The sequence below is a fragment of the Streptomyces sp. NPDC023481 genome (genome assembly GCF_055560195.1).
The window spans coordinates 1-230,686 of the sequence record NZ_JBVHJE010000009.1; the positions used below are offsets into that span (position 1 = coordinate 1).

The 230,686-nt window shown below is 71.7% G+C and carries 187 protein-coding genes and 5 pseudogenes (1 of these 192 cut by a window edge); 99 read left to right on the top strand and 93 right to left on the bottom strand.

Going from position 1 to position 230,686, the window contains the following annotated elements:
- Positions 1-149: 149 nt before the first annotated feature.
- The 10 genes and pseudogenes from ACZ3ZD_RS18835 to ACZ3ZD_RS18880 form a co-directional block, all read right to left on the bottom strand.
- Complete coding sequence (locus ACZ3ZD_RS18835) at positions 150-668, bottom strand: arsenate reductase/protein-tyrosine-phosphatase family protein (protein WP_467398460.1); 519 nt, start codon at positions 666-668, stop codon at positions 150-152.
- Between the two features lies 1 nt (position 669).
- Positions 670-1,911, bottom strand: a complete 1,242-nt coding sequence (locus ACZ3ZD_RS18840) for an ATP-grasp domain-containing protein (protein ID WP_467398461.1) — start codon at positions 1,909-1,911, stop codon at positions 670-672.
- Positions 1,883-3,151, bottom strand: coding sequence for a DegT/DnrJ/EryC1/StrS aminotransferase family protein (locus ACZ3ZD_RS18845; protein WP_467398464.1), 1,269 nt, complete (start codon positions 3,149-3,151; stop codon positions 1,883-1,885). Before ACZ3ZD_RS18845 ends, ACZ3ZD_RS18840 begins: the two co-directional genes overlap by 29 nt.
- A 20-nt stretch (positions 3,152-3,171) precedes the next feature.
- Complete coding sequence (locus ACZ3ZD_RS18850) at positions 3,172-4,146, bottom strand: Gfo/Idh/MocA family protein (protein WP_467398466.1); 975 nt, start codon at positions 4,144-4,146, stop codon at positions 3,172-3,174.
- 452 nt (positions 4,147-4,598) lie between these two features.
- The gene (locus ACZ3ZD_RS18855; protein WP_467398468.1) at positions 4,599-5,774 is read right to left on the bottom strand and encodes a glycosyltransferase; all 1,176 of its coding nucleotides are present in this window, start codon (positions 5,772-5,774) and stop codon (positions 4,599-4,601) included.
- A gap of 300 nt (positions 5,775-6,074) precedes the next feature.
- Positions 6,075-6,461, bottom strand: a complete 387-nt coding sequence (locus ACZ3ZD_RS18860; protein ID WP_467398471.1) for a hypothetical protein — start codon at positions 6,459-6,461, stop codon at positions 6,075-6,077.
- Between the two features lie 121 nt (positions 6,462-6,582).
- Positions 6,583-7,335 (bottom strand): annotated as a pseudogene (gene istB / locus ACZ3ZD_RS18865) (IS21-like element helper ATPase IstB); the annotation flags it as partial.
- Positions 7,332-7,580, bottom strand: coding sequence for a hypothetical protein (locus tag ACZ3ZD_RS18870; protein WP_467398473.1), 249 nt, complete (start codon positions 7,578-7,580; stop codon positions 7,332-7,334). The pseudogene istB and the gene ACZ3ZD_RS18870, both read right to left, overlap by 4 nt.
- A gap of 182 nt (positions 7,581-7,762) precedes the next feature.
- Positions 7,763-7,816, bottom strand: a pseudogene (locus tag ACZ3ZD_RS18875) (hypothetical protein); the annotation flags it as partial.
- Positions 7,795-8,292 (bottom strand): DDE-type integrase/transposase/recombinase, encoded by a 498-nt coding sequence (locus tag ACZ3ZD_RS18880; RefSeq protein WP_467398475.1) that lies wholly within the window; start codon positions 8,290-8,292, stop codon positions 7,795-7,797. The gene ACZ3ZD_RS18880 and the pseudogene ACZ3ZD_RS18875, both read right to left, overlap by 22 nt.
- Before the next feature lie 79 nt (positions 8,293-8,371).
- Between ACZ3ZD_RS18880 and ACZ3ZD_RS18885 the strand changes: the two genes are divergently transcribed.
- A complete protein-coding gene (locus tag ACZ3ZD_RS18885) occupies positions 8,372-8,797 on the top strand; it encodes a transposase family protein (protein ID WP_467398478.1) in 426 nt (141 codons plus the stop codon).
- A gap of 88 nt (positions 8,798-8,885) precedes the next feature.
- Here the strand turns inward: ACZ3ZD_RS18885 and ACZ3ZD_RS18890 are convergent, their stop codons facing one another.
- The 5 genes from ACZ3ZD_RS18890 to ACZ3ZD_RS18910 all read right to left on the bottom strand — a co-directional run bounded on the left by ACZ3ZD_RS18890 (position 8,886) and on the right by ACZ3ZD_RS18910 (position 15,109).
- Entirely contained in the window at positions 8,886-9,710 is an 825-nt protein-coding gene (locus tag ACZ3ZD_RS18890; protein ID WP_467398480.1) for a transposase family protein, read from the bottom strand.
- 107 nt (positions 9,711-9,817) lie between these two features.
- Positions 9,818-11,068: an MFS transporter gene (locus ACZ3ZD_RS18895; protein WP_467398482.1), complete on the bottom strand. Its 1,251-nt coding sequence runs from the start codon at positions 11,066-11,068 to the stop codon at positions 9,818-9,820.
- Between the two features lie 324 nt (positions 11,069-11,392).
- Complete coding sequence (gene arr, locus ACZ3ZD_RS18900; RefSeq protein ID WP_467398485.1) at positions 11,393-11,803, bottom strand: NAD(+)--rifampin ADP-ribosyltransferase; 411 nt, start codon at positions 11,801-11,803, stop codon at positions 11,393-11,395.
- 160 nt (positions 11,804-11,963) lie between these two features.
- The gene (locus ACZ3ZD_RS18905) at positions 11,964-13,442 is read right to left on the bottom strand and encodes a cellulose binding domain-containing protein (protein WP_467398487.1); all 1,479 of its coding nucleotides are present in this window, start codon (positions 13,440-13,442) and stop codon (positions 11,964-11,966) included.
- A 317-nt stretch (positions 13,443-13,759) separates the two neighbouring features.
- Positions 13,760-15,109 (bottom strand): radical SAM protein, encoded by a 1,350-nt coding sequence (locus ACZ3ZD_RS18910; RefSeq protein WP_467398489.1) that lies wholly within the window; start codon positions 15,107-15,109, stop codon positions 13,760-13,762.
- 280 nt (positions 15,110-15,389) lie between these two features.
- Here ACZ3ZD_RS18910 and ACZ3ZD_RS18915 point away from each other — a divergent pair, with 280 nt between their 5' ends.
- From ACZ3ZD_RS18915 to ACZ3ZD_RS18960, 10 genes are all read left to right on the top strand, one after another.
- The gene (locus tag ACZ3ZD_RS18915) at positions 15,390-16,667 is read left to right on the top strand and encodes an FAD-binding protein (RefSeq protein WP_467398491.1); all 1,278 of its coding nucleotides are present in this window, start codon (positions 15,390-15,392) and stop codon (positions 16,665-16,667) included.
- 145 nt (positions 16,668-16,812) lie between these two features.
- Entirely contained in the window at positions 16,813-18,057 is a 1,245-nt protein-coding gene (locus ACZ3ZD_RS18920) for an ROK family transcriptional regulator (RefSeq protein ID WP_467398494.1), read from the top strand.
- Positions 18,058-18,068: 11 nt separating this feature from the next.
- Positions 18,069-19,961, top strand: coding sequence for a glycoside hydrolase (locus tag ACZ3ZD_RS18925; RefSeq protein ID WP_467398496.1), 1,893 nt, complete (start codon positions 18,069-18,071; stop codon positions 19,959-19,961).
- A gap of 269 nt (positions 19,962-20,230) precedes the next feature.
- Positions 20,231-21,493: an ABC transporter substrate-binding protein gene (locus ACZ3ZD_RS18930; protein ID WP_467398499.1), complete on the top strand. Its 1,263-nt coding sequence runs from the start codon at positions 20,231-20,233 to the stop codon at positions 21,491-21,493.
- A 19-nt stretch (positions 21,494-21,512) separates the two neighbouring features.
- Positions 21,513-22,475, top strand: a complete 963-nt coding sequence (locus tag ACZ3ZD_RS18935; protein WP_467398500.1) for a carbohydrate ABC transporter permease — start codon at positions 21,513-21,515, stop codon at positions 22,473-22,475.
- Positions 22,472-23,338 carry a carbohydrate ABC transporter permease gene (locus ACZ3ZD_RS18940; RefSeq protein ID WP_467398502.1) on the top strand — a complete coding sequence of 289 codons (867 nt, stop codon included), beginning with the start codon at positions 22,472-22,474 and terminating at the stop codon, positions 23,336-23,338. Before ACZ3ZD_RS18935 ends, ACZ3ZD_RS18940 begins: the two co-directional genes overlap by 4 nt.
- Positions 23,339-23,350: 12 nt before the next feature.
- A complete protein-coding gene (locus tag ACZ3ZD_RS18945) occupies positions 23,351-26,215 on the top strand; it encodes a glycoside hydrolase family 2 TIM barrel-domain containing protein (RefSeq protein WP_467398504.1) in 2,865 nt (954 codons plus the stop codon).
- Between the two features lie 150 nt (positions 26,216-26,365).
- On the top strand, positions 26,366-27,682 hold the full coding sequence (locus ACZ3ZD_RS18950; RefSeq protein WP_467398993.1) for a jacalin-like lectin: 1,317 nt from the start codon (positions 26,366-26,368) through the stop codon (positions 27,680-27,682).
- A gap of 64 nt (positions 27,683-27,746) precedes the next feature.
- The gene (locus ACZ3ZD_RS18955) at positions 27,747-28,337 is read left to right on the top strand and encodes a TetR-like C-terminal domain-containing protein (RefSeq protein WP_467398506.1); all 591 of its coding nucleotides are present in this window, start codon (positions 27,747-27,749) and stop codon (positions 28,335-28,337) included.
- On the top strand, positions 28,334-29,053 hold the full coding sequence (locus ACZ3ZD_RS18960) for an alpha/beta fold hydrolase (protein ID WP_467398509.1): 720 nt from the start codon (positions 28,334-28,336) through the stop codon (positions 29,051-29,053). The genes ACZ3ZD_RS18955 and ACZ3ZD_RS18960 overlap by 4 nt, the downstream gene beginning before the upstream one ends.
- Here the strand turns inward: ACZ3ZD_RS18960 and ACZ3ZD_RS18965 are convergent.
- The 3 genes from ACZ3ZD_RS18965 to ACZ3ZD_RS18975 form a co-directional block, all read right to left on the bottom strand.
- The gene (locus ACZ3ZD_RS18965) at positions 28,984-29,799 is read right to left on the bottom strand and encodes an isocitrate lyase/PEP mutase family protein (protein ID WP_467398511.1); all 816 of its coding nucleotides are present in this window, start codon (positions 29,797-29,799) and stop codon (positions 28,984-28,986) included. The two genes, ACZ3ZD_RS18960 and ACZ3ZD_RS18965, sit on opposite strands and share 70 nt — an antisense overlap.
- 133 nt (positions 29,800-29,932) lie before the next feature.
- Positions 29,933-31,663, bottom strand: coding sequence for a DUF2264 domain-containing protein (locus ACZ3ZD_RS18970; RefSeq protein WP_467398996.1), 1,731 nt, complete (start codon positions 31,661-31,663; stop codon positions 29,933-29,935).
- 67 nt (positions 31,664-31,730) lie between these two features.
- Complete coding sequence (locus ACZ3ZD_RS18975) at positions 31,731-32,771, bottom strand: rhamnogalacturonan acetylesterase (RefSeq protein ID WP_467398512.1); 1,041 nt, start codon at positions 32,769-32,771, stop codon at positions 31,731-31,733.
- Between the two features lie 192 nt (positions 32,772-32,963).
- Between ACZ3ZD_RS18975 and ACZ3ZD_RS18980 the strand changes: the two genes are divergently transcribed.
- Positions 32,964-34,643: a rhamnogalacturonan lyase B N-terminal domain-containing protein gene (locus ACZ3ZD_RS18980; RefSeq protein ID WP_467398515.1), complete on the top strand. Its 1,680-nt coding sequence runs from the start codon at positions 32,964-32,966 to the stop codon at positions 34,641-34,643.
- Between the two features lie 7 nt (positions 34,644-34,650).
- Here the strand turns inward: ACZ3ZD_RS18980 and ACZ3ZD_RS18985 are convergent, their stop codons facing one another.
- The 3 genes from ACZ3ZD_RS18985 to ACZ3ZD_RS18995 all read right to left on the bottom strand — a co-directional run bounded on the left by ACZ3ZD_RS18985 (position 34,651) and on the right by ACZ3ZD_RS18995 (position 38,703).
- Complete coding sequence (locus ACZ3ZD_RS18985) at positions 34,651-36,060, bottom strand: RICIN domain-containing protein (protein WP_467398998.1); 1,410 nt, start codon at positions 36,058-36,060, stop codon at positions 34,651-34,653.
- Position 36,061: 1 nt separating this feature from the next.
- Complete coding sequence (locus ACZ3ZD_RS18990; RefSeq protein WP_467398517.1) at positions 36,062-37,153, bottom strand: glycoside hydrolase family 43 protein; 1,092 nt, start codon at positions 37,151-37,153, stop codon at positions 36,062-36,064.
- A 176-nt stretch (positions 37,154-37,329) separates the two neighbouring features.
- On the bottom strand, positions 37,330-38,703 hold the full coding sequence (locus ACZ3ZD_RS18995; RefSeq protein WP_467398519.1) for an amino acid permease: 1,374 nt from the start codon (positions 38,701-38,703) through the stop codon (positions 37,330-37,332).
- Between the two features lie 191 nt (positions 38,704-38,894).
- On the opposite strand from ACZ3ZD_RS18995, the gene mmuM reads away from it, so the two are divergent.
- A complete protein-coding gene (gene mmuM, locus ACZ3ZD_RS19000) occupies positions 38,895-39,821 on the top strand; it encodes a homocysteine S-methyltransferase (protein WP_467398520.1) in 927 nt (308 codons plus the stop codon).
- Between the two features lie 179 nt (positions 39,822-40,000).
- Here mmuM and ACZ3ZD_RS19005 read toward each other — a convergent pair whose 3' ends face one another.
- On the bottom strand, positions 40,001-41,569 hold the full coding sequence (locus ACZ3ZD_RS19005; RefSeq protein WP_467398522.1) for a carboxylesterase/lipase family protein: 1,569 nt from the start codon (positions 41,567-41,569) through the stop codon (positions 40,001-40,003).
- 303 nt (positions 41,570-41,872) lie between these two features.
- Between ACZ3ZD_RS19005 and ACZ3ZD_RS19010 the strand changes: the two genes are divergently transcribed.
- The 3 genes from ACZ3ZD_RS19010 to ACZ3ZD_RS19020 all read left to right on the top strand — a co-directional run bounded on the left by ACZ3ZD_RS19010 (position 41,873) and on the right by ACZ3ZD_RS19020 (position 44,534).
- Positions 41,873-42,886 (top strand): hydroxyacid dehydrogenase, encoded by a 1,014-nt coding sequence (locus tag ACZ3ZD_RS19010; protein WP_467398525.1) that lies wholly within the window; start codon positions 41,873-41,875, stop codon positions 42,884-42,886.
- 255 nt (positions 42,887-43,141) lie between these two features.
- Complete coding sequence (locus tag ACZ3ZD_RS19015) at positions 43,142-44,236, top strand: LacI family DNA-binding transcriptional regulator (protein WP_467398527.1); 1,095 nt, start codon at positions 43,142-43,144, stop codon at positions 44,234-44,236.
- 97 nt (positions 44,237-44,333) lie between these two features.
- Entirely contained in the window at positions 44,334-44,534 is a 201-nt protein-coding gene (locus tag ACZ3ZD_RS19020) for a hypothetical protein (protein ID WP_467398528.1), read from the top strand.
- A gap of 515 nt (positions 44,535-45,049) precedes the next feature.
- On the opposite strand, the gene ACZ3ZD_RS19025 is transcribed toward ACZ3ZD_RS19020, so the two are convergent.
- The 4 genes from ACZ3ZD_RS19025 to ACZ3ZD_RS19040 all read right to left on the bottom strand — a co-directional run bounded on the left by ACZ3ZD_RS19025 (position 45,050) and on the right by ACZ3ZD_RS19040 (position 48,690).
- The gene (locus ACZ3ZD_RS19025; RefSeq protein WP_467398531.1) at positions 45,050-45,913 is read right to left on the bottom strand and encodes an isocitrate lyase/PEP mutase family protein; all 864 of its coding nucleotides are present in this window, start codon (positions 45,911-45,913) and stop codon (positions 45,050-45,052) included.
- A 164-nt stretch (positions 45,914-46,077) separates the two neighbouring features.
- Positions 46,078-46,749, bottom strand: a complete 672-nt coding sequence (locus ACZ3ZD_RS19030; RefSeq protein WP_467399000.1) for a ThuA domain-containing protein — start codon at positions 46,747-46,749, stop codon at positions 46,078-46,080.
- Positions 46,750-46,802: 53 nt separating this feature from the next.
- A complete protein-coding gene (locus tag ACZ3ZD_RS19035; protein ID WP_467398532.1) occupies positions 46,803-47,378 on the bottom strand; it encodes a membrane lipoprotein in 576 nt (191 codons plus the stop codon).
- A 124-nt stretch (positions 47,379-47,502) separates the two neighbouring features.
- On the bottom strand, positions 47,503-48,690 hold the full coding sequence (locus ACZ3ZD_RS19040; protein WP_467398534.1) for a YihY/virulence factor BrkB family protein: 1,188 nt from the start codon (positions 48,688-48,690) through the stop codon (positions 47,503-47,505).
- A gap of 131 nt (positions 48,691-48,821) precedes the next feature.
- On the opposite strand from ACZ3ZD_RS19040, the gene ACZ3ZD_RS19045 reads away from it, so the two are divergent.
- The 15 genes from ACZ3ZD_RS19045 to ACZ3ZD_RS19115 all read left to right on the top strand — a co-directional run bounded on the left by ACZ3ZD_RS19045 (position 48,822) and on the right by ACZ3ZD_RS19115 (position 63,920).
- Positions 48,822-50,459: an acyl-CoA dehydrogenase family protein gene (locus tag ACZ3ZD_RS19045; protein WP_467398537.1), complete on the top strand. Its 1,638-nt coding sequence runs from the start codon at positions 48,822-48,824 to the stop codon at positions 50,457-50,459.
- Between the two features lie 422 nt (positions 50,460-50,881).
- On the top strand, positions 50,882-52,177 hold the full coding sequence (locus ACZ3ZD_RS19050) for a helix-turn-helix domain-containing protein (protein WP_467398539.1): 1,296 nt from the start codon (positions 50,882-50,884) through the stop codon (positions 52,175-52,177).
- A 168-nt stretch (positions 52,178-52,345) separates the two neighbouring features.
- Positions 52,346-53,680: a hypothetical protein gene (locus ACZ3ZD_RS19055; RefSeq protein ID WP_467398542.1), complete on the top strand. Its 1,335-nt coding sequence runs from the start codon at positions 52,346-52,348 to the stop codon at positions 53,678-53,680.
- Positions 53,681-53,758: 78 nt separating this feature from the next.
- Positions 53,759-54,331, top strand: coding sequence for a GNAT family N-acetyltransferase (locus tag ACZ3ZD_RS19060; RefSeq protein ID WP_467398543.1), 573 nt, complete (start codon positions 53,759-53,761; stop codon positions 54,329-54,331).
- A 127-nt stretch (positions 54,332-54,458) separates the two neighbouring features.
- A complete protein-coding gene (locus ACZ3ZD_RS19065) occupies positions 54,459-54,542 on the top strand; it encodes a putative leader peptide (RefSeq protein WP_310739661.1) in 84 nt (27 codons plus the stop codon).
- A gap of 126 nt (positions 54,543-54,668) precedes the next feature.
- The gene (locus tag ACZ3ZD_RS19070) at positions 54,669-56,366 is read left to right on the top strand and encodes a nitrite/sulfite reductase (RefSeq protein ID WP_467398545.1); all 1,698 of its coding nucleotides are present in this window, start codon (positions 54,669-54,671) and stop codon (positions 56,364-56,366) included.
- Positions 56,363-56,545 (top strand): hypothetical protein, encoded by a 183-nt coding sequence (locus ACZ3ZD_RS19075; RefSeq protein WP_467398548.1) that lies wholly within the window; start codon positions 56,363-56,365, stop codon positions 56,543-56,545. The genes ACZ3ZD_RS19070 and ACZ3ZD_RS19075 overlap by 4 nt, the downstream gene beginning before the upstream one ends.
- Positions 56,542-57,252 carry a phosphoadenylyl-sulfate reductase gene (locus ACZ3ZD_RS19080; RefSeq protein ID WP_467398550.1) on the top strand — a complete coding sequence of 237 codons (711 nt, stop codon included), beginning with the start codon at positions 56,542-56,544 and terminating at the stop codon, positions 57,250-57,252. The genes ACZ3ZD_RS19075 and ACZ3ZD_RS19080 overlap by 4 nt, the downstream gene beginning before the upstream one ends.
- A 77-nt stretch (positions 57,253-57,329) precedes the next feature.
- Positions 57,330-57,866, top strand: a complete 537-nt coding sequence (cysC, locus tag ACZ3ZD_RS19085; protein ID WP_467398552.1) for an adenylyl-sulfate kinase — start codon at positions 57,330-57,332, stop codon at positions 57,864-57,866.
- The gene (gene cysD / locus ACZ3ZD_RS19090) at positions 57,863-58,798 is read left to right on the top strand and encodes a sulfate adenylyltransferase subunit CysD (RefSeq protein WP_467398555.1); all 936 of its coding nucleotides are present in this window, start codon (positions 57,863-57,865) and stop codon (positions 58,796-58,798) included. Before cysC ends, cysD begins: the two co-directional genes overlap by 4 nt.
- Positions 58,799-58,800: 2 nt before the next feature.
- On the top strand, positions 58,801-60,135 hold the full coding sequence (locus ACZ3ZD_RS19095; protein ID WP_467398556.1) for a sulfate adenylyltransferase subunit 1: 1,335 nt from the start codon (positions 58,801-58,803) through the stop codon (positions 60,133-60,135).
- A gap of 235 nt (positions 60,136-60,370) precedes the next feature.
- Positions 60,371-61,483, top strand: a complete 1,113-nt coding sequence (locus ACZ3ZD_RS19100; protein ID WP_467398557.1) for an aliphatic sulfonate ABC transporter substrate-binding protein — start codon at positions 60,371-60,373, stop codon at positions 61,481-61,483.
- 34 nt (positions 61,484-61,517) lie between these two features.
- Positions 61,518-62,297: an ABC transporter ATP-binding protein gene (locus tag ACZ3ZD_RS19105; RefSeq protein ID WP_467398560.1), complete on the top strand. Its 780-nt coding sequence runs from the start codon at positions 61,518-61,520 to the stop codon at positions 62,295-62,297.
- Positions 62,284-63,162: an ABC transporter permease gene (locus ACZ3ZD_RS19110; RefSeq protein ID WP_467398562.1), complete on the top strand. Its 879-nt coding sequence runs from the start codon at positions 62,284-62,286 to the stop codon at positions 63,160-63,162. The genes ACZ3ZD_RS19105 and ACZ3ZD_RS19110 overlap by 14 nt, the downstream gene beginning before the upstream one ends.
- A 5-nt stretch (positions 63,163-63,167) precedes the next feature.
- Complete coding sequence (locus ACZ3ZD_RS19115; RefSeq protein WP_467398564.1) at positions 63,168-63,920, top strand: sirohydrochlorin chelatase; 753 nt, start codon at positions 63,168-63,170, stop codon at positions 63,918-63,920.
- Positions 63,921-63,951: 31 nt separating this feature from the next.
- On the opposite strand, the gene ACZ3ZD_RS19120 is transcribed toward ACZ3ZD_RS19115, so the two are convergent.
- The 6 genes from ACZ3ZD_RS19120 to ACZ3ZD_RS19145 all read right to left on the bottom strand — a co-directional run bounded on the left by ACZ3ZD_RS19120 (position 63,952) and on the right by ACZ3ZD_RS19145 (position 70,805).
- Complete coding sequence (locus ACZ3ZD_RS19120) at positions 63,952-64,275, bottom strand: hypothetical protein (protein ID WP_467398567.1); 324 nt, start codon at positions 64,273-64,275, stop codon at positions 63,952-63,954.
- Positions 64,276-64,995: 720 nt separating this feature from the next.
- A complete protein-coding gene (locus ACZ3ZD_RS19125) occupies positions 64,996-66,012 on the bottom strand; it encodes a ketopantoate reductase family protein (RefSeq protein WP_467398569.1) in 1,017 nt (338 codons plus the stop codon).
- A 299-nt stretch (positions 66,013-66,311) separates the two neighbouring features.
- Complete coding sequence (gene mgt, locus ACZ3ZD_RS19130) at positions 66,312-67,526, bottom strand: macrolide-inactivating glycosyltransferase (protein ID WP_467398572.1); 1,215 nt, start codon at positions 67,524-67,526, stop codon at positions 66,312-66,314.
- A gap of 125 nt (positions 67,527-67,651) precedes the next feature.
- Positions 67,652-68,944 (bottom strand): ABC transporter substrate-binding protein, encoded by a 1,293-nt coding sequence (locus ACZ3ZD_RS19135; RefSeq protein ID WP_467398574.1) that lies wholly within the window; start codon positions 68,942-68,944, stop codon positions 67,652-67,654.
- Positions 68,944-69,885, bottom strand: coding sequence for a carbohydrate ABC transporter permease (locus tag ACZ3ZD_RS19140; RefSeq protein WP_467398577.1), 942 nt, complete (start codon positions 69,883-69,885; stop codon positions 68,944-68,946). Before ACZ3ZD_RS19140 ends, ACZ3ZD_RS19135 begins: the two co-directional genes overlap by 1 nt.
- Positions 69,882-70,805 (bottom strand): carbohydrate ABC transporter permease, encoded by a 924-nt coding sequence (locus ACZ3ZD_RS19145; protein WP_467399003.1) that lies wholly within the window; start codon positions 70,803-70,805, stop codon positions 69,882-69,884. The genes ACZ3ZD_RS19140 and ACZ3ZD_RS19145 overlap by 4 nt, the downstream gene beginning before the upstream one ends.
- A gap of 179 nt (positions 70,806-70,984) precedes the next feature.
- Here ACZ3ZD_RS19145 and ACZ3ZD_RS19150 point away from each other — a divergent pair, with 179 nt between their 5' ends.
- Positions 70,985-71,848 carry a phosphotransferase enzyme family protein gene (locus ACZ3ZD_RS19150; RefSeq protein ID WP_467398579.1) on the top strand — a complete coding sequence of 288 codons (864 nt, stop codon included), beginning with the start codon at positions 70,985-70,987 and terminating at the stop codon, positions 71,846-71,848.
- Positions 71,849-71,874: 26 nt separating this feature from the next.
- Here ACZ3ZD_RS19150 and ACZ3ZD_RS19155 read toward each other — a convergent pair whose 3' ends face one another.
- The 4 genes from ACZ3ZD_RS19155 to ACZ3ZD_RS19170 form a co-directional block, all read right to left on the bottom strand.
- A complete protein-coding gene (locus ACZ3ZD_RS19155) occupies positions 71,875-72,600 on the bottom strand; it encodes an exonuclease domain-containing protein (RefSeq protein WP_467398581.1) in 726 nt (241 codons plus the stop codon).
- A gap of 103 nt (positions 72,601-72,703) precedes the next feature.
- Complete coding sequence (locus ACZ3ZD_RS19160; RefSeq protein WP_467398584.1) at positions 72,704-73,942, bottom strand: SAV2148 family HEPN domain-containing protein; 1,239 nt, start codon at positions 73,940-73,942, stop codon at positions 72,704-72,706.
- A 115-nt stretch (positions 73,943-74,057) separates the two neighbouring features.
- A complete protein-coding gene (locus ACZ3ZD_RS19165) occupies positions 74,058-75,398 on the bottom strand; it encodes a copper amine oxidase (RefSeq protein ID WP_467398586.1) in 1,341 nt (446 codons plus the stop codon).
- A gap of 52 nt (positions 75,399-75,450) precedes the next feature.
- Positions 75,451-76,263, bottom strand: a complete 813-nt coding sequence (locus ACZ3ZD_RS19170; protein WP_467398587.1) for a Tat pathway signal sequence domain protein — start codon at positions 76,261-76,263, stop codon at positions 75,451-75,453.
- A 199-nt stretch (positions 76,264-76,462) separates the two neighbouring features.
- On the opposite strand from ACZ3ZD_RS19170, the gene glgX reads away from it, so the two are divergent.
- The 3 genes from glgX (at position 76,463) to ACZ3ZD_RS19185 (ending at position 82,503) form a co-directional block, all read left to right on the top strand.
- Complete coding sequence (gene glgX, locus ACZ3ZD_RS19175; protein WP_467398590.1) at positions 76,463-78,574, top strand: glycogen debranching protein GlgX; 2,112 nt, start codon at positions 76,463-76,465, stop codon at positions 78,572-78,574.
- 101 nt (positions 78,575-78,675) lie between these two features.
- Positions 78,676-81,045 (top strand): malto-oligosyltrehalose synthase, encoded by a 2,370-nt coding sequence (treY, locus tag ACZ3ZD_RS19180; RefSeq protein WP_467398592.1) that lies wholly within the window; start codon positions 78,676-78,678, stop codon positions 81,043-81,045.
- Positions 81,046-81,252: 207 nt separating this feature from the next.
- Positions 81,253-82,503: a M14 family zinc carboxypeptidase gene (locus tag ACZ3ZD_RS19185; RefSeq protein ID WP_467398595.1), complete on the top strand. Its 1,251-nt coding sequence runs from the start codon at positions 81,253-81,255 to the stop codon at positions 82,501-82,503.
- Between the two features lie 278 nt (positions 82,504-82,781).
- Here the strand turns inward: ACZ3ZD_RS19185 and ACZ3ZD_RS19190 are convergent, their stop codons facing one another.
- Together ACZ3ZD_RS19190 and ACZ3ZD_RS19195 are read right to left on the bottom strand one after the other, a co-directional pair.
- Complete coding sequence (locus tag ACZ3ZD_RS19190) at positions 82,782-83,195, bottom strand: SSI family serine proteinase inhibitor (protein ID WP_467398597.1); 414 nt, start codon at positions 83,193-83,195, stop codon at positions 82,782-82,784.
- A gap of 106 nt (positions 83,196-83,301) precedes the next feature.
- On the bottom strand, positions 83,302-83,853 hold the full coding sequence (locus tag ACZ3ZD_RS19195; protein ID WP_467398600.1) for an FHA domain-containing protein: 552 nt from the start codon (positions 83,851-83,853) through the stop codon (positions 83,302-83,304).
- A 177-nt stretch (positions 83,854-84,030) separates the two neighbouring features.
- Here ACZ3ZD_RS19195 and treZ point away from each other — a divergent pair, with 177 nt between their 5' ends.
- Positions 84,031-85,776: a malto-oligosyltrehalose trehalohydrolase gene (treZ, locus tag ACZ3ZD_RS19200; RefSeq protein ID WP_467398601.1), complete on the top strand. Its 1,746-nt coding sequence runs from the start codon at positions 84,031-84,033 to the stop codon at positions 85,774-85,776.
- A gap of 66 nt (positions 85,777-85,842) precedes the next feature.
- On the opposite strand, the gene ACZ3ZD_RS19205 is transcribed toward treZ, so the two are convergent.
- The 5 genes from ACZ3ZD_RS19205 to cyc2 all read right to left on the bottom strand — a co-directional run bounded on the left by ACZ3ZD_RS19205 (position 85,843) and on the right by cyc2 (position 93,034).
- Entirely contained in the window at positions 85,843-86,781 is a 939-nt protein-coding gene (locus ACZ3ZD_RS19205) for an aminoglycoside phosphotransferase family protein (RefSeq protein WP_467398602.1), read from the bottom strand.
- Positions 86,782-86,833: 52 nt separating this feature from the next.
- Positions 86,834-87,961: a M24 family metallopeptidase gene (locus ACZ3ZD_RS19210; protein WP_467398605.1), complete on the bottom strand. Its 1,128-nt coding sequence runs from the start codon at positions 87,959-87,961 to the stop codon at positions 86,834-86,836.
- 232 nt (positions 87,962-88,193) lie between these two features.
- Complete coding sequence (locus ACZ3ZD_RS19215) at positions 88,194-88,751, bottom strand: PDZ domain-containing protein (RefSeq protein WP_467398607.1); 558 nt, start codon at positions 88,749-88,751, stop codon at positions 88,194-88,196.
- A gap of 116 nt (positions 88,752-88,867) precedes the next feature.
- Positions 88,868-90,757 (bottom strand): O-aminophenol oxidase PhsA, encoded by a 1,890-nt coding sequence (phsA, locus tag ACZ3ZD_RS19220; RefSeq protein WP_467398609.1) that lies wholly within the window; start codon positions 90,755-90,757, stop codon positions 88,868-88,870.
- A 114-nt stretch (positions 90,758-90,871) separates the two neighbouring features.
- Positions 90,872-93,034 carry a germacradienol/geosmin synthase Cyc2 gene (gene cyc2, locus ACZ3ZD_RS19225; protein WP_467398611.1) on the bottom strand — a complete coding sequence of 721 codons (2,163 nt, stop codon included), beginning with the start codon at positions 93,032-93,034 and terminating at the stop codon, positions 90,872-90,874.
- A 152-nt stretch (positions 93,035-93,186) separates the two neighbouring features.
- On the opposite strand from cyc2, the gene ACZ3ZD_RS19230 reads away from it, so the two are divergent.
- Together ACZ3ZD_RS19230 and ACZ3ZD_RS19235 are read left to right on the top strand one after the other, a co-directional pair.
- Entirely contained in the window at positions 93,187-94,035 is an 849-nt protein-coding gene (locus ACZ3ZD_RS19230; RefSeq protein ID WP_467398613.1) for an alpha/beta fold hydrolase, read from the top strand.
- The gene (locus tag ACZ3ZD_RS19235) at positions 94,032-95,297 is read left to right on the top strand and encodes a cytochrome P450 (protein ID WP_467398616.1); all 1,266 of its coding nucleotides are present in this window, start codon (positions 94,032-94,034) and stop codon (positions 95,295-95,297) included. The genes ACZ3ZD_RS19230 and ACZ3ZD_RS19235 overlap by 4 nt, the downstream gene beginning before the upstream one ends.
- 8 nt (positions 95,298-95,305) lie before the next feature.
- On the opposite strand, the gene ACZ3ZD_RS19240 is transcribed toward ACZ3ZD_RS19235, so the two are convergent.
- Both ACZ3ZD_RS19240 and ACZ3ZD_RS19245 read right to left on the bottom strand, forming a co-directional pair.
- Positions 95,306-96,493 (bottom strand): damage-control phosphatase ARMT1 family protein, encoded by a 1,188-nt coding sequence (locus tag ACZ3ZD_RS19240; protein ID WP_467398618.1) that lies wholly within the window; start codon positions 96,491-96,493, stop codon positions 95,306-95,308.
- A gap of 22 nt (positions 96,494-96,515) precedes the next feature.
- Positions 96,516-97,163 (bottom strand): ScbR family autoregulator-binding transcription factor, encoded by a 648-nt coding sequence (locus tag ACZ3ZD_RS19245; protein WP_467398621.1) that lies wholly within the window; start codon positions 97,161-97,163, stop codon positions 96,516-96,518.
- A 437-nt stretch (positions 97,164-97,600) separates the two neighbouring features.
- Here ACZ3ZD_RS19245 and ACZ3ZD_RS19250 point away from each other — a divergent pair, with 437 nt between their 5' ends.
- Entirely contained in the window at positions 97,601-98,563 is a 963-nt protein-coding gene (locus ACZ3ZD_RS19250) for a lytic polysaccharide monooxygenase auxiliary activity family 9 protein (RefSeq protein WP_467398623.1), read from the top strand.
- Positions 98,564-98,581: 18 nt separating this feature from the next.
- On the opposite strand, the gene ACZ3ZD_RS19255 is transcribed toward ACZ3ZD_RS19250, so the two are convergent.
- A complete protein-coding gene (locus ACZ3ZD_RS19255) occupies positions 98,582-99,232 on the bottom strand; it encodes a Tat pathway signal sequence domain protein (RefSeq protein ID WP_467398626.1) in 651 nt (216 codons plus the stop codon).
- Between the two features lie 691 nt (positions 99,233-99,923).
- Between ACZ3ZD_RS19255 and ACZ3ZD_RS19260 the strand changes: the two genes are divergently transcribed.
- The 3 genes from ACZ3ZD_RS19260 (at position 99,924) to ACZ3ZD_RS19270 (ending at position 102,309) form a co-directional block, all read left to right on the top strand.
- Positions 99,924-100,622: a DUF6230 family protein gene (locus ACZ3ZD_RS19260; RefSeq protein WP_467398628.1), complete on the top strand. Its 699-nt coding sequence runs from the start codon at positions 99,924-99,926 to the stop codon at positions 100,620-100,622.
- Between the two features lie 5 nt (positions 100,623-100,627).
- Entirely contained in the window at positions 100,628-101,080 is a 453-nt protein-coding gene (locus tag ACZ3ZD_RS19265) for a DUF6114 domain-containing protein (protein WP_467398631.1), read from the top strand.
- 218 nt (positions 101,081-101,298) lie between these two features.
- Positions 101,299-102,309, top strand: coding sequence for a sporulation protein (locus ACZ3ZD_RS19270; RefSeq protein ID WP_467398633.1), 1,011 nt, complete (start codon positions 101,299-101,301; stop codon positions 102,307-102,309).
- 93 nt (positions 102,310-102,402) lie between these two features.
- Here ACZ3ZD_RS19270 and tatA read toward each other — a convergent pair whose 3' ends face one another.
- From tatA to ACZ3ZD_RS19285, 3 genes are all read right to left on the bottom strand, one after another.
- Positions 102,403-102,582: a Sec-independent protein translocase subunit TatA gene (gene tatA, locus ACZ3ZD_RS19275; RefSeq protein ID WP_467398636.1), complete on the bottom strand. Its 180-nt coding sequence runs from the start codon at positions 102,580-102,582 to the stop codon at positions 102,403-102,405.
- A 93-nt stretch (positions 102,583-102,675) separates the two neighbouring features.
- Positions 102,676-105,390, bottom strand: a complete 2,715-nt coding sequence (locus ACZ3ZD_RS19280; RefSeq protein ID WP_467398638.1) for an HAD-IC family P-type ATPase — start codon at positions 105,388-105,390, stop codon at positions 102,676-102,678.
- Entirely contained in the window at positions 105,380-105,748 is a 369-nt protein-coding gene (locus tag ACZ3ZD_RS19285) for an ArsR/SmtB family transcription factor (RefSeq protein ID WP_467398641.1), read from the bottom strand. The genes ACZ3ZD_RS19280 and ACZ3ZD_RS19285 overlap by 11 nt, the downstream gene beginning before the upstream one ends.
- Positions 105,749-105,944: 196 nt before the next feature.
- Here ACZ3ZD_RS19285 and ACZ3ZD_RS19290 point away from each other — a divergent pair, with 196 nt between their 5' ends.
- Positions 105,945-106,400 carry a tellurite resistance TerB family protein gene (locus ACZ3ZD_RS19290; RefSeq protein ID WP_467398643.1) on the top strand — a complete coding sequence of 152 codons (456 nt, stop codon included), beginning with the start codon at positions 105,945-105,947 and terminating at the stop codon, positions 106,398-106,400.
- 445 nt (positions 106,401-106,845) lie between these two features.
- Here the strand turns inward: ACZ3ZD_RS19290 and ACZ3ZD_RS19295 are convergent, their stop codons facing one another.
- A complete protein-coding gene (locus ACZ3ZD_RS19295) occupies positions 106,846-107,802 on the bottom strand; it encodes an ABC transporter substrate-binding protein (protein WP_467398645.1) in 957 nt (318 codons plus the stop codon).
- A 219-nt stretch (positions 107,803-108,021) separates the two neighbouring features.
- Here ACZ3ZD_RS19295 and ACZ3ZD_RS19300 point away from each other — a divergent pair, with 219 nt between their 5' ends.
- The 4 genes from ACZ3ZD_RS19300 to ACZ3ZD_RS19315 are packed head-to-tail and all read left to right on the top strand — an operon-like array spanning position 108,022 to position 112,129.
- The gene (locus ACZ3ZD_RS19300; RefSeq protein WP_467398648.1) at positions 108,022-110,637 is read left to right on the top strand and encodes a sensor histidine kinase; all 2,616 of its coding nucleotides are present in this window, start codon (positions 108,022-108,024) and stop codon (positions 110,635-110,637) included.
- Positions 110,634-111,110 carry a roadblock/LC7 domain-containing protein gene (locus ACZ3ZD_RS19305; RefSeq protein ID WP_467398650.1) on the top strand — a complete coding sequence of 159 codons (477 nt, stop codon included), beginning with the start codon at positions 110,634-110,636 and terminating at the stop codon, positions 111,108-111,110. The genes ACZ3ZD_RS19300 and ACZ3ZD_RS19305 overlap by 4 nt, the downstream gene beginning before the upstream one ends.
- 16 nt (positions 111,111-111,126) lie before the next feature.
- A complete protein-coding gene (locus ACZ3ZD_RS19310) occupies positions 111,127-111,540 on the top strand; it encodes a DUF742 domain-containing protein (RefSeq protein WP_467398653.1) in 414 nt (137 codons plus the stop codon).
- Positions 111,527-112,129 (top strand): GTP-binding protein, encoded by a 603-nt coding sequence (locus ACZ3ZD_RS19315; protein ID WP_467398655.1) that lies wholly within the window; start codon positions 111,527-111,529, stop codon positions 112,127-112,129. The genes ACZ3ZD_RS19310 and ACZ3ZD_RS19315 overlap by 14 nt, the downstream gene beginning before the upstream one ends.
- A 3-nt stretch (positions 112,130-112,132) precedes the next feature.
- Here the strand turns inward: ACZ3ZD_RS19315 and ACZ3ZD_RS19320 are convergent, their stop codons facing one another.
- The 7 genes from ACZ3ZD_RS19320 to ACZ3ZD_RS19350 form a co-directional block, all read right to left on the bottom strand.
- Positions 112,133-112,801, bottom strand: a complete 669-nt coding sequence (locus ACZ3ZD_RS19320) for an ABC transporter permease (RefSeq protein WP_467398658.1) — start codon at positions 112,799-112,801, stop codon at positions 112,133-112,135.
- Positions 112,798-113,451 (bottom strand): ABC transporter permease, encoded by a 654-nt coding sequence (locus tag ACZ3ZD_RS19325; protein WP_467398660.1) that lies wholly within the window; start codon positions 113,449-113,451, stop codon positions 112,798-112,800. The genes ACZ3ZD_RS19320 and ACZ3ZD_RS19325 overlap by 4 nt, the downstream gene beginning before the upstream one ends.
- Positions 113,448-114,578 carry an ABC transporter ATP-binding protein gene (locus ACZ3ZD_RS19330; RefSeq protein WP_467398662.1) on the bottom strand — a complete coding sequence of 377 codons (1,131 nt, stop codon included), beginning with the start codon at positions 114,576-114,578 and terminating at the stop codon, positions 113,448-113,450. The genes ACZ3ZD_RS19325 and ACZ3ZD_RS19330 overlap by 4 nt, the downstream gene beginning before the upstream one ends.
- A 180-nt stretch (positions 114,579-114,758) precedes the next feature.
- On the bottom strand, positions 114,759-115,169 hold the full coding sequence (msrB, locus tag ACZ3ZD_RS19335) for a peptide-methionine (R)-S-oxide reductase MsrB (RefSeq protein WP_467398665.1): 411 nt from the start codon (positions 115,167-115,169) through the stop codon (positions 114,759-114,761).
- Between the two features lie 16 nt (positions 115,170-115,185).
- The gene (gene murC / locus ACZ3ZD_RS19340) at positions 115,186-116,577 is read right to left on the bottom strand and encodes a UDP-N-acetylmuramate--L-alanine ligase (protein WP_467398667.1); all 1,392 of its coding nucleotides are present in this window, start codon (positions 116,575-116,577) and stop codon (positions 115,186-115,188) included.
- A 160-nt stretch (positions 116,578-116,737) separates the two neighbouring features.
- The gene (locus ACZ3ZD_RS19345) at positions 116,738-117,211 is read right to left on the bottom strand and encodes an indole-3-glycerol phosphate synthase (RefSeq protein ID WP_467398670.1); all 474 of its coding nucleotides are present in this window, start codon (positions 117,209-117,211) and stop codon (positions 116,738-116,740) included.
- A 129-nt stretch (positions 117,212-117,340) separates the two neighbouring features.
- Entirely contained in the window at positions 117,341-118,231 is an 891-nt protein-coding gene (locus ACZ3ZD_RS19350; protein ID WP_467398674.1) for a pyrimidine reductase family protein, read from the bottom strand.
- A gap of 30 nt (positions 118,232-118,261) precedes the next feature.
- Between ACZ3ZD_RS19350 and zapE the strand changes: the two genes are divergently transcribed.
- The 12 genes from zapE to ACZ3ZD_RS19410 all read left to right on the top strand — a co-directional run bounded on the left by zapE (position 118,262) and on the right by ACZ3ZD_RS19410 (position 131,695).
- A complete protein-coding gene (zapE, locus tag ACZ3ZD_RS19355) occupies positions 118,262-119,371 on the top strand; it encodes a cell division protein ZapE (protein ID WP_467398677.1) in 1,110 nt (369 codons plus the stop codon).
- Between the two features lie 205 nt (positions 119,372-119,576).
- The gene (locus ACZ3ZD_RS19360; RefSeq protein WP_467398680.1) at positions 119,577-119,972 is read left to right on the top strand and encodes a hypothetical protein; all 396 of its coding nucleotides are present in this window, start codon (positions 119,577-119,579) and stop codon (positions 119,970-119,972) included.
- A gap of 80 nt (positions 119,973-120,052) precedes the next feature.
- The gene (locus ACZ3ZD_RS19365) at positions 120,053-120,631 is read left to right on the top strand and encodes a carbonic anhydrase (RefSeq protein ID WP_467398683.1); all 579 of its coding nucleotides are present in this window, start codon (positions 120,053-120,055) and stop codon (positions 120,629-120,631) included.
- 8 nt (positions 120,632-120,639) lie between these two features.
- A complete protein-coding gene (locus ACZ3ZD_RS19370) occupies positions 120,640-122,118 on the top strand; it encodes a SulP family inorganic anion transporter (RefSeq protein WP_467398686.1) in 1,479 nt (492 codons plus the stop codon).
- A gap of 104 nt (positions 122,119-122,222) precedes the next feature.
- Positions 122,223-123,047 (top strand): slipin family protein, encoded by an 825-nt coding sequence (locus tag ACZ3ZD_RS19375; RefSeq protein WP_467398689.1) that lies wholly within the window; start codon positions 122,223-122,225, stop codon positions 123,045-123,047.
- A gap of 276 nt (positions 123,048-123,323) precedes the next feature.
- Positions 123,324-124,847, top strand: coding sequence for an FAD-dependent oxidoreductase (locus ACZ3ZD_RS19380; protein WP_467398691.1), 1,524 nt, complete (start codon positions 123,324-123,326; stop codon positions 124,845-124,847).
- Positions 124,848-124,988: 141 nt separating this feature from the next.
- On the top strand, positions 124,989-125,834 hold the full coding sequence (locus ACZ3ZD_RS19385; protein WP_467398694.1) for a polysaccharide deacetylase family protein: 846 nt from the start codon (positions 124,989-124,991) through the stop codon (positions 125,832-125,834).
- Between the two features lie 61 nt (positions 125,835-125,895).
- A complete protein-coding gene (locus ACZ3ZD_RS19390) occupies positions 125,896-126,621 on the top strand; it encodes a peptidyl-tRNA hydrolase (protein ID WP_467398695.1) in 726 nt (241 codons plus the stop codon).
- 136 nt (positions 126,622-126,757) lie between these two features.
- A complete protein-coding gene (locus ACZ3ZD_RS19395; protein WP_467398697.1) occupies positions 126,758-128,092 on the top strand; it encodes an MbnB/TglH/ChrH family RiPP precursor modification enzyme in 1,335 nt (444 codons plus the stop codon).
- A 151-nt stretch (positions 128,093-128,243) separates the two neighbouring features.
- Positions 128,244-128,966 (top strand): DUF4142 domain-containing protein, encoded by a 723-nt coding sequence (locus ACZ3ZD_RS19400; RefSeq protein ID WP_467398700.1) that lies wholly within the window; start codon positions 128,244-128,246, stop codon positions 128,964-128,966.
- A 143-nt stretch (positions 128,967-129,109) separates the two neighbouring features.
- Entirely contained in the window at positions 129,110-129,889 is a 780-nt protein-coding gene (locus ACZ3ZD_RS19405) for a TIGR04222 domain-containing membrane protein (protein WP_467398702.1), read from the top strand.
- A gap of 147 nt (positions 129,890-130,036) precedes the next feature.
- Positions 130,037-131,695 carry an alpha/beta hydrolase gene (locus ACZ3ZD_RS19410; protein ID WP_467398705.1) on the top strand — a complete coding sequence of 553 codons (1,659 nt, stop codon included), beginning with the start codon at positions 130,037-130,039 and terminating at the stop codon, positions 131,693-131,695.
- 43 nt (positions 131,696-131,738) lie between these two features.
- On the opposite strand, the gene hemQ is transcribed toward ACZ3ZD_RS19410, so the two are convergent.
- Entirely contained in the window at positions 131,739-132,470 is a 732-nt protein-coding gene (gene hemQ, locus ACZ3ZD_RS19415; RefSeq protein WP_467398707.1) for a hydrogen peroxide-dependent heme synthase, read from the bottom strand.
- A gap of 5 nt (positions 132,471-132,475) precedes the next feature.
- Entirely contained in the window at positions 132,476-133,930 is a 1,455-nt protein-coding gene (hemG, locus tag ACZ3ZD_RS19420; protein WP_467398710.1) for a protoporphyrinogen oxidase, read from the bottom strand.
- Between the two features lie 112 nt (positions 133,931-134,042).
- Between hemG and ACZ3ZD_RS19425 the strand changes: the two genes are divergently transcribed.
- Entirely contained in the window at positions 134,043-135,440 is a 1,398-nt protein-coding gene (locus tag ACZ3ZD_RS19425) for an FAD-dependent oxidoreductase (protein ID WP_467398712.1), read from the top strand.
- Positions 135,441-135,447: 7 nt separating this feature from the next.
- On the opposite strand, the gene ACZ3ZD_RS19430 is transcribed toward ACZ3ZD_RS19425, so the two are convergent.
- Complete coding sequence (locus ACZ3ZD_RS19430; RefSeq protein WP_467398715.1) at positions 135,448-135,729, bottom strand: hypothetical protein; 282 nt, start codon at positions 135,727-135,729, stop codon at positions 135,448-135,450.
- 92 nt (positions 135,730-135,821) lie between these two features.
- Between ACZ3ZD_RS19430 and ACZ3ZD_RS19435 the strand changes: the two genes are divergently transcribed.
- Positions 135,822-136,646 carry a rhomboid family intramembrane serine protease gene (locus tag ACZ3ZD_RS19435; RefSeq protein ID WP_467398717.1) on the top strand — a complete coding sequence of 275 codons (825 nt, stop codon included), beginning with the start codon at positions 135,822-135,824 and terminating at the stop codon, positions 136,644-136,646.
- Positions 136,647-136,659: 13 nt separating this feature from the next.
- Here ACZ3ZD_RS19435 and hemE read toward each other — a convergent pair whose 3' ends face one another.
- Positions 136,660-137,718, bottom strand: a complete 1,059-nt coding sequence (hemE, locus tag ACZ3ZD_RS19440; protein ID WP_467398719.1) for a uroporphyrinogen decarboxylase — start codon at positions 137,716-137,718, stop codon at positions 136,660-136,662.
- 118 nt (positions 137,719-137,836) lie between these two features.
- Here hemE and ACZ3ZD_RS19445 point away from each other — a divergent pair, with 118 nt between their 5' ends.
- From ACZ3ZD_RS19445 to ACZ3ZD_RS19455, 3 genes are all read left to right on the top strand, one after another.
- Positions 137,837-138,514, top strand: a complete 678-nt coding sequence (locus ACZ3ZD_RS19445; protein ID WP_467398721.1) for a DUF3000 domain-containing protein — start codon at positions 137,837-137,839, stop codon at positions 138,512-138,514.
- 259 nt (positions 138,515-138,773) lie between these two features.
- A complete protein-coding gene (locus tag ACZ3ZD_RS19450; protein WP_467398724.1) occupies positions 138,774-139,433 on the top strand; it encodes a helix-turn-helix transcriptional regulator in 660 nt (219 codons plus the stop codon).
- Between the two features lie 147 nt (positions 139,434-139,580).
- Entirely contained in the window at positions 139,581-140,870 is a 1,290-nt protein-coding gene (locus ACZ3ZD_RS19455; RefSeq protein ID WP_467398726.1) for a ribonuclease D, read from the top strand.
- A gap of 19 nt (positions 140,871-140,889) precedes the next feature.
- Here the strand turns inward: ACZ3ZD_RS19455 and ACZ3ZD_RS19460 are convergent, their stop codons facing one another.
- The 3 genes from ACZ3ZD_RS19460 to ACZ3ZD_RS19470 are packed head-to-tail and all read right to left on the bottom strand — an operon-like array spanning position 140,890 to position 143,896.
- Positions 140,890-141,720 carry a carbohydrate ABC transporter permease gene (locus ACZ3ZD_RS19460; RefSeq protein ID WP_467398727.1) on the bottom strand — a complete coding sequence of 277 codons (831 nt, stop codon included), beginning with the start codon at positions 141,718-141,720 and terminating at the stop codon, positions 140,890-140,892.
- Entirely contained in the window at positions 141,717-142,580 is an 864-nt protein-coding gene (locus ACZ3ZD_RS19465; protein ID WP_467398730.1) for a carbohydrate ABC transporter permease, read from the bottom strand. The genes ACZ3ZD_RS19460 and ACZ3ZD_RS19465 overlap by 4 nt, the downstream gene beginning before the upstream one ends.
- The gene (locus ACZ3ZD_RS19470) at positions 142,580-143,896 is read right to left on the bottom strand and encodes an ABC transporter substrate-binding protein (protein WP_467398732.1); all 1,317 of its coding nucleotides are present in this window, start codon (positions 143,894-143,896) and stop codon (positions 142,580-142,582) included. Before ACZ3ZD_RS19470 ends, ACZ3ZD_RS19465 begins: the two co-directional genes overlap by 1 nt.
- Before the next feature lie 155 nt (positions 143,897-144,051).
- Between ACZ3ZD_RS19470 and ACZ3ZD_RS19475 the strand changes: the two genes are divergently transcribed.
- The 4 genes from ACZ3ZD_RS19475 to ACZ3ZD_RS19490 all read left to right on the top strand — a co-directional run bounded on the left by ACZ3ZD_RS19475 (position 144,052) and on the right by ACZ3ZD_RS19490 (position 150,945).
- Complete coding sequence (locus ACZ3ZD_RS19475; protein ID WP_467398733.1) at positions 144,052-146,418, top strand: glycoside hydrolase family 2 protein; 2,367 nt, start codon at positions 144,052-144,054, stop codon at positions 146,416-146,418.
- Positions 146,418-147,452 (top strand): LacI family DNA-binding transcriptional regulator, encoded by a 1,035-nt coding sequence (locus tag ACZ3ZD_RS19480; protein ID WP_467398736.1) that lies wholly within the window; start codon positions 146,418-146,420, stop codon positions 147,450-147,452. Before ACZ3ZD_RS19475 ends, ACZ3ZD_RS19480 begins: the two co-directional genes overlap by 1 nt.
- A 149-nt stretch (positions 147,453-147,601) precedes the next feature.
- Positions 147,602-148,819, top strand: a complete 1,218-nt coding sequence (locus ACZ3ZD_RS19485; protein ID WP_467398738.1) for a thiolase family protein — start codon at positions 147,602-147,604, stop codon at positions 148,817-148,819.
- On the top strand, positions 148,816-150,945 hold the full coding sequence (locus ACZ3ZD_RS19490) for a 3-hydroxyacyl-CoA dehydrogenase NAD-binding domain-containing protein (protein WP_467398741.1): 2,130 nt from the start codon (positions 148,816-148,818) through the stop codon (positions 150,943-150,945). The genes ACZ3ZD_RS19485 and ACZ3ZD_RS19490 overlap by 4 nt, the downstream gene beginning before the upstream one ends.
- 76 nt (positions 150,946-151,021) lie before the next feature.
- Here the strand turns inward: ACZ3ZD_RS19490 and ACZ3ZD_RS19495 are convergent, their stop codons facing one another.
- A complete protein-coding gene (locus ACZ3ZD_RS19495) occupies positions 151,022-152,038 on the bottom strand; it encodes a PLL family lectin (protein ID WP_467398743.1) in 1,017 nt (338 codons plus the stop codon).
- A 48-nt stretch (positions 152,039-152,086) separates the two neighbouring features.
- Here ACZ3ZD_RS19495 and ACZ3ZD_RS19500 point away from each other — a divergent pair, with 48 nt between their 5' ends.
- A complete protein-coding gene (locus ACZ3ZD_RS19500; RefSeq protein WP_467398746.1) occupies positions 152,087-152,473 on the top strand; it encodes a PIN domain-containing protein in 387 nt (128 codons plus the stop codon).
- Positions 152,474-152,556: 83 nt separating this feature from the next.
- On the opposite strand, the gene ACZ3ZD_RS19505 is transcribed toward ACZ3ZD_RS19500, so the two are convergent.
- The 10 genes from ACZ3ZD_RS19505 to ngcE all read right to left on the bottom strand — a co-directional run bounded on the left by ACZ3ZD_RS19505 (position 152,557) and on the right by ngcE (position 166,239).
- Positions 152,557-154,095: a glycosyltransferase family 39 protein gene (locus ACZ3ZD_RS19505; RefSeq protein WP_467398748.1), complete on the bottom strand. Its 1,539-nt coding sequence runs from the start codon at positions 154,093-154,095 to the stop codon at positions 152,557-152,559.
- A 66-nt stretch (positions 154,096-154,161) separates the two neighbouring features.
- On the bottom strand, positions 154,162-155,685 hold the full coding sequence (locus tag ACZ3ZD_RS19510; protein ID WP_467398750.1) for an amino acid permease: 1,524 nt from the start codon (positions 155,683-155,685) through the stop codon (positions 154,162-154,164).
- A 140-nt stretch (positions 155,686-155,825) separates the two neighbouring features.
- A complete protein-coding gene (dxs, locus tag ACZ3ZD_RS19515; RefSeq protein ID WP_467398752.1) occupies positions 155,826-157,754 on the bottom strand; it encodes a 1-deoxy-D-xylulose-5-phosphate synthase in 1,929 nt (642 codons plus the stop codon).
- 142 nt (positions 157,755-157,896) lie between these two features.
- Positions 157,897-159,210, bottom strand: a complete 1,314-nt coding sequence (locus ACZ3ZD_RS19520; RefSeq protein WP_467398755.1) for a sugar ABC transporter permease — start codon at positions 159,208-159,210, stop codon at positions 157,897-157,899.
- A complete protein-coding gene (locus tag ACZ3ZD_RS19525; protein ID WP_467398757.1) occupies positions 159,207-159,998 on the bottom strand; it encodes an ATP-binding cassette domain-containing protein in 792 nt (263 codons plus the stop codon). Before ACZ3ZD_RS19525 ends, ACZ3ZD_RS19520 begins: the two co-directional genes overlap by 4 nt.
- A 244-nt stretch (positions 159,999-160,242) precedes the next feature.
- Entirely contained in the window at positions 160,243-161,349 is a 1,107-nt protein-coding gene (locus ACZ3ZD_RS19530; protein ID WP_467399005.1) for a sugar ABC transporter substrate-binding protein, read from the bottom strand.
- Positions 161,350-161,482: 133 nt separating this feature from the next.
- Positions 161,483-162,682, bottom strand: coding sequence for an ROK family transcriptional regulator (locus ACZ3ZD_RS19535; protein WP_467398760.1), 1,200 nt, complete (start codon positions 162,680-162,682; stop codon positions 161,483-161,485).
- 225 nt (positions 162,683-162,907) lie between these two features.
- A complete protein-coding gene (locus tag ACZ3ZD_RS19540; protein ID WP_467398762.1) occupies positions 162,908-163,831 on the bottom strand; it encodes a carbohydrate ABC transporter permease in 924 nt (307 codons plus the stop codon).
- 5 nt (positions 163,832-163,836) lie between these two features.
- A complete protein-coding gene (locus ACZ3ZD_RS19545; protein ID WP_467398765.1) occupies positions 163,837-164,763 on the bottom strand; it encodes a carbohydrate ABC transporter permease in 927 nt (308 codons plus the stop codon).
- A gap of 30 nt (positions 164,764-164,793) precedes the next feature.
- Positions 164,794-166,239 carry an N-acetylglucosamine/diacetylchitobiose ABC transporter substrate-binding protein gene (gene ngcE / locus ACZ3ZD_RS19550; protein ID WP_467398767.1) on the bottom strand — a complete coding sequence of 482 codons (1,446 nt, stop codon included), beginning with the start codon at positions 166,237-166,239 and terminating at the stop codon, positions 164,794-164,796.
- Between the two features lie 363 nt (positions 166,240-166,602).
- Between ngcE and ACZ3ZD_RS19555 the strand changes: the two genes are divergently transcribed.
- The gene (locus ACZ3ZD_RS19555) at positions 166,603-170,406 is read left to right on the top strand and encodes a GH92 family glycosyl hydrolase (protein WP_467398770.1); all 3,804 of its coding nucleotides are present in this window, start codon (positions 166,603-166,605) and stop codon (positions 170,404-170,406) included.
- Between the two features lie 142 nt (positions 170,407-170,548).
- Here the strand turns inward: ACZ3ZD_RS19555 and ACZ3ZD_RS19560 are convergent, their stop codons facing one another.
- Positions 170,549-172,960, bottom strand: coding sequence for a GH92 family glycosyl hydrolase (locus ACZ3ZD_RS19560; protein ID WP_467398773.1), 2,412 nt, complete (start codon positions 172,958-172,960; stop codon positions 170,549-170,551).
- A gap of 687 nt (positions 172,961-173,647) precedes the next feature.
- Between ACZ3ZD_RS19560 and dnaK the strand changes: the two genes are divergently transcribed.
- The 3 genes from dnaK to ACZ3ZD_RS19575 all read left to right on the top strand — a co-directional run bounded on the left by dnaK (position 173,648) and on the right by ACZ3ZD_RS19575 (position 178,853).
- Positions 173,648-175,579 (top strand): molecular chaperone DnaK, encoded by a 1,932-nt coding sequence (gene dnaK, locus ACZ3ZD_RS19565; RefSeq protein WP_467398775.1) that lies wholly within the window; start codon positions 173,648-173,650, stop codon positions 175,577-175,579.
- A 2-nt stretch (positions 175,580-175,581) separates the two neighbouring features.
- Positions 175,582-176,031, top strand: a complete 450-nt coding sequence (gene grpE / locus ACZ3ZD_RS19570; RefSeq protein ID WP_467398778.1) for a nucleotide exchange factor GrpE — start codon at positions 175,582-175,584, stop codon at positions 176,029-176,031.
- 128 nt (positions 176,032-176,159) lie between these two features.
- Positions 176,160-178,853, top strand: coding sequence for a SpoIIE family protein phosphatase (locus ACZ3ZD_RS19575; RefSeq protein ID WP_467398779.1), 2,694 nt, complete (start codon positions 176,160-176,162; stop codon positions 178,851-178,853).
- Positions 178,854-178,997: 144 nt separating this feature from the next.
- Here the strand turns inward: ACZ3ZD_RS19575 and ACZ3ZD_RS19580 are convergent, their stop codons facing one another.
- Both ACZ3ZD_RS19580 and ACZ3ZD_RS19585 read right to left on the bottom strand, forming a co-directional pair.
- Entirely contained in the window at positions 178,998-181,793 is a 2,796-nt protein-coding gene (locus ACZ3ZD_RS19580) for an aconitate hydratase (protein WP_467398780.1), read from the bottom strand.
- A gap of 188 nt (positions 181,794-181,981) precedes the next feature.
- A complete protein-coding gene (locus tag ACZ3ZD_RS19585) occupies positions 181,982-182,650 on the bottom strand; it encodes a hypothetical protein (RefSeq protein ID WP_467398782.1) in 669 nt (222 codons plus the stop codon).
- A gap of 177 nt (positions 182,651-182,827) precedes the next feature.
- Between ACZ3ZD_RS19585 and ACZ3ZD_RS19590 the strand changes: the two genes are divergently transcribed.
- A complete protein-coding gene (locus ACZ3ZD_RS19590) occupies positions 182,828-184,357 on the top strand; it encodes a helix-turn-helix domain-containing protein (RefSeq protein WP_467398784.1) in 1,530 nt (509 codons plus the stop codon).
- Positions 184,358-184,864: 507 nt separating this feature from the next.
- Positions 184,865-185,779 carry a hypothetical protein gene (locus ACZ3ZD_RS19595; protein WP_467398786.1) on the top strand — a complete coding sequence of 305 codons (915 nt, stop codon included), beginning with the start codon at positions 184,865-184,867 and terminating at the stop codon, positions 185,777-185,779.
- Between the two features lie 60 nt (positions 185,780-185,839).
- Here ACZ3ZD_RS19595 and ACZ3ZD_RS19600 read toward each other — a convergent pair whose 3' ends face one another.
- Both ACZ3ZD_RS19600 and ACZ3ZD_RS19605 read right to left on the bottom strand, forming a co-directional pair.
- On the bottom strand, positions 185,840-186,805 hold the full coding sequence (locus ACZ3ZD_RS19600) for an amidohydrolase family protein (protein ID WP_467398789.1): 966 nt from the start codon (positions 186,803-186,805) through the stop codon (positions 185,840-185,842).
- The gene (locus ACZ3ZD_RS19605; RefSeq protein WP_467398791.1) at positions 186,805-187,422 is read right to left on the bottom strand and encodes an NAD(P)-dependent oxidoreductase; all 618 of its coding nucleotides are present in this window, start codon (positions 187,420-187,422) and stop codon (positions 186,805-186,807) included. The genes ACZ3ZD_RS19600 and ACZ3ZD_RS19605 overlap by 1 nt, the downstream gene beginning before the upstream one ends.
- 165 nt (positions 187,423-187,587) lie before the next feature.
- Here ACZ3ZD_RS19605 and ACZ3ZD_RS19610 point away from each other — a divergent pair, with 165 nt between their 5' ends.
- From ACZ3ZD_RS19610 to ACZ3ZD_RS19625, 4 genes are all read left to right on the top strand, one after another.
- A complete protein-coding gene (locus ACZ3ZD_RS19610) occupies positions 187,588-188,244 on the top strand; it encodes a TetR/AcrR family transcriptional regulator (RefSeq protein ID WP_467398794.1) in 657 nt (218 codons plus the stop codon).
- A gap of 64 nt (positions 188,245-188,308) precedes the next feature.
- Positions 188,309-189,148 carry a hypothetical protein gene (locus ACZ3ZD_RS19615; protein ID WP_467398796.1) on the top strand — a complete coding sequence of 280 codons (840 nt, stop codon included), beginning with the start codon at positions 188,309-188,311 and terminating at the stop codon, positions 189,146-189,148.
- 204 nt (positions 189,149-189,352) lie between these two features.
- The gene (locus ACZ3ZD_RS19620) at positions 189,353-189,538 is read left to right on the top strand and encodes a hypothetical protein (RefSeq protein ID WP_467398799.1); all 186 of its coding nucleotides are present in this window, start codon (positions 189,353-189,355) and stop codon (positions 189,536-189,538) included.
- 237 nt (positions 189,539-189,775) lie between these two features.
- Positions 189,776-190,015, top strand: coding sequence for a hypothetical protein (locus tag ACZ3ZD_RS19625; RefSeq protein WP_467398801.1), 240 nt, complete (start codon positions 189,776-189,778; stop codon positions 190,013-190,015).
- A gap of 19 nt (positions 190,016-190,034) precedes the next feature.
- Here ACZ3ZD_RS19625 and ACZ3ZD_RS19630 read toward each other — a convergent pair.
- Positions 190,035-190,685: pseudogene (locus ACZ3ZD_RS19630) on the bottom strand (IS5 family transposase).
- A 34-nt stretch (positions 190,686-190,719) separates the two neighbouring features.
- Here ACZ3ZD_RS19630 and ACZ3ZD_RS19635 point away from each other — a divergent pair.
- On the top strand, positions 190,720-191,301 hold the full coding sequence (locus tag ACZ3ZD_RS19635) for a hypothetical protein (RefSeq protein ID WP_467398802.1): 582 nt from the start codon (positions 190,720-190,722) through the stop codon (positions 191,299-191,301).
- Positions 191,302-191,326: 25 nt separating this feature from the next.
- Here the strand turns inward: ACZ3ZD_RS19635 and ACZ3ZD_RS19640 are convergent.
- Together ACZ3ZD_RS19640 and ACZ3ZD_RS19645 are read right to left on the bottom strand one after the other, a co-directional pair.
- Positions 191,327-191,504, bottom strand: a pseudogene (locus tag ACZ3ZD_RS19640) (HEAT repeat domain-containing protein); the annotation flags it as partial.
- A gap of 216 nt (positions 191,505-191,720) precedes the next feature.
- A complete protein-coding gene (locus ACZ3ZD_RS19645; protein WP_467398803.1) occupies positions 191,721-192,809 on the bottom strand; it encodes an alcohol dehydrogenase catalytic domain-containing protein in 1,089 nt (362 codons plus the stop codon).
- Between the two features lie 102 nt (positions 192,810-192,911).
- Between ACZ3ZD_RS19645 and ACZ3ZD_RS19650 the strand changes: the two genes are divergently transcribed.
- The 3 genes from ACZ3ZD_RS19650 to ACZ3ZD_RS19660 all read left to right on the top strand — a co-directional run bounded on the left by ACZ3ZD_RS19650 (position 192,912) and on the right by ACZ3ZD_RS19660 (position 195,447).
- Positions 192,912-193,805, top strand: a complete 894-nt coding sequence (locus tag ACZ3ZD_RS19650; protein ID WP_467398806.1) for a LysR family transcriptional regulator — start codon at positions 192,912-192,914, stop codon at positions 193,803-193,805.
- A 302-nt stretch (positions 193,806-194,107) separates the two neighbouring features.
- Positions 194,108-194,674 (top strand): hypothetical protein, encoded by a 567-nt coding sequence (locus ACZ3ZD_RS19655; RefSeq protein ID WP_467398808.1) that lies wholly within the window; start codon positions 194,108-194,110, stop codon positions 194,672-194,674.
- A 251-nt stretch (positions 194,675-194,925) separates the two neighbouring features.
- A complete protein-coding gene (locus ACZ3ZD_RS19660) occupies positions 194,926-195,447 on the top strand; it encodes a DinB family protein (protein ID WP_467399008.1) in 522 nt (173 codons plus the stop codon).
- 118 nt (positions 195,448-195,565) lie between these two features.
- On the opposite strand, the gene ACZ3ZD_RS19665 is transcribed toward ACZ3ZD_RS19660, so the two are convergent.
- The 7 genes from ACZ3ZD_RS19665 to ACZ3ZD_RS19695 form a co-directional block, all read right to left on the bottom strand.
- Positions 195,566-196,096 carry an SRPBCC family protein gene (locus tag ACZ3ZD_RS19665; RefSeq protein ID WP_467398810.1) on the bottom strand — a complete coding sequence of 177 codons (531 nt, stop codon included), beginning with the start codon at positions 196,094-196,096 and terminating at the stop codon, positions 195,566-195,568.
- 126 nt (positions 196,097-196,222) lie between these two features.
- Entirely contained in the window at positions 196,223-196,561 is a 339-nt protein-coding gene (locus tag ACZ3ZD_RS19670; RefSeq protein WP_467398813.1) for an STAS domain-containing protein, read from the bottom strand.
- Complete coding sequence (locus ACZ3ZD_RS19675; RefSeq protein WP_467398814.1) at positions 196,558-197,874, bottom strand: PP2C family protein-serine/threonine phosphatase; 1,317 nt, start codon at positions 197,872-197,874, stop codon at positions 196,558-196,560. The genes ACZ3ZD_RS19670 and ACZ3ZD_RS19675 overlap by 4 nt, the downstream gene beginning before the upstream one ends.
- Complete coding sequence (locus tag ACZ3ZD_RS19680; RefSeq protein WP_467398816.1) at positions 197,874-198,677, bottom strand: alpha/beta fold hydrolase; 804 nt, start codon at positions 198,675-198,677, stop codon at positions 197,874-197,876. Before ACZ3ZD_RS19680 ends, ACZ3ZD_RS19675 begins: the two co-directional genes overlap by 1 nt.
- Positions 198,678-198,843: 166 nt before the next feature.
- Entirely contained in the window at positions 198,844-199,689 is an 846-nt protein-coding gene (locus ACZ3ZD_RS19685; protein WP_467398819.1) for an RNA polymerase sigma factor SigF, read from the bottom strand.
- Positions 199,690-199,820: 131 nt separating this feature from the next.
- Complete coding sequence (locus ACZ3ZD_RS19690) at positions 199,821-201,776, bottom strand: APC family permease (RefSeq protein ID WP_467398821.1); 1,956 nt, start codon at positions 201,774-201,776, stop codon at positions 199,821-199,823.
- 402 nt (positions 201,777-202,178) lie between these two features.
- Positions 202,179-203,756 (bottom strand): Na+/H+ antiporter, encoded by a 1,578-nt coding sequence (locus tag ACZ3ZD_RS19695; RefSeq protein WP_467398822.1) that lies wholly within the window; start codon positions 203,754-203,756, stop codon positions 202,179-202,181.
- Positions 203,757-203,990: 234 nt separating this feature from the next.
- On the opposite strand from ACZ3ZD_RS19695, the gene ACZ3ZD_RS19700 reads away from it, so the two are divergent.
- Both ACZ3ZD_RS19700 and ACZ3ZD_RS19705 read left to right on the top strand, forming a co-directional pair.
- On the top strand, positions 203,991-206,606 hold the full coding sequence (locus ACZ3ZD_RS19700) for an ATP-binding protein (protein ID WP_467398825.1): 2,616 nt from the start codon (positions 203,991-203,993) through the stop codon (positions 206,604-206,606).
- The gene (locus tag ACZ3ZD_RS19705; protein WP_467398827.1) at positions 206,606-206,743 is read left to right on the top strand and encodes a hypothetical protein; all 138 of its coding nucleotides are present in this window, start codon (positions 206,606-206,608) and stop codon (positions 206,741-206,743) included. Before ACZ3ZD_RS19700 ends, ACZ3ZD_RS19705 begins: the two co-directional genes overlap by 1 nt.
- Before the next feature lie 10 nt (positions 206,744-206,753).
- Here the strand turns inward: ACZ3ZD_RS19705 and ACZ3ZD_RS19710 are convergent, their stop codons facing one another.
- Positions 206,754-207,320 (bottom strand): hypothetical protein, encoded by a 567-nt coding sequence (locus tag ACZ3ZD_RS19710; RefSeq protein ID WP_467398830.1) that lies wholly within the window; start codon positions 207,318-207,320, stop codon positions 206,754-206,756.
- A gap of 252 nt (positions 207,321-207,572) precedes the next feature.
- On the opposite strand from ACZ3ZD_RS19710, the gene ACZ3ZD_RS19715 reads away from it, so the two are divergent.
- The 14 genes and pseudogenes from ACZ3ZD_RS19715 to sbnA all read left to right on the top strand — a co-directional run bounded on the left by ACZ3ZD_RS19715 (position 207,573) and on the right by sbnA (position 228,973).
- Positions 207,573-209,423 (top strand): APC family permease, encoded by a 1,851-nt coding sequence (locus tag ACZ3ZD_RS19715; RefSeq protein ID WP_467398832.1) that lies wholly within the window; start codon positions 207,573-207,575, stop codon positions 209,421-209,423.
- A 288-nt stretch (positions 209,424-209,711) separates the two neighbouring features.
- Entirely contained in the window at positions 209,712-209,801 is a 90-nt protein-coding gene (gene kdpF / locus ACZ3ZD_RS19720) for a K(+)-transporting ATPase subunit F (protein ID WP_009326374.1), read from the top strand.
- A gap of 7 nt (positions 209,802-209,808) precedes the next feature.
- The gene (kdpA, locus tag ACZ3ZD_RS19725; protein ID WP_467398835.1) at positions 209,809-211,473 is read left to right on the top strand and encodes a potassium-transporting ATPase subunit KdpA; all 1,665 of its coding nucleotides are present in this window, start codon (positions 209,809-209,811) and stop codon (positions 211,471-211,473) included.
- On the top strand, positions 211,470-213,599 hold the full coding sequence (gene kdpB / locus ACZ3ZD_RS19730; RefSeq protein WP_467398837.1) for a potassium-transporting ATPase subunit KdpB: 2,130 nt from the start codon (positions 211,470-211,472) through the stop codon (positions 213,597-213,599). The genes kdpA and kdpB overlap by 4 nt, the downstream gene beginning before the upstream one ends.
- Before the next feature lie 5 nt (positions 213,600-213,604).
- Positions 213,605-214,273 carry a potassium-transporting ATPase subunit C gene (locus ACZ3ZD_RS19735; protein ID WP_467398840.1) on the top strand — a complete coding sequence of 223 codons (669 nt, stop codon included), beginning with the start codon at positions 213,605-213,607 and terminating at the stop codon, positions 214,271-214,273.
- A 328-nt stretch (positions 214,274-214,601) separates the two neighbouring features.
- The gene (locus ACZ3ZD_RS19740) at positions 214,602-215,285 is read left to right on the top strand and encodes a response regulator (protein WP_467398842.1); all 684 of its coding nucleotides are present in this window, start codon (positions 214,602-214,604) and stop codon (positions 215,283-215,285) included.
- 191 nt (positions 215,286-215,476) lie between these two features.
- A pseudogene (locus tag ACZ3ZD_RS19745) lies at positions 215,477-215,784 on the top strand (SAV_915 family protein).
- A gap of 14 nt (positions 215,785-215,798) precedes the next feature.
- Entirely contained in the window at positions 215,799-217,130 is a 1,332-nt protein-coding gene (gene lysA, locus ACZ3ZD_RS19750; protein ID WP_467398844.1) for a diaminopimelate decarboxylase, read from the top strand.
- 393 nt (positions 217,131-217,523) lie between these two features.
- A complete protein-coding gene (locus ACZ3ZD_RS19755; RefSeq protein ID WP_467398847.1) occupies positions 217,524-219,671 on the top strand; it encodes a SpoIIE family protein phosphatase in 2,148 nt (715 codons plus the stop codon).
- Between the two features lie 234 nt (positions 219,672-219,905).
- Positions 219,906-222,488, top strand: coding sequence for a Pls/PosA family non-ribosomal peptide synthetase (locus ACZ3ZD_RS19760; protein ID WP_467398849.1), 2,583 nt, complete (start codon positions 219,906-219,908; stop codon positions 222,486-222,488).
- A 14-nt stretch (positions 222,489-222,502) separates the two neighbouring features.
- Complete coding sequence (locus ACZ3ZD_RS19765) at positions 222,503-225,802, top strand: non-ribosomal peptide synthetase (protein ID WP_467398852.1); 3,300 nt, start codon at positions 222,503-222,505, stop codon at positions 225,800-225,802.
- Positions 225,803-225,844: 42 nt separating this feature from the next.
- Positions 225,845-226,849 carry a TauD/TfdA family dioxygenase gene (locus ACZ3ZD_RS19770; RefSeq protein WP_467398854.1) on the top strand — a complete coding sequence of 335 codons (1,005 nt, stop codon included), beginning with the start codon at positions 225,845-225,847 and terminating at the stop codon, positions 226,847-226,849.
- A complete protein-coding gene (sbnB, locus tag ACZ3ZD_RS19775) occupies positions 226,846-227,913 on the top strand; it encodes a 2,3-diaminopropionate biosynthesis protein SbnB (RefSeq protein ID WP_467398857.1) in 1,068 nt (355 codons plus the stop codon). The genes ACZ3ZD_RS19770 and sbnB overlap by 4 nt, the downstream gene beginning before the upstream one ends.
- Before the next feature lie 37 nt (positions 227,914-227,950).
- Entirely contained in the window at positions 227,951-228,973 is a 1,023-nt protein-coding gene (gene sbnA, locus ACZ3ZD_RS19780; RefSeq protein WP_467398859.1) for a 2,3-diaminopropionate biosynthesis protein SbnA, read from the top strand.
- A 143-nt stretch (positions 228,974-229,116) separates the two neighbouring features.
- Here the strand turns inward: sbnA and ACZ3ZD_RS19785 are convergent, their stop codons facing one another.
- Positions 229,117-230,628, bottom strand: a complete 1,512-nt coding sequence (locus ACZ3ZD_RS19785) for a glycoside hydrolase family 3 protein (RefSeq protein ID WP_467398861.1) — start codon at positions 230,626-230,628, stop codon at positions 229,117-229,119.
- Between the two features lie 8 nt (positions 230,629-230,636).
- Positions 230,637-230,686: the final stretch of a carbohydrate ABC transporter permease gene (locus ACZ3ZD_RS19790; protein WP_467398864.1), read on the bottom strand. It continues 781 nt past the right edge of the window; the window shows 50 of its 831 coding nt (coding positions 782-831); its start codon lies beyond the right edge, outside the window — the gene reads right to left on this strand; the stop codon is at positions 230,637-230,639.

Here is a 230,686-nt window from a genome sequence, read left to right on the forward strand (position 1 = left end):
TCGACCTGCACGATGCCCTCGTCTCCCTGGCCTGCGGCCTCATCTGCTGGAGACGCCTCAAGAAAGCCCGACCATGATCGTGTTACGAGCTCTTAGATGGGTGCAACAGACCCGCTCCGTGATCACCTGGGGCCGCGGCAGCGGTCGTCTCAGAAGTTGCTCAGCAGATGGGTCAGACAATGAACAGGGTCGGCAACGGATTCCTTCGCAGCCAGGTCCGAAAGCGCGATCAGCAGCCGATCCGCGAAAAGCAACGCCAGGTTGACCACCTCGTCGAAGTCGTTCTCCGATCCACCGTACGGGTCTCGTACGCCGTCCGGGAAACACACCACCGAGGCCGGGAGAACAGCGGGTTCGTCCTTCAACGCCGCGATCTCTGTGCGGACGGCCCGCTCGACTTCGGTATCCAGTGGTATCAGCAATGTTGACGCGTCGACCATCCACATCCTGAGCTTCTCCGAAAGCGCGCTGTCCATCTTCAGATCACGGCGGGCGGCAGCCGCGACCATCGGCGCGTGACGGGGCCTTCCCCCACACCAGTCAGCGGACCCCGCCGATCGCACACTCACGAAGTCCCCAAGTGGCGCCAACGCGGTGCTGGCCGCGATGGCGAAGGCGGGCGACCTGCATATGTTGCCGCGGCACACGAAAGCAATAGTTATCGTCATGTCAGCGCACCGCTCCCAGCGCCAGCTTCTCACCCATGTCAAGCAGATGCCACACTCGATGCTCCGCCGCCTGGCCGAAGATGTCTCCGACGCTGTTCAAGCCCTCGCCGAGCTCGCCTTCCTTCCATGGCCCAAGATGGACTCTCAGCCTTCGTCCGGTCTCCAGATCCTCCCAGTCGACCTCGCGCACAATCCCGCGTCGTCGCCCCTCTTCGACGGCACGCTGAACCGCCGGCGAGTCTTGCAGCGGCAGCGTCGCCCCGCGCAGACCCGATGTCGGGTCGCACAAGGGCGCAGTCTCCTCCAGCAGATCCAGCACGCCGTCCACGACAGAACCAATGGATGACACCGAATCGGCAAGCACGTAGCTGCCCGTACGACGCGGTGCGATTTCAGAGATGAGGAATTCACCCGAATCAGGCTGCCAGATTCCCTCAATGCTGAGATATCCGGAAACACTGGATATCTCGGCGATTCGGCGCAGTACTCCAAATGCCCATCCGTGTGCCGGCAGCGGTAATCCGACCTTCACTTTCCAGTCCCCATGCACCACAGGAAGTTTTGTCACCTCCTTCAGGACTGCCGACACAGGATAAACACTCTCGTACACGATGCCCTTGAGGGAGAGTTCGTATCCGTCTGCGAAGTCAGCGAGCAGGAGCGACTCGTCATTGGCATACGTTTCCCCGGCTCTGTCGAACAGGTCTGCCGTGGGCGCTCCGCCGACCATGCCTCGCCCGCCGGTTTCGTTGAGCCGCTTGATCACGACGCGATTCGATGCCCAGCTCGGTGCGACCCGACGCAGGTCCTGTGCCCGTACCAACGTGCTCCGCACGGCAGCGAGTCCAGCTCGCCGCGACAACAGGTGAGCCTCCCACTTGTTGTCGAGGACTCGTGCTGTTTCACCGGAGGGACCGAACATCTGGACACGTCCGGCATGACCCGATGCGACTGCGTCACAGGCCTGCGCGATGCGAACGACACTGCCGATGTCCGACGAACGACCGTGGTTGACGAGCACGGCGTACGACACATCAACGCACCGCTCGGTTATGTGGTCCCTGATGGTGTTCTGCTCGTCTCCGGCCTTCACTTCGACGTGGTCGACTCTCCAGCCTCTTTTAAGAGCCGCCTGGTGCAGCTCTTGTGACTGTCGGCTCGAACCCACGGTGATGAGGCTGCCGGCGCTGGAGTGACCTGGCCCTCGGACCCTGTCACTCGCCATCGCGTAGCTTTCCTGCATTGCGCTCCACCTTGATGAACGCGTCCATATACTGGTCGATCAGCGGCTTGTGCTGTGCCCAGTCGTAAAATGTCGGCAACGACAGACCTTGGGCCGCGACAAACTCGGAGACCGAGAAGGCTGTGGGATCGTTCTGGTGCCGCCGCTTCGTGCCCGCCATCCGGTCCTCCGCGTTTTGGTACAGCGGCAGAGTGGCGAGCGGCGGGCCGGATGGATCGCTGACCTCCACTCCCTCGGCTCGTAGAGCCTCGATGAGCCTCGCCTTCGTCACCCCCGGCAGCTTGTCCGGAAGAAACAGAGGCTTGAAGCCGTACCACGCCCCCATCTCTGCATGTGGCGATATGAACGGCGCCTCGATGTATCCGACCTCTTCCCGGAGGCGGTCCCGAAAATATCCCAGACACCGCGCACGACCCTCTATTATCCGGGGAAGCTGGGCCAGCGAGTGTGTTGCCACGATGGCGTTGAACGGCGACATCCGCAGTTTGGGGCCGAACCCGGTCACCCAGTACGATTTCAGGTCAGGCGTCTCAACATTCTCACGACTTCGATCACGATAGTGTCCGGTCAGCACGGCGCGGTCGTGAAGGGAGGGGTCATTCGTCACCAATATCCCTCCCTCGCCAGCAAAAACCGCCTTGTTGGCCTGCAGTGAGAAGACCGCAACATCACCAAAGGTTCCGCAAAGGCGGCCCTTGTAACGACTCCCGTGCGCATGGGAGCAGTCTTCTATCACCCGTAGATTGTGTTTCGATGCTATGGCCAAAATGGAGTCCATGTCGGCCGGGTGACCCCACTGATGGACGACGGTTACCACACGCGTACGTTCCGTAATTGCCGCTTCTATCAAAGTAGGGTCGATAGCGCGGCTTTCCCTCTCGATATCCACGAGCACGACTTCTGAGCCCAGGAAGTAGGCGGGGCTCAGCGCGGCATGATAGGTAAGTGCCGGGCCGATCACTTCCGTTCCGCTCGTCGCCCCGACCGCAACGTAGGCGGCGAGAAGCGCAGACGTCCCGGAATTGAACGTCACCGCATAGCGGCGCCGTCCCTCAAGGAAGTCCAGAAACTTGTTCTCGAACTCGGCGATCGGTCCCGTGCGGCCACGAATGGAAATGTCATCGTTACGCTGACTGGCAAGGGCCTTGAGCTCGGCTTCCCCGGCCTGGGGCGGCCACACCTCATGGGGGCGGGGCATAGTGACGGCGGACGATCCGCCAAGCAGTGCAAGTTCTGACATTTCAGTCTCCTGTCGAGTCCTCACGCTATGTTCCTGGATGGCGAACACTCCGCACTGCGATAAAGTAGGTCCAGAACCTGGACGATCCTGGAGTGTCGGGCGACGTTCTCCGCGCAAAACGCGGGGTCTTCCAGATGGTCTATATAGTCGAGTGCCATCCGTTTGACCGCCAGATCGTCTTCCCTTTCTGCCCCATCTACCGTTATCGACGCCATGAGCTTGCCGTCGAACGAATACCGCCTGAACTCATCAGGGGTGACGACGATGGATCCTTCACTCGCCTGGATCTGCAACTTCTCATACTTTGTCCCGTGGTGGCGAGATATGATCACTACGCCAGAGAGTCCCCGCTCATACCGGAGTAATCCTGCTGCAGCGTCCTCGAGCCTTCTTGCTCTCAACTGGGGGAAGCAGTAGGAAAGGTTGACGGTGCCGGACTCCGGGGGACCAAAGAGGCGGTCCAGCATGTCCAGCAGGTGATAGCCCATGTCGAGGAGTACGCCCCCGCCGGCCATCAGCGGATCAGCACGCCAACCGGTGGTGATCTGGCCTCTGCTGGCGTGGTATTCATATGTGAAGGAGTAGGGTTCCCCAATAAGGGGAAGCTGATCGATTGCCGCACGAAATGACTTCTCATATGCACGTTGAGCCACAGTGAGCAGCGATCGATTGTTCAACCGTGCAGTTTTCAGCAGAATGTCACGCTCTTCGAGCATCGAGCTGAGCGGCTTCTCCTTTATGACATGGAGGCCGCTCTGCAGCGCGTACGTCGATACGGACAAGTGCTCATGATGAGGGACCGCGACGATCGCACAGTCTGCTTGAACGTGGTTCCGAGCCTCGTCAAGAGAGGCGAACCATGGCAGAGGTCCACTGTCACCGTGAATCATTGTCGGCCTTTTGTCCACGAGTGCGACAATGTCTATTTCGTGACGCAGGGTTCGCAGGTACTGCTGTCCTTGGTGCCCAGCGGATCCGACAATGATCGTTTTCATAGCAGATCTCCTCTAATGGCGTCTTGAGCAAGTGGTCGCGTCGTGGCACCTGTACGGTGCGAAGACTGCATCTGGCCGCTGGGCATCTGGCGCGAGGCGGTCGCCACACAGATCGCGACCGGTTCGGACTGGTGCCTGATCGCGGAGACAGCGGTCCTCCGGTACAGCGGGCGACACGCGCTGGAGATAACCGTCTGCCTCAGCCGCGTCGCCGCGAGGCTTTTGAGCCAGGGATCTCTATCTGTCCAGCGAGCGATCCGCGCGCCGACATCCGCGGGAGCCGTGTGAGCAGCCGCGAGGCGGGCCGTGGAGACTGCTGGTGGAGGACCGCGTGCCGGTGGTCACGACGTACCGGTGCAGGATCAGGGCTCTGCCGCAGCTGGCACCGCTGCCGTCCGAGTGGAATCGCCCGCCTGCGCAACCTCGCCGTCGCCGAGCAGGGATTTTTTTCGTCATATTACTGTCAAGAGGTCAAGGGCCTGGTCCACGCTGAAGTCGTCCAGTCGAGCACTCCATTGCTTTATCTGAGGCCCCAGATTCGCATCGCTCGCCAGTCTCTCAATGTGCTCGCGGACCTCGCTCCACGGCGGGACTTCCCCGGTGGAGTCAATTGCCTTGCCCCACTCTGTGTCCACTTTGGCTTCGCTACTCAGGGAAATCCCGAGCCCGTACTTGTCCAGCTTTCCAGCATATAGCCCGCGCTCGGGGTTATCGCCGGGAAGTGCGACTGAGGGCAGACCGCTCTTGATGCAGTCAAAGACTGTACCCGGCCCACCGTGATGCACCGCCACTTTGGTTTGTGGAGCTATTTCCTCGAAATTCCACATCGCTTGGATGTGAAACTTTGTGTCCGCGCACTGCGTTAGAAGAGACCGGGCGGAGTCCTCGCTTCCCGTCCCAATCAGAACGTGCCTACCATAATCGGAAAAGACGGACCGAAAGGCGCGGAAGGACTCCCCGATTCCCACCGTACGATAAAAGAAGAGATTATCCTGACCAGCCGCGGTGTCAGCTTCCCGTGTGCCCTTGCTCAGTGAGAGCGGCCCCACATACACCGCGCTGCCGGAGAAGACCTCAGGCACTTCATCAAACTCCGGTATGCTCGGAATGAGAACTGGCCCGCGTGAAAGTAGTTCGCGTATGTCCTCGGCTATCAAGGGCTGGCCGAGTTTGCCGATGGTGTGGTTCGCCGACCTTACGGCGTCTCGCCAAAGCGGCGGTGTAGGAAGTCCAGGGTAGTCAAATCCTTCAAGAACGGGTGAGTGGGCTATCACCACGGGCTCTTGGTCGCATACCAGCGCAGCTACGGGAGTGCTCAGTCGGATGTCATGGACCACCAGCGATGCGCCTACTTGCTGAATCATGTCGACATCCGCATCGACAGCAGCTTCAAAGTAGTGCTCGTTGAGCCAGCATTCCCAAGAATTTTTTGTGTCGAGGCCACGCGGATATCTGATGGTCTCGAAGCCGAGCGAACAAGCTAGTGATCGATGAACAGCGTTGTCAGTAAGGGCCACGACCACTCTCCACCCCCGATCTGCAGCCGCCTTTCCGACGGCAGCACAGTGGGTGAAGTGTCCGTTACCACCACCCCAGGGGAGTAACAGAATTGTCTTTTTGCGCAGCATTTGGCGTTCTCCTTTCTGTGGGGTTGGTAAGAAAGGTTGCGCTCAGCACATCAGAGAAGTCGCGGCCTTCCTAGTTCCGGCAGGCCTTCCAGTGAGAGATTAGATCCATGCCGGGCCGACCTCCGCAAGTATCACCAGACTCCAACGACGGAATCACGAATCACAGGCACTTTCTAACATCGTGTGTCACTCAAGTGCTTGCCGTCAAGTGGTGATCACGACCAAAATTTTGCCAAGTTAAGTCAAGTAGCGGTATAGACTTCGCCTTATGTTTCCGGATTAGCCATGCCTCGGGTAAAGCTAGCCGACGTTTTTAAGCCATAGGCGATTTCCAGCCGCGTTGGACAGCGCGCCAAACAGTGCATCTGCCCGGAAAGGCATCCGGCTGATCGGTCGCCGCGTGCGCCCCTCCCGACGGCACATGAAGAAGCTGCCGCCTTCGAGCAGAAGACCGGCTGGCGCTGCTCGATCACGGCGACGAACATCCGGCACGTGTGGGGCATCGCAGGCTCCCACCAGATCCAGTCCCTTGACGCCCTGCACCGCGACCACGCCGAGGTCGAAGACCGGGTGCGTGCCAACAAGGCCATGGGACTGGCCCAGTCGTGGCGCATCAACACGGGCTGGATGCTTGCCGCGAACCTCGCCGCCGATCTCGACACCTGGCTGCGGCTGCTCACCCTGCACGACCAGGATGGCCTCGAAGACGCCGAGCCGGACACGAAGCGCCTCTACACGTGCCGGCCCGCCTGTCCGCGTACTCGTCTGAGTGCACCACCGAGTACGAAGTTATGTGCACCACTGCTCTGGCCACGTCGGTGTCCCGTTCGATGGTCTGGAGACGGTAGCTGTTGCCGTTGATTGGGACGACCTCGCAGTGGTGCAGGAGGCGGTCGAGGATTGCGGTGGCCAGGGCTTCGTCGTCGAAGACCGGGCCCCATTCGCCGAAGGTCTTGCTCGAGGTCAGGATGATCGAGCCCTTTTCGTAGCGTTTGGAGATGACCTGGAAGACCAGTTTCGCCTCGGCCCGCTCGAGCGGCTGGTAGCCCATTTCGTCGATCACGAGGACGCTGGGGCGGAGGTAGCTGGTGAGCTTGCTGATCAGCCAGCCTTGCTCCTCGGCGGCCTTGAGGTGTCGGACCATGTCGTCGAGGCTGGTGAAGTAGATCGAGTAGCCGGCCCGGCAGGCCGCGAGGGCGACGGCGACGGCGACGGCGATGTGTGTCTTGCCGGCCCCGGGCGGCCCTAGCAGGGCGACGTTGGCCGTGTTCGCGACGAAGGAGAGGGTGGCCAGGTCCTTGACCTTGCGCGGGTCGAGTTAGGGCTGGAAGGAGAAGTCGTAGTCCTCCAGTGTCTTGTGGTGCAGCAGCTTCGACAGCCGCAGACCGTTGCGGAAGCGCTGGTCGTCGCGGACCGCGAGTTCCTCGGACAGCACCAGGTCGAGGTAGCCCGTCTTCGCCTCGTCGGCCCGCTGGACGTACTGGTTTAGGGCCTCAGCCAGATGCGGCAGGCCGAGCTTGACGGCGGTGGTGCGGATGCGGGTGCTGGTCAGTTCGCTCAACGGGCGTCCTCGGTCGGGGTGGGTGAGGTGAAGGGTCGGGTGCCGGTCAGCTCGTCGTAGACCGACAGCGGACGGCGGCCGACCTCGACACTTGCGGCTGCGGACCGGTTCAGCAGGGCCTGCAGCGGTCCGGTCCCCGACCCGAGCGGCTGGCTGCGGCGGGGCGAAGGCAGAGCGTCGCCGGTGGTGACGCGGCGGCCAGCACCTCTACCTGTGGGCAGGTCGTCCCAGTGCGTCTCGTCCATGCTGCGGGCTCCACGGCCGACCGCTCGCGGATGGATGGCCAGCAACGTCTGGCCAGTGGCGTCAGGGACGGTGGAGTGCTGGGTGACCTGGGACTTCGTGGCCCTGACCTCGACCAGTTGGCGGGGATGGACCTTGCGGGCGGCACCGAGTAGAGGTTCGCGTCGAAGGCAACCATGCAGTCCCTGCCGACGTGCCTCAGATGCCGCTGGGCGACTACATAGGGGACCTTCGGCAGCGGACGCAGAGCCCTTCGCCGTGGGTGCCGTGGACCTTCGCCTGCCGAAGTGGCACCCAGGCGGCGAAGGCGGCGTTCATCTCTTCGATGGAGGAGAAGGCCCGGTCTGCCAGCACGTGGTCACGGACGATGCCGACCTGCCGCTCGACCCGGCCTTTGCCCTGGGGCCGGTAGGCGGCCAGCACGTCGACGTCGTAGTGCCCGGCGAAGGCGACGGCTTCCGGGTGCAGCGGAACCGCCTCGCCCGGAGCGACATGCCGGCGCACGACCGTCTTGGTCCGGTCGTAGACGATGCTCATCGGCACCCCGCCGAAGTGCGCGAATGCCTGCCGGTGGCAGTCGAAGAACGTCGCCGGGTCCTGACCGGTGGTGAAGCAGCGGAACGGGTCGCGCGAGTACGACAGCGTCATGTGGAAGGAGTAGACCTTCGGGATGCCGACATGGGCGAGGACCTTGCCCTCATCACCCCAGTCCACCTGGGCCTGAGCCCCCGGGGACGACCTCGAAGGTTGCGTCCAGGGAAGTGGTGTACGGGTTCGACCTGATCCGGGGGTATTGAACACCAAGAAGGCGACCGTCGTCACCGGCGGCGAGGGACGCACGCGGTGGGCCGGGGCGTTCCGCCCCGGCCGCATGCACGACCAGACGGCGCTGCGGACCAAGGGCATCGCCGACCTGTTCGAGCGGTTTCCCGAGATTAAGGCCACGGTAGACTCCGGGTACCGGGGCCTGGCCAAGGAGTTCCCCAACCAGGTCCAGGCTCCGCCGCTCAAGCCGAAGAAGGACGCGACACCCGAGGAGGTCGCCACCTGGGACGCGGAGCGTCACCAGCATTCCTCGGAACGGATCTGCGTAGAACACGCCAACGCCGAGCACAAACAGTGGCGAACCCTCCAGCGGTTTCTCGGACGACGCGAATACTTCGAGGAGATCTACCCAGCCGTGGCCGGCCTGGTCTCCGACCGCGTCGTCGAGAGGTGATCACCTATCAGCCGAACCGCCAGGGCGGCACCCCCAGCCCTCAATCGCGCACCACGTCGTAACGCTAGAAGACATCAGTGAACCCCTTTCATCCTGAGTATTGGCAGGTCAAGAGGGTGTGCACGGCTGCCACAATCCTACCGACGCGGTTGGTTGAGCAGCGCGCTCGTCGTAGCAGTCGCCAGGACTTGAGGCGGGCGAAGGCGCGTTCGCCGGGGGCGCGCAGGCCGGCGTGGTCGCGGTTGTTGTGGTAGTGCTCGGGCAGGTCGCGGTGGCCGTAGCGGGGTGCGGAGAGTGGCGCCAGCGCCCTGCAAGGCACGGTCGGCCAGGACGAGGATCTGGTGGCCGAGGCAGGCCTGGACGATGCGTGGGCACGTGCTGCGGTCAGGTCGTGGGTTCGGACCGGCGTTGCCCGTGAGAACCACAGCGGCGTGCCGTCGGGACGTGCGATGACCTGGACGTTCATGCCGTGCTTCTTGTGTTTCCGCGAGTAGTACGGCTCGTCGGCCTTGATGCGGTCGGTGGGGATGAGCGTGCCGTCGAGGATGACGAAGTCGCCTTCGCCCAGGCCGACGAGGGCCTCGTGCAGTCCCGGCGCCCACGAGGCGAGGACCTCGACGGTCTCGTGCACATACCGCCACGCGGTGGCCTCGGAAACGCCGAACCCGGCTCCGACCTGGGCCAACGTCTCGTTCTTCCGTAGGTGTGCCAGAACCAGCAGGGCCTGCTTGAAGCAGCTCAACCTCCGCCAGGACGAGCGAAGTTCACGCCTTCGGGCGTAGATGAGCCAGGAGACGTGTTCGACCAGATCGTGCGGGACGTCGAGCATGGAAGGATACGGAACCAACGAAGCCCCACCGGCCGATGGCGTGTTGAGTGAGATCACCACACCAACGACGGGGGGCTTCGCCATGTCACCCCACCTGACCAGCCCATTTCACCCGGCCGGAACAGGATGAAAGGGGTTCAGTGCGAACAGGTCACCAACGTTTCGCACTGGCTCTGTCACAGAGGGGTCGGCTACCTCGTGGCCAGGCTGTCGCGCTCCTTCATGCCTGCCAGCAGTGCAGACTCAGGCAGTCGCGAGGCGACGAGCATGGTGATCGGTATCGCCAAAACGCTGAGGGCCGCCAGGCTGACCCATAGGGCAAGGCTCGACACGTCGAGCAGTGCAGAAAACATGGTTGGCGCAATAACCCCGGCCACAGCAAAAGAAAACTGGAATATTGCCAAGTATCGGCCGCGAATATCAGCGGGAGCGGCATCGGCGGCAAGCGCGTTGGATACCGGAGAGTGCACCAGTTGAGCCGCGGAATAACAGAGGATGGCTAATGTCAAGCAGGGAATCCAGGTGACCCTTGGTGCCCAGTTCGGGAAGAAAGTCAGGCATGCCCAAGCGGCCCAAAGAGCCCCGGCCAGGCAGAGAGACCGATGCCTGGGATGCGGGCGGATTAGTCGGACGACCAGGGGCTGAAATATGGCTTGGACCATAGTATTCACTGCCAGCAGTGGACCCACAAGCCACATCATGGACGGAAGTTGGCGTGCGACAAATGGAGGAAAGGCAATGCTCAGCATCACATTACACAGGGCGAACAGCGTATTGAGCGCGACGAGTCCGAGATATGGGCGGTCGGCCCACAGTATCCGATAGCCACGCTTATCGTCCTGTTCTCGATGCTCCTTGACGGGAGCAGTCCTGTCGGGCACCCCCACCCGAACCAGCGCAGCAGCTATGACCAAGAGCAGGGCATCTGCCGCGATCGCTCCCCGCGAGGCGACACGAGACTCCGCCGAGAGGACGATGCCTGCGGCGAGAGCGCCGAGACCATAGCCCGCCGCGCGCAATGATCCAATGATGCCGAACCACTTTTCCCGTGCTCGGGCGTCGGGATCACCGTCAGCCAAGTAACTGACGAGCGTGAACACCGAGGACCAGAAAGCCCTCTGACCCAGTGAGGCCACAAGTGCGGAGATAAAGATCGCAACCCGACCCCACGCCACGAGATATCCGGCGAATCCCGCCGCCTGGAGTAACTGCGCCACCAGCACGACTTTCTTGGGGCCGGTCTGATCAACGAGCCGCCCGATCCATAACGGCAATGGCAACGATATGAGCCCGGCAATGCTCAGCAACGTGCCAACCTGGACCAATGACTCACCCGAAATGGTCGACAGGTAGATCATGGATATGGGGATGAAAAGGCCGTTCGCAAGAGAGTCAACCGTCAGAACTAGAAAAACGGAGATCTTTTCGATACGAGGGCGCACAGTTAAAACCCCATCACCTCGGAAGCCAGGTCGACTCCGTTCTTCTCCGCCTCGGCGTCTAACAGGACCGTCGAAGTAGATGAAAGCGCTGACTGCATGCGTACTCCTTCCGCGCTGGGGTCCTCAAACCAACGATGGGCCCACCCGCACGCCACCAGATCACTGGCAGGGCCACCCACATGCGGTACAGGCGACGTTCCAGTGATCAAAGCTCACAGATGAGATGCGGGCTGTCCAGCCCCACGACGGCGCCTGCTGCGACCCTGGCATCCACCAAGCCAACAACAAGATCACCTCGACTGCCGAGGAGCCCCCGGCGGCGTACTAGTTGATGATTTCGGCGCGGTCATCCAAGCGGATCGCGGCCAGCCGGTCCCGCCACGCCTGGAGGGCTTCGGGGGTCTGTCGCGTCCAGTCGGTGACCTCTCCTACGATCCGGAGCGGTTCCCTGCTCCGATAGGAGCGGGTGGGGTTGCCGGGGAACTTCTTGTCGGTGACGTTCGGATCGTTCTCGAACTCCCCGGTCGGTTCGACGACGTACACGCGCGGGGCTCCGTCGCCTGCGGCGAGTTCGGCGGCGAGTCCCGCACCGTCGCGCAACGCGGTGAAGTAGATGTGGTTCATCACGATGTCGGGCCGGTAGTTGGAACGGAAACCGGCGGTGAGGTGATCCCCGACCCGCAGATCGGCCTTCGTGCCGTGGAAGAACGGCCCCTGGTCCAATGCGTCGTCCATCGCCCCAGGTTATCTCTCGGGCAGGGTCGCGGACGGCCCGGTTTCGCGCCGACGGGCGGCAAGGCTTCCAGGCGGGCCCACTGGCCGTTCGCCGGACCACCACGACCGCGGGCAGCGGTCCCCTCGGCGGCGATGCGGTCGGCTTCCCGCAGCTCGCGGGTCATCCGCCCAGCGTGCAGGAGACGCCGTTGAGGGCGAAGGCGTGGGGGGGCCGGTTCGTTTTCGTCCAGGTGCCGAGGAAGCCGAAGGACAGGGTGGCGTGGGCGGCGACCGTCTTGTTGTAGTCGGCGGCGGTGGCGGTGACGCGGGAGCCGTTCTGGTGGACGGTGGCGTCCCACATCTGGCCGACCTGCTGGCCGTCGCGGAAGCTCCAGGACACCTGCCAGCCGCTCAGGGCGCGGTCGGTGGTGACGGTGACGGTGGCCTGGAAGCCGTCGGGCCACTGGTTGTCCAGCTCGTAGGCGACCCGGCAACCGGCCGACCGGGTGACGGCGGAGGCGCTCGGGCCGCCCGCCGGACGGGTGGCGGAGGAGGTGCTGCCCTGGGGTTCGGGGTCGGTCGTCTTGTGGGCGGGCGTGCCCTGGGTGGGGGTGGGGGACAGGGCGGAGGGTGAGTGCGTGGCGGTGGGGCGGGGCGCGGTGCGGGAGACGCCCGGGTCGGCGACCGGTTGCCGGTCGTCCTGGGCGGCGGCGGTGTCACCGCCGGAGCCGCCGGCCGACATCATCGACACCCCGAGCGCCAGCGCCGACAGCAGCACCGCGGCGGCGATCAGCCCACCGCGCAGGACACGGCTGCGGCCCGCGCCCTCCTGCCCGTCACCGGGGTCGGCGGTACCGGGGCGGCCCGCGCCGAGCCGGACCTCGGTGGCGCGGCGGCGCCGCTCCAGGTAGGCGAGGCCACCCCAGCCGATCACTCCGCCTGCCAGCGCGGCGGGCAGCCCGCCGCCGTGCAGCCGCAGGCAGGCGGCCGCCTCGGCGCACTGCACACAGGTGGCCAGGTGCCGGGAGAGGTCGCCGGGGGTCTGCGCGGTGGGCGAGCGGGTGACCGCGTCCAGCAGCCGCGCGTAGCTACGGCACTGCGGGGCCATCGGGGAGTCGAGGTGGGCGCGGTGGCAGCGGTCCCGGAACAGGGTGCGGACCTGCTCCAGTTCCTCGGCGACGCTCGCCGGCTCCAGGCCCAGCCGGCGGCCCACGGCCGGCAGCGGCAGCGCCTCCACCTCGGCCAGCCAGAGCAGCGCGGCGTCCGCCTCCTGCATGTCCCTCAGCCCGCGCAGCGCGACCGGGCGCTGCAACGGCGGCCCCGAGAACCGGGCGGCGCCCTCGGAGTTGAGCCACAGCCGCAGATCCGGGTCGAGCTTGTGCCCCTGCCCGTCGGCCTCCCAGGCGGCCGCGGTGGTGCGTACGGCGGTGAGCAGCGCCGGGATCACCGGCAGCCGCGCGGTACGGCGGCCCGCGCCGCGCACATGGGTGCTCGCGGCGGCGCGGACCTCGCGCATGCCGAGCGTGAACGCCTCGGTGGCCAGCTGCTGGGCCGTCAGGGACCCGGAGGTGCACAGGTCCGCGTACGAGAGCACCGCGTCCCAGCACTCCGAGAACAGCGCGGCCTCGGTGTCGTCCTGGGGGGTCGGCAGGTCGGGCATGAGACTCCTGCATCCACGAGCGAGGGCAACTCACCAAACGGACAAGGGAGTTACGGGAAACCTCGCGGCAGTGCACAGAGCCTTTCACGTCCTCGACACAACTGACAAGCGGCCTGTTCACATCCGGCTACCGACCGTGGTGGCACGGGCGCACGTCACGACGAGCCCCTCACTCCGGCCTCTGATACGGACGCGGACGCGCCCGCGTTCAGCCGCACGGGGCCGGGAAGGGTCCGGTCGTGCGGGAGTCCGGCCCTGCCGCCGTCACACCGGGACCGGTCCCCGCCCGGTCGCGCGAGGGCCGGCCCCGGCCGCCGTCACACCTGGGCCGGCGTCTCCGCCTCACCCTCCTGCGCCGTCGGTTCGCCCGCGGGCAGGCTGTCCATGAAGGAGCTGACGGAGAACACGGCGCGGCCGGGTCCGGGCGGGCCGTAGCCGGGCGGGGAGGACAGGCCGAAGTCGTCCATCGTCTGCCGGTAGGCCTGCAGCAGCCGGATGTGGTACTCCAGCGGCGCGCCCTGCGGGTTGGCCTTGCCGAGCGGGGTCGTGGGCTCCGGGCACCAGGTGGTGAACCGGGGCGTGATGCCGTGCGACATGAAGAACCGCAGGCCCTCGGTGGTGGAGGCGATGGCCTCGTCGACGGTGGTGAAGCCGAACGGCTCGGCCATCTCCACGCCCGCCACGAAGTTCGGGATCACATTGCGCGCGCCGAACACGTCGGCGGAGTCCAGGATCCGGCGGTGCCACTCGTCCCGGCCGACGTACCGCTCCTTGCCCGGGCAGTACAGCTCGAACAGCCGGCGGTCCCACACCTCGAAGTTGGGGTGGTAGATCTGCACGCCGTAGTCCTTGAACCGCTGCACGTCCGCCTTGGGCAGCGCCTGCGCCACGACCTTGCCGATCCAGCGGCCCGGGAAGCGCTCCTCGATGGCCTTGGCGTAGTGGCCGTAGAAGTCGGCCTCGTCGCGCCCGGCGACCGTCTTGGTGATGGCGCCACCGGTGAGGGTGTAGGCGGTGGAGGCCTTCGCGGTGTCGTACCGGTCGATGATCTCAAGGGCCTCCAGCACCTCCTCGACGTCCTTCACCCCGGTGTAGGGGCGTCCGGCCGCCTTGTGCTGGCGCCAGTTGTGGTTGATGTCGCAGTACTGGCACTCCTCCTTGGCGCCGAAGTACTGGCAGACCCGGAAGACGGTGAGGTAGATCAGGTAGCCCCACTGGATGGTCGGGGCCACCTCCATGACGCTCTTCCCGTTGGAGAGGGTGTGCCGGTAGTACTCCGGCATCGGCGGCACCCCGACATCGGCGATGCGCCGGCCGTCGAGGTACAGCCCGAGCAGCCCCTCCTCGTCGGCGGCGACCCGGTACGGCGAGGCAGGGTTCACCCGCACGGAGACGACCGTACGCCTCAGGTCGTACGGACCGCCCGTCAGAATGATCTCCTCCGGCGGGCGGCGCAGCGCGGCCTCGCCCAGCTCGGGCAGGGTGCCGTGGTCGAAGGAGAAGATGAAGTACGACTTCGGCTTGACGTCGCCGTCCTCGTTGTCACTCAGGGCGGACCTGTCGAAGGCGACACCGCCCCGGAGCAGGTCCTCCTTGAAGACGGCCTCCCGCGGCACCTGCGGGAACCGCTCCATCAGATCCTCGACCAGCGCGGTACGGCTGCCCATCGTCTGTCTCCTCCCGGCTCGGGCCTACACCTCTCACCGTATGCCCCCACCACGGACTCCCCCGCGCCGGGTCCTGGGTGATGCTACCGGTGTGCACCTTTCATTCCCCTTTGCCCATAGTTCGATCGGTTGTCGGCCGGTGGCGGCCCGCCCGTCGGGACGGCAACCGGCCGCGGCCCCGGTGACGACGACCGCACCGGCAGCGGCAACCGGTTTCTGCGGCGCGTCCCGCGGATGAGAGAGTCGGCGGCACACGCCATCTCCCGGAGGGGACGCACGGATGACCGAGACCGCGGGTTCGGCGCCCAGCGACAGCACGGGCGCGTTCACGAACTGGGCGCGCACCGTCACGTACACGGCGCGGGAGTACCACCGCCCGCGCACACCCGAGGCGCTCGCGGCCCTGGTGGCGGGCCGTGCGCGGGTGCGGGTGGTGGGCAGCGGGCACTCCTTCAACCGGATCGCCGACCCGGGTCCGGACGGCGTCCTGCTCTCCACCGCCGGGCTGCCGCGGGTGATCGACGTCGACACGGCGGCGCGTACGGTCCGGGTGTCCGGCGGGGTCCGCTACGCCGAACTGGCCCGCACGGTCCACGCCCACGGCCTGGCCCTGCCCAACATGGCGTCTCTGCCGCACATCTCGGTGGCCGGCTCGGTGGCGACGGGCACGCACGGCTCGGGCGTGGACAACGGCCCGCTGGCGTCGGCGGTCCGGGAGGTGGAGCTGATCGTCGCGGACGGCACGGCGGTGACGATCAGCCGGGACGACCCGCGGTTCGCCGGCGCCGTGACCTCACTCGGCGCACTGGGCGTGGTCACCGCGCTCACCCTCGGCCTGGAGCCCGCGTACGGGGTGGAGCAGCGCGTCTACACCGAACTCCCGCTGGCCGGCATGGACTTCGAGGCGGTGGCGGCCTCGGGGTACAGCGTGAGCCTGTTCACCGACTGGCGGGATCCGGGCTTCCGGCAGGTGTGGGTCAAGCGGCGCACGGACCGGCCGGCGGTGGACTTCCCGTGGGCGGCCCCCGCGACCGGGCCGCTGCACCCGGTCCCGGGCATGCCCGCGGGGAACTGCACCGAGCAGCTGGGGGTGCCGGGACCGTGGCACGAGCGGCTGCCGCACTTCCGGGCGGAGTTCACGCCGAGCAGCGGGGAGGAGATCCAGTCGGAGTACCTGCTGCCGCGGTCGACGGCGGTCGAAGCGCTGTATGCGATCGACGGCATACGGCATACGGTCGCCGGTGTCCTGCAGACCTGCGAGGTGCGTACGGTCGCCGCCGACGCGCAGTGGCTCAGCCCGGCCCACGGACGCAACTCGGTCGCGCTGCACTTCACCTGGATCCGGGACGAGGCCGCGGTGCTGCCGGTGGTGCGCCGGCTGGAGGAGGTGCTGGAGCCGTTCGATCCGCGCCCGCACTGGGGGAAGGTGTTCGGTATACCGTCGGCGGTACTCCGTCGGCGGTACGCACGCCTCGCCGACTTCCGGGCCCTGGTCCGCTCGCTGGATCCCGCGGGCACCTTCGGCAACGCCTTCGTGCGGGACCTGCTCGACGGCTGAACCGGCCACACCCCGGCGAGGCCTTTCTCCAGCCCCTTTCCTAACCCCTTGTCGAAACCCCCCACAGCCCATAGCCTGACGCCCGCGCCGGTGCCGAAGCCGCCCCGGCCTGGACTGGTCCGGACGGGACAGGAGGGGCAGCCGCGTGAAGCGCACATCACGGGACATCCGCACCGCGAACCGCTACGAGGTGCTGCGCCAGATCATCGCCGAGTCTCCCACCTCCCGGCAGGAGCTGGCCGCGGCCACCGGGCTGAGCCTGGCCACGGTGGCCACGCTCGTCGGCGAGCTGCTGGACCTCCGCATGATCACCGAGGTCGGGTTCGAGGACTCGGCCGGCGGCCGCCCCCGGGGCCTGGTCGCGGTCAACGCCTCGGGGGGCGCGCTGATCGGCGTGGACATCGCGGAGACGTACGTCCACGTCGAGCTGTTCGACCTGGCGCTGAACGTGCTGGCCCGGGCCGACGAGGAGATGCGCCCCGGTGAGAACCGGCCCGAGCAGGTCGTCGGGCAGGTCGCCGCGGCGGTCGGCTCGGTGGTCGCCCAGGCCGGCGTCGAGGCCGCCCGGGTGCTCGGCGTCGGGGTGAGCGTGCCGGGCCAGGTGGACCGGGACACCGGGGTCGCCGAGTACGCGCCCAACTGGAACTGGCACGACGTGCCCCTGCTCGATCTGCTCGCCGAGCACATCGCCTACCCGCTGTACCTGGACAACCCGCTGCGCGCCTGCGCGGTGGCCGAGCTGTGGTTCGGGGCGGCGCGGGGCCGCGGGGACGCCGTGGTCGTGAACCTCGGCACCGGGGTCGGCGCCGGGCTGGCCCTCGGCGGCGGTCTGCACCGGGGTGTGAGCAACAGCGCCGGCGAGTGGGGCCACACCACGCTGGTCCTGGACGGCCGGCTGTGCCACTGCGGCAACCACGGCTGTGTGGAGACGTACGTCGGCGCGCCCGGCATCATGCAGAACCTGCGCGAACTCGACCCGTGTTCGGCCCTGTTGCATCCCGAGGACCAGACCGCCACCGTCGACGCGCTGGCCCGTGCGGTCGCCGCGGAGGACCCGGTCGCGCTCAAGGTCGTCCGGGACACGGCCCGTTACCTCGGCGCCGGCATCGCCGACCTGATCAACCTGCTCAACCCCGAGGTGGTCGTGCTCAGCAGCTGGGTGGCCGCCCGGCTCGGCGAGCCGCTGCTCGGGGAGGTCCGTCGGGCGGTCGCCCGGCACGCCCTGCGCCGGCCGCTGGCCGCCACCGAGATCGTCCTCTCCCCGATCCCCACCGACCCGGTGTCCCTCGGCGCGGCCACGTTCGCGCTGGAAGGGGCGCTGCAGTCGGTCGGGCAGAGGGCCGCCAAACGCACCACCACAGCCAGGAGCCGTACCGCACCGCCTTCATGACGACGGAAGGGATGCACGTGTCTCACCCCCGCACCATTCACCCCCGCGCCACCCGGGCCCGTACCGCCCGGTCCCGCGGCAAGAGATCGTTCCTGCTCACCGCCTCGGCCGCGCTGGCCGTCACCGGCGCCCTGCTCACCACCCCGTCCGCGAGCGCCGCAGGTCCCCCGGCCGTCGCCGAGGTCTCCCCGCACGCCGCGCAGACCATCGACAACATCGGTGCCTCCGGCGCCTGGTGGGTCAACGACCTGAAGACCTTCGACCCGGCGGTCCGGGCCCGCCTCGCCAAGCTCCTCTTCTCCAAGGACGGCCTGGCCCTCAGCTCGTACCGGTACAACATCGGCGGCGGCGGCACCGGTGTCACCTATGCGCCGCGCGCCCCCGAGGACTTCCTGAAGCCGGACGGCGGTTACGACTGGAGCAAGGACGAAGCCGGCCGGTACTTCCTGTACGCCGCCCGCAAGTACGGCGTGCGGGACCTGATCGGCTTCGTCAACAGCGCGCCCGCGCAGTGGAAGACGAACGGCAAGAGCTGCGGCGGCTATCTGAAGGCGGAGAACGAGCAGGACTTCGCCCGGTACGTCGCCGACGTCACCGCCCACTTCGCGAAGCAGGGCGTACGGCTGGACTACGTCAGCCCGTTCAACGAGCCGACGAACAGCTTCGACTCGTGCGGCCAGGAGGGCATGCTCGTCGACGTCGGCCAGCGCGACGACATCGTCCGCGCGCTGGGCGCCGAGCAGCGGGCCCGGCACCAGAAGACGACGATCATCGCCGACGAGTCGACCAGTACGGTGAAGTTCAACTCCGAGGTCCCGCAGTGGATATCGCAGCCGGGCACGGCCCAGTACGTCGCCCGGCTGGCCCATCACACGTACGACAACCCGAGCGACGCCGACCGGGCGCGGGTGTACGAGACGTCCCGTGCGGCGGGCATCGCGTCCTGGTCGACGGAGATCTGCTGCTTCGGCAAGGGCGGCACCGGCTGGGCGCAGGAGTACGACCCGACGATCGACGGCGGGCTGAACCTGTCCCGGATCATCTACAAGGACTTCGCGACCGCTCACGACTCGGCGTTCCAGTGGTGGGTGGCACTGTCGGAGATGTTCGGCAGCGACCCGAACGCCCGTAACGACGAGGGCTGGAACGACGGCCTGATCTACTACGACCCGGCGTACGCCACGAACGGCAACCAGACCCTGTACTTCACGAAGCGTTTCTACGCGCTGGGCCAGTACAGCAAGTTCGTGCGGCCGGGCGCGGCCCTGCACAACGTGACCGGGGCGCCGGACGGTGTGGAGGTCTCGGCCTACGACCGGGACGGCACGTGGGTCGTCGTGGTGAACAACCACAACACCACCGACACCGCGCTCGACCTGCACTTCAACAGCGGGTCGCCGCTGCGGGCCCGGCAGGCCGTGCGCACCTCCGCCGACGAGAACTGGGCGCGGGTCGCGAAGCCGTCGGTCTTCGGCGGCACCATGGCGGCGACGCTGGCGCCGCGTTCGATCACGACGTACGTCCTGGACCACAAGGGCCACGGCGGTTCGGCGCTGACCGGTGCCCTGGTCGGCGGTCAGTCGGGCAAGTGCCTGACGGCCGACGCCTCGGGTGCGGCGATCGCCGGCTGCACGGGCGCTGCCGGACAGTCGTGGTCGTACGACGCGCGGGGCACCCTGAAGGGCGCCAACGGCTATCTGACGGCGACTGGTTCGGGTCTGGCGACGACGGCCTCGTACCGCGGTGACGACACCCAGCGGTGGCTGCTCAACTCGGACGGGCAGATCGTGAACGAGGCGTCGGGCCGGTGCCTGGACGTCAGCGGGCAGGCGACGGCGGACGGCAGCAAGGTCATCCTCTACAGCTGCTCCGGCGGCGCCAACGAGGCCTGGACCAGGCGGTAGCGCGACCGTTCCCCCCGGCCGGGGGCCGCCGGCCACTCCCGGACCCGGCGGCCCTCATCTCGTATGCCTGAACGCCTGTTCGTGATCCCGAACTGCGTACAACAACTCGTACGCACTTCGTCCAATCCCTTGCCGAAGCCTTAGCCGAAGGTTAGCGTCCCGCACCACGCGCCCCTGCGGGTCCTCCCCCGGCCGCCGGGCGCGGGAGCCGCAGTCGTACCCGAACAGCCACGTCACACACGGCAGACACGACAGACAAGGACGTCAGCATGTCGGCACAGAGCAGCACCTGGGACCGCCGTTCGATACTCCGGGCCGCCGCGGGCCTCGCCGCCGCGGGCTCGCTCGCCGCATGCGGCGGCAACAACGGCCGGGGCGGCGGCTCCGGTGCGGGCAGGCAGCTCGTGCAGTACTTCCACGCGTACGGCGAGGCGGGCACCGAGCAGGCGATCAAGCGGTACGCGAAGGCGTACACGAAGGCGAACGTGTCCACGCAGTGGATCACGGGATCGAACTACGAGAGCAAGCTGTTCGCGTCCCTGCTGACCGACCAGGCGCCGGACCTGTTCGAGTTCCACCCGCAGATCCAGCTCGTCAGGAGCGGGCAGGTGGCCGACCTGACCGACATCATCGAGCCGGTCAATGACGACTTCAACCAGGCCGACATCCACTCCCACACGGTCGACGGCAAGATCTACGGCGTCCGGATGCTCGACGACCCGCAGCTCTTCTTCTACCGCAAGTCGCTGCTGGAGAAGGCGGGCGTGGAGCCCCCGCAGACGCTGGACGAGCTGATCGAGGCCGCCGCCAAGCTGACCACGAGCAAGGTCAAGGGCCTGTTCCTCGGCAACGACCTGCACGCGGTGATCAACCCGCTGATCTGGTCGGCCGGCGCCGACACCCTGAACGCCAAGAACGAGATCGCCTACCACACGGACGGCGTGGTCGCGGGCCTGAAGCAGCTGCGGAAGCTGTTCACCAGCGGCGACCTGCTGCTGGACGCCCCGGCCGACTTCTGGGACCCGTCCGCCCTCAACCAGGGCCTGTGCGCGATCCAGTTCTGCGGCATGTGGGCCATGCCGCAGTTCCAGCAGGCCCTCGGCGACGACCTCGGCATCATGCCGTTCCCCAAGGTCGGCGACGGGGGCAAGCCGTCCGTCTACAACGGCGGTTGGTCGGTGTTCGTCAACGCCAAGACCAAGAACGTCGAAGCGGCCAAGGAGTACGTCAAGTGGCTGTGGATCGACCAGAAGAAGTACCAGGAGGACTGGGCGACCTCCTACGGCTTCCACATCCCGCCGCGCGCCTCCATCGCGCGGTCGGCGAGCAAGCTGAAGTCGGGCCTGCCGGCCGAGGGCGTGAAGATGTTCACCGAGTACGGGCACTTCGACAACATCGGCTGGACCCAGGCGATGATCACCGCCACGGAAGACCTGTTCGCCGACTGCGTCCGCAAGGACGGTGACCCGGAGGCCGCGCTCGACAGGTGCGACAAGACGGTCAACGCCGAGCTGAAGAAGCTGTTCGGATAGGCCGCCGGCGGATCACGACATGACGACCACCACCACACAGGTCGCGAGCCCCGCCCCGGCCGAGGCCGCCGGGACCCGGCCGCCGCGGCGGCTGCGCGGCAGCCGCACCCTCAACTTCTGGCTCTTCACCAGCCCGTTCCTGATCGGGCTGATCGTCTTCGTGTACGTGCCGATCGGCTGGAGCCTCTACCTCAGCTTCTTCGAGGCCCGCTTCACGGTCACGCCCAGCGAGTTCGTCGGACTCGGCAACTACCGCGAGATCCTCTCCGACAGCGGGTTCATGGGCTCGCTGGGCACCTTCACCGTCTTCGCCGCCTTCATCGTGCCCACCACCTGGGCGGTCTCCCTGGGCCTCGCCCTGCTGGTGAACCGGCTGCGTTTCATGCGGGCGTTCTACCGGTCGGTGTTCTTCCTGCCGACCGCCTGCAGCTATGTCGCCGCCTCGCTGGTCTGGAAGATGTCCCTCTTCAACGGCGTGCGGTTCGGCCTGGCCAACACGGTGCTCGGCCTGTTCGGCGTCGACAACGTCGCCTGGCTCGCCAACCCCGACCCGCCCTGGTACTGGCTGGTCATCATCACCGCCCGCCTGTGGCTGCAGTCCGGTTTCTACATGATCCTGTTCCTGGCCGCGCTGCAGAACATCCCGCAGGAGCTGTACGAGGCCGCCGCCATCGACGGCGCCAAGCGCGGCTGGCAGACCTTCCGGTACATCACGCTGCCGCAACTGCGGGCCACCTCCACGGCCGTGATCCTGCTGCTGCTCGTGGCGGCCTACCAGGCCTTCGACGAGTTCTTCAACCTGCTGTCCAAGACCACCTGGGGCCGGCCACCGCTGGTCGAGCTGTACTACACCGCCCTCGGCCAGGACCAGAACTACGGCAAGGGCAGCGCCGGAGCCGTGGTGCTGACCGTGCTGATCTGCGTCGTCACCCTGTTCCAGGGGAAGATCATGGGCTTCGGAAGGGGTGAGGAGTCCAAGTGACCACGACCGCACCCGAGGTCCGCAAGCGCGCCCGGCGCGGCGGGGTGATGAACTCCACCGGCCTGTACATCGCCACCAGTGTCGCCGCGCTCCTCTTCCTCGTCCCCTTCTACCTGCTGATCCGCAACGCCCTGTCCACCGACCCGGAGATCACCGGCGAGAACTGGAAGTTCTTCCCGACGCACATCCAGTGGTCCAACATCACCGAGCCCTTCGAGGACCCGACGGTCGACTTCGGCCGGTCGATGGTGAACTCGCTGGTCGTCGGGATCCTGCACACCGTCGGCACGCTGTTCGTCTGCTCGCTGGCCGGATACGCCCTCGCCCGCATCCCCTACCGGCACGCCGACAAGATCTTCTACGGCGTCCTGGTGACCCTGATGGTGCCGGCGGCGGTCACGTTCGTCCCCAGCTTCGTGCTGGTGTCGTCCCTCGGCTGGGTGGACAGCTACCGGGGCCTGATCGTCCCGGGGCTCTTCAGTGGTTTCACCTGCTTCCTGTTCCGGCAGTACTTCCTCGGGTTCCCGAAGGAACTGGAGGAGGCGGCGCGCGTGGACGGGCTCGGCTACTGGGGCGCGTACTGGCGTGTCGTGGTGCCGAACTCGCTGAACTTCTTCGCGGCGATCGCCACGATCACCTTCATCAACGGCTGGAACGCCTTCCTGTGGCCGCTGGTCATCGGCCAGGACCCGAGCGCCTGGACCGTCCAGGTCGCCCTGTCGTCGTACATGACCAACCAGACCGTCAACTACCACCTGATCTTCATGGCCACCGCCATCTCGATCCTGCCCCTGCTGTTCGTGTTCCTCTTCCTCCAGCGCTGGCTAGTGCAGGGGATCGCGCAGACCGGCATCAAGGGCTGAGCTAGGAGACCGATGTCTTTGCGCACGACCACCGCCTACGTCGAGGACGTCTCACCGGGCACCGGGGCGCTGCCACCCCGCGCCTGGTACGCGTCCTCCGACGCCACGTCCCTCTCCCTCAACGGCAGCTGGCGCTTCCGGCTGTCGGACACGGCCGACGCCGAGGACGACTCCTTCGCCGCGCGGGGGTACGACGCCGGTGACTGGGCGCAGATCACGGTCCCCGGCCACTGGGTGCTCCAGGGCCACGGCTCCCCCATCTACACCAACCACCTCTACCCGTTCCCGGTCGACCCGCCCCGGGTGCCGACCGAGAATCCGACCGGTGACCATCTGCGCGTCTTCGACCTGCCCGCCGACTGGCCGGCCGACGGTGCCGCCGTGCTGCGCTTCGACGGTGTGGAGTCGTGCGCCCGGATCTGGCTGAACGGCACCGAAATCGGCGAGTTCAAGGGCTCGCGGCTGCCGCACGAGTTCACGGTCGGCCATCTGCTGAAGCCCGTCGACAACGTGCTGGCGGTCCGCGTCCACCAGTGGTCGGCGGGCTCGTACCTGGAGGACCAGGACCAGTGGTGGCTGCCGGGCATCTTCCGGGACGTCACCCTGCTGCACCGCCCCGCGGGCAGCGTCCGGGACTTCTTCGTGCACGCCTCGTACGACCACGTGTCCGCCACCGGCACCCTCCGCGTCGACTCCGACGTGGCGGGCCGGGTCACGGTCCCGGACCTCGGCATCGACGTCGCCACCGGCGAGCCGGTGACCGTCCCGGTCGAGCCGTGGACGGCGGAGTCACCGCGGCTGTACGACGGTGTGCTGGCGACCGCGGGCGAGCGGGTGCCGCTGCGCGTCGGCTTCCGCACGGTGGAGCTGTCCGACGGCCTGATCAAGGTGAACGGCCGCCCGCTGCTCTTCAAGGGCGTCAACCGGCACGAGTGGCACCCGGAGCGGGGCCGCGCCCTGGACGTCGAGACGATGCGCGAGGACGTGCTGCTGATGAAGCGGCACAACATCAACGCCGTGCGCACCTCCCACTACCCGCCGCACCCCGCCTTCCTCGACCTGTGCGACGAGTACGGCCTGTGGGTGATCGACGAGTGCGACCTGGAGACGCACGGCTTCACCGAGCAGGGCTGGCGGGACAACCCCGTCGACGACGACCGCTGGACCCCGGCCCTGCTCGACCGGGCGGCCCGGATGGTCGAGCGGGACAAGAACCACCCGTCGGTGGTGATCTGGTCGCTCGGCAACGAGGCGGGCACCGGCCGGGGGCTGACCGCGATGGCCGAGTGGATCCACGGCCGGGACGCCTCCCGGCTGGTCCACTACGAGGGCGACCTCGACTGCCGTGACACCGACGTCTATTCCCGGATGTACGCGGACCACGCCGAGGTCGAGCGGATCGGCCGGGGTCTGGACGGCGGCCCGCACCGGCGCCGCGAACTGCCGTTCATCCTCTGCGAGTACGCGCACGCCATGGGCAACGGCCCCGGCGGACTCGCCGACTACCAACGCCTGTTCGAGGCCCACGACCGGCTCCAGGGCGCCTTCGTCTGGGAATGGATCGACCACGGCATCGCCCACCCGGACCTTGGCTACGCCTACGGCGGCGACTTCGGCGAGGAGCTGCACGACGGCAACTTCGTCTGCGACGGCCTGCTGTTCCCGGACCGGCGCCCCTCCCCCGGCCTGCTGGAGTACAAGAAGGTGATCGAGCCGGTCACCATCACGGCGGACGGCACGGACAGCGCGGCCGGCACGGTCCGGATCACCAACCGGTACGACTTCTCGGACCTGTCGGCGCTCGCGTTCTCGTGGTCGTACGACGTCGAGGGCGAGACCGTGGACCTGGGCACCCTGCCGGTGCCCCCGCTGGCGCCCGGCGAGTCCGCCGAGGTCAAGCTGCCCGCCGCACCGGCCGGGGCACCCCCCGGCGAGGCCCACTGGACCATCCGCGCGGCCCTCGCCTCCGACGCCCCGTGGGCACCGCGGAACCATGTCGTCGCCTGGGGCCAGATCCCGGTGTCGGCGCGCCGGGTGCCGCAGGTCGCCGCGACCGCCCGCCCGGCGCCGGGCGACGGGGTGGTCACGCTCGGCCCGGCGGTGTTCGACGCCCGGACCGGGGCGCTGCGGACGATCGGCGGGGTACCGGTGACCGGTCTCCGGCTCGACGTGTGGCGGGCCACCACCGACAACGACGACGGCGCCGCCTGGCAGAGCGACCTGCGGTACGGGCTGCTGTGGCGGGGGCTCGGCCTGCACCGGATGCGGCACCGCCTGGACGCCGTCGATGTGGGCGAGGACGCGCTGACGGTCCGCACACGGGTGGCGCCGGCCGCCCGGGAGCTGGGACTGTCGACGGTATACCGCTGGACGTCGGACGGAGACAGTGTCCGGTTGACCGTGCACACCGTCCCGGACGGCGACTGGACCGTCCCGCTCCCCCGCCTCGGCATCCGCTTCGGACTGCCCGCAGTCGACCGTGTGCAGTGGTACGGCGGTGGCCCGGGCGAAGCGTATCCGGACACCAGGACGGCGTCTGCGGTGGGCAGATGGCAGTCGACCGTGGACGATCTGCAGACGCCGTACGTCCGCCCCCAGGAGAACGGCGCCCGCGCCGACGTCCGCTGGGCGGAACTGGGCGGGCTGCGCATCGAGGGCGATCCGGTGTTCTCGCTCACCGCCCGGCGCTGGACCACCGAGCAGCTGGACGCCGCCACCCACCGCAGCGACCTGGTGCCCGGTGACACGGTCTGGGTCAATCTGGACCACGGCCAGCACGGCATCGGTTCCCAGTCCTGCGGCCCGGCCCCGCTCCCCCGGTACCACCTGCGGGCCGAACCGGCGGAGTTCTCGTTCGTCTTCTCGCCGACCGGATGACCGGCGCAGCCTCGAAACCGGCCGCGGCCGACCCTCCCCCGGGTCGGCCGCGGCCGCGTCGGGCGCTGATCCCCCCTTGTTCATGCAAGCGTTTTCCCAACCGTCTTCTCAACCCATTCGTTTGACGTGAACATGGTCGCCATGCGACCCATGGGACGACTCCTCGGCGCTCTCGCCGCCGGCCTGCTGACCGTGTCGGGGCTCACCGCCACCGCCGGTACCGCGCACGCCGCCGGTTCAGGGAGCTTCAGTGTCTTGACGTACAACGTGGCCGGGCTGCCGGAAGGCCTCAGCTCCAGCCATCCGGCCACCAACACGCCCCTGATCTCACCCCGGTTGGCGGGCTACGACATCATCAACGTCCAGGAGGACTTCAACTACCACGCGGCCCTCTACGCCGGCGACAACCACCCCTACCGCACCGCCACCAGCGGCGGCGCGGGCGTCGGCGACGGCCTCAACACCCTGTCGGCCTACCCCTTCGAGGACTTCGAGCGGGTGAAGTGGAAGGACTGCACCGGCACCAACTGCCTGACACCCAAGGGCTTCACCCTGGCCCGGATGCGGCTCGCCGAAGGCGTCTACGTCGACCTGTACAACCTGCACCCCAACGCCGACGACACCGACGACGCCCTGGCCGCCCGCCGCGCCAACATCGCGCAACTGTCGGCGTTCATCCAGGCCAACTCGGCGGGCAACGCCGTGATCGTGATGGGTGACACCAACACCCGGTACACCCGCGCCGGCGACAACATCCGCACCCTCGTCGACGGCAACGGCCTGACCGACGCCTGGGTGCGGCTGGTCAAGGGCGGTACGGCCCCCACGCAGGGCGCCGATCCGCTGCTGTGCCCGACATCGGCGCCCTCCGACGACTGCGAGGTGGTCGACAAGGTCCTCTACCGCGGCAGCGACCTCGTCTCCCTGGCGGCGACCCGCTACCACGACGAGTGGGCGAAGTTCCTGGACCCGGCCGACGGCAACCTCTCCGACCACTTCCCGCACACCGTCGACTTCTCCTACACCCTGAGCCCGAAGCTCCGGGCGAGCGACTTCTTCGGCGGCCCGCACGGCACCGCCTTCACCGACGCCGACGACCTGCCGGCCGTGCCCGCCCCGCGCACCCTCACCCTGCGCGGCGACGCCCGCCTGGACGGCGTATCCCTCACCCACGACGGCGGCACGGTCCTCGGTCACGGCGGCACGGGCGGTACGCCCACCTCCCTCACCCTGGCCACCGGGGAGCACCTGACCTCGGTGAAACTCACCGAGGGCCAGAAGGACGGCCGTACCCGGATCTTCTCGGCGGCGTTCACCACCGACCGGGGCAGGATGCTCGCGGCGGGCACGCCGACCGCTGACACCACCACCTTCACGGCGCCCACCGGCTGGCAGATCGTCGGCTTCTCCGGCCGCGCGGGCACCGAGATCGACAAGCTGGGGGTGCTGTACGCGCCCATCGGGTGATGCACACACCCGCCTTCCCTAGATGCTCTAGGCTTGTTCCTGGATACCCAAGGGAGGTGGGCGGATGGCCCGGGTGGGACTGAGCGCGGAGCGGGTGGTCGCGGCCGCCGCGGAGTTGGCGGACGAGGTCGGGTTCGACCAGGTCAGCCTCTCCGCGCTGGCCCGCCGCTTCGACGTCAGGGACGCGAGCCTGTACTCGCACGTCCGCAACCTCCAGGACCTGCGCACCCGGCTGGCGCTGTACGCGGGCGGCGAGCTGATCGACACCATCGCCGCGGCCGTGGCCGGCCGGGCCGGCAAGGAGGCACTGACGGCGTACGCCGGTGCGTACCGCGACTACGCCCTGCGCCACCCCGGCCGGTACGCGGCCACCCAGATCCGTATCGACCAGGCCCTGATCGCCGACTCCCCCGCACTGCGCCGCACCGCGCAGATCACCTACGGCATGCTGCGCGCGTACGCCCTGGAGGAACCGGACCTGACGGACGCGGTGCGCCTGCTGCGCAGCACCTTCCACGGCTACTGCGTCCTGGAGAGCGCGGGCGGCTTCGGCGCGGACCGGGAGGTGGGGGCCTCCTGGGACAAGGCGGTCGACGCCCTGCACCTCGCCCTCGAACACTGGCCGCGGGAGACCGGGAACGACGAGGAACGATGACCGGCATGCCGTACTACGACGTCACGGGCCGGGGTCCCGTACTGCTGCTGGTGCCGGGCGGCGCCGGGCATCCGATGGGCCTCGGGCCGCACACCGAGCGGCTGGCCACGCGCTTCACCGTGGTGACGTACGACCCGCTGGGCCTCGCGCACGGCCGGCTCGGCCGGCCGGTCGCCGAGCAGCGGGTCGCGGACTGGAGCGAGGGCGCGCGGCGCGTGCTGGAAGAGGTGCTGCCGGCCGGCGAGTCGGCGTACGCGTGCGGCACCAGCGCGGGTGGCATCGCGGTCCTGGACCTGCTGGCCCGGTGTCCCGACCGGCTGGCGCACGTGGTCGCGCACGAGCCGCCGTGCATGACGGTCCTGCCGGACGGTGCGGCCCGGCGGGCCGAGCTGATCGAGCAGCTGGACGGGCCCGAACGACCGCCTGCGGAGGGCGAGTCGGCCACGCCTATGGGTGTGTTCCTGGCCCGGGTACTGCGCCCGTTCACCGCTTACGCGCCCACCGCGTCCCCGCCCCCGGGGCGGCTCACGCTCGCCGCCGGGACCGGCTCGCGCGGTGAACTCCTGTACCGTACGGCCGAGTTCCTCGCCGAGCGTCTCGGGTGCGCCTTCGCCGAGTTCCCGGGCGGTCATCTCGGCGCCCTGGATCACCCCGTGGAGTTCGCCGACGTCCTCGCGGGGACGCTGCTGCGTTCCAGTGCGCGGACCTCGGCGTAGGTCGGGGCCGTGCCGCCCGGGGCGCGTCCGGCCACGATGTCGGCCATGGCGTCCAGGACCGCGCCGAGCGCCCGCCGGTACAGCAGCGAACCGAGGCTGATCCGGTGTACACCGAGGCCGGCGAGCTGGTCGACCGTCGGCCCGGCCGGCGCGTACAGCACGTTGAGGGGGACGGCGGTGTGCCGGACGAGGGTGGCGATGCGCCCGGGGTCGGTCAGGCCCGGTACGAACACCCCGTCGGCGCCGGCTTCCTGGTAGGCGTCGAGGCGGCGCAGGGTCTCCTTCTCGTCGCCGTCGCCCGACCAGTACGTGTCCGTACGGGCGTTGACGAACAGGCCGGGCACGGCCGCCTTCACCGCGGCGATCTTCGCCGCGTGCCGGCCGACCGGGCCCAGGCCGTCCTCGAGGTTGATACCGACGGCACCGGCCGTCCACAACTCAGCTGCCAGTTCGGCGACTTCGTCCGCGTCGTCGCTGAATCCGTTCTCGGCGTCGACGGTGAGGAGGTACGGCTCGGAGCCGAGGGTGAGGGCGAGACGGACGGTGTGCTCGCGGGTCGCCGCCTCCCCGTCGGGCAGGCCGACGGCAGCCGCGACCGCCAGGCTCGTCGTGGCGATCGCCGGAAAACCCCGGGCGGCGAGGACGGCGGCCGAGGCGTGGTCCCAGGCGTTGGGGAGCAGCAGCGGCTCGCCCGGACGGTGGTGGAGACCGGCGAAGGAGGCGGCTGAGGCAGGTGCTGCGGTCATACGGCCACGCTAGCCCTCTCTTCCGGATCCTGCCTGCGTCGCAGCGGAAAGGCACCGCCACCCCAAGCCGACCCGATCCAGAAGAGGGGACCTGGGCCCGGAACGCTTCGGCACCCGACGAACCGCCCCCCTCTCACCCGGGCGTCACCGACCACGAGGCTCCCGCGGTGTGTCCGCCCGGCGCCGTGAAACGGAAGACGGCGGCCCTGCCCTCCGGCCAGCTCACCCGCACCTCGTGGCCCGGCTCCGCGCCGTCGTGCTCCCGCACCGCCACGGACACCAGCTCGGTCAGGGGCAGCGGATGCGGCTCCCCGGTGAGCCGGGCGAGCGCCACGAACAGCGTGCCCGCACCGTCCGCGGTCACCCCGGCCCCCTCTTCCGACAGCCCGGCGACCGGCACGAGTTCGGCCCGTACGGCGTCCCCGGCCGGCCAGCCCGTCACCCGCACCGGGGTCCCGGGTGCCGCGCCGGCCACCAGATGGGCCCGTACCTCAACGGCACCCCGGACCACCACCAGGCTGGTCACGGTGATCCCGTCGCGCACGGTGTGCCGGGAGGCGATCCACCCCTCCCCCGTGCCGAGCGGCTCGATCTCCGTACGGCTCGCGTCACCGCCGACGAACACGCTGTTGTCGTACGACGGCACGGGCGCGGTGGCGGTCGAGTAGGCGAGCCGGGTGTAGTGGGGGTCGTAGCGGACGTCCTCGCTGCCGTGGTTGTGCAGCCGGACGAGGCCGTCGGAACGGGTCGTCTGCAGCAGCCAGTTGGGGGCGGGCACGGGATGCGTCGCGTCCGCGCGGTCGGCCGGGGCGGGGGCCTCCTGTGCCGTCCACACCTCGTGCCCGGACGACAGCAGCAGACCGAGGAAGCCCTTGCTCGCCCAGTACGGGGAGGCCGGGCCCGAGTACGTCTGCACCAGGGACGTGTCGGGGCCGAGCCAGCCGAGCGGCAGCAGGCCCCGCTCGTCGACCGCGCCGCCGTCGAGGAAGTACCGCAACGCGCCCGAGGCCAGGCGGCGGGTCTCGCCGGGGGGCAGGGGGGTGTGTCCGGTCAGGGCGCCGAGCCAGAGCGGGGCCGTCGTGGCGAAGCGGTAGGTGAGGGAGCGGCCCTGGCGCAGGGGGGCGCCGTCGGCGCCGAACAGTCGGGCGTAGTCGGCGAGGTGGGCGGACAACCGTCGGCCGTATACGGAAAGCAGCTCACTGTCGTCCGCCAACCATGCGTGGAGGACGGTGTACAGGTGCATGGCCCAGCCGTTGTAGTAGTCGAACTTCCGGCCCGGCCCGTCCGTGTACCAGCCGTCGCCGACATACCAGCCCTCGACCCGCATCAGCCCGCGCTCGATCGCCTTGCGCGCTCTCTCCTCCTGGTGGCCGATCTCGGCGAGGAAGCCGCCGACGGTGACGGGGAACAGTTCCCAGTTGCACGGCCAGGGTTCGGCGGTGAGCGCGTCCGCCAGCCAGGCGGCGGTCCGCTGGCGCACCGCGTCGTCCAGGCGGTCCCACAGCAGCGGCCGGGTCAGGCGCAGGGCGAGCGCGATCGAGGCGGCCTCGACCAGCGGCTGGCCGCGGTCCGTGATCCGCGGCCAGACCCCGCCCGGACCGGCGGCGAGGCCCTCGGCGTACCGGCCGAGCGCGGTCTCGTCGCGGCGGAACGCGGCCAGCAGCAGGGTGCGGGCGTAGCCTTCGAGCCCGTCGGAGAGGCGGCCGGAGTGGCTCGTGTGGTCGCCGGGCAGGTGGTAGAGGGCGCGGTCGGGGGTGGCGTACGGCGCGACGGCGGCGAGCAGTGCGTCGGCGGCGGCCTCCCAGTGGGCGCGGGTGTATCCGGTGTACGGGCTCGACGCGCGGTCGTCGGCGGGCAGTGCGATCACGGCGGTGGCTGTCCTTCCTCGCGGGATCCGGGGCGCCCCCTTTCCGGTCCGGGCGCCCGGGGGTTCATCCCACCCGTAGCGTGCCCTTGGGCACCAGACGCAGGGCGAGCAGCCCGTCGCGAACCAGCCCCGCGTACAGGGTGGCGCCGTGGGCGGAGGTGTGCGTGTTGTCGCGCTTCTCGTCGGAGAGGTAGAGCGACTTGGAGCCCTCCACGCCGAGGGACTCCACCAGCGCCTTGGTCTTCGCGGTGAGGTCGATCAGCGGGACACGCTCGGCGGCGGCGACCGAGCGGATGACGGCCGGATGGTCGACGCCGAGTCCGTTGACGAGGAGGGCGGTGTCGTTGTTCAGCGTGCCGTCGGCGTTGAACCAGCGGCGCACGATCGGGGTGACGAGCACCGGCCGCCCGCCCCGGGCCCGGATGCCCGCCACCAGGGTTTCGAGGTTGGCGCGGTAGGTCGCCTCGTCGGTGGTCTTGTCGTTGTGGGCGAGTTGAACGAGGACGAGGTCGCCGGGCCGGATCCGCGGTCGTACGGCGGCCCAGAGCCGCGGATTCTGCAGATAGCTGACCGTACTCTCGCCCGAGTCGGCGTAGTTGGCGACGGACAGGCCCCTGCGCAGGTACTGCGGGAGCTGCTGGCCCCAGCCGGAGTAGGGGTCGGCGGGCTGGTCGCAGACGGTGGAGTCGCCGATGAGGACGATCTGGCGGGCGTGCCGGGCCGGGGTGACCTCGATGCCGGCGAGGGCGGGTGCCGAGCCGCCGACTGCCAGGTCCAGGCCGGGAGTTCCGTCGGGTCCGGTCGGTTCGCCCTCGGGGGTGCGGACGTCGACGGTGAAGTTCCGGGTGACGCGCTCGTGGGCCGCCACGGCCGTCTCCGGCAGGAGTGAGCGCCGGGTCTCGCCGGTGATGCGGGTGCTGGACGCGGTGGCGCCGCCGAGCCGGACGGTCACGTCATAGGTGCCTGGCGGGACGTCGAAGTGGCAGGCGGTGGCGGTGCAGTCGGCGATGCCGGGTGTCCGGCCCGTGTGGGCCTGGGCGGGGGCCGCCGTCAGTACGGCACCCAGGGCGGCCGGCACCATCAGGGCGGCGGTGAAACGTCTCATGCGCGGCTCCTCCGTCGGTCGAACCTCGGCCGACCCGAGACCGTACCGTTCTCGGCAAGCGCTTTCTAGTCTTCGGCCGAATTTCCCACCACTACCAACTCCACACCGGTGAAAGCCCTTTCGCGGAATCGATTCAACTGTCACTCTGCCAGTCACCCGCACGCCCCGGGCCCCACGAAGGAGACACCCCCCATGTCCGGATCCCCCGACAGCGCGGTCTCCCGCCGCGCGTTCGTCGTCGGCGCCGCTGCCGCCGCCGGTTCCGCCACCCTCGCCGGTCCGCTCGCCACCGCCGCGTCCGCCGCCGGCTTCGGCTGGAGCGACGACGGCTCCGACTACGTCGTCGACACCGGCGCCGGCCTGGTCTTCAAGGTCAGCAGGACCACCGGCGACCTGACGTCCCTGGTCTACAAGGGCACCGAGTACCAGGGCTACGGCGGCAAGAACTCGCACATCGAGTCCGGCCTCGGCAGCTCCACGGTGACCGTGGCCCGGTCCGGCTCCACCATCCTGATCTCGGTCACCCACGGCACACTGCGCCACTACTACGCCGCCCGCAGCGGCGAGAACAACGTCTACCTGTGGACCAACAAGGCCGACGCCTCGGTCAGCGCGACCCGTTACATCGTGCGCGTCCGGGCGGGCCTCTTCCCCAACGACCAGCCGGACTCCTACGCCTACACCACCAGCACCATCGAGGCCTCGGACGTGTTCGCCAAGTCCGACGGGCAGACCCGCTCCAAGCACTACTCCAAGCTCCGGACCATCGACTACGACCACATCGGCTGGACCACCGGCAGCGTCGGCCTGTGGATCGTCCGCAGCAACCACGAGAAGGCCTCCGGCGGCCCCTTCTACCGCTCCCTGCTGCGCCACCAGAGCGCCGACGGCGGCGGGCTGTACGAGATCCTGTACTACGGCGAGAACCAGACCGAGGACGAGCGGTACGGCCTCCAGGGCCCGTACGTCATCGCGTTCACGGACGGCGGGGCACCGTCGTCCGCCCTGTACCACGGCACGCTGACCACCCCGTGGGCCGACGCGCTGGGCATCGCCGGGTACGTGCCGGACAGCGGGCGTGGGCGGGTGGCCGGGGCCGGGATCACCGGGCGGGACACGGCGTACGCGTACACGGTCGGGCTCGCCAACGCGGCGGCGCAGTACTGGGCGGGGGCGCGCGCCTCGGACGGGTACTTCTCGGTGTCCCGCGTACTGCCGGGTGCATACACGCTGACCGTCTACAAAGGCGAGCTGGCTGTGTACACCACCCAGTTGACCGTGTCCGCGGGCGCGACGACCACCCTGAACACGATCGCCATCCCGTCGTCCAACGACCCGTCCACCGCGACCGCGATCTGGCGGATCGGCGACTGGGACGGCACTCCGAGCGGCCTGAAGAACGCGGACCTGATGACGTACGCCCACCCCTCCGACGTCCGAGCCGCCTCCTGGACCGGGAACGTGGTGATCGGCAGCGGCACGGAGACATCCGCGTTCCCGTGCTACCTGTGGAAGGACGTCAACAGCGGACTGCTCGTCTACTTCCGGCTCACCGCCGCACAGGCCGCCGCCGCGCACACCCTGAGGATCGGCGTGACGACGGCCTACGCCAACGGCCGGCCGCAGATCACCCTCAACGACAGCTGGACGTCGGCGATCCCCGCCCCGCCGGCCCAGCCGAGCACCCGCTCCCTGACGGTGGGCTCGTACCGGGGCAACAACCACACGTTCACCTACAGCGTCCCGGCCGGCGCCTGGCGCACGGACGCCGGCCAGTACAACGTGCTCCGGATCAATGTGGTGAGCGGTTCGGGGACGACCGGCTACCTCAGCGCGGGCACGGCGATCGACGCGATCGACCTGCTCGCCTGATCCGACGTCATGTACCGCGAGTCCACTGCTGGTTGTTGCCTCCGTTGCAGGCGTAGGTGATGAGTGCCGCGGAGTTGGCGGTGGAGGCGCCGGACACGTCCAGGCACTTCCCGCTCGTGCGGGCCCTGAGGGTGACGTACGAGCCGGCGGAGGCGACCGACCACTGCTGATTACCGCCGCCGGTGCAGTTCTCCTGCGTGACCGTGCTCGCGTTCTCCTGCAGGCACAGGGAGCCGGCCCGGCCCACCAGCGCGTGGTAGCCGTTGCCGAGGTCCTTGAACCACCACTTCTGGTTGGCGCCGCCGTTGCAGGTGTACTGGCTAACCGCTACGCCCTGCCACAGGGACTGGCCGGGTACGTCGGCGCACTTGGCGCTGTGCCGGGCGATCAGCGTGTTGTAGGTGGCACTGGTGCCGGTGACGGTACCGGCGGCGGTGTCGACGGTGACCTCCGGATACCACGACATGCTCATCGAGGTGGAGGTCGGGAAGGCCAGCGGCAGCCAGACGTAACGGGAGTCGTCGACCTTGCCGCCGAAGGAGTTGCCCCAGCGGTCACCCATGTAGAGGTACGAGGTTCCCGAACTCCCCTGCAGCGGGAGGACGTAGGCGGTCTGGGAGCCGTAGGCGGTGGAGTCGCCGACGTTCGTCCAGGAGGTCCAGGGGCCGGCGAGGGAGGTGGCGGTGGCGTACTGCTGCTGGTTGGGGTTCCAGCCGGTGGCTCCCGAAGTGAGCATGAAGTACACGCCGCCCCGCTTGAACAGGGCGGGGGCTTCGCGGTGGCCGCCGGGCCAGGGGTTGGCGAGCAGGCTGTCGATGCCGGTGTAGTCGGCGGTGAGCCGGTAGATGTGCAGGTCGTTGTTCTCGTTGGCCGCCGAGACCATGTAGGCGGTGCCGTCCGTGTCGACGTACGTGGTGAGGTCGCGGGACATGTACTGACCGAGCGGGCGGAAGCTGCCCCGGTAGGTGTAGGTGCCGTCGACGGTGTCGGAGACGGCGACGGCGGCGCGCGCCTCGCTGTAGTCGGTGCCGTTCTCCTTGTGCATCCACATGACGAACGTGCCGGTGGCCGCGTTGTAGATGACCTTGGGGCGTTCGATGTAGGCGGTGGCCAGTTCGGCGGCCGAGGACTGGGTGAGGACGCGGCCGCGGAACTCCCAGCTCTTCAGGTCGGTGGAGCGGTAGGCGTCGACCGACCGGAAGGTGTTGTCGCTGTTGCGGTCCTCGCCGAACCAGTAGTAGTAGGCGCCGACTTTGAGGACTCCGCCGCCGTGCGCGTGCACGGGGTTCCCCGACGTGTCGGTGAACTGTACGCCGTTGGCAGTCGTCCGTGGTGCCGCCTGGGCGGGGCCGGCCGTCGCCAGGGCGGCTGCGACGGCGCAGCACAGGGTGAGCAGGATGGCGTACGCGCGTCTCATCTCAGTCACCCGCCTTCACGGTGTCGGCCACGGGGACGCCGAAGTCCGGGGTGCCGTCCGGCTTCCAGCCGAGTCTCTGGACGCGGGTGTGCCGGTTGGGGTCGTTCAGCGGGTCGCCGGTGATCTCCTTGTACTGGCGGGCGTGGTAGACGAGCACGTCGGTACGGCCGTCCTCGGCGACGGTGAAGCAGCTGTGCCCGGGGCCGTACTGCTTCGTGGTGTCGTTGCTGGTGAAGACCGGGACGGGCGACTTGCTCCAACTCCGGGCGTCCAGCAGGTCGTTGTGGGCGTCGGCGGTGAGCAGGCCCATGCAGTAGTGCCAGTCGGTGGCGCTGGCCGAGTAGGTGAGGAAGACCCGGCCGCCCCGTTGCAGGACGTACGGGCCCTCGTTGACCTTGTAGCCGACGCACTCCCACGCGTACTCGGGCGTGGACAGCCGCACCTGGGGGCCGGTCAGCGTCCAGGGATTGGCCATCTTGGAGATCCACAGCGCGGTGTTGTTGTCCATGCCGGGTTCGTGCTGGGCCCAGACCAGGTAGCGGGTGCCGTGGTGGTTGAAGGTGGTGGCGTCGAGGGAGAAGGTCTCCCACGCGGTCCTGATCCGGCCGCGTTCGACCCATGTGCCCTTGAACGGGTCGGGGTTCGCGTTCTCCAGCACCCAGATGCGGATGGCCCACACGTCCTCGGCGGGGGCGGAGGCGAAGTAGATGTACCACTTGCCGCCGATCCGGTGCAGCTCGGGTGCCCAGATGTGCGCGCTCATCGGGCCGGTGGTGTGGGCCCGCCAGATCACCGATTCGGTGGCGGTGGAAAGGCCGTTCAGCGTGCGGGCGCGGCGCAGGACGATCCGGTCGTACTCCGGGACGGTGGCCGTGAAGTAGTAGAGGCCGTCGGTGTGGCGGGTGATGTGCGGGTCGGCGCGCTGGACGACGAGGGGGTTCCTGTAGGGGGCCGCCTTGCCGGGCGCGGACGGGGACGCGGACGCGGAGGTGGCGGAGGTGGCGGAGGTGGCGGCCAGGGCGCCGGCGGCTGCGGCACCCTTCAGCAGCAGGCGACGGGAGGGGGCTTCGGGCAGGTCGTGATCGCGGCTCATGCGGACTGCCTCTCGGTGGGGGACAGCGGTACCTTCGGAACACCATTCGTTCGATATCGCGTACAACATCTGTGATTCCGAACGCCGAAAAGGTAAGGGTGGGCCCCGAGAGGGTCAATGGGTCGCGCGGGAGGAGGGGAAAGCGCTTCCCCTCCTCCCGATGTGGACAGCTGACGTCAGGCGGGCGTTTCGGCCGGTTCCCGGCGGCCGCGCAGCCACACGTACACGGGGATGCCCGCGAAGAGGAACAGCACGCCCTGGTAGACGGCCGCGTAGCCGGCGCCGGCGATCAGCCAGAAGGAGAAGGCGAAGGACAGGGCGGCGACGGTGAGGTCACGGGCGAGGCCGGCCGGTCGGACCCGGGCACGGGACCCCTGGGCCAGCCAGTACAACTGGGCGGCCGCGGACAGGAGATACGGCACGCAGCCGGTGAACGTGGTGATGAGCACGAGGACCCGGAAGGTGGTGTCGGGGCCCGCCGTGTAGTTGAGGGCGATCAGGAGCGTGCCGAGGACCGCGCAGGCCCACACTCCGAAACCGGGCGCCCCGCCCCTGCCCGACTTCGCGAAGGGGGCCGGGAAGAGCCCGTCGCGGGCGGCGGCGTACGGCATCTGCGCGGCCAGCAGGATCCACCCGTTGAGGCAGCCGGTGATCGAGACGACGGCGACCAGGGCGATGACGGTACCGCCCCAGTGGCCGCCGGTGATCGCGTCCACGGCGTCGGCGAACGGCGCGCCGGACTGCGCGAGTCGCGCGTGCGGGACCAGGCCGAAGACGGCGACCGTGCCGAGCAGGTAGACGAGCGCGGAGCCCAGCGTGCCGAGGACGCTCGCGCGGCCCACCGTACGCTCCGGGTCCTCCACCTCGCCCGCGCTCACCGCTGCCGACTCGACCCCGAGGAAGCTGTAGAGAAGCAGCGCGGCCGAGGCGGCGACGGCGCCCGGGACACTGTCATGGGTGGCGTTGAACGGGCCGAAGTTGTCGGCGCGTACGAAGAACAGTCCGACGGTCGCGATGAGGAGAAGGGGGACGAACTTCAGTACGGTGCATACGATCTGCACCACACCGACGACACGGGTACCGGCGAAGTTCGCGGCGGCCGGCAGCCACAGTGCGGCGACGGCGACCAGGCCTTGGAGGAGGCGGTTGCCGTGCAGGGGTATGAGGACGTCGACGTAGCCGACGACGGCGACCGCGAGCGCGGCGATGCTGACCCAGCACATCGTCCAGTACGACCAGGCCGACAGGAACCCCGCGAACGGCCCGAAGGCGTCGCGGGGGTAGACGTAGAGGCCGCCGGTGACCGGGCTGCGGCGGGCCAGCTTGCCGAAGAGCAGGGCGAGCAGGACCGCGGCGACGGACAGCACGGCGAAGGCGAGCAGGCTGACCGTGCCGTACGGGGCCACGGTGGCGGGCAGGGCGAAGATGCCACCGCCGATGATGTTGCCCATCACGAGGGCGGTGGCGGCGGCCAGGCCGAAGGTGCGGCGCCGGGGAGTGGCGGCGGCCTCGGCCGGCCGTGCGGGTTCGGTGGAGCTGGGCGCAGTCATGACGGTTCCGTACACGGGAGCGGGAGGGGGCGTGATCGTACCCCGCTGTTCCACATGCTGGGCGCTCTGTTCACGAACTGGACACACTCACGGGCGTGCGCGGAGTCTCCGCAGGTCAGCAGAGTCTGGGCAGGTGCTCACCTACTGGACACCGGGGTCCGTATCCCCAGCGCTTCGATTAGCGTCGTGACATGACGAGCAACACCTCCCCCAGTCTCTCCGCAGCCCTCGCCGCCGGAACGGTCGTGCTCGACGGCGGCATGTCCAACCAGCTGGAGTCGGCCGGACACGACCTGAGCGACGAGCTGTGGTCGGCGCGGCTGCTCGCCGAGCGACCCGAGGCGGTCACCGAGGCGCACCTCGCCTATTTCAGGGCGGGCGCGGACGTCGCGATCACCGCCAGCTACCAGGCCACCTTCGAGGGCTTCGCCAAGCGCGGGATCAGCCGCGCGGAGGCGACCCGCCTGCTGGGGTCGAGCGTGGAGCTGGCCCGGCGGGCCGCCCGGCAGGCTCACGCGGACGGGGTCGACCGCCCGTTGTGGGTGGCGGCCTCGGTCGGCCCGTACGGGGCGATGCTCGCGGACGGCTCCGAGTACCAGGGGCGGTACGGGCTGGGCGTCGGCGAGCTGGAGCGGTTCCACCGGCCGCGCATGGAGGTGCTGGCGGAGTCCGCGCCGGACGTCCTGGCGCTGGAGACGGTTCCGGACGCGGACGAGGCGGCGGCCCTGCTGCGGGCGGTGCGCGGGCTGGGGGTGCCCGCCTGGCTTTCGTACACGGTCGACGGTCGGCACACGCGCGCGGGACAGCCGTTGGAAGAAGCCTTCGCCCTGGCCGCCGACGTGGACGAGGTCATCGCGGTCGGCGTGAACTGCTGTGCGCCCGAGGATGTGACGGACGCCGTGGAGATCGCGGCCCGCGTGACCGGAAAGCCGGTCGTGGTCTACCCCAACAGCGGCGAGGCCTGGGACGCGGAAGCCCGCGCCTGGGCCGGCCGCACCACGTTCGGCACCGAGCAGGTCAAGGCGTGGCGGGACGCGGGGGCACGGTTGATCGGGGGGTGCTGCCGGGTGGGACCGGCGGCGATCGGGGCGGTGGCGCGGGCGCTGGACTCGGCCTGAGTGCGGCGGCCGACGTGGGCTGTTCCATCGTGGGGGGTGAGGGGCGGCTGGTGACTGAGGTGTGCCGACCGTCGACGGTCGGCTGCCGACTCTGTCGACCCGGGGAGTGTCGACGGGCGGCAGGCGACTGTGTACGGGCGACCGCAGACGGGCGACCCTAGATCGCCGACAGGATGCAATCAGTGCCGCCGGACCACCGCCGACCGTCGCAAACGGCGTACCGCCGCCGCCCACTCGGCCCCCGGCGCCCGGATTCCGGAGGCGCGGTCGGACTCCGGGACGGTGTGCGCAGTCGACCACAGGGTGATTTCCGCGTCCCGTGGGCCGTATGCCGTGTACGGTCGACCGTCGCCGAAGATCCGTACCGGATGGGACGCGTCCCAGGCCTGCCACCCCGGGTCCCCGCTCGTGGCGAACCGCACCCAGGCCGCGTGCATCGCGTCGCACAGTTCCTGCGGGGCGCCCTCGCCGGCCAGTTTCCTGGACTCGGGCACGTCGCCGGTGTCGAAGACGAAGCCCAGTTCCAGGGCGTGGCAGGCACCGAGGCCGGGGAGGCGGGACGGCCAGGCGAACTCGTAGAGGTGGGAGGTGCCGGCCCGGGCGTCGGCGAGGCGGTGCAGCGGGGCGCGCAGCAGGTGGTCGGTGACCATCTGGCCGACGATCTCGGCGACGCCGGCGTCGGGGTGGAGGGCGCGGTAGGCGCGGGGTACCTCGTGTCCGGCGTGGCAGCGGGCCATGGCTGCGGCGAGGGCGACCGGGCCGAGCCGGTCGATGTGTTCCTGTAGTCCACCGGGTGTGAACCAGAGCCGGTACTCGTCGCGGGTCCAGCCCATGAGCAGGTCGACGCCTGGGGCGGCGCCACCGTCGAGCAGGGCCTGGAGGGGGTCGCGGGGGACGAGTTCGCCGTCCACGACGATGCCGAACGCGGGTCCGCCCAGGACGGGGCTGCTGAGCCGGCCGACCTCGGCCTGGGTGCGCAGCAGCAGGTCGCGGTCGACGGCGGCGAACGCCTCGGCGGTGGCGGGGATCTTCAGCCGATTGGCCATGCGGCGCACCATGCGGCGTACCTTGTCCCGGTCGGAGACTTCCGGCGGTCCGCTCTGCAGGACCGCGCGCCGGATCAGGCCGCGGGTCGCGGGGGCGGCGAGCAGGACGCCGGTGCTGATGGCGCCGGCCGACTGGCCGCACAGGGTGACCCGGTCGGGGTCGCCGCCGAAGGCGCCGATGGTGTCGTGCACCCAGTGCAGGGCGGCGAGTTGGTCGCGCAGGCCGGGGTTGGGGGGTGCGTCGGGGAACAGGCCGTAGCCCTCGACGCCGAGGCGGTAGTTGACCGAGACGCAGACGACGCCGTCGCGGGCGAAGGTACGGCCGTCGTACACCGGCACGGCGGAGGAGCCCCTGGTCAGGGCACCGCCGTGCAGCCAGACGACTACGGGGAGCCGGGCCCCGGGCCCCGGCTCGGGGGTCCATACGTTGAGGTTGAGGCAGTCGTCGCCGGGGATCACCGGGTCGGACAGGTACCGGGCGAACGCATCGGAGTACGGCGGTTTGGGCGCGGTGGGCCCGAAGGCGCCGGCGTCGCGCACGCCGTCCCAGGGCTCGGGCGGTTCGGGCGGGCGGAACCGGCGGCGGCCGAAGGGCGGGGCGGCGTACGGGATGCCGCGGAACACCGCGATGCCGCGCTCGTACCGGCCGCGTACGGCTCCGTGGGGTGTGATGACCACGGGGCCCGTCTGGTCTGCCGCCATCGCCCACCAGCCCTTCGCCGAGCTCGCGCACCGTTCGCGGTTCACCTTTCGCGGTTCACCGTTCCGGTTCGCGGCTCACCGTTCACCCCAGAGCATCACATTGTCCGAATGTATTCCGGTGCACGAGCCCAGGACTGGGCCATTCGGCGTATACGGCGTATACGGCGAGGGATCCGGGAGGGCACCCCCTCCGAGGAGCCCGTGGAGTGGCCGATTGACCCGTCCTTCCCGGCAGAAATACGGTAGAAGGCGCTTTCTGCACGCCTGTCCACGCCCCCCGCCCCACCGTTCGTCAGGAGAGCCATGCCCAGCCCTCAGCCGCCGCGGGCCGTGTTCGCGATGGATCCGGTGCATCTCCCGCTGCTGTTCCCCCCGCCGCTCATGGAACGGCTGAGGCGGACGGCGGACATCGACCCGGCGTTCGTCGTCAGGGACTTCGCCGATCCGGCGGCGGCCGGCACCCTGGCCACGGCCGAGGTGCTGATCACCGGCTGGGGCTGCCCGCACCTGGACGCCGGTGTCCTGGCCGCGGCCCCGGAACTGCGTGCCGTGCTGCACGCCGCCGGCTCGGTCCGTTCCCTGGTCGGCGAGGCGTTGTGGGCCGACGGCGTCACCGTCTCCAGCGCGGTCACCGGTAACGCGCTGCCGGTGGCGGAGTACACGCTCGCGATGATCCTGCTCGTCGGCAAGGACGCCTTCGACCACCGTGAGCGCTATCGCCGCACCCGCACCCATCCGACCCCCGCCGAGACCGCCGCCACCGGCAACCTGGGCCGCCGCGTCGGAGTCGTCGGCGCCTCCCGCGTGGGCCGCCGCCTGATGGAGCTGCTGCGGCCGTTCGACCTCACGGTCCTGCTGTACGACCCCTACGTCAGCCCGGCCGAGGCCGCCGCACTGGGGGCGGAACCGGTACCGCTGGAGGACCTGCTGCGGCGCAGCGACATCGTCACCCTGCACGCCCCCGACATCCCCGAGACCCGTCACATGCTCGACCGTGCCCGGCTCGCCCTGGTCCGGGACGGGGGTGTGCTGATCAACACCGCGCGCGGTGCGCTGGTCGACCACGAGGCGCTGACCCAGGAGCTGGTCTCGGGACGCCTGCGCGCGGTCCTGGACGTCACCGAGCCCGAACCGCTGCCCGCCGGTTCCCCGTTGTACCGGCTGCCCAACGTCTTCCTCACCCCGCACATCGCGGGCTCGCTCGGCAACGAGCTGGAACGGCTGGGCGTGATCGTCGTGGAGGAACTGGAGCGACTGGCCGAGGGCCTGCCACCGCGACACCGGGTGCGGCACGGGGACCTGACCCGCGTGGCCTGAGGACACCCGGCAACCCACCGGGTCGGGAGACCGGGACCCCCGGCGTTCGGAGTTTCGAAAGTTCCGCCGCGTGCCATCGCGTGAATTCCCAGGTCTTCCCGCCGTCTTGGCGCGCACTTATCGTAGGAAGCGCTTTCCGCACGGTCGGCGAGCAGGCCGTCGTGGCAGCGTTCGGCCCAGCGTCGGCCGCAGCGTTGTCGCAACGTCGGTCGCAACTTTCGGTGGCCCACGGGCGGGCCGGAGAGGTGGTTCCCCATGGTCCGTGCGGGGAGTACGAGCGTCGCGGCCGGGCCGACGCTGGCGGTGGTGGCCCGGGAGGCGGGCGTGTCGGTGCCCACCGCGTCCAAGGTGGTCAACGGCCGGGACGACGTGGCTCCGGAGACCCGCCGCCGGGTGACCGAGGCGCTCGACCGGCTCGGCTATGTGCGCCGGCCCCGCTTCGACGCGTCGAAGGCGCCGGGCCTGGTGGACCTGGTGCTGCACTCGTTGGAGAGCTCCCGGTCGGGGGCGGTGCTGCGCGGGGTGGAGGCGGCGGCGTACGAGGCGGGTCTCGAGGTGGTGGTCTCGGCCGGTGCGAGCCGGACCAGGGACGCCCGGCCGGAGCGCGGCTGGCTGGACAAGCTGATCACGCGCGGTTCCTCGGGCGTGCTGCTCCCGCTCGCGGAGCTGTCCACGGCGCAGTACGCGTGGCTCGACCACCATCGCATCCCGTACGTGCTCATCGACCCGGTGCACGAGCCGCCGGCCGGGGTGGTGTCGGTCGGGGCGGCCGACTGGCAGGGCGGGGTGCGTGCGACCGAGCATCTGCTGGGGCTGGGCCATGAGCGGATCGCGGTGATCGCCGGGCACCGGCGGGCGATGGCCGACGGCGCCCGGGTGGCCGGTTACCGTTCGGCGCTCGCCTCGGCGGGCGTGCGGCAACGCGCCGATTACGTGCGGCACGCGGGCGGTGACGAGACCACGGCCCGGCTGCGCATGCACGAGCTGCTGGAGCTGCCCGAGCCGCCGACCGCGGTGTTCGTGTGCGCGGACCGGATGGCGCTCGGGGTGTACGCGGCGCTGGCGGAGCGGGGGCTGCGGGTGCCGGACGAGGTGAGCGTGGTGGGCTTCGACGATCTGCCCGAGGCCCGTTGGGCCGTCCCGGCGCTCACCACCGTACGGCAGCCGTTGGCGGAGATGGCGGCGACGGCGCTGCGGCTGCTGGTGCGGTTGATGCACGGCGAGCGCCCCGAGGGGACGCGGACGGAGCTGTCGACACGGCTGGTGGAGCGGGCGAGTACGGCCCCGCCCCCGGCGGCCCGCGCCGCGGCGAGCGGACCGGTGCGGCCGGCCGAGCGGCCGACCGCGTGACGCCGGTGGGTGCGGGCCGAGCGGCCGACCGCGTGACGGGGAATCTGGTGGGAGGCGGGTACGGTGACCGGGCCGGGGCGGGGTTCGTTTGCCGGGCATGAACCACACCACGCGTATCGCCGCGGCCCTCGCCGTGACCGCGGCCGCCCTGGTCACCGTCTACGGCTCGGCGCACGCCTCCCGCACCGTCGCGCCTGGACAGCAGCGCGTCACCGTGGCCTCGCCCGCCGACGAGCACGATCCGAAGGAGGACGTCGAGCTGGACGAGACCGGCCGCCCGGACCTCACGGAGGACTGAGCGCCGTACGGGCCGGGCACACGGAGACGGCCGGGCACCTCCCGCACGGGGTGCCCGGCCGTCTCCCTGTTCCGTCGTCCCCTACCCTTCGGTCCCTTCAACCGCCACGGTCCCTCCAGGCGCCACGGTCCCTCCAGGTTCCTGAGTACCTCCCGTTCCCTGAGCCCCTTCCGGCACCGCCGTCCCTGCAGACCCTTGCGTCCGTCCTGGTGCGTCGGTCTCTCCAGGTCCCTCGGTCGTCGGCTTCTCCGGCTCCGCGTCCGCCTCCCTGCCGCGGCCGGGGCCGGGGCCGAAGAGGGCCTCCACCACGTCCACGGCGCTGCCGTCGTGGTCGCTGCCGGCGGTGCCGCTGCCGGTCTGCACATTGGCAGTGCGGTCGACTTCGAGCCAGGAGTCGGCGTGCGAGTTGTCGATCACGGTGATCAGACCCTCCGACGCCACGGCGGGTACGGCACCGGCCCCGAGGAGCGCGGCGGCGACCGCCGTGGCCACGCGGAGCCGGGGTACGGCACCGGTCACACGCCCACGCCCTCGGGGGTGAGGCGCTCGGGGGCGATGTTGCGTTCCAGCAGGGTGGTGGAGGCCTTCACCCCGACCCCGCTGGCGGGGTCCACCTCCGGCAGCCGGCCGTCGGCCGCCTTGAGGCCGGCGAGGGCGGAGTCCATCGCCTCGTGCGCGGCGAACAGGCACGGGGTGCTGTAGATGGCGACGTCCACGCCGAGGTCGGACAGTTCGCCGAGGGACAGGCGGGGCGACTTGCCGCCCGCGATCTGGTTGAACAGCAGCGGCTTGTCCCCGACGACCTTCCGGATCCGCTCGATCCACTCGACGCTGCGCACCCCGTCCACCAGCACCACGTCGGCGTCGGTGGCGGCGAGCCGCTCGGCGCGGTGCAGGATGTCGTGCTCGTCGGTGGCGTCGGTACGGGCGACGACGACGAGGTCCTTGCGGGTCTCCAGGACCTTGTGCAGTTTCTCCAGGTACTCCTCCAGGGGCAGCACCTGCTTGCCGTCGGCGTGGCCGCAGCGGCGGGGCCGCTTCTGGTCCTCCAGGATCACCCCGGAGGCGCCGATGCGCTCCAGTCCCTCGACGACGTGGCAGGCGACCTCGGGGTCGACGTACCCGTCGTCGATGTCGACCAGCAGGTGGTGGCGCGGGAAGGCGCCCCGCAGCCGCTGGACGAAGGCCACCATGTCGGGCCAGGCGATGAATCCGATGTCGGGCAGCCCGTAGTACGAGGCCGCGAAGCCGAAGCCCGATACGAACATCCCGTCGTAGTGCTTGGCCGCGATCGACGCCGAGTACATGTCGTACACGCCGATCAGCGGAGTGGTCCCGGGCTCGGCGATGCGCTCGCGCAGCTTCTTCCCGTAAGTCAAGGTCCGGCTCCTCCCGTGGGTGGGTGACGCGGGGCGGGGTGGGGGTGGGCCGCCGCGTCTCGACGCCCTTTGCCAAGACAAGAGCATCTCTAGATATTCACGTGACCTCTCACCTACGCCAGCTTTACTCACTCCGATGGCGGAACGGGTTCACCGCAGAAACGTCACTCGGCGAGCCGTCCCGCCCAGGTAAGCCCACCGTTCAGGTGGGCCAGGAAGAGCGGGTCGCGGTAGGCGTCGACGGAATGGCCGAGTGCCGTGTAGAACACGCGTCCGCCCGCGGGGCCCCGTTCACGGCACCAGGCGAGCGGATGGTCCGCGCCCATCCCGCCACCGTCGTACGACGTCTCGTCGGCACGCAGCAGCACCCGGGCCCCGCCGCCGGGAGGGTGGTCGAAGTCGTACCACTCGTCGGTGAACTCCCACGCGGCCGGCAGCCGCCGGGTGGCGGGGTGGGCGGGTTCCGTGACGAGGGCGCGGCCGGGCTGGTGGGCGGGGTGGCGGGTGAAGCGGGCGCCGAGGAGTTCGCCGTAGTACGGCCATCCGTACTCGGTGCAGGCCGCGGCGTGCACCCCGGCGAAGCCGCCACCCGAGCGGAGGTGGCTCTCCAGCCGTTCGCGTCCGGCCGGGGTGAGGACGTCGCCGCTGGTGGAGAGGAAGACGACGGCCGCGAACCCGTCCAGCGGGCGTTCGAGGTCAGCGGGGTCCTCGGTGTGCTCGACCGCGAAGGAGCCGAGGTCCCGGACGGCGGCGACGGCGTCCGGGATGGAGTCGTGGCGGTAGTCGGCGGTACGGGTGTAGACGAGGAGACGAGGAGACGTACCGCACGACTCCAGGGGGGCGCGCCCTCCCCCGGCAGCGCTGTGCGGCCGCCGGGGGGCCGAACCGCTCAACCGCCCTCGCCCACACGGTTGTCGGGCGCTCCGTCGCCGTACGTCGGGAGGTCGCCGCGCTTCACCGGGGCCGTCGCGGTGCGGGGCGGCGGCAGCAGGCCGACGAGTTCGTCCGGTGCGGGGCGGTGGACGGCGTCGGCGGCCCGGCGGAGCACACCGGGAGCGACCTTCTCGCCGCCGATCCGCACCACGCGGCCCTTCACCGGCTCCCGGCAGACATACCCCTCGGGGCAGTCGGCGGCGCTGCCGCGTTCGGCGTAGAGGTGGAGCACGGCGCCGTCCTTCGCCCAGTACGAGACGGAGAAGCCGTCGTCCCCGTTCACGCCTATGGACTGCTGGGCGATCGTGAAGCCCGGTACGTCGGTGACGTAGACGAGTTCGGGTGCGATGCCCAACGCGCGCAGGTGGTCGTCCAGTTCGGCCTGCGAGGCGGTGGCGGTGCGGGTGGCGGCGGGGGTGGGGGTGGTCGGCGTGGGCTGCCGGGCGCCGCCGGTCTCCCCCTTCTCGGTGCCGCACGCCGCGAGCAGGGCGGGCAGGAGCAGCAGCGGCAGGGCGCGTGCGGTACGGATCATGCGCCCATGGTGCCGCACGGCGGTTTCCGGGGGCCGGTTTCACGCGAACCGGCGACGCGGCGAGTGGCCCGCGCCGTAGCCCTAGCCCTAGTCGTAGCCGTAGCCGTAGCCGTCGGCCACGACGTCACCGCACCGGATGTACCCCGCCGTCGCCGCCGTTGCCGTTGTGACTCCCGTGACCCCCGTGTCCCTTGTGGGCGTGGTGCGGGTTCTTCGCATGGGTGCGCAGGCGGGCCGTCACGTCCTCCGGGGGCAGGAAGCGGGACCAGCGTTCGGGGAACTCCGAGGGCATGTCGGGGTCGTCGGGGTCGATCTCGCGGGCCGCCGCGGCACGGGCGACGTAGTCGGCGACCTGCGCACGGCGCATCCGCTCGTTGGCCTCGCGCGCGGCGGCCGTGGCCGCGGCGGGCCAGACCCGGTCGATGGCGGCGTTAACCGCCGCGCCGACCAGCACGGCGAACGCGGACACCCCGATCCACAGCAGGACGGCGACGGCGGCGGCGAGGGAGCCGTAGATGGTGGCGCCCTCGATGGTGCTGGTGAGGTAGATGCGCAGCAGGAAGCTGCCCAGGACCCACATGGCGAGGGCGACCAGGGCGCCGGGCACGTCCTCGATCCACGGGGAGCGGACCGGTACGGACACGTGGTAGAGGGTCGTCAGGAAGACGATGGACAGGACGATCACGACCGGCCAGTACAGGACCTGGACGAGCGTCTCCGACCAGGGCAGGATCCGCACCACCGCGTCCGGTCCGGCCACCATCAGCGGCAGCGCCACCGAGCCGATCAGCAGGGCCACGATGAACAGCAGGAACGCCATGATCCGGGTCTTGACGATGCCCCGGACGCCGTCCAGGCCGTACATGACGGTGATGGTGTCGATGAAGACGTTCACCGCGCGGGAACCCGACCACAGGGCGAACAGGAAGCCGATGGAGATGACGTCGGGCCGGCCGCCCTTCATCACGTCGTGCAGGATCGGCTCGGCGATCTCCTTGACGCCCTTGTCGGACAGGACCGTGCGGGAGGCGGCCAGGAGGTTGGTCTCCAGGCTGTGGATGGTGTCGGCGCCGGTCCAGTCGTCGACGTAGCCGAGCAGTCCGATCAGGCTCAGCAGCAGCGGCGGCACGGACAGCAGCGTGAAGAACGCCGCCTCGGCCGCCAGGCCCAGGATGCGGTACTCCATGCAGGAGTTGACGGTGTCCTTGAGCAGCAGCCAGGCGGTCCTGCGCTTGGAGACGTTCCGGTACAGGGCTCTGGCCCGGTGGAGCCGACCGGCCGGCTGCTCGGGGGGTTCACTTGCTGGCTGCACGTCCTAACGGTATCCGTCATGCCGGGCCGTGCTCACCTTCCGGGGGCGATCAAGGGTGCGCCCCGTCCGGTTCCCGGCGCTGTGCCACTCCGGAGGTCATCACCGCCGCCTTCCCGGGTAGGTTCCCCACCATGGCAGGCACCTCCACGCACACCGTGACGAACCAGCCGCCCCCGCTGTTCGGCTACGACGTCTTCACCGCCGACCGGGCCCTCGCCGAGGCCGTCGACCGCTACACGGCCGCGGACGTCCTGGACGAGGTGCGCGCCGAGCTGTCCGCGCTCGGCCGGGCCGCCGGCTCCGCACAGCTGCACGAGTGGGCGGTGCAGGCGGACGAGAACCCGCCCCGGCTGCGCAGCCACGACCGGTACGGCCACCGGATCGACGAGGTCGAGTTCCACCCGGCCTGGCACCGCCTCCTCGGCAAGGGTGTCTCGGCCGGTCTGACCGGCGCCTGGACGCGGCCGGCGGGGCATGTCCGCCGGGCGGCCGGGTTCCTGGTCTGGACGCAGGTGGAGGCGGGCACCTGCTGCCCGCTGTCGATGACGCACGCGGCCGTGCCCGCGCTGCGCGCCGACGCCGAGCTGGCCGCCGAGTGGGAGCCCCGGCTGACGTCCACGGTCTACGACCGGGAGCTGCGGCCCGCCGGACGGAAACCCGGGGCGCTGTTCGGGATGGGCATGACCGAGAAGCAGGGCGGCAGCGACGTCCGCGCGAACACCACGGTGGCGCGGCCCCTCACGGAGCCCGGTACCTATGTGCTGACAGGACACAAGTGGTTCTGCTCGGCGCCCATGTCGGACGCGTTCCTGGTGCTGGCGCAGGCCCCCGGCGGGCTGACCTGCTTCCTGGTGCCGCGGGTCCTGCCCGACGGCGGCCGCAACGTCTTCCTGATCCAGCGGCTGAAGGACAAGCTGGGCAACCGCGCGAACGCCTCCGCCGAGGTGGAGTTCGCCGGCACCTGGGCGCGCCGGGTCGGCGAGGAGGGCCGCGGGGTGCGCACGATCATCGGGATGGTCGCCGCGACCCGGCTGGACTGCGCGCTCGGTTCGGCGGGCCTGATGCGGCAGGCGGTGGCGCAGGCCGTGCACCACTGCGCGTACCGGGAGGCGTTCGGCGGGAAGCTGGTGGACAAGCCGCTGATGCGCAACGTCCTCGCCGACCTCGCGCTGGAGTCGGAGGCGGCGACAGCGCTCGCGCTGCGGCTCGCCGCGGCCTGGGACGACGGCGGGGAGCGGGAGCGGGCCTTCCTGCGGCTCGCGGTGCCGGCGGCCAAGTACTGGATCACCAAGCGCTGTACGCCGGTGGTGGTGGAGGCAGCCGAGTGCCTGGGCGGCAACGGGTACGTGGAGGAGTCCGGCCTGCCCCGGCTGGTGCGGGAGTCGCCGCTGAACTCCATCTGGGAGGGCGCCGGGAACGTGCAGGCGCTGGACGTGCTCCGGGCGCTGCAGCGGGAGCCCGACGCGCTGGACGCGTGCCTCACCGAGATCGGCCGCGCGCACGGCGCCGACCACCGGCTGGACCGCGCGGTGAAGGACCTGTTCACCGAACTCGCCGACCTGGACGGCATCGAGGGCCGGGCCCGCCGCGTGGTGGAGCGGCTCGCACTGGTCCTCCAGGGCTCCCTGCTGGTCCGGCACGCCCCGCCGGAGGTGGCCGACGCCTTCTGCGCCTCCCGCCTGACCGGTGACCGCGGTGCCTCCTTCGGCACCCTGCCGGCAGGCCTGAACCTGGCATCGGTGGTCGACCGGGCGAGGCCTGACTTCTAGGCCGAAACTTCCAGTCCCGGACGCGATCACCCACCCAGGGGCGCGGGGAACTGCGCGCCCAGCCGCGAACACCCGCGGACGCCACCGCACGCCGATCCGCACCCTGTCCCGCGGCCCGCGAATGCGCCGGACCGCCGGACGGCAAGGGGTGGTGCCGCGCCGACACGGCACCACCCCCACCGTCGGGGCCCGTTGAGCCCGCGGACGCGCAGTGCGTCGTGGTCAAGTCTCAGCCACCGCTCGGCGGTCCACCAGGGTTGCAGGGGGTTGCAACTTATGGGGGCACATGCGCGGAGTGTGTGCCTCCGCCATGCCCGGAGCGGCAGTATGAGAGGCACAGCCGGACCGGAAACCGCCGCCCGGACGGCTTGACAAGTGTGTTCGACGCCCCTTCCCGGAGGACCGCAGTGGTGAACCCGCCGATGAACGTGGCGCGCTTGGCCGCCGTGGACGCGGCACAGGCGGCGCGGGTCCTGAACGAGATGCGTGAGGCCACGCTCGCCGGGCAGCGTGCGCGGATCGCGCCCCGCCCGGTGATCGAGCAGTCCTGGGGGCGGATGCTGCGCAGCGGTGTCGATCCCGAACACGACTTCCGCTCCGGCCTGTTGCCGTCCGACGAGGTGCGGCGCCGGCGGGAGGAGTCCCCGCTGCGGCACGTGCTGCCGGTGTTGCGCGAGGGGCTGCTCTCGGTCGCGGACGTCGCGCAGCACATCATGGTGGTGGCGGACGCCGACGGGCGGGTGCTGTGGCGGGAGGGGTCGGCGGCGGTGCTCCGCAAGGCCGACGGGCTCGGTTTCGAACTCGGTGCGGACTGGCGGGAAGACGTCGTCGGCACCAACGGGGTGGGCACCCCGGCGGTGGTGCGGCGGCCGGTGCAGGTGTTCGCCGCCGAGCACTTCGTACGGTCGCACGCCACCTGGACGTGTTCGGGCGCGCCGATCACCGACCCGCGGGACGGCCGGCTGCTCGGGGTGGTGGACGTCAGCGGCCCGTTGGAGACCATGCATCCGGCCACCCTGGCCTGGGTGGACTCGGTGGCCAAGCTGGCCGAGGCCCGGCTGCGGGAGCTGCACCAGGCCTCGTTGGAGGGGCTGCGGGCGGTGGCGGCGCCGGTGCTGGCCCGGCTGTCCGGGCGGGCGCTGGCGGTGGACCGCGACGGCTGGGCGGCGGCCGTGACGGGGATGCCGTACGTGCGGCGGGTGGCGCTGCCCAAGTCGCTGGCGCCGGGCCGCCGGTGGCTGCCCTCGCTCGGGTCCTGCGCGGTGGAGCCACTGGCCGGAGGCTGGTTGCTGCGGGCGGACGACGAGGCACAGGCCGGTGCCGTCCGCCGGATCGTGCTGGACGTCTCCCGGGCGGCCCGGTGCACGGTGGAGGTCACGGCATCGGCGGCCTCCTGGTCCCGGGAACTCAGTCCGCGACACGCGGAGTTGCTGTTCCTGCTCGCCGAGCACCGGGCCGGGCGCGGGGCGGCGGAGCTGGCGGAGGACCTGTTCGGTGATCCGTCGCGGACGGTGACCGTGCGGGCCGAGATGTCGAGGATCCGGCGGTACCTCGGGGAACTCCTGCACCATCGGCCGTATCGTTTCTGCGACGATACGGAAGTGGATGTGATCCTTCCGGAAAATCCGTCCGCCCTGCTCCCCCAGTCGACGGCACCGGCGGTGGCCCGGAAGCGGAATGCCACGCACGAGGGCCGCAACGGGTCCCGCCCGGCGTGAACGGCCGTCCGTCCGGCCCGGATCCGGTCCGTGCTCCCTCGGCCGATCTGCGCGGACTTCGCCCTGCCCGGCCCGTTCCTGCCGTAGCATCCCGTACGGGCCTCCCCACCTGTTCCTCGGATCAACGTACGGATCGTGAGGCGCAGTTGGCCCGCCCTTGGAGGAGAGATGAAGCATCGCGGCAGACACCGCCGGCGCAGACGGGGCACGGCACTGCGCGCCGTCCTGACCGGTACGGCGCTGGCCCTCACCGCCGCCGCCACTCTGATCAGCGCCTCCCAGGCCGAGGTCGGTGACGGCCCGGGCGCGCTGAAGCCGCTGACCTCCCCCGCGGACACCGGCCCGCTCCGGCTCCAGGAGCACCTGGTCCCCGCCCGGACGCTGGACCGGCTCGCCGCCGCGATGGGCCGCCCGGTCGGCGTGGACGACGTGCTGGACAGCGCCGACCGCGTACTGCGCGAGGCTCCCGACTGCTCCTCCGGCGACCGCGCGTCCCTGCCCGTCACCCCGGCCGCCGCCCGCGCCTACTGCTGGGACCCGGCCGACACGGCCGTCAACACCTGGCGGCCGGCGTCGGTCACCACCTCCGGGGACGCCGACGACGACGGCGTCTGGGGCACCCACCGGGTGGTCCTGGCCGGCTGGACCCACAGCACCACCGCCGGCCGCCCCGCCGAGCGGGGCCTGGCCCGGGTCGCCTTCGTCGACGCGGACGACCCCGCGCACCCCGCCTACCGCTGGGCGCTGCTGGTGGTCCCGGTCGACGGCGGCCGGGACTACCGGGGCCTGGCCTCCGGGATCTCCGGGATGGTCTGGTACGAGAACAAGCTGCTGGTCACCACCGCGTCCGGCAGTGCCGACGCGCTCTACGTCTACGACCTGGACCGCATCCAGCGCACCACCGTCGACGCTCCCGCGATCGGCCGGGTGCCCGGCGGCTGGTCCGCCGACGGCTACCGCTTCGTCCTGCCCGCGGTCGGCTCCTACCGCTTCGCCGCCGGCCGCTGCACCCCCGCCGGCCCGCCCTGCCCCGGCGCGCTGGCCCTGGACCGGGGTACCGCGCCCGACAGCCTGGTCGCCGCGGAGTGGACCCCGCCCGGCGGCGACCGGCGCGCCCGGCTGTGGCGGTACGCCTTCAGCACCGACCCGGCGCGCACCGGACTGCTCGCCACGGACGCCCGGGGCCGGGCGGACGCGGTGGAGGCGTACCGGACCCGGGCGACCGGGATCCGGGGCGTGCTGTCGTACCGGAAGGCGGGGGCGGACCGGTCGTCCTGGTATGTGGGACGGCTGCCCGATGCGCAGGACGGGCACGGCGGCCTGTGGCGGCAGGACAGCGCGGGGGCCCGGGCGGCCCGGTGCGGCGCCGACGCCTCGGACCGCTGCTGGGCGCGGAACGCGGGCTCCCTGTCCTACTGGCAGGCGACCGGCGAGGTGTGGTCGCTGTCCGACCGGATGCTGTTCGCGCTGCCGCTGGCCGACCTCGACCACGCGGTGGGCTGACCCCCGCGCCCGGCGGGCCGGGGGTCAGCCGGTGACGCCGATCGACAGACCGGGTCGCGGGATGGTTCCCTGACCCGCATGAGCAGCGTTCCTGTCACCACCTGGTCCCTGGAGCAGACCAGCCCGGCCGATCTCCTGCCCGCCGCCGCCCCCGACGGCGACGTCCGGATCGTCCGCGCCGAGGTGCCCTCCCCCGAGTTCAGCCGCTTCCTGTACGCCTCGGTCGGCGGTGACATCCGGTGGACCGACCGGCTGGGCTGGACGTACGCGCGGTGGCGGGAGTACCTGGAGCGGCCCGGCGTGGAGACCTGGGTGGCCTACGACCGCGGCACCCCGGCGGGTTTCGTGGAACTGGAGCCGCAGGACGAGGGCGTGGTCGAGATCGTCTACTTCGGGCTGCTCCCCGCCTTCCGCGGCCGGCGCATCGGCGGGCACCTGCTGGCGTACGGTACGGCCCGCGCCTGGGACCTGGCCGAGCGGTGGCCGGCACGGACGCCGACCAAACGCGTGTGGCTGCACACGTGCAGCAAGGACGGCCCCTTCGCGATGGACAACTACCAGCGGCGGGGCTTCAAGCTGTTCGACACCAGGGTGGAGCTGGAACCGGACGTGGCCACACCGGGGCCGTGGCCCGGGGCCTACCCCGCCTGACCTGGCGGGACAAGCCTTCCGACAGCGCATGTGAGCGACGACACCCCTTTCCCGTATTTCGAGACCAGGGTGTCCGGATGTTGGACGAAGCTGGACTGTGTCCAGATCGCCGTGACACGCTTCCGTCATGCCTGGAACTGGAATTGCCTTGGTGAGTCGGCGGCACGTCGACCTCGGCCGCATGTCCAGCGCCATCTGTCCGGCGAGCTGACGCCCCAGCACCGCCGCTCCTCCCCGCACCTGATCCCGCTTGCGCAATGGCGCGCACCCATGCCCGCACGCGCACGTACGCGCAGGTCAGAGCCGTTTTCCCGTCTGTCCCGAAGGACGTACAACCATGGCCGCCACCCCACAGAACCCCGCCGCCTCCGCGCCCCGCCGCAAGGTGAGCCGTCACCGCGGTGAGGGCCAGTGGGCCGTCGGCCATCTCACCCCCCTCAACGGCAACGAGCAGGTCAAGAAGGACGACGACGGTCTCAATGTGCGGACACGCATTGAGACGATCTACTCCAAGCGCGGCTTCGACTCGATCGACCCGAGCGACCTGCGCGGCCGGATGCGCTGGTGGGGGCTGTACACCCAGCGCAAGCCCGGGATCGACGGCGGCAAGACCGCGATCCTGGAGCCGGAGGAGCTGGACGACGAGTACTTCATGCTGCGGGTGCGCATCGACGGCGGAGCGCTCACCACACGGCAGCTGCGGGTGATCGGCGAGGTCTCGCAGGAGTTCGCGCGCGGTACGGCGGACATCACCGACCGGCAGAACGTCCAGTACCACTGGATCCGGATCGAGGACGTGCCCGAGATCTGGAACCGGCTGGAGGGCGTGGGCCTGTCCACGGTCACCGCCTGCGGTGACACCCCGCGTGTGATGATCGGCTCCCCGGTGGCGGGCATCGCCGAGGACGAGATCATCGACGCCACGCCGGCGCTGGAGGAGATGAAGCGCCGCGTCCTGAACAACAAGGCGTACTCCAACCTCCCCCGCAAGTTCAAGACGGCCATCTCGGGTTCGCCGCTGCTGGACGTGGTGCACGAGATCAACGACGTCGCGTTCGTCGGCGTACGCCACCCCGAGCACGGCCCGGGCTTCGACGTGTGGGTCGGCGGCGGTCTGTCCACCAACCCCAAGCTGGGCGTGCGGCTCGGCGCCTGGGTGCCCCTCGACGAGGTACCGGACGTCTACGAGGGCGTCATCTCGATCTTCCGCGACTACGGCTACCGCCGGCTGCGCAACCGCGCCCGGCTGAAGTTCCTGGTCGCCGACTGGGGCGCGGAGAAGTTCCGGCAGGTACTGGAGGACGAGTACCTGCGGCGCAAGCTGGTCGACGGGCCCGCTCCCGAACAGCCGGTGCAGCAGTGGCGGGACCACATCGGTGTGCACCGGCAGCGGGACGGCCGGTTCTACGTCGGTTTCGCGCCGCGCGTCGGGCGGGTCGACGGGGCCACGCTGACGAAGGTCGCCGACCTCGCCGAGGCGCACGGCTCGGGCCGGGTCCGCACCACCGTCGAGCAGAAGATGATCATCCTGGACGTGGCGCAGGACAGGGTCGACTCGCTGGTGGAGGGCCTGGAGGCGCTGGACCTCACCGCCCGGCCGTCCACCTTCCGGCGCGGCACCATGGCCTGCACCGGCATCGAGTTCTGCAAGCTCGCCATCGTGGAGACCAAGCAGCGCGGCGCGCAGCTGATCGACGAACTGGAGCGCCGGCTGCCGGACTTCGAGGAGCCGATCACCATCAACCTCAACGGCTGCCCGAACGCATGCGCCCGCATCCAGGTCGCGGACATCGGACTCAAGGGCCAGCTGGTCCTGAACGACCAGGGCGAGCAGGTCGAGGGCTACCAGGTCCACCTCGGCGGCGCGCTCGGCCTGGAGCCCGGCTTCGGCCGCAAGGTGCGCGGCCTGAAGGTGACGTCGGACGAGCTGCCCGACTACATCGAGCGGGTACTGAAGCGCTTCCAGGCGGAACGCGAGGCCGGCGAACGGTTCGCGACCTGGGCTTCCCGGGCTTCCGAGGAGGCCCTGTCGTGACCGAGCGGGCCGCACCCTTCTACTGCCCCTACTGCGGTGACGAGGACCTGCGTCCGCACGAGCAGGACCACGGCGCCTGGGAGTGCGGGGCGTGCAACCGCGCATTCCGGCTGAAGTTCCTCGGGCTGCTCGCCCGGGGGCTGCAGCGAGCCGACAACGGAGGGGATGACCGGATATGACGACGGCTCGGCAGGAGCGTACGACCGACGAGTTGAAGGCACTCGCCGAGCAGGCGGGCCGTGACCTGGAGGACGCCTCCGCGCTGGACATCCTCCGGTGGGCGGTGGACACCTTCGGGAAGAAGTTCTGCGTCACCTCCTCCATGGAGGACGCCGTGGTCGCCCATCTGGCGTCGCGTGTGCTGAAGGGCGTGGACGTCGTCTTCCTCGACACCGGCTACCACTTCCCGGAGACCATCGGCACCCGGGACGCCGTGGAGGCCGTGATGGACGTCAACGTCATCACCCTCACGCCGAAGCAGACGGTCGCCGAGCAGGACGCGGAGTACGGCCCGAGGCTGCACGACCGCGACCCCGACCTGTGCTGCCGACTGCGCAAGGTGCGGCCGCTGGAGGAGGGCCTGAAGGACTACCAGGCGTGGGCGACGGGCCTGCGCCGCGACGAGTCCCCGACCCGGGCGAACACCCCGGTCGTCGGCTGGGACGAGAAGCGGCAGAAGGTCAAGATCTCGCCGATCGCCCGCTGGACCCAGGACGACGTGGACGCGTACGTCACCGAACACGGCGTGCTCACCAACCCGTTGCTGATGGACGGCTACGCCTCCGTCGGCTGCGCCCCCTGCACCCGCAGGGTGCTGGAGGGCGAGGACGCGCGGGCGGGCCGCTGGGCGGGCCGCGCCAAGACCGAGTGCGGGCTGCACGGATGACGGCGCCCACCGCGACGGACCCGTCGTCCGCGTCCGCGTCCGTGCCCGACACGACCACTGCGATCCAGGAGAACCACGTGACGACCGGAGCCACCGTCTGGCTCACGGGTCTGCCGAGCGCCGGCAAGACCACCATCGCGTACGAGCTGGCGAACCGGCTGCGTGCCGAGGGCCACCGTGTCGAGGTGCTCGACGGCGACGAGATCCGCGAGTTCATCTCGGCGGGTCTCGGCTTTTCCCGCCAGGACCGGCACACCAACGTGCAGCGCATCGGCTTCGTCGCCGAACTGCTGGCCCGTAACGGCGTCAAGGCGCTGGTGCCGGTGATCGCGCCGTACGGCGACAGCCGGGACGCCGTACGCGAGCGGCACGAGGCGAACGGCACGCCGTACCTGGAGGTCCATGTGGCGACCCCGGTCGAGGTGTGCAGCGTGCGCGATGTGAAGGGCCTGTACGCCAAGCAGGCGTCGGGCGAGCTGACCGGGCTCACCGGGGTCGACGACCCGTACGAGGAGCCTCAGGCGCCCGACCTGCGGATCGAGTCGCAGCACCAGACGGTGCCGGAGTCCGCCGGGTCGGTGTACGCGCTGCTGAGCGAGAGGGGACTGGCATGACCACGGTCGCCAAGGTGGACGGCGGTACGGCGAGCCCGTACGCCCTGTCGCACCTGGACGCGCTGGAGTCCGAGGCGGTGCACATCTTCCGCGAGGTGGCGGGCGAGTTCGAGAACCCGGTGATCCTGTTCTCCGGTGGCAAGGACTCCATCGTCATGCTGCACCTCGCGCTGAAGGCGTTCGCGCCGGCCGGGATTCCCTTCTCCCTGCTGCATGTGGACACGGGACACAACTTCCCGGAAGTCCTCGAGTACCGGGACCGTGTGGTGGCCGCACATGGGCTGCGTCTCCATGTGGCCTCCGTCCAGGACTACATCGACCGCGGTGTGCTCAAGGAGCGTCCCGACGGCACCCGCAACCCGCTCCAGACCCTCCCGCTCACCGAGAAGATCCAGTCGGAGAGGTTCGACGCGGTCTTCGGCGGCGGCCGCCGCGACGAGGAGAAGGCCCGGGCCAAGGAGCGCGTGTTCTCGCTGCGGGACGAGTTCTCCCAGTGGGACCCGCGCCGGCAGCGCCCCGAGCTGTGGAACCTGTACAACGGCCGGCACGCACCCGGCGAGCACGTCCGGGTGTTCCCGCTGTCCAACTGGACCGAGCTGGACGTGTGGCAGTACATCGCCCGCGAGGGCATCGAGCTGCCGCAGATCTACTTCGCGCACGAGCGCGAGGTGTTCGCCCGGGGCGGCATGTGGCTGACCGCCGGCGAGTGGGGCGGCCCGAAGGACGGCGAGAGGGTCGAGAAGAGGCTCGTGCGGTACCGGACGGTGGGCGACATGTCCTGCACCGGTGCCGTCGACTCCGACGCCACCACGCTGGACGCCGTGATCACCGAGATCGCCGCGTCCCGGCTGACCGAGCGGGGCGCGACCCGCGCCGACGACAAGATGTCCGAGGCCGCGATGGAAGACCGCAAGCGCGAGGGGTACTTCTAAGCATGAGCACGACCACGACCGAGGCGCTCTCGGCCACCACTCTGCTGCGGTTCGCCACCGCCGGCTCCGTGGACGACGGCAAGTCCACGCTCGTCGGACGGCTGCTGCACGACTCCAAGTCGGTCCTCACCGACCAGCTGGAGGCCGTGGAGCGGGTCTCCGCGAGCCGCGGCCAGGAGGGCCCGGACCTCGCGCTGCTCACCGACGGCCTGCGCGCCGAGCGGGAGCAGGGCATCACCATCGACGTCGCCTACCGCTACTTCGCCACCCCCAGGCGCCGGTTCATCCTCGCCGACACGCCCGGTCACGTGCAGTACACCCGCAACATGGTGACGGGTGCCTCCACGGCCGAGCTGACGGTGATCCTGGTCGACGCCCGCAACGGTGTGGTCGAGCAGACCCGCCGGCACGCGGCCATCGCCGCCCTCCTGCGCGTCCCGCACGTGGTGCTCGCCGTCAACAAGATGGATCTGGTCGGCTACGAGGAGTCCGTGTTCGCGGCGATCGCCGAGGAGTTCACGGCGTACGCCACCGAGCTGGGCGTCCCCGACGTGACCGCGATCCCGATCTCGGCGCTGGCCGGCGACAACGTGGTGGAGCCGTCCGCGCACATGGACTGGTACGGCGGCCCGACCGTGCTGGAGCACCTGGAGACCGTGCCGGTCAGCCACGACCTGGCGCACTGCCACGCGCGGCTGCCCGTGCAGTACGTGATCCGGCCGGGGACCTCCGAGCACCCGGACTACCGGGGCTACGCGGGCCAGATCGCGGCCGGCACGTTCCGGGTGGGCGAGCCGGTCACCGTCCTGCCGTCCGGCCGTACGACGACGATCACCGGTATCGACCTGCTGGGCGAGCCGGTCGACGCGGCCTGGACGACGCAGTCGGTGACCGTGCTGCTGGCGGACGACATCGACGTCTCCCGCGGTGACCTGATCGTGCCGACGAAGGACGCGCCGGCCACCACCCAGGACGTGGAGGCGACCGTCTGCCATGTCGCCGACGCCCCGCTGACGGTCGGCCACCGGGTGCTGCTCAAGCACGGCACGCGCACGGTCAAGGCGATCGTGAAGGACATCCCGTCCCGGCTGACGCTGGACGACCTGTCCCTGCACCCGCATCCGGGACAGCTCGTCGCCAACGACATCGGCCGGGTGAAGATCCGTACCGCCGAGCCGCTGCCGGTCGACGCCTACGCCGACTCGCGCCGCACGGGCTCGTTCATCCTGATCGACCCCTCGGACGGCACCACGCTCACCGCCGGCATGGTCGGCGAGTCGTTCGCCGCGCCCGAGCCGGTCAAGGACGAGGCCGACGACGACGGCTGGGACTTCTGAGCATGAACTCCCCGGACTTCTACTCGACGTTCGCCAAGGAGGGCGGCCGCATCGGCAGCGGCGCCCTCGGCAGCGGGCAGGGCGGAGTGGCGCGATGTGTGCGCTGACGTACGCGCACCGCTTGCGCGCCCCGTCCCCCCACCCGACGTCCCGGACGAGACGAAGACCCTTTGCCGAACTCCCGGCCACGACCTGAAAGCCCGTGACCGCCGGGCCAACGAGAGGAAACCCTCCCGTGCCTGCCATCCGCTCATCGTTCCTCCGCCGCGGCGTCGCCGTGGCAGCCGCACTCCCCCTGCTCACGCTCGCCGCCTGCGGCTACGGGTCCAAGTCCACGACCGACAACGCCAAGGAGAAGGTGGCCGCCGGGTCGTCCAAGATCGACGGTCTCGGGTCCGTCAAGATCGGCTACTTCGGGAACCTGACCCACGGCACCGCGCTCGTCGCCCGCCAGCAGGGCCTGTTCCAGAAGGAACTGGGCGCCACCAAGGCGGACTACCAGATCTTCAACGCCGGCCCCTCGGAGATCGAGGCGCTCAACTCGGGCTCCATCGACATCGGTTGGATCGGCCCCTCCCCGTCGATCAACGGGTACGTCAAGTCCGCCGGCAAGGGCCTGAGGATCATCGGCGGTTCGGCCTCCGGTGGCGTGAAGCTCGTCGTCGACCCGAAGAAGATCACGTCCCTGAAGGACGTCAAGGGCAAGAAGATCGCGACGCCGCAGCTCGGCAACACGCAGGACGTGGCGTTCCTCAACTGGATCGCCGACCAGGGCTGGAAGGTGGACGCGAACACCGGTAAGGGCGATGTGTCGGTGGTCCGCACCGACAACAAGATCACCCCGGACGCCTACAGGTCCGGTGCGATCGACGGCGCATGGGTGCCGGAGCCGACCGCGTCCAAGCTGGTCGCCGAGGGCGGCAAGGTGCTGCTGGACGAGGCCTCCCTGTGGCCGGACAAGAAGTTCGTGATCACGAACATCATCGTGCGCCAGGCGTTCCTCAAGGAGCACCCGAAGGCGGTCGAGGCCGTGCTGAAGGCCTCGGTCGAGGCCAACAAGTGGATCAACGCCAACCCCGGCCAGGCGAAGGCCGTGGCGAACAAGCAGCTCGAGGCGGACTCGGGCAAGGCGCTGCCGGCCAAGGTCCTGGATCCGGCGTGGAAGTCCATCCAGTTCACCGACGACCCGCTGGCCGCCACCCTGAACACCGAGGCGGAGCACGCGGTCAAGGCCGGCCTGCTGCAGAAGCCGGACCTGAAGGGGATCTACGACCTCACGCTCCTCAACAAGGTCCTCAAGGCCGAGGGCGCGCACCCGGTCGCCGACGCCGGTCTCGGCGTCAGCTGATCCCCGCCCGACGAGTTCCCAGGAGGTGACGACCATGGCAACGACCTTCGCCGAGGCCGCGGAGTCGGTGGACTACGCCGCCCGTCTCGAGCACGTCTCGAAGTCCTTCGCAGGACCGGGCGGGCAGCAGCTCGTCCTGGACGACATCAGCATCGATGTCGCGCCCGGCGAGTTCGTCACCCTCCTGGGGGCCTCGGGCTGCGGCAAGTCCACCCTGCTCAACCTGGTCGCGGGCCTGGACCGGCCGACCGTCGGCTCCATCGCGACGGACGGCCGCCCCGCCCTGATGTTCCAGGAGCACGCCCTCTTCCCGTGGCTGACCGCGGGCAAGAACATCGAACTGGCCCTCAAGCTCAGGGGGGTCGCGAAGAACGACCGCCGTGGCAGGGCCGAGGAGCTGCTCGAACTGGTCCGGCTCAAGGGCGCGTACGGCAAGCGGGTGCACGAGCTGTCGGGCGGTATGCGCCAGCGTGTGGCGCTGGCCCGGGCGCTCGCCCAGGAGAGCAACCTGCTGCTGATGGACGAGCCGTTCGCGGCGCTGGACGCCATCACGCGGGACGTGCTGCACGACGAACTGACCCGTATCTGGGCGGAGACGGGCGTGTCCGTCCTCTTCGTCACGCACAACGTGCGCGAGGCGGTGCGGCTCGCCCAGCGGGTGGTGCTGCTGTCGTCGCGCCCGGGCCGGATCGCGCGGGAGTGGACGGTCGACATCCCGCAGCCGCGGCGCATCGAGGACGCGCCCGTGGCCGAACTGTCCCTTGAGATCACCGATGTACTGCGTGGGGAGATCCGCCGTCATGGCCAGCACTGAGACGACGCCGGCCCAGGACGCCGGGAGCGTCGAGGCGGGCCTCGACGCGCTGGAGACCACGGCCGGCGGCCGGGCGCCCTTCAGCCAGACCTTCCGTCACAAGATCCTGCCACCGATCATCGCCGTCGCGGTGGTGCTGGTGGCCTGGAGCCTGCTGTATCCGGTCGTCGACGACCCCTCGAAGCTGCCCTCGCCCGGGGACGTGTGGGCCGAGGTCGAGGACCAGTGGCTGAAGGGGACCCTGCTCGACTACATCTGGGGCAGCGTCTCGCGCGGTCTGCTGGGCTTCCTGCTCGCGCTGGCCATCGGTACGCCGCTGGGCCTGCTGGTGGCGCGGGTGCGGTTCGTGCGTGCGGCGTTCGGCCCGATCCTGTCCGGTCTGCAGTCGCTGCCCTCGGTGGCCTGGGTCGCGCCGGCGGTGATCTGGCTGGGGCTGGACAACTCGGTGATGTTCACCGTGATCCTGCTCGGTGCCGTCCCCTCGATCGCCAACGGCCTGGTGTCGGGCGTCGACCAGGTGCCCCCGCTGTTCCTGCGCGCGGGCCGCACGCTGGGCGCGACCGGGCTGCGCGGCACCTGGCACATCGTGATGCCGGCGGCGCTGCCCGGCTATGTGGCCGGTCTGAAGCAGGGCTGGGCGTTCTCCTGGCGTTCGCTGATGGCCGCCGAGATCATCGCCCAGTCGCCGGACATGGGCATGGGCCTGGGCCAGCTGCTGGAGGTGGGCCGCACCAACAGCAGCATGGCGACGGTCTTCCTGGCGATCCTGCTCATCCTGTTCGTCGGCATAGCGATCGACCTGCTGATCTTCAGCCCGCTGGAGCGGTGGGTGCTGCGCAGCCGCGGCCTGCTGGTGAAGAGCTGATTGACGTGCGCCCTGTGAAGCCGGTCCGTCCCGTCCTCGTCGTCATCGCCCACGGCAGCCGCGATCCGCGCCATGCCGCGACGGTGCACGCTCTCGTACGCCGGGTGCGTTCGCTGCGCCCGGACGTGCGGGTGGAGACCGGCTTCCTGGACTTCAACGTCCCGTCCGTGCACGGGGTGCTGGAGTCGCTGGCGGCGGAGGGGGTCCGTGACGTCGTGGCCCTCCCGCTGCTGCTGACCCGCGCGTTCCACGCGAAGGCGGACATCCCGGCCGTGCTGCGGGACGCGCCGGCGCGGCTGCGGATCCGCCAGGCGGAGGTGCTCGGCCCGTCGCCGCTGCTGGTGTCCGCTCTCGAACGGCGGCTGTACGAGGCGGGGTTGTCGCCCGCCGACAAGTCCTCGACCGGGGTCGTGCTGGCCTCGGCGGGGTCCTCCGACCCGGAGGCGATCGCAGTGATCGCCGACATCGCGCGGGAGTGGTGGCACACCGGTTGGTGCGCCGTGCGGCCTGCGTTCGCCTCCGCATCCCTTCCCCGTACCGAGGACGCGGTGCGGGAGCTGCGTGCGCTCGGCTGCGCCCGGGTGGCCGTGGCGCCGTACGTCCTGGCACCCGGTTTCCTGCCGGACCGTATCGCGCGCGGCGCGGCCGGGGCGGACGTCCTGGGCGAGGTGCTGGGCGCGGCACCGGAGGTGGCCCGGGTGCTCGTGCAGCGGTACGAGGGTGCCTGCCGGCCCGCGCTGGCGGCCCTCGGGGCGTGACCGGCGCCCCCTGGCGGTGGCGCGGGCACGCTCACAGGCCCAGGGCGGTGAAGAACTGCCGGGTGAAGGCGAGGCTGCCGGTGCCGGCGGAGGCCGCGATGGCGATGGTGTCGAGCGCGGAGCGGATCCGGCCCCGGTTGGGCGGCAGGCCGTCCTCGGCGGACTCCTGGAACTGGGCCTGGATGATCTCGCCCTGGCGCACCAGTTCCGGGTACTCGGCGCGCAGCGTCTCGATGAGCCGCGCGGAGAGGTCCAGCATGGTCGGCAGATCGGGGTAGGCGTAGTTGATCTCGGTCTGCCCGTGGTCACCGAAGTCGGCCGGGCCGTGGACGTTGCCGAAGTGGTAGGAGCTCATGTCCTGTCCTCCCTTGTGCTCCGGTGGCCCGGTTCCGGGCCGCGGGAGCCGTCGGATGGCTGGGGTTGGGGTTTCGGCGCGGGCGGCCCGGGAGAACTGTCCCGTGAGGCGCCGAAGTTGCCGGGACCGCTGAGGTTACGTCCTGTGTGTCGGTGCGTTCGGGGGAGCCGTGGCCGGAGATGTCGTCCCTGTCCCGGGCCCCGTGGGCGGTGCATCGGCGCCCAGGCGACGGCGTGGGCGCCGAGAGGGCCGAAAATCGCCACCCATCCGGGTGACGGGCGCGCGTTGACCACTCCGTCGGGCCGGTCTCCGGTGAGCACCCGGCCGCCGTACACGGCGACGTCGTCGTCGCGGTACGCGCACACGCTCAGGCGCCGGGTCACCCCGTCCTCGCGGTACCGCGGCAGCGACGGCAGTGGTCCGCCGGTCACGCTCATCCGTCCGTCCCCCTCAGGCCTTCCGCACGCCTCACCCTAGGGACGGCTCCGCGGGCTTGTCGCGTGGTTCGGCGAGGCACGGCGCCGGGGGGCGGGCGTGTGGTAAGGGCCGGCGCGGTCCGGCGCTCCCCTGTGACGTCGGACCGCGGCGGCTCTTGGTTCTGCGCCGGCCGGGGCCGCCGTGTCACACGTGCGGTGCGGCGCGCCCGCCGCAGGGGCGTTTATCGGCCATCACACCGCCGGGCGCCGCGGGTACGCCGGCCCCGGGCGCCGACGGCATCGTTCAACCGCCCTGCCGTACCGCGTCGTCGGCCAGCCGGACCAGTTCCGTGACCGGCAGCGAACCGGCCGGCCGGCCGTCACGCGCGAACGCGTTGGCGAGGCGTTGCAGCAGTTCGTTCAGCGGGGTCGGGACGCCGTGCAAGCGGCCGAGCAGGACGATCTCTCCGTTGAGGTAGTCGGCCTCGATCGTGCCGGTGCCCCGGACCAGGGACTGCCAGGAGGAGCCGCCGCCGCGCGGGACGCCGTCCAGCGGGACGAGGGTGACCTTGTCGCCGCGGGCCGCGCGCTGTTCCTCGGCGCCCGCGTACGCGATCCCGGCCGCGTCGAGCACCGCCTCGGCCTCCGCCCGGACCCGCGCGTACAGGGCCTGGGCCGCCTCGCTCACCACCGGTCCGCTCACCGCCTCCAGCGCGTTGCCGAGGTTGCCGAGCAGCTTGGCGTACTGCCAGCGAGCCACGTCGGGCACGACCGGCACCTCGAAGTACGCCTCCGCGAGGTCGGCGGCGATCCGGTGGGCGGTGTCGTCGGTGCCGTGCGGGGCGCGGCCGAGGTGCAGGACGCCGGTGAGCGGGGTGCCGGCGGCGGAGACGACCCCGGGTTCCACGAAGGTGGAGGGCAGCCAGACGCAGACGCCGTACACGCGGCGGAAGCGGCGCAGTGCCAGCCGGCCGCTCTCGACGCCGTTCTGGAGGCAGAACAGCGGGAGCCGTTCGGCCGCGATGCCGCCGCCGGTGACGGGGACGCCGGCCCAGGTGTCCAGGGCGGCCACGGTGTCCTGGGTCTTCACGGCGAGGACGAGGACGTCGTCGGGGCGCAGTTCGCCGAGCGGGCCCGGACCGTCGACGGCGGGCAGCCGGTACGTCGACTCCCCCTGGGGGACCCGCAGGCGCAGCCCGTGCTCGCGGAGGGCGGCCAGGTGCGGGCCGCGGGCGACGAGGACGACCTCGCGCCCGGCCTGGGCGAGCCGGCCGCCGACGGTACCGCCGACCGCGCCGGCTCCGATGATGACGTAGCGCATGCCGCCGAGCCTCGCACACACGCCCGGCCCCCGCACCGGCCGTCGCGGACCGGGTACCGCGGCCCCCGAGACCCGCCCCCCAGCGCCGCCCCCGAGAACCGGCGAAAGTGGCTGCACCGGCTGCCGGACCTCACCCACGACGAGGCACCGGTGCCGGCCGCGCCGCCGGCGCCCGACCGGGGCGAGCGGCTGACCGTCTGACTCCGCCCGCCGCCGCAGGGCCCGCCGGTTCCCCGTGGACCGGCGGGCCTCGCCGCGCTCTCGGCCGCGCTCCCCGTACTGCGGTGTGCCGCTGACGGCTACCGCGCGCCGCTCACGGACAGTTCGGCCTCGATGAGGTCGGCCGCCCGCCGGGTGCCGCCCTCCCGGGCCGTCTGCGCCTGCACCTCCTTGAGCCGGCGGGCCACCTCCGGGTCGTCCACCAGGGCGAGCGCGGCCTCGCGGAGCCGCTCGGCGGTGGCCTCCTCGGTGGGCAGGTGCCGGGCCACGCCGAGCCCCTGGAGCATGTCGGCGTTGCCGAACTGGTCGACGGCCTGCGGTACGGCGATCATCGGCGTGGCGGTGACCAGCCCCTCCTGGCTGCCGCCGGCGCCCGCGTGCGTGACGAACAGGTCGGCCTGCCGCAGGATCGCCAACTGCGGCACCCAGCTGTGCACTTCGACCTGGTCCGGTACGTCGCCCAGCGCCTCCCGGGTCACATGCCGGCCCACCTGGAGGACGACGTGCCAGCCGGGCAGGTCCGCGAAGGCGCGCACGCACTCCCGGTAGAAGGCGGGCTGGTTGGTGAAGGCCGAGCCGAGCGAGACCAGCACGACCTTCTCCGCGTCCGCGGGGCGCTGCCAGCCGCCCTCCTCGGCGCGCTCGCCCTGGCAGGCGCCGACGAAGCTGTACACCCGCTCGTCGACCCGGTCCGCGTGCGGCTGGAGCGCCCGCGGGATGAGCACCAGGGAGCGGGCCGGGTGGCCGGCGAAGGTGTCCGGGTGCTGGGTGATCCCGTTCTCGGCCAGCCACGCCTCGAACCGGGCGTAGTACGCCCGCCCGCGCTCCGTAGCCCGCGGCTCCCGCCACATGGGCTCGGCGACCTCCTCCTCGTAGCCCTCCCAGGCGACGAGGTTCGGGGAGAGGGAGACCGCGGGGACGCCCCAGCGGTGGGCGAGGACACGGGCCGGATAGGAGGCGATGTCGTGCAGGACGAGGTCCGGGATGTCGTCCGCGTAGGCCTCGGCCAGTTGCGGGAGCGCCTGGATCGCGTCGGCGAGGAACAGTTCCACGTGGTCGAGCAGGATGCTCCCCCAGGCCTCGGGGTCGGCGTCGGGGCCGGGCAGCGTGGAGGTGTAGGGCACGGGCCGGGCGCCGGTGGCGGCCACCTTGTCGGCGAGGGCCGGCGGGATGGCGTAGGTGACACGGTGGCCACGGGTGACGAGTTCACGGATCACCTCCAGGCTGGGGTTCACATGGCCGTGGGCGGCGATGGAGAACATGGCGATATGGGCGGGTCGGGTCGCGGTAGGCATGCACCCGAGACTAGGTGAGACGATACGTCTCGTCTAATTCTTTTCCCGCCCCCGCACCGCCCTCCCTGCCACGCCCCCGCACCGCGCACGCCGCGCCCCCTCTCCTCTCTCCCGGACACGACCGCTCAGCGCTGGTAGCGCGCCAGGACCAGGTTGCCGTCCCTCTCCAGGCGTCTGCGCAGCTCGGCGAGGCCGATCGCGCCGCTGTAGTACTCCTGGAAGGCCGGGGTGGCCACCTTGTCCTTCCATTCCGGGTAGCCGCGCACGGACTGGGCGGGCGCCGGGCGCAGCCGGGCCGCGAGGGCGGTGCCGGTGGCCCAGCCGTACTCGCCGGTGTGCAGGGCCGGGTCCTTCAGGGCCTCGGTGCCGGTGGGCAGCATCCAGTCGCCAAGGGCGAGGCGGACCGTGTTCCGCGGCCGCAGCAGGAAGTCGATGAACGCGACCGCCTCCTTCTTGTGCGGGCAGTCGGCGGACACGGACAGCGTTTGGGGGCTGACGCCCTGGTCGAGTCCGTCGGCGCCCGCCGGAGCCGGCAGCACCGTCCAGCGGAAGCCGTCGGGCGCCTGCTGCACGATCTGCTGCCGGTAGGAGAAGCCCAGCGGGACCATCGCGTACCGGCCGGCGAAGAAACCGGGCAGGGTGTCCGAGCCGCCGCTGCCGAGCGTCGAGGCGGGCGCGCTGCGGTCGAGGGCGACCTGGTCGCGGATGGTGCGCGGAACGACCGCGTCCCGGGCCGTGAACCGTACGGTGACCTTGCCGTCCGCGCCCCGGTGGAAGAGCCGCCCGCCCGCCGAGAGGGACAGGTCGAGCGTGGCGGAGACGGGCTCCTTCAGCGGCCAGGCCACGCCGTACCGCCCGGGCCCGCTCAGCCGCTCGGCCACCTTCCGGAACTCCGCCCAGCTCCAGGGGTGTTCGGGGGTCGGTATGCGCACCTTCGCCGCGCGCAGCCGGTCGGCGTCGGCGATCAGCACCCGGGGCTCCTGGAGGAACGGCACGCCGTACACCCCGTTCCCGAAGGCGGCCGTACGCCAGGTGGCCTCCGGGATGCCGGACCTGAGCCGGGCGGGCAGCAGCCCGGTCAGGTCGGCGAGGTAGCCGCCGTAGGCGAAGTCGGCCAGGTCGTCGGAGGCGTCGTGGATGACGTCCGGGGCCTCGCCGCCCTCGAAGGAGGTGAGCAGCTGGTCGTGGACGCTGTCCCAGCTTCCCTGGACGTACTCGACCTTGACGTCGGAGTGGGTCGCGTTCCACTCCCGCACCAGCTCCTTGTTGGCGGCGACGGACTCCTGCTGCCAGGCCAGGGACTGGAAGCGCAGGGTGACCGGGCCGCCGCCCGTGCCGCCGCCCGGGGAGCAGCCCGCGAGGAGCAGCAGGAGGGCGGCGAGTGCCGTGGTGACCGGGGTGGCGATCGTGGTGCGCATCAGCTCTTCACCGCCCCGGCGAGCAGGCCGCCCGTGATCCGCCGCTGGACGAGCGCGAAGACGGCCACGGAGGGCAGGGTGGCGAGGAACGCGGCGGCGGCGAGCGGCCCGAGGTCGGCCACCCCTTCCGCGCCGATGAAGTGGGTGAGGACGACCGGGAGGGTCTGCTTGCCGGGACTCTTGAGCAGCACCAGCGCGAAGAAGAACTCGTTCCACGCGGTGACGAAGGCGAACAGGGCCGTCGCCGCGATGCCGGGCCCGAGCAGCGGCGCCGTCACCGACACCAGCGTTCTCAGCCGGCCGGCCCCGTCGACGGCCGCCGCCTCCTCCAACTCGACGGGCACCGCCCGGACATGGCCGACGAGCATCCACAGTGCGAACGGCAGCGCCCACACGACGTACACCAGCACCAGACCGGTCAGGGAGTCGATCAGCCGCAGGTTCTTCAGCACCAGGAACAGCGGGATGATCACCAGCACGAACGGGAACGCCTGGCTGACCACCACCCACCCCGTGGCGGCCCGGGCCAGCCGGGTGCGGTGGCGGGCCATGACCCAGGACATCGGGGTGGCGATCAGCACGGCGACGGCGGCGGTACAGGACGCCACGAGCAGCGAGTTGAGGGCGGCGCGCGCCAGCGGCTGTTCGGCGAAGGCCTGCCGGACGTTGGCCAGGGTGGGGTCGCGCGGGATCCAGGCCGGGTGCAGGCTGCCGAGTTCACGCGGGGACTTCAGCGCGGTGGACAGCAGCCACAGCAGGGGGAAGGCCAGGAACAGCAGGTAGCCGAGGAGGGCGGCGTACTGTCCGGCGCGGGCGGCTCGGCGGGTCCGCGAGGCCCGTGGCGTGCGCGGGGGCCGTGGCGTGCGCGGGGGCCGTGGCGTGCGCGGGGGCCGTGGCGTGCGCGAGGTACGCGGGGTCTGCGGGGCCCGCGGGGTGCTCATGCGGGGTCACCGCCCCGCAGCCGGCCGGCCAGGAACACCGCGAGCAGGGTCGAGACGACCGCGACGAGCACGCAGCCCATCGCCGCCGCGTAACCGAACTGGCCGTAACGGAAGGCCTCTTCGTAGGTGAACAGCATCGGCAGCCGGGTTCTGCCCCCGGGTCCGCCGCTCGTGACCACGTAGACCAGGGCGAAGGAGTTGAGGTTCCAGATGAGGTTGAGCGCGGTGATGGCGAGGGCCACCGGCCGCAGCGCGGGCCAGGTGACGGCACGGAAGCGGCGCCAGGCGCCCGCGCCGTCGACGGCCGCCGCCTCGTGCAGTTCGCGCGGGACGTTCTGCAGTCCGGCGAGCAGCGCGACGGTGGTCTGCGGCAGGCCCGCCCAGACGCCGACGACGATCACCGCGGGCAGCGCGGTCGCCAGGCCGCTCAGCCAGTCCCGGCCGGTGCCGAGGCCGAGGTCGCGCAGGGTCTCGTTGAGGACACCGGCGTCCGGGTTGTAGACCAGCCGCCACATGATGCCGACGACGACCTCGGGCATCGCCCAGGGCACGATCGCGAGGGCGCGGGCCAGGCCGCGCAGGCGCAGGTCCTGGTCGAGCAGCAGGGCCAGGCCGAGCGCCAGCAGGAACTGCGGCACGGTCACGCCGGCCGCCCAGACCAGTCCGATCCGGAACGACTCCCAGAAGAGGGTGTCGTGCAGCAGGTCCCGGAAGTTGAGGGCGCCGATCCAGCGGGTGGCGGCCGTCCGGCCGGACTGGGCGTCGGTGAAGGCCAGCAGGATGCCGTAGAGCAGCGGGCCGACGCTCAGCAGGAGGATCGGGACGAGGGCGGGCAGGACCAGGAACCAGGAGCGGTGATCGGCGGTCCGGCGGCCGGCCGGTCCTCGTGCCGATGCCGGTGGTGTCCGCGCTTCGGCCACTGATGCCACGGGATCAGCCCCTTTGCCTGCGCCGGTTGGCGTGTTCATGGTCGTAAAGGCCCGGTACCCCGTCAAGGGCCCGCGCACGGCGGCCGACCTGTGGGAATGCGAGACTGGCCGAGGACGGGGGCCGGGGTCCGGACAGGCACGGCACGGGAAGACGGCACGGAGGCACGAGGATGGACGAGGCACGCGCACGGGACGTACTGGCCGCGGCGGGAGTGCTGCCGGGTCCGGCCCGGGACGCGCGGCTCCTGGCCCTCGGGGAGAACGCGGTGTTCGCGGCCGGCGATCTGGTGGTGAAGGTGGGCCGGGACGCCGAACTGCTGGCGCGGGCCGAGCGCGAGCTGGCCATCGCCGGCTGGCTGGCCGGGGCCGGCGTACCGGCGGTCCGGGCGGCGGGGCCGGAGCCGCTGCTGGTGGACGGCCATCCGGTGACCGTGTGGCACCGGCTGCCGGATGCCGTACGGCCCGCGGAGCCGCGGGACCTGGCCGTACTGCTGCGCCGGGTGCACGCACTGCCCTCTCCTCCCTTCGGTCTGCCGCCCCGCGACCTGCTGGGCGGGGTGGAGCGCTGGCTGCGGCTCGCGGGCGACGCGATCGACCCCGAGGACGCGGCCTTCCTCCGGGCGCGCCGGGACGGTTTCGCGGACCGGGCCGCGGCGCTGACGCCCCGTCTGACGCCGGGGCCGATCCACGGCGACGCGCTGCCGCGCAATGTGCACGTGGGGCCGGACGGGCCGGTCCTGGTCGACCTGGAGACCGTCTCCGCCGATCTGCGCGAGCACGACCTGGTCGTCATGGCCCTCTCCCGCGACCGCTACGGCCTGCCCGCCGAGGCCTACGACTCCTTCACCGAGGCGTACGGCTGGGACGTGCGCGAGTGGGAGGGCTGCGCGGTGCTGCGGGGCGCCCGGGAGACGGCCAGCTGCGCCTGGGTGGCCCAGCACGCCCCGGGCAACCCGAAGGCGCTGGCCGAGTTCGAACGCCGGGTGGCGTCGCTGCGGGACGGAGACGAGACGGTGCGGTGGTACCCCTTCTGAGGGGACCCGTCGGACACGGAGGACCGCTACGCGGGCTGGCCCTCGGTCAGCTCCCGCAGGGGCCAGGCGCCGTCGACCACCGCGTCCGCCTCCCCCTTGCGGCGCAGGAACGCCTGGAAGTCGGCCGCCCAGTCCGCGTACCACTCGATCTGCCGCCGGTGCAGCTCGGCCGGCCCCACGGACGCGATCTTCGGGTGGCGCTCGGCTATGGCGGAGGCGAGCCGCGCCGCGGCGAGGGCGTCTGCGGTGGCGTCGTGGGCCGCGCCGAGGACTATGCCGTACTCGGCGCAGACCGCCTCCAGGTTCCGTTTGCCGCGGCGATAGCGGTCGACCCGGCGGTCGATGGTGTACGGGTCGATGACCGGGGCGGGGCTCGTGCCGCCGAGCCGGTCGGTCAGCGACGGCAGTGCGTACCGCCGCAGTTCGGCCGAGAGCAGGGTGAGGTCGAAGGCCGCGTTGTAGGCGACGACCGGGACACCCGTCTTCCAGTAGGCGACCAGGACGTCCGCGATGGCGTCGGCCACCTGGTCGGCCGGGCGGCCCTCGGCCGCCGCGCGTTCGTTGCTGATGCCGTGGACGGCGACCGCGTCGGCCGGGATCTCCACACCCGGATCGGCCAGCCATTCCCGGCGTCCCATGGGCTCGCCGGCCCTGACCTCGATCACGGCCCCCGTGACGATGCGCGCCGCACGCGGATCGGTCCCGGTCGTCTCCAGGTCGAAGCCGATCAGCAGCTCCCGGTGCCAGCCCATGGGCGGCCCCCCTTCGTGGTGGTGCTTTCCCCCAGTGGCTCCCACCATCGCACGCGGCACTGACAATCCGAGGTGCGCGTTCCGCTTGCCCCCCGCGGACGGTTCAGGACACCGGGCGCGAATCCGCCCACGCCAGCTCGAACTCCTCCCGGTATGTCGGGAAGAGGCCGACTTCACCCACATCGTCGGACCTGACCAGCTTGCCGCCGTTGCGGAGAACCAGCACCGGCGACTCCATCCCCCGCGCCCCGCGCAGATAGGACTGCGTCACGGCGATCCCGTCGGCGCCGTCGCCGTCCACCAGGTAGGCGGTGAAGCGGGGCGTCTCGTCGTACACCTGGATCTCGAACGCGCCCGGGTCGCGCAGACGGGAGCGCACCCGGCGCATGTGCAGGATGTTCATCTCGACCGACCGGCTCAGTTCGCCCCGCTTCATCCCGAGTTCGCGTTCGCGGCGCTTGACCGAGCTGGAGGCGGGGTTGAGGAAGAGCAGCCGTACCCGGCAGCCGGACTCGGCGAGCCGGAGCAGGCGCCGTCCGGAGAAGTTCTGCACCAGCAGGTTCAGGCCGATGCCGATGGCGTCGAGCCGGCGGGCGCCGCCGAAGATGTCCTCGGCCGGGAACTGGCGCAGCAGCCGCACCCGGTCGGCGTGGACCGCGACCACGTCGGCGTACCGGTCGCCCACCAGGTCCTCGACCGCGTCGACCGGAAGCCGACGCGCGGAGGGCACGTCCCCGCCCGCGCCGAGCATCTCCAGCAGCCGGGCCGAGGCCCGCTCGGCCTGCCCGAGGACCGCCTCGGACAGGGCCCGGTTGCGGGAGACGACGTTGCGCGTCACCTCCAGCTCGTCCAGGGCGAGTTCCAGGTCGCGGCGCTCGTCGAAGTACGGCTCGAAGCAGGGCCAGTGCTGCACCACCAGCTCGCGCAGCTGCGGCAGGGTGAGGAAGCTGAGCACGTTGTCGTCGGCCGGGTCGAGCAGGTAGCCCTTGCGGCGGCTGACCTCGCGGACGGCGACCGCGCGCTGCACCCACTCCTGCCCGGCCGGGCCGGCCGCGGCCACCACCCACTCGTCGCCGTGCACGGGTTCGTAGACGGGCCGCAGTACGGCCGCCACGACGGCACGCAGCCGCTGTTCGACGAGGTTCAGCCAGATGTAGGCCCGGCCCGCCCGCTGGGCGCGGGTGCGCACCTCGCGCCAGGCGTCGGCGTCCCAGTCCAGCTCCGGTCCGATGGACCCCGCGTCCATCGGACGGGCCAGGGACACCGCGCCGGGCGGGACGTCTGTGGAGTTTCCCTCGTGACCCTCGTCACCAGGAGGCAGCTCCAGCCCTCCCGAGCCCACCCGTGCACCGCCTTCCGCCCCCCGGGCCTCTCCCGTCTCAACGATCAAGGAAGGGTACTCCGCGAGCGGTCGGCGGTGCAGCAGGACGGGCAGGTCGGTTTCCCGGCCGCCCGGCTCAACTACGCTCTTCCCAGTGGCCGTTCTGCCATGCCAGGTCCTTCGGCGTGAGCGGATTCATAGCCGTGACGTCGCGCGGGGCGATGGAGAAGCCCTGCCAGTGCACGGGCATGGGCTGCTGGTCCTCGTCCCGGGCGATGTGGTGGAAGCCGACGTTCATCCAGACCACCGGGTGGGTGATGGTCTGGCCGTTGACCCACTTGTCGACGGAGTTCGGGTGCCCGCCGGCGCACGTCGGGTTGTAGCTGGCGAACAGCTCGCACTTGTCGTACTGGGTCACGTACAGGTCGTGCCGGGTGAAGGCGCGGCCCGGGTACTTGGTGGTGGGCCCGGGGACCAGCTCGTACGAACGGGCGTGCCCGTCCTTGTTCTTGCCGGTCGCGCTGACCACCCGCCACCAGCGGTAGGTCTGGTAGTCGCCCGCGAACTCCTTGGTGATCTCGGTGCGGGTGGTCTTGGCGGTCGGGCCCTCCTGGCCCCTGGTGGGGGCGCTGACGGTGGAGTCGTACTGCTCGACCCTGGCCTTGGAGGAGCCGTCGAGGCCGAAGTCGAGCCGCCAGAAGACGTTGTGGCTGTGGCTGGTGGAGTAGTCCCTGGCGCCCTTGCCGATGGGCCAGCCGCGGCCGTCCTGGGCGTTGTAGTCGTCCCAGGAGAGGCTGCCGGTCGCGCCCACGTTCATGGAGATCGTGCCGTCGTCCTGGAAGCGCCACTCGCTGATGTACTCGTACCAGCCGACCTGGTTGACCGTGTAGACGAGCAGGTCCTTGCCCTGCTGCTGGTAGGTCCTGCCCGACTGGAGCAGGTCGTGCATGCGGTAGGCGTGACCACGCGAACGGGTGGTCGTACACAGGCCCTTGACGTTCGGGTGGCTCGGGTCGCCGTCCGGGACCTTGACGGTCCTGATGGTGCCGCCGGGGCACTCCCCCGGTGACAGCTCCATCAACTCCTGGGCGAAGTCCTGGCCCGTCAGGTCGTAGTACTCGTGCTTCCCGTCGTCGTACGGAACGTGGATCTGGCCGAGCCGCACGCTGTTGAGGACCTTGATCGGCCTGGTCTCGCCCTTGGGCTGGTAGGAGACGTCCTCCAGGACGAGGCCGGCCTTGCTGTCGTAGCGCCAGCACATCCGCCAGGTCGTGCCGGTGCTGAGCTTCTGCTCGATGGTGTAGGCGGCGCTGCAGCCGGGTGCCGCCGCCGGCGCGGTCCCCGGCCGGGCCGCGGCCGGCCCGGCGAGCGTCGTGGCGCCGGCGGCCAGCGCGGCGAGGGACAGGGCGACGGCCGCGCTCTTGCGGGCGGCGCGGCGCAGACCCGGGGCGCCGCCGGTCAGGTGCTGTTCGGGCATGACGAGGTGACTCCTTGCCGGAGGTCGGGTGGGAGGGGCGGGCGGCGGCCGGTCAGCCGCGGTCCAGGGCGGCGGCCTTGCGGGCGCTCAGGTCGATCACCAGGTCCCTGGTGTCGATCCAGGGCCCGTTGCGCACCTTGGTGAACAGGCGCACGCACCGGTGCTCGCCGCACCGGTCGAGGACGGCGGGCTGGGCGCCCGGCGCCGCCTCGTAGATCCCTCCGCTCAGCTGCAGTTGGTCCGGTGAGGTCAAGTCCCTGCCGGTGGCGTCCCTGTAGTCCGCCTTCAGGCCCGCGCCCAGCGGGTGGGCGATCAGGATCCGGGCCGCCTCGGCGTTCTCGGCGCGGGTGGGCGGCGGCTGGACACCGCGCTGGGTGCCGGTGGCCTCGACCTTGCCGGTGTCCAGGTCGACGGTCTTGGTGACGAGGGTGTCGTTCCCGTAGTCGTAGAAGGTCACGTCGGCGCGCCTCGGCGCGTTCGGGTCGTCGGCCTCGGCGGCCTCCGGTTCGGCGAGGTCGGTGCTCAGCCGCTCGGGTCCGCGGCCTCCGACGACGTCCCGGCCCGTGGCCGAAAGCCGTCCCGCCTCGGCGATCCTCTCGACCCTCCGGATCTCGTCGTCGGTGAGCGGATCCCGCCCGGTGCCCCGCTTCGCCTCGGCGGGTGCCCCCTCCACGACGCCCGGCGGTGCGGCGTCAGGACCCTGCCCGGACTGCCGCGCGGCCCGCGTACCGCCCCCGGCCCCCGCCGAGTCGTCCGCGCCCGCCGTGCCCGGCAGGGTGACCGCGACCATGGCGGCGGTCCCCGCCGCGGCCAGGGCCGCGCCGGTCAGTACTTTGCCCAGATGACGGTGGACTCTCTCGTGCACATCCTCCCCCTGCTCCCCTGTTCCCCGCGGGATCGCGAGTCCGCCCCGCTGGTTCGGCGTACGGCGGGTACCAGAACCGCCATACGCACTGGTCACTGTTGAAGAGGGCGGGTGAGCCACGCAAGGTTGCCTCACTTTCGGACGAGACGCGGGGCCGACCCGGCCCCACCCGGACGGCACACCTGGGAGAGTCGTATCCATGCAGGTCTGGCCTGGAGAGGCGTATCCGCTCGGCGCCACCTATGACGGCGCCGGAACCAACTTCGCGGTCTTCACCGAGGCCGCGAACCGAGTAGAGCTGTGTCTGCTGCACGACGACGGCTCGGAGACGGCGGTGGAACTGCGCGAGAGCGACGCGTTCGTACGGCACGCGTACCTGCCGGGCGTGATGCCCGGGCAACGGTACGGGTTCCGGGTGCACGGCCCGTACGACCCCGGGCGCGGACTGCGTTGCAACTCGGCGAAACTGCTGCTCGACCCGTACGCGAAGGCGGTCAGCGGCTCGGTCCGGTGGGGCGAGGAGGTGTACGGGTACCACTTCGGCGCGCCGGAGCGGCGCAACGACCTGGACTCCGCGCCGCACACCATGACCTCCGTCGTGATCAACCCGTACTTCGACTGGGGCGACGACCGGCCGCCCCGCACCGAGTACCACCACACCGTGATCTACGAGGCCCACGTCAAGGGCCTGACCATGCGCCACCCGGGGCTCCCCGAGGAACTCCGGGGCACCTACGCGGGCCTGGCGCACCCGGCGATCATCGAACACCTGACGAAGCTCGGGGTGACCGCGATCGAGCTGATGCCGGTGCACCAGTTCGTGAACGACCACCGGCTGGTCGACATGGGCCTGAACAACTACTGGGGCTACAACACGATCGGCTTCTTCGCCCCGCACAACGCGTACGCCTCCTGGGGCGACCGCGGCCAGCAGGTCCTGGAGTTCAAGTCGGCGGTCCGGGCGCTGCACGAGGCCGGGATCGAGGTCATCCTCGACGTGGTCTACAACCACACCGCCGAGGGCAACCACCTGGGTCCGACGCTGTCCTTCAAGGGCCTCGACAACCCGTCGTACTACCGGCTCACGGACGATCCCCGCTACTACATGGACACCACGGGCACCGGCAACTCGCTGCTCATGCGGTCCCCGCACGTGCTCCAGCTGATCATGGACTCGTTGCGGTACTGGGTCACCGACATGCACGTCGACGGCTTCCGCTTCGACCTCGCGGCCACACTGGCCCGGCAGTTCCACGAGGTGGACCGGCTGTCGTCGTTCTTCGACCTGGTACAGCAGGACCCGGTGGTCTCCCAGGTGAAGCTGATCGCCGAGCCGTGGGACGTGGGCGAGGGCGGTTACCAGGTGGGCAACTTCCCTCCCCTGTGGACCGAGTGGAACGGCAAGTACCGCGACACCGTACGGGACCTGTGGCGGGGCGAGCCGCGCACCCTCGCGGAGTTCGCCTCCCGGCTGACCGGTTCCTCCGACCTCTACCAGGACGACGGCCGCCGGCCGCTCGCCTCCATCAACTTCGTCACCTGCCACGACGGTTTCACGCTGCACGACCTCGTCGCCTACAACGACAAGCACAACGACGCCAACGGCGAGGACAACCGGGACGGCGAGAGCCACAACCGGTCCTGGAACTGCGGCGCGGAGGGCGACACCGACGACGAGGAGGTGCTGCGGCTGCGCGGCCGCCAGATGCGGAACTTCATCGCCACGCTGATGCTGTCCCAGGGCGTGCCGATGATCAGTCACGGCGACGAGTTCGCCCGCACCCAGCGCGGCAACAACAACGCCTACTGCCAGGACAACGAGCTGTCGTGGATCGACTGGCCGGAGTCCCTGGAGAGCGGTCTGCTGGAATTCACGCGCGCGATGGTGTGGCTGCGCCGCGACCATCCCGTGCTGCGCCGGCGCCGCTTCTTCCACGGCCGGCCGGTGGAGGGCACCCATGACGAGCTGTCCGACATCGCGTGGTTCACCCCCGAGGGCGGTGAGATGACACAGCAGGACTGGAACTCGGCGCAGGCGTCCGCGCTGACGGTGTTCCTGAACGGCAACGCCATCTCCGAGCCCGGCCCGCGCGGGGAGCGCATCACCGACGACTCCTTCCTGCTGATGTTCAACGCCTCCCCCGAGCCGCTGGACTTCCTGGTGCCGGTCGACCACGGCCGCCAGTGGCAGGTGGTGGTCGACACGGCCCGCCCGGACGGCGTACCACCGGGCACCGGCGAGAAGGTCGCGGCCGGCGACCACCTCACCCTCCCGGACCGCAGCCTGACCGTGCTGCAACGGCCGGCGTAGGGCGTACGGACGAGACGCGCGGCCCTCCGGCGGGGGCCGCGCGTCTCGTCCGTACGGGGGGCGATGACACAAAAGGCGGTGAGCGGGGTACGTAGGTTCCCATGACTTCTGCGCGATCCGGACCGGCAGTGCCCACGGCCACCTACCGGCTGCAGCTCCAGCCCGCGTTCCCGTTCGCCGCCGCCGAAGCGGCCGTACCGTACCTGGCGTCGCTCGGCGTCTCGCACCTGCACCTGTCGCCCATCCTGGAGGCCGTGCCGGGCTCCGCGCACGGCTACGACGTCGTGGACCCCGCGCGCGTGCGCGAGGAGCTGGGCGGCGAGGAGGGCCTGCGCGCGCTGGCGCGCACCGCGCGGGAGCACGGTCTCGGCCTGGTGGTGGACATCGTGCCGAACCACATGGCGGCGTCGCCCCGGCACAACCGCGCCCTGTGGGAGGTGCTGCGCGAGGGGCCCGGTTCGCCGTACGCCCGCTGGTTCGACATCGACTGGGAGGCGCAGGGCGGCCGGGTGCTGCTGCCGGTGCTCGGCGGCCCGATCGGCGCGGAGCTGCCCCACCTGCAGGCCGACGGCGACGTGCTGCGCTACCACGACCACGTCTTCCCGCTGCGCCCCGGCACCGGGCACCTGCCGCTGCCCGAGCTGCTGGACGCCCAGTGGTACCGCCCGGTGTGGTGGCGGCTGGCCCGTACCGAACTGAACTACCGGCGGTTCTTCAGCATCTCGGAGCTGATCGGGGTGCGGGTGGAGGACCCGGAGGTGTTCGAGGCCACCCACGCCACGATCCTGCGGCTGCTGGCGGAGGGGGTGGTCGACGGGCTGCGGATCGACCACCCCGACGGGCTCGCCGACCCCGACGGCTACCTGGCGCGGCTGCACGAGGCGACCGGCGGGCGCTGGACGGTCGTGGAGAAGATCCTGGCCGACGGCGAGCACCTGCCGGCCTCCTGGCCCGTCGCGGGCACGACGGGCTACGACGCCCTGCGGCACGTCGACGGCCTGTTCACGGACCGCACGGGGGCGTACGAACTGCTGGGGCGCTACCGGGCGTTCGCGGCGCCGCAGACGGACCGGGGCGGCAACTGGGAGGCCACGGCCCGGCGGGCCGCGTACAAGGTGCTCACGCACGAGCTGGCCACCGAGACGGAACGGCTCACCCGGGTGGCCGCCCGGCTGTGCGCCGCCTCGCCCGACCTGTCGCTGCGCGACCGCGCGCCGTGGGCGCTGCGCACGGCCGTGGAGGAACTGCTGGTCCGGATGCGGGTCTACCGGCCGTACGCCTCCGGTGACGCCGCCGCTGTGATCACCGAGGAGGCCGCGGCGGAGGCCCGGCTGGCGTTCGTGGTGCCGGAGGAGGCCGAGGCCGTCGGCATCGTGCGCCGCCTGCTGGTCGAGCCGCCGGGCGACCCGTCGGCGCCGGACCACGCCGACCGGGTGGAGTTCCGCACCCGGTTCGCGCAGACCGCGTCGGCGCTGCGGGCCAAGTCGGTGGAGGACACGGCGTTCTACCGCTATGTGCCGCTGTTGTCGACGGCCGAGGTGGGCGGCGACCCGGGCAGCCCGGGCGTGTCGCCGGAGGAGTTCCACGCGTACTGCGCGCGCGTGCAGCGCGACTGGCCGCTCACCGGCACGGTCGTCTCCACGCATGACACCAAGCGCAGCGCGGACGTGCGCGCCGCGCTGGCGGTCCTCACCGAGTGCCCGGACCGCTGGTCGGCGTTGCTCGCCGAGGTGAGCCTGGCCGAGGAGGGCGCGCCGGACGGGCAGCTGGCCTGGGCGGCCTGGCAGACGGTGTTCGGGCTGGGGCCGGCCGAGGAGGACCGGGTCCGGGAGGCGCTGCTGAAGCATGTGCGCGAGGCGGGCATGTACACCAGCTGGACGGAGCAGGAGCCGCCGTACGAGGAGGCGGTGGCGGCGTTCGTCGCGGCCGGGCCGTGCGGGCCGCCCGGCGAGCGCGTGGCCGCCCTCCGCAAGGCGCTGGAGCCCCACGTGAGGGCCAACGTCCTCGGCACCGCGCTGGTCCATCTGACGATGCCGGGGGTGCCGGACGTGTACCAGGGCTCGGAGGGCGAGTACCGGGCGCTGGTGGACCCGGACAACCGGCGCCCGGTGGCGTTCCCGCCGGAGGCGACCGGCGAGAAGGACGCGCTGACGGCGGCGGCGCTGCGGCTGCGCGCCCGGCGGCCGGACGCGTTCGGCGCGGACGCGTCGTACGAGCCGCTCACGGCCGAGGGGCCGGCGGCCGACCACTGCCTGGCGTTCGCGCGATCCGGTGCGGTGGTCACGGCGGTGACCCGGCTGTCGCTGCGGCTCGCCGAGGCGGGCGGCTGGCAGGAGACGCGGCTGCCGCTGCCACCCGGCCGCTGGGCCGACGTGCTCACTCCCGGGCGGGAGTTCTCCGGCCACGCGCGCGTGGCGGACCTTCTGGACCGGCTCCCGGTGGCACTGCTGGAACGGGTCGCGGAGGACTGACGGGACCGGGGCTCAGGTGGCCGGTACGGCGGGCGGCTCGCACGCCTCGTACGGCCCACGGGCCCCCGGAGCCGGCCAGGCGCGGGGGCCCGTACGAGGGCGGGTCCCCGCGTCCGGGCGCCCCCGGGAGCCTCCCCCGCCGCGACCTTGACAGTTGCCCCGCCGCGTGGGGGACTGGGAGGGCGAAGCCGGGCGGACAAGTCGGGGGTGAGTCCTCTGCCGGAGCTGCGCTATCCCAGCGTTTGCGAACTGGTCGCCTCCGCTCAGGCCCTGGCGGCGCGGGAACCCGGGCTGTGCGCGCTGCGGCAGGTGGGCGTCTCGCGCGCGGGAAGACCCTTGCACCTGCTGTCGGTGGGGCACGCCCGCCGTGCGGTGCTCGTGGTGGCGGGCGCGCACGCCAACGAGCCGACGGGCGGCTCCACCCTGCGGGTGCTTGCGGAAAGAGTGCTGGCGGAGCGCGGGTTGCGGGCGGGCGTCTCCTGGCACTTCCTGCTGTGCGCGGACCCGGACGGCGCGAGTCTGCATGTCACCCCGGCCCCGCGCAGCCTGCTCGACTACCACCTCGGCTTCTACCGTCCGACGGGCGCGGAGCAGCCGGAGTGGTCGCCCTCCGTACTGCCCCCGGACCGGCTGCCGCCCGAGACGCGGGCACTCACCGGGGTGATCGACGAGCTGCGCCCGTACCTCCAGGTGACCCTGCACGGCACCGATCTGGGCGGCAGCTGGGTGCAGTTGACCAAGGACGTGCCGGGCCTCGCGGAGCCGTTCGCCAAGTCCGCGGCGGAACTGCACATTCCGGTGGAGACGGGGGCCTCGGACGCGGCGGGCTGGCCGGCCTCCGGCCCCGGGGTGCACGTGATGCCCGGCCCGGACAGCGGCGTGGCCTATCCGAGCATGCCGGACGACGCCCGGCACAGCACCTGGTACCACACCCACCGGTACGGCGGTCTGACGGCCGTGGTGGAGGTGCCGATGTGGGCCAGTGACCTGGTGGACGACCCGGCTCCGCACCCGGCCCCGGCGGCGGCCATGCGGCGGCTGGCCGTGCGGTTGCTGCGGGACGCGCGGGAGGTGGAGCGGGTCCTCGCCGAGGCGCTGCCCCGGCTGGACGGCGTGGACGGCCCGCTGCTGCGGGCCGCGCGGTGGGCACTGGAACTGATCCCGGGCCTGGCCGAGGACTGGACCCACACCTCCCCGGCGGGCACGACGATGGCCTACGTGGGCAGCGTGGACGCCTTCGGACGGCGGCTGCCGCTGCGGGCGGCGGCGATGCTGCTGCGGGTGCTGCGGGAGGCGGACGACCGGGCGGCGCCCCGCCTGGAGCAGCTGGTCGCCACCTGGTGCGACGCCTTCGCGGAGCGGTTCAGGGCCCGCTGGGTGCCGTTGGAGCACCAGGTGGAGCACCAGTCCCGGACGGTGCTGGTGGCGGCGCAGCAGGCCCGCGAGCAGGCGTGGTGAGCCGGCCGGCCCACGCGGCGGGCCCACGCCGTCGGTCGCACGCCGTCAGGCTCACGCCAGCAGGCCCACACCGGCGGGCCCACGCCGTCAGGCCCACACCGCCGGGCCCACACCGCCGGGCCCACGTCGGCAGGCTCACGCCGTCGGTCTCGCACCGTCAGGCCACGCCGTCGGTCTCGCACCGTCAGGCCCGCACCGGCGGGCGTCGTCAGGCGCCCACCGGCAGACCCCCGTCGGCCGGAGCAGCGCGCCACGCCCCCGGCAGGGCCGCGCGCTGGTCAGCCGTCCAGGGTGAAGACCGACCCCGTGCGCGCCCTCATGACGCACGCGCTGGTGTACGTCTCCTGGAAGTCGACCGCCCGGCCGCTCCAGCGCCCGCGCGCGCGGACGGTCACCGGCGCGAAGATCATCGGGCAGAAGACGTGCGCGGCCGGGATACGGCCGATGTCTCCCCCGGCGGCGGTCAGGTCGGCGCACGCCTGGGCCGCGTGCGCGTGCCCCACGGGCGGGTCGCACAGCAGCAGCGCGCCGCGGGTGTCGGAGGACCGGGCGTCGCCCTTGGCGACCGTCAGGTAGAGCCAGGTGCGCGGGAGGTTGTCGTGGGCGGCCGCCCGGGCCGGGCCGGCGGTGAGAAGTCCGGTGGCGGCCAGCAGGGCGCCGGCCGCCGCTGCCACTCTGGTGAGGTGTGTCATGCCCGTTCCATCGGCACGGCGGCCCCGCTTCCGCAGTGCGGCTCACCCGATCGGGAGCACGCACGTGTGCCCGGGAGTGACTTCCGACGGACCCGGCCGGGCCGGGTCAGCCCGTCGCGAGCCGGAAGGCCGCCCGGCCGAAGGCGACCTGGTCGCCCTCGCGGACGACGACCGCCCCGATGACGCGGCGGCCGTTGACGGTGGTGCCGTTGGTCGAGCCGAGGTCCCTGAGGACCCACAGGCCGCCCTGGTGGCGCAGTTCGGCGTGCACGCGGGAGACCGTCTCGTGGTTCAGGCGCAGCCCGTTCGCCGGATCGCGGCCGATGCGCAGCGGGTGGTGGTGCGACGGGTGCGGCAGCAGCAGCTTGGGCAGCCGCTCGGCCTGCCAGGCCCGGCGCAGCCGCACGGTGAACCCGGAGACGGCCTCCACGGTGCCGAGGACCGCGCGGGAGAACCGGTTCTCCTGGGGCAGGTCGGCGACGAGCGCGGCGAGTTCGTCGGAGCGGCGCGCGACGAGCGCCAGCTCCATGCGGCGGACGAACGTGTCGTGCGAGAGCCGGCCCAGGGCGACGCCGTCACGCAGTACCCGCAGCGCCTTGTCCCGCTCCGCGTCGGACAGGCGCGCGGGGTAGGTGGAGAACTCGAAGGACGACGTCACGCTGGTGATTGTCGGACAGTGAACCCCGAGTGTCCAGAAAACGCGGAATCGGTGCCGGTGTACGGGCACTTCCGCGACACCTGCCGGCAAAGCGCGGATTCGAAAGCGGATTGATCGTCCGGGACGGCACGATGGAGACGCGGGACAACACGGTGAGCAGACGAAGGGGAACCGTCCGTGCAGTTCGAGGTGTGGGCACCGCAGGCAGACCGAGTGACGCTCCATTGCGAGGGCGCCACGCGCGCGTTGGCGCGCGACCCCGCGCGCGAGGGGTGGTGGACGGGCGAGGCGGAGGCGCGGGACGGCACGCGGTACGGGTTCGCGCTGGACGACGGGCCGGTACTGCCCGACCCGCGCTCGCGCCGCCAGCCGGACGGCCCGGACGGGCTGAGCGCGGTCGTGGACCACACACGCCACGAGTGGCGCGCGCCGTGGCCGGGGCTCGGGCTGCCGGGCGCGGTGCTGTACGAGCTGCACGTGGGCACGTACACCCGCGAGGGCACCCTGGACGCCGCTGCGGCCCGGCTGGAACACCTGGTGGAACTGGGCGTGACCCACGTCGAGTTGATGCCGTTGTGTCCCTTCCCGGGGCGGCACGGCTGGGGGTACGAGGGTGTGTCGCTGTGGGCGGTGCACGAGCCGTACGGCGGCCCCGAGGCACTGAAACGCTTCGTCGACCGGGCGCACGCGCTCGGGCTGGGCGTCGTCCTGGACGTCGTACACAACCACTTGGGCCCGTCGGGCAACTATCTTCCGCTGTTCGGGCCGTACTTCACGGACACGCACACCACCCCGTGGGGTTCGGCGGTGAACCTGGACGCCCCGGGCTCGGACGAGGTGCGCGCGTTCCTCGTGGGCAGCGCGCTGGCGTGGCTGCGGGACTACCGGCTCGACGGGCTGCGGCTGGACGCGGTGCACAGTCTGTACGACACGCGCGCGTGCCACTTCCTGGAGGAGCTGTCGGCGGCCGTGGACGGCCTGGCCGAGGAGGTGGGCAGGCCGCTGTTCCTGATCGCCGAGTCGGACCTGAACGATCCGCGGTTCATCACCCCGCGCGCGGAGAACGGCCTCGGCCTGCACGCCCAGTGGAACGACGACTTCCACCACGCCCTGCACACCGCGCTGACCGGCGAGTCGCAGGGCTACTACGCCGACTTCGCGCGCAACCCCTTCGGCGCGCTCGCCAAGACGCTGATCGGCGGCTACTTCCACGACGGCACGTACTCCAGCTTCCGGGGGCGCGGTCACGGCCGGCCGCTGGACCGCGCGCGGGTGGCCGGGCACCGGCTGCTGGGCTACAGCCAGACCCACGACCAGGTGGGCAACCGCGCCCAGGGCGACCGGCTCGCCGCCCACCTCTCCCCCGGCCTGCTGGCCTGCGCGGCCACGCTGACGCTGACCGCGCCGTTCACGCCGATGCTGTTCATGGGCGAGGAGTGGGCGGCGGGCACGCCCTGGCAGTTCTTCACCGACCACACCGACCCCGAGCTGGCCGAGGCGGTACGGCGGGGCAGGCGGCGGGAGTTCGCCTCGCACGGGTGGGCCGAGGAGGACGTACCCGACCCGCAGGACCCGGCGACCCGGGACCGGTCCTGCCTGGACTGGTCGGAGCCCGAACGCGAGCCCCACGCGCGCGTGCTCGCCTGGTACCGCCGTCTGATCGCGCTGCGCCGGGAGCAGCCCGACCTCACCGACCCGGACCTGGCCGACACCAAGGTGGCGTACGACGCGGACGCCCGCTGGCTGGCCTTCCGGCGCGGGGACGTACGGGTGGCGGTGAACCTGGGCCCGCGGGCGGCGGCGATTCCCCTGGGCACCGGCCGGGTGGAGGTCCTCGCGGCCTGGGACCCGGTCGAGGCGCCGGGGCGGGACGGGCTGCTCCAGGTGCCCGGGGAGTCGTGCGTGGTGCTGACACAGCCCTGAGACGGCCTGGGGGCACCCGCAGGATCCTTGCAGCCCTGTGGGTGCCCAGGGGGCCGTAGGGCCGCGTCAGGGCTCCGGGTCGTCCTCCTGGAAGTCCGTCACCCGCTCCAGCAGGATCGGCTCCCAGGCGCGCCGCAGCTGGGTGCGCAGCAGGGGCAGCGCGGCGTCCCCGGAGCCCGCCAGGCGGTCGGTGAGGCGGAGGACGGTGTCACAGCGGGCCAGCCACAGGCCGCGCAGGCAGGGGCGGGCGCCGTAGCCGGCGAGGGTGGCGGCGCGGACGGCGGCCGGGGAGCCGACCGCGACGGCCAGTCCCGCGATGTCCTCGGCGGGGTCGCCGAAAGCCGCCGCGGTCCAGTCCAGGATGCCGCGCACCCGGCCGTCGGCGCTGACCACCACGTGCGCGCCGGTCAGCCCGTGGTGGGTCAGCACGGCGGTACCGGGCTGCGCGGCGAGCTGGGCCGCGCCGGGCGGGGTCAGCTGGAGCAGTCGGGCGGCGTCGAACTCGTCGGCGGCGGCGAGCCGTTCGGCCGCGTGTACGGCCATCCGGCGCAGCGCCTCCAGGGAGCGCGGGGCGGTGCGCGGCACGCCGAGCGCCTCCGCCTGCCGGGCCGGCACCGCGCGCAGCCCGCTCAGCAGCCCGGCGAGATCGGCCTCGCCGACGGCGGAGACGTCGTACTCGTCGGCCGTGCCGCCGGGCACCCGGGTGTCGAGGGTGTAGGCGAGGCCGGGCGCCCAGTCGCCGTGCGCGACGCTGGTCGGCACGGCGACGGGCACATGCGGGCGGACCAGGTCGCGCAGGCGCAGTTCCCGGCGGCGGCGGACGGAGGCGTCGCGGTCGGGCGCGAGGCGCAGCACATGGCGGCCGCCGATCCACCAGGTGTGCTCGCGGCCCTCCGTCACGGGCCGCACGTCAAGACCCCCGGAGCCGTCGCCGCCGCCCTCCTCGATCAGCGAACGGACCAGTCTGCGGACGGTGTCCGCGGTGGGTGTCGGTGCCTGGGTCATGGGTCGCGCGTCGCCGTTCCGGGTGTCGTCGTACGTGGTCTCCTCGGGCCTGTCAGTCCACTATGACCATCTCACGCGTGGTGGTGTTGAGGCGGCGGCCGCCGCCCTCCGTCACCGTGACGATGTCCTCGATGCGCACCCCGAAACGGCCGGGCAGGTAGATCCCGGGCTCCACGGAGAAGCACATGCCGGGCACCAGCGGCTGCTCCTCGCCCTCGATCATGTACGGCGGTTCGTGCGTGGTGACGCCGATGCCGTGCCCGGTGCGGTGGATGAAGTACTCGCCGTACCCGGCGTCCGCGATCACCGCGCGGGCGGCGCGGTCGACCTCCTGGCAGGCCACGCCCGGGCGTACGGCCCGGAAGCCGGCCTCCTGGGCGGCGCGCACGACGTCGTGGACCCGGCGCTCCTCCTCGGTCGGCTCGCCGACGTGGACCGTGCGGCTGGTGTCGGAGCCGTAGCCGTCCTTCAGGCCGCCGAAGTCGAGGACGACCATGTCGCCGGGCCGGATGACGCGGTCGCCGACCTCGTGGTGCGGGTTGGCGCCGTTCGGGCCGGAGCCGACGATGGTGAAGTCGACCTGACAGTGGCCGAAGCGGCGCAGCAGGCCGGCGAGGTCCCCGCCGACGTCCGACTCGCGCCGGCCGGCGAAGGGAACGTTCCGGATCTCCTCGAACGTTGCGTCGGCAGCCGCTGCGGCGGCGGCGAGGAGTTCCAGCTCGGCCGCGTCCTTCACCGCGCGGAGCATGGGCAGGGCGTCGGTGAGGGAGGCGTAGGAGGTGTCGGGGAGAGCCCGCTGGAGGCCCAGCAGGTGCATCGCCCAGGTGTTGTCGCTGATGCCGAACCGGCCGCGGTCGTCGAGGAGGCCCGCGGTGACGGCGTAGGGATCCTTGCCGTCCGTCCAGTCGCGCAGGGTGAGCGCGGCGGCGCCGGCCGCGTGCTCGGCGTCCGGGGCCTCCAGGGTGGGCACGACGAGAACGGGGTCCCGGCCGGGGGCGAGGACCAGCACGGTGAGCCGTTCCGTGACCGCGGTGGGCGTGTAGCCGGTGAGCCACACCATGTCCGGCCCCGGGGCCACGAGCAGCCCGGCGAGCCCCGCGTCGGCGGCGGCACGCGCGGCACGCTCCATGCGGGCGCGGTAGTCGGCGGCGGTGAAGGGCGCGAACGTGGTACCGGTCATCCGGACCTCCGGGCACGGGCGGGAAAGCGGACCGACGGCATCTCGGGCAGCATCCTGCCCGCCCTGGCGGGTGGACGCGACCTGGTTCCGGTGACCGGTGCGCCGCGGTCCCTGGGCGGGTGGCTTGGCATGAGCCCATGATGACCGGCGGGGCGGATGGCGACGAGGGGGTTTACCGGTGTGTACGAGACCGTGGGGTCCAGCCCCTCCCCGCGGCCGGTTCCCGGCTCGGTCAGGTCACCACCGCCGGGGTGACCGACAGCTGCTGGTAGCCGCCGCTGCTGTGGCGGACCGTGATGAGCAGGGCCGTTCCGGGGTGGGCGCGGGTGACGGCTCGGGCGAGGTCGGCGGCGGTGTCGACGCGGGCCGAGCCGAGTTGCAACACGACGTCCCCGCGGACCAGGCCCGCCGCGTACCCGGGGCCGGGTACGTGCACGCCCACCACCAGCGCGCCCGCCTTCTCGGCATCGACGGCCTCCACACCCAGGGCAGCGCCGGGCGCAGCCGGGGCGACGGGGGGTGTGGGGGCCGCGTCGGCCGACGGGGCCGGCGGCGGGGCCGTGCGCCGCAGCTCGGCGAGTCTGCTCATGCCGATCACCGTGGCGCCGACCGTGCCGATGCCGACGCCGGAGAGCACCAGCACGATCCCGGCGCACAGGCCGAACAGCAGGGTCCGCAGCCGCCGCCCGCGCCGGGGCGCGGCATGCGGTCGGTGGGCGGGGGCCGGGGTTCCCTCGTCCCGCCGGTCCTGGCCCGGCATCGGCTTGGGCCGCAACGCAGTCTGTTCCATGGTTCGCTCGCCTCCGGCTGGTGCTCTACCCGGGGCGACGGTCCGCGACGAGACACGAACGAGTGAGAATGGCCGGAGGGTGGCGGAGGGTAGCCCTGGATTCAGGGCGCCCGGTCTCAGCCCGTGTGGCCCTCCCCGTGGCCGCCGTGCGCCCCGCCGTGGTCGAACTTCAGGGCCTCGGGCGGCATGACGACGAAGGGCCGCATCATGCCCATGTCCTCGTGTTCCAGCAGATGGCAGTGGTACATGAACCGGCCGTACGCGCCGTCGAAGCGACCCATGACCCGCAGCATCTGGCTGCCCGGGACCCGGAAGACGTCCTTGTGGCCGTGTTCGTTGGGTGCGAGCGGGATCGTCGTCCCCGCGTCGAAGCGGATCGGGACGCGGGTTCCGCCGGCCGCCGGGTCGAAGCCCGAGACGTCGTAGGCGTCCCGGCCCAGCAGCTGGAAGTCGGCCAGGTGGATGTGCATGGGGTGCACGATGGGCGCGAGGTTGAGGAAGCTCCACTGCTCGTAGCTGCCCTCGGCGATGGTGAAGCCGAGCCCGTCGTTGAACGTCCGCGCGGTGCGCCGGTACGTCTTCGTGGTGCCGTCGGGTCCGGTGATCTGGACGATGCCGTCGGCCGGGAGCCGGAGTCCCGCGGTGTCCTGGACCTCGGTCATCTCCCATATCTCCGGGTGCCCGCCGGCGCCCTTGGTGGGGGGCGGGGTGAGCAGGACCAGGCGGTGGCCGTGCGGGAGGTCGTGGGTGAGGCGGCGGAAGGAGCCGGAGAGCACCTCGGGCAGTTCGAAGGTGTCCTCCTCGCAGCTCATCCCGACCCGGAACTCCAGCACGGCCGGGTAGGGCACGTCCCCGGCCGGGTCCGGCACGCCCGCCGGCTGGTTGGGGCCCTTGTTCACCAGGCGCAGGGTCCGTCCGGCCAGCCCGCGGAAGTCCACCAGCAGGTCGAAGCGCTCGGCCGGCGCGGCGGTCAGGGTGGGCAGTTCCGCGTCGAAGTCGACCGGCACCGGGCGCGGCAGCAGGCCGCCGTCACTGCCGATCTGGTGGACGGCCCCCGGCACCGGCTCGCCCTCCTCGTCGACGAGGACGAGCTCGAAGATGCGCGCGTTGGAGGCGTTGACCAGCCGGAACCGGTACCAGGCCGGGTCGACGTCGGCGTACGGCCAGATACGGCCGTTGACCGTGGTGTACGGGCCGGTGAACGGGACGGAGACCGGCTTGCCCGTCTCCGGGTTGCTCTGCTGGACGATCACCGTCTTGTGCAGCAGCCGGCCGTTGAGGCGGCCGTCCTCGTCGGTGTCGAGGTTGCGGTCGGCGATGAGGAGCGGTATCTCCCGCTCGCCGGACGGCAGGTGAAGGGCGTCCTCCTCGTCGTCCCGGACGAGGTAGGTGCCGTACAGGCCCGACATCACGTTCCACCGGGTGATGTTCATCGCGTGGTCGTGGTACCACCACTGCACCGCCTGGTGGTCGTTCGGGTACTCCGAGAGCTGGGCGTCGCCGTGGCCCACAGCGTTGTCCGCCCAGCCGTCGTTGCCGCCGCCGGTCTGCGCGCCGTGCAGGTGGGTCACCGACCAGGCGGGCAGTGCGGCGACGTCCTTGTTCGGTTCGACGCCCTCGCGGCCGGGCTCGGTGGTGGCCTGCGGGCGGCCGTCGGTGCGCAGCGGCACCTCCACGGAGGTGACCGGGTACTCGCTGTCCTTGGGTATGCGGTTGGTCCAGGCGATGCGGACGCGCCGGCCGCGCCGCACTTCGATGGTCGGGCCCGGCACGTGTCCGTCGTAGCCCCACATCAGGGTCGGCGGCAGTTGCGGGTGCAGGCGCACCCAGGCCGGGCGCAGGGCGATCTCGGTCTCGCGCAGGACGTCGCCGGCGCCGGGCCGCAGGACCGGCGGCACGGTCAACGGCGCTACGTACGCCGCCAGTTCGGCCGCCATGTCGAGTGCCGTCAGTGCTGCGCCGGCCCCCGCGGTCTCTTCGGTGGGCCTGTCGATGATCTCGGTCAAGATCGAACACCCCCGTGTGTTCGTGGTCTGTTGTTCCCCTTACTCCACAAGACTCCCGAGGGCTCACCGAAGTTCCCTGAATGCCCGGTTCCGTACGAGCAGATTCGGCGACCGTCAGCCGAGCGCCAGGGTGGGCACGGCGGGTGCCCGGCCGGGCAGGAAGCCGTGGGCGCGGCGGCCGAGCCACTCGGCCTTGTAGCGGTCGACGCTCCGGTGCCAGTGCAGGATGCCGGCCAGCCAGTTCTGCAGGTCGAGCACATAGCCGTCCATGGCGGCGCGCGCTTCCGCCGAGAGCCGGAAGTCGTCGTACAGGACCGGGAGTTCGTGGGCGATGACGTGCTCGAACTGCTGCATTCGCTGGGTCGTCAGATCGTGGACGACGGCGAGCGCGGCCGGATAGTCCACGCCGAAGAAGTTCTGCACGACCAGGACGGCGTTGTGCATCTCGCCCTCGTACTCGATCTCCTTCTGGTACGAGAAGATGTCGTTGAGCAGGCACGCGTAGTCCACGGCGGAGTTCTCCAGGGAGCGGACCGGGCCGCTGCGGTACACCTCGGGCGGGACCGCCGGGCCGCGGCCCATGCGGCACAGGCTCAGGGTGAGGTCGGAGCCGAAGGTGGCGCGGCGCATCTCCAGGTAGTCGACCGGGTCGGGGACGCGGTTGAGGAACTGGTTGGACAGCTCCCACACCCAGCTCTCGGTCATCGTGTCCACGGACGCCTTCAGGGTGCGCCGCTCGCCGGCGGTCATCGTGGCCGTGGTGCGTGTCCACAGGTCGATCAGCGCGCGTTCCATGGCGTTGCCGGGGACGACGGACGGCTCGCCCTCGACCGGCATGCACTGCGACAGCCGGGCCGTGGTCAGCCGGGCGGCGGCCAGGTCCCTGCGGTGGCCGTAGACGAGCGGGTAGTAGTCGTCGCCGTAGGTCCCGAAGGCGAGCCACTGCGCGCTCAGGTCGAGGGCCTCCGGACCGGCCTCCGGGTCCAGGCCGGCGGAGCACAGCGCGAGGTCGTACGCCGCGAGCTTGTCCTCGTCCCAGACGCCCTCCTCGAGGATGCCCGTCCGGTGGCACCAGTCGACGAGGTGGCCGCGAGCCTGGTCGAGGAGGGGGCTGAGCCGGACCTCGTAGGGCATGTACATGTCGGGGATGCGGGAGGGTCCGACCTTCTGGTACGGCACGTGCGCGTGGGCGCGCAGGCGTTCCTGTGCGGCCGAGGCGAGCAGCGCGCCGATGTCGGCGGCGGAGGTGCCGGGGCCGCCCCTCGACTCCCAGGGCGAAGCGGACCGCGCGCCCTGGTTCATGTAACGGCTGGAGCGCAGGTGCCATTCGTGGCCGCCGGACTGCCAGTCCTGCAGGCCCTTGGTGTAGGCGGCGATCGCGGCGGTCTCGCCGGGGGTGAGGCCCTTCTCCAGGGCCACCGCCGGGACTTCGGTCAGCGCCGTGTGCTCGAACTGGTGCAGCCGGGAGGTGAGGACGTCGTTGACGGTGTCGGCGGCCTCCTGTGTGGTGCAGCCGAAGAACTTCTCCAGCACGAGCACGCCGTTGCTGTTCTCGCCCTCGTCCTCGACCTCGCGCTGGTAGGAGAACAGGTCGTTGCGCAGGTGCACAGCGTCGGAGAACGTCTCCATGAGGACGCGCAGCGGCCGGGTGCCGGCGACCGCGGCGGGCACCTCGGCGGTCACGTACTCCACGAGTCCGGCCGACCAGGGGGCGCCGCCGACCTTGCGGCGCATCTCGATGTACTCGACGGGGTTGGCGATCCGCCCCCCGTTGATGTTGGACAGCTCCCACATCGACTCGTTGAGCAGGTGCTCGGTGGCGACGGAGAAGCGGCGGCGCCAGTCCACGGACATCGAGGGCACCGTCCGGGCCCACAGGTCGCTCAGTCCGGCCTCCACCGGATTCTCCGGCTGGGGCACGGGGGTGGCGAGGTCGAGCGGCATGAACAGCGGCAGGCGGTCCAGGTGCGCCTTTCCGGCGGCGCGGTCCTGGGTGCGCTTGTACATGTCGAGGAAGTGGTCGTCGAAGAAGAACACCCACACGTACCAGTCGGTGATCAGCGAGAGAGCGGGTCCGTCGCAGTCGGGATGCGTGTAGGCGCACAGGAGGCCGTAGTCGTGCGCCTCCAGGTCGGCCTGGTCCCAGATCCCGGACCCCTCCAGCATGCCCATCCGCCGGGCCCACCCCGTCGAGTGGGCCCGGGCCTCCTCCAGGTGCGGGTTGAGCCGGGCGGGATACGGCATGTAGAAGCGCGGGAGTTCGAACGGCTGCGTCATGGCCGGGCCCTACCCGCGGTCCCGGTCCCTCATCCACCAGAGGTCACATGATCACACCATCGCGTGAACCGGCCGCGAAACGGGGAACTCCGGCGGGGGGTTGTGGCGTTGGTTCCCTTGCCGTGCCCGCGCGCGGGGGCCACGGTAGGCGCATGACCTCCTTCGTGCTGCCCCATGAGGTGCACGGCGACGGCGCCCACAAGGTGTTCGCCGTGCACGGCTGGTTCGCCGACCGGTCCGCCTACGCGGCCGTCCTCCCGGACCTCGACCGCACGTCGTTCGGTTACGCGCTGGTCGATCTGCGCGGCTACGGCGAGGCCAGGGACGCCACCGGCGCGTACACGACGGCCGAGGCGGCCGTGGACCTGGTGAAACTGGCGGACCGGCTCGGCTGGGAGCGGTTCTCGGTGATCGGGCACTCCATGGGCGGCGCGGTGGTCCAGCGGCTGCTGGCCGTGGCCCCGCACCGGGTGCGCCGGATCGCCGGCGTCTCGCCGGTGCCCGCCTCGGGCATGCCGCTGGCCGGGGAGCAGGCGGCGCTGTTCAGGGACGCGGCGCACCGGGCGGAGAACCGGCGCGCGATCATCGACGTCACCACCGGTGGCCGGCGGCCCGCCGCCTGGCTGGACCGGATGGTCGCCCGCTCGCTGGAGCGCATCGATCCCAGGGCGTTCCGGGCCTGGCTGGACTCGTGGGCCGGCGAGGACTTCAGCGCCGACGTCGCGGGCAGCGAGGTGCCGGCGCTCGCCGTGGCCGGCGCGCTCGATCCGGCACTGTCGCCGGAGGTCATGCGGCAGACCTGGATGACCTGGTACCCGCGCGCGCGGCTCGCCGTACTGCCCGGCGCCGGCCACTACGCGATGGACGAGACCCCGCTGGAGCTGATCCGCACCGTCGAGGACTTCCTGCGCGCGGACGAGGCGGACGCGGCGGACCCGCCGAAGGAGCCGCACCGGGCGGAAGCGGCGCGCGAGGGCGAGCGCGAAGGCGAGCCCGCGTGAGCGTGCACGCCGCACCCCCGGTCCCGGACGTCTTCGATCCCCGCCGGTACGCCACCGGTGTCCCCTACGACGACTACCGCGTGCTCCGCGACCACCATCCGGTGGCCTGGCAGGACGAGCCGGAGGTGCTGGGCTGGCCGGCCGGCCCCGGGTTCTGGGCGGTGACCCGGCACGCGGACGTCGTACGCGTCCTCAAGGACGCGGGGACGTACTCCTCGTACGCCGGCGCCACCCAGATCCGGGACCCGGACCCGGACGACCTGCCGTTCATCCGGCGGATGATGCTCAACCAGGATCCGCCGGCGCACGGGCGGCTGCGCCGGCTGGTGAGCCGTGCCTTCACGCCGGGGCGGGTCGACCGGTTCGCGGCGGTCGCCCGGCAGCGGGCGCGCACCCTGCTCGCGGGCGCCCTGGAGGCGGCGCGGGAGGGCGGTTCGACGGTCGACCTGGTGGCCGCCGTCACCGACGAGTACGCCCTGCTGAACCTGGCGGATCTGCTGGGCGTCCCGGAGAGCGACCGGCGGCTGCTGCTGCACTGGACGCAGCGGGTCATCGGCTACCAGGATCCGGACGAGGCCGGTCCGCCGGTGCTGGACGGAGCGGGAAGGCCGGTGAATCCGCGGTCGCCGGCGATGCTGCGGGAGATGTTCGCATACGTTCGCCAGTTGACCGCAGACAAAGGACGGCATCCTGACGACGACATCCTGACGACACTCGCCCATGACACGGAACTCGCCGACGGCGAACTGGAGATGTTCTTCTTCCTGCTCACCGTGGCGGGCAACGACACCGTGCGCAGCGCGGCCCCGGGCGGCCTGCTGGCCCTGGCCGAGCACCCGGAGGCGTACGCACTGCTGCGCACCGGTGCAGTCGATATAGCTTGCGCAGTCGACGAGTTGCTGCGCTGGCATCCGCCCGTGCTCACCTTCCGCCGTACGGCCGTACGGGACACCGAGCTGGCGGGCCGCGCGATCCGGGCCGGCGACAAGGTCGTGGTGTTCCACGCCTCGGCCAACCGGGACGAGCAGGTCTTCACCGCTCCCGACCGGCTCGACCTGGCCCGCTCCCCCAATCCGCACGTCTCCTTCGGGGACGGCCCGCACGTGTGCCTGGGCGCCCACTTCGCCCGGCTGCAACTGCGGCTGCTCCACGAGGAGGTGCTGCGCGCCCTGCCCGGGCCGCCGCGGCTCGCCGGTCCGCCCGGGCGGCTGGTGTCGAACTTCATCAACGGCGTCAAATCACTGCCGGTGCACCTCACCTGAGACGTGGATCAGTGACGTGTGGGATCGACCTGGATCAGCGCGTGGGTGCCGCCTGTCCGCCAGTTCTGCCCCTCGGCCGCCACCAGCGCGGCCTCGGTCGCGGCCGTGAGCCCGGTGATCACGTCGGACTTGAGGGTGCGCAGTGCGGCGACCGGGCCGGGGAAGTAGGCGGTGGTCTCCCGGAAGGGTGTGGTGGGCGGCCAGAGGCGGTCGCCCACCAGACGGCGGTAGTTGAGGTCGCCCTTGACGATGGTCAGGGTGGCCGCCGCGAACTCGGCGTTCAGGTCGTCGGGCATGGCGGCGTAGGGCAGCGGGGCGCAGGAGAAGGGGTGGGCGCGGACGGTGAGCCGGCCGTCGGCCAGGGCCGACCAGAGCGTCCGCCCGTACTCGGCGGCCGCGCCGGTGGCCGCGCGCAGCCGGTGCAGCGCGTCGACCACGTCGGCGGTGGTGGCGTCGGAGACGTAGTACGGGTACGGCTTGACGTGCAGGACGGCCCGTGCGGCCCGTCGCTCGGTGAGGAGGTGGGCGATCAGCAGGAGGTCGGGGACGAGTTCGCGGCCCGCGTTGTCCGCGACGAGCACGAGCGTGCCCGTCCCGCCGGGCGGCAGCAGCGACCAGAGGGTCTCGCTGTCGTCGGCGACCAGCGCGGGGGCCGGTTCCCGGTCCTCGGCGCCCGCGGCGGACAGTCGGAAGCCGAGGTCGGCGCGGTTGCCCCACAGTGAGCCGTGCAGCAGCGCCCGGTCCCGCTCCTCCTGCGGCAGGTCGCGCAGGCCGTCCAGGGCGGCGAGTTCCTCGTCGGTCTCGGGGGCGTCGAGTTCGGCGCGTTTGAAGGGGCGGAAGGGGTCGATGCTCTGCCAGGCGCCCGGGCCGAACCAGCCGACGGCGTCGAGGAGTCGGCGGTAGAAGTAGCTCTCGGCCCACAGCCACGGCACGTCGTACCAGGACCGGCCGGTGTGGTCGGCCAGGCCCCAGCGGTGCCACCGGTCCCGGTCCGGGGCGTTCGCGGGGAGCGACTCGATCGTCCCCTGGGTGCAATTGTGCACCAGCTCGTCCAGTGCCGTGTGCTGCCCGGGGCCGTACGGCAGGGCCTCCCGTACCTGCCGGATGATCGCCGGGTGCCGGTCGGCCAGCACGCTGTGCGGGAAGGAGCCGGGTTCGTTGCCGAGGATCACGGGTGCGAAGGGTGTGTCGGGCATGTCCGTCACGGTATCGCGGGCCTCAGGCGGTGCGGATCTCCCGCTCCAGTTGCGTGGCGAGGGTGACGTAGCGGGGGCGGCGGTGCACCGGGACGAGTCCGCGGATCATGAGGTGCCACATCTCGGCGACCCTGCGCGGCAGGCGTGCGGTCGGCTCCAGTGAACGGCCGGCGACGCGGGTGCCGATGAAGAAGCAGACGAGGGAGTGGGCGACGGCACCGACGTCGAGTTCGCCGTGTACGTCCGCCTCCCGGACGGCCCCGGTGAACTTGCGGGTGGCGAACTCCTGCCACTCGGTGAACGGGTGCCGCAGCGGCGGCCGTACGGCGATGTCCGCGGTGGCCAGGCGCAGTCCGGCGCGCGGCACGGGATCCTCCACGGCGAGCCTGGCGATCCCGAACGTGGTGCGCATCAGGGCCTCCAGCGAGGAGCAGCCCCGGCTCTCGACGTCGGCGACGAGCTGTTGCGCGGCCTTGGCCTGGAGCTCCAGGATGGCGTGGGCCAGATCCTCCTTGGCGGCGAAGTGGAAGTACAGGGCGCCCTTGGTGACCTTCGCATGTGCGACGATGTCGCTCAGGCTGGTGGATTCGTACCCGTGCCGGTCGAACAGGTCGGCCGCGGCCGCGATGATCGTCGCCCGGGTCTGTTCGGCGCGTAACTGCCTCGCCATCCTGGGACCCCCTCCTCGCATCTCTAACGAACAGGACATGCGGTTTGTTTTTAACCCCTTGGATACGATAACTCACGTAACGGTAAAGGGACTCCGGCATGCCCCGTGCACGTTACGACACGTGTCACCTGCCCGTGGGACACCGGCCGCGCACTCGGCGCCGCGCGAGTCGGGCGAGCCCACATCGGATTCCCCCTTCGTCGCGGGCGGGCGCCCGGCAGTCCGGGGGCGACGACCGCCGCTCCCATGATCGCCACGATACGAGGCGGACGGCCGGCTCCTCAACGGGATGTGGAAGCAGGCGTAAAACAGCCGAACCGGTCGGTGCTTTCACGCCCCCCGCGCACGGCGCGCCGATCGGGCTGAACGCGCGGGGCGCCGGCGTCGTACTGGACGCCGCAGACCCCGTTCCCGCGTCCGCCGAGGAGACGTCCCGGATGAGTCGGATGACCGCCCGCCTGAGCGTCAGGGTGGCCGCTGCGGCGGCACCGTTGCTGTTGCTGCCGTGGGCGGCGGGGCCCGCCCAGGCGCACGGGGCCCCGACGGACCCGGTCAGCCGGGTCTACGCCTGCTCGCCGGAGGGCGGCGCCGTGCGGACGGCGGCCTGTCGGGCGGCGATCGCGGCGAACGGCGCTCCGTTCACCGCCTGGGACAACCTGCGGGTGGCGGGGGTGGACGGCCGCGACCGGAAGGTGATCCCGGACGGCAGACTGTGCAGCGGGAACCTGCCGGCGTACCGCGGCCTGGACCTGGCCCGGCGGGACTGGCCGGCGACACGGCTGAGCCCGGGCGGCCGGCTGACGTTGACGTACGCGTCGACGATCGCGCACTCGGGCACGTTCAGGCTGTACCTGACCAAGCCGGGTTACGACCCCTCGAAGCCGCTGACCTGGTCGGACCTGCCGGAGCGGCCCCTCGCGGAGGTCACGGACCCACCGCTGCGCGACGGGGCGTACCGGATGAGCGCCACCTTGCCGGCCGACCGGACAGGGCGTCAGGTGCTGTACACGATCTGGCAGAACAGCAGTACGCCGGACACCTACTACTCGTGTTCCGACGTGGTGTTCCCGGAGCGCGGGAAGGCCGCCGGGACCGGGCCTTCCACGGGTGCGGCGATTTCGGCGGGCGAGCGGGCTTCCGCACCCGTACGGGCCTCGACACCCGCACCGGGTTCGCCGAGGGCGCAGGCTTCGCCGGTGAAGAGCCCTCCGGCGGGGCACTCGACTGCCCTCGCGCAGAGGGACGACGGGCGGCCCGCCGACGGAACTCCGGTGGCGGAGGCCACGCACGGCGGCGCCGGGCCCTCGGCGCCACTGCTGGCGGGCGGCGCCACCGCGGTGCTGCTGCTCACCGGTGGCGCCGCCCTGTTCCTCCGGCTACGGCGTCCACGCCGCAGCTGAACCAGCGGTCGGTTCGGATCAGTTGACGTAGACCGGGCTGCCGGCGTCGGAGACGGGCGCGTACTTGGCCGTGAAGTAGCCGTTGGCGAAGCACAGCGACGAGCCGGAGCTCTTGGCGAACTGCTGGTTGGTGAAGGTGATGCTGTTGTCGGCGTTGTCGGCCTTGCCGGTCAGGCCGGCCGCCTGGTAGACGCAGGTGACGGTGCCCAGCAGGGTGCGCAGCTGGACCGTGGCCTGGATGGTGGAGCCGCTCGGGGGCGAGACGGTGAGGGTGCCGGCGGAGGTGATCGTCGCCGAGTACGGCAGGTTGTTGATGGTGATGCCGTTGACGCCGAGGACACCGGGGACGTTGCTGGAACAGGTGCTGCTGTCGAAGGTGTGCGCGATGACGGACTCGGTGGCCGTACCGGGCGCGGTCGGGTTGCCGGTGACCTTGGCGGTGAACTGGGAGGCGGTGCACTTCACGCCACTGGTGCCGGTCGCGCTGGAGTAGAAGGTCGCGGTGGAGCCCGTCGCCAGGGGCGCGGTCAGGGTGTCGCCCACGGCGGCCGCGGTGCCGCCGGCGCTGCCGGTGGTCAGGACCGCGGAGGCCGCGGAGGCCGGGGTGGCCCAGGTGAGGGCGAGCGCCGTGGCGGTGCCGGCGAGGGCGATCAGGGAGCGCGTACGCATGCGGGTGCCTTTCGTCCAAGGTGAGGGGGGTGAAGTGGAATCGGGGGGTGGCGGGTGGTACGGGCGGTGCCGCCGGCGCAGGACCGCAGCGCCTTCTCCGTACGCGGCGGTCCCGCGCCGGCGGCACACCGGGCACCGGCCGAAGGCTCGGGGGGAGAGACCTCCGGCCGGGCCGGACAAGGGAGCGGCCGGGCACGGGAAGGAAAGGGTGGACAGCCGTGCCGCTGCCGCGCTGTGAGGTGTGGCCGATGCCGTGACGGATGGTGAAGCGATTGCCGTGACAGGCGGTGAAGCGTTGCCGTGACCGGCCGGGAGCGCGGTCGGTGCCGCGGGGACGCGGCTGGTGCCACGCCCCGGGGACGCGACGGATGCCGCCTGTCGGATCCGGCGCCACGGATCCGTGGGGAAACAGGGGAAGTTGTAGACCTGATCAACCGTCAACGTCAAGCAGTTGAAGGGGAGTTGTGGCGGGCGGATACGGGCACGCGCACCTCCGACACCCTTTTTTCACAACTCCCTTGACCCCCCGATGTAACCGGCGGTAACTTCCTCGAAGGCTACTGCCGCGTAACGAGAAAGCCCTTGCACCCGCCGGGAGTCGCGAGGAGGCGTGCGCGGCATCCGCTGTCCGCGCCAGGACACCGCGCCACTGAAGCCCAACCCGCATTGATCCGCGCCCATGGGAGCAGACATGGCCTCGTCCCCGGACCTCTCGTCCGCCGGCAACACCCCTGAGACCCCGGGGAGCCACATCCCCTCCGACACCCCGAACACCGACGGCGGCAGCGCCGGCGGTGAGAGACGAGGACGCGTCCGTGCCCGCCGGGCCGCGGTGATGGCGGTGCCCGCCACCCTGATCGCCGCCGGCCTCGCCGTCCTCACCGCGCAGGGCGCGCTGGGTGTGCAGTTCGCCATCTCCGGAATGCCGTTCACCGTCACCGCGACCGAACTGAACGGCACCGGGTTCGAGCAGTTCGGCGGACTCGACAACATGGCCGAGGGCAGCCCGAACGCCGGTGACTCCGGCGGACAGGTGCTCATCGTCACCTCCGCCATCAAGCACGCCACGCTCACCAAGCTGTGCCAGAGCGTCGACCTCGGCGGCACCAACCTGCTGATCACCGCGGGCAGCGGGGCGGACAAGGTCAGCGCGACCGACCTGACCACCGACTCCACCGAGCTGACGGGTGACGCGGCGTTCAACAACATCGAGATCGGCAACGACGCCAGCACGCTGACCAAGGCGGGCGTGAAGGGTCCGATCGGTGTCTTCAGCCAGCAGGCCGACACCGTGCGGATCGCCAACCTGCGGCAGACGAACTACGCGACCACGGCTGGCGTGTTCAAGCTGCCGGGTCTCAAGCTGCGCTTCAGCGACTCGGGTTGCTGATCGCCGTGCCGGACCCGACACACCGGGGATCGAGGCTCGCCTTCCGTGGATGGCGGGCCCGTCGGCCGTTCTGGGGCGGGTTGCTGCTCACCCTCGGCGGCGGCGAGATCCTGCTCACCGAGAAGGCCTCGCTGAAGGTCGTGATGCACATCGGCATGCAGGGCCTCGCCGGCTACCTGCTGCCGGGCCTCATGGTGCTGCTGGGCCTGCTGATCCTCTTCAACCCCGCCCAGCGGCTCTTCTACTCGATCACCGGCATCCTGGTCTCGCTGGCCACCTGGCTCACCTCCAACCTGGGCGGCTTCTTCATCGGCCTCCTCCTCGGCGCCATCGGCAGCTGCCTCACCTTCGGCTGGCTCCCCGACCAGGAACCGCGCATCAGCCGCCGCAAACGCCGCAAGCAGGCACACACGGCGACCCGCTCCCTGAACTCGGAGGGGGTGGAGAGGGCGGCCTGAGCAGCGCGGGCGCCGGGTACGGCCGGGGGCGCGGGTCGGCTCCGCCGGGGGGCGCGGACCGTTACGTCTGGCTGGGGTACCGGAACGTCTCCGTCCCTCGCCGGACGTCACTCGAACAGGTGACTTGGGAACTTCTTTGCCGTCGCCGGGAGTTCATCGGTCAGTCGGACGGTGGTGGATCGCCGTCCGGGTGAGGCGATGAGCGAAGGAGCCACGGCATGGTGTTCAAGAGGCTGCTGGGCGCGATCGGGGTCGGCGGCCCCTCCGTGGACACGGTGCTGGACGGCGGCGCGGCACTGCCCGGCGGCGCGCTGGCGGGCCGGGTCCGGCTGCGGGGCGGTGGCACGGCCGTGGAGGTCGAGCACATCGGCCTGGAGCTGGTGGCGCGCGTGGAGGCGGAGCAGGCGGAGGGCGAGAGCGAGGGCGCGGTCGTCTTCGAGCGGTTCACCGTCGGCGGCGGCTTCCGGCTCGGCGAGCGGGAGGAACGGGAACTGCCGTTCCGTGTGCCGCTTCCGTGGGAGACCCCGTTGACCGAGCTGCACGGGCAGCCGCTCGGCATCGCCCTGGGGGTGCGCGCGGAGGTCGCGGTGGCCGGCGCCCGGGACAAGGGCGACCTGGACCCGCTGGCCGTCCGCCCCCTGCCGGTGCAGGAAGCCGTGCTGGAGGCCCTCGGCGGACTGGGCTTCGGCTTCCGCTCGGCCGACCTGGAGTACGGCCGCATCGGCGGTACGGGCCAGCGGTTGCCGTTCTTCCAGGAGATCGAGCTGACCCCGCCTCCGCACTACGCGCACGCGGTGAGCGAGATCGAGCTGACCTTCCTCGCCTCCCCCGCGGGCGTCGAGGTCGTCCTGGAGGCCGACAAGCGCGGTGGGCTGCACGCGGCGGGGCATGACGCCCTGACCCGTTTCCTCGTGCGCCACGAGGACGCCTCGGCCCGTGACTGGCCGACGGAAGTGGACGGCTGGATCCGCCAGGTGACCGAGCACCGCGACGCGTACGGCAGCCACGCGGCGTACGGCCACGACGGCAGACCCGCGGCCGGCCCCAGCTCCTTCGACACCCACCACCACTCCGGCCCGGGCCTCGGCACGGCCGTGGCCGCGGGTGCGGCGGGCCTCGCGGTGGGCGTGGCGGGCGGCATGGTGGCCGCGGAGGTCGTGGACGAGATCGGCGACTTCTTCGAGGGAGAGTCCGAGGAGGACTGGGACTCGTCGGGAGAGGAGGACTGACCGGGAGAGCGGACCGGCAGGACTAGGAGACCCGGAAGGCCGCGGAGACCGAGGAGACCGGAAGGAGGCAGAGAGGAGACGGGACGGGACCGCTCAGCCGGCGGAGCCCTGCGTACCGTTCTCGTCCTTCAACGCCTTCGCCTCGCTCTTGAGGATGCGCAGGGACCGGCCCAGGGCGCGGGCGGTGTCGGGGAGCTTCCGGGAACCGAACAGCAGGAGGAACACGACCGCGACGATCAGCAGATGCCAGGGCTCAAGTCCGTTGCGGAGCATGATCGCCCCCTTCCTTGGGTCTCAGCTCGCGACAACGCTTGCCGCATTGCGCAACTGTACAACCCCGGTTCGGGCGCGACGGCGAATCCCCGGCTACGGCAGGCGCCGGTCGTGGCGTGCGTTCGCCACCGTGAGGGCCAGCGCGTACAGGGCGAGGACGGCGGCGAGCGGCAGATGGCAGGTGAGGGGCAGCGCGGTCATGCCGAGCACGGCGCCCAGCGGGCAGGCCGGCAGGGCCAGGGCGACGGCGGCGAGCAGGCCCGCCGCCCAGCCGACCGGGCCGGGCCGTCCGCCGCGGGCCGACCGGTGGCCGGTGCGCAGCAACAGCATCACGAGGGCCTGGGTGAGCAGGTTCTCGGTGAACCAGGCCGAGTGGAACACGGTCTGGTCGGTCAGGGCGTCGGAGCCGTGCGGGGCGAGCCCGAGGACGCCGAAGGTGGCGAGGTCGGCGACCGCGTTGAGCAGGCCGAAGCCGGTGATGAAGCGCAGGAAGGAAGGGGGTCGCAGCGCGGTGGGCCGGCGCAGCGCCCGCGCGTCGGGGCGGTCGAGGGCGAAGGCGAGCTGGGCGGCGTCGAAGCACAGGTTCTGCGCGAGCACCTGGACGGGGAGCATCGGCAGGAAGGGCAGCCGCAGTCCGGCGGCGAGCATGGCGAGGACGTTGCCGAGGTTGGAGGAGAGCGTGACACGGAGATAGGAGGCGATGTTGGCGCTGCTGCGCCGGCCGGCGGTGACGGCGTGTCCGATCGCGGTGAGGTCCTTGGTGCCGAGCACCACGTCGGCACTCTCCCGGGCCACCGCCACGGCCGACCGGGGTGCCAGGCCGACGTCGGCGGCGAGCAGGGCGGGCACGTCGTTGACACCGTCGCCGAGGAAACCCACGGTGTGCCCGGCCGCGCGCAGTTCCTCGACGACACGCGCCTTGTCCTCGGGAGTGCACCGAGCGACGACGACGGCACTCCCGGCCGAGCCGGCCTCAGGAGCCCCGACGCCGGAAAGGCTCCCCGCGCCCTCAGCCGGCGCCCGCACCTCCCCCGGTGTCAGGCCCAGGTCGTGGCAGACGCGGGCGGCCGTGCCGGGGTGGTCACCGGTGAGGATGTGGACGGTGATGCCGAGGTCGGCGAGGGCGCGGAGCGACTCGGCGGCGCCGGGGGCGAGGTCCTCGCGGAAGGTGACCAGTCCGCGGAAGGTGAGGCCGCGTTCGTCGGCGGCGGTGTAGGGGCGCGTGCGGGCGGGGCGTTCCGCGGTGGCGACCGCGAGCACGCGCTGTCCGGCGGCGGCCTCGTGCGCGGCGAGGCTGAGCAGCCGCTGCCGTTCGGCGGGCGGCAGCTCGCAGCGGTCCAGGACGTCCTCGGGGGCGCCCTTGGTGACCAGCAGGTGGCGGCCGAGCGTCCCGGCGAGGACGGCGGTGGCGAGACGCCGGCCGGGGCCGACGGGCAGGGCGGCGAGGCCTTCGTATCCGCCGTCGTACGCATCCGCGTACCCGCCGTCGTACCCTCCGCTGTGCGGATCGCCGAACTCCCCGTCATGCCCACCGCCGTACGGATCGCCGAAGACCCCGTCGCGCCCACCGCCGTACGTACCTCCGGAAACCCCGTCGTGTACGCCGCCGTGCTCCACACCCCGCGCCTCGCCGACGGGGGCGGTGGCGGTGGCGGCCAGAAGAGCCTCGTCGAGGGTGTCGGGGGTAGGGAGTTCGGCGAGTTGGAGGGTCCACCACGCGGCGGTGGTGGCCCAGCGCAGTGGCTCGGGGTCGTCGCGGCCGTCGGGTCCCAGGGAGCGGGCGAGGACGGGCCGGTCCTGGGTGAGGGTGCCGGTCTTGTCCACGCACAGCACGTCGATCGCGCCGAGGTCGTGCAGCGCGGGCAGTCGGCGTACGACGACCCGGTGGGTGCGGGCCAGCAGGGCGGCACCGCGGGCCAGGCAGGTGGTGACGATCACCGGGAGCATCTCGGGGGTCAGCCCGACGGCGACGGCGACGGCGAACGGCAGGGTCTCCAGGCCCCGGCCCCACAGCGCGGCGCCGGCCATGAGGACGAGCGGAGGGGTGAGGAGCATGAACCGGATCAGCACCCAGGCGATGCCGTGCACGGACCGGTCGAAGGCGCTCGGCCCGCGGCGGTCCGGCGCGCGCTGGGCGGCGGCGAAACGGGTGCGGGGCCCGGTCGCGACGACGACCGCCGTGGCGCTGCCCGCGACCACCGCGCTGCCCTGGAAGCACCGGGAGGACTCGGGTTCCGCGCGGGGGTCGGACGGGTCGGCGGCGGTCTTGGGCACGGGCGCGGACTCGCCGGTGAGCGCGGCCTGGCGCACGGTCAGCCCATGGGTGCGCAGCAGTCGTACGTCGGCGGGGACGAGGTCGCCGGGGCCGAGCCGGACGATGTCGCCGGGCACGAGGTCGGTGAGCGGTACCTCGCGGGCGCGTGATGGTGCGGTGTCGTCGGTGCGGCGGAGCACGGTGGCCGTGCCGGTGACCAGTTCGCGCAGGGCCGTCAGGGCCCGGTCGGCGCGGCGCTCGCCGGCCGCGCGCAGCACACAGCCGACGGCGACCAGCGTGAGGATCACGGTGGCGGTGCCCCAGGAGGCGACGCACGCCGAGACCAGACCGAGGGTCAGCAGGACGGCGGTGAACGGGTCGCGCAGGCCGCGCGCCCAGCGGACGGGCCAGGAGGGGTTGGGCGGGTGAGGCGGGACGTTCTCGCCGACGGCGGCGAGCCGGGCGGAGGCCTCGGCGTCGGTGAGTCCGCGGGGGCCGGTCTCCAGGCGCCGCAGTTCCTGAAGCACGGTGCCGGTCAGGGGCTCAGAGGCCACGGAGCCGGCGGGCCGGGACGGCGGCGGGCGTCTGCCGTTCGGCGAGCCGGCCGACGAGGAGGCGTACGACCTCGACCACGGGGGCGTGTTCAGCGGTGTCGACGAAGTACACCTGGCGGCGGCCCTCGCGGCGGGAGCGGACGAGTCCGGCGAGTTTGAGCTTGGTCAGGTGCTGGCTGACGGCGGGCAGCGCGCCGCCGACCCGCTCGGCGAGTCCGGTCACGTCGCTCTCGCCCTGGGTCAGCGCCCACAGGATGTGCAGCCGGGCGGGCGCGGCGAGCAGTCCGAAGGCGGCGGCCGCCTCGGCGAGCACGTCGGCGGAGGGGTCCTGGTAGCCGGTGCCGGGTGCTGTCGCCACTGTCGCCTTCCTCCCGCTGCGTCGTCGCTGTGGTCCGGCTGTCTCCGCCGTGTTCGGGGACTCAGTCTAGATCTCGGGAACTTCCGGGCCGCCCCGTTCGTTTCTACATTGCTGTAGAAGTCATGTTCTACCGCCGTTGGAGAAGTCGCCGCCGGGGTGCTGTCGCAGCATCAGGCGGCCGATACGAGGAGCACGCATGGCCCTGTGGGACCGCTTCAAGGAGTCCGCGTCGCAGATGCAGACCCAGTTGGTGGCGAAGAAGAACGACCTGAAGAGCGGCGCGTTCCGCGATGCGAGCATGGCGATGTGCGCGCTCGTGGCCGCCGCCGACGGGACGGTGGATCCGTCGGAGCGCCAGCGGGTGGCCCAGCTCATCTCCACGAACGAGGTGCTGCAGAACTTCTCGGCGGACGATCTGCGCCGCCGCTTCGAGGAGAACCTGGACAAGCTGACGGCGGACTTCGCCTTCGGCAAGGTGAGCGTGTTGCAGGAGATCGCCAAGGCGAAGAAGAAGCCCGCCGAGGCGCGGGCCGTCGTCCAGATCGGCATCGTCATCGGCGGCGCGGACGGCGACTTCGACAAGGACGAGCGGGCCGTGGTGCGCGAGGCGTGCTACTCGCTGGATCTGCCGCCGCACGAGTTCGACCTCTGAGTCCCGGCGCAGACCGTGGCCCGGCGCTCCCGCCGGCTGCGTACGCAGGCGGGGTTGCGGAGGGGCGGGCCTGCGGAGGGGTGGGCCTGCCCGACCCGCACCGGGCGGGCCGGGTCCGGTGGCTGGTCCGGCGGACGGCGTCGGCCCGGTCGCGCAGGACATCGCCGGGGTTCCGGCCACCCGGGTAGGTTGCGCTCGCGCGAGCCGGTCGGCCGTCTCCCGGGCGCGGCCGACCCGGTCCAGGGCGCCCGGGTCGACGGCGGGGACGGCCGTGGCGTCGGCGAGCCGGACCAGGCCGGGCAGGGTGAGGCCGCGGCCGTCGAGCAGGACACGGGTGTCCCCGGGGTCGGGGGGGCACCCGCGTCTGCGTGTCCACGGTCGTTCCGGTCGTTCCGGTCGTTCCGGTCGTTCCGGTCGTTCCGGCGGGCCGTTCGGGCGGCCGGTGTCAGGCGAGACCGGCGGACTTCAGCCAGGCCTTGGCGACGTCCAGCGGGTCCTTGTTGTCCACCTGCGCCTGGGCGTCCAGCTTGAGCAGGGTCGCGGTGTCGAGCTTGGCGGAGACCGCGTTGAGCGCGTCGACGCCCTTCTGGGACAGCGCGCTCTTGTAGACGAGCGGCTGGACGTTCTCGAACCCGAAGAGGTTCTTCGGGTCCTGCAGGACGACGAACTTCTCCTTGGGGATGTTCGGGTCGGTGGTGAAGAGGTCCGCGGCCTGCACGGCGTCCTTCTTCAGGGCCGCCAGCGTGAGCGGGCCGCCCGCGTCGAGCGCCTTGAAGGACTTGAACTCCAGGCCGTAGACGGACTTCAGGCCCACCAGGCCCTGCTGCCGGGTCTGGAACTCCGGCGAGGCGCCGATCACCAGGTCCTTGGCGACGTCCTTGAGGTCGGCGATGGAGGAGTTCCCGGTGAGGTGGTACTTCTTCGCGGTCGCCGCGCTGACCGTGACCGAGTCCTTGGTCTCCGCCGCCGCCGGGTTCAGCAGCGTGAGCTTGGAGCCCAGCTTGGCCTCGATGGCCTGTGTGGTCTGGGCGAGGGTCTTCGGGGCGGCCTTCGGGTCGAGGTAGGCCAGCAGTGCGCCGTTGTACTCGGGCAGGACCGAGAGAGAACCGTTCTTGATCAGTCCGTAGGTGGTCTCGCGGCTGCCGATGTTCGGCTTGTACGTGACCTTGATCCCCTTGGCCTTGAGCGCCTCGCCGTAGATGTCGGCGAGCAGCGTGCTCTCGGGGAAGTTGTTGGATCCGACGACCACGCTGTCGCCGCTCGCCTTGTTCTCCGTGAGGGGGTTGTCGGCGTTGTCCTTGGAGGAACAGCCCGCCAGCAGAGCCGTCGCCGCCGCGAGGGCGACCGCCGCCGCGCCTCGGTTCCTCCGGATGGACCTGCTGATGTGGGTCGTGTAAGTCACCTACCGATCCAATCCAGCCGGTTCCGGGTCAGTCAAGGCCCATAGATCACCAATTGGCCTCGATCTGCGACCGCTTGTGCACGGAGAGCGGCTCCTTTGTAACGGATTCTTGATGAAAGGCGGGCTGATCGTTCCGTCAAGGGGACGGTAGTCTCGCCGCAGTTGGTACCGACCACGGCGGTGTACGGGGCCCCGCTTCGGTCTCGCGAAGGAGGCCCGGTGTCCACGAACGAGGTGGACGCGCCCGTCCGGCACGCCCCCGTCCGGGGCGGAGCACGGGCGTTCGCCGACCGCTGGCCCTTCCGGCGCAAGCTCAACCTGCTCGTCGGCATCCCCCTCGCGGTCATCGCCGGCCTGCTCACGTACCTCATCACCGACCTGGGACAGCGGTCGTCCAGCGCGGCCGCCGCGGCCCGGCTGGTCCGCGACAGCGCGCAGGTGGCGCGGCTGGTGGACCGGGTGGAGGCCGAGCACCAGCAGGCCATCCTGCTCTCGACGCGCTACGAGTCCGGGGACGCGCACCCGTCGACGGCCGCCTACCGCGCCGCCCAGCACGCGGTGGACTCCGAGGTGACCCGGGTGCGCGAGGCCTTCGGCGACCGGCTGCCGCAGAGCGAGGCGCAGGCCCTGCGCGGCGTCGAGGGCCTGGGCGGCCTGCGCACCTCGGTCGAGCAGTCGTACCTGCCCGCCGACAACATCGACCCGGCCTACGCGGGCGCCGCCCGGAGCCTGATCGACGGCCTCGGTCTCGACCGCAACGCCGACCTCGCCGAGACCTTCACCGGCAGCCTTCTGGACTCCCTGCTGCGCGCGGACGCCGCCCACGGCGCCTTCGAGACCAACGTGTTCGCCGCCACCACGGGCGACACCAACGCCCAGATCGAGTTCACCAACGCGGTCGGCGCGTACGAGCTCTACAGCCACCAGGCCGACCGCTTCGGCCGGTTCGCCACCGAGACGCAGGCCGAGCGGCTGTCCGGCATCGAACACACTCCGGCGCAGCGCGAGATCGCCGAGGCGTACGCCGAACTCCAAGTCGGCGTCGGCCGATTGCCGACAGGCGACCGGGCGGCGCTGCGCCGGGCGGTGCGGGACGCGCTGGCCGACTACCCCGCCTACCCGGAACAGGCCGCCGCCCGGCTGAGGATCACCACCGCGCTGATCGGCCAGATTGCCGACCGGGCCGACGCGGCCGCCGACTCCGCCCGGTGGCGGGCCGGCCTGCTGCTGAGCGGCGCGCTGATCGCCTTCGCGCTGTGGCTCGCCTTCGCGGTGCTGGTACGCCGCTCGGTGATCCGGCCCGTGCAGGCGCTCACCGCCGCGGCGCGGGAGGTCGCCGACGTGGCCGGGCGCGAACTGGCCCGGGTGGCCGACGACGGCGCCGAGGACGACGGTCCGCCGCGGCTGCGGGACATGCCGGTCACCGCCCGCGACGAGATCGGCGACCTGGCGGCGGCCTTCAACCGGGTGCAGACCACCGCCGCCGCGCTGCTGGAACGCCAGGTCCTCAGCCGCCGCAACACCGCCGAGATGTTCGGCAACGTCGGACGCCGGGTCAGCAACCTGACCACCCGGCAGCTCGCGCTGATCGACGCGGTGGAACGGGGAGAGACGGACCCGGCGCTGCTGGAGCGGCTGTACTCCATCGACCACATCGCCGTACGACTGCGCCGCAACGCCGACAGCCTGATGCTGCTGGCCGGCATCCGCGACAGCGCGCTGGACGCGGGGCCGACCGCGCTGTCCACCGTGGTCCGGGCCGCGCTCGGGCAGATCGAGGGCTATCAGCGGGTACGGCTGTACGCGGCGTCGGACGCCCTGGTCGAGCCGGACGTCATCGGCGACCTCACGCTGATGACGGCCGAACTGCTGGAGAACGCGGTGTCGTTCTCGCCCGACGGCAGCCCCGTCGAGGTCACCGTCAGCGCCGGCGCCGAGGGCACGCACGTGGTGGTCACCGACCACGGCCTCGGCATGAGCGCCGAGCGGCTCGCCGAGGAGAACGCCCGGCTGATCCGCCGCGAACGCCTGGACCTGGTGCCGACGAAGGTGCTGGGCCTGTTCGTGGTGGGTGCGCTGGCGCGCCGCTGGGAGATCGGGGTGGAGCTGACCCGGACGCCGGGCGGCGGTGTGACGGCGGAGGTGACCCTGCCGACCTCGCTGCTGCTGCCGAGCACGCCACCAGCACCAGCCAAGTCACCGGCACCAGCACCAGCACCAGCACCAGCCAAGTCACCGGCACCGGCACCGGCACCGGCCAAGTCACCGGCCCTCGCATCGGACCCGGGGCCGGAGGGCCACGAGAAGGCCCCGGCCGACGACACCCCCCGTAGCCACCCCGCCCGTGCCGAGCACGGCGGCTCGCTCCCCCGCCGGACCCCCCGCGCCCCCCGCGCCACGGCCCATCCGGCCGAGGAACCCGCGCGGGACAGCCGACTCCCGGACCCCCTCACCCCAGGCGAGCCCCCGTCGGCCGAGCCCCCCGCCTCCGCCGCCGGCCGCCCCCTGCGCCGCCGGGTGCGCGGGGCCACGCTGCGGGCCACCGCCGGCGCCGCGCCGACCACGCCGACCGCGCCGAAGGCCGTACGGCCGCTGGACGCGGAGGCGGTCCGCAGCGAACTGGAGGAGTTCGAGCAGGCGGTGGAACGCGCCCGACGGGACGCCGACACGGGCGCCTTCCCCCGCCCGGACGCCCCCACCGCAACCACGCACCCGCACCCGCACCCGCACCCGCACCACCCCCCTCACCACGACTCGACCCCCCACCCAGGCCAACCCCCAAGCCAACCCTTGCCCCACCCCCCGACCCACCTCCCGGAAGGAGCCGAGCAGTGAGCACGTCGACAGGCGAGGACCCGACGGCCGGCAGCGCGCCGGCCGATCTGCGGGCCGCCGCGGCCGACTTCACCTGGCTGCTGAACCGCTTCGCGACCGAGACCGCCGGCGTCGTCGACGCGATCGCCGTGTCCTCCGACGGCCTGCTGATCGCGGTGTCGCAGCTGCGTGAGCACGCCGACTCCGAGCGGCTCGCGGCCATCGTGTCCGGCATCACCAGCCTGGCCGCGGGCGCCTCCGGCAACTACGGCCTGGGCGGCCTGAACAAGGTCATCATCGATCTGGAGGGCGGCCATGTCATCGTCTCCGCGATCGGCAGCGGCGCCGTCCTCGGCGTCGTCACCGACAAGGAGGCGAAACTCGGCAACATCGCCTACGAGATGACGCTGTTCGCCAACCGCGCCGGTGCCGCGCTCAGCCCGCAGCTCGTGCTGGAGCTGAAGAACAGCGTCGGCGCGGCGCCGGCCCGCTGAGGAGGAGAAACTTCCCATGGCGGACGGCATCCCGCCGGGCCCGGACCCGGTCGGCCCCGCCCCCGCCGTACGGCCGTACCTGGTCACCGCCGGCCGGGTGGCGGACGCCGCCTCCGGCCGGGCGCTGCCCGTGGAGACCCAGGTGGTCACCACCGTGAGCGGTCTGGACGCGCTCGGCCGGCTCTCCTTCGAGCAGCACGACATCGTGGCCGCCTGCCGGCTGCCGCAGTCGATCGCGGAACTCGCGGCCCGGCTGCGGCTGCATCTGAACGTGGTCCGCGTGCTGGCCGAGGACCTGCGCGAGGAGGGCCGGCTGGCGGTGTACGTACCGGACGCCGAGGCCACCCACGACGCGTCCGTCCTGCGCAGGGTTATCGATGGCCTGCGGGCCGTCCCCGACTCCCGAGGGGTACCGAGTGACACCGACTGAACCGCTCCTGGCCCGGGGCCCGGCCGCGCCGGGGACCGTACGGCCGCCGCTGCCGGTCAAGATGGTGATCGCGGGCGGTTTCGGCGTGGGCAAGACCACGGCCGTCGGCGCGATCTCGGAGATCGAGCCGCTGACCACGGAGGCGTCGATCACCGAGGTCGCGGCCGGTGTGGACGACCTCACGCACACCCCGCGCAAGACCACGACGACCGTGGCGATGGACTTCGGCTGCCTCACCATCGACCCGACGCTGAAGCTGTACCTGTTCGGCACGCCCGGGCAGGAGCGGTTCGGGTTCATGTGGGACGACATCGTGGAGGGCGCGGTCGGCGGGCTCGTCATCGTCGACACCCGCCGGCTGGACGACTGCTACGCGGCCGTCGACTACTTCGAGCACAAGGGCATCCCGTTCGCCGTCGCCGTGAACGCCTTCGACGGGCGGGTGGAGCACTCCCTGGAGGAGGTGCGCTGGGCGCTGGACGTCTCCGACGGGGTGCCGGTGGTGGTGTTCGACGCCCGGGAGCGGGGCTCGGTGCGGGACGCGCTGCTCGTCGTACTCGAACTGGCGCTGGCCCGCACCGGGCGGTGACCGTCAGCCGCCGCGTCGTACGCCCGGCGACACGGTGAGCCGCGCGGCCGCCCAGAACACGGCGAGGGTCACGAGGGCGAGACCGGCGACGAGGGTGGCGCCGCCGATGACCTTCTCGTAGTTCCGCTGGTAGAGGCCGTCGATGATGTACCGGCCGAGGCCGCCGAAGCTGACGTAGGCGGCGATGGTGGCGGTGGAGACGATCTGGATGGCCGCGGTGCGCAGGCCGCTCAGGATCAGCGGCAGCGCGACCGGCACCTCCACCTGGAGCAGCACGCGCGCCTCGGGCATCCCCATGCCCCGGGCGGCGTCCACCGGTGAGGGGTCGACGGAGCGGATCGCCTCGTAGGTGGTGACCAGGATCGGCGGTACGGCGAGCACGACCAGCGGGATCATCACCGGCAGCATGCCGAAGCCGAGCCAGATGAACATCAGGACCAGCAGGCCGAAGCTGGGCAGCGCCCGGCCGGCGGTGGCGACGAGCGCGAGGGCGTTGCCGCCGCGGCCGTAGTGGCCGGTGAGCAGGCCGACGGGCAGCCCGATCGCGGCGGCGATCAGCAGGGCTTCCAGCGAGTACTGGACGTGTTCGGCGAACCGGGTGGGGATGCCGTCGTAGCCGTGCCAGTGCGCGCTGTCGCTGAAGAAGGTCTGCGCGAAGTTCAGGACGTTCACCGGGTGGCCCCCTTCCGCGGCATCCAGGGGGTGAGCAGGAGGCGAACGAGGACCAGCGCGGCGTCGACGAGGACGCCCAGCACGCCGATGGTCAGCACCGAGTTCAACGCCAGGGCGGAACGGTGGTAGGTCTGGGCGTTCCAGAGCATGTTGCCGAGGGCGCCCTGGTTGCCGATGAGCATGCCGACGCTGACCAGGGAGATGCTGGACACGGCCGCCACCCTGAGGCCGGCGATGATGGCGGGTACGGCGATGGGCAACTGGACCTGGAAGTACCGGCGTACGGGTCCGAGACCCATGGCCTGGGCGGCGGCCAGGGTCTCCGGCGGCACCGAGCGGACGCCGTCCACGATCGCCGGGACCAGTACCACGAGGCTGTAGAGGGCGAGCGGGATCATCACCGTGGTCTCGCTCTGCCCGAAGTAGTCGATGAGGACGACGAAGAAGGCGAGCGAGGGGATGGCGTAGAGCACGGTGGTGATGCCGAGGACGGGCGGGTAGATCCAGCGGAACCGCACGCACAGCTGGGCGATGGGCAGCGAGACGAGGAGCCCGGCCAGTACCGGCAGCAGGGCCTCGCGCAGGTGCAGCCCGACGAGGCCGAGGTAGCTGTGCTGGAGGTCGCTCGGGAGGTCGAAGAAGCCGTTCATCGCGCGGCCTTCACGTCGGCGTGCTCGGCGACCCGGCTGTGGGCGGCGCGGATGGCCTCGCCGATGACCTGCTGGGAGACGACGCCGACGGCGCGTCCCTCGGCGTCCACCGCGACGGCCCAGCCGGTCGGGGAGAGCACGGCGCCGTCGAGCGCGGTGCGCAGCGAGTCGGTGCCGGGCACGAACGGCCGCCCGAAGTCGAGCAGTCGGTCCCGGTCGACGGCGCCGGCGGTGAGCCGGTCCGGCTCGCTCCAGCCGAGCGGCCTGCCGTCGGCGTCGGTGACGAGGAGGTAGGGGGCGGTGGCCCCGGAGGCGAGCCGGTCGGCGCCGGCGTCGAGCGCGACGATGGGCTCGGTCTGCAACTCCAGTTCGGCGGAGGGGAAGAAGGAGAGCCGGCGGATGCCCCGGTCGGCGCCGAGGAAGTCCTCCACGAAGGAGTCGGCGGGCGCGCTGAGCAGCTCGGCGGGCGGGGCGAACTGGGCGAGCCGGCCGCCGGTGCGCAACACGGCGACCTTGGTGCCCAGTTTGATCGCCTCGTCGATGTCGTGCGTGACGAAGACGATGGTCTTGCCCAACTCGTCCTGGATGCGCAGGAGTTCGTCCTGGAGTCCCTTGCGGACGATGGGGTCGACGGCGGAGAACGGCTCGTCCATCAGCAGCACCGGCGGGTCGGCGGCGAGGGCGCGGGCCACGCCGACGCGCTGCTGCTGGCCGCCGGAGAGCTGGTACGGGTACCGCTTGGCCAGCGCGGTGTCGAGCCCGACCCGTTCCATCAGTTCGGCCGCCCGGGCCCGGGCCTTCTGCTTGGTCCAGCCGAGCAGACGGGGCACCGTGGCGATGTTGTCGAGGATGGTGCGGTGCTGGAAGAGACCGGCGTTCTGGATGACGTAACCCATCGACCGGCGCAGGGTGTTGACCGGCTGCTGCCGGATGTCCCGGCCGTCGAGGAGGATGCTGCCCTCGGTGGGCTCCACCATCCGGTTGATCATCCGCAGGGTCGTCGTCTTGCCGCAGCCGGAGGGCCCGACGAGGACGGTGATCGCGCGGTCCGGTATCTCCAGCGACAGCCGGTCGACCGCGACCGTGCCGTCGGGATACCGCTTCGTGACTCCATCTATCCGTATCAAAACGCCGCGTACCCTTCGGGCCGACCGATCCTGGGCTGGTGCGGGACGAGTCTAGACGGCGACTGTTGCGGCGACTTGGCGGGACGGCGCCGGGATCCGGTGCGGGGCCGTCCTCACCCTGTCCGGGAAGCACGCACGGCCCCGCCTTCGGCGTCCTGAGTTGCAGCGCTCGCGAGCGGCTCAGCTCTCCTCGGCGGGAGCCAGCCGCAGGGAGATCGAGTTGATGCAGTACCGCTGGTCGGTGGGGGTCGGGTACCCCTCGCCGGCGAAGACGTGCCCAAGGTGGGAGCCGCAGCGGGCACACCGCACCTCGGTGCGGACCATCCCGTGGGACCGGTCCTCGATCAGCTCCACGGCGTCGGTGTCCTTCGGGTCGTAGAAGGACGGCCAGCCGCAGTGCGACTCGAACTTGGTGTCGGAGGTGAACAGGTCGGCACCGCAGGCCCGGCAGGAGTACACGCCCTTGGTCTTGGTGTCCGTGTACTCACCGGTGAAGGCCGGCTCGGTGGCGGCCTGGCGCAGCACGGCGTACTCGGCCGGGTTCAGCTCCGCACGCCACTGCTCGTCCGGCTTCTCGACGTCGTACGACATCGGCTCTCAGCCCCTTCTACTGTGACAGGCGGTCCAGGATCAGCGGGCCCAGGTCGGTCACGTCACCCGCGCCCATGGTGAGAACGAGATCACCGGGCTTCGCCATTCCCGCGATCACCGCGGGGATCTCCGCCTTGTCGTGTACGGCGGTGACGTCGGCGCCGGCCGCGCGCGCGGCGTCGATGATCAGCTCGCTGGTCACGCCCGGGATCGGGTCCTCGCGGGCCGGGTAGATGTCGAGCACCACCGAGGCGTCGGCGAGGGCCAGCGCCTGCCCCATCTCCTTGCCCAGCTCCTGGGTGCGGGAGAACAGGTGCGGCTGGAAGACGACGAGGATACGGGCGTCGCCGGCGGCGGCGCGCATGGCCTCCAGGTCGGCGTTCATCTCGGTGGGGTGGTGGGCGTAGGAGTCGATGACCTGCACTCCGGCCGCCTCGCCCTTGAGCTGAAGGCGCCGCTTGACGCCGGTGTAGGCGGCGATCGCGGGTGCCAGTTCCGCGGCCGGGATCCCGAGGGCGGCACCGGCGGCGAGTGCGGCGACGGCGTTGAGGGCGTAGTGCCGGCCGGGCACGGAGACGGCGAAGGTCAGTTCCTCCCCGTCGAGCACCGCGGTGACCCGGCTCGTGAGCCCCTGCGGGACGATCGACAGCACGCGGACGTCGGCGTCCGCGGCCTCGCCGTAGGTCACCACCCGCACCCCGCGCCCGGCGACGCGCCGGGTCAGCTCCCGGGCGCCCTCGTGGTCGGCGGAGACGACCAGGGTGCCGCCCTCGGTGACGCGGCCGACGAACGTCTCGAAGGACGCGTAGATCTCGTCCATGGAGGCGTAGTTGGCGTGGTGGTCCAGCTCGACGTTGAGGACGATGGCGACCTCGGGCGCGTACTTGTGGAAGCTGCGGTCCGATTCGTCCGCCTCGGCGACGAAGATGTCGCCGTCGCCGTGCAGCGCGTTGGAGCCGGGCGCGTCCAGGTCGCCGCCGATGGCGTACGACGGCTCCAGGCCCAGCTCGGTCAGCGAGACGGCCAGCATCGAGGTGGTCGTGGTCTTGCCGTGCGTCCCGGCCACGGCGATCGGCCGCAGCCCGTCCATCAGCGCGGCCAGCGCGTCGGAACGGTGGACGACCGGGATGCCCAGTTCGGCGGCGCGGGCCAGCTCCGGGTTGTCCTCGCGGATCGCCGACGACACGACGACACAGCTCGCGTCGTCGGCGAGGTGCTCGGCGGCGTGCCCGATGTGCACGGTCGCGCCCAGCGCCCGCAGCGCCTCGGCGGTCGCCGACTCCTTGGCGTCGCTGCCGGCCACCTTGGCGCCGCGCTGCGCGAGGATCTTGGCGATACCCGACATCCCGGCGCCGCCGATGCCGATGAAGTGCGGTCGGTCCATGGCGGTAGGAAGGCCGGGTGCCATGCGTTTCTCCCCAGAGACGGTACGAGCGGAAAGCAGGCCTAGCCTATGCGCTCGGACCCCGGGCGCCTCGCAAGGAGGGGCACCGGTCCGACGACGGGGGCGGCTGGGTCCTGTCTTCCGGATCAGGTCGGCGACGCCGCCGGGATCCGAAGCGGAGGGCCTACGCCTTGCTGTGCGAGAACAGCTTCAGCACCGGCACCCCCACCCGGTGCCGCGCCCGTGAGGCCCAGTCCCGGTGGAAGAACTCCTCCACGTAGTGCGGGTCGGTCAGCACGATGACCTCGTCCGCGCCCACCTCCGCGACCAGCGACTTCAGCGCCTCCAGCGGGTGGTCCTCGACCAGCCGCCCCTCCGCCGCGCTCCCCGCGGAGCGCAGCGCCCGGAGGGACACGTCCAGGGCCTGCTGTCCCACACTGCGCGCCTCCTGCCCCTCGGGCGTCTCGCGCTCGCGCACCGCCTCGTCGAGTTCGCCGAGCGCGATGTCGTCGATGGCCCGCAGCAGCCGGTCCGCCTGCTCGCCGCGCGGCTGGAGCAGCACGTGGAAGGCGACGGGCTCGTCTCCGTGCAAGGTGGTGACGAACTCGACGTCGGCGGACGTCAGGGCCTTCTCGATCATCAGAACGCTTGTGAACACCAGGCGCCTCTTCTCCTTAGAGGGCCCGGCCGGGCCCCTGCGGAAACCATCCTTCCCCGTGATCGCACGGGTACTGCCGGACGGATTCCGACCGCCGGAAACTCATCAGAATAGTAGATTCCGCCCATGTCAGGACCGACGGTAACGGCCGAACAGGAATCCGTCCTCCTCCAGCAGGGACGCGAGGGTGAATCGATGCGGGACGGCGACCGGCGGCCCCCCGGCGATGCGCTGGGCGCCGCCCGCGGTGAGCGTCGGCGACAGGGTCAGGCACAGCTCGTCCAGCACCTCCGCGGCGATCAGCTGGCCGAGCAGCCGGGGGCCGCCCTCGGTGAGCAGCCGGGTGTGGCCGAGCTCGGCCAGGGCCTGGATCGCGCGGGCCGGCTCCACGCCCATGCCCTCGCCGGCGACCAGCACCAGTGCCCCGGCCCGCTCGGCGGCGGCGATCCGGTCGGGGGCGGCCGCGGCCCCGGTCAGCAGCAGCGTGGGCACCAGGGGCGAGGTGAACAGCGGCAGCGAGAAGTCCAGCTCCAGGCTCGCGGTGACGATCGCGATCGCCGGGACCGGGGCCTGTCCGGCGGCCTCGCGGGCCCCGGCGAACTCGGTCCGCACCCGGGCGGGCCGGTACCCCTCCTGCCGTACCGTTTCCGCGCCCACCACCACGACGTCAGCGAGCGCCCGCAGGGTGCCGAAGATCCGCATGTCGGCGGCGCTGGAGATGGGCTGGGAGCGGCCCTCGTGCTGGGCGGCGCCGTCGAGGGAGGAGACCATGTTGGCCCGCAGCCACGGCCGCGGGGGACCCTGCGGGGGCTCCGGGTAGGCGTAGGCGGCGGCCAGCTCGGCCAGGCTCCACTCCCGGTCCTCCATACGGGCCCGAGCGGTCTGCGCGGTCTGCGCGGCCTGAGCGGCCTGAGCGGCTTGAGCGGTCTGCGCGGCGGCCCCGCCGGCCCCCTCCGCTTCCGGGCCCCTGACCTGGGTCTGGGCTGCTGTCTCTTCGGTCACAGGGAACAGGCGTCGCATCCTCGCAGTGTGACACGGCGCTTAGCATGGATGACTGTGTCGTCCTCCACCTCCGCCCCCGGTCCCAGTCCGCTGCCGGAAGCCGGCCCGCTGTCCCTGTGCGCCCGCGAGCCGCACGTCCCCGCGGACCGGCTGGTCGGCGAGATGGTGCCGCCTCCGCGCTTCGACTCGGTCCGCTTCGCCACGTACATCCCGGACCCGAACCAGCCCAGCCAGACCGAGGCCGTCCGGGTGCTGGAGGGCTTCGCGGCCGGGCTCGGCGGGGCACCGGCCGCCGGAAACGGCAGGCGCGGCCTGTTCGGCCTCGGCCGGCCCAAGGCGCCCAAGGCCCCGGCGGGCCCGCGCGGGGTGTACCTGGACGGCGGCTACGGCGTCGGCAAGACCCACCTGCTCGCCTCCCTGTGGCACGCCGCCCCGGCCGAGCCGTCCCGCAAGGCGTTCGGCACCTTCGTGGAGCTGACCAACCTGGTCGGCGCGCTCGGCTTCCAGCAGACGGTGCGGACGCTGTCCGGGCACAGCCTGCTGTGCATCGACGAGTTCGAGCTGGACGACCCCGGTGACACGGTCCTGGTGTCGACGCTGCTGGGCAAGCTGGTCGAGGCGGGCGTGGCGCTCGCCGCCACCTCCAACACGCTGCCCGGCAAGCTGGGCGAGGGCCGCTTCGCCGCGGCCGACTTCCTGCGCGAGATCCAGGGTCTGTCCGCCCACTTCCGCGCGCTGCGCATCGACGGCGAGGACTACCGCCACCGCGGCCTGCCCGAGGCCCCGGCACCCTTCTCGGACGAGGAGGTCATGAAGACGGCCTTCGCCACCGAGGGCGCCTCGCTGGACGACTTCCCGCACCTGCTGGAGCACCTGGCGAAGGTGCACCCGAGCCGGTACGGCGCGCTGACCGACGGCGTGCGGGCGGTATGCCTGACCGGCGTCCAGCCGGTGCCCGACCAGTCCACGGCGCTGCGGCTGGTGGTCCTCGCGGACCGGCTCTACGACCGCGAGGTGCCGGTGCTGGCCTCGGGGCTGCCCTTCGACCGGCTGTTCAGCGAGGAGATGCTGAACGGCGGCTACCGCAAGAAGTACTTCCGCGCGATATCCCGGCTCACCGCACTGGCCCGCGACGCCGAGGGCCTGCTCGCCGGCTAGCCGTCACCCGGGCGTCCAATAGTCGATCAAACCCCGCGCGTCAAGGCCGGGTTCGCGCCACGCCACCCGCTCTTTTCACGCTTCCTCGGGCGCTTAACGTTCCGTTAACCCAGCAAAGGTCTCCGTTGCGTTAACGTGGCTCTTGACCATTCATTGACCAACTCTTGGTCTGGACAAGAACCGTGAACGCGGCGGAGGGGGGCTCATGTTCCGAGGTACGACCGTCCGGAGCCTGCTCACCCTCGTCGGCGCCGCACTGCTGGCGTTCCAGCTCTTCACTCCCACCGGAACCTTCACACACGCGCACACGTCCGGTCAGGCACTGGCCAAGGCCGAGACCGGAGGCAGCGCCTCCGCACTGCCCGCGCCCGCGAGAGCGGACGAGGTCCACGCTCCGGGCTGCCCGGCCAAGCCCCTGGGCACCCCGCACGTCCGCGACCGGCAGCGCTGCCAGACGTCCTGCTGCGGCGAGGAACACGACCTCATATCCGGCCGGGCGGTCGGACCGGCCCCGTCGGTTCCCGCCGAAGCCCCGCACCACCCCGCTCCGAGAGCCTCCAGAGCCCACACCCCGGCAGCACTCCAGGTCTTCCGCTGCTGAGAGCCGGCCGCTCTCTTCCCCCCACAACCGTTGTTCAAGTCCGACGCGCCAGGCAGGCGCGCCAGGAGGAACTCATACCCATGCAGCCCCTCATCGACAACGCCCGTTCCTTCGGACAGCGCCCTGAGGAGTTCGCCCAGCTCGCCGCGGGCCAGTCCCCGCAGGTGCTGTTCATCACCTGCTCCGATTCCCGGGTCGTCCCGGCCCTGATCACGGGCGCCCGCCCCGGCGAGCTGTTCGAGCTGCGCACCGCGGGCAACATCGTCCCGCCGTACGCCTCGGCGCACCCCACCAGCGAGGCCGCCACCATCGAGTACGCCGTGGAGGTGCTCGGCGTCCGCGACATCGTGGTCTGCGGCCACTCGCACTGCGGCGCCGTCGGCGCGCTGGTGCGCGGGGACGACCTGACCGCCGTACCGGCCGTGCGCGACTGGCTGTCCTCCGCCACCCCCCGCCCGGCCGGCGCGGCCGAGGACCCGGAGGTCGCCGAGGGCGTACAGGCCCACGTCCTGACCCAGCTGCTGCGCCTGCGCTCGTACCCGTGCGTGGAGCGGAAGTTGGCGGAGGGTCGGCTGGGCCTGCACGCCTGGTACTACGAGGTGCACACCGGTGGCGTACGGACGCACCGCCCGCAGACCGACACCTTCGAGTCCCTGTGAGCGCGCCGATGACCGACAACCGCACCCTCATATCCCGTTTCCCCCACCTCAAGGAGGACTTCGCCGCCTCCCTGGTGGTCTTCCTCGTCGCGCTGCCGCTGTGCGTCGGCGTGGCCGTCGCCTCCGGGGTCCCGGCCGAACTCGGCCTGGTCACCGGCATCGTGGGCGGCATCGTCACCGGGCTGATGCGCGGCAGCAGCCTGCAGGTGTCCGGTCCGGCGGCCGGCATGACCGTCCTCGTCTTCGAGGCGGTCAAGGAGTTCGGCCTGCCGGTGCTCGGCGTGATCGTGCTCGCCGCCGGCGTGCTCCAGGTGGCCATGGGCCTGCTGCGGCTGGGCCGTTACTTCCGCGCCATCTCCGTCTCGGTCGTCGAGGGCATGCTGGCCGGAATCGGCCTGGTGATCATCGCCGGCCAGCTGTATCCGGCCCTGGCGACCAAGGCGCCCGACTCCGGTCTGGACAAGATCTTCCAGCTGCCCGGCGCGTTCCTCGACGCCCTCGGCGACACCGCCGCCCTGGCCTCCCTCGCGGTGGCCGCGGGCACGGTCGCGGTGATGCTGCTGTGGAAGCGCACCCCGGCGAAGCTGCGTGCGGTGCCCGGTCCGCTCGCCGCGGTGGGCCTCGCCACGCTGGCCGCGTTCGCGCTGGACCTGCCCGTGGCCACGGTGGAGGTGCGGGGCCTGCTCGGCTCGGTCCAGCCGCCGCCGCTGAGCGCCTTCGGCGAGCTGGCCGGCGTCGGGCTGCTCGGCACGATCATCGCGTTCACCCTGATCGCGTCCGCCGAGTCCCTGTTCAGCGCGGCGGCCGTGGACCGGCTGCACTCCGGTCCGCGCACCCAGTACAACCGGGAACTGGTCGCCCAGGGCGCCGGCAACATGGTGTGCGGGGTGCTCGGCGCGCTGCCGATGACCGCGGTGATCGTACGCAGCGCGGCCAACGTCCAGGCGGGCGCCCGCACGAAGGCCTCCCGGGTGCTGCACGGTGTCTGGCTGCTGCTGTTCGCGGCGCTGCTGCCCGCCGTGCTCGCCTACATCCCGATCCCGGCCCTCGCGGGCATCCTGATCCACGCGGGCGCCAAGCTGGTGCCACTGCGGGCGCTGACCGTGCTGTGGCGCGAGCACCGCGGGGAGGCGCTGGTGCTGGCCGCCACGGCCGTCTCCATCGTCGCGGTCAGCATGTTCGAGGGCGTGCTCATCGGACTGGCGCTGGCGGTGGTCAAGACCGCCTGGGAGGCCTCGCACGTCAGGCTGGAGGTCGTGGACAAGGGCGTGGGCCCGGTGGAGGCACACCTGTCCGGGAACGCCACCTTCCTGCGGCTGCCGAAGATCCTGGACAGCCTGGAATCGCTGCCCCAGGACCGCCCGGTCCGGCTCAACCTGTCCGGGCTGCACCACCTGGACCACGCCTGCCGTACCGCGCTGGAGAACTGGGCCGAGCGGCACAGCGCGGTCGGCACGGAGCCGGTGCGGCTGGTCACCGCGGCCTGACCGCCCGCTCGTGGGGCCGGGACACCGGGAACTTTCGGCATCCCGGCCCTACGGGCCTATCGTGGCAACAGCAGACAATCCGGCCTCTGGATGAGGAGGTCACCATGGTCGAGGACCTTGTGGTGGCCGTTGTGGCGGCGGGCTCCGCCGGCCTGGTGTACCTGGCGGCGGCGGCCCGCGTGGTCAAGCAGTACGAGCGCGGTGTGCTGTTCCGCCTCGGCCGGGTCACCGGGGAGGTGCGCTCGCCGGGCCTGAACCTGATCGTCCCCTTCGTGGACCGGCTGCAGAAGGTCAACATGCAGATCGTGACCATGCCGATCCCGGCCCAGGAGGGCATCACCCGGGACAACGTCACCGTCCGGGTGGACGCGGTGGTCTACTTCCGGGTGGTCGACGCGACGAACGCCCTGCTGAAGGTCGAGGACTACCGGTTCGCGGTCTCGCAGATGGCGCAGACCTCGCTGCGGTCCATCATCGGCAAGAGCGACCTGGACGACCTGCTGTCCAACCGCGAGCAGCTCAACCAGGGTCTGGAGCTGATGATCGACAGCCCGGCGGTGGGCTGGGGCATCCAGGTCGACCGGGTCGAGATCAAGGACGTCTCCCTGCCGGACACCATGAAGCGGTCGATGGCCCGCCAGGCCGAGGCGGACCGCGAGCGCCGGGCCCGCATCATCAACGCGGACGCCGAGCTGCAGGCCTCCAAGAAGCTCGCCGAGGCCGCCCAGCAGATGGCCGACACCCCGGCCGCGCTCCAGCTGCGGCTGCTCCAGACGGTGATGGCGGTGTCGGCCGAGAAGAACTCCACCCTGGTCCTGCCCATCCCGGTGGAGCTGCTGCACTTCCTGGAGCGGGGCGCCCAGCAGGCGCTGCCGGAGCAGGAGCGCAAGCCCGCCGCGCACACCGACGGCGGACCACACTCCGGCTGACGGGCACCCGGAGCCGCCCCCGGCCCGCCTACCAGGAGGCCTACGAGCCGGCCCTGGAGCGCTGCGCCGCGCCCTGCGCCCCCTGGTAGCTGGTCCCGGCGAACCGCAAGTGGCAGCGCAACCGGGCGGTCGGCCGGCTGCTGCTGGACCATCTGCGGGGACCGGACCCGCGGTATCCGCAGGCGGACCTCGACATGGCGGACTGCCGGGAGCGGCTGCTGAGCCAGACGTGACCTGGGCAGACGTGGGCCGGGCCGGCCGGGGTACCCGGCGGGCATGCGCGAACAGCGGAAGGTCACCGATTCGTACTGGCTGCGGACCGCCCCCGGGCCGGCCCACCCCGCCCTGGACGGCGATCTCGTCGTGGACGTGGCCGTCGTCGGCGCGGGCATCGCGGGCCTGAGCACCGCCCACGAGCTGGCCCGGGCGGGGCGGCGGGTGGCGGTACTGGAGGCCGGGCGGGCCGCGGCCGGGGTCACCGGCCACACCACCGCCAAGCTGACCGCCCAGCACACCCTGGTCTACGACCGGCTGAGGCGCACCCGGGGACCGGAGGGGGCGCGGCTGTACGCCCGTTCGCAGACGGAGGCGATCGAGCACGCGGCGGCGCTGGTGGAGGAGCTGGGCGTCGACTGCGAGTGGGAGACCAGGGACGCCTACACCTACGTCCGGGACCGGTCGCGGGTGGACGAGGTGCGCGCGGAGGCGGAGGCCGCCCGGGAGGCGGGGCTGCCGGCCTCGTTCACCACGGAGACGGGGCTGCCGTTCCCGGTGGCGGGCGCGGTCCGGGTGACCGGGCAGGCCCAGTTCCACCCGGTCAAGTACCTGCGGGCGCTCACCGCCGACCTGCACGCGCACGGCGGCCAGGTGTTCGAGCACACCCGGGTCACCGGTCTGACGGAGGGCGAGCCGTGCCGGCTGACGACCGAGGGGGGTGCCGTGGTGACCGCCCGGGACGTCGTGGTCGCCACGCACTACCCGCTGTTCGACCGGGCCCTGTTGTTCGCCCGGCTCTCCCCGCGCCGCGAACTGGTGGTCGCCGGACCGCTGGGCGACGGACCGGACCCGCACGGCATGTACATCACCCCGGACGAGAACACCCGCTCGGTGCGTACGGCGCCCTACGGCCCGGACGGGCAGCGGCTGCTCGTGGTCACCGGTGAGCACTTCACACCCGGCACCGGCGACCCGCAGGCCGGCTTCGACCGGCTCGCCGGCTGGGCGGAGGTGCACTTCCCCGGAGTGACCCTGGACCACGCCTGGGCCACGCAGGACAACGAGTCCACCGACACCGTCCCGCTGATCGGCCCGCTGCACCCGGGCGCCCGGCACGTCTACGTCGTCACCGGCTTCGGCGGCTGGGGGCTGAGCGGCGGCATCATGGGCGGGTTGCTGCTGACCTCGCTGATCACCGGCGGGGACTGCGCGTGGCGGGAGCTGTACGACCCGCGCCGGCTGAAGTCGGTGGTGCGCGAGGCGCCGTCGCTGCTGAAGACGCAGGCCGAGGTGGCCAAGCACTTCGTCGGCGACCGGCTGAAGCCGCCGGCCTCGGTGGACGACCTGGCCCCGGGCGACGGCGCGGTGGTCCGTTCCGGCACCGCGCGGCTCGCGGTCCACCGCGACGAGGAGGGTGCCCTGCACGCGGTGTCGGCCCGCTGCACCCACCTCGGCTGCCTGGTCTCCTTCAACCGCGCCGAACGCGCCTGGGAGTGCCCCTGCCACGGCTCGCGCTTCGCCGTCGACGGCTCGGTGCTCCAGGGCCCCGCCGTCAAGCCGCTGGAACGGCGCGACCTGGAGTGACGGGCCTGCAGTGACGGGCCTGCAGTGACGGTCTGGAGCGACCGGCCTGGAGCGACGGGGTCGCCGCCGGGCGGGTGACCCTGCCGCCGCGCCACAAGCTATATCACCACATAAGCAGACTTTCAGTCCTACGTTCGTACGGTGATCCCACGAGTACGCCGTATCGCCGCCGTCTGCGTCCTGGGCGCGGCGCTCACCGCCTGCGGTACCGCGGGCGGCGGGCGCCCGGCCCCCGCCGCGTCCTCCGCCTCCGCGTCCCCGTCCCCCACCGGGCCGCCCGTGCTCGCGCCGGGCCCCAGCGGGCTGACCCCCGTCTTCGAGCACGGCCCGCGCGACCGGGGCAAGATCGTCGCGCTCACCTTCGACGCCGACATGACCGCCGACGAGGGCCCCCGCGCGGCCTCCGGCGAGCACTTCGACAACCCCGGTCTGATCGGTGCCCTGCGGGCGCTGAAGGTGCCGGCGACCGTGTTCATGACCGGCCGGTGGGCCGACCAGTACCCGGCCGAGGCCCGCGACCTGGGCCGAGACCCGCAGTTCGAGGTGGCCAACCACTCCTGGAGCCACTACGCCTTCACCGCCGACTGCTACGGCCTGCCGACCGTCGACCCCGACGGGATGCGGGCCGACGTGCAGCGGGCGTACACCTCCCTGCGCAACGCGGGCGTGCCCAAGGCGATGCCGTACTTCCGCTTCCCCGGCGGCTGCTACGACCAGCGGGCGCTGCGGGCGCTGAGCGGGCTCGGGGTGACCGCGGTGCAGTGGGACGTGATCAGCGGGGACGCGTTCGCCACGGACGCCGACGCGGTGGTCAAGCAGGTGCTCGACGGGGTCAGGCCCGGGTCGGTGGTCGTCATGCACTGCACCCGCAGCGCCGCCCCGACCACCGAGCGGGTCGTCCGCACGGTCGTACCGGAACTGCGCAAGCGCGGCTACCGGTTCGTGAAGGTCTCCGACCTGATCGCCCGGACGACCAGGTCCCGCTGACCGACGAGGACCACCGCAGCGCGTTGATCGGACCGCTCGCGGCTTCGTAGGCTGGGGTCCCGTGAGCCATCTTCCCGCCCCCACCGCCGACAGCCCCTTCCAGTCCGCGCGCGGTCCCCGCGACGAGGCACCGCAGTTCGTGCTGCCGCTCGTCGTACGCATCGAGCGCGACGCCCCGCCGGCCCGTACCGACGCGCTGGAGACGGCCGCCCGGGCCGTCCTCGTGCTGCTCGGCGACGACCGGGCGCACGGCGACGGCGAGTGGGCCGAGGCGGTGCGCGACTGGGAGGACGCCCGCATCCGCAAGGTGGTCCGGCGGGCCCGCGGCGCCGAGTGGCGGCGCGCCGGGGCACTGCCCGGGATCACGGTGACCGGCACGTCCGCCGAGGTCCGCGTCTTCCCGCCGATCCCCCTCGACGGCTGGCCCAAGGACCTGGCCAAGCTCCAGGTGTCGGGCACCGAGCTGGACGACCCGGAGCCGCCGCGGCCCGCCGACCCGGCCGCCGGGCCGGTGCTCTGGCTCAACCCGGAGCTGGAGATGTCGGCCGGCAAGGCGATGGCCCAGGTCGGCCACGGCGCCCAACTGGCCTGGTGGGCCCTGTCCCCCGCGCAGCGCACCGCGTGGCGCGAGGCCGGCCACCCCCTCACCGTCCGCACGGCCTCCCCCGCCGACTGGCCCCGGCTCACCACCAGCACGCTGCCGCTGGTCAGGGACGCCGGCTTCACGGAGATCGCCCCGGGTTCCTGCACGGTCGTCGCCGACCATCCCGCACTGCGCCGGCCCTGATCCACGGAGAACCCGGCGCCCGGCCGAACCTCAAATGTTGCTCTGAACGCGTCACGGACGGGGTTCGGGGGTCGGCGGTGGGGCCATACCTTCGTCACTCGGCGCAGGGGCGCGAGGCGAGGCAGGGGGAGACGGTATGCGGCGGCTGGGGACCGGGATCGGATGGCGGCCGGAGATCGCGGACGCCGTGGAGGCCATGGCGGGCATCGACTGGGTGGAGGTCGTGGCGGAGAACGTCTGTCCCGGCCACCTCCCCGAGTCGCTGCTGCGGCTGCGCGAGCGCGGGGTGACGGTGGTCCCGCACGGGGTCTCCCTCGGTCTCGGCGGTGCCGACCGCCCCGACGAGGAGCGGCTGACGGCGCTCGCCGAACGGGCGGAGGCCCTCGGTGCGCCGCTGGTCACCGAGCACATCGCCTTCGTCCGGGCGGGCGGCGCGCTCACCGCCTCCCCGCGTCTGGAGGCCGGCCATCTGCTGCCCGTGCCACGCACCCGGGACGCCCTGGACGTGCTGTGCGAGAACGTCCGTATCGCCCAGGACGCGCTGCCCGTGCCGCTGGCCCTGGAGAACATCGCCGCGCTGTTCTCCTGGCCCGGCGAGGAGCTGACGGAAGGGCGGTTCCTGGCCGAACTGGTCGAGCGGACCGGCGTACGGCTGCTGATCGACGTGGCGAACCTGCACACCAACCACGTCAACCGGGGCGAGGACCCGGCCGAGGCGCTGGCCGCGCTGCCCCTGGAGGCGATCGCCTACGTCCATGTCGCCGGCGGCTTCGAGCGCGACGGCGTCTGGCACGACAGCCACGCGCACCCCGTGCCGCGCCCGGTGCTCGACATCCTGACCGGTCTCGCCGAGCGGGTCGCGCCGCCGGGGGTGCTCCTGGAGCGGGACGAGAACTTCCCCGCACCGGGCGAGCTGGAGCGGGAGCTGGACGCCGTCCGGGAGGCGGTGGCGGCCGGACGCGGGCGAGCGGTGGACCGTACCGCGGCGAGGCGTACGGCGGTGGAGCGTACGGCGGTGAGGGCGGCCGTCGGTGCCGGGGCCGGGGGTGTCGGTGTGCTGGCGCGGCCACTGGCCGGGGCGCGCGAGCGGGTCGCGGTGGCCCAGACCGCCGTGCTGTCCTCGCTGGTGGCGGGGACGCCGGTGCCGGAGGGGTTCGACCGGGTGCGGATGGGGGTGCAGGCGCGGGCGCTCGCCGCCAAGCGGGCGGGGGTGGTGGCGAAGGTGGCGCCCGAGCTGCCGGTGATCCTCGGAGACGGGTACCGGGAGGCGTTCCTGCAGTACGCGCGGCAGCGGCCGATGCGCGGGGGGTACCGGCAGGACGCGCTGGACTTCGCCGGGCATCTGCTGAAGCTGGGGCGGCCGGGGGACGCGCGGGCCCGCCGGGAGCTGCGGGAGTGGTGGCTGGACCGCTCCGGCCCGGCGCCCCGGAAGCGGGGGCTCGTGCAGCGGGTGCTGCGGCGCCGGGTCTGACGGGGTGGCCACGGCGGGACGTTCCGGGGCAGGGAAGGACCGCGCGGGCAGCCGAGCCGTACCGCGCCCGGAACCCCGCTCCCGCCCCCGGTAAAATGCCAACCCCGCACCCACCCCCAGCACATCCCCGGCGTGCGGTGCAGGAGGCACCATGCGACCGCGTCCCCCGATCACCGGCCGAGGCATGTTCAGCGGCACCGGTCTCGTCATCACCGCCCTGGCCGCCACGGTCGTCGCGCTGCTGGTCCCGCTCTGGTCGTACGCCGGCCGGCCGGACCCGGCGAGCGCGAGCGTGCTGAGCGCGCAGACGGTGACGACGCCGTACGGCCCGTTGTCCGCGCAGGACCGGGACTTCGTCATTAAGGTCCGGCTGGCCGGGCTGTGGGAGCTGCCCGCCGGGGAGATGGCGCAGCGCAAGGGGACGACACCGGCCGTCCGCACGGCGGGGCAGCACCTCGTCGACGGCCACACCTCCCTGGACGCGCACGTCCGCACCGTCGCCACCCAGCTCGGTCTGGCCCTGCCCAACGAGCCCAACACGCAGCAGAAGCAGTGGCTGGCCACCCTGAACGCGGCCGAGGGCCAGGACTTCGACCGCCGGTTCGCCGGCCTGCTGCGGCTCGCCCACGGCCGGGTGTTCTCGCTGGTCGCGCAGGTCCGGGCGGCCACCCAGAACTCCCTGGTCCGCGATCTCGCCGACGACGCCAACGCGACGGTCCTGGACCACATCAAGGTGCTGGAGGCGACGGGGTACGTCGACTTCTCCGTACTGGCCGAGGACCTGGCGGCCTCCGCCACCCCGGTGCCGACCCCGCCGGAGGTCGACCCGAGTGCCGCCGTACCGGTCATGCCGTCGGCGACGAGCAGCCCCTGACCGCCGCGGGCCGTCCGGACCGTCCGAACCGTCCGAAGGGACGCTGACCAGCGCGGGAAACGGAACGTCACATACCCGCAACCGTCTGTCCGGATGGTGAAAAGGCATGGCGCCCGCCCGGGCCCCTGGCATACAAACACGTCATGTTCTGGGTCCTTCTCCTGCTCCTGGCCTGGGCTTTCGCCGGGTCCGCCTGTATCCGGCTGTGCCTGGCGGCCGTCCGCTCGGCCACCGTCGACGCACGCACCGCGTCGGCGGACGCGGAGCGCGATCTCACCCTGTACGAGGCGGCCTTCCTCTCCGGCGGCCCCGCCCGGGTCGCCGACGTGACCCTCGTCTCCATGGCCCGCCAGCGCCGGCTGCTGCTCGCGCACACCGGCTGGGCCACGGTCGTGGACCCGCGGGGCCGCGACGAGATGGAGCGGTCGGTCATAGGGGCCATCGGGCCCGAGGGGCAGTCGCGGATCGCTCCGGTACGGGCGCGGGCGGCCGGCGCGGAGGCCGTACGACGGCTGGCGGACGGGCTGGTGCGCGCCGGCCTCGCGGTGCCCGAGGGCACGGGCACGGGCGTGGGGGCGGCCGTCCGGCAGGTGCGGGCCGCCGCGGCGGCCGTGGCCGTGCTGGGCGTGGTCGCGCTGCTGCTGCCCGGGGAGACCGGCACCCCGCGCCTGTTGGTGGGCGCGTGGTTCGCGCTGCCCCTCACGCTGACGCTGAGCTGCCTGGCCATCGCCCGGTTCGAGGTGCACCCGTACTCGCGCTGGGCCTCCCCGGCCGGGCAGCGGCTGCTGAGCGCGCTCGCCGGCGGGCCGGCCGGGGACGAGCGGTCGTTCCTCACCCGCGTCGCCGTACGCGGCATCCGCGCGATCGGCGAACCGGAGCTGCGGGCGGCCTTCACGCACCGTGACCAGCCCTGGCGGGAGTGAGAGCGGTCCCGGGGGGCGCACACGGGGCATTGGCGCCGACACCGGCCGGGTGGTGCTTGCGTTCCCCGACGGCCGAACGAAACATCCCTTGTGTGGTCGCCGGGCCGTGGCAGCCGTGCCATCGCCGCCGCACCGAAGGGATACGCGATGAAAGCTGCCGCCCTCTACACGGCCGCCGGTTCCTTGCTCCTGACCACCCTGGCCGCGGCCCCGGCGGGCGGCGCGCCCGGCACCCCGGCGAGGCCGGGCGCCCCCGGGACTGCCGAGCTGCGCGGCACCGCGGTGGCCGTGGCCCGGGCCCGGGCGGCCGGAATCGACTTCGGTCCGTGCGCCGCCGCCGACCTGCCGGACCCGCCGGCCGGGGTGCGGTGCGGCACGGTGACGGTCCCGCTGGACTACGCCCGCCCGGACGGCCGGCAGATCCGGCTGACCGTCAGCCGGGCCCCGGCCACCCGGAAGGACCCGCGCAACAGCAAACGGAAGGTCCCCCGCCAGGGCGCCCTGGTCTACAACCCGGGCGGTCCCGGCGCCTCCGGCATGTACTTCCCGCTGATCGGCGCGGTCCCGGCGTGGAAGCGGATCGCCGCCGCCTACGACCTGATCGGCTACGCCCCGCGCGGGGTGGGCCGTTCGGCACCGCTGTCCTGCGAGGACCCCGGGCGTTTTCTGAAGGCGCCCACCGCGTCCCCGGTGCATCCGTCGCAGGCGTACAAGCGGCAGCGGATCGCCGGGGCGAAGGCGTACGCGCGCGGCTGCGTCCAGCGGTCGGGCACCGAGGTCCGGTTCTACAACTCGCTGAACAACGCCCGGGACCTGGACGTGCTGCGGGCCGCGCTGGGCGAGCACCGGCTGACCTTCATGGGGGCGTCGTACGGCACCTACTTCGGAGCGCTGTACGCGGCGATGTTCCCCTCGCACGTGCGGCGCATGGTGCTGGACTCGGCGGTGAACCCGGACCCGGAGCGCATCTGGTACCGCAGCAACCTGGACCAGTCGGCGGCGTTCGAGGAGCGCTGGGCGGACTTCCGGGACTGGATCGCCCGGCACGACGACGTGTACGGGCTCGGCGCCACGTCCGCCGCGGTGCAGCGCGGCTACGACACCGCGCGCGAGCGGCTGGCCGCGAAGGCGGCGGGCGGGAAGGTCGGCCCCGGCCAGCTGCAGAACGCGTTCCTGACGGCCGGGTACTACGACGACTTCTGGCCGAGCCGGGCCGCGGCCCTGTCGGCGTACCTGCACGGCGACCCGGAGCCGCTGGTCCGGCTGGCCGCGCCGAGCCCGGAGACGGCCGCCGGGGCGGAGAACGCGAGCGCGGTGTACACGGCCGTGGAGTGCAACGACGCGCCCTGGCCGACGGACTTCGCGGTGTGGGACCGCGACAACACCCGGCTGGCCCGGGTGGCACCCTTCGAGACCTGGGACAACGCGTGGATGAACCTGCCGTGCGCCTACTGGCCGGTGCCCCGGCAGCGGCCGCTGGACGTGCGGACCGGGCCCGGTGAGCTGCCGCCGGTGCTGATCCTGGCGGCCGAGCGGGACGCCGCCGCCCCGTACCAGGGGGCGCTGGAGACGAGCCGGCGGCTGGCCGGCTCGGTGCTGGTGACCGAGCGGGACGCGGGCACGCACGGCGTCGGGGGCGGGCCCAACGCGTGCGTCAACGGGTACCTGGACGCATACCTCCTGGAGGGCCGCGTCCCGGCGCGGCACGCGTCGTGCGCGCCGCGCCCCGAGCCGGTCGCCACCGGCGGCCCGGCCGGCCCGCAGGCCCGGCGGGACGGCCTCAAGGGCAAGGCCGACCGCCGCTGAAACGCCCCGCGCGCCCCTTGGGCGCTGCCCCGCCGGGCAGGGGTCAGGCCAGGCCCGCCACCAGTTCGCCGAGGTCCTTGCGGCGGCCCGTGAAGAACGGGACCTCCTCGCGGACGTGCATCCGGGCCTCGGAGGCGCGCAGGTGGCGCATGAGGTCGACGATGCGGTACAGCTCGTCGGCCTCGAAGGCCAGGATCCACTCGTAGTCCCCGAGGGAGAACGAGGCGACCGTGTTGGCGCGCACGTCGGGATAGCCGCGGGCCATCTTGCCGTGGTCGGCGAGCATGCGGCGGCGGTCCTCGTCGGGCAGCAGGTACCAGTCGTAGGAGCGCACGAAGGGGTAGACGCTCACGTAGTTCCGGGGCGTCTCGTCGGCGAGGAACGCCGGGATGTGCGCGCGGTTGAACTCCGCCGGGCGGTGCAGCGCCATGTTCGACCAGACCGGCTCCAGCGCACGACCGAGCTTCGTGCGGCGGAAGAGGTTGTACGCCTCCTGGAGCTGGTCGCTGGTCTCGGCGTGCCACCAGATCATCAGGTCGGCGTCGGCGCGCAGGCCGGAGACGTCGTAGGTGCCGCGGATCGTCACGTCCTTGGCGGCGAGCTGGTCGAACAGCTCCTGGACCTCGTCGGCGTATCCCGCGCGGTCCTCGGGGAGCACGTCCTTCAGCCTGAAGACCGACCACAGGGTGTAGCGGATGACCTCGTTGAGGTCCTTGGCCAGCTTGCCCTTGTTCGGGATCCTGCCGGACTCGGTGGTGGGGGCGTCGTCACTCATGGTCCCTATTCTCCCGCTCCGCGGTGCAGGCTCTGCACCGGGTCGGCTGTCGGTTCCCGGACCGCGCCCGGGTCGCCGCCGAGCCGGTCCACCGCCGCGTACGCGCTCGCGATGCACGCCGGGATGCCGACGCCGTCGTACTGCGCGCCGCACACCGCGAGCCCGGGGAGCTTCGCCACCTGCTCGCGGATGCGGGCCACGCGCGCGTGGTGCCCGACGGGGTACTGGGGCAGGCCGTCGGTCCAGCGGGTGACCCGGGCCTCCAGGGGCACGGCGTCCAGGCCGGTGGCCTCCCGCAGGTCCTGCCGGGAGACCTCCACCAGGCCGGCGTCGTCCCGGCCGAGCACCTCCGTCTCGCCGTGGCGGCCGACGGAGGTGCGCAGCACCAGCACGTCCGGGTCCTGGTCGGCGATCCAGCCCCACTTGTGGGAGGCGAAGGTGGCGGCCTTGATGGTGCGGCCGTCGACGGGCGGCACGAGGAAGCCGCTGCCCTCGGGCAGGCGCAGTCCGGCGCGCCGGTAGGCGAGGGTGACCAGGGCCATCGAGGCGTACTCGACGGCGGCCAGCTCGGCCGCGGCACCCGGGGACTCGGCGCGCAGCAGCGCGGCGGCGGCCGGGGCGGGTACGGCGACGATCACGGCGTCGGCGTGCAGCACGCGCTCGCCCGCGGTGATCCGCCAGCCGCCGGCCGCCTCCCGGCGCAGCTCCCGCGCGGGTGTCCCGGTGAGGATGTCGCCGCCCCGCGCGCGCACGGAGTCGGCGACCGCGAGCGGCAGCCGGCCGATGCCACCGTCGATGCCCGTGAACACCGGCCCGGTCTGCTGCTGCCCGGCGGTCCTGGCCTGGATCTCCCGGACGCCCTCGGTGAGGGAGGTGTGGGCCCGCGCGGCCTGGAAGAGCTGCGGGACGGCCGAGCGCATCGAGATGCGGTACGCGTCGCCCGCGTACACCCCGCCGAGCAGGGGTTCCACCAGCCGGTCGACGACCTCGCGGCCGAGCCGGGCCGCCACGTACTCCCCCACGGCCACGTCGTCGCCGATCTCGGTGCGGGGCAGGTCGGCGTCCCGCTCGATGCGGGCCAGGCCCGCGTCGGAGAGCAGGCCGGACAGCGCGGCGGCGGTGCCGGGCACGCCCATCACATGGCCCTTGGGCATGGGCCGCAGGGCGCCCCGGGTCCAGATCGAGGCGGTCGCGGTGGCCGGCGGCTGGAGCGCCTCGCCCAGTCCCGCCTCGCGCGCGAGCGTCACCGCCTCGGGGCGGCGGGCGAGCATGGACTCGGCGCCCAGGTCGACCCGCACGCCGGCGATCTCGCCGGGCAGCAGCTTGCCGCCGACCCGGTCGCCGGCCTCCAGCACGGTCACCCGCGCGCCGCGCCCCAGCAGCCGGTGCGCGGCGGCCAGCCCGGCGATGCCGGCCCCGATCACGACGACGTGCCCCAGGCCCCTACCCGTTGTGCTCATGTCCCCCACTGTCTCAGACCCCACCGACAACGCCGCCGGGGCCCGGTGACCGGCACGGGCACGGGCACGGGCCGGGCGGCGTCGAAACCGCCGCGCCCCGTAGCGTGTACGCATGAGCATGAACGCGGGGCGGGACGGCGGGGAACGGCTGGTCGTGATCGGCGGGGACGCCGCGGGCATGTCCGCGGCGTCGCAGGCGCGGCGGCTGAGGGACCCGGGGGAACTGGAGATCGTGGCCTTCGAGCGCGGCCACTTCACCTCGTACTCGGCGTGCGGTATCCCGTACTGGGTGGGCGGCGAGGTCTCCGGACGGGATCGGCTGATCGCCCGGACACCCCAGGAGCACCGTGCGCGCGGGATCGATCTGCGGCTGCGGACCGAGGTCACGGAGATCGACGTGCCGGGGCGGCGGGTACGCGCGCGTGACGTCGATTCCGGCGCCGAGTCCTGGACGGCGTACGACAAGCTCGTCATCGCCACCGGCGCCCGGCCGGTCCGCCCCGACCTGCCCGGCGCGGACGCGCCCGGTGTGCACGGAGTGCAGACCCTGGACGACGGCCAGGCCCTGCTGGACACGCTGACCGGGACGTCCGGCCGCCGGGCGGTGGTCGTGGGGGCCGGGTACATCGGCGTGGAGATGGCGGAGGCGCTGATCAACCGGGGCTTCGCGGTGACGGTCGTCAACCGGGGCCGGGAGCCCATGTCGACGCTCGACCCGGACATGGGCCGGATGGTGCACCAGGCCATGGAGGGCCTCGGTATCACCATGGTGAACGACGCGGAGGTCACCAAGGTCCTCACCGGCGAGGACGGCCGGGTCCGCGCGGTGGCCACCGAGGACGCCGAGTACCCGGCGGACGTGGTGATCCTGGGCATCGGCGTCCGCCCCGAGACCTCGCTGGCCCGGGCGGCCGGGCTGCCGCTCGGCCCCCATGGCGGACTGCTCACCGACCTGGCGATGCGGGTGCGCGGGCACGAGGACATCTGGGCGGGCGGCGACTGCGTGGAGGTGCTCAACCTGGTCTCCGGGCAGGTGCAGTACGTCCCGCTCGGCACCCACGCCAACAAGCACGGGCAGGTCATCGGCACCAACGCCGGCGGCGGCTACGCCACCTTCCCCGGTGTCGTGGGCACGGCGGTCAGCAAGGTCTGCGACCTGGAGATCGCCCGCACCGGCCTGCGCGAGAAGGACGCCCGCCGGGTCGGCCTGCGCTACGAGGCGGTCACCGTCGAGTCGACCAGCCGGGCCGGCTACTACCCCGGCGCCGCCCCCATGACGGTCAAGATGCTCGCCGAGTCCCGCACCGGCCGGCTGCTGGGCGTGCAGATCGTCGGCAGGGAGGGCGCGGCGAAGCGGGTCGACATCGCGGCGGTGGCGCTCACCGCGCAGATGACGGTGGAGCAGATGACGGCCCTGGACCTGGGCTACGCCCCGCCGTTCTCACCGGTGTGGGACCCGGTACTGGTGGCGGCGAGGAAGGCGACGGCGAAGGTACGGGCCGCCCGGTAGGCGCCGCCTAGGCGGTCCCGCTGATCCGTGGCAGGGAGGTCACCCCGGAGGTGACCGCGGGGGGCTGTTCGGCGGCGGGCTTGGCGTGGGTGGCGGACGGGCGGGTGGAGCGCAGGCGGTAGCTCACCGCCTCGTCCAGGGTCACCGGCCGCTGCATCTGCGCGGCGAGCCGGCCGGCCTCCTGGCCGAGCCGTGCCACGTCCTCCCAGGGCAGTCGTACCACCACGGACAGCTCGGCCTCGCCGTCGGGCAGGGCGTGCATCGCCGGAACCTGCGGAGCGTTCGTCATCGCCTGATCCTCACGTCGGTTGAGCACACATACGGGCGCCCGCCCGGTCGCGTTCACCGATTCGCGGCCCCGATCGCGGGCAGTACTCCTGTGTGGTCATCCCCGTCCATGACGTGAACCCGGTGCGCCGCACCCCCTGGGTGACGTACGCCCTGATCGCCGCCAACGTGCTGGTGTTCCTCACCATGCCCGGCACGGCCGGTGCCGTGGCGGGCGGCGGCAGGCTGGCCCGGCTGTGCGACCTGCAGGCCTTCATGGACCACTACGCGGCGGTCCCCCGGGAGCTGATCCACCATCAGATGCCCCGGCTGGTCCCGACCGGGGACGTCGGCGTCGGCCCGCACGGCCCGGGCTGTGTCGTGGCACCGCCCGCCTACGACAAGTCGCCGGCGCTGTCGGTCCTCACGGCGATGTTCCTGCACGGCGGCTGGCTGCACCTGCTGGGGAACATGCTCTTTCTGCTGATCTTCGGCAACAACGTCGAGGACCGGATGGGCCACATCCGCTATCTCGTCTTCTACGTCGTCTGCGGCTACGCGGCCGGCTACGGCTTCGCGCTGCTCAACGCCGGTTCCAGTGACCCGCTGATCGGCGCGTCCGGCGCGATCGCCGGGGTCCTCGGCGCCTACCTGGTGCTGTACCCGAAGGCCAGGGTGTGGGTGCTGGTGCCGTTCCTGGTGTTCCTGCCGCTGCGGCTGCCGGCCTGGCTGGTGCTGGGCTTCTGGTTCGGGCTCCAGGCGGTGTACTCGTCCGGGCACGGGGTGTCCGGCGCGGGCACGGTGGCGTACGCGGCGCACGTGGTCGGCTTCGTGGCGGGCATGCTGCTCGCCTGGCCGCTCAAGCCGGGCACGCCTCCCCCGCCGGAGCCGCCCGGCCTGCTGTTCGGCAGGCGCGCGCGGCCCCACTACTCCTGGTGAGCCGGCCGGCGGCTCAGCGCGCGGTGGCGGTGTGGACGTACTCCACGAGCCGGGTCAGCGCGTCCGGGTCGGTGTTCGGCATGACGCCGTGGCCGAGGTTGAAGACGTGGCCCTCCAGGCCGGCGGCGGCGTCGAGCACCTCGCGGGCCTTGGTGGCGACGGTGTCCTTGTCGGTGAACAGGACGGTCGGGTCCAGGTTGCCCTGGAGCGCCTTGCCGGGGCCGACGCGGCGGGCGGCCTCGTCCAGCGGGACGCGCCAGTCGACGCCGACGACGTCCGCGCCGGCCTCGCCCATGAGCTTCAGCAGCTCGCCGGTGCCGACGCCGAAGTGGATGCGCGGGACGCCGTACCCGGCGACGGCGTCGAAGACCTTCGCGGAGGCCGGCAGGACCGAGGTGCGGTAGTCGGCGGGGGCCAGGGCGCCGGCCCAGGAGTCGAAGAGCTGGACGGCGCTCGCGCCGGCCTCGATCTGGACCTTCAGGAAGGCGGCCGTGATGTCGGCGAGCCGGTCCAGCAGGTCGGCCCAGAGTTCGGGGTCGCCGTACATCATCGCCTTGGCGTTCTCGTACGTGCGCGAGGGGCCGCCCTCGACCAGGTAGCTCGCGAGGGTGAACGGCGCGCCGGCGAACCCGATGAGCGGGGTGGCGCCCAGTTCGCGGATGAGCAGGCCGATGGCCTCGGTGACGTAGGAGACGTCCTCGGGGGTGAGGTCGCGCAGCCTGGCCAGGTCGGCGCGGGTGCGGATCGGCTGCTCGACGACCGGGCCGACGCCGGGCTTGATGTCGAGGTCGATGCCGATGGCCTTCAGCGGGACGACGATGTCGCTGAAGTAGATCGCCGCGTCCACGTCGTGCCGGCGCACCGGCTGCAGGGTGATCTCGGTGACCAGCTCGGGCCGCATGCAGGACTCGAGCATCGGGACGCCCTCGCGCACCTTGCGGTACTCGGGCAGGGAGCGGCCGGCCTGGCGCATGAACCACACGGGGGTGTGCGGCACGGGCTCGCGCCTGCACGCCCTGAGGAAGGCGCTGTCGTGCGTCGCTGTCGGCTGCGGGGTGTCATTGGCGGTCACGAGGCAAGTTTCGCATGCCCCCGGAGCGGCCCCCGCCGTCCGGGGCCCGCACGGCCCCCCGCCTCACCGGGGGTGTCTTGCCCTGCACGACGCCCTGCTTCCCCTTACTCTTCCCCGCATGGCTGCGGCTCACGGACGAAGGTCGGACAGCGCTGATGGCGCGGGCGAAGCGAAGGACACCGAGGAGGCGGACGGGCACCCCGGTGTCCCGGGTCCGCCGGCTTTCCGCACCGCGGTGGAGGCCCTGCGCGGCAGCCGGCTGCGGCCGCAGGTCGAGGTGGAGCCGACGCCCGCCCCGCAACGGCTCGCGCCGTACGCGTACGCGCTGGAGGCGGTGGTGGTCGACGGCGAGCAGGAGCTGGCCGACGGGCGGCTGGTGCTGCTGCACGACCCGGCCGGGCACGACGCCTGGCGGGGCACGTTCCGGCTGGTGACGCTGGTGCGGGCGGAGCTGGAGCCGGAGATGGCGGCCGATCCGCTGCTGCCCGAAGTGTGCTGGTCGTGGCTGACCGGGGCGCTGACGGCGCGCGGGCTGGGCTACGGCGAGCCGAGCGGCACGATCACGCGGGCCGGCTCGCACTACTTCGGGGGTCTCGCCGAGCGGCCGCCGGCCTCGCAGATCGAGATCCGGGCGTCCTGGACGCCCCGGGAGGGCCTGGGCGGGGTGCCGGACACCGCCGCGCACCTGACCGCGTGGTGCGATCTGCTGGCGCAGGTCGCGGGGCTGCCGCCGGCCGGGCCGGGGGACGCGTCGGTGGTGAGCCTGCCGCAGCGCAGGGGCCCCCAGTCCCGCTGAGTGGTCGCCGCGAAACGCCCGATTGACCATCTCTTTGTCGATACGGCCACTTTCCGCACTCGAATCGCATCCGCTCGAACCGACTCGATCTTCGGATGATCGATCGCGTGTCCGAATTGCACAGATTGTTACTCACTAGATCGTGATCATTCTCTAAAGGCGGACGAGTTTGCTGCCGAAGACGACTGTGACCTTGAAAGCACGGTTCGTCCCGGCTTCCTCCCCACAAGCCGGCCCCGTCCCCCACCCAGGAGGCCTGGTGTCCGTTCTCCTAGAGCAACCCGCAAGCCTGGTCGCCTACCGCCCGAACAAGCCGACCGCCATGGTGGTCGTGGCCGACCCGCGCGTCCGCTCCACCGTCACCCGCCACCTGTGGGCGCTCGGAGTGCGCGACGTCATCGAGGCCTCGTCCATCGCGGAGGCTCGTCCCCGCATCGGCAACCCCCGCGACATCTGTGTCGCCGACGTCCACCTGCCCGACGGCTCCGGCCTCACCCTGCTGTCCGAGACCCGCGCCGCGGGCTGGCCCAACGGACTGGCGCTGTCCGCCGCCGACGACATCGGCGCGGTCCGCAACGCGCTGGCCGGCGGCGTCAAGGGCTACGTCGTCACCGGCACCCGCACCAACATCGGCCTCCCCAGCCGCCCCGGCGCCTCGCCCCTGGGCGCCGCCGCCCGCATGCACCGCCGTCCCCCGGGTGCCCCGAGCCACCCGGGCGGCTACCGGGAGCTGTCCGGACGGGAGGTCGAGGTGCTGCGGCTGGTCGCGGAGGGCCAGTCGAACAAGGCGATCGGCGTGTCCATGGGCCTGTCCGCCCTCACCGTGAAGAGCCACCTCGCCCGCATCGCCCGCAAGCTCGGCACGGGCGACCGGGCCGGCATGGTGGCCGTCGCCCTGCGTACGGGCATCATCCACTGAGCCCACCCGCACCCCCTTTCGGCGGAACCCGCCGCTCACCCGGGTGAACCGGACCGTGCCCCGGACTGACTGGTTTACGACCCCGGCGCGCCCGTCGACGGAACGTTCCGTCGACGGGCGCCGTCCACACACGGATACCCTTGACAGGTGACCGACGCCCAAGACACCGCAGCAGACAGCTCCCTGCGCACCACCGGAGGCACCCCTCCGGACGACGCCGGATCTTCTGTGACGGGGGCGCCGACTCCTTTGCTCGAACCGCGCGAGGGCGTTCCGCCGGTGATCGCCGACGACGCGGCCCTCGCGCAGGTGATCGCCGCCTTCGCCGCCGGAACCGGCCCCGTCGCCGTGGACGCCGAGCGCGCCTCCGGCTACCGCTACGGCCAGCGCGCCTACCTGGTGCAGCTGCGCCGCGAGGGCGCCGGCACGGCGCTGATCGACCCGGTGGCCTGCCCCGACCTGTCCGGACTCGGCGAGGCCCTGTCGGACGCCGAGTGGGTGCTGCACGCGGCCACCCAGGACCTGCCCTGCCTGCGCGAGATAGGCATGGTTCCCAGCCGCCTGTTCGACACCGAGCTGGCCGGCCGGCTCGCCGGGTTCCCCCGGGTCGGTCTCGGCGCCATGGTGGAGGGCGTCCTCGGCTACGTCCTTGAGAAGGGCCACTCCGCCGTCGACTGGTCGACCCGCCCGCTGCCCGAGCCCTGGCTGCGGTACGCGGCGCTCGACGTCGAGCTGCTCGTCGACCTGCGGGACGCCCTGGAGAAGGAGCTGGACCGGCAGGGCAAGCTGGAGTGGGCGCTCCAGGAGTTCGACGCGATCGCGTCCGCCCCGCCGGCCGAGCCCCGCAAGGACCCCTGGCGCCGCACGTCCGGGATGCACAAGGTGCGGCGGCGCCGGCAGCTCGCCGTGGTGCGCGAGCTGTGGCAGACACGGGACCGGATCGCCCAGCGCCGGGACGTGTCGCCGGGGAAGGTGCTGAGCGACGCCGCCATCGTGGAGGCCGCGCTGGCCCTGCCGGGCAGCGTCCACGCCCTGGCCGCGCTGGGCGGCTTCGGACACCGGATGGGGCGGCGGCAGCTGGAGCAGTGGCAGGCCGCCGTCGACCGGGCCAAGGCCCTTCCCGACAGCGCGCTGCCGCAGCCGGGGCAGCCGGTGACCGGTCCGCCGCCGCCCCGGGCGTGGGCCGACAAGGATCCGGCCGCCGCGGCCCGGCTGTCCGCCGCCCGGGCGGGGGTGTCCGCCCTCGCCGAACGGCTGAACATGCCCCAGGAGAACGTGGTCGCCCCGGACACCGTGCGGCGGATCTGCTGGGAGCCGCCGAAGGTGGTCGACGCCGACTCCGTCGAGCGCGCGCTCACCGGGCACGGCGCGCGGCCGTGGCAGGCGCAGCTGGTCACCCCGGTGCTGGTGGACGCGCTGGCGGCACAGGGGGCCTAGGCGCGGCGGGGGGCGTGCCTCACTTGGTCGCTCCCCGCATGAAGCCGTTGTAGACGAACCGCTGGAGTGCGAGGAAGACGATCAGGGTCGGCAGGATCACCAGGACCGTGCCCGCCGAGATGACCTCCCAGTGGGCGCCGTAGGGGCCGCGGAAGCGGAACAGGGACGTCGAGATCACGCCAAGATCCTGGGAGGGCATGTAGAGGAAGGGGATGTAGAAGTCGTTGTAGACGGCGATCCCCTTCACGATCACCACCGTGGCGGTCGCCGGTTTCAGCAGCGGCAGGATGATCCGGCGGTAGATGGTGAACGCGTTCGCGCCGTCCAGCCGGGCCGCCTCGTCCAGGGAGACGGGGATCGAGCGGATGAACTGCAGGAAGATGTAGATCGAGACGATGTCCGTGCCCATGTAGAGCACGATCGGCGCCCAGCGGGTGTCGAACAGGCCGAAGCCGGTCACGATCTGGAAGGTGGCCACCTGGGTGGTCACTCCGGGGACCAGCGCGGCCAGCAGGAACAGGGCCACCACCAGCTTCTTGAAGCGGAAGGTGAACCGGTCGATGGCGTAGGCCGTCATCGAGCCGATCAGGACCGTGCCGCCGATGGCGAACACCACGATGAAGAGGGTGTTCCCGAACGCGCCGAGCATCCGGCCGTCCTGGAAGGCGGTCACGTAGTTGTGCAGGTTCAGCGGGTTCTCGGGCGGGGTGAGGGCCCCGCTGCCGTCGGTCATCTCCCGGGAGGACTTCAGGGAGGTGAGCAGGACCACGGCCAGCGGGAGCAGGACCACGAGCGTGGCGGCGACCAGGCTCGTGTAGACCAGGACGCGGGCGGCGACGCGGCGGGTCATACGAGGTCCACCCGGTCGTCGGGGACGAGCCGACGCTGCAGCCAGGTCACCGCCAGGACGATCAGCAGCAGGACCACGGCGGCCGCCGAGGCGAGGCCGGTCTTGTTGTACTGGAAGGCCAGCTTCACCGACTGGGTCACGAAGGTCTCGGTGCCGGTCGCGCCGCCGGTCATGATGTACGGCACCTCGAAGACCGACAGGGAGCCCGAGACGGACAGGATGACCGTGAGGGTGACGACCGGTTTGATGCCGGGGGCGATGATGTGGCGGAACTGCTGCCACCGGCCGGCTCCGTCCAGCTCGGCCGCCTCGTACAGCTCGCCGGGGATGGACTGGATCGCGCCGAGGAACAGCACGAAGTTCAGGCCGAGGTAGCGCCACACCGAGACGCCGGCCAGTGAGGTGTTCGCCGAGAACGGGCTGCCCAGCCAGGCGTGGTCGGAGTGCACGCCGAACAGGCCGAGCACGGTGTCGAGGGTGCCGCCGTCCTGGAAGAAGTAGAGGAAGACGAAGCCGATCGCCACGCCGTTGATCAGGGACGGGAAGAACAGCACGCCCTTGAAGAAGTTGCGGAAGCGGACCTTGAAGCTCAGGACCGTCGCGAAGTAGAGCGCGGCGACGATCTGCACGACGGACGCGGTCAGGTAGTAGCCGCTGACGAAGAAGACCTCGAAGAGGTCCCGGCGGGTGAAGATCTCCGCGTAGTTGTGGGCGCCGGTGTAGTGCAGTTCGGGGCTGACGCCGTCCCAGTCGGTGAAGCTGTACGCGACCATGTTGACGATCGGCGCGTAGGTGAAGGTGATCAGGAAGGCGAGCGGGGCGAGCAGGAACAGCCAGGGGGTGAGGGTGCGCCACCGCATCAGGACCCCGCCCTCTTCGCCGCCGCGGTCCACTTGCGGCCGAGGTCGTCCAGGAAGCCGTCGAGGGTGCCGCCGCGGGCGCCGCGCGCGAGGTCGACCAGCTTCTGGCGGTAGTCGGGGGCGTTGATGCCGACCTCGGACTCGGAGTCGATCTGCTTGACCCGGGCGCCGGCCGTGTCGTCCAGCTCGATCAGCTTCACGCCCGCGTCCTCGTACGGCTTGAGGACGCTCGGCAGGGGCGCGTCCTTCAGCGGGGAGACCGCCAGGTTGTCCCTGTCGTAGCCGGACTTGTCGGTGAACCAGTCGATCCAGGCGCGGGCCGCCTCCTTGTGCGCGGAGTGGACGTTGACGGCCTGGTTGTAGTCGGGGCCGACCACCGCGCAGAACTTCCCGCCGACCTGGGCCGGGAAGGGCATGAAGCCGATGTCGTCGGGGCTTCGGCCGGCCTGCTCGGCGGCGTCCCGGAACTGGATGACCGCCCAGGTGCCGAGCCACTCGGTGGCGACCTCGCCCTTGGCCAACCGGCCCTTGGACGCTTCCCAGTTGGTGGTGGTCGGGTCCTTCTCGGCCAGGCCCTGGTGGACGATGTCGTACAGGAGGGTGTCCCCGACGCGCAGGTCGGCGCCCGCGGCCCACGGGTCGCCCTCGGCGAGTTTCGTGGTGGCGCCGGTGTCGCAGTGCACGGAGCCGTTGACGGAGGTCCAGGAGGTCAGCGGCCAGCCGGCGGCGAAGTTGGTGTAGTAGGGGACGGCGCCGGTCCTGTCCTTGACCGCCTTCAGCGCGGTGAGGAACTCGGCGGGCGTGGTGGGCCACCGGGTGATCCCGGCCTGCTTCCAGACGCGCTTGTTGTAGACGAAGCCGGGGGTCACGCCGATCGGGCTCTGCCCGTACACCTTGCCGTCGACGGTGGTGAAGTCGGTGAACCGGTACTTCTTCGCGCGCTCCGCCCGGGTGCCGAGCGAGGCGAAGAACCTCGGGTAGTCGCTCTTCTTGATGACGCCGGGGATCATCAGGACGTCACCGTAGTTCTCGGTGTTCATCCGGATCTTGACCTCGGACTCGTAGTCGGTGAGGGCCTGGAACTTCACCTTCACCTTCGGGTACGTCCGGTTGAACGCGGCCGCGTAGCGGTCCATCGTGCCGTCCTGTACGAGGTCGGTGCGCTGGGTGAGGACCGTGATGGTGCCGCTCACCCGGGCCGGGTCGGTGGGTGCCTCGGCGTCGGCGCCCCGGGTGGAGCCCGCGGTGCCGGTGCAGCCCGCGAGCAGGAGGGCGCCGGCGGCCAGGACCGTGGAGAGGGTCGTGCGGCGGTTCATGTGCATCAGCTCCGTTCGTGAAGTGACGGACGAGCACGTGCGGGGTTGGCTGGTTCCGCACTCTGACAGCGCTTTCTCAACCGGTAAAGTCCCAATCCCGCCAAGGATGGGGAAAGCACGTCCAGGACAGGCATAGACCGGTTTAGGGAGCGCCCATGCTGGAGGTCACACCGCTCACCGACGGCTGGACCCTGCGGTACGAGGGCGCGGATCTGCCGGCCCGGGTGCCGGGGTGCGTGCACACCGACCTGCTCGCGGCCGGGGTGATCCCGGATCCGTTCCTCGGCGCGAACGAGCACGAGGTGGCGTGGGTGGGACGGCGGGCGTGGACGTACGGGACCCGGCTGCGGGCCGGCTCCGGGCACGAGCGGACCGACCTGGTCTTCGACGGGCTCGACACCGCCGCCGAGATCGGCGTCGGCGACCGTCTCCTCGGCCGGGTGCGGAACATGCACCGCTCGTACCGCTTCCCGGTGACCGGCCTGGACGGCCCGCTGACCGTGCGGTTCGCCTCCGCCTACGCCGAGGCGGAGGCGCTGCGGGACCGGCTGGGCGAGCGGCCCGGCGCCTACGCCGAGCCGTACCAGTACCTGCGCAAGATGGCCTGCTCGTTCGGCTGGGACTGGGGTCCCACGCTGGTGACGGCCGGAATCTGGCGCCCGGCGCGGCTGGAGCACTGGTCCACGGCCCGGATCAGCCGGGTGCGCCCGCTCGTCACCGTCGACCGGGGCGAGGGCGTCGTGGAGTTGCACGTCGAGGTGGAGCGGACCGGGGTTCAGGCCCGGCTCACCGTCGAGGCCCGGGTGGGCGGCCGGGCGGTCCGGGCCGGCCTGACGGGCTCCGCGGGGACGGTACGGCTGCGGGTACCGGACGCACGACTGTGGTGGCCGCGCGGCTACGGCGGACAACCGCTGTACGACGTCGAGTTGACGTTGCTGCACGAGGAGGAGCCGCTGGACGTGTGGCGGCGCCGGATCGGTTTCCGGACCGTGGAGCTGGACCGCGGGCCCGACGCGCACGGCACCGGGTTCACCCTGGTCGTCAACGGGGAGCGGCTGTTCGCGCGGGGCGTCAACTGGATCCCGGACGACGTCCTCCCCTCCCGGGTCACCCGGGAGCGCTACCGGCACCGGCTCGCGCAGGCCGCCGGGGCGGGCGTCGACCTCGTCCGCGTCTGGGGCGGCGGGATCTACGAGAGCGAGGACTTCTACGACGCCTGCGACGAACTGGGCCTGCTGGTCTGGCAGGACTTCCCGTTCGCCTGCGCGGCCTACCCGGAGGAGCAGCCGCTGCGCGCCGAGGTGGAGGCCGAGGCCCGGGAGAACGTCGTACGGCTGATGCCGCACCCCTCGCTGGTGCTGTGGAACGGCAACAACGAGAACCTGTGGGGCTTCAGGGACTGGGGCTGGAAGCGGCGGCTGGCCGGGGCGTCCTGGGGCGAGGGGTACTACCTGGGCCTGCTGCCCCGGGTCGTGGCCGAGACGGACCCGACGCGGCCGTACACGGCGGGCAGCCCGTGGTCCGGTTCCTGGGACCACCACCCCAACGACCCGGCGCACGGCACCCACCACTCGTGGGAGGTGTGGAACCGCGAGGACTACGCGGTCTACCGGAACCATGTGCCGCGCTTCGTGGCCGAGTTCGGCTGGCAGGCGCCGCCCGCGTACGCCACCCTGCGGCGCGCGCTGCCCGGGGAGGACCCGGCGCCGGACTCCCCCGGCATGCTGCACCACCAGAAGGCCGACGACGGAAACGGCAAGCTGGAGCGCGGCCTCGCCCGCCATTTCGCCGTCCCGGTGCGGGACTTCGACCGCTGGCACTACCTCACCCAGGTCAACCAGGCGCGTGCGGTGGCCGCCGGGATCGAGCACTGGCGCTCCCACTGGCCGGTGTGCGCGGGCACGGTCGTCTGGCAGCTCAACGACTGCTGGCCGGTGACCTCGTGGGCGGCGATCGACGGCGACGGCCGCGAGAAACCGCTGTACCACGAGCTGAAACGGCTGTACGCGGACCGGCTGCTGACGCTCCAACCGCGGGAGACGGGACTGGTGCTGGCCGTCGTCAACCAGGCCGCCGAGGGCTGGACGGACGCGCTGACCCTGCGCCGGATGAGCGTCGACGGCTCCGTGCTCGGCTCGGAGAGCAGGGAACTGGCCGCGGGGGCGCGCGCGGTGGCCGGGATCGCCGTACCGCGCGAGCTGCGCCCCGAAGGGCCCGAGGAGTTCCTGGTGGCCGACGCGGGCGGGCTCCGGGCCCTGTACTTCCCGGCGCCGGACCGGGACATCCCGTACCCCCGGCCCGAGTTCCACGTGCGGGTCGCCCCGGGGACGGTGACCGTCACGGCCCGCACGCTGGTGCGGGACCTGCTGCTCCAGGCCGACCGGCTGGACCCGGCGGCGCGGGCCGACCGGGGGCTGGTCACCCTGCTGCCCGGCGAGCGGGTGACGATCGGCGTGCGCGGCTGGCAGACTCCCGACCCGTCCGCCGCGCGTTCCGCGCTGTACTGCATGGAGCCCGTCTGATGCCCTCGACCCCGACTCCCCGCGTCACCATCAAGGACGTCGCCGCCCGCGCCGGAGTCTCCAAGGGGGCCGTGTCGCTGGCCTTCAACCACAAGCCGGGGCTGTCGGAGGCCACCCGCGACCGGATCTTCGCGGCCGCCCGGGAACTGGGCTGGGCACCGAGCCACACCGCCCGGTCGCTGGCCGGGGCGCGGGTGGACGTGGTGGGGCTGGCGGTGTGCCGGCCGGCCCGGATGCTGGGCCTGGAGCCGTTCTACATGGAGTTCGTCTCGGGCGTGGAGAGCGTGCTGGGCGAGCACTCCTGCTCACTGCTGCTGCGGCTGGTACGCAGCCCCGAGGAGGAGGCCGGGCTGCTGGACGCGTGGTGGCGGGGCCGGCACATCGGCGGCTCGATCCTGGTCGACCTGCGCGTGGACGATCCCCGGGTGCCGGTCGCCCGGCGGCTCGGGCTGCCCGTGGTCGCCGTCGGCCACCCGTCGCTGACCGGTGGTCTCACCTCCGTGTGGACGGACGACGCCACGGCCGTCACCGAGGCGGTGCGCTACCTCGCCGCGCTCGGACACCGGCGGATCGCCCGGGTCGGCGGGGCGGCGGCCCTCGGCCACACCGGGATCCGCACGGCCGCGTTCGACGAGGCCGCGGGGGCGCTGGCGCTGGCCGGGGCGTGGCAGGTGGCGACCGACTTCTCCGGGGACGCGGGGGCGCGGGCGACGAGGTCGCTGCTGACGGCCGCGCCGGCCGACCGGCCGACGGCGATCGTGTACGACAACGACATCATGGCGGTGGCGGGGCTGTCGGTCGCGGCGGAGATGGGGCTGCGGGTGCCGGACGAGGTGTCGCTGCTGGCGTGGGACGACTCGCAGTTGTGCCGGCTGACCCATCCGACGCTGTCGGCGATGAGCCACGACGTCTACGGGTTCGGGGCGGAGGTGGCCCGGACGCTGTTCGGGGAGATCATGGGTGAGGGTCCGGGCTCGCATCCGGTGCCCACGCCGGTGCTGGCGCCGCGCGGGTCCACGGCTCCGCCCCGGTGAGCGGCGGCGGCGCCGCGGCTGCGTCGATGTGACGTTCACCGCTCCAGCCCACAGGGCTGGGCAGTCACGTTACTCGTAAGTAGCATGGGACCTGAGCGCGCGCTCAGCGCAACGCAGCAGTGCCATCCCGCATCTGGAGGAGAGCCATCGTGCCTCGTACCGTCAGGGACGTCGTCTTCGTCGACGGCGTCCGCACCCCGTTCGGCAAGGCGGGCCCGAAGGGCATCTACCACGAGACCCGTGCCGACGACCTCGTCGTGAAGGCGATCCGGGAGCTGCTGCGCCGCAATCCCGGGCTGGACCCGAAGAAGATCGACGAGGTCGCCATCGCCGCGACCACGCAGATCGGCGACCAGGGCCTGACCCTCGGCCGCACGGCCGGCATCCTCGCGGGCCTGCCGCAGTCCGTTCCGGGCTACTCCATCGACCGCATGTGCGCCGGCGCCCTGACCGCCGTGACGACCACCGCCGGTTCGATCGCGTTCGGTGCCTACGACGCCGTCATCGCCGGCGGTGTCGAGCACATGGGCCGCCACCCGATGGGCGAGGGCGTCGACCCCAACCCGCGGTTCGTGTCCGAGAAGCTGGTGGACGAGTCGGCCCTGTTCATGGGCATGACCGCGGAGAACCTGCACGACCGGTACCCGCACATCACCAAGCTGCGCGCCGACGAGTACGCGGTGCGCTCGCAGGAGAAGGCCGCCAAGGCGTACGCCAACGGCAAGATCCAGCAGGACCTGGTGCCGATCTCCGTGCGCCGCACCAGCCCCGAGGCCGGCGAGACCGGCTGGGGCCTGGTCACGGCCGACGAGCCGATGCGCCCGGGCACCACCCTGGAGAACCTGGCCGGTCTGAAGACGCCGTTCCGTGTGCACGGCCGGGTCACCGCGGGCAACGCGGCCGGTCTGAACGACGGCGCCACCGCGTCGATCATCGCCAGCGAGGACTTCGCCCGCGAGAACGACCTGCCGGTGAAGATGCGCCTGGTGTCGTACGCCTTCGCGGGCGTCGAGCCGGAGGTCATGGGCTACGGCCCGATCCCGGCGACGGAGAAGGCCCTCGCCCAGGCGGGCCTGTCCATCTCCGACATCGGCCTGTTCGAGATCAACGAGGCCTTCGCCGTACAGGTGCTGGCCTTCCTCGACCACTACGGCATCGCCGACGACGACGAGCGCGTCAACCAGTACGGCGGCGCCATCGCCTTCGGCCACCCGCTGGCCTCCTCCGGCGTCCGCCTGATGACGCAGCTGGCCCGCCAGTTCGAGGAGCAGCCGCACGTCCGCTACGGCCTGACCACCATGTGCGTCGGCTTCGGCATGGGCGCGACGGTCGTCTGGGAGAACCCGCACTTCGAGGGGGACAAGTGAGCACCACCGCCGAGCTTCTCAAGCAGGCTTCCGAGCTGTTCCCCGACGAGGTCGTCACCCGTGCGCATGTGCGCCACCTCGACCTCCCCGCCGGCGCCGGCCGCTTCGCGCTGATCACGCTGGACAACGGCCTGGACCACACCAAGCCGACCACCTTCGGACCGGCCTCGCTGGCGAACCTGAACACCGCCCTCGACCAGGTCGAGAAGGAGGCCGCGGACGGCGAGATCGTCGGCGTCGGCATCACCGGCAAGCCGTTCATCTTCGCGGTCGGCGCCGACCTCAAGGGCGTCGAGCTGCTGAAGGAGCACGAGCACGCGCTCGCCATCGGCAAGGGCGGCCACGAGGTCTTCAAGCGCCTGTCGAAGCTGGCCGTCCCGACCTTCGCCTACTACAACGGCGCGGCGATGGGCGGCGGTGTCGAGGTCGGCCTGCACTGCACCTACCGGACCGTCTCCCAGGCGATCCCGGCGTTCTCGCTGCCCGAGGTCTTCCTCGGCCTGGTCCCCGGCTGGGGCGGCTGCACCCTGCTGCCGAACCTGATCGGCGCCGACAAGGCCGTCTCGGTCATCATCGAGAACTCGCTGAACCAGAACAAGCAGCTCAAGGGCCGTCAGGTCTTCGACCTCGGGATCGCGGACGCGCTCTTCGAGGGCGCCGACTTCCTGGAGCAGTCGCTGATCTGGACCGCCCAGGTGCTCAAGGGCGACGTCAAGGTCGAGCGTCCGGTGATCGACCGCGGCGACGCCTGGGACCAGGCCGTCGCCAAGGGCCGCTTCATCGCGGACTCCAAGGTGCACGGCGCGGCCCCGGCCGCCTACCGCGCCCTCGACATCATCGCCGCCGCGAAGAACGAGGACCTCCAGCAGGGCTTCGACGCCGAGGACCAGGCCCTCGCCGACCTGATCATGGGCGGGGAACTGCGCGCCGGCATCTACGCGTTCAACCTGGTGCAGAAGCGCGGCAAGCGTCCCGCCGGCGCCCCGGACAAGAACCTGGCCCGCCCGGTCACCAAGGTCGGTGTCGTCGGCGCCGGTCTGATGGCCAGCCAGCTCGCGCTGCTGTTCCTGCGCCGCCTGGAGGTGCCGGTCGTGCTGACCGACATCGACCAGGAGCGCGTGGACAAGGGTGTGGGCTACGTCCACGCCGAGATCGACAAGCTGCTCGGCAAGGGCCGGATCAACCAGGACAAGGCCAACCGCCTCAAGGCGCTGGTCACCGGTGTGCTGGACAAGGCCGAGGGCTTCTCGGACGCGGACTTCGTCATCGAGGCCGTGTTCGAGGAGATCGGTGTCAAGCAGCAGGTGTTCGCGGAGGTCGAGGCGGTCGCCCCGGCGCACGCGATCCTCGCCACCAACACCTCCTCGCTGTCGGTCACCGAGATGGCGTCGAAGCTGAAGCACCCCGAGCGGGTCGTCGGCTTCCACTTCTTCAACCCGGTCGCCGTGCTGCCGCTGCTGGAGATCGTCCGCGGCGAGCAGACCGACGACGCCTCGCTGGCCACGGCCTTCGCCGTCGCCAAGAAGCTGAAGAAGACCGCGGTCCTGGTCAAGGACGCCCCGGCCTTCGTCGTGAACCGCATCCTGACCCGCTTCATGGGCGAGATCCAGAACGTCATCGACGAGGGCACCCCGGTCGAGGTCGCCGAGAAGGCCGTCGAGCCGCTCGGTCTGCCGATGTCCCCGCTGGTGCTGCTGGAGCTGGTCGGCCCGGCGATCGGCCTGCACGTCTCCGAGACGCTGCACGGCGCGTTCCCGGACCGCTTCACGGTCTCCCCGAACCTCAAGGCGGTCGTGGAGGCGGGCAAGCGCGGCTTCTACGTCTACGACAGCGGCAAGCCCGAGCTGGACCCGGAGGTCGCCGCGCTGCTCAAGCAGGGCGACAGCGTCCTGACCGAGGAGCAGGTGCGGGCCCGCGTGCTGGACGCCGTCGCCCAGGAGATCGGGCTCATGCTCGACGAGGGCGTCGTCGCCGAGGCCCAGGACATCGACCTGTGTCTGATCACGGGTGCCGGCTGGCCCTTCCACCTGGGCGGCATCACGCCGTACCTGGACCGCGAGGGCGTGTCGGAGCGCGTGAACGGCAAGAGGTTCCTGGCGCCCGGCGTGGCGAGCGTTCCCGCGTAGCACCGGTTCCCGGGTCCCGTGACCCCGGGTGACAGCAGTGAGGGCCCCCGCCGCGGCGGGGGCCCTCTCGTGTGTGTCAGACCTCCCGCCACGCCTCCAGCGCCAGCCCCGGCTCGTCCTTGCGCCGGGTCAGCAGCAGGCGGCCGGTCGAAGGGGACGACGTCGCCGCCACCACGCGGCCCTCGGCGTCCTTCGTGAGGGACACCAGCGCGTCCAGGGGCAGTTCGGGGCCCGACTCGGTCCACCAGGCGCCGGCGGACTCCAGTTCGGTCGGGTACGCGGCGAAGGCGACCCGGCGGCTCGCCGCACGCTGGACCAGCAGGGTGCAGTCGTGGCCGTCCAGGTCGCAGCGGACCGCCGAGACCGGGCCGGAGCCGGCCGCGGGCAGCAGGGTGACCGGCTTGCCGCCCGGGCGCCAGGCGCACAGGTCGCCGGAGGTGTCGGTGTAGAAGACGGTCGTACGGTCCGGGGAGGTGGCCAGGGCGCGCAGGGTGCCGGGGCGGACCGGCGCCTGGAGGGCCTCCTGCAGTACCGGCTGGGCGCCCGGCTCCTCCTGACGCCAGTACAGCAGGCCCTGCGGGACGGCCGCGTACAGCTCGACCCTGCCCGACTCCCCGGTCACCGCAGCGAGTCCGTCCTGGACCTCCTTGCCCTTGAGGTCCCGCCAGGGGTCCCAGCCGCCCTTCTCCTTCTGGGCGAGCATGCTCACACCGCCGCCCCTGTTGCGGACGAAGAGGTGGGCGCGGCCCTCGGCGTCCACGGCGACGGCGGGTGTGCCGGTGCGGTCGCCCTTCTTGTTGGGGTGGCCGACCGGGTTCCAGTCCAGGGCCGCGAGGTGCGGGCGGAAGTGCGTGGAGTGCACCAGCCCGGACTCGCCCGTGACCGTGGGCCGCCAGGAGACCAGGTGGGCATAGCCGTCGGCGCCCTGGCCGACGGCCAGGACGGGGTGCAGTCGCTGCTCGCCGCCCACCGTGCGGGGGGCGGACCAGGGGCCGCCGGGGCCGCGTTCCGCCCGGCACCGGACGGCCTCGCCCGACAGCTGGTAGACACTCAGGCGGCCGTCGCGGCCGCGCAGGAACCAGTCGCCGTTCACCGGTTCACTCTAAGCCGACCGGTACGGGCCCGTGCGACCCTGGGGTGCATGACCGATGACGCCTCCGTCTCCCCCGCCCCGCTGCTCGTCGTCGTGGACGGCGCGAACGTCGTGGGTTCCCGTCCCGACGGCTGGTGGCGGGATCGCAGGGGCGCTGCCGAGCGGCTGAGGGACCGTCTGGCGAGCCGGGGACTGCCCGGGCACACCGGGCCCGTGGAGATCGTCCTCGTGGTCGAGGGCGCGGCCCGGGGCGTGGCCTCGGTGCCCGGCGTCCGGGTGGAGCCCGCACCGGGCAGCGGGGACGACCGGATCGTGGAACTGACCGCGCAGAACGCCGGCCGGCCCCGTCTCGTGGTCACCGCCGACCGGGAGCTGCGGCGCCGGGTGACGGAGCTGGGGGCCGGAGTGGCGGGGCCGCGTACGGTGCGGGGCTGAAACGCGCCCGCGCCCGGGAGGAGCCCGCACCGGGCAGCGGGGGGGACCGGAGCGCGGAACTGACCCGGCAGAACGGCTCGTGGTCACCAGCGACCGGGAGCTGCGGCGCCGGGTGACGGAGCTGGGGGCCGGGGTGGCGGGGCCGCGTACGGTGCTGGGGTGAGCCGGGCTCGTTGTCCGGGCGGTAGCCGGGCGTACAGTACCGCCCCGTCGACGCGGTCCACCTCCGCGTAGTCCGCGGCCAGCAGGCGGCGCAGGGTGGGGAGGCGGGCGGGGGCGTAGGGCTCGCCACGGGAGTCGTCGACGACCAGGGCGGGGGCGTGCGCGGTCATCTCCCGGCGGAAGACCGGCCAGGTGCCGGCGACGGCGTACTCCTCGCCGACCCGGGGGCCGTCCCGGCCGCCGCTGTAGTTGGTGAGCAGGCCCGCGGTGAGGTAGCGGGTGGCGGGGGTGCGGCCGGCCAGCCAGTACGTCTCCGGGTGTATGCCCCACACCAGGACCCGGTCGGCGGGTGCCGTGCGGTGCGCGAGGGCCGCCGCGAGCCGCTGCGCGTGCGCGAGTTCGGGGCGCGGCGCGAGCAGGCCCCAGCCGACGAAGAGGGCGCAGGCGCAGGCCGAGGTGAGGACGGCGGCCAGGTGCCGTTCCCGGGGCAGGACGTGCAGCGCGGCGGTGGCCAGCAGGGCGAGCGGCGGGGTGAGTTGCAGGTAGTAGTGGCCGAAGAAGTGACAGCCGAGGATCACCGCGACGGCCGAGGAGGCCAGCCACAGCCACAGCTCGGCCGCTCCGGTGCGGGCGGTGCGCAGGGCCCGTACGACCGGGGGCAGCAGCCCCGCCGAGGCCGCCGCAAGGATCGCGGTGTTGGTCAGCGCGCGGACCAGGACGTGGAGTTCGGAGCCGGTGGGGGTGGCGTACGCGGCGGACCCGGTCACCGTCCAGAACAGGAAGCCGGCGGGGTCGGTCAGCAGGGCCGCGCCGAGCACGGGCGCCGCGAAACCGGCCGCGAGCCGGGGCAGGCCCCCGCGGGTGCCGCCCCGGCGGTGCAGCAGCCAGGCCGCCGGCAGCAGGACCGCGCCGCCGGTCTGCTTGGTCAGGAACGCGGCGGCGACGGCGGCCCCGGCCGCGCCCCAGCGCCCCCGGTCCGCGCACCACAGGGCGGCGGCCGTCCAGGGCAGCATGAACACCTCGAAGGTGGCGGCCTGCGCGTCCTCCGGGTTGAGCCCGACCGAGACGAGCAGGTACAGCACCCCGGCGGTACGGCCGGCGCGGCCGCCCCAGCGGCGGCGGGCCAGGGAGGCCAGCAGGACGGCGGTGAGCAGCTGGGCGAGGACGGCGAGCACCCGCAGGGGGGCCAGCGAGCCGGAGCCGCACAGCGCGAACGCGGCCTGGTACAGCCAGGGCAGCAGCGGTGGCTTGCGGTCCACGACCGTGTCGTACAGCTGCCCGCCCCCGGCCAGCAGCCGGGCCTGTACGGCGAGGAAGCCCTCGTCCGGGTTCCACAGCGGCCGGACGAAGGAGGGCACCCGGGTGGCGCAGGCCAGGGCCGTCAGCAGGGGCAGGAGCCGCGCCCAGTACGCCGTCCGGGTGACCGTGGGCCGGGCGGGGGCGAGCGGGGCGGCGAGCATGGTCCGCACGCTATCCGGCCCCGCCGCCCCAGCCGAAGCGGGACATACGGGGCGGGGGCCGGTCGGTTACCGGGGCGTCCCGTCCGGCGGCCGTGAGACCTCGCCGGCGTCGGCCCGCTGCTGCCGGCCGAGGCGGCTGTGGGAGCGGCCGTAGAGGAAGTAGACGAAGAAGCCGATGACCATCCAGACGGCGAACCGGAGCCAGGTCTCGGCGGGCAGGTTGAGCATCAGCCACAGCGAGGCGCACACGGACAGGATGGGGATGACCGGGACCCAGGGGGTGCGGAAGGCGCGGGGCAGGTCCGGGCGGGTCCTGCGCAGGATGATGACGCTCAGGGCGACGACGACGAACGCGAACAGCGTGCCGATGTTCACCAGTTCGGCGAGTTGGCTGAGGCTGGTGAAGCCGGCCACGATCGCGATGATCACGCCGAGCAGGATGGTCGGCCGGTGCGGGGTGCGGAAGCGCGGGTGGACGCGGGAGAAGAAGCGGGGCAGCAGCCCGTCCCGGCTCATCGCGAAGAACACCCGGGTCTGCCCGAGCAGCAGGATCATGCAGACGGTGGTCAGGCCGACGGCGGCGCCGAAGCTGATGACGCCCGCGTACCAGGGGTGGCCGATGGACTTGAACGCGTCGGCGAGCGGGGCGTCCACCGAGAGCCGGGTGTACTTCTCCATGCCGGTGACGACGATGGAGACGGCGACGTACAGCACGGTGCAGATGATCAGGGAGCCGATGATGCCGCGCGGCATGTCCCGCTGCGGGTTGCGGGTCTCCTCGGCGGCGGTGGCGACGATGTCGAACCCGATGAACGCGAAGAACACCACCGAGGCGGCGGTGAAGATGCCCATCACACCGAAGTTGGACGGTGCCCAGCCGAACATCAGCTGGATCAGCGGGGCCTTGAGGTTGCCGCCCGCGGGCACCGCCTGGGGATGGGGGACGAACGGCCTGTAGTTGGCGCCGTTGACGAAGAACGCGCCCGCGATGATCACGATGAGGACGACGGCCACCTTGACGGCGACGACGATCGAGGTGATCCGCGCGGACAGCTTCATGCCGACGACGAGGATGGCGGTGAGGACGAGCACGAGCGCGGCGGCGAGGACGTCGAACCCGAAGCCGGAGGCGGCGTCCCGGCCGCCCAGGTAGGCGGGCAGGTGCCAGCCCCAGTTGTCCATCAGGGAGCGGATGTAGCCGGACCAGCCGACCGCCACCACGGCGGTGCCGAGGGCGAATTCCAGGACCAGGTCCCAGCCGATGACCCAGGCGGGCAGCTCGCCCAGGGAGGCGTACGAGAAGGTGTACGCGGAGCCCGCCACGGGGACCGTGGAGGCGAACTCGGCGTAGCAGAGGGCGGCGAGTCCGCAGGCGACACCGGCCGCCACGAAGGCCAGGGCCACCGCGGGGCCGGCGTTGTTCTTGGCGACCTGCCCGGTGAGGACGAAGATGCCGGTGCCGATGATGACGCCGACGCCGAAGACGGTCAGGTCGAGCGCGGAGAGGGACTTCTTGAGCGCGTGCTCGGGTTCCTCGGTGTCGAGGATCGACTGCTCGATCTTCTTCGTCCTGAAGAGCGTGCTGCTCACGGGCCTACCTCCCACACGCTTGTCGTCCTCGACATGATCGAGCGGGCTGGGGCGCATTTGCCCCGGCACAGGCAGGTTCACGCAAAAAGGCCGGTTCCGCCACCCGGAGGAGCGGCGGAACCGGCCCGTGACGTCGCTGTCTAGTCGCGCGCGGACTCCACGGAGTCCACCGTGCCGGCCGTGTCGCCGAACCGGCCGTCGAGCTTGGCGACCAGTCCGGTGACCTGGCGGGCGATGTCCGGCGCGGTCAGCCCGATCTCCGTGAGCACCTCGGCGCGGGAGGCGTGGTCGAGGAAGCGCGGCGGGATGCCGAAATCGCGCAGCGGCACGTCCACGCCGGCGTCCCGCAGGGCCTGCGCGATCGCGGAGCCGACACCGCCGACGCGGCTGTTGTCCTCGACGGTGACGACGACCCGGTGCCGCTCGGCGAGCGGGGCCATGGCCTCGTCGACGGGCTTGACCCAGCGCGGGTCGACCACGGTGGTGGAGATGCCCTGGCGGTCGAGCAGCTCGGCGATCTCCAGGCACATCGGGGCGAGGGCGCCCACGGAGACCAGCAGCACGTCCGGCCGGCCGGCGCCCGGCTCCCGGAGCACGTCCATGCCCCCGACCCGGCCCACGGCGGGTACGGCGGGGCCGACGGCGCCCTTGGAGAAGCGCACGACGGTCGGCGCGTCCTCGACGGCGACGGCCTCGCGCAGCTGGGCGCGCACCTGGTCGGCGTCGCGCGGTGCGGCCAGCCGCAGCCCGGGCACCACCTGGAGGATCGACATGTCCCACATGCCGTTGTGCGAGGCGCCGTCGGTGCCGGTGACACCGGCCCGGTCCAGTACGAACGTGACCCCGCACCGGTGCAGGGCCACGTCCATGAGGACCTGGTCGAAGGCGCGGTTCAGGAACGTGGCGTACACGGCGAAGACGGGGTGCAGCCCGGCGTAGGCGAGGCCGGCCGCGGAGACGGCGCCGTGCTGCTCGGCGATCCCGACGTCGTACACCCGGTCCGGGAAGCGCTTGGCGAAGCGGTCCAGGCCCACCGGCTGGAGCATGGCCGCGGTGATGGCGACGACGTCCTCGCGCTCCTCGCCGAGCTTCACCATCTCCTCGCCGAAGACCGAGGTCCAGTCGGCGCCGGAGGAGGCGATCGGCAGCCCGGTGTCCGGGTGGATCCTGCCGACGGCGTGGAACCGGTCGGCCTCGTCCTGGAGGGCGGGCTGGTAGCCGCGGCCCTTCTCGGTCAGGCAGTGCACGATGACCGGGCCGCCGAACCGCTTGGCCCGGGCCAGCGCCGACTCCAGTGCCTCGATGTCGTGGCCGTCGATCGGGCCGACGTACTTCAGGCCCAGGTCCTCGAACATGCCCTGCGGGGCGATGAAGTCCTTCAGCCCCTTCTTCGCGCCGTGCAGAGTCTCGTACAGCGGCCTGCCGACGACCGGGGTGCGGTCGAGGATGTCCTTGGTCCGGGCGAGGAAGCGCTCGTAGCCGTCGGTGGTGCGCAGGGTCGCCAGGTGGTTGGCGAGGCCGCCGATGGTGGGGGCGTAGGAGCGCTCGTTGTCGTTGACGACGATGACCAGCGGGCGGTCCTTGGCCTCGGCGATGTTGTTGAGCGCCTCCCAGGCCATGCCGCCGGTCAGCGCCCCGTCACCGATGACGGCGACGACGTGGCTGTCCCGCTTCTTCAGCTGGTTGGCCTTGGCGATGCCGTCGGCCCAGCCGAGCACGGTCGAGGCGTGGCTGTTCTCGATGACGTCGTGCTCGGACTCGGCCTGCGAGGGGTAGCCGGACAGGCCGCCCTTCATCTTCAGGCGCGTGAAGTCCTGCCGGCCGGTGAGCAGCTTGTGCACGTAGGACTGGTGGCCGGTGTCCCACAGCACCTTGTCCTTAGGGGATTCGAAGACCCGGTGCAGGGCGATGGTCAGCTCCACCACACCGAGGTTGGGGCCCAGGTGCCCGCCCGTCTTGGAGACCTCCTGGACGAGGAAGCCACGGATCTCCTCCGCCAGCTGGTCCAGCTCCTCCAGGCTGAGCCGGTCCAGATCGCGCGGTCCCCTGATACGGGTCAGCAGCGGCACCCGTGCCTCCTTGCAGTAGAGCTGATCGAGCTGTTGCCGGGCTCGCCCGAGTCTAATCTTCCGGCCCGGCAACACATGACAGTGCCCGACACCTTTGACGGTGCCGGGCACAGCGGGCGCCCCCTCGGGGACGCCGGGGGCGTTACGCGCGCCCTGCCGTCTTCTGCGTCTTGCGCGTGATGGAGTCGATCACCACGGTGGTCAGCAGCACCGCGGCGGTGATCATGTACTTCACCGGCTCCGCGATGGACTGCAGCTGGAGGCCGTACTGGATGGACACGATCACCAGCACACCCAGCAGCGCGTTCCACGTACGGCCGCGCCCGCCGAACAGCGAGGTGCCACCGATGACGGCCGCGGCGATCGCGTTCATCAGCAGGTCACCGGTGCCGGCGCTCTGGTTGGCCGAGGCGATCTTCGAGGCCAGGAACAGACCGCCGACCGCCGCGAGACCACCGGAGATCGCGAAGACGGAGATCCGGACCGCCGTGACGTTGATACCGGCACGCCGGGAGGCCTCGACGCTGCCGCCGAGCGCGAAGATCTTGCGGCCGTAGGCGGTGCGCCGCAGCACGAAGTCGGTGCCGACCAGGAACGCGAGGAAGATCACCGTGGCCAGCGGCAGGCCCTTGTACTGGTTGTACATGTAGGCGGCGGCGAAGGAGACCACGGCCAGCAGGACCGTGCGCAGCACGGTGTCGCTCAGCGGCCGGGACGGGACGCCCGCGGCCTCCCGGCGCCGGTTGGCGAGGAAGGAGGTGAGGAAGAACACGGCGACCACGACCACGGCGAGGCCGTACGCGGCGGCGACGTCGGAGAAGTAGTACGTGGTCAGCTTGGCGACCAGGCCCTCGCCGTCGAGGTTGATCGTGCCGTCCTCGCCCAGCACCTTCAGCATGAAGCCGAGCCAGAACAGCAGGCCGGCCAGCGTGACGGCGAAGGCGGGGGCGCCGAGCACCGCGAAGAAGAAGCCGTGCAGCGCGCCGATCGCGACACCGGCGCCGACGGCGAGGAGGACGGCCGCCCACTCGGGCCAGCCCTGGTTGACCGCGAGGACGGCCATCAGGGCGCTGGCCGCGCCGCTGACCGAGCCGACCGACAGGTCGATCTCGCCGAGCAGCAGCACGAAGACGATGCCGACCGAGATCATGCCCGTGCCGACCATCGTGACGGTGACGTCGTTGATGTTCTGCGCGGACAGGAAGTTGGAGTTCAGCACCTGGAAGATGACGCAGATGGCGGCGAGGCCGACCACGACCGGCAGGGAGCCCAGCTCGCCGGCCTTCATCTTGCGCTTGAACTCGCTCCAGTAGCCGAGCAGGCCCTGCTCGCGCACCAGCAGGCGCGGGTCGACGGCGGTGACCGCGGCGGCCGCGGCCTCCGGGTTGACGACCGGGGCGTCCTGCGGCTCCCCGGGCGTCTCGTCGAGGTTCGCGGAGGTCTTGTCGATGCTCACTGGGAAACCTCCCCGTTCGTGCGCGCCGCACGGCGGGTCACGGCGTTGTCGGTGGCGCCGGTGATGGCGGAGATGATCTCCTCCTGCGAGGTCGTCTTGACCTCGAAGACGCCGTTGTTGCGGCCGAGGCGCAGGACGGCGACCTTGTCGGCCACCGCCTTCACGTCCGCCATGTTGTGGCTGATGAGGATGACGGCGTGGCCGCGCTCGCGCAGCCGCTCGACGAGGTCGAGCACCTGGGCGGTCTGCTCGACGCCGAGGGCGGCGGTCGGCTCGTCCAGGATGACCAGCTTGGGGTCGCCGAGCATGGAGCGGGCGATGGCCACGGTCTGGCGCTGGCCGCCGGAGAGCGAGGCGATCGGGATGCGGACGCTGGGGATGCGGATCGACAGCGTGGTGAGCAGCTCGCGCGAGCGGCGCTCCATCTCGACCTCGTCCAGGACGCCCCACTTCTTCAGCTCACGGCCGAGGAAGAGGTTGCCGACGACGTCGATGTTGTCGCACAGCGCGAGGTCCTGGTAGACCGTCGCGATGCCGAGCGCCTGGGCGTCGTGCGGCCGGCTGATCGACACCGGCTTGCCGTCCCACTCGATGGCGCCCTCGTCGATGGGGTGCACGCCGGCGATCGTCTTGACCAGCGTGGACTTTCCGGCGCCGTTGTCGCCGACCAGGGCGACCACCTCACCGGCGTGGACCTCAAGCTCTACGTCGGTGAGCGCCTGAACGGCACCGAACCGCTTGGAGACCCCGCGCAACGCCAGCACGGGCGTAGCGGACACGTGAACCATCTCCTTCGCCGCCTGACCCGGCGGGAGGTTGTGCAGAAAGATGCAGGGTGGACGGGTCGGAACAACCCGTGTGGGTGGGTTGGGAGCAACCCGGGGGGAGTTCCGTCCGGCGCCCCGCGCCGAGCTTGCGGGGCTGTCGGTTGCGCGGGGCGCCGGAGGAGTCTTCGGCAGTCGGCCGCCTCCGCCGCGGGCGTTCGGGCGGTGAACGCCGGCGGGCCGGAGGGGACCGGGGACTGCTTGCCTGTTACTTGTCGAGGCCGAGCTTGTCGCAGGCGGACTTGTACTTGCCGGCGCAGATGTCGGCCACGGTGTAGACGCCGTCCTTGATGACGGTGTCCTTGATGTTGTCCTTGGTCAGCGAGGTGACCGGGACCAGGACCGAGGGCACGTCCTTCTGGGAGGTGCTGGAGACCTTGTCCTTGGCGACCGAGTCGAGCGACTTGCCCTGGGCGAGCGCGACGGCCATCTCGGCGGCGGCGTCGGCCTCGGGGGCGTACGGCTTGTAGACGCTCATGTACTGGTCACCGGCGACGATGCGCTGCACGCCGGCCAGCTCGGCGTCCTGGCCGGTGACCGGGACGTTCAGGCCGGCGGCCTTGAGGGCGGTGATGATACCGCCGGCCATGCCGTCGTTGGCGGAGTAGACGCCCGCGATGTTCTTCTTGCCGACCGCGGAGATCGCCGCCTCCATCTCGGAGTTGGCGTTGTCCGGCGACCACTCCTTGGTGTCGTACTCCTTGGCGACGGTGACCTTGCCGTCGAGGACGGAGTGCGCGCCCTTCTTGAACTGGGCGGCGTTCGGGTCGGTCACCGAGCCGTTGATCATGACGATCTTGGAGGACTTGGTGGCCTTGGAGCCCAGCGCCTTCAGCAGGGCGTTGCCCTGGGTGCGGCCGACCTCCTCGTTGTCGAACGAGGTGTAGCCGCTGATCGGGCCCTCGGCGAGGCGGTCGTAGGCGACGACCTTGATGCCCTGGTCCACGGCCTTCTGGACGGAGTTCTGGATGGCCTTGGCGTCCACCGCGTCCACGATCAGGACGTCCACCTTGTTGGTGATCATGGTGTCGACCTGCTGCGCCTGCAGGTTCGCGTCCTGGCGGGCGTTGTTGTACTGGACCTGTGCCTTGCCGTTCGTCAGTTCCTTGATCTTCTTCTCGATCAGCGGCCTGTCGAACTTCTCGTACCGGGCGGTCTTGTTCTCCGGCAGGAGCAGACCGACCTTGATGTCGTCGCCCTTCTTGGCCGACGCGGAGGAAGAGTCGTCGTTGCCCTTCGACTCCTTGGCGCTGCCACAGGCGGCCAGCGAGACGGCCATCGCGCCGGCGGCAACGGCAACGGCGGCACGACGCATACGTGCGTTCACTTGTGAAACCTCCCTGACGAGGCCGCGTCGTTGCGGCCGAGGTGGCTGGAAGTCAACTCGGCCACACGAGCGACGTCAAGAAGTAAATCCTTAACGAGATGGCAACGGTGCCATCCGTTCTCTAAGTGAAGGCAGGAGTCGCCACGGGCAGCGCACCCTCCAAAAGGGTGGAATCGCCCATCTCGCTCAGGGCGAGGGCGAGCGCTCCGAGCACCTCCGCGCGGCCCCCAAGCGCCCCTGGAAGCACGGACAGTTGGCGTGCCGCGCTGGGAATGGCGTAGCGGCCGACGGACTCCCTGATCGGCCCGAGCACCAGCTCGCCGGCCTCGGCGAGATCACCGCCGAGGACCACCCGGCTCGGGTTCAGCAGGTTGCAGAGATTGGCCACTCCGCTGCCGATGTGGCGGCCGACGTCGGCGATGACCCGACGGCAGCCGGGATCACCGTCCCTGGCCAGCCGTACGACGCCCTCCATGGTCAGGTCGGTGCCGTGGCTGGGCTGGAGCAGCGGGAGCACATAGCGCGCCGCCGCGAACGTCTCCAGGCAGCCACGGTTCCCGCAGCGGCAGACCGGACCGGATTCGTCGAGTGTGATATGCCCGATCTCTCCGGCCGTGCCGCCCGGGCCGCGGTAGATCTTCCCGTCGATGACCAGACCGGCACCGACACCGCTCGCGACCTTGATGTACGCGAGGTCCCGCACGCCCTTGCCGCTGCCCCAGACCAGCTCGCCCAGGGCGCCGAGGTTGGCGTCGTTGTCCACGTGTACGGGCACGCCGAGCCGTTCGCGCAGCTCCTCGGCTGGCTTGGTGCCGCCCCAGCCGGGCAGGATCGCGGTGGAGCCCAGGGTGCCCGACTCCACGTCGATCGGGCCCGGTACGCCGAGTCCCACGCCGGCCACCTTGGCCCGGTCCACGCCGGTCGCCGCGACCAGGCGGTTGACCAGCTGTTCGGCCCGGTCGAAGCCCTGGTCGGCGGAGGCGTCCACGTCCAGCGGCTCGGCCTCCTCGGCCAGCACCTGGTGGGCGAGGTTCCCGACCGCGACGCGCAGGTGGGTGTGCCCGAAGTCGACGCCGATGACGATGCCGGCGTCGCCGCTCAGGCTGACGCTGCGGGCCCGCCGCCCGCCCGCCGACGTGGGCGTGACCTCGACGGTTCCGCCGTCCTTCAGCTCCCGCACGATGTTGGAGACGGTCGCTGCGGACAGCCCGGTCGTCCGCGCGATCTCCGCCTGCGTGAGGGACCCGGCCAGGCGCACGGCCCGGACGACCCGCTCCAGGTTGGCCCGGTGCAGCGACGACTGCGACCCTGGAGTCTCCACGACGACCTCCTGAGCGCGGGGCCGCTTCGGCGAGGCCCCGTGTATGTCCAACTAGTGAACTCTAAGCTGAGCCGTTCGGGGTTGCTTACGTCAAGAGGTTGAACCGATCCGGGCACTCCGATAACGGCACGTATGCCATGGAAAACGGCAGGGACGCCGCTCCCGGCGGGGGGAGCGGCGTGCGCACGGACGGTCGCGGGGCGTCACCCCGCAGGGCGGGCGGCGCTACTTCAGCGCCCCCGCGGTCAGGCCCTGGACGACCTGGCGCTGGAAGACGATGTACGCCCCGAGCACCGGCAACATGGCCATCACGAGGCCGGCGAAGAGGCCCGACCAGTCACCCTTGTAGCCCTGGCTGACGGCCAGCTGGACCAGGCCCTGGGTGAGGACCCGTTTGTCGGGGTCGGTGTTGAGGACCGTCGGCAGCATGTACTGGTTCCACTGGCCCAGGAAGTTGAAGATACCGACGCTGATCAGACCCGGCTTGGCCATCGGCAGCATGATCTGGAAGAACGTACGCGTGTGCGAGGCGCCGTCCACGAACGCCGCCTCCGCGACGGACGTGGGCAGGGTACGGAAGAAGGCCGTGAGGAAGAACACCGTGAACGGCAGCGAGTACGCGATGTAGACCAGGATCAGGCCGTGGATCGTGTTCAGCAGCCCCATGTTGTTCACCACGTAGAACAGCGGGACCAGCGCGAGCATGATCGGGAAGCTCATGCCGCCGACGAACAGGTAGTAGATGAAACGGTTGCCCGGGAAGTCGAAGCGGGCGAGGACGTACGCCGCCATGGAGCCCAGCACCAGGGTGCCGATGAGCGAGCCACCGACCACCAGGACGGTGTTGAGGAAGTAGTCGCTCATGTTGGCCTGGGTCCAGGCCCGCGACCAGTTGTCGAAGTGCAGCCTGTCCGGCAGGGACCAGGGCGAGCCGAAGATGGAGCTGTCGTCCTTGAAGGACGTCATCACCGCCCACAGCAGCGGCATGACCACCATGATCGCCCAGATGACCAGGACGCCGTGGGAGAAGGCGTTGAGGACGCCGCCCTCCCTCCTGCGCCGGGCGGGCCGCGCGGCCGGTGCGTCGATCTTCGAGACGGTGGCGCCGGACTCGGCCGGCAGCGGGGCGGGGGTCTCGGTCGTCTTCATCGCTTCTAGAACTCCAGCCGCTCGCGACGGCCCAGCCGCATCACGATCGCCGCGAAGGCCAGCGTGACGACGAGGAGGGCGACGCCGATGGTGGTGGCGTAGGCGGCCTGACCGTCCCGGAACGCCTTCTGGTACACGTACAGGACCATCACCGTGGTCGAGTAGTCGGGCCCGCCCGGCCCCGTCGTCATGATCTGCACGACCGCGAACGACTCGGCGCCGAGCGCGAGGATGCCCATGTAGACCCAGCCGGACTGCACGGTGTCCCACAGCAGCGGCAGGGTGATGCGGAAGAAGGTGGTGAAGCGGCTCGCGCCGTCCAGCAGGGCCGACTCGTACAGCTCGGCCGGGATGGAGGCCATGCCCGCCGAGAACAGCACCACGAAGAAGCCGACCGTGGACCACACCAGCACCGCCATCACACACCACAGCGCGAGCCCCGGATCGCCCAGCCACAGCGGCTGGACGTGGTCGAGGCCGATGCCGCGCAGGAGCGAGTTGATCGCGCCGCTGTCGGGGTTGTAGGCGAACTGGAACAGCAGCGCGACGATCGCGATCGACAGGACCTGCGGGAAGAAATAAACGATCTTGTAGAAGGAGGAACCCCGGACCCCCGAGATCACGGGGCCGCCCCGTCTGCGGCGTCCGCCCACATTGATCATGAAGGCGAAGAACAACGCCAGACTGATCGTCACCAGCGGCAGCACCAGGGCGAACAGCAGACTGTGCTGCAACGACTTCCAGAAGATGTCGTCGTCGAGCATCCTCTTGTAGTTGTCGAAGCCGACCACCTTGAAATCGGGGCTCAGGCCGGTCCAGTCCGTGAACGAGTAATAGATGGACTGGATGAACGGCCACACCACGAAGAGCGCGTACAGTCCCAGGGGCAGGACCAGAAACCCCACGATGAACCGGTACTTGCCGTGCTGCATCGCCACTCCGGTGCGTTGGAAGGGTGCTGGTTACTGGTGCTTGTAGTGCTTGATGGAGGTGTCCTTGGCCGCCTCGTCGGCGAATGACTGGATCTTCTTGACGGCCTCGGCGGGGGTGAGCCGGCCGGCCATCATCTCGCCGAGACCCGAGACGCCGATCTTCTCCTTCTGCAGCTGCACGTACCAGTCCTGCAGCCGCGGATTCACCACGTTGGACCCGGCGAGCTTCAGCGCCGCGACACCCGACTTCAGGCCCGGGGTGAGGGTGATGCCGGTGGTGCCGCCGTTGTACGCGGTCAGCGACTTCACCTTGGCGGTGAAGTTCTTCGAGGACGCCTCGGAGAGCATGATGCGCAGCTGCTCCATGCCGCCCTCGGCGTTCGCGGCCTTGGCCGGCACGATGAAGGGCTCACCACCGGAGGCCCAGATCGTGCCGAACGGCAGCTTGTCGGAGGAGTCGATACCGGAGGGCGCCGAGACCGCGAGGTCGAAGTCGGCCGGGATGACGCTGGCCGACTCGTTCTCCACCCAGGAGCCGTTCGGGATGAACAGCGCCTTGCCCTTGGCCCAGGCGGTCTGCGACTGGATGTGGTCCAGGCCCGGGGTGCCCTGGAGGATGTAGCCCTTCTTGTACAGCTCGTAGTACGCCTCGAAACAGGCCTTGACGGCCGGGTGCTTCCAGGCGTTCGGCTCCAGGTTGTCGATGGCGTCGAGCACCTCGCGCCCGCCGACCTTGCCGATCATCGGGTAGAGGGAGAACGGGATGTAGTACGGGTACTTGCCCGCGTACGTCCAGCCCGCCATGCCCTTCTTCTTGGCCTTCTCGCAGACCTTGAGCATCTCGTCCCAGGTCTCGGGGTACTTCTCGTCGAGGGAGTCCAGGGCCTTCTGCGAGTACCAGACACCGTAGACCGTGTAGGCGTAGTAGAGGATCCAGACGGGTTTGCCGTCGAACTGGCCCATCTCCACGATGCCGGGGCGCAGAGTGTCGCGGACCTTCTTGGTCGGGTCGTCGTACGACGGCGCGTCCAGCAGCGGGGTGAGGTCGGCCAGCTGGTTCTTGCCGACGAGTACACCCATGTCCATCTGCTCGGCGCCGGAGTTGTCGATGAGGTCCGGCGGGTTGCCCTGGTTGAAGCGGGGCTGCAGGGTGGACTGGATCTTCTGGGTGGCGGAGAACTTCACCGTGGCCTTGGGGAAGTCCCTCTGGTAGATCTTCACCGCGTCCTCGGCGTACTCCTTGCCGAAGCCGCCGTCGAAGAGGACGAATTCCATCTTGGCGGTGTCATTGACCCCGAGCGGGTTCCTGGCCGTCTTCTGGCCCGCCTTGTCCTTCTTCTGCCCGCCGCCGCCACTGCTCGCACAGGCCGACAGCAGGCCCATGCCGGGGGCTGCGACCAGGCCGAGCGCGGCGGACCGCTTGATCAGATCACGACGGCCGACACCTTCGGCACCGTGGTTCGAGGTGGATCCCATGCTCAAGTCCTCGCCTTCTCCAGGACTCAGGCGGTGAACCGGATCCTCCCCGGCACCGCGGTCGGGTAGTGCTGGGTCGTGCAGGGGTGGTGCAGGGTCGTGCGGGAAACGCCGACAGGTATAGTCCACTTCCCATCGGCGGAGCAAGATCGAATGCAGTGTTCGCGTTGGGTCTTTTCCGAGTTGAGACCTCGCGGAAATATGACGGCCCGACGAGTGGCCCGGCGGAAAAAGTCGCCACATAACTCCCTGAATGCCACGGCCAACACCCTTGACATCATGGGCCACTTGGCCACCTACTGGTTCCTGCGCCCGTAACTGACAACGTTGTCCTGAGGGGGCGCAGGAGGGGAAGTCCTTGAGATGTTGGCCAGAAAGCGGCACAGATGGGCTCCGGCGGCCGTCCTCACGGCCGCCTTTGTCATGGCCGTCGGCGCGCAGGGCGCCGCGGTCGCCGTGCCCGCCAAGGCTCCGGCGACCGACCGGGAGTTCGCATCCTCGTTCGAGGTGGGTGATCCGGCGCCGGACTGGCTGAACACCGTCGACACCGGACCGGACGGCGGCAAGCGCGCCTCGGGCGTCGACGGCGGCTACAGCACCGGCATTCCGGGCAATGTCACCGACCACGTCACCGAGGTCCGGGCGAGCGCCGAGAACGCGGGCGCCGGCGAGGTCAAGGAGAACCTGGTCGACGGCGAGCCCGGCACCAAGTGGCTGACGTTCGCGCCCACCGGCTGGGTGGAGTTCGACCTGGACAAGCCCATCAAGATAGCGACGTACGCGCTCACCTCGGCCAACGACTACGCCGAGCGCGACCCCGAGGACTGGACCCTGAAGGGCTCGGCCGACGGCCGGGACTGGAAGACGGTCGACACCCGCACGGGCGAGACCTTCGCCGAGCGGTTCCAGACGAGGTCGTACGACCTCGCCGAGCCGGCGGAGTACCAGTACTTCCGGCTGGAGGTGACGCGGAACGCGGGAGCCCCGGACATCCTGCAACTGGCCGATGTGCAGTTGTCCACCGGCGGCTCGGGCGGGCCGGTGCCGCAGGACATGCTGACCCTGGTCGACAAGGGACCGAGCGGCTCCCCGACGGCCAAGGCGCGCGCCGGGTTCACCGGGAAGCGCGCCCTGCGTTACGCCGGCCGGCACACCGCGGGCGGCCGGGCGTACTCGTACAACAAGGTCTTCGACGTGAACGTGCGGGTGGCCGGCGACACCCGGCTGTCGTACCGCATCTTCCCGTCGATGGCCGACGGCGACCGCGACTACGACGCCACGAACGTCTCCGTCGACCTGGCCTTCACCGACGGCACCTATCTGAGCGACCTGGGCGCCCTGGACGAGCACGGCTTCCCGCTCTCTCCGCGCGGCCAGGGCGCGTCGAAGGCCCTCTACGTCAACCAGTGGAACGACGTGAGCGCGCGGATCGGCTCGGTGGCGGCCGGCCGGACCGTCGACCGGATCCTGGTGGCGTACGACTCCCCGGACGGGCCGGCGAAGTTCCGCGGCTGGCTGGACGACGTGAGCCTGGGGCCGGTGCCGCCCGAGAAGCCGAAGGCGCATCTGTCGGACTACGCGCTGACCACCCGGGGCACCAACTCCAGCGGCAGTTTCTCGCGCGGCAACGACTTCCCGGCGACGGCCCTGCCGCACGGCTTCAACTTCTGGACGCCGGTGACCAACGCGTCCTCGCTGAGCTGGCTGTACGAGTACGCACGTGCGAACGACGACGACAACCTGCCGACGATCCAGGCGTTCAGCGCGAGCCACGAGCCGAGCCCGTGGATGGGCGACCGGCAGACCTTCCAGCTGATGCCGTCGGCCGCGTCGGGCCCGCCGGACACCGGCCGCGAGGCGCGCGAGCTGCCCTTCCGGCACGAGAACGAGACCGCGCGGCCGTACTACTACGGGGTGCGGTTCGAGAACGGCCTCAAGGCCGAGATGACGCCGACCGACCACGCGGCCGTGCTCCGCTTCACCTACCCCGGCGACAACGCGAACGTGCTGTTCGACAACGTCACCGAGCAGGCCGGGCTGACGCTCGACAAGGAGCACGGGACCGTCACCGGCTACTCGGACGTGAAGTCGGGCCTGTCCGCGGGCGCGACCCGGATGTTCGTGTACGGCGAGTTCGACAAGCCGGTCACCGAGGGCACGTCGAGCGGGGTCAAGGGGTACCTGCGGTTCGACGCGGGCGCCGACCGGACCGTTACCCTGCGCCTGGCGACCTCCCTCATCGGCGTCGACCAGGCCAGGGACAACCTGCGCCGGGAGATCCCGGACGGCACCTCCTTCGGCGCGGTCGAGGCGCGGGCCCAGCGGACCTGGGACAGGCTGCTCGGCAGGGTCGAGGTGGAGGGCGCGACCCCGGACCAGCTGACCACGCTGTACTCCGGCCTGTACCGGCTGTACCTGTACCCGAACTCCGGGTTCGAGCGGGTCGACGGCAAGGACCGGTACGCCTCGCCGTTCTCCCCGATGCCGGGTCCGGACACCCCGACGCACACCGGCGCGAAGATCGTCGACGGCAGGGTGTACGTGAACAACGGCTTCTGGGACACCTACCGGACCACGTGGCCGGCGTACTCGTTCCTGACGCCGTCCCAGGCGGGGGAGATGGTCGACGGGTTCGTGCAGCAGTACAAGGACGGCGGCTGGACCTCGCGCTGGTCCTCCCCCGGCTACGCCGACCTGATGACCGGCACCTCCTCGGACGTGGCGTTCGCCGACGCGTACGTCAAGGGCGTGAGGTTCGACGCGAAGGCGGCGTACGACGCGGCCGTGAAGAACGCGACCGTCGTCCCGCCGATGTCGGGTGTGGGCCGCAAGGGCATGGCCACCTCGCCCTTCCTCGGCTACACCTCGACCGACACGCCCGAGGGCCTGTCGTGGGCGATGGAGGGCTACGTCAACGACTACGGCATCGCGAGGATGGGCGAGGCGCTGTACAGGAAGACGGGCGAGAAGCGCTACCGGGAGGAGTCGGCGTACTTCCTCAACCGGGCCCGGGACTACGTGAACCTCTTCGACGCCAGGGCGGGCTTCTTCCAGGGCCGCAACGACCAGGGTGACTGGCGCGTGGACTCCGCGACGTACGACCCGCGCGTGTGGGGCTACGACTACACGGAGACCAACGGCTGGGGCTACGCCTTCACCGCCCCGCAGGACAGCCGGGGCCTGGCCAACCTGTACGGCGGCCGGCGGGGTCTCGCCGACAAGCTGGACGAGTACTTCGCCACCCCGGAGACGGCCTCCCCCGACAACGTCGGCTCCTACGGCGGTGTCATCCACGAGATGACCGAGGCGCGGGACGTCCGGATGGGCATGTACGGCCACTCCAACCAGGTCGCGCACCACGTCATCTACATGTACGACGCGGCCGGCGAGCCCTGGAAGGCGCAGGCGTACGTCCGTGAGGCGCTGTCCCGGCTCTACACCGGCAGCGAGATCGGGCAGGGCTACCACGGCGACGAGGACAACGGCGAGCAGTCGGCCTGGTACCTCTTCTCCGCGCTCGGCTTCTACCCGCTGGTGATGGGCAGCGGCGAGTACTCCATCGGCTCCCCGCTGTTCAAGCAGGTCACCGTGCACCTGGAGAACGGCCGGGACCTGGTGGTGCGGGCGCCGCGCAACAGCGCGAAGAACGTCTACGTCCAAGGGGTCAGGGTCGACGGCCGCCCCTGGACGTCGACGTCGCTGCCGCACTCGCTGCTCGCCAAGGGCGGGGTGCTGGACTTCTCCATGGGTCCGAGGCCGTCGGCGTGGGGCACCGGCAAGGACGCGGGCCCGGTCTCCGTCACCAGGGACGACAAGGTGCCGGCGCCCCGCGCGGACGTGCTGAAGGGTGCCGGACCGCTCTTCGACGACACCTCGGCGACGAGCGCGACGGTCGCCTCGGCGGACCTGCCGGCCGAGAGTGCGGTGCGGCCGGTCCAGTACACGCTGACCTCGGGCGCGGACCACACGAAGGCACCGACCGGCTGGACGCTCGAGGGCTCCACCGACGGCACCACCTGGCACACCCTGGACCACCGCTCCGGCGAGACGTTCCCCTGGGACCGCCAGACCCGCGCCTTCACCATCACGGCACCGGGCACGTACGCGCACTACCGCCTGGTCCTGGACGCGGAGTCGACGCTGGCGGAGGTGGAACTGCTGGCCTGACACGCGAGGCACCGGCCCCTCACGCTCACCCCGCTCCCCTTCCGGGAGCGGGGTGATGTCACATCGGCGACCGCCCCCGGGACGCGTCCCAGGCAGGGGCGGCTCAGCCGGCCCGCAGGACGCCCGCTCGTGGCGCTGCCCGTTACTCGCCCTCCGGGAAGGACGGCGGCGGGTCGGTCGTGCCCCAGGTGGGGTCCGGGACCGTGGACAGGGTGTAGTCGAGCCGGCCGCCGTCGCGGACGAAGGTCGCGGGCAGCCAGGGGCGGTCGCCGGTACGGCCGTTCACCCGCAGGGAGTGGATGTACGGCGCGTCGGCCGCCGCTCCCGTGGCCCGGATCGAGATGTCGCCGCCGTACGGCCGGTCGATCTCGACCCGTTCGAACAACGGTGAGGCGAGGACCAGTTCGGCGCGGGACGGCACCTGCGGGTACATGCCGAGGGCGGCGAAGACGTACCAGGCGGACATCGCGCCGAGGTCGTCGTTGCCCGGGATGCCGCCGGGGCCGGTGGACCACAGCTGCCGCACCGCCGCGCGGACGGTCTGCTGGGTCTTGTAGGGGGCGCCCGCGTAGGCGTACAGGTAGGGGACGTTGATCGACGGCTCGTTGTCCAGTTCCGACTTGGTGCCGCCGTGCCCGGTGAGGGCCCAGCCTCCGTCGGCGTCGTGGAAGAAGTCGTCCAGCCGGGCGAGTGCCCTGTCCCGGCCGCCCATCGCGGCGAAGAGACCGGCCGGGTCGTGCGGGACCATCCAGGTGTACTGGGCGGCCGAGCCCTCGACGAACCCGTCGCCGGTGTCCGGGGTGAACCCGGCGGCCCAACTGCCGTCGGCGTTGCGGTCGGCGACGTAACCGCCCTCGGGCGTGGCCGCGGCATCGAAGTTGTTCCGCCACCACTGGGCGCGGCGGGCGAACCGGGCCGCCGTGCCCTTCTCCCCCGCCGCCCGGGCGAGTTGGGAGATCGCGAAGTCCGCGGTCGACATCTCCAGCGTCTCCGCCGCGCCGCCCCAGGCGTTGGACACGCTCGGCATGTAGTGCAGCGCGAGGTACTTGTCCAGGGAGGGACGCTGGCCCGCCGACAGCACGGGCCGGCCGGCCGGGGACAGGTCCTGTGCCGTGGGCACGGTCGCCGCCCGCACCAGGGACCTCAGGGCTCCCGGGAGGTCGAAGTCGGTGCCGCCGAAGGCGCGGATGCCGGCCAGCGCGGTCGGCGAGGGGTCGCCGTTCATGACGTGGGTGCCGCTCGCCCCGTGCAGCCAGCGGTCCCACACCCCGCCGTTCTGCCGGGCCAGTTCGTACAGGGACTGCGCGATGTCCGAGCCGGTGCGCGGGTCGAGCAGGGTGAGCAGCTGGACCTGGTCGCGGTAGACGTCCCAGCCGGAGAAGGTGCCGTACTGGGCCCGCCGGCGGCGGTCGACCGTGTGCACGCGGCCGTCGGCGCCCCGGTACCTCCCGTCGGCGTCGCTGATGACGTTCGGGTGCAGCAGCGCGTGGTAGAGCGCGGTGTAGAAGGTGGTGCGCTCGGTGTCCGTGCCGCCGCCGACCCGGACGGCCCCGAGCCGCTCCCGCCAGGCCCGCCGGGCCTCTTCCCGGACCGCGTCGAAGGACCGGCCCGGCGGGTTCTCGGCGGCCAGGTTGGCCGCGGCGGCCTCCCGGCCGACGTAGGAGATGCCGACCTCGGCGTGCACCGGGCCGTCGCCGGGCGCGAACTCGACGTACCCGCCGGCGCCCTTCCCGGCGACCGGCCGGCCGCCGTGCGTGAAGCCGCCGGTGCCGCCGGAGGCCTCCCGGGAGCCGGGCTCCAGCCGGTCGTCGTGCCAGGTGCCGGTGGCCCGGAAGGCGCGGTCGAAGCGGGCGGTGAAGTAGAGCGTGTAGTAGGCGCGTTGGCCCTCGGGGTCGAGGTAGCCGCAGAAGTTGCCGGAGGTGACCGAACCGGAGACGGTCCGGGTGTCCGGGTCGATCGAGACCGTCGAGTCCGCCGATCCCACCTCGGAGTCGGCCGTGCGCACGAGCAGGGAGGCGTGCTTGCCGGCCGGGTAGGTGAAGCGGGCCGAGCCGGTGCGCGCGGTCGCGGTGAGGTCGGCGGTGACGCCCGAGGCCAGGCCGACCCGGTAGTGGCCGGGCTCGGCACGCTCGTCGGCGTGGCGGAAGTCGGAGGCGTAGACGGCGTCCCCGGTGTCGCTCGCCGGGGAGGAGGTGACCTCGCCGGCGTACGGGAAGAACGGGATGTCGCCGCTGCCGCCCGCGCAGCCGGTGCCGGACATGTGGGTGAGGCTGAAGCCGCGGATGCGGGTGGCGTCGTACTGGTAGCCGCCGGGCGCGGCGGTTCGGGTCGCGTCGCCGCGCGTGTTCTCCGGGCTCCAGGAGAGCATGCCGAACGGCACGACGGCGCCGGGGAAGACGTCGCCGCCGTGCCGGGTGCCGATCAGCGGGTCGACGTACGGGGTGGGGTCCTTGACGGGGACGGGGGAAGCGGCGCTCGCCGCGAGGGCGGGGGAAACGGTGCCGCCGGTCGTGAGGAGCACGGCCAGCAGCAGGGACGCGGGTCTCATGGGCATGACGCGGCCCTTCCTCCTGTCGGACGGGTCGCGCACCACAGGTCGCACAAGCCGCAGGGACGGTAACGCGTGCCACCGGTACCACGGAAGACCGCGTACGCGCCGCCCGGCGCGCGCCGGGATCACCCGGTCGGGCTACCCAAGCGGCTTGACCGCGTTGCCGGTTCGGGCGGTAGAGTCATGTACAGACCATTTGACAACGATGTCGCGCGACCGTTTCGCCGCACTAGCCGCCCGGCCCCACCCCGTTCAGCCGCTCAAGCCCCACAGCCCGCTCACATCCCACAGCCGCTCACCCCCCAGCTCGCCCACATCCCTTACGGTGCAGGCCATTTCCCCCGGGCAGGTCCCCCACCCCCCTCACCTGCCCGGCTCGCGGACCCGGTGCGTACGCCCACCGGGTCCGCCCAGAGCGGCTCAACCGACCCGGCAGGGCAGGGTGGTGGCGCTGTCGCCGCCGGCCCCCTCGACGGAGCGGGAGCGGGAACGCGGGCTGGGGTGGGAGCGGGAACCGGGAATGTCGTGGGAGCGCTCCCATGCCCTCTTCCCGGAAGCCGGCGCCAAGCGCCGAAGGTGTAAACGCCCGTGCGGCCGCGGGCCGGGCGACCGCGGCGCCGGAGGCACGCTTGACAAGGGGCACCTCAGGTTTTATCCCGAAAACGGGGGCGAGCCGGGAGGAGAACGCAGATGGCGCGTCCGGTGGGTATCGACCTCGGTACGACGAACTCGGTGGTCTCGGTCCTGGAAGGCGGCGAGCCCACCGTCATCACGAACACGGAAGGCGCGCGGACCACGCCGTCGGTCGTGGCCTTCGCCAAGAACGGCGAGGTGCTGGTCGGCGAGGTCGCCAAGCGGCAGGCCGTGACGAACGTGGAGCGCACGGCGCGCTCGGTCAAGCGGCACGTGGGCGACCACGCCTGGCGGTTCCCCGACCAGGGGGACATCGACGGCAAGCGGTACACGGCGCAGGAGATCTCCGCGCGGGTGCTGCAGAAGCTGAAGCGGGACGCGGAGGCGTACCTCGGCGAGGACGTCACCGACGCGGTGATCACCGTGCCCGCCTACTTCGACGACGCCCAGCGGCAGGCCACCAAGGAGGCCGGTGAGATCGCGGGCCTGAACGTCCTGCGGATCATCAACGAGCCGACGGCGGCGGCGCTGGCGTACGGGCTGGACAAGGAGAACGACCAGACCGTCCTCGTCTTCGACCTGGGCGGCGGCACCTTCGACGTGTCGCTGCTGGAGATGGGCGAGGGCGTCATCGAGGTCAAGGCCACCAACGGCGACACGCACCTCGGCGGCGACGACTGGGACCAGCGGGTCGTGGACCACCTGGTCCAGCAGTTCAGGAACAGCTACGGCGTCGACCTGGCCAGGGACAAGATGGCCGTGCAGCGGCTGCGGGAGGCGGCGGAGCGGGCGAAGATCGAGCTGTCGTCGTCCAGCGAGACCTCGATCAACCTGCCGTACATCACCGCGTCCGCGGAGGGCCCGCTGCACCTGGACGCCAAGCTGACGCGCGCCCAGTTCCAGCAGCTGACGGCGGATCTGCTGGAGCGGTGCAAGGCGCCGTTCCACAACGCGGTCAAGGACGCCGGGGTCAAGGTGTCCGACATCGACCACGTGGTCCTGGTGGGCGGTTCGACGCGGATGCCGGCCGTGACGGAGCTGGTGAAGGAGCTGACCGGCAAGGAGCCGCACAAGGGCGTGAACCCGGACGAGGTGGTGGCCGTCGGCGCCTCCCTCCAGGCCGGTGTGCTCAAGGGCGAGGTCAAGGACGTGCTGCTGCTCGACGTCACCCCGCTGTCCCTCGGCATCGAGACCAAGGGCGGCATCATGACGAAGCTGATCGAGCGCAACACCACGATCCCGACCCGGCGTTCGGAGATCTTCACGACGGCCGAGGACAACCAGGCCTCGGTGAGCGTGCAGGTCTACCAGGGCGAGCGGGAGATCGCCGCGTACAACAAGAAGCTCGGCATGTTCGAGCTGGCCGGCATCGCGCCCGCCCCGCGCGGGGTGCCGCAGGTCGAGGTGGCCTTCGACATCGACGCCAACGGCATCATGCACGTCTCGGCGAAGGACCTCGGCACCGGCAAGGAGCAGAAGATGACCGTCACCGGGGGTTCGGCGCTGCCCCGGGACGACATCGACCGGATGGTCCGGGAGGCGGAGGCGCACGCGGAGGAGGACCGCGACCGCCGGGAGGCGGCGGAGACGCGCAACCAGGCCGAACAGCTCGTGTACTCCAGCGAGAAGCTCATCAGGGAGAACGCGGACCGGATCCCGGCCGACGCGCGGTCCGAGACGGAGACGGCGCTGGCCGAGCTGAAGGAGAAGCTGAAGACGGAGGACACGGCGGCGATCCGGCAGGCCTTCGACCATGCCGCGCAGGCGGCGCAGAAGATCGGTACGGCGCTGTACGAGCGGTCGCGGAGCGAGCAGGCCGCACAGCCGGGTGCCGACGGTACCGCGGCCTCCGGTACGACGGGTTCCGGCGGAGCTGCCTCCGGTGGGTCGGCCTCCGGCGGGGCTGGTTCCGGCCGGGCGGCTTCCGATGGGGACGACGAGGTGGTGGACGCCGAGATCGTCGACGACGACAAGCCGGAGGCGGGCTGACGATGGACGGGGCGCGGACACCGGGCACGCGTGAGGCGGAGCGCCTGCTCCAGGAGCGCACCGCCGATCTGCAGCGGGTGAAGGCCGAGTACGACAACTACCGCAAGCGAGTGCGCCGGGACCGCATGGCCGTACGCGAGATCGCCGTGGCCAACGTGCTGACCGCGCTGCTGCCGGTGGTGGACGCCGTGGACCGGGCGTGCGCGCACGAGCCGCTCACGCCCGGCCTCAAGGACATCGCCGACACCCTGCGCGCGCGACTGGGTTCGCTGGGCCTGGAGGCGTTCGGCGAAGAGGGCGAGCCGTTCGACCCGGCGCGCCACGAGGCGCTGGCGCACCACGCGGCCCCGGGCGCCGAGCGGCTGGTCTGCGCGGAGGTCCTGCGCCCCGGCTACCGGATCGGCGAGCGGCTGCTGCGGCCCGCGTACGTGGCGGTCGGCGGCCCGCCGTGACCTCCCGGCGCGGTGCCCAGGCGCGGCGGCGCCGGCGGGCCGCCCGGTCCGCCGGCGCCGGTCCTGATGTGTCCACCTCGTGGACGGACCATAGCCACACGAAGAACACCAGTGCTACAAATGCGGGCATGTCGGACGCATCTGCCCGATGCAGGCGTCTCACATGGCGCACTGCGATCGGCAAGATCCCCCGGAGCGTCGCCGGACAGGTGTTCCTGTTCCAGGTCGCGCTGGTGGTGCTGCTCGTCCTGTGCGCCGTCCTCGCCCTCGTCCTGCAGTCGAGGCGGGACACCACCGCCGAGGCCAGGCACCGGTCCATCGCCGTCGCGCAGACCTTCGCGCACTCCCCGGGCCTGCTCCAGGCGCTGCGCTCCCCCGACCCGACCCGCATCCTGCAGCCGCTCACCGAGGCGGGGCGCAAGCCGGCGGGGGTCGACTTCATCGTGGTCATGAACACGCACGGCATCCGCTACACCCATCCGCTGCCCAGCAGGATCGGCCGGCGGTTCGTGGGCACCATCGGGCCGTCGCTCGCCGGCCGGGTGTACACCGAGAGCGTGCAGGGCCCGCTGGGCCGCGAGGTGCAGGCCGTCGTGCCCGTGGACGACGCCCGCGGCAAGGTGGTCGCCCTGGTCTCCGCGGGGCTGAAGGTCAAGAACGTCACCAGCGCGCTGGACCGGCAGCTGCCCATCATCCTGGGCGCCGGGGCCGGCGCGCTGGTGCTGTCGACCGGCGGTACGGCCCTGGTGGGGCGCCGGCTGCGGCGGCAGACGCACAGCCTGGCACCGGACGAGATGAGCCGCATGTACCAGCACCACGACACCGTGCTGCACTCGGTGCGCGAGGGCGTGCTCATCATCGGGGCCGACGGCCGGCTGCTGCTCGTCAACGACGAGGCGAGGCGGCTGCTGGAGCTGCCCGCCGACGTCGAGGGGCGCCTGGTGCGGGAGCTGGAGGACCTGGACCCGGCGACGATGGAGCTGCTCGCCTTCGGGCGTCCGGCCAGCGACGAGCTGCACTTCGCCAAGGGGCGCCTGCTGGCGGTCAACCAGCGGCCCACCGACCGCGCCGGCGGCCCCGGCGGCACCGTCGTGACGCTGCGCGACTCCACCGAGCTGCAGGCGGTGTCCGGCCGCGCCGAGACCGCCCGGGAGCGGCTGGAGCTGCTGTACGACGCGGGGCTGTGCATCGGGAGCACGCTGGACGTCATGCGTACGGCCGACGAGCTGGCGCGGGTCGCCGTGCCGCGGTTCGCCGACTTCATCACCGTCGACCTGGCCGACGCCGTCCTGCACGGCGAGGAGCCGGCTCCCACGGCGAGGAACCTGCGGCGGATCTCCGTCAGCGGCATCCGGGACGACCATCCTCTCTACGAGCAGGGCCGGCTGATCGACTTCCTGCCGTCCACCCCGCAGGCCCGCGGTTACGACACCGGCCGCTCGGAGCTGGTGACCGACCTGGCGGCCGCCGAGGGCTGGCGGGCCCAGGACCCGGAGCGGACCCGGCGGATCCTGGACTTCGGCATCCACTCGCTCATCTCCGCGCCGATCCGGGCGCGCGGTGCCGTGCTGGGCATGGCCAACTTCTGGCGCTCCAAACGGGAGCCGTTCGACGAGGACGAGCTGTCCCTGGCGGAGGAACTGGTGGCCCGGGCCGCGGTCAGCATCGACAACGCCCGCCGCTACACCCGCGAGCACGCCCTCGCGGTCACCCTCCAGCGCAGTCTGCTGCCCCGGGCGCTGCCCGAGCAGAGCGCGCTGGAGGTCGGCTACCGCTATCTGCCGGCGCAGTCGGGGGTGAGCGGCGACTGGTTCGACGTGATCCCGCTGCCGGGCGGCCGGGTGGCGCTGGTCGTCGGCGACGTGGTGGGGCACGGTCTGCACGCCGCGGCGACGATGGGCCGGCTGCGGACCGCGGTGCACAACTTCTCCACGCTGGACCTGCCGCCGGACGAGCTGCTCCAGCACCTGGACGACCTGGTGGGCCGCATCGACCAGGAGGAGGCCTGCCCCGAGACGGCCGGGCAGATCCTGGGCGCCACCTGTCTGTACGCGATCTACGACCCGGTGTCGCGCCGCTGTGTCATGGCCCGGGCCGGGCATCCGGCGCCCGCGCTGGTCGACCCCGACGGCACTGTCGTCTTCCCGGAGCTGCCGGCCGGGCCGCCGCTGGGCCTGGGCGGCCTGCCGTTCCGCACGGCCGAGCTGGAGCTGGCCGAGGGCAGCCAGCTCGTGCTGTACACCGACGGTCTGATCGAGGACCGTACCCGGGACCTGGACGTGGGCATGGAGCTGCTGCGCCGGGCCCTGGCGGGCCATCCCGGCCGCCCTCCGGAGGAGAGCTGCCGGGCGGTGCTGGAGCAGCTGCTGCCCGAGCGGCCCGAGGACGACGTGGCGCTGCTCGTCGCGCGCACCCGGGTGCTGCCGGCCGACCGGGTCGCCGACTGGGACGTACCGCGCGATCCGGCCGCCGTGTCGGGGATGCGCGGGGCGGTCTCCGCCCAGCTGGCCGAGTGGGGGCTGGACGAGCTGGGCTTCGGCATGGAACTCGTGCTGAGCGAGCTGATCACCAACGCCATCCGGTACGGCTCGGACCCGGTCCACGTACGGCTGATCAACGACCGCACGCTGATCTGCGAGGTGGCCGACGGCAGCAGCACCTCGCCGCATCTGCGGTACGCGGCGAGCACGGACGAGGGCGGCCGGGGCCTGTTCCTGGTCTCGCAGCTGACCGAGCGCTGGGGCACCCGGTACACCCCGCACGGCAAGGTGATCTGGGCGGAGCTCGCGGTACCGGACCTCTCGGCGCTGCTCGGGGACTGAGGGCCGCCGGGGGTACGGCGAAGGGCCGCACCCCCGCTGCCGGGGATGCGGCCCTCGTCCGCCGGACGCCGCCGCCTGTGCGCGGGTCGGTCCGCGAGCGGAGCGGTCCGCTTGCCTGCGGAGCAGGTTACTCGCGGATCAAGGTTACTTGCGGATCAGGTTGCGCAGCACGTACTGCATGATGCCGCCGTTGCGGTAGTAGTCGGCCTCGCCGGGGGTGTCGATGCGGACGACCGCGTCGAACTCGACACCGGTGTCGGTGGTGACCTTGACCGTGCGCGGCGTGGTGCCCTCGTTCAGCTCGGTGACGCCGGTGAAGGAGAAGGTCTCCTCGCCGGTCAGACCGAGGGACTCGGCCGAGGCGCCCTCCGGGAACTGGAGCGGGAGCACGCCCATGCCGATGAGGTTCGAGCGGTGGATGCGCTCGTACGACTCGGCGATGACGGCCTTGACGCCGAGGAGCGCGGTGCCCTTGGCCGCCCAGTCACGGGACGAACCGGAGCCGTACTCCTTGCCGGCCAGGACGACCAGCGGGATGCCGGCGGCCTGGTAGTTCTGCGAGGCGTCGTAGATGAAGGAGACCGGGCCGCCGTCCTGGGTGAAGTCCCGGGTGTAGCCGCCCTCGGTGCCCGGCGCGATCTGGTTGCGCAGGCGGATGTTGGCGAACGTACCGCGGATCATGACCTCGTGGTTGCCGCGGCGCGAGCCGTAGCTGTTGAAGTCACGGCGCTCCACACCGTGCTCGGTGAGGTACTTGCCGGCCGGGGTGTCGGCCTTGATCGCACCGGCCGGGGAGATGTGGTCGGTGGTGACCGAGTCGCCCAGCTTGGCGAGCACGCGGGCGCCGGCGATGTCCTCGACCGGGGCCGGGTCCATGCCCATGCCCTCGAAGTACGGGGGCTTGCGGACGTAGGTGGACTCGGCGTCCCACTCGAAGGTGTCGCCGGTCGGGACCGGAAGGGCCTGCCACTGGGCGTCACCGGCGAAGACGTCGGCGTAGGACTTGTTGAACATGTCCTCGCCGATGGCGCCGGCGACGACCTCGTTGACCTCGGCCTCGGAGGGCCAGATGTCCTTGAGGTAGACCGGGTTGCCGTCCTGGTCGGTGCCCAGGGCGTCGCGGGTGATGTCCACCTTCATGGAGCCCGCGATGGCGTACGCGACGACCAGCGGCGGGGACGCCAGGTAGTTCATCTTGACGTCGGGGTTGATCCGGCCCTCGAAGTTCCGGTTTCCGGAGAGGACCGAGGTGACCGCGAGGTCGTGGTCGTTGACGGCCTTGGAGACCTCCTCCGGCAGCGGGCCGGAGTTGCCGATGCAGGTGGTGCAGCCGTAACCGACGAGGTTGAAGCCCAGCTTGTCCAGGTACGGGGTGAGGCCGGCCTTGTCGAAGTAGTCGGTGACGACCTTCGAACCCGGAGCGAGGGTGGACTTGACCCACGGCTTGCGGGTCAGGCCCTTCTCGACCGCCTTCTTGGCGACCAGGGCGGCGCCGATCATGACGTACGGGTTGGAGGTGTTGGTGCAGGAGGTGATGGCCGCGACCGTCACCGCACCGTGGTCCAGCTCGTAGGTGGTGCCGTCGGCGGCGGTCACCTGGACCGGGTGGGACGGCACGGCGCCGCTGCCCTGGCCGTGCTGCGGGGCGCCGGCACCGTTCTCCTGGTGGCCGTAGGCCGGGGCGTCGGAGGCCGGGAAGGACTCGGCGCTGGCCTCGTCGACCACGGAGGACGCGGCGGCGGACGTGTCGGCGGCGGGCGCCTCGACGTAGTTGAGGACGTCCTTGGCGAACTGCTCGGCGGCGTTCGCGAGGACGATGCGGTCCTGCGGGCGCTTCGGGCCGGCGATGGACGGGACGACCGTGGAGAGGTCCAGCTCCAGCTTCTCGGAGAAGTCCGGCTCGGCCTTCGGGTCCAGCCAGAGGCCCTGCTGCTTGGCGTAGGCCTCGACGAGCGCGACCTGCTGGTCGCTGCGGCCGGTCAGACGCAGGTAGTTCAGCGTCTCGTCGTCGATCGGGAAGATCGCGGCGGTGGAGCCGAACTCCGGGGACATGTTGCCGATGGTGGCGCGGTTGGCGAGGCTCGTGGCCGCCACACCCTCGCCGTAGAACTCGACGAACTTGCCGACCACACCGTGCTTGCGGAGCATCTCGGTGATGGTGAGCACGAGGTCGGTGGCGGTGGTGCCGGGCTGCAGCTCACCGGTGAGCTTGAAGCCGACGACGCGCGGGATGAGCATGGAGACCGGCTGGCCGAGCATGGCGGCCTCGGCCTCGATGCCGCCGACGCCCCAGCCGAGCACGCCGAGGCCGTTGACCATGGTGGTGTGCGAGTCGGTGCCGACCAGGGTGTCCGGGTAGGCCTTGCCGTCGCGGACCATCACGACACGGGCCAGGTGCTCGATGTTCACCTGGTGGACGATGCCGGTGCCCGGCGGGACGACCTTGAACTCGTCGAAAGCGGTCTGGCCCCAGCGCAGGAACTGGTAGCGCTCCTTGTTGCGGCCGTACTCCAGCTCGACGTTCTGCTTGAAGGCGTCGTTCGTGCCGAACTTGTCGGCGATGACGGAGTGGTCGATGACCAGCTCGGCGGGCGCCAGCGGGTTGATCTTGGCCGGGTCGCCGCCCAGCTCCTTCACGGCCTCACGCATGGTCGCGAGGTCCACGACGCAGGGCACGCCGGTGAAGTCCTGCATGATCACGCGGGCCGGCGTGAACTGGATCTCCTGGCTGGGCTGGGCCTGGGAGTCCCAGCCGCCGAGGGCACGGATGTGGTCGGCGGTGATGTTCGCGCCGTCCTCCGTGCGGAGCAGGTTCTCCAGCAGGACCTTGAGGCTGTACGGCAGGCGGGCCGAGCCCTCCACCTTGTCCAGCCGGAAGATCTCGTACGACTCGTCGCCCACCTGCAGCGTGCTGCGGGCGTCGAAGCTGTTCGCCGACACGACAGTCTCCTTCATTGATGTGCGCGTACCACCGTCAATCGTGCCGCCACGCCGGCTGGGCCGAACCACTAAGGTCAGGCTAAGTTAGGCATGCCTTACTGGAGTGGCGGGCTACGGTGCGCCTCGGCAGATATCTCGATGTCGAGATAACTCTAGTACATGGGCGCTGAATGGTCATGCCCAACCGCCTACCAGTCCGCCTCGGCGTCGGTCTTGGCCGGCCCCAGGACGTTCACGTGCCCGTGGTCGCCGTAGACGGAGGACCGCCAGCGGGCGAACACCCTGGCCGTGCGGTCGGCGTCGTCCTCCTCCATCACCCCGTAGCTCACCCGCACCCAGGCCTCGGCGCGGTCGGTGCCCTCGGGGGTGCGGACGCGGACGCTCAGCACGTGGCCGGCCATGGCGGCGTCCGCCTTGCGGCCGTCGCCCTTCAGGTAGGCCCGGAAGTCACGGGTCATGGAGTACCAGCGGTGCGGGCCGGCCGTCGCGGCGCAGGGGGCGCCAGGGTCGTCGCTGGTGGCGTCGGGGCCGCCGTCGCCCTGGTCGTCGCTGGTGAGGTCGGGGCCGCCGGCCCCCTGATCATCGCTGGTGAGATCAGGCCCACCGTCCCCTTGGTCGTCACTGGTGGTGTCCGGGATCTCCTGGTCGTCACTCGTGGTGTCCGGGATCTCCTGGTCGTCGTCGGTGGTGTCCCCGGTCCGGCACCGGTCGTCGCTCGTCCGCTCCGCGGGCGCGCCGGCCGTCGGTGCGCCCGGGCGCTCCGTACCGCAGGAGGTGAGCACGGAGCAGAGCACCAACGCGACGGCGGAGGCGGTGGCGGTGGCGGCGCCCGGGAGGTGCCGCTTCCTGAAGTCCACGAGTGTCCCCTTCGCGTCTCTTTCATTCGTGTCTCTTTCAGAGGAGGAGAGGGGGACACGGCTGCGGGGGTTCCTCACCAGCGCTGTTGACGGGCTGTCACGACGCCGTCGACACGGGCGTCACTCGAACGGACCCCCCAGCGAGCGCCATCTCATATCTGAGATAACCTCAGCCTCATGTCAGACGACTACCTCGTACGCATCGGCAAGCTCATCCGTGACGCCCGGCAGCACCGGGGCTGGACTCAGACGCAGCTCGCGGAGGCGCTCGGAACCAGCCAGAGCGCGGTCAACCGCATCGAGCGCGGCAACCAGAACATCAGCCTTGAGATGATCGCCCGCATTGGTGAAGCCCTGGACAGCGAGATCGTGTCGCTGGGCTACGCGGGTCCGATGCATCTGCATGTGGTCGGCGGCCGCCGCCTGTCCGGCGCCATCGACGTCAAGACCAGCAAGAACGCCTGCGTGGCGCTGCTGTGCGCCTCGCTGCTGAACAAGGGGCGTACGGTACTGCGCCGGGTGGCGCGGATCGAGGAGGTGTACCGCCTGCTGGAGGTGCTCAACTCCATCGGCGTGCGCACCCGTTGGATCAACGACGGCGTCGACCTCGAACTCGTCCCGCCCGCCGAGCTGGAGATGGCGGCGATCGACGCGGAGGCGGCCGTCCGCACCCGCTCGATCATCATGTTCCTCGGCCCGCTGCTGCACCGCATGGACCACTTCAAGCTGCCCTACGCCGGCGGCTGCGACCTGGGCACGCGGACCATCGAGCCGCACATGATCGCGCTGCGCCGGTTCGGCCTGGACATCGCGGCCACCGAGGGCCAGTACCACGCCCGGGTCGACCGCTCGGTCCGCCCCGACCGTCCGATCGTCCTGACGGAACGCGGCGACACGGTGACGGAGAACGCCCTGCTGGCCGCCGCCCGCCACGACGGCGTGACCGTCATCCGCAACGCCTCCTCCAACTACATGGTCCAGGACCTGTGCTTCTTCCTGGAGGCGCTGGGCGTCAGGGTGGAGGGCATCGGCACGACCACGCTCACCGTGCACGGCGTGCCGAACATCGACGTGGACGTGGACTACTCCCCCTCCGAGGACCCGGTCGAGGCGATGAGCCTGCTGGCCGCGGCGGTGGTGACGGAGTCCGAACTGACCGTGCGCCGCGTCCCCATCGAGTTCCTGGAGATCGAGCTGGCGGTCCTGGAGGAGATGGGCCTCGACCACGACCGGTCACCGGAGTACTTCGCGGACAACGGCCGTACCCGCCTGGTCGACCTCACGGTCCGCCCCTCCAAGCTGGAGGCGCCGATCGACAAGATCCACCCCATGCCCTTCCCGGGCCTGAACATCGACAACGTCCCGTTCTTCGCGGCCATCGCGGCCACCGCGCAGGGCAAGACCCTCATCCACGACTGGGTCTACGACAACCGCGCCATCTACCTGACCGACCTCAACCGCCTCGGCGGCCGGCTCCAACTCCTCGACCCGCACCGGGTCCTGGTCGAGGGCCCGACCCGCTGGCGCGCCGCCGAGATGATGTGCCCCCCGGCCCTGCGCCCCGCGGTGGTCGTCCTGCTGGCCATGATGGCGGCCGAGGGCACGTCGGTCCTGCGCAACGTGTACGTCATCAACCGCGGTTACGAGGACCTCGCGGAACGCCTGAACTCGATCGGCGCGCAGATCGAGATCTTCCGGGACATCTGATACGACGATGCCGCCGCACCCCGTCTGACCTGCTATTTAGCGGGTCAGGGAAGGGTGCGGCGGCATGTCTGGTTCTTCCCTGGGACTTTTGGCCCCGCAGCGGGCCACGAGCCACGCGTCACGGGCCTCACCGACCGGCTACGACCGCAGGCCGCGCCGACCTTTTGATCCCGGCGGCATTGAGGGCAGGTTTCGTCATGCCGGACGCGACCTCACCGCCCCGCGCCCTGATGGCTTCGAGATGCCTTGAGAACGCTTGAACACCACGAAAGCGATCCTCCTCACTTCGACTGTTGCTTCAACTCCCGCTATACAGCCCGAGTTGGCCACCCCGACGTGACCGCATCCCTCGAATCCCGGCAGTGCAATGGCGACAAGAGAAGTCCCGGCCACGAAAGGGCCGGAAACCACCGCGTCACGTTGGGGCTCCGTGGGGAGGCATGAACGATCGATAGCTCAGGGTGATCAGGGGTTCACGTGGGGTGGAAACATGCGTTCGATGACGCGATGCGGAGACTGGAGGCCATAGAAGGGCAACTCGCGCGTCTCGAACGTCTCGACGATCCGACCGTCGGGCTGACAGCACTGCATGGCGAAATCACGCAGAGCCGGCTGAAGCTCCTCGAGAAGATCGAGGGGGGCGTCACGGGATTGCGCGAGGAGAACCGGGAGGTCCGCCGACGCCAGGACCGGATGATCAGCGACCTGAACGAGACGCGGGGTGAGCTGCGAAGGGTCCTGGACCTCGTCGACGTCCTGCGTCCGCTCGTGCCGCCCGAGGGGACGGTTGGGAATCCCGGCGAGGACGCGCAGACCCACATCGAGGAGACCGTGCCACCGCCTGGGCCCGAGGACGAAACCCGACCGCCCGTCTCAGCCACCGCCGACCTCCAGGGGGGAATCATGGAGCACACCGAACACAGGCCGCAGCCCAACAGCGAGAACCAGGACCTCGCGCTGAAGAACGCCATCGAGGCCGCCTACCAGGGCACCAGCATCCCCACCGGCCCGTCCTCCACCGCAGCGCAGGCATCCGCCGGCGGCGGGGATGATCCGCGCGTCGCCCACGGCGTCCTGCTCCTGAAGGCCGCCGGTGTCGCCTCCGCCGAACTCGTTGCACACCGCGACACCTGGGAGTGGCTCGCCGCCCTGGCCGTCGACCACAGCCACTTCCGCACCCCGCCCTCCGTCGAGGACATCAAGGAGGGCCGCGTCCAGACCGTCCTGTCCGGACGCTCCCTCATCGCCCTGCTCATCGAGCTGTGGAACACCCGCTCCACCGCCACCCCGCTGCAGGGCGACTGGGCACTGGCCATGACTACCTACAACCGCATCGCGGCCGAACTCACCGACGTCACCGGACAAGGTGAGACCATTCGCGTCGTCCTGGACGACGGTCTCCCCCACGCGACCGGCGACTGACCGGCATCTCACCGAGAAGTCCGGTGCAGGCGTTCGGCAGGCGCCGGCAGTCGGCGGCGGTCAGAGGCGCAGCAGGTTCCGGGCGTTGGCCGAGCCGATCCGGTGCTTGACGTCCGGCGACAGGGTGGTCTGCTCCAGGGCGGCGACCGCGGCGCCGGTCTTCTCGTAGGGGTAGTCGACGGCGAAGAGCACCGCGTCCGCGCCGAGCACGTGGACCAGCGCCTCGATCGCGGCCGGGGCGAGGATCCCGCTGGTGGTGGCCAGCACATTGGTGCCGAAGTACTGCGAGGGGCTGCGGCGCAGCGGGGTCGGGTCGGCCAGCGTGGCGTAGCGGGAGTCGAACCGGGAGAGCTGGAAGGGCAGGAACTCCCCCGCGTGGCCGAGGATCATCCGGGCCCGCGGGTGGCGGTCGAAGACTCCGGAGAGCACGATCCGCATGGCGTGCCCGCCCGTCGTGGCCTGCCAGCTCCAGAGCGCGCCGTTCATCTCCGGGTGGCCGGACAGCACGTGCCAGGAATCGGCCGGCGGCATGCCCGGGTGCAGGTAGAGGGGAACGTCCAGTTCGACGAGGGTGGCCCAGACGGGGTCGAAGGCGGGGTCGTCGAGGTACTTGCCCTGGATGTGGTCGTTGACCAGGGCGCCCTTGAAGCCGAGTTCCCCGACCGCGCGCCGGAGTTCGGCGACCGCGGCGGCCGGGTCCTGGAGCGGGAGCGCGGCGAATGCGGCGAACCGGTGGGGGTGCGTCGTGACGATCGCGGCCAGGGAGTCGTTGACGTAGCCGGCGTTCGCCACGGCGCGTTGCGGGTCCGGGTCGGCCTCGATGCCGGGGACGGTCAGGGACAGCACCTGCATGGCGATGCCGTTGGCGTCCATGTCGGGCAGGCGCAGGTCGGTGATGTCGGGCAGGCGCCGGGCCACGTCGGCGACGAAGGCGGGGTCCATCCCGTCCGGGATCGGGAACGGGGGTCGGCGGTCGGCGAGGCCCGGGATCGCGACGGCCTCCTCGATGGCGATGTAGCCCGCCATCACGCGCTCGCCATCGGGACGAGGATGCCGGCTCCGGCGGTCGGCCGCTCGGCCTCGTCCAGGATGAGCGCGGCGACGGTGGCGCGGGAGGCGTGCGGCGGCAGGAGCGGCTTGGGGTACTGCGCCAGCGGGACGTTGCGGCGGGCCGCGCTGACCCCGCCGACCCGGAGGTCGGGCGCGTGGAAGACGGTGGCGCCGCCCGCGAGGACGATCGCGTCGGCCGCTCCCTTCTCCGCCAGTTCCTTGCCGACGAACATCTTCATGACGCTCTGGTAGATCCCGCCGCCGGCGCCGGTGGAGGACCCCGAGCCCAGCGCTCCCAGCCAGAGCGTGCGGACCGGCAGCCCCGCCAGGAGCCGCGCGCCCGCCACCAGGGTGCCCGGGCCGTCGCCCTTGCTGATGCCGAGCGCGGAGACGAGCACGTCCACGTCGCCCAGCTCCGGGAACGACTGTGGGCTCGTCACGTCGGCCTGCCGGACCTCGACCCCGCCCCGCGCGGGCTGGATGTACTGCTGCGGACTGCGGACGAGGGCGACCACCTCGTGGCCCCGGTCGAGCGCCTGTTCCACGACCAGACGGCCGACCCGGCCGGTCGCGCCGAGGACTGCGATGCGCATGACGACTCCATAACTGAACAAGTGTTGGTTACTTGAGTGAACACGTGTTGGTGATGGCTGTCAAGGTGCTCCCCCAGAGCCGACGAGTGGCACCGGAACGGACGAACGGGCGGGCGGCGCCGAAAGATAGAGTGATCTTCCGTCGCCGACAGGGAGGAGCCGGGAATGGGCGGTGAGGAGGCCCCGCGCCGCCGACGCAACCCCCGCGGGCAGGGGCAGGTGCTCAGGGCCCAGCTGGTCGAGGCCGCCGCCCACCTGCTGGCCACCCTCGACCAGCCCGAGACGCTGACCCTGCGGCAGGTCGCCCGCGAGGTCGGGGTCGCGCCCGCCAGCATCTACAGCCACTTCCCCGACCTCGGCTCACTGGTCCAGCACGTGCTGCGGCTGCGGTACGCCGAGCTGGCCGGCCTGATGGACGAGGCGGCGGCACCGGCCGCCGACCCCCTCGACGACCTCCTCGGCCGCTGCGCCGCCTACGTGCGCTGGGGGGTCGAGCACCCCGGCGAGTACCGCACGCTCTTCGGCGGCCGGATGCCGGCCGACCTCGCCCTCCTCCAGGACCACGGCGCGGGCGAGGCGCTGCTGGGCTCCGTCATCGCCTCGCTCGCCGCCGTCCGGGAGCGCGCCGGCGAGCAGTCCTCGCCTGCGCGGCAGCGGCAGAGCGGGCTCCTGCTGTGGACCGCGCTGCACGGTCTGGTCGTGCTCTACAACGACCACGGCGAGCTGCCCTGGCCGCCGCTGGACGCGCTGGTCGCCGATGTCCTCGGCCTGCACACCGGAGAGCCCGCGGAGGAGGTCGCGGCGCGCCTCGCCGCGGGGTGATCGCTCGCCCTGTATCGGGACCGGACTCAGTACCGGGAGTCCAGGTTCCAAATACGGACAGACCGTGAGCACAACCGGATGGTGCGGGTCCGATTGTGCCCGTGATCTGCGCTCCTGGTCGTGGTTGCATGTGCGGCACGGGGCCCGCATCCTGGTGATCGGCTCGGACGGCACCATGGACGTGTACAACCAGGCCAGCCCGGCTACCGGCGACGGCACGATCACCAAGGTCATGGACGATGTGAAGACGTCCGTCACCACAGCGCTCGCCGCCGCCGACGACGTGTGGATGGTCGACACAACCGTTCAGTGGCTCACGGACGGCAAGGTTCGGCAGAGCACCATGAGCAACCTGCCGCCCGGTATCGGAAGCACCACCCCTCCGGGGATCCGGTTCGAGGCCACCACCGTCGCGACCGGTGTGGACGCGGCGCAGGCCTGGGCGCCCGGACCGAACGCACGGAGCACGCAGTCGGTCACCGGGGATGCCGACACCACCGGCCAGATCCGGTCCTTCACCACCGGCCCGTTCACCAGCGCGGACGATCTCGTCCGCTCCGGCATCCTCGGCGATGTCATGGCGGATGCCGCGCCGTGTCTGTCCTACCCGGACCCCGACGTGGTGCCCTACTTCGGCGCTCAGCCTGCCGCCGACACCGACGCCCCCACCGCTCAGGAGTCCTCCGACAGCGCGCCGGCGACTCCCTCGAACACGGTCAGCGGCACTTTCACCCTCGGCAACGGCCACAGTCACCGAGTGCCAGGTCGTGAAGTACAAGATCACGAGCAAGATCAAGTACACGGTCGTCGGCGAGGCACACGCCAACTGGGACACCAAGGCGTCGTTCGACTACGACGACACCATGAACAGCGCTATCGACACCGCCATCAACAGCAACGGTGACTGGAAGCTCGGTGGCAACACGCAGGTGTCCTCGGCGACGGGCGTCGCCACCGGTTACACCAACCAGGGCTCCTACTACGCCCACCTTGTACTTGTTGTACTCGATCGGAACCTTGTACTTACAGGGACGGCTCCCGCAACTACGGCAAGGCGCCCAAGTCCTACCGCGCCAAGGTCGACAACGGCACGTACTTCCAGCTGACCATGAAGAAGAGCACCAAGTTCGGCACCGCCGTCACCTTCATGGGGGTCGGTCTCGGCGTCACCACGAGCTACGACAGCGACCACAAGCAGAAGATCACGGCAGGGACCCGCAAGAACGCCACGCACCTGATCTGGGGGAAGAATGGGCCGGTTCACGACACACCCGGTGTCTTCTACTCCTACTAGGACCTGTCCGGCGGATCACTGCGAGCGTGGGATCGCTACCAGCAGTGCTGTCTGTGCAGCGTTTCTGTGGCCGGAGTGCCAGCACCCGACCGATGTCGCAAATAAGTCGATCGTGTGAACTGCTGGGGTTGGCCGAGTCGGTAGGCCGCCTCGTGGTGTTGGAGGAGCGTTTGGTTCCTGTCACCACGGGCCCCGGACTTGCCGGTGCAGCCCGTCCGACACGAGGAAAGAGACCCCATGTCCAGCCCGTCTCCTCGCATGCGCGTTTTGACAGCGGTCGCCACAGCCGTTGCCCTCTCACAAGGCGCTGCCATCGCCGGCATCGCCACGGCTTCGGCGGCGCCGGCAGTGTCCGCCCAGCCTCCGGCAAACCTTGCCGGCGATGTAGGTAACTTCGCCAATACCTTCGCTAAGGGTTTCGTCTCCGGCCCGATCGAGGCCGCCAAGGACATCCTCGGCGCCAATTCAGGCGACTGAACTCTGCCTGTCCGGCGGATCAGTGTCGGAGCCAGAGTCTGACGGTTGCTGCCGTTGCGGTGCCGAGTAGACGTATTGGCGCTTGTCATAGCGGGTGGCGACGGCCCGGGACTGCTTCAGGAGGTTGATTGCCCGCTCTACGGTGTTGCGCTTCTTGTAGCGGTCCTCGTCGAAGCCAGGTGGCCGTCCGCCGCGTGAGCCTTTGCGCAGGCGGGCGGCCTGGCTGTCGGTCTTCTCCGGGATCGTGTGCCGGATACCGCGCCGCAGGTATTCGCGGCATGTGGTGTTCTGTTGGTTCGGCCCCCTTTGGCGCGGGTGCCGGCGGCGGGTCGGTGCGGGCGCCGGCCGCGTGCTGATGCGCGCGGACGACGGTGGAGTCGATCGAGACATCCCAGTCGATCTCACCCGCCGCATCGGCTGCGGCCTGGACCTGCTGGAGCAGGCGTTCCCAGGTACCGTCAGCGGACCACAGCCGGTGGCGTTCATAGACCGTCTTCCACGGGCCGAACCGTTCGGGCAGGTCACGCCACTGAACTCCGGTTCGCACCCGGTGCAGAATCCCGTCGATCACCTGCCGGTGATCACGCCACCAGCCACAACGCCGGTTGCTGGCAGGCAGGAACGGCCGCAGCCGTTCCCACTCGGCATCCGTCAGATCGCCCCGCCCCATGACCACATCAACGATCCGGACACGGAGCAGCCACATGATCGGCCGGACAAGTCCTAGGCGCAGACGGGCCGTCCTGATCGCGCTCGCCCCTATCCTGCTGGCCGCCGCCTGCCTGCCGGCTGGCGGCACCAAGGGCGCCCGCGAAGGCGACGCCCTCGACGGCGGCATGCAGTCCGCCGGAGACGTCGGTTACGAACACGCCCAGATCGGTGAGGAATACTGGGCCGGCCTGCCCCTTCCCTGGAACGTGTCCGGCCACGACATCCACATCACGAAGGCCGAGTTCACCCACGTTCCCGCGGGGATCAAGGTCATCGATTACAGGGCCTTCGCCGGTGAGGACACCGACGGCAACGTCCTGTTCGCCCGTGCCGACGGCAAGGGCAGCATGGGAGACCTCCCCCAGGTGCACGACCACGCGGGCGATCCCGTGACGGTGAAAGCGAAGACCGGCTCCCACGTGTACTACGTGGCCCGGATCAAGGTTGCCGGGCCGATCCACGGCAACCTGTCGGGCTGTCGCTTCTGGTACACGCAAGGATCCACCGAGTACCAGCAGCAGCTGGACTGCTCGACCATCGTCCGGCTGGGCCCACCCCTGAAGGACGACGAGTAGCCCTGCGGTGCCTGAGTGGGCCTGGGAGCAGTTCAGGGAGCGTCGGGGACACCGGGTGGCGGACGAGCGCCCAGGTCACCATGTCGCGAACGAAGAACTCAGGCTCGATCGCGCATCGCTTGATGAGCGCGTCGACGAAGCGCGTCAGGCGCTGTGCCGACCGCCAGAGCAGCCCGCAGTCGCACTCTGCCCCTCCGGGGCATTCTCCGGGAGGGGCGGGGCCTTCGCGTTTCTGTGAAAGGCCGTGGCACGGCTGCCGTCAGCCGTGGCTCTCGCAGCGTGAGCGAGTGTTCGTCCGCCCTGGCGGCGGCGGGGCGGTGCGCGCTGTGCCGGACTGTGCGAGCCGTGCCCTGGAGGCGATAACCGAGGCCCCGACGGGCGGCCGCTGTACGACCCGCGCCCCGGCGACCTCGGTCTTGTCAGCGAACAGGTGGGGTGAGGGCGGTGCGGTCGAACGGGCCACCATGTGAGGCGGCGTACGTGACGGCGTCGTTGACGGCGTTGAGGCCGAACGACCGGACCCGTTCGGCGGCGAGATCCAGGGTGCCCGAGGCGAGGAGCCGGACGATGCCCACGTTCGCTGTACGCGGGTACATCCACTGGCCGCGCACGGTGATCGAGTTGCGCATGATCCATGGGTACGGGAGGGCGAGGTCGTCGCCACCGAGCATGCCGACGCCGCCCATGAGAACGACGCGGCCGTATTCGCGCACGGTCATGGCTGCCGTGCGCGCCGCCGAGCTGGGGGCGCTCGGCGGTAGCAGGTCGATCACCATGTCGATCGGGCCGTCGGCCGCGCGGGACATCGCCGCGCGGTCGCCGGCCTCGTCCCCGGTGAGCGGGACCGGGCGCACACGCGGGCCGAACCGGTCGGCGAGGAGGCCGAGCGCGGCCTGGTTGCGGCCTGGGGCGACCACCCGGCCCGCCCCCATGGCGAGCGCCACCGCAACGGCACTGCTGCCGAGGTTGCCGGTGGCCCCGTTGACGAGCAGCGTCTCACCGGCTGCGAGCCCGCCGGCCAGCAGCCCGCCGTAAGGGATGACGTGCACGCCGAGCGCGGCCCAGCGGGCCGGGTCGTCCCCCGCCGCTGCGGGGAGCGGGAAGACGTTCTCCGTCGGGACCCGCATGAGCTCGGCGAACGACCCGTCGTGCAGGTACCGGGCGAGGCGCGCGCCGCCCTCGCCACGGGAACTCCAGCCCTGGAGCGTGATGTCGGGCGTCAGGGCGTCATCCCGCGAGCGCACCGTCGAGTCGCACCACACCAGGTCGCCGGGGCGCAGCCGGGTGGCGTCCGGGCCTACGTGGACGACCCGTCCCACGCCGCCGATCCCGGGCACGACGGGAGGGACCAGGGGGTAGTTCCGCTCGCCGCTGAAGACCTCGGCCGCGTAGGGCGCCACGCTTGCGGCGAGGACCTCGACCACCACCTCGCCGCCGCCGGCCTCGGGGTCGGGAACCTCCCGCACCGTGAGCGGGGCACCGAACTGCGTCAGAACTGCTGCTCGCACGTGATGACCTCCGTGTTCGTCCGTGTTCGTCGGGATCGACACTAGGAACCCGGCGGACATGCGGGAAGCGACGATCAAGCATCCGTGGTATGCGTATTCCGCATGGACATCTCCAGCACAGGCCTACGGGTCCTGCGGCAGATCGCCGAGTCCGGCAGCTTCACCGCAGCGGCCACCCGGCTCGGCTACACCCAGTCGGCGGTCTCACGCCAGGCCGCCTCCCTCGAACGAAGCGCGGGCACCGCCCTGTTCGAACGCCACCCTGACGGGGTGCGGCTCACCCCCGCGGGTCTGACTCTGTTGCGCCACGCTCGCACGATCCTGGACTGTCTGACGGCTGCCGAGCGCGACCTCACCGGCACCGTCTCGCGTACCGAACTGGTGCGGCTTGGACTGTTCCTGAGCGCGGGCGCGGCCATCCTGCCTCTCTCACTCACCCGCCTCGCGGCGACCGACCCGCAGATCACGGTCACGACTACCGAGGGCACCACGCCCTCCCTGGTCCGGGCACTGCGCGCGGGCTCGATCGACCTTGCCGTGCTGACGTCCCGCCCGCCCCACCGGCCTTTGGACGGCGAGTCGCCGCGCCTGCACGTCGATACCGTTACGGACACCGAACTGGTCGTGGCGGTGCCTTCGACCGGAGAGTTCGCCGGCCGCACCGCGGTGCACGTCGACGAACTGATCGACGCCCCGTGGATTGCCGCCCCGGCGTCGAACGCCGAGCCACTGCTCGGCGTCTGGCCCGGCCTGCCCGGACGGCCGGACATCGTCCACTGCGCCCGCGACTGGCTGACGAAGCTTCAGCTGGTCGCCGCCGGCTTCGGGGTGACAACGGTGCCCTCGCGGCTCTCGCCGGTGCTGCCACCCGGGGTGAGCCTGCTGCACGTCGAAGGCGCACCTCCCGAGATCCGCCGGGTTCTCGTGGCGCGGCTCCCCGGCCGCCCCACCCCGACGATCACGGCCGTCACCCGAGCAATCGCCTCGACCACCTGATACGTGTCGACGGCCGTCAGATCGGTGCAGTAGCCCGCCGAGGGCGCGCACCGTCACGTGTACCTCTGCATCAGCCAGGGCCCTTTCAGCAGGAGCACCCCCGCTGCTGCCCGCGCAAGTACCCCAGTGACGTCGAAACTCGTGAACATGACCAGGCCGTAGATCTGGTGCCTCCCAGACCCGTGAACAACTGACTTCAACACTCGGGTTCTGGCTCAGCTTCTGTGGTGACGCCCGGCGCGTGGTCCCTCGGGGCGGCAGATGTGGGAAACCGGCTGGCCAGGGGGGCGCTGGAGTTCGAAATGCGCCGCGGCGCCACCGAGCACCAGCGCATGTGGCAACACATCAACCGCCTCGAACGCCAGCTGGGCACCTTCCTCGCCGCCCAGCTGGACCGGCGCGGCGATCTCGCGGGAGCGGAGCACTGCGAGCACCAGGAGCTGTCCCGCCAGACCCGGACACTGGTGGAACAGCAGTTCCAGAACTTCTCCCGCCAGTACAGCGACAGAACCGACCTCGCCCGGCACCGCCCCAACCGGGAACGCACCGCGTTCCTCATGTCCCAACTCATCCGGCACCTCCTGGACAAGAGGCCGGCCTCGAGTTGGTCCATCCAGCAGTCCCTCCGCCTCGCGGACGACCCCGGCACCGAGGCCGCGATCAACCGCCTACGGATCGACTGCGTCGCCCTGGCGAAGCGCATCGCCGAGATCGGCCTCGCACACGAATGGAGCTACACCTACACCGCAGGAGCGCCACTGGGCCCCGAACGGCAGGAAGCCTGGGCACCGTGCGACCCCGAGGCGCCAGTCTCGGAGTCCCTGGGATTTTTTTGGGACTTCCGGCCCCATCAAGCGGCACGAGCGTGAAACAGCCGAAAGGTCATTCGCGCAGCTCAGCGACCACACACCACTCATCGCGGCAGGTCACCGTGTTCACTGGTCTCTTCCGGGACATCTGATACACCGATGCCGCCCTGCCTGCCTGGGGAAACCCGTGGTGGATCCGGCACGGATCGCCCATGCTCTTGAGCATGTCCAGCAACGTTGATGCACACCTTGAGCACGGCCCGCGAACCGAGGGCCCGGAGCGGGGCGCCCGGCACTTCGGGTGGTCCAACATGTTCGTCGGCCGTGATGAGGACCCGCGGACGGACGGGGGGTTCGAGGGTGAGCGGGCCGTCCTCGTGGAATACCTGCGCGACCAGCGACTGACGCTCGAACTGAAGTGCGCCGGACTCGATGCCGCCGCCCTGGCTCGTCGTTCGGTGCAGCCGTCCAATCTGTCGCTGCTGGGGCTCGTGCGCCACATGGCCTGGGTGGAGCAGAAATGGTTCCGGCAGGTGATGGCCGGCCAGGATGTGCCCCGGCACTACCACTCCGACGACGACCCCGACGCGGACTTCAACGGCGCGGTGCCCGACCCGGAGGTCGTCACGGAGGCCTGGGCCACCTGGCGGGCCGAAGTCGCGTTCGCGGAACGGTTCACCGCCGAGGCACCCGATCTCGGCGTCACCGGCCTGGGCGGCCGGAAGCCGGTGCAGCTTCGCGAGGTGCTGGTGCACATGATCGAGGAGTACGCCCGGCACAACGGTCACGCCGACTTCCTGCGTGAGCGGATCGACGGCCGGGTGGGGCAGTAGACGTCGCAGCGGGATACCCCGTTTCCTGCGGCCGTCGGCGCTCGCTCACGCCGGACGAGGCGCACGGCCCGTCGGACCCCCCTTGCCGCCGGGCGCGCGCCGGCCCGGCGGTGGCCGGTCACCCCGTTCGCTCCGCGAGTTCCCTGATGCCGTCGAGGGTGGTCTTCATGCTGGTACGCAGGGAGTCCAGGCGGGAGGCGATGATCTCCTCCTCCCGGTCCGGCCACTGCTCGATGGCCCGGGTGATGCCGCTGGGAGCGGGCCCGACGAGCGCCGACTGCCGCAGGCGGGTGCCGCCGTGCTCGGCGTCGACTTCGTAGCGCCAGGTCGCCAGGGAACGCGCCGGGTCCAGGACCGGCTCGCCGAACAGGCCGTCTACGTCCATGACGGCCCAGGCGAACACGCGTCGTTCGTCCAGTTCCACCACATGCGAGACGGTCCGCCACTCACCGAGCCGGGGATGGCGGTTGTGGCCCTCGAAGCGGGCGCCCACCACGGGCCGGTCCGCCCCGTCGAGCCACGCCACGCGGTACAGCTCCGGGCTGAGCCTGGCCGGCAACCGGATGTCGGTCACCAGCTCCCAGACCCGCTCCACGGCCGCCTCGACATGAAGCTCGCAGGCCACCTTGGGACCATCGGCGTATCGCACGTCACTCCTCCCCCTCGATGTCGTGGGATCTGGCTACCACGAGACGGGTCCGCCCCGGTAGGCCCGGCGGCTCCGACCAGCAAGGGGCGGGACATGACCACTGGTGGATCGGGCGGGCCGGGGTGGTCAGGGCCGGGTGGCGGTGCCGCTGTCGGGGTGGATGGGGAAGAGCTGGTCGAGGCCGACGATGCGCAGGGTGCGCAGGGTGTGGGCGGGTACGGCCGCGAGGGCGATGTCCGCCTGGGCGGCGTGGGCGTGGTTGTGGGCGGCGATCAGGGCGCTGAGGCCGCTGGAGTCGCAGAACTCCATTCCGCCCAGGTCCAGGACGAGCCGCTGGCCCGGCCGGAGCGCGATCGTCGGGATCAGCTCACGCAGCTCGCCGGCGGTGAAGTAGTCGAGCTCGCCGAAGATTTCCAGAACGGGACCGGTGTCAGCGTCTCGGGCGGTGATCTTCAGGGGGCTCATTCGCTGCTTCTCGTCTGTGGGTCGGGGTCGGGGGCGGGGGCGCCGAGGACGAGCAGGGCGGTGTCGTCGTCGAGGCCGTCCTCGAAGCTCTGCAACAGGCCGGTGAGGGCCGTGATCAGGGCGGGCGGGGGCTTGCCGGCGTGGTCGGCGGCGAACTCGAGCAGCGCCTCGTCACCGAACAGGCCGGTGCGGTCCGCGCCGGTACGGGCCTCGGTGAGGCCGTCGGTGTAGAGCAGCAGGGAGTCGCCGGGAGCCAGGACGGTGGTGGCGGTGGCGAACGGGGCGTTGGGCAGGATACCGACCAGGAGGCCACCGGGGGTGGGCAGGAAGTCCGCCGTGCCGCCGGCGCGTACGACGATGGCCGGGGGGTGCCCGCCGGAGGCGAGGTGGACGGCGACGTGCCCGGTGGCGGGGTCGGGGGTCAGGGTGCCGAAGACGGCGGTGCAGTAGCGGGGGTCGCCGCTGCCGGTGTAGCGCTCGTGGAGCACCTTGTTGAGGGTGGTCAGCGCGGAGACGGGCTCGGGGTCGTGCACGGCGGCGGCGCGCAGGGTGTAGCGGGTCAGTGAGGTGACCGCGGCGGCCTGGGGGCCCTTGCCGCACACGTCGCCGAGGAAGAACCCGAAGCGTTTGCCGTCGATGGGGAAGACGTCGTAGAAGTCTCCGCCGAGCCGTTCGGGGTGGGCCGTGTGGTAATAGGCGGCCATGTCCACGCCGGGTACCGGTGGCAGGATGTCGGGCAGCAGCGACTGCTGGAGTACGGCGAGAGCGTCCTGGAGCCGGGCCCGGTCGGCCTCCGCCTGCTTGCGTGCCGCCTCCGCCTGCCGGCGTGCCGCCTCGGCCGCTTTCCGGCCACGCAGGAGTTCCTCTTCGTAGGCGCGGCGGTCCCGGGCGTCGAAGACGGTGGTGCGGATCAGCAGGGGCTCGCCGGTGTCGCCGTACTTGACCACGGAGGAGACGAGCACGGGCATCCGGCCGCCGCCGCTCTGCTTGATCTCCAGGGCGATGCCGCCGATGTCCCCCTGCATGCGCAGCAGCGGCGCGAAGTGCGTCTCGTGGTAGAGCCGTCCGCCGACGGTCAGCAGGTCGGTGAACCGCATCCGGCCCACCACCGCGTCACGCTCCAGGCCCAGCCAGTCCAGGAGCGTGGCGTTGATCTTCGCGATGGTGCCGTCCATCAGGGTGGACAGGTATCCGCACGGCGCACGTTCGTAAAGGTCGTCCACGCTGTCCTCCAACAGCGCGGCGAAGGCCGCGCTGGAGGTTTGCTCGCCGTCGGCCTCGTGCGGTTCGGGCAGGTGCCCGGTGCGGCACATCACCGCAGTTCCGCCAGGAAGTTCCGTATGGCCTCGTTGGTGGCCTCCGGCGCGGAAAGGTGCGGGCAGTGCCCGGTCGCGTCCAGCGTGACCAGCCGGGAGCCGGGGATCGCCCGGTGGACGTAGGCGCCCACCTCCCGGGGGGCGATCACGTCCTGGGTGCACTCCAGCACCAGGGTCGGCACGTCGACGCGGTGGAGGTCCTCCCGCGAGTCGGAGAGGAACGTGGTGCGGGCGAAGACGCGGGCCATGTCGGGGTCGGTGGCGCAGAAGCTGTTCTTGAGTTCCTCGCCGAGTTCGGGGCGGTCGCCGTTACCCATGATAATCGGGGCCATGGCCGCCGACCATCCCAGGTAGTTGGACTCCAGGGAGTCCAGCAGCTCGTCGATGTCGTCGGCGCTGAAGCCGCCGCGGTAGCCCTCGTCGTCGATGTACCGCGGGGACGGCGCGACCATCACGTGCGCCCCGATCCGCCCCGGGGCCATGGTGGCGGCCAGTACGCCGATCATCGCGCTGACGGAGTGGCCCACGAACACGGCGTCGCGCAGGTCGAGCGCCTCGCACACCTCGACCACGTCCCGGGCGTAGCCCTCCAGGGAGGCGTAGCGGTCCTCCGAGAACGCGGTCCCGTCCGAGCGGCCCGATCCTACGTAGTCGAACAGCACGACGCGGTAGTCGTCGGTCAGGGCGGGCAGGGTCAGCCGCCACATGTTCTGGTCGCAGCCGAACCCGTGCGCCAGGATCACCGGCCGCCCGTGGGGGTTGCCGGTGACGGTGACGTTGTTCCTGCGGACGGTATCCATCTCGGCAGTCTGTCAGGCCGGCACGAGGGGTCAAATCCGCCCGCCAACCCTCCACGTCCCTTCCGACGCCTTCACATACCGCCCGCCAGGGACGGTCACGTTGCGTGACGGAGCCCGCCGGGGTACGGCGGGCTCCAGCGGGCGTCCTGACGGGCTCGGCTCGGGCTCAGTTCTGGGCGAGCATGCCTTCGCGCAGGCGGGCGAGGGTGCGGGACAGCAGCCGGGAGACGTGCATCTGGGAGACACCGAGGTGTTCGCCGATCTGGGCCTGGGTGAGCTCCTCCACGAACCGCATGTGGATGATCCGCCGGTCGCGTTCGTCGAGTTCCGCGATCAGGGGGGCCAGGGCGTGGAAGTCCTCCACCAGCTCCAGGGCCTGGTCCTCGGCGCCGATGAAGTCCTGCAGGGCGGCCTCGCCGTCCTCGCTGCCGCTCAGGGTGGCGTCCAGGGAGGAGGAGTTGTAGCCGTTGGCGGCCAGGCGGGCCTCGCGCACCTCGTCCTCGGGCAGGCTCATCAGCTCCGACAGCTCCTTGACCGTGGGGGTACGGCCGAGCCGGCTGCGGAGTTCCTCGGTGGCACGGGCGAGCTGGACGCGGGCCTCCTGGAGGCGGCGCGGGACGTGCACGGCCCAGGTGGTGTCGCGGAAGAACCGCTTGATCTCACCGACGATGTAGGGGATGGCGAAGGAGGTGAACTCCGCCTCGCGCGCGAGGTCGTACCGGTCGATCGCCTTGATCAGGCCGATCATGCCGACCTGGACGATGTCCTCCATCTCCTCCGCGCCCCGGCTGCGGAACCGGCCGGCCGCGTAGCGGACGAGGGACATGTTCATCTCGATCAGCGTGTTGCGCGCGTAGCTGTACTCGGGCGTGCCCTCTTCCAGGACCGCCAGCTGGTCGAAGAACAGCCTGGACAGCTCGCGGGCGTCCTTCGGCGCCACCCGGGAGGGGTCGGCCACCTCCGGCAGCTCGCTCGTCTGCGTGTCCACTGCCGCGATGCTCATGAGCGCCATACTGTTCCCTCCCGAAAATCGATCCGACCGCTGCCGCCGGCCGAAACGGCCGACGCCGCGGCGTTTACCCCCTCATCCTGCACCCATGCCTGCCGTGTGGACGAATCGGCTCCGGGCACGTGGCGGTGCGCTCAGCCGGTGTGGACGCGGGGGCGGCGGGCCCGGTCGGGTTCCGCCTCGCGCAGGACCTCCCGGGTGACGGGGGCGACCTCGCCCTGGCCGAAGAGGAAGAAGCGCAGGAAGTTGGCGAACGGGTTGCCCTCGGTCCATTCGAAGTAGATGTGCGGGGTGCAGCGGGCGGAGTCGCGGACGTGCAGGAGGAGGGCCGCCAGGGCGTTGGGGACGGAGGCGGAGTCCAGGGTGAGGACGCGGTAGCGGTTGTGCAGGACCTCGCCGCGTACGGTCAGGCCCGCCTCGAACTCGGACGGGTCGGTGACCGTGACCTCGACGAAGACGAAGTCCTCCTGCTCGGGCAGGTCGTTGTCGGCCCGGATCTGCTCGACCTTGTCGCGGTACTCGGCCTTGTCCCGCAACCCCGGTTTGTTGGCGATGAAGCGGACCTTGCGGGTGGCGATGTCTCTGACGAAACGTTCCGCCATCGGGTCGAGGGTCACGCTCGTCACGCGCAGCTCGAAGGCGCGGGCCAGCCGGGAGAGGAACGAGACCAGCATGATGCCGACGATGAAGCAGCCGCCGATCTTCACACCGTCCGGGCGTTCGATGACGTTGGCGACGGTCACGTAGAGCAGGACCGCCGCGACGGTCGCGAAGCCGATGGCCCAGCCGCGTTGCGCGGCCCGGCGGGAGGCGATGGTCACCGCGATCGCCGCCGAGGCCATCAGCACCAGGACGCCGGTGGCGTAGGCGCCGCCCTGGGCGTCCACGTTGGCGTCGAAGATCCAGGTCACCAGGAAGGCGATCAGGGTGAAGACGATGACCATGGGGCGTACGGCGCGGGCCCAGTGCGGGGCCATGCCGTAGCGGGGCAGGTAGCGCGGCATCAGGTTGAGCAGGCCCGCCATGGCGGAGGCGCCGGCGAACCACAGGATGGCGATGGTCGAGAGGTCGTAGACCGTGCCGAAGGCGCTGCCCAGGTCCTGGTGGGCGAGGTAGGCGAGCGCGCGGCCGTTGGCCTGGCCGCCGGGCTTGAACTCGTCCGCCGGGATGAGGACGGTCGTGATGAAGCTGGTGGTGATCAGGAAGCAGCTCATGATGAGCGCGGCGGTGGTCAGCAGCTTCTTCGTGTCGCGGATACGGCCCCTCGGCCGCTCCTCGGTGTCGCCCGGGTCGCCCTTGACGTGCGGCATGACGGCGACACCGGTCTCGAAGCCGGACAGGCCCAGGGCGAGCTTGGGGAAGACCAGCAGGGAGACACCGACCATGGCGAGGACGCTGCCGTGCTCGGTGGTCAGGGCGCCGGTCCAGTCGGTGACGACATGGCCCGCGCCGAGCACGTGCCACAGCCCGACGACCACGACCACGGCGTTCAGCGCGAGGTACACCACGACCAGGGCGAACGCGACACCGATCGCCTCCAGGAAGCCCTTGAGGAAGACCGCGCCCAGCAGGGCCACCAGCAGCAGAGTGATGATCATCTGCTGTCCCTGCAGCAGGTGCGTCAGGTGCGGGTTCTCGATGAGGTGGGTGGAGGCGTCCGCGGCCGACAGGGTGATGGTGATCAGGAAGTCGGTGGCGGCGAAGCCCAGCAGGGTCAGGACGAACAGCTTGCCCTTCCAGAAGGACAGCAGGCGTTCCAGCATCGCGATGGAGCCGGCGCCGTGCGGGCTCTCCTCGGCGACCCGGCGGTAGACGGGGAGCGCGCCGGCCAGGGTGACGAGGACGAGGACGAGGGTGGCGACCGGGGAGAGCAGGCCGGCCGCCAGGGCGGCGATGCCCGGCTGGTAGCCGAGGGTGGAAAAGTAGTCGACGCCGGTCAGGCACATCACCCGGTACCAGCGCTGGCCCTGGTGCGCGGGCTCCGGCTCGGCGTGCGGGCCGGTGTGTCCCGCGGCCTTGCCCATGTCGGACAGGCCCTGGAGCATCCATGTGCGCAAGCGGCCCGGAGGCGGGCGTTCCGTGGTGGCCATCGACGTGCTCTCCCAGATGTGCGGCTCAGCGTGCAGTTCCCGCCATCACACGGGGCGACGGCACCAGCGTAGGCACGGGTGTGAGGTCCGGGCCCACGGGCGGAGTCGTCCGAACGCGTCAAGACGGCGTCAGGACCTGCGCCGGACGCGCCGGCGATCCGTCGGCCGGGACAGACCCGAACCGGTCACGCCGTCAGCCCTACGGAGCAGGGGCCACCGAGCAGGGGGCCGCCGAGCAGGGGGCCGACTGAGTAGTGGGCCCGGTGCGCAGAGGGCCGGGTGCGCAGAGGGTCGGGCGTGCAGGGGGCCGGGCGCGCACCGCCGCGCCGGCACTGCACCAGCGCGCCGGGCCGGGCAGCGCACCACCGCGCCGGGCAGCGCACCGCCCCGCCGGGCCGCGCGTCACGCGTCCGACAGGCGTGTCTCCTCCAGGTCCAGGGCCCGCTGGAGGCGGCGGCGGGTGGTGTCGCTGATGGCGTGGGTGTCGTAGAGCCGTTGGAGTTCGGTCTCCTCGACGGTGATCAGGTCGCGGCGCAGCTCCCGGTAGACCCGGTCGGCGGACTCGGTGGCCGTCTCCTTGGCGCCGTGGCTCTCGGCGAGCCGGTCGCGGGCGTCGTCGAGGCGGGCGGTCAGGCCCCGGCGCAGCCGGTCCAGGACGACGTCGGGTACGACCTCCAGCTCGGCCAGCTCCTCCAGCCGGGCGAGGGCGGCGTGGGCGAGGCGGGAGCGGGCCTCGGCCTCCTCGCGGGCGGTGTGGGCGGGTTCCAGGGCGATGCCGGAGGCGCGGACGACCGGGGCGAGGGTGAAGCCCTGGACGACGAGGGTGACCACCACGACCGACGTGGTCAGGACCAGCACCAGCGGGCGGTCGGCGAGCGGTGTGCCGTTCCTCGCGACCTCGGGGATGGACAGCGCGGCGGCCAGCGGCATCACACCACGCGTGCCCGCCCAGGTCAGCACCATCGGCACCCGCCAGTTCACGCGGCCGATGCCGCCCTTGCGCTGGACGACCGCCGACAGCGGCGCCAGCCACAGCAGTCGTACGGCGACCAGGGTGGCGGCGACGGCCAGGGCGTACAGCGGCCAGGACCGGTCGCCGTCGGCCAGCGCCCGTACCTCGGCGGGCAGGGCCAGCCCGATCAGGGAGAAGACCACGCTCTCCAGCAGGAACACCACCGTGCCGTACACGGCGTGCAGTTGGAGGCGTATGCGGGCGTTGGTGAGCCGGTCGCCCCGGCCGCCGAGGACCACACCGGCCACCACGCACGAGGTCACGCCGGAGGTGTGGGCGACCTCCGCGAGCAGGTAGGCGGCGTACGGGGTGATCAGGGCGATCACCGTCTCCAGGACCGGGTCCTCGGTGCGGCGCCGGATCAGGGTGATGACCGCGGCCACCGCGGCCCCGATCACCGTGCCGCCGCCCGCGAGCAGCAGGAACTGCCCGCCGGCCGCTCCCCAGTTCGCGGCGGTCGAGGCGATGGCGAGGCCGGCCGCGACGCGGACCAGCACCAGGGAGGTCGCGTCGTTGAACAGGCTCTCCGCCTGGACCAGGACCTGTACCCGGGGCGGCAGGGCGAGCCGGCGGCCCAGCGCGGTCACCGCGACCGGGTCGGTGCTGGCCAGCACCGCGCCCAGCACGAACGCCATCCGCCAGGACAGCGGGGTCAGCAGCGCGGCCACCGCCGCGACGGCCGCCGCCGAGGCGAGGACCAGCCCGATGGCCAGCACCCCCACCGGCTTCCACACCGCGCGCAGCTCCCGCCAGGGCATGTCCTCGGCGCTGGCGTACAGCAGCGGCGGGAGCACGACGAGGCCGATGATCTGCGGGCTGATCGCGATCTGGGGGGTGCCCGGCAGCAGCGCCACCGCGAGGCCGGCGACGACCAGCAGGGAGGGCGCGGGGATCCGCCACCGGCGCGCGAAGGTGGCGACCACCGTGGCGAGGACCACGAGGGAGAGAACCGTACCTACGCCGCGCATGCCGTCCCCCTGGGATTGCGGAAGCCGCTCCGGCTCCCGGCCGACCAGACTTCCCGGCACACCTGCCCTCACCCTATCGGGCCAGGTCACGTCAAGACAGTGTCAAGGTCTCGGGGGCCGCCGCCAAGGAACCGCTAACGACCGCACCGGCCGCCCCGGCGACCCGCTTCCTTGGGAGCAGGGACCCCTCTCCAAGGAGGGAGGCGGATCAGTGAGCGGAGCGCGTCGACGGCGATGAGTGACGTACGGCCCGGACGACTGAAGGTCTACCTCGGCGCGGCCCCGGGGGTCGGCAAGACCTACCGGATGCTCGACGAGGGACGGCGCCGCGCCGCGCGCGGGGCGGACGTGGTGGTGGGGTTCGCGGAGTGCCACGGGCGGCCGCACACGGAGGCGATGCTCGACGGGCTGGAGTCCGTCCCGCGCGCGTCCTGCACCTACCACGGTGGGGGCTTCGAGGAGATGGACCTGGCGGCGGTGCTCCGGCGCCGCCCGCAGGTCGCGATCGTGGACGAGTGCGCGCACAGCAACGTTCCCGGCGACGGCCGCAACCCCAAGCGCTGGCAGGACATCGAGGTGCTGCTCGCGGCCGGCGTCGACGTGATCACGGCGCTGAACGTCCAGCACCTGGAGTCCCTCAACGACGTGGTCGAGAAGATCACCGGGGTGCCGCAGCACGAGACGGTTCCGGACGAGGTCGTACGCCGGGCCTGGCAGATCGAGCTGGTGGACATGCCGCCCGAGGGGCTGCGCCGGCGGATGGCGCACGGCAACATCTACCCGCCCGAGAAGATCGACGCCGCCCTCGCGCACTACTTCCGCCCCGGGAACCTGACCGCGCTGCGCCAGCTCGCGCTGCTGTGGGTGGCCGACCGGGTGGACGAGGCGCTCCAGGAGTACCGCTCGCAGCACGGCATCGGCGGGGTCTGGGAGACCCGGGAGCGGGTCGTGGTCGCGCTGACCGGCGGCCCGGAGGGCGACACCCTGGTCCGGCGGGCCGCCCGTATCGCCGACCGGTCGGCCGGCGGGGACCTGCTGGCCGTGCACGTGGCCCGCAGCGACAGATTGGCGGCCGGTGTCTCGCACGCCTCGCTGGCCCGGCAGCGCCGGCTGGTGGAGGACCTCGGCGGCAGCTACCACTCGGTGGTCGGCGACGACGTGGCCGCCACCCTGGTGGAGTTCGCGCGCGCCGAGAACGCCACCCAGCTGGTGCTCGGCACGAGCAGGCGGGGGCGGCTCGCGCGGTTCCTGACGGGGCCCGGCACCGGGGAGACGGTCACCGTGCTGTCCGGGGACATCGACGTCCACCGGGTCACCCACGAGCGGGCCGGCCGCGGCACGCTGCTGCCGTCCCGCCGCCGTACGCTCTCCACGGCCCGGCTGGTCGCCGGTCCGGTGGCCGGGCTGGTGCTGCCGGTGCTCCTCACCGCCCTCCTCGCCCAGCTGCGCGGCACGCTGAACCTGACCAGCGAGGCCCTGCTGTTCCTGCTCGCGGTGGTGGGGGTGGCCTGCATAGGCGGGGTCGCCTCCGCGGTGATCGCCTCGGTGACGGCGTCCCTGCTGCTGAACTACTGGTTCATCCCGCCAATCGGCGCCTTCACCCTGGACGACCCGAACGCGCTGGTGGCGCTGACGGTGTTCGCGGTCGTGGCCGCCACCGTCGCCGCGGTCGTCGACCGCTCCCTGCGCCTGGCCCGCCGCTCCGCCCGCGCGACGGCCGAGGCGGAGACCATGTCGTCGCTGGCCGGGAGCATCGTGCGCGGTGAGGCGACCATCCCGGCCCTGCTGGAGCGGACCCGGGAGACCTTCGGCATGGAGTCGGCGGACCTGGTGGACGAGCCGCCCGACACGGCGGGCGTGACGGCCGTTCCGGCCGGGCCCGGCGCCTTCCTCGCCCTGAGGGGCCGGGCACTGTCGTCGTCCGAGCGGCGGGTACTGGCCGCGTTCGCCGCGCACGTCGGCTCGGCGGTGGAGCGGGCCCGGCTCGCCGAGGCCGCGGCCGAGGTGGAGCCGGTGCGGGCCGCCGACCGGCTGCGCACCGCCCTGCTGCGGGCCGTCGGCCACGACCTGCGCACCCCGCTCGCCGCGGGCTGGGCCGCGGTCACCTCGCTGCGCAGCCGCGAGGTCGCCTTCTCGCCGGAGGACCGCGACGAACTCCTCGCCACCGCCGACGAGTCCATGGCCAAGCTCAACCGTCTGGTGGAGAACCTCCTCGACCTCAGCCGGCTGGAGGCGGGCGTCCTCCGCCTCGATCTGCGGGCGGCCTCGCTGGAAGAGGTGTTGCCCATGGCGCTGGCCGACGTGCCGGAGGTGGAGGTCGCGGACGTCGAGGGCATCCCGGCGGTGCTCGCCGACCCGCCGCTGCTGGAACGCGTGATCGCCAACCTGGCCGGGAACGCGGCCCGGCACACCCCGCCCGGCAGGAAGGTCCTGGTCACCGCCAGTGCCCTGGCGGGGCGTGTGGAGGTGCGGGTGATCGACCGGGGGCCCGGGCTGCCCGCCGACGGCCGGGAGCGGCTCTTCGAGCCCTTCCAGCGGCTCGGCGACACCGACAACACCAGCGGCCTGGGTCTCGGCCTCGCCCTGGCGCGGGGCCTGACCGAGGCCATGAACGGCACCCTCGCCCCCGAGGACACCCCGGGCGGCGGCCTGACCATGGTGGTGTCGCTCCCCTTCGCGGCCCAGCCGGTCGGTCCCGCACCGACCCGGCCGCCCCGACCGGCCGACCCGACCGACCCGACCGAACCGGCTGCCCCAATCGAACCGGCCGACCCGACCGACCGAACCAGCCGGACCGTCGCGCGGACCGAGCAGACCGAGCGGAGCGAGCAGAGCGTAGGAGGCGCGTGATGAGCACCATGACCGCCATCCGGACCCGGCACCCGCGCAGGAGGAGCCCGCGTCGCGGCCCGTGTCCGGCCACCGCGAAGGGGCACCTGGCCGACCAGACGGAGGCCGCTCCGGACACGTCGGGGCCGGTCGCCTGAGCCCCTGCGCTCAGTCCAGTCCGGAGGCCCGGAACACGGCCCGGGCGGCTTCCTGTTCCACCCGCAGGGCGAGGCGCCGCAGGGCGGTCGCGCCGCACAGCAGCGAGCCGTCCGCGGCGGCCTTCCGCGCGCCCTCCTCCAGGCGGAACCACAGGTGCGGATTGCTCACCAGCACCTCGGGGTCGATCTCGACGCGGCCGCCCAGGGCGTCCCTCAGCCGCAGCCGCGGGGCGACACCGTCCAGGCAACGGACCGACACCAACAGGTCCGTGCGGACCCGGCGTTCGCGCATCAGCCGGCGCGAGGCCAGCCAGTTCCGGCCCGCGGACACCCGGGCGGGACACAGCACGCCGAACAGCAGCCCGGAGAGGGCGAGCCACAGCGCGGCGCGCCAGGAGGCCGTCCGTCCGGAGCCCCAGTCGACCAGGAGCAGCAGGGCGAGCAGGACGCCGGCACAGCGGAGCGCGCTCCACATGTCCCGCGTCCACTCGGCGTCGTTCGCGGCCCGCTCTGATCCGTCCGCTGCGTCGGCCTGTGCGCCGGGCGGTTCTCGGCGCGCGTCGTCACGGCGTCCCATGCCGTCGACGGTAGCGACCCGAGGGGGCCGCTCAGCCGGCCTTGACGCGGCTCTGACGGGTTTCCGGCGGTTCCTTGCGGCCGTACGACGCCGCGTCCCCCGTGGGAGGTGGGCAGCCGCCCGTCAAGGCCGCGTCAAGGTCGGCCGGTTGGGCGCGAAGATGCCGCAAGGAACGGTCGGATCCGTCCATGGGCAGGCAGAACCTGGGTGCAACCCGTGAGCACGCCCATGAGAAAGAGGGAGCACGCGCCCATGTCCGTCCTGACCACCGAGCAGCCGGATGCCGTCCCCGCCGGCGAGGAACCCCCTGATACCGGCGAACTCCACCGGCTGACCGCCGTCACCGGACTCGCGGCGCTGTCACTGGACGCGATGGCGTCCGTGGCGTACGGCCCGGAGGCGATCGTCCTCGTCCTGGCCGCCGCCGGCGCGCACGGGCTGGGTTTCACGATGCCGGTGACGCTGGCCATCGCGGCCCTGCTGGCGGTGCTGGTGGCGTCGTACCGCCAGGTGATCGCGGCCTTCCCGGACGGCGGCGGTTCCTACGCGGTGGCGAGGACGCATCTGGGGGCGCGAACGAGCCTGGTGGCCGCCGCCTCGCTGGTCCTGGACTACGTGCTCAACGTCGCCGTTGCGGTCACGGCGGGCGTGGCCGCGCTGACCTCCGCCTTCCCCGCGCTGCACGGCGACCGGCTGTGGCTGTGCCTGGCGGTGCTCGCGCTGATCACCGCGGTGAACCTGCGCGGGATCGTGGAGTCGGCGAAGGTGTTCATCGTGCCGACGGTCGTCTTCGTCGGCTCGATCCTCGTCCTCGTCGCGGTCGGACTGTTCCGCTCCCACCCGGTGAGCACGGTGACGGCGGCCGGCCACGCCTCGGTGGTCGCGGACAACGCCTCGGCAATGGGGGCGCTGCTCCTGCTGAAGGCCTTCGCCTCCGGGTGCGCCGCGCTGACCGGCGTGGAGGCCATCGCCAACGCCGTCCCGTCCTTCCGGGTGCCGCGGGTGCGGCGCGCCCAGCGGGCCGAGGTCGCCCTCGGGGCCGTACTCGGGGTGATGCTGGTCGGCCTGTCGGTGCTGATCGGCCGCTTCCACCTCCAGCCCGTGCGGGGGGTCACGGTGCTGGCGCAGCTCGCGGACGCCTCGCTCGGCCACACCTGGGCTTTCTACGTCATCCAGTTCGCGACGATGATCCTGCTGGCGCTGTCCGCCAACACCTCCTTCGGCGGGCTGCCGATCCTGCTCAAGCTGCTCGCCCGCGACAACTACGCGCCGCACGTGTTCGCCCTGAAGGCCGACCGCCAGGTCCACCGGCACGGTGTCCTCGCGCTGGCCGTCGTCTCGGCCGCGCTGCTGGTCTTCTCCGGCGGGGACACCAACACCCTGGTGCCGATGTTCGCCATCGGTGTCTTCGTCGGCTTCACGATCGCCCAGGTGGGCATGGTCCGGCACTGGCAGCTGGAGCGGGGGCCGGCCCGGGGCCGGCGGGGCAGGGTGCTGCTGAACGGTTTCGGCGCGGTCCTCACCGGTGTGGCGGCGGTGGTGGTCACGGCGAGCAAGTTCACCGAGGGGGCGTGGCTGGTCGTGATCGCGCTGCCGCTGCTGGTGGTCGCCTTCGAGACCGTGCGCCGCGCCTACGGCCGGATCGGCGAGCGGCTCGGTCTCGGCCGGATCCCCGCGGCCCCGCACCGCGAGCGCTCGCTGGTGATCGTCCCCGTGTCGTCGCTGTCCCGGCTGACGTCGGAGGCGCTGACCGCGGCCGTCTCCCTCGGTGACGAGGTCCGCGCGGTGACCGTGTGCCACCCGGACCCCGAGGACCGGGACCAGCTGCGGGCGCTGGAGCGCGCCTGGGCCGCGTGGGAGCCGGGTGTGCCGCTGGTACGGCTGCCCTGCCGGCGGCGCAGCCTGGGCCGGCCCATCGCCGCCTACGTCCGTGAGGTGAGCGCGGCCGAGTCCGGTACCCGGGTCACCGTGCTGATCCCGGAGACCGAGCCGGAGCGGCTGTGGCAGCGGCTGCTGCAGAACCAGCGGGGAGCGGTCGTCGCCCACGCGGTCCGGCGGGAGACGGACGCGGTGATCTGCCGGCTGCGCTTCCGGCTGCCCTGAGCCCGGCCGCCGGGGCCGGGGCCGCCGGGGCCGGGGCCGCCGGGGCCGGGGCCGCCGGGGCCGGGGCCGCCGGGGCCGGGGCCGTAAGAGTCCCGTCAAGGCCGCGGGGGCCGCCGTAAGAGAGGCGTCAACGGGCGACCGGATCCGGCCAGTCAGGCGGTTTCCTCTAATCGTCCGATTCAACCGAACCTCACTCCAGGAGTTCGCGATGGCCGATCTGGCCTTCGTCCTCACCGTGCTCGCGGGTTTCGCGCTGGTGGCCCTCGTCGCCAAGGGGGTGACGAAGCTGTGACCGCCGAGAACGTCGTCGGCCTGGTCGTGGCCGTCGCCCTGCTGGGCTATCTCGTCCTCGCCCTGATCTTCCCGGAGAGGTTCTGACCACCCCATGAGTCCCGCCCTCGCCGGCCTGCTCCAGTTGCTGGCCCTCATCGGCGCACTGGCGCTCGTCTACGTCCCCGTCGGCGGCTACATGGCCAGGGTCTACTCCTCCCGTCGGCACCTGCGCGTCGAGAGAGTGATCTACAAGGCCATCGGTGCCGACCCCGATGCCGAGATGACCTGGCCCGCCTATCTGCGCGGTGTCCTCGCCTTCTCGGCCGTCGGCGTCCTGTTCCTCTACCTGCTCCAGCGGGTGCAGGGCGTGCTGCCCGGCTCGCCGCACTTCTCCTCGGTCAGCCCGGCGCAGTCGTTCAACACGGCCGTCTCGTTCGTGACCAACACCAACTGGCAGTCGTACTACGGCGAGCAGACCATGGGTCACGTCGTGCAGACCGGCGGTCTGGCGGTGCAGAACTTCGTCTCGGCGGCCGTGGGCATGGCGGTCGCCGTGGCGCTGGTGCGTGGCTTCGCCCGCTCGCGCACCGGTGAGCTGGGCAACTTCTGGTCGGACCTGGTGCGCGGCACGCTGCGGATCCTGCTGCCGGCCGCCGCGATCGCCGCGGTGGTGCTGGTGGCGTGCGGCGCGATCCAGAACTTCTCCGGCATCCACGAGGTCGGCCAGTTCATGGGCGGCTCGCAGCAGTGGAACGGCGGGGCGGTCGCCTCCCAGGAGGCCGTCAAGGAGATCGGCACCAATGGTGGCGGCTACTTCAACGCCAACTCCGCCCACCCCTTCGAGAACCCCACCCCCTTCACCAACCTCTTCGAGGTCTTCCTGATCCTCGTCATCCCCTTCTCACTGACCCGCACCTTCGGGGTGATGGTCGGCAGTGTCCGGCAGGGTTACGCGATCCTCGCCACGATGTTCACGATCTGGCTGGGCTTCGTGGCGCTGATGATGTGGACCGAGTTCGCCCACCACGGCCCGGCGCTCCAGGCCGCGGGCGGCGCGCTGGAGGGCAAGGAGGTCCGGTTCGGGATCGGCGGCTCGTCGATCTTCGCGGTGTCCACGACGCTCACCTCGACCGGTGCGGTGGACTCCTTCCACTCCTCCTTCACCGGTCTGGGCGGCGGGATCACCATGCTCGGCATGATGCTGGGCGAGATCGCGCCCGGCGGCACCGGCTCCGGCCTCTACGGCATCCTGGTCATGGCCGTGATCGCGGTGTTCATCGCCGGTCTGATGGTGGGCCGTACGCCCGAGTACCTGGGCAAGAAGATCGGCGGCCGCGAGATGAAGCTCGCCGCCTGCTACATCCTGGTCACCCCCGCCCTGGTGCTGGTGTTCACCGCGGCCTCCATGGCGCTGCCGACCCCGCCGCACTCGATGCTCAACTCCGGTGCGCACGGGTTCTCCGAGGTGCTGTACGCGTTCACGTCGGCCGCCAACAACAACGGCTCGGCCTTCGCGGGGCTGAACGCCAACACCGACTGGTTCAACACCATGACCGGGCTGGCGATGCTGCTCGGCCGCTTCCTGCCGATGGTGTTCGTGCTCGCGCTGGCCGGCTCGCTCGCCGGGCAGACCCCGGTCCCGGTGACGGCCGGCACCCTGCGCACCGAGAAACCGCTGTTCACCGGCCTGCTGGTGGGCGCGACCCTCATCGTCACCGGTCTCACCTACTTCCCGGCGCTCGCGCTGGGCCCGCTGGCCGAGGGGCTGGCGTCATGACGACCCGAACGGAAAACCACGAGGACACGATGTCCACACCCACTCTGGCGCCCCACCAGGACGCGCCGACCGGGCACAAGCCCGCCGAGGGCCGTGTCGGAGCGGGCCTCTTCGACCCCAAGGCACTGGTCAGGTCGCTGCCGGACGCGTTCCGCAAGCTCGACCCGCGGGTGATGGTCAAGTCGCCCGTGATGTTCGTGGTGTGGATCGGTTCCGTGCTGACCACCGTCTTCTCCTTCCGGCACGCGGGCGACTGGTTCGGCTGGACCATCAGCGCCTGGCTCTGGCTGACCGTGGTCTTCGCCAACCTCGCGGAGGCGGTCGCCGAGGGCCGCGGCAAGGCGCAGGCCGACACCCTGCGCAAGGCCAAGACCGACACGGTCGCCCGCCGGCTGCTCGCGGACGGCTCCGAGGAGCGGGTCCCGGGCACCGCGCTCACCATCGGCGACCTGGTGGTCTGCGAGGCCGGCGACGTCATCCCGGGTGACGGGGACGTGGTCGAGGGTGTCGCCTCGGTGGACGAGTCGGCGATCACCGGTGAGTCGGCCCCGGTCATCCGCGAGTCCGGCGGTGATCGCAGCGCGGTGACGGGCGGTACGAAGGTGCTGTCCGACCGGATCGTCGTCAAGATCACGACGAGGCCCGGCGAGACCTTCATCGACCGGATGATCAACCTGGTCGAGGGGGCCGCCCGGCAGAAGACGCCCAACGAGATCGCGCTGAACATCCTGCTGGCGTCGCTGACCATCGTGTTCCTGCTGGCGGTGGCCACCCTGCCGCCGTTCGCGGACTACGCGGGCACCCACCTGACCATGGTCGTGCTGGTGGCCCTGCTGGTCTGCCTGATCCCGACGACCATCGGCGCCCTGCTCTCCGCGATCGGCATCGCGGGCATGGACCGCCTGGTGCAGCGCAACGTGCTGGCGATGTCGGGGCGTGCGGTGGAGGCCGCCGGTGACGTGTCCACGCTGCTGCTGGACAAGACCGGCACCATCACCCTCGGCAACCGCCAGGCGTCGGAGTTCGTGCCGGTGCCCGGCACCACCGAGGCGGAGGTGGCCGACGCCGCCCAGCTGTCGTCGCTGGCGGACGAGACGCCCGAGGGCCGCTCCGTCGTCGTCCTGGCGAAGGAGCGGTACGGGCTGCGTGAACGCCACCAGGGCGAGCTGGCGCACGCCGAATGGGTCGCCTTCACCGCCCAGACCCGTATGTCGGGTGTGGACGTCGACGGCCGGAGCATCCGCAAGGGCGCCACCGCCTCCGTCATCGCCTGGGTGAAGGAGCGGGGCGGCACGGTCGCCGCGGACGCCGACACCCTCGCCCACCGCATCTCCGAGGACGGCGGCACCCCGCTGCTCGTCGCCGTCCATGACGACAGGGGTGCCCGCGTCCTCGGGGTCGTCCACCTGAAGGACGTCGTCAAGAAGGGCATGCGGGAGCGGTTCGAGGAGCTGCGCCGCATGGGCATCAAGACGGTCATGATCACGGGTGACAACCCGCTGACCGCACGCGCCATCGCGGAGGAGGCGGGTGTCGACGACTTCCTCGCCGAGGCCACCCCCGAGGACAAGATGGCCCTCATCAAGCGGGAGCAGGCGGGCGGCAAGCTGGTCGCGATGACCGGCGACGGCACCAACGACGCCCCGGCGCTGGCCCAGGCGGACGTCGGCGTGGCGATGAACACCGGTACGTCGGCCGCCAAGGAGGCCGGCAACATGGTCGACCTCGACTCCAACCCGACCAAGCTCATCGAGATCGTGGAGATCGGCAAACAGCTCCTCATCACCCGGGGCGCGTTGACGACGTTCTCCATCGCCAACGACGTCGCGAAGTACTTCGCGATCATCCCGGCGCTGTTCGCGGCGGTCTACCCGGGCCTGGACAAGCTGAACATCATGCAGCTGTCCTCGCCGGACTCCGCGATCCTGTCCGCGGTGATCTTCAACGCGCTGATCATCATCGCGCTGGTGCCGCTGTCCCTGAAGGGCGTGCGCTACCGGCCGATGAGCGCCGACCGGATGCTCCGCCGCAACCTCGGGATCTACGGCCTCGGCGGCCTGGTCGCCCCCTTCATCGGCATCAAGATCATCGACCTGCTCATCTCCCTCATCCCCGGGATCGGCTGAACGCCATGAACAACTCCGTCACGAACACAGCCCGGTTGCTGGGAGCGGGTCTGCGGGCCCTCCTGGTGCTGACCCTGGTGACCGGTGTCCTCTACCCGCTGGTGGTCACCGGCATCGCGCAGGGGCTGTTCCCCGGCAAGGCGAACGGCTCCGAGGTCAGCGCGGGCGGCAGGGTCGTCGGCTCCTCGCTGATCGGGCAGTCGTACGACCTGCCGCTGAAGAAGGGGCAGCAGACCCCGGACGCGGACCTCAGGTGGTTCCAGGGCCGCCCCGCGGGCGGGCTCGGCACGAACAGTCTCAACACCCGGTACCAGCTGCTCCTGTCCGGCGCCACCAACCTGTCCGCGGACAGCAAGGTGCTGCTCGAGCAGGTGCAGGACGCGAAGGCAGCCGTGGTGAGGGACAACTCCGTGCCCGGCTACACCGTCAGGCCCTCGGACGTCCCCGCGGACGCGGTGACCTCCTCCGGCTCCGGCCTGGACCCGGACATCTCCCCGGCCTACGCAGAACTCCAGGCGCACCGCGTCGCCGCGAGGAACGGCCTGACCACCGCCCAGGTGGAGAAGCTGGTCATGAACCACACGGAGGGCCGCACCCTCGGCTTCCTGGGCGAGCCCCGGGTGAACGTCCTCCAACTCAACATCGCGCTCAAGGCCCTCGTAGCCGAGCGGTGACGGTTTTACGTGGCTCGCGGGGGGCGACGCGGCCGGGAGCGGTCCCGGTTCCGTCGCCTCCCGCATGGAAGTCGTCACCGGGGAGCCGCCCCGGATCCGCCGTACCCGCACGGGAGTCGACGCCCCCGGTACCGCCCCCGAACCCACCGCCCTCCACAGGAGTCGGTGGGTTCGCAGCGGCCCGGAGTCGTCGGCTCCCGCCGCCATGGCGTCGGTCGTCCCGTGCCGGCGCGATGACCGACGTACGACCTCCGCGCCGGCGCGAAGACCGACGTACGACCCCCGTGCCGGCGCGAGGACCGACGTACGACAGGAGAGGCACACGCCCATGACCCGGGTGCTCGTGGTGGAGGACGACCCGCAGCTCGTGCGGGCCCTCGTCATCAACTTGCAGGCACGTCACTACGGCGTGGACGCCGCCCCCGACGGGGCCACGGCCCTCCGGCTGGCCGCCGTGCGCCGGCCGGACGTGGTGCTGCTCGACCTCGGCCTGCCCGACATGGACGGTGTCGACATCATCAAGGGGCTGCGGGGCTGGAGCCGGGTGCCGATCCTGGTGCTGTCCGCGCGGCAGGCGTCCGACGAGAAGGTGGCCGCGCTGGACGCCGGCGCGGACGACTACGTCACCAAGCCGTTCAGCATGGCCGAGTTGCTGGCCCGGCTGCGCGCCGCCGTCCGCCGTACCGAGGACACCCCGTTCGTCCCCGAGACGACCCTGGTCGTCACCGAGCACTTCAGCGTCGACCTGCTCGCCAAGAAGGTGGTCAGACAGGGCCGGGACGTGCGGCTGACCCCGACCGAGTGGCACCTGCTGGAGATCCTGGTGACCAGTCCGGGACGGCTGGTCACCCAGAAGCAGCTCCTCCAGGAGGTCTGGGGCGTCTCACAGAGCGGCAAGACCAACTATCTGCGCGTCTACATGGCCCAGTTGCGCCGCAAGCTGGAGACCGACCCCTCCCACCCCCGCTATCTGGTCACCGAGCCCGGCATGGGCTACCGCTTCGAGGGATGACATGACACGCGGCAAGCCCCCGACAGCCGTCAGCGGCGCGTCAAAGTCGGGCCCGGCCTCGTCAGTGTCCCGTCAGGGCGTCCGCAGGGGGCGGTCGAGGCGGGCATAACGTCGGCTGTGAGCCTCGGTCGCCTCCCCGCAACCGGGGCTCGCCCCCACTCGTCCCTGCGCGTCCTGCCGGGAGGCACTCCATGGCACCACTGCCCGTCGATCGGTTCCCGGCCGGAATCCTGTACGTTCCGGTCCGGCCGGGAGCGGACGGGTGTGCGGCCGGTTCTTCCGTACACCGCTCGGGATCCGGACGGCCGTCGGGTTCACCTCCGAGCGTCGGCTGGCCGCGACGCTCGGCCCCGGTCAGGCGTGGATCCGCCTCGCCGAGCCAGCCCTGCGCGCGCTGACCGCGCCGCTCGGCGTCACCACCGTCACGGTGGACCCGCGGTTCACCGCCCCCGCCGCCACGCCGATCACGCCCGAGCTCCCCGCACTGCGGACCGCCTGAGAGAGGCAGCCACGATGACCACGGTCCACGAGCCCACCGCCACCACCACGCCCGACCTCTCCGTGTGGCCCGCCTCGACCACCGAGTCCCCGAGCGGCGACCTCACGGTGGGCGGGGTCGGTCTCGCCGAGATCGCCGACCGCTTCGGCACCCCCGTCTACGTCCTGGACGAGGCCGAGGTCCGCGACCGGTGCCGTACCTACCGGGACGCCTTCCCCGACGCCGAGGTCCTGTACGCGGCCAAGGCGTTCCTGTGCCGGGCCATGGCCCACTGGATGGACGAGGAGGGTCTCGGCCTCGACGTCTGCTCCGCCGGCGAACTCGAACTCGCCGTCACCACGGGCTTCCCGGCGGAGCGGATCGTGCTGCACGGCAACGCCAAGTCCCCGCGCGACCTCGACACCGCGCTGCGCCTGGGCATCGGGCGCATCGTCATCGACAGTCCCTCGGAGATCGCCCGGCTGGCCGCCGCCGTGGGCCCGGACGGGCACCAGAAGGTGATGGTCCGGGTCGTCCCGGGCATCGGCGCGGGCGGCCACGAGAAGATCCGCACCGGCACCGACGAGCAGAAGTTCGGCCTGTCCCTCACCGACGGCTACGCCCAGCACGCCATCACCCGCATCCTCGACCAGCCGCAGCTGGAACTGACCGGGCTGCACTGCCACCTGGGCTCGCAGATCACCTCGGTCAAGCCGTACCTCATGGCCGTACGGCGCATGGTCGGCCTCATGACCCGCCTCCACGAGCAGCACGGGCTGGTCCTGCCCGAGCTGGACCTCGGCGGCGGCCACGGCATCGCCTACCGCCCCGGCGAACCGGCCCTCGACCTGACGGCCCTGGCCCGCAGGGTCCGCGCGGAACTCGCCGACGCCTGCGCCACGGCCGGACTGCCCGTGCCCCGCCTGACCATCGAGCCGGGGCGGGCGATCGTGGGCCCCGCGGGCATCGCCGTGTACCGCGTCCTGTCCGTGAAGCGCACCGGCGGACACGTGTTCGTGGCCGTGGACGGCGGTATGAGCGACAACCCCCGTCCGGCCCTGTACGGCGTCCGGTACGCCCCGCGCCTGACCGGCCGCCCCGGTACGGCGGAGCGGACCCGTGTGACGGTGGTGGGCCGGCACTGCGAGGCGGGCGACGTGCTCGCCGCCGACGTGGACCTCCCCGCGGACGTGCGCCCCGGCGATCTGCTCGGTGTCCCGGTGGCGGGGGCCTACCACCTGTCGATGGCCTCCGGCTACAACCTGGTCGGCCGCCCGCCGGTGGTCGCCGTACGCGACGGCGTCGCCCGCCTGCTCGTCCGCCGGGAGTCCCTGGAGGACATCCGCAGCCGGGACGTGGGCCTGTGACCGCGGCCCCCTGAGCCCCCGGGCGGGTCGGCCCCTCCTCCCTCGCCGGCCGGCCCGCCCGGGCCGCACCGGAAACGGGCGGCCGCCGCGCGCCGGACACCGGGCCCGACCGCCCGGCCGGCCCGGCGAGGTCCCGGCGGTGTGCGCCCGGCACGCCGCGAGGTGCGGCCGGGTCCCCGTCACGCCGGCCACCGCCGCCACGAGAGCCTGCCGGACCGGCGCGGCCCGATCCTCGCCCCCGTGCCGCGGGCCCCGCACGGACGTGGCGGTGTGCATGCTGCCGTACCGGCCGACGCCGTGGGCGACCGCCGCGGGAGGCCACCGGGGTGTGTTCTCCGGTGGGCGGGGTGACCATGGAAGTCGAAGCGTCGGCGGGCGGAAAGGGTGCCTGCGATGAGCGAAGCCGAACGGCCCGCCGCGGACATCGGCCAGGTGTTCGGCGGACGAGGGAACGACGCGTCCTCGCAGCCGAGCGGATTGCTGGACCTGCTCGGGGTCGCGGCGGTGCTGCTGGACGCCGGGGGCCGGGTCGTCCTGTGGAGCCCGCAGGCCGAGGAGCTGTACGGCTACACCGCCGCGGAGGCGCTCGGGCAGTTCGCCGCGCGGCTCATGGTGCCCGAGGAGCACCGGGACTGGGTGCTCGGGAAGTTCGCCGAGGTCATGGGGACGGGCCGGAGCTGGGCCGGCACGTTTCCCGTCCGGCGCAAGGACGGCGGCACCCGGCTGGTGGAGCTGCGCAACATGCGGCTCCAGGACGACCGCGGGGATTTCTACGCGCTCGGCCTCGGCACCGACTCGCCCACCCTGCGCGAGGTGGAGCGGGACGTCGCCTTCTCCACCCGGCTGATCTCCCAGTCGCCCCTCGGGATCGCGATCTTCGACCCGGGCCTGCGGTACCTGGCCGTCAACCCGGCGCTGGAGCGGATGCACGGCATCCCCGCGAGGGACCATCTCGGCCGCCACTACCGCGAGATCATGCAGGACACGAAGTTCGAGGTGCCCGAGGCCGCGATGCGGGAGGTCCTCGACACCGGGGCACCCCTGATCGACCGGTCCACCATCGTCGGCCGCAGCCCGGCCGACCCGGAACCGCGCACACACGCCTGGACGATCTCGGTCTACCGGCTGGAGGACACCCAGGGCCGTGTGCTCGGGGTGGCCGAACTGGTCACGGACGTCACCGAGCGCTACGAGTCGGCCCAGGAGGCGACCGCGACCCGGCGGCGCCTGGCCCTGATCGCCGACGGCTCCGCCCGGATCGGCACCACCCTGGACATCGCGCAGACCGCCCGGGAGCTGGCCGACGTCACCGTGCCCGAGCTGGCCGACGTGGTCTCCGTCGACGTCCTCGACTCCGCCCTCGACGAGCACCGGCCCCGCACCCGGGTCGGTCCCGCGTTCTTCCGTGCCCTCGCGCTGAAGGCCGCCTACTCCACCGAGGCCGCCGAGGCCGCCGATCCGCCCGGGCACATCGCCGCGTACGACGCCGACCGCGTGGCCACCCACTGCGTGCGCACCGGCCGGGCCGTCCTGATCCGGCACGCCGGCGAGGACGACCTGGCGCGCATCGCCCGCGACGACCGAGCGGCCACGCTGCTGGCGCGCGCCGGGGTGCACTCCTACCTGGCCGTCCCCCTCACCGCGCGCGCCACCGTCCTCGGTTTCCTGGGGCTGACCCGCGCCCGCGACCCGCGGCCCTTCGACGAGGACGACCTCGCCATCGCCACCGAACTGGCCTCCCGCGCCGCGGTGTGCATCGACAACGCCCGTGCCCATCGACGCGTGCGCAACGCCGCCGAGACCCTCCAGCGCAGTCTGCTCCCCCGTCATCCGCCGCACCTGCCCGGCCTGCAGATCGCCTCCCGCTACCAGCCCGCGCAGGCCGCCTACGAGATCGGCGGCGACTGGTACGACGTCCTGCCGCTGGGCGAGGACAAGACGGCCCTCGTCGTGGGTGACGTCATGGGCAGCGGTATCGACGCCGCCGCGGCCATGGGCCGGCTGCGCACCGCGACCGCCGCCTTCGCCGGCCTCGACCTGGACCCGGCCCGCGTCCTCGAACAGCTCGACACGATCACCTCCGGCCTGGAGCAGTACATCGCCACCTGCCTCTACGCCGCCTACGACCCCCACCGCGGCCGGTGCCACATCGCGAACGCCGGGCACCTGCCCCCCGTCCTCGTCCGCCGCGGACACCGTCCCCGGCTCCTCGACCTGCCCACCGGCACCCCCCTCGGCGTCGGCGGTGTCCCGTTCGAGACCACGACCGTCGGTCTCGACGACGGCGACCAGCTGGTCCTGTACACCGACGGGCTCGTGGAGACCCGCCACCACTCCATCGACGAACGCCTCGACACGCTCCTGCGCGTCCTCGACGCTCCCGACCGCCCCCTGGAGGAAACGTGCGACCGGCTTCTGCACGACCTCCGCCGGCCCGACGACCACGACGACGTCGCCCTGCTGATCGCCCGCGCGCAGGCGTCCGCGCCGGTGGACGCCCCGGCGGACGCGCCGGCGGGCACGCCGCCCCCCGCGAGCTGAACGGCAGCGGCCGCCGCCCCCGCTCCGGTGGGGGGCCGCCGTTCGGGTGAGCCGCGGCGGCCCGCTTCCGGTACGGAGGCCAAGGGAGACGGAGTCGTGGACGCTTTCGAGCGAGTGTGCTGGTCGCGGCGAAGTGGCAGCCTGCTGTGCGCCTGGCCACACTGAAAAGCGGCCGTTCCGGATCAGGTACGGCTCGGCCGGCCATTGGCGATCCGCACGTTTTCAGGAGATGGAATGGTGGAGCAGTCCTCCAAGATCCCGATACCGGGACCGGACGAACCTGCCGTCACCCTGAGCGCCATCGGGCCGGCCAGGTCGGACACCGAGCGCGTGCTCGCACGGACCCTGGCCGAGCTGACCGGAGCCGAACAGGTTCCGGCCGAGAGTCACTTCTTCACCGACCTCGGTGCCAACTCCCTGGTGATGGCACAGTTCTGCGCACGGCTCAGGAAGAACCCGCAGCTGCCGTCCCCGTCCATGCGGGACATCTACCGGTATCCCACCATCCGCAGCCTGACGGCGGCGCTCGTGGAGGACGCCCCCGCCCCCGCCCCCGTCGCCGTGGCCGAGCCCCCGTCGCAGCCGGCTCCCACCGCGTCACCGGCCCCGGTGACCCGGGCGGGGCGGCGCGCCCATCTGCTGTGCGGCACGGCGCAGCTGGCGGTCTTCCTCGGGTACTCCCTCGTCTCCGGGTTCGTCACCGCCCGCGGCTACGAGTGGATCGCCGGCGGCACCGGCCCGCTGGACGTCTACATCCGGTCGCTGCTGTTCGGCGGCATCGGGTTCCTCGCCCTGTGCCTGTTCCCGGTCGGGGCGAAGTGGGTGCTCGTCGGCCGTTGGAAGCCCCGCGAGTTCCCCGTCTGGGGCCTGTCCTATCTGCGGCTGTGGCTCGTGAAGGTGCTGCTGCACGCGAACCCCATGGTGTTCCTCGTCGGCACCCCGCTGTACGTGCTGTACCTGCGGGCGCTGGGCGCGCGGATCGGGAAGGGCGTCACGATCCTCTCCCGTTCCGTGCCCGTCTGCACCGACCTGCTGACGATCGGCGCCGGGACGGTGATCCGCAAGGACTCCTTCTTCCTCTGCTACCGGGCGCACGCGGGCCGCATCCAGACGGGCCGGGTCACCCTGGGCCGGGACGCGTTCGTCGGCGAGCGGACGGTGCTGGACATCGACACCTCGCTGGGCGACGGCGCCCAGCTGGGCCACTCCTCCGCGCTGCACCGCGGGCAGGCGGTCCCGGCCAGGGAGCGCTGGCACGGGTCACCGGCGGAGCCGACGCGCACCGACTACCTGAGGGTGGCGCCGGCCCGGTGCGGGAGCGTGCGCCGGACCTGGTTCGGCCTGGTCACCATGGTGCAGCTGCTCTTCGTGTACGTCCCGCTCGCCGTCGGCGGGATGTACATCCTGTTCACGGGGGTGCCGGCGATCGGCAAGCGGCTCGATCCGGAGACGGCCGTGATGTCCCGGAGCGACCTCGTCCCCGACGCGCTGGTGCTCTCGCTGGTCCTGTTCTGCGGCTTCCTCGTGCTCGGCCTGCTGACGCTGTACACGGTCCCGCGGCTGCTGGGTCTGGTGGTCAGGCCCGACCGGGTGTATCCGCTGTACGGGTTCCACTACACGGTGCACCGGCTGGCGGCCCGCCTGACGAACATCAAGTTCTTCGCCTGGCTGTTCGGCGACAGTTCGTACATCGTGCCCTACCTGCGCGGCCTCGGCTACGACCTGACCGAAGTCGAGCAGACCGGTTCGAACTTCGGCACCGAGGTGCAGCACGAGACACCGTTCCTGGTCTCCGTCGGGACCGGGACGATGGTGGCCGACGGGCTCTCGGTGGTCAACGCCGACTACTCCAGTACGTCGTTCCGGCTGTCCCGGGTGACGATCGGGCCGCGCAACTTCCTGGGCAACAACATCGCCTACCCGGTGGGCGGCAGGACGGGCGAGAACTGCCTCCTGGCGACGAAGGTGATGGTCCCGCTGGACGGCGAGGTCCGCACGGGCGTCGGCCTCCTCGGCTCGCCCTGTTTCGAGATCCCCCGCTCGGTGGACCGGGACGCCCGGTTCGACCATCTGCGCACGGGCGAGGAGCTGCGCCGGCACCTCACCGCGAAGAACCGTTACAACCTGCGCTCGATGACGCTGATGCTGTTCGTGCGCTGGGTGCACACCTTCGCGCTCACGCTGCTCGCCCTCGCCTCCGTGGACCTGTACGGGGTGTTCGGGCAGGTGGTGATCGGCGCGTACGTGGCGCTGCTGCTGGTGTTCTCCACCGCGTACTACGTGCTGGTGGAGCGGTGCCTGATGCGGTTCCGCCGGATGACCCCGCAGTTGTGCTCCATCTACGACCCCACGTTCTGGCTGCACGAGCGGGTGTGGAAGGTGCCGTCCCACTACCTCAACATCTTCAACGGGACCCCGTACAAGAGCCTCGTGTGGCGGCTGCTGGGCGTGCGCATCGGCAAGCGGGTGTTCGACGACGGCTGCTACGTGACCGAGCGGACGCTGACCACCGTCGGGGACGACTGCATCCTGAACGCCGGCAGCAAACTCCAGTGCCACTCGCAGGAGGACGGCACGTTCAAGTCGGACCACACCACGCTCGGCGCGCGCTGCACGCTGGGCGTCGGCGCCCATGTGCACTACGGCGTGACGATGGGCGACGACGCGGTGCTGACGGCCGACTCCTTCCTCATGAAGGGCGAGGAAATACCCCCGAACGCGCACTGGGGCGGCAATCCGGCCGTGGACATGCCCGAGGGCGGCGGCCCCGGCCGGGCCCTGCGCACGACCGACGCCCCCGCGACTGCCACGAGTTGAGGAAGGCCATCGCCATGGACACGCGCGTGGAGACGGACCGGGAGTTCTGGAGCCGGGTGCTGACCGCCGGCGGTGCCACCGCCGTACCGCGGTGGGCGCCTGCGCCGGAGCCGGGGGCGGCCGAGCAGGAGACGGCGGTCCCGGACGACGTGGCGTCCGCGCTGCGCAGGCTGGTCCGCCGGTCGGGGCTGCCGGTCAGCGCGGTGCTGCTGGCGGCGCACGCCAAGGTGCTGTCCGCGCTGTCCGGCGAGCGGGAGCTGGTGACGGGGTACACCGCCGGGGTGCGCGGTGAGCCGCTGCCGTGCCGGCTGACGGTGCCCCCCGGGTCCTGGCGGGCGCTGGTGTCGGCGGCCGAGCGGGCCGAGGCGGCGGTGCTGGCCCACCGGGAGTTCCCGGTGGCGGCCCTGGCCCGGGAACTGGAGCTGACCGAGCCGGTGCACGAGGCGGTGTTCGGCCCCATGGGCGCCGACGACGCGCACGCCGAGGACGGGGTGCTGCATGTGCGCTGGTGCGACCGGGGCGGCCGGCTGCTGCTGCGCCTGCGGTACCGCACGGACGTGCTGGACGCCGGGAGCGCGGCACGGATCGGCGGCTACCACCTGAAGGCGCTGCGGCTGATGGCGGCCGATCCGGACGCCGAGCACGCGCAGCAGAGCCTGCTGTCGGCGGAGGAGGTGCGCGAGCAGCTGGAAGGGCTGGCGGGGCCGCACCGGCCGCTGCCGGACGCCCGCGCGCACGAGCTGTTCGAGCAGCGGGTACGGGAGCGTCCGCGGGCGGTGGCCGCGGTGCACGGCGAGCGGTCGTGGACGTACGGGGAACTGAACGCGCGCGCCAACCGGCTGGCGCGGGCGCTGCTGGCCCGCGGTCTCGGCCGGGAGGACGTCGTCGCCGTCGTCACCGAGCGCAACCTCGACTGGCTGGCGGCGACGCTGGCGGTGTTCAAGGCGGGCGGGGTGTACCTGCCGGTCGAGCCGCACTTCCCGGCCGGCCGGGTGGCGGCGACGTTGTCCCGGGCCGGGTGCCGGCTGGTGCTCACCGAGTCGGGCAGCACCGGCTCCCTCGACGAGGCGCTGGCCGAGCTGCCCGGAACCGAGAAGCTGCTGGTGGAGACGGCGTACGCGGAACCGCACGCCGACGACGACCCCGGGGTGCCGGTCGACGCCGGTCAGCTGGCCTACATCTACTTCACCTCCGGCTCCACCGGCGAGCCGAAGGGCGCGATGTGCGAGCACGCCGGTCTGCTCAACCACCTCCACGCCAAGATCGACGACCTGGGGATCGGCGACGGGTCCGTGGTGGCGCAGACGGCCCCGCAGTGCTTCGACATCTCGCTGTGGCAGCTGGTGTCCGCGCTGCTGGTCGGTGGCCGGACCGTGCTGGTCGGCCAGGACGTGGTCGTGGACGTCGAGCGGTTCGTCGACACGCTGGTGCGCGACCGGGTCACCGTCGCCCAGCTGGTGCCCTCCTACCTGGAGGTCGTGGTCTCGTACCTGGAGAAGCACCCCCGGGACCTGCCGGACCTGCGCTGGGTGTCGGTGACCGGCGAGGCGCTGAAACGGGAGCTGGTGCAGCGCTGGTTCGCGCTCCGGCCGGGCGCCCGGCTGCTGAACGCCTACGGGCTGACCGAGACGTCCGACGACACCAACCACGAGGTCCTGGACGGTGTGCCGGACAGGGTGCTGCTGGGGCGGGCGGTCAACAACGTGCGCGTCTACGTCGTGGACGAGCAGCTGGCGCTGGTGCCGCTGGGCGCCCCGGGGCTGATCGCGTTCTCCGGTGTCTGTGTGGGCCGGGGCTACGTCAACGACCCCGAGCGGACCCGGGAGGCCTACCGGACCGACCCGTACCGGCCCGGGGAGCGGCTGTACCTGGGCGGCGACTGGGGCCGCTGGCACCCCGGGGGCAAGCTGGAGTTCCTCGGCCGCCGCGACAGCCAGGTCAAGATCCGCGGGTTCCGCATCGAGATCGGCGAGATCGAGAACACCCTGCTGCGGGTGGACGGGGTGCGGGACGGCGCGGTGGTCGTGGCCGAGCGGGGCGGCGGGAACACCCAGCTGATCGCCTTCCACACCGGCCGGCGTCACGAGCCGGACGTGCTGCGCGAGGCGCTCGCGGCGGCGCTGCCCGCCTACATGGTCCCCGCGGCCTTCCACTGGCAGGAGAGCCTGCCGCTGACCCCCAACGGCAAGATCGACCGCAAGGAGCTGACCGCGCGGGCCGCCGAGGCCGGGCCGGCCGCGGACCGGACCGGCGGGGGGCGCGACGGTACGGAGCCGGTCGGTGGGGAGCGGGTCGGCGCGCAGGCGGAGGCGCTCAGTCCGGCCGAGCGGCGGCTGGCGGCGGTCTGGGCCGAACTGCTGGGCGTGCCCGAGCACCGGATCGGCCGGAAGGACCACTTCTTCGACTCCGGGGGCACCTCCCTGACGGCCGTCAAGCTCAGCATCGCGCTGGACCGGGCGGTCTCCCTGAAGGACATCACCCGCAACCCGGTCCTCGCCGACCTCGCCGACCTCCTCGACGGCGCCGGCCGGCGGCGCACGGAGCTGCTCCAGCCCCTGTCGGACCCGGGCCGTACGCAGGAGTGCGCGCTGGTGTGCTTCCCGTACGCGGGCGGCAACGCCGTCAACTACCGTCCGCTGGCGGCCGCGTTGGCGGGCAGCGGGGTCGCGGTCCTCGCGGTGGACCTGCCCGGCCACGACGTGGCGGCCCACCGCGAGCCGTTCGCGTCGGTAGAGGAGGTGGCCGACCGGGTCGCGGACGAGATCACGGCACGCGGCCCGGCCCGGGTCATGCTGTGGGGCCACTCGTCGGGCGCCGCACCGGCCCTGGCGACGGCCCGCAGGCTCCAGGAGCGGGGCGTGCCGGTCACGCGGGTGTTCCTCGGGGCGCAGCTGCTCGGCACGGCCGCCGAGCGGAGCGCCGCCGTCGCCGAGCTGACGGGGCGCGGCGACGCGGAGATCGCGGTGCGGCTGACCGCGGACGGCGGCTACACGGAACTCGCCGAACTCGACGAGCGGCACGCCGAGCACATCGGAGCCGCCTACCGGCACGACTGCGTCCAGGCCCACCGCTGGTTCCAGGCGGCCCTGGAGAACCCGCCGCCGGTGCGGCTGTCCGCGCCGGTCTCGGTGGTCGTCGCCGCCGACGACCCGCACACGGCGGGCCACGCCGACCTCCACCGCGACTGGCTGCTGCTGGCCGAGCGGGTCGAGCTGCACGAACTGCCCGACGGGGGCCACTACTTCCTGCGCACCCGGCCGGCCGAGGCGGCGCGGGCCGTGCTGGACACGGCCGTCCCCCTGGCCTCCACCTGAAGGCCCGTACCCCCACCGACGGGCGACCGAAAGGAAACCGAGATGCCGTCCTCATCCCTGGCAGCACCGCTCGACGTGCAGCTGCGGCCGGACCGGCCCGCGCTGCTGAGCGTCGGCCCGCCGGACGACCCCGCGGCCTGGGCGGCCCACTACCGCGAGGCGCTCAGGGCGCAGGTCACCGAGCACGGGGCGCTGCTGGTGCGCGGCCTCGGCCTCCGGGACACCGGCCAGGCCGCCGCCGTCTTCGCCCGGCTGGCCGGCGACCTCATGCCGGAGCGTGAGGCGTTCGCGCCGCGGGAGGAGCACGGGCCTGGGCTGTACTCCTCCACGCCCTGGCCGGCCAACCAGCCGATGTGCATGCACCACGAGCTGAGCTACCAGCTGGAGGTGCCCGGCCTGCTGCTGTTCGCCTGCCTGACGCCGCCCGAGCAGGGCGGGGCGACGGCGGTGGCCGACGCGGCGGAGATCCTGGGGGCGCTGCCCGCCGAGCTGACGGAGCGCTTCGAGCGGGAGGGCTGGCTGCTGACCCGTACCTACAACGACGAGATCGGGGCGTCCGTCGCGGAGTCGTTCGGCACCGACGACCGCGACGCGATCGAGCGGTACTGCCGCGCGAACGCCATCGACTTCCGCTGGCTGCCCGACGGCTCCCTGCGCACCGAGCAGCGCCGCCGCGCCGTCGTGGAACACCCGCGCACCGGCAGGCGGTGCTGGTTCAACCAGATCGCCTTCCTCAACGAGTGGACGCTGGCCCCGGAGGTCCGCGAGTACCTGGTGGACGAGTACGGCGCGGACGCGCTGCCGTTCAACACCCGCTACGGGGACGGCACCCCGATCGGTGAGGACGTCGTACAACTCCTCAACGCCACCTACGAGGAGCACACCCGGCGCGAGCCCTGGCAGGCCGGCGACCTGATGCTGGTCGACAACATCGGCACCGCGCACAGCAGGGAGCCGTTCACCGGGGAGCGGCTGGTCCTGGTCGGCATGGCCGAGCCGCGGCGCCTGCCCGGCTCCGGCCCGGCGGAGGAGGCGAGCCTGCGATGACCCAGCTGTCGACCTCCCCGCAGCCGCCCGCGCCCCACCCCGGGCCGCCGCCCACCTTCGCGGTGATCTCCGGCAGACAGGTGCAGCAGGCGCTGACCGGCCGGGAGAGGGAACTGGTGGAACTGGTGGAGGCCACCTACCGGCTGCACGGCGCCGGGGACTCGGTCAACCCGCCGTCGTACTTCCTGCGCTTCCCCGACCGCCCCACGGCCCGGATCATCGCGCTGCCCGCCTCCATCGGTGGCCCGGCGCAGGTGGACGGCGTGAAGTGGATCTCCAGTTTCCCGGAGAACGTGCGCGCCGGGCTGCCCCGGGCGTCGGCGGTGCTGATCCTCAACGACCACGAGACGGGCTACCCGTTCGCCTGTCTGGAGAGTTCCGTCATCAGCGCGACCCGGACGGCGGCCTCGGCCGCGCTGGCCGCCGACTGGCTCAGCCGCACCCGGGCCCGGCCCCGCCGGGTCGGCTTCTTCGGTACGGGTCTGATCGCCCGGTACATCCACACCTTCCTCGCCGGCAGCGGCTGGACCTTCGACGCGATCGGCGTGCACGACCTGTCCGCCGACAGCACCGAGGGTTTCCGCGGCTATCTGCGCCAGGCCGGCGCCACCGGGCAGGTCACCGTCCACGACAGCGCCGAGGACCTGATCCGCTCCAGCGACCTGGTGGTCTTCGCCACCGTCGCCGGCCGGCCGCATGTCACGGCGCCGGCCTGGTTCGAGCACAACCCGGTGGTCCTGCACGTGTCGTTGCGCGACCTCGCCCCGGAGATCCTGCTCACCGCGGCCAACTTCGTGGACGACGTCGAGCACTGCCTGAAGGCCGAGACCTCCCCGCACCTGGTCGAACAGCGCACCGGGAACCGGGACTTCCTCAACGGCACCCTGTACGACGTGATGCTCGGCCGCGCCGCGCCGCCGCCCGACCAGCCGGTGATCTTCTCGCCCTTCGGCCTCGGCGTCCTCGACCTGGCCGTCGGCAAGTACGTCTACGACCGTGTGGCCCGGGCGGGGGAACTCCGCCTCATCGACGACTTCTTCCACGACCTGCGCCGGTACGGCTGAGGCCGCTGCGCTTCAGCCCTGGCACCAGGAGGCTGCCGTGCCCGTCATCTCCGCTCCCCACGCCTTCAACGAAGGCAGTCTGTTCGTAGATCTGGAGTCGATCTTCGGATGCCGCCTCTACCTGAAGTGCGAGGGTTTCAACTTCGCCGGCTCCATCAAGTTGAAGGCCGCGAACGAGATGGTGGAGAGCGCCGAGCGGGAGGGGCGGCTGACGCCGGACTCCGTCCTGGTCGAGTCCTCGTCCGGGAACCTGGGCGTCGCGCTGAGCGTGATCGCCGCGAGCAAGGGCTACCGGTTCCTGTGCGTGACGGACCCCCGGTGCAACCTGTCCACCAAGCTGCTGATGGAGGCCCTCGGCAGCCAGGTGCACGTGGTGACCGACCTGGACGGCAACGGCGGTTTCCTGGGCACGCGGCTGGAGTACGTGCGCGCGCTGTGCGCGTCCGACGAGCGGTACGTGTGGCTCAGCCAGTACACCAACGCGGGGAACTGGCGGGCCCACTTCCGGACGACGGCACCGGAGATCGCCGGCCACTTCCCGCACCTGGACGTCCTGTTCGTCGGGACGGGCACCGCAGGGACGCTGATGGGCTGCGGGCGCTACTTCCGCGAGTGGCACCGGCCGGTGCGGATCGTCGCCGTGGACAGCGTGGGCTCGGTGGCCTTCGGCGGCGAGCCCGGCCGCCGGATGATCCCCGGCCTGGGCATGAGCATGCGCCCGCCGCTGCTGGACGAGTCGTACGTGGACGAGGTGATCCGGGTGGAGGAGGCGGACACCATCCGCACCTGCCACCGGATGGCCCGGCGGGGCTTCCTGTTCGGCGGCTCCACCGGGTCGGTGGTCAGCGCGGCGACGGACTGGCTGGCCCGGCACGGCACCCGGGACCTCACCGCGGTGGCCATAGCGCCCGACCTCGGCGAGCGCTACCTGGACACCATCTACCAGTCCAACTGGCTGCAGGACCTGTACGGCGAGAGTCTGCTGGACTCCGCCCGGACGGAAACCCCGTGGGAGGAGAACTCCGCCTCCCGGGGCCCGGGCCGGCGCCGAAGAGCCTGACGCCCGCGCGGTGGCGGGGCCGCGGCTCGGGACCTGAGCCCGTTCCGCGGCTGCCTGTCCCGGCCGGCCCCGCCGACCGCGCACCGACCGGACCCCGCGCGACCGCCGTCACCCCCTGGGGGGCGCGGCGGCGGTCGCCGGGGTCAGCCCGCGACGGCGGCCTCCGCCGCCGCCACCGCGCAGACCCGGGCGGCGCCGTGGGTGGCGATGTGCAGGGCGCCGCGCGGTGCGGCCCCGGGCAGGCCCATCTCGACCACGACGGTGTCGGGTCGGGCGGCGAGCAGGGTGTCGAGCGCGGAGCGCATCCAGGCGTGCCGGTGCTCGTCGCGGACCACGGCGACGATCCGGCGCCCCTGGGCGGCGGCGAGGGCGGCCCGGCCGGCGCCCTCGCCGGTGAAGGTGCCGCAGGCGCCGCCGGGCAGCCGCCGTTCCAGCTCGGCGGCGACGCCCCAGGGCGTCTGGTCGCCGACGGCGATGTTCGCGGCGGGGCTGAACCGGGCGACGTACACCGGTGCGGTGACCGGGGCGGCGGCGCCCGCGCGGGTCACGGTCAGCGCGCGGCGGGCCGCGACCAGGCCGATCTCCGGGTCGGCCGGGGTCCGCTCCGCGTCACCGCGGGCGGCGGTGGTCCAGGCGGCCAGCTCGCGGACCCGGGCCGCCGCGTCGGCGAGCCGTTCCTCGGGCAGTTCACCGGAGCGTACGGCGGCCACGAGCGCGTCCCGCAGCTTCAGCACGGTGCCCTCGTCGCACAGTCCGCCGCCCACGCAGATGGCGTCGGCGCCGGCCGCGATCGCGAGGACCGCGCCGTGCTCCAGGCCGTAGGTGCCGGCGATCGCGCGCATCTCCATGCCGTCGGTGACGATCAGGCCCTGGTAGCCGAGTTCGCCGCGCAGCAGTTCGGTGAGGACGCGGCGGGACAGGGTGCCGGGGCGGTCCGGGTCCAGCGCGGGCACCAGGATGTGCGCGCTCATGATCGCCCGGGTGCCGGCGGCGATCGCCGCGCGGAACGGGGGCAGTTCGCGCGCGTACAGGGTGTCGGCGTCGACGCCGATGCGGGGCAGGGCGAGGTGGGAGTCGACGTCGGTGTCGCCGTGGCCGGGGAAGTGCTTGGCGCAGGCGGCGACGCCGGTGGACTGCAGGCCCTCCACCCAGGCGGCGGTGTGCCGGGCGACCAGGCCGGGGCTCGCGCCGAAGGAGCGGACACCGATGACGGGGTTGTCGGGGTCGGCGTTGACGTCGGCGGAGGGCGCCCAGTCGAGGGTGACACCGCAGGCGGCCAGGCGCCGGCCCAGCTCGCGGGAGACGGCCCGGGTGAGGCCGGGGTCGTCGACGGCGCCGAGGGCGTGGTTGCCGGGGAAGAGCGAGCCGGTGCGCACGTCGAGGCGGGTGACGTCGCCGCTCTCCTCGTCGATGGCGACCAGCAGGTCCTCGCGCTCGGCCCGCAACTGCGCGGTGAGCGCGGTGACCTGCTCCTCGCTGACGACGTTGCGGCCGAACAGGGCGACGGAGGCGAGGCCCTCGCCGAGGCGGCGGCGCACCCAGTCGGGGGCGGTGGTGCCGTCGAACCCCGGTTGCAGCACCGCGAGGGCGTCCCGGGCGAGGGTGTCCCCCGCGGCGGAGCCGCTGCCGGACGCTGTGGTGGCGATGGTGGTCATCGGGGGCGTCATCCCTTCACGGCGCCGTCGGTCAGACCGCTGACAGCCTTGCGTTGCA

Bases quoted from the DNA above. Each gene is read 5' to 3' on its own strand.
- ACZ3ZD_RS18835 (WP_467398460.1), bottom strand. From the start codon at position 668: ATGACGATAACTATTGCTTTCGTGTGCCGCGGCAACATATGCAGGTCG.
- ACZ3ZD_RS18840 (WP_467398461.1), bottom strand. From the start codon at position 1,911: ATGCAGGAAAGCTACGCGATGGCGAGTGACAGGGTCCGAGGGCCAGGT.
- ACZ3ZD_RS18845 (WP_467398464.1), bottom strand. From the start codon at position 3,151: ATGTCAGAACTTGCACTGCTTGGCGGATCGTCCGCCGTCACTATGCCC.
- ACZ3ZD_RS18850 (WP_467398466.1), bottom strand. From the start codon at position 4,146: ATGAAAACGATCATTGTCGGATCCGCTGGGCACCAAGGACAGCAGTAC.
- ACZ3ZD_RS18855 (WP_467398468.1), bottom strand. From the start codon at position 5,774: ATGCTGCGCAAAAAGACAATTCTGTTACTCCCCTGGGGTGGTGGTAAC.
- ACZ3ZD_RS18870 (WP_467398473.1), bottom strand. From the start codon at position 7,580: ATGGACGAGACGCACTGGGACGACCTGCCCACAGGTAGAGGTGCTGGC.
- ACZ3ZD_RS18890 (WP_467398480.1), bottom strand. From the start codon at position 9,710: ATGGCGAAGCCCCCCGTCGTTGGTGTGGTGATCTCACTCAACACGCCA.
- arr (WP_467398485.1), bottom strand. From the start codon at position 11,803: ATGGACGACGCATTGGACCAGGGGCCGTTCTTCCACGGCACGAAGGCC.
- ACZ3ZD_RS18905 (WP_467398487.1), bottom strand. From the start codon at position 13,442: ATGCCCGACCTGCCGACCCCCCAGGACGACACCGAGGCCGCGCTGTTC.
- ACZ3ZD_RS18910 (WP_467398489.1), bottom strand. From the start codon at position 15,109: ATGGGCAGCCGTACCGCGCTGGTCGAGGATCTGATGGAGCGGTTCCCG.
- ACZ3ZD_RS18915 (WP_467398491.1), top strand. From the start codon at position 15,390: ATGACCGAGACCGCGGGTTCGGCGCCCAGCGACAGCACGGGCGCGTTC.
- ACZ3ZD_RS18925 (WP_467398496.1), top strand. From the start codon at position 18,069: ATGCACGTGTCTCACCCCCGCACCATTCACCCCCGCGCCACCCGGGCC.
- ACZ3ZD_RS18930 (WP_467398499.1), top strand. From the start codon at position 20,231: ATGTCGGCACAGAGCAGCACCTGGGACCGCCGTTCGATACTCCGGGCC.
- ACZ3ZD_RS18935 (WP_467398500.1), top strand. From the start codon at position 21,513: ATGACGACCACCACCACACAGGTCGCGAGCCCCGCCCCGGCCGAGGCC.
- ACZ3ZD_RS18945 (WP_467398504.1), top strand. From the start codon at position 23,351: ATGTCTTTGCGCACGACCACCGCCTACGTCGAGGACGTCTCACCGGGC.
- ACZ3ZD_RS18950 (WP_467398993.1), top strand. From the start codon at position 26,366: ATGGGACGACTCCTCGGCGCTCTCGCCGCCGGCCTGCTGACCGTGTCG.
- ACZ3ZD_RS18955 (WP_467398506.1), top strand. From the start codon at position 27,747: ATGGCCCGGGTGGGACTGAGCGCGGAGCGGGTGGTCGCGGCCGCCGCG.
- ACZ3ZD_RS18960 (WP_467398509.1), top strand. From the start codon at position 28,334: ATGACCGGCATGCCGTACTACGACGTCACGGGCCGGGGTCCCGTACTG.
- ACZ3ZD_RS18965 (WP_467398511.1), bottom strand. From the start codon at position 29,799: ATGACCGCAGCACCTGCCTCAGCCGCCTCCTTCGCCGGTCTCCACCAC.
- ACZ3ZD_RS18975 (WP_467398512.1), bottom strand. From the start codon at position 32,771: ATGAGACGTTTCACCGCCGCCCTGATGGTGCCGGCCGCCCTGGGTGCC.
- ACZ3ZD_RS18980 (WP_467398515.1), top strand. From the start codon at position 32,964: ATGTCCGGATCCCCCGACAGCGCGGTCTCCCGCCGCGCGTTCGTCGTC.
- ACZ3ZD_RS18985 (WP_467398998.1), bottom strand. From the start codon at position 36,060: ATGAGACGCGCGTACGCCATCCTGCTCACCCTGTGCTGCGCCGTCGCA.
- ACZ3ZD_RS18990 (WP_467398517.1), bottom strand. From the start codon at position 37,153: ATGAGCCGCGATCACGACCTGCCCGAAGCCCCCTCCCGTCGCCTGCTG.
- ACZ3ZD_RS18995 (WP_467398519.1), bottom strand. From the start codon at position 38,703: ATGACTGCGCCCAGCTCCACCGAACCCGCACGGCCGGCCGAGGCCGCC.
- mmuM (WP_467398520.1), top strand. From the start codon at position 38,895: ATGACGAGCAACACCTCCCCCAGTCTCTCCGCAGCCCTCGCCGCCGGA.
- ACZ3ZD_RS19005 (WP_467398522.1), bottom strand. From the start codon at position 41,569: ATGGCGGCAGACCAGACGGGCCCCGTGGTCATCACACCCCACGGAGCC.
- ACZ3ZD_RS19010 (WP_467398525.1), top strand. From the start codon at position 41,873: ATGCCCAGCCCTCAGCCGCCGCGGGCCGTGTTCGCGATGGATCCGGTG.
- ACZ3ZD_RS19015 (WP_467398527.1), top strand. From the start codon at position 43,142: ATGGTCCGTGCGGGGAGTACGAGCGTCGCGGCCGGGCCGACGCTGGCG.
- ACZ3ZD_RS19020 (WP_467398528.1), top strand. From the start codon at position 44,334: ATGAACCACACCACGCGTATCGCCGCGGCCCTCGCCGTGACCGCGGCC.
- ACZ3ZD_RS19035 (WP_467398532.1), bottom strand. From the start codon at position 47,378: ATGATCCGTACCGCACGCGCCCTGCCGCTGCTGCTCCTGCCCGCCCTG.
- ACZ3ZD_RS19045 (WP_467398537.1), top strand. From the start codon at position 48,822: ATGGCAGGCACCTCCACGCACACCGTGACGAACCAGCCGCCCCCGCTG.
- ACZ3ZD_RS19050 (WP_467398539.1), top strand. From the start codon at position 50,882: ATGAACGTGGCGCGCTTGGCCGCCGTGGACGCGGCACAGGCGGCGCGG.
- ACZ3ZD_RS19055 (WP_467398542.1), top strand. From the start codon at position 52,346: ATGAAGCATCGCGGCAGACACCGCCGGCGCAGACGGGGCACGGCACTG.
- ACZ3ZD_RS19060 (WP_467398543.1), top strand. From the start codon at position 53,759: ATGAGCAGCGTTCCTGTCACCACCTGGTCCCTGGAGCAGACCAGCCCG.
- ACZ3ZD_RS19065 (WP_310739661.1), top strand. From the start codon at position 54,459: ATGCCTGGAACTGGAATTGCCTTGGTGAGTCGGCGGCACGTCGACCTC.
- ACZ3ZD_RS19070 (WP_467398545.1), top strand. From the start codon at position 54,669: ATGGCCGCCACCCCACAGAACCCCGCCGCCTCCGCGCCCCGCCGCAAG.
- ACZ3ZD_RS19080 (WP_467398550.1), top strand. From the start codon at position 56,542: ATGACGACGGCTCGGCAGGAGCGTACGACCGACGAGTTGAAGGCACTC.
- cysD (WP_467398555.1), top strand. From the start codon at position 57,863: ATGACCACGGTCGCCAAGGTGGACGGCGGTACGGCGAGCCCGTACGCC.
- ACZ3ZD_RS19095 (WP_467398556.1), top strand. From the start codon at position 58,801: ATGAGCACGACCACGACCGAGGCGCTCTCGGCCACCACTCTGCTGCGG.
- ACZ3ZD_RS19105 (WP_467398560.1), top strand. From the start codon at position 61,518: ATGGCAACGACCTTCGCCGAGGCCGCGGAGTCGGTGGACTACGCCGCC.
- ACZ3ZD_RS19110 (WP_467398562.1), top strand. From the start codon at position 62,284: ATGGCCAGCACTGAGACGACGCCGGCCCAGGACGCCGGGAGCGTCGAG.
- ACZ3ZD_RS19120 (WP_467398567.1), bottom strand. From the start codon at position 64,275: ATGAGCTCCTACCACTTCGGCAACGTCCACGGCCCGGCCGACTTCGGT.
- ACZ3ZD_RS19125 (WP_467398569.1), bottom strand. From the start codon at position 66,012: ATGCGCTACGTCATCATCGGAGCCGGCGCGGTCGGCGGTACCGTCGGC.
- mgt (WP_467398572.1), bottom strand. From the start codon at position 67,526: ATGCCTACCGCGACCCGACCCGCCCATATCGCCATGTTCTCCATCGCC.
- ACZ3ZD_RS19135 (WP_467398574.1), bottom strand. From the start codon at position 68,944: ATGCGCACCACGATCGCCACCCCGGTCACCACGGCACTCGCCGCCCTC.
- ACZ3ZD_RS19140 (WP_467398577.1), bottom strand. From the start codon at position 69,885: ATGAGCACCCCGCGGGCCCCGCAGACCCCGCGTACCTCGCGCACGCCA.
- ACZ3ZD_RS19150 (WP_467398579.1), top strand. From the start codon at position 70,985: ATGGACGAGGCACGCGCACGGGACGTACTGGCCGCGGCGGGAGTGCTG.
- ACZ3ZD_RS19155 (WP_467398581.1), bottom strand. From the start codon at position 72,600: ATGGGCTGGCACCGGGAGCTGCTGATCGGCTTCGACCTGGAGACGACC.
- ACZ3ZD_RS19165 (WP_467398586.1), bottom strand. From the start codon at position 75,398: ATGCCCGAACAGCACCTGACCGGCGGCGCCCCGGGTCTGCGCCGCGCC.
- glgX (WP_467398590.1), top strand. From the start codon at position 76,463: ATGCAGGTCTGGCCTGGAGAGGCGTATCCGCTCGGCGCCACCTATGAC.
- treY (WP_467398592.1), top strand. From the start codon at position 78,676: ATGACTTCTGCGCGATCCGGACCGGCAGTGCCCACGGCCACCTACCGG.
- ACZ3ZD_RS19190 (WP_467398597.1), bottom strand. From the start codon at position 83,195: ATGACACACCTCACCAGAGTGGCAGCGGCGGCCGGCGCCCTGCTGGCC.
- ACZ3ZD_RS19205 (WP_467398602.1), bottom strand. From the start codon at position 86,781: ATGACCCAGGCACCGACACCCACCGCGGACACCGTCCGCAGACTGGTC.
- ACZ3ZD_RS19210 (WP_467398605.1), bottom strand. From the start codon at position 87,961: ATGACCGGTACCACGTTCGCGCCCTTCACCGCCGCCGACTACCGCGCC.
- ACZ3ZD_RS19215 (WP_467398607.1), bottom strand. From the start codon at position 88,751: ATGGAACAGACTGCGTTGCGGCCCAAGCCGATGCCGGGCCAGGACCGG.
- cyc2 (WP_467398611.1), bottom strand. From the start codon at position 93,034: ATGACGCAGCCGTTCGAACTCCCGCGCTTCTACATGCCGTATCCCGCC.
- ACZ3ZD_RS19230 (WP_467398613.1), top strand. From the start codon at position 93,187: ATGACCTCCTTCGTGCTGCCCCATGAGGTGCACGGCGACGGCGCCCAC.
- ACZ3ZD_RS19240 (WP_467398618.1), bottom strand. From the start codon at position 96,493: ATGCCCGACACACCCTTCGCACCCGTGATCCTCGGCAACGAACCCGGC.
- ACZ3ZD_RS19245 (WP_467398621.1), bottom strand. From the start codon at position 97,163: ATGGCGAGGCAGTTACGCGCCGAACAGACCCGGGCGACGATCATCGCG.
- ACZ3ZD_RS19250 (WP_467398623.1), top strand. From the start codon at position 97,601: ATGAGTCGGATGACCGCCCGCCTGAGCGTCAGGGTGGCCGCTGCGGCG.
- ACZ3ZD_RS19255 (WP_467398626.1), bottom strand. From the start codon at position 99,232: ATGCGTACGCGCTCCCTGATCGCCCTCGCCGGCACCGCCACGGCGCTC.
- ACZ3ZD_RS19260 (WP_467398628.1), top strand. From the start codon at position 99,924: ATGGCCTCGTCCCCGGACCTCTCGTCCGCCGGCAACACCCCTGAGACC.
- ACZ3ZD_RS19270 (WP_467398633.1), top strand. From the start codon at position 101,299: ATGGTGTTCAAGAGGCTGCTGGGCGCGATCGGGGTCGGCGGCCCCTCC.
- tatA (WP_467398636.1), bottom strand. From the start codon at position 102,582: ATGCTCCGCAACGGACTTGAGCCCTGGCATCTGCTGATCGTCGCGGTC.
- ACZ3ZD_RS19290 (WP_467398643.1), top strand. From the start codon at position 105,945: ATGGCCCTGTGGGACCGCTTCAAGGAGTCCGCGTCGCAGATGCAGACC.
- ACZ3ZD_RS19310 (WP_467398653.1), top strand. From the start codon at position 111,127: ATGGCGGACGGCATCCCGCCGGGCCCGGACCCGGTCGGCCCCGCCCCC.
- ACZ3ZD_RS19325 (WP_467398660.1), bottom strand. From the start codon at position 113,451: ATGAACGGCTTCTTCGACCTCCCGAGCGACCTCCAGCACAGCTACCTC.
- msrB (WP_467398665.1), bottom strand. From the start codon at position 115,169: ATGTCGTACGACGTCGAGAAGCCGGACGAGCAGTGGCGTGCGGAGCTG.
- murC (WP_467398667.1), bottom strand. From the start codon at position 116,577: ATGGCACCCGGCCTTCCTACCGCCATGGACCGACCGCACTTCATCGGC.
- ACZ3ZD_RS19350 (WP_467398674.1), bottom strand. From the start codon at position 118,231: ATGCGACGCCTGTTCCCTGTGACCGAAGAGACAGCAGCCCAGACCCAG.
- zapE (WP_467398677.1), top strand. From the start codon at position 118,262: ATGACTGTGTCGTCCTCCACCTCCGCCCCCGGTCCCAGTCCGCTGCCG.
- ACZ3ZD_RS19360 (WP_467398680.1), top strand. From the start codon at position 119,577: ATGTTCCGAGGTACGACCGTCCGGAGCCTGCTCACCCTCGTCGGCGCC.
- ACZ3ZD_RS19365 (WP_467398683.1), top strand. From the start codon at position 120,053: ATGCAGCCCCTCATCGACAACGCCCGTTCCTTCGGACAGCGCCCTGAG.
- ACZ3ZD_RS19370 (WP_467398686.1), top strand. From the start codon at position 120,640: ATGACCGACAACCGCACCCTCATATCCCGTTTCCCCCACCTCAAGGAG.
- ACZ3ZD_RS19375 (WP_467398689.1), top strand. From the start codon at position 122,223: ATGGTCGAGGACCTTGTGGTGGCCGTTGTGGCGGCGGGCTCCGCCGGC.
- ACZ3ZD_RS19380 (WP_467398691.1), top strand. From the start codon at position 123,324: ATGCGCGAACAGCGGAAGGTCACCGATTCGTACTGGCTGCGGACCGCC.
- ACZ3ZD_RS19395 (WP_467398697.1), top strand. From the start codon at position 126,758: ATGCGGCGGCTGGGGACCGGGATCGGATGGCGGCCGGAGATCGCGGAC.
- ACZ3ZD_RS19400 (WP_467398700.1), top strand. From the start codon at position 128,244: ATGCGACCGCGTCCCCCGATCACCGGCCGAGGCATGTTCAGCGGCACC.
- ACZ3ZD_RS19405 (WP_467398702.1), top strand. From the start codon at position 129,110: ATGTTCTGGGTCCTTCTCCTGCTCCTGGCCTGGGCTTTCGCCGGGTCC.
- ACZ3ZD_RS19410 (WP_467398705.1), top strand. From the start codon at position 130,037: ATGAAAGCTGCCGCCCTCTACACGGCCGCCGGTTCCTTGCTCCTGACC.
- hemQ (WP_467398707.1), bottom strand. From the start codon at position 132,470: ATGAGTGACGACGCCCCCACCACCGAGTCCGGCAGGATCCCGAACAAG.
- hemG (WP_467398710.1), bottom strand. From the start codon at position 133,930: ATGAGCACAACGGGTAGGGGCCTGGGGCACGTCGTCGTGATCGGGGCC.
- ACZ3ZD_RS19425 (WP_467398712.1), top strand. From the start codon at position 134,043: ATGAGCATGAACGCGGGGCGGGACGGCGGGGAACGGCTGGTCGTGATC.
- ACZ3ZD_RS19430 (WP_467398715.1), bottom strand. From the start codon at position 135,729: ATGACGAACGCTCCGCAGGTTCCGGCGATGCACGCCCTGCCCGACGGC.
- ACZ3ZD_RS19445 (WP_467398721.1), top strand. From the start codon at position 137,837: ATGGCTGCGGCTCACGGACGAAGGTCGGACAGCGCTGATGGCGCGGGC.
- ACZ3ZD_RS19460 (WP_467398727.1), bottom strand. From the start codon at position 141,720: ATGACCCGCCGCGTCGCCGCCCGCGTCCTGGTCTACACGAGCCTGGTC.
- ACZ3ZD_RS19465 (WP_467398730.1), bottom strand. From the start codon at position 142,580: ATGCGGTGGCGCACCCTCACCCCCTGGCTGTTCCTGCTCGCCCCGCTC.
- ACZ3ZD_RS19470 (WP_467398732.1), bottom strand. From the start codon at position 143,896: ATGAACCGCCGCACGACCCTCTCCACGGTCCTGGCCGCCGGCGCCCTC.
- ACZ3ZD_RS19475 (WP_467398733.1), top strand. From the start codon at position 144,052: ATGCTGGAGGTCACACCGCTCACCGACGGCTGGACCCTGCGGTACGAG.
- ACZ3ZD_RS19480 (WP_467398736.1), top strand. From the start codon at position 146,418: ATGCCCTCGACCCCGACTCCCCGCGTCACCATCAAGGACGTCGCCGCC.
- ACZ3ZD_RS19500 (WP_467398746.1), top strand. From the start codon at position 152,087: ATGACCGATGACGCCTCCGTCTCCCCCGCCCCGCTGCTCGTCGTCGTG.
- ACZ3ZD_RS19505 (WP_467398748.1), bottom strand. From the start codon at position 154,095: ATGCTCGCCGCCCCGCTCGCCCCCGCCCGGCCCACGGTCACCCGGACG.
- ACZ3ZD_RS19525 (WP_467398757.1), bottom strand. From the start codon at position 159,998: ATGGTTCACGTGTCCGCTACGCCCGTGCTGGCGTTGCGCGGGGTCTCC.
- ACZ3ZD_RS19530 (WP_467399005.1), bottom strand. From the start codon at position 161,349: ATGCGTCGTGCCGCCGTTGCCGTTGCCGCCGGCGCGATGGCCGTCTCG.
- ACZ3ZD_RS19540 (WP_467398762.1), bottom strand. From the start codon at position 163,831: ATGAAGACGACCGAGACCCCCGCCCCGCTGCCGGCCGAGTCCGGCGCC.
- ACZ3ZD_RS19545 (WP_467398765.1), bottom strand. From the start codon at position 164,763: ATGCAGCACGGCAAGTACCGGTTCATCGTGGGGTTTCTGGTCCTGCCC.
- ngcE (WP_467398767.1), bottom strand. From the start codon at position 166,239: ATGGGATCCACCTCGAACCACGGTGCCGAAGGTGTCGGCCGTCGTGAT.
- ACZ3ZD_RS19555 (WP_467398770.1), top strand. From the start codon at position 166,603: ATGTTGGCCAGAAAGCGGCACAGATGGGCTCCGGCGGCCGTCCTCACG.
- ACZ3ZD_RS19560 (WP_467398773.1), bottom strand. From the start codon at position 172,960: ATGCCCATGAGACCCGCGTCCCTGCTGCTGGCCGTGCTCCTCACGACC.
- dnaK (WP_467398775.1), top strand. From the start codon at position 173,648: ATGGCGCGTCCGGTGGGTATCGACCTCGGTACGACGAACTCGGTGGTC.
- grpE (WP_467398778.1), top strand. From the start codon at position 175,582: ATGGACGGGGCGCGGACACCGGGCACGCGTGAGGCGGAGCGCCTGCTC.
- ACZ3ZD_RS19575 (WP_467398779.1), top strand. From the start codon at position 176,160: ATGTCGGACGCATCTGCCCGATGCAGGCGTCTCACATGGCGCACTGCG.
- ACZ3ZD_RS19590 (WP_467398784.1), top strand. From the start codon at position 182,828: ATGTCAGACGACTACCTCGTACGCATCGGCAAGCTCATCCGTGACGCC.
- ACZ3ZD_RS19595 (WP_467398786.1), top strand. From the start codon at position 184,865: ATGCGGAGACTGGAGGCCATAGAAGGGCAACTCGCGCGTCTCGAACGT.
- ACZ3ZD_RS19600 (WP_467398789.1), bottom strand. From the start codon at position 186,805: ATGGCGGGCTACATCGCCATCGAGGAGGCCGTCGCGATCCCGGGCCTC.
- ACZ3ZD_RS19605 (WP_467398791.1), bottom strand. From the start codon at position 187,422: ATGCGCATCGCAGTCCTCGGCGCGACCGGCCGGGTCGGCCGTCTGGTC.
- ACZ3ZD_RS19610 (WP_467398794.1), top strand. From the start codon at position 187,588: ATGGGCGGTGAGGAGGCCCCGCGCCGCCGACGCAACCCCCGCGGGCAG.
- ACZ3ZD_RS19620 (WP_467398799.1), top strand. From the start codon at position 189,353: ATGAAGAAGAGCACCAAGTTCGGCACCGCCGTCACCTTCATGGGGGTC.
- ACZ3ZD_RS19625 (WP_467398801.1), top strand. From the start codon at position 189,776: ATGTCCAGCCCGTCTCCTCGCATGCGCGTTTTGACAGCGGTCGCCACA.
- ACZ3ZD_RS19635 (WP_467398802.1), top strand. From the start codon at position 190,720: ATGATCGGCCGGACAAGTCCTAGGCGCAGACGGGCCGTCCTGATCGCG.
- ACZ3ZD_RS19650 (WP_467398806.1), top strand. From the start codon at position 192,912: ATGGACATCTCCAGCACAGGCCTACGGGTCCTGCGGCAGATCGCCGAG.
- ACZ3ZD_RS19655 (WP_467398808.1), top strand. From the start codon at position 194,108: ATGCGCCGCGGCGCCACCGAGCACCAGCGCATGTGGCAACACATCAAC.
- ACZ3ZD_RS19660 (WP_467399008.1), top strand. From the start codon at position 194,926: ATGTTCGTCGGCCGTGATGAGGACCCGCGGACGGACGGGGGGTTCGAG.
- ACZ3ZD_RS19670 (WP_467398813.1), bottom strand. From the start codon at position 196,561: ATGAGCCCCCTGAAGATCACCGCCCGAGACGCTGACACCGGTCCCGTT.
- ACZ3ZD_RS19675 (WP_467398814.1), bottom strand. From the start codon at position 197,874: ATGTGCCGCACCGGGCACCTGCCCGAACCGCACGAGGCCGACGGCGAG.
- ACZ3ZD_RS19680 (WP_467398816.1), bottom strand. From the start codon at position 198,677: ATGGATACCGTCCGCAGGAACAACGTCACCGTCACCGGCAACCCCCAC.
- ACZ3ZD_RS19685 (WP_467398819.1), bottom strand. From the start codon at position 199,689: ATGGCGCTCATGAGCATCGCGGCAGTGGACACGCAGACGAGCGAGCTG.
- ACZ3ZD_RS19690 (WP_467398821.1), bottom strand. From the start codon at position 201,776: ATGGCCACCACGGAACGCCCGCCTCCGGGCCGCTTGCGCACATGGATG.
- ACZ3ZD_RS19695 (WP_467398822.1), bottom strand. From the start codon at position 203,756: ATGCGCGGCGTAGGTACGGTTCTCTCCCTCGTGGTCCTCGCCACGGTG.
- ACZ3ZD_RS19700 (WP_467398825.1), top strand. From the start codon at position 203,991: ATGAGTGACGTACGGCCCGGACGACTGAAGGTCTACCTCGGCGCGGCC.
- ACZ3ZD_RS19705 (WP_467398827.1), top strand. From the start codon at position 206,606: ATGAGCACCATGACCGCCATCCGGACCCGGCACCCGCGCAGGAGGAGC.
- ACZ3ZD_RS19710 (WP_467398830.1), bottom strand. From the start codon at position 207,320: ATGGGACGCCGTGACGACGCGCGCCGAGAACCGCCCGGCGCACAGGCC.
- ACZ3ZD_RS19715 (WP_467398832.1), top strand. From the start codon at position 207,573: ATGTCCGTCCTGACCACCGAGCAGCCGGATGCCGTCCCCGCCGGCGAG.
- kdpA (WP_467398835.1), top strand. From the start codon at position 209,809: ATGAGTCCCGCCCTCGCCGGCCTGCTCCAGTTGCTGGCCCTCATCGGC.
- kdpB (WP_467398837.1), top strand. From the start codon at position 211,470: ATGACGACCCGAACGGAAAACCACGAGGACACGATGTCCACACCCACT.
- ACZ3ZD_RS19735 (WP_467398840.1), top strand. From the start codon at position 213,605: ATGAACAACTCCGTCACGAACACAGCCCGGTTGCTGGGAGCGGGTCTG.
- ACZ3ZD_RS19740 (WP_467398842.1), top strand. From the start codon at position 214,602: ATGACCCGGGTGCTCGTGGTGGAGGACGACCCGCAGCTCGTGCGGGCC.
- lysA (WP_467398844.1), top strand. From the start codon at position 215,799: ATGACCACGGTCCACGAGCCCACCGCCACCACCACGCCCGACCTCTCC.
- ACZ3ZD_RS19755 (WP_467398847.1), top strand. From the start codon at position 217,524: ATGAGCGAAGCCGAACGGCCCGCCGCGGACATCGGCCAGGTGTTCGGC.
- ACZ3ZD_RS19760 (WP_467398849.1), top strand. From the start codon at position 219,906: ATGGTGGAGCAGTCCTCCAAGATCCCGATACCGGGACCGGACGAACCT.
- ACZ3ZD_RS19765 (WP_467398852.1), top strand. From the start codon at position 222,503: ATGGACACGCGCGTGGAGACGGACCGGGAGTTCTGGAGCCGGGTGCTG.
- ACZ3ZD_RS19770 (WP_467398854.1), top strand. From the start codon at position 225,845: ATGCCGTCCTCATCCCTGGCAGCACCGCTCGACGTGCAGCTGCGGCCG.
- sbnB (WP_467398857.1), top strand. From the start codon at position 226,846: ATGACCCAGCTGTCGACCTCCCCGCAGCCGCCCGCGCCCCACCCCGGG.
- ACZ3ZD_RS19785 (WP_467398861.1), bottom strand. From the start codon at position 230,628: ATGACCACCATCGCCACCACAGCGTCCGGCAGCGGCTCCGCCGCGGGG.